This window comes from Mesorhizobium sp. J8, from assembly GCF_016591715.1.
Classification (GTDB): domain Bacteria; phylum Pseudomonadota; class Alphaproteobacteria; order Rhizobiales; family Rhizobiaceae; genus Mesorhizobium.
In genome coordinates this window covers 4388572-4619257 of record NZ_AP024109.1, presented here as the reverse complement: position 1 = coordinate 4619257, position 230686 = coordinate 4388572, and the positions used below count along the sequence as shown (strand labels likewise).

General features: G+C 64.4%; 202 protein-coding genes, 2 other RNA genes and 2 pseudogenes (2 of these 206 running past the window's edge). 134 read left to right on the top strand and 72 right to left on the bottom strand.

Annotated elements, in window-relative coordinates:
- Positions 1–569 carry the 3' portion of an ABC transporter ATP-binding protein gene (locus MJ8_RS22115; RefSeq protein ID WP_201410852.1) on the top strand. Its footprint begins 496 nt before the window's first position, so the window shows 569 of its 1065 coding nt (coding positions 497–1065); its start codon lies beyond the left edge, outside the window; the stop codon is at positions 567–569.
- Between the two features lie 33 nt (positions 570–602).
- Here the strand turns inward: MJ8_RS22115 and MJ8_RS22110 are convergent, their stop codons facing one another.
- Positions 603–1631, bottom strand: coding sequence for a LacI family DNA-binding transcriptional regulator (locus MJ8_RS22110; RefSeq protein WP_201410851.1), 1029 nt, complete (start codon positions 1629–1631; stop codon positions 603–605).
- A gap of 351 nt (positions 1632–1982) precedes the next feature.
- Here MJ8_RS22110 and MJ8_RS22105 point away from each other — a divergent pair, with 351 nt between their 5' ends.
- The 14 genes from MJ8_RS22105 (at position 1983) to MJ8_RS22040 (ending at position 16124) form a co-directional block, all read left to right on the top strand.
- The gene (locus MJ8_RS22105; protein ID WP_201410850.1) at positions 1983–3596 is read left to right on the top strand and encodes an extracellular solute-binding protein; all 1614 of its coding nucleotides are present in this window, start codon (positions 1983–1985) and stop codon (positions 3594–3596) included.
- Positions 3597–3676: 80 nt separating this feature from the next.
- The gene (locus MJ8_RS22100) at positions 3677–4537 is read left to right on the top strand and encodes a carbohydrate ABC transporter permease (protein WP_201410849.1); all 861 of its coding nucleotides are present in this window, start codon (positions 3677–3679) and stop codon (positions 4535–4537) included.
- Positions 4534–5490, top strand: a complete 957-nt coding sequence (locus tag MJ8_RS22095; protein ID WP_201410848.1) for a carbohydrate ABC transporter permease — start codon at positions 4534–4536, stop codon at positions 5488–5490. The genes MJ8_RS22100 and MJ8_RS22095 overlap by 4 nt, the downstream gene beginning before the upstream one ends.
- Positions 5487–6572: an ABC transporter ATP-binding protein gene (locus MJ8_RS22090; RefSeq protein ID WP_201410847.1), complete on the top strand. Its 1086-nt coding sequence runs from the start codon at positions 5487–5489 to the stop codon at positions 6570–6572. The genes MJ8_RS22095 and MJ8_RS22090 overlap by 4 nt, the downstream gene beginning before the upstream one ends.
- A 3-nt stretch (positions 6573–6575) precedes the next feature.
- Entirely contained in the window at positions 6576–7637 is a 1062-nt protein-coding gene (locus tag MJ8_RS22085; RefSeq protein ID WP_201410846.1) for an ABC transporter ATP-binding protein, read from the top strand.
- 35 nt (positions 7638–7672) lie between these two features.
- Positions 7673–8761 carry a Gfo/Idh/MocA family protein gene (locus MJ8_RS22080; RefSeq protein ID WP_201410845.1) on the top strand — a complete coding sequence of 363 codons (1089 nt, stop codon included), beginning with the start codon at positions 7673–7675 and terminating at the stop codon, positions 8759–8761.
- Positions 8762–8797: 36 nt separating this feature from the next.
- Positions 8798–9712 carry a sugar phosphate isomerase/epimerase family protein gene (locus MJ8_RS22075; RefSeq protein WP_201410844.1) on the top strand — a complete coding sequence of 305 codons (915 nt, stop codon included), beginning with the start codon at positions 8798–8800 and terminating at the stop codon, positions 9710–9712.
- 63 nt (positions 9713–9775) lie between these two features.
- Positions 9776–10720: a substrate-binding domain-containing protein gene (locus MJ8_RS22070; protein WP_201410843.1), complete on the top strand. Its 945-nt coding sequence runs from the start codon at positions 9776–9778 to the stop codon at positions 10718–10720.
- Between the two features lie 131 nt (positions 10721–10851).
- Positions 10852–11802, top strand: coding sequence for an ABC transporter permease (locus MJ8_RS22065; protein ID WP_201415528.1), 951 nt, complete (start codon positions 10852–10854; stop codon positions 11800–11802).
- 2 nt (positions 11803–11804) lie between these two features.
- Positions 11805–12581, top strand: a complete 777-nt coding sequence (locus tag MJ8_RS22060; RefSeq protein WP_140751471.1) for an ATP-binding cassette domain-containing protein — start codon at positions 11805–11807, stop codon at positions 12579–12581.
- A gap of 4 nt (positions 12582–12585) precedes the next feature.
- Positions 12586–13767 carry an aldose 1-epimerase family protein gene (locus MJ8_RS22055; protein ID WP_201410842.1) on the top strand — a complete coding sequence of 394 codons (1182 nt, stop codon included), beginning with the start codon at positions 12586–12588 and terminating at the stop codon, positions 13765–13767.
- An 82-nt stretch (positions 13768–13849) separates the two neighbouring features.
- Complete coding sequence (locus MJ8_RS22050; RefSeq protein WP_201415527.1) at positions 13850–14935, top strand: fatty acid desaturase family protein; 1086 nt, start codon at positions 13850–13852, stop codon at positions 14933–14935.
- A gap of 39 nt (positions 14936–14974) precedes the next feature.
- A complete protein-coding gene (locus MJ8_RS22045; protein WP_201410841.1) occupies positions 14975–15289 on the top strand; it encodes a MocE family 2Fe-2S type ferredoxin in 315 nt (104 codons plus the stop codon).
- 31 nt (positions 15290–15320) lie between these two features.
- Complete coding sequence (locus tag MJ8_RS22040; protein WP_201410840.1) at positions 15321–16124, top strand: 3-methyl-2-oxobutanoate hydroxymethyltransferase; 804 nt, start codon at positions 15321–15323, stop codon at positions 16122–16124.
- An 18-nt stretch (positions 16125–16142) separates the two neighbouring features.
- On the opposite strand, the gene MJ8_RS22035 is transcribed toward MJ8_RS22040, so the two are convergent.
- Both MJ8_RS22035 and MJ8_RS22030 read right to left on the bottom strand, forming a co-directional pair.
- Positions 16143–17639 (bottom strand): HAL/PAL/TAL family ammonia-lyase, encoded by a 1497-nt coding sequence (locus tag MJ8_RS22035; protein ID WP_201410839.1) that lies wholly within the window; start codon positions 17637–17639, stop codon positions 16143–16145.
- Entirely contained in the window at positions 17636–18637 is a 1002-nt protein-coding gene (locus MJ8_RS22030) for an ornithine cyclodeaminase family protein (RefSeq protein WP_201410838.1), read from the bottom strand. Before MJ8_RS22030 ends, MJ8_RS22035 begins: the two co-directional genes overlap by 4 nt.
- A 533-nt stretch (positions 18638–19170) precedes the next feature.
- On the opposite strand from MJ8_RS22030, the gene MJ8_RS22025 reads away from it, so the two are divergent.
- From MJ8_RS22025 to MJ8_RS21975, 11 genes are all read left to right on the top strand, one after another.
- Positions 19171–20157 carry an ABC transporter permease gene (locus tag MJ8_RS22025; RefSeq protein WP_201410837.1) on the top strand — a complete coding sequence of 329 codons (987 nt, stop codon included), beginning with the start codon at positions 19171–19173 and terminating at the stop codon, positions 20155–20157.
- 88 nt (positions 20158–20245) lie between these two features.
- A complete protein-coding gene (locus MJ8_RS22020; protein WP_201410836.1) occupies positions 20246–21271 on the top strand; it encodes a sugar ABC transporter substrate-binding protein in 1026 nt (341 codons plus the stop codon).
- 82 nt (positions 21272–21353) lie between these two features.
- Positions 21354–23477, top strand: a complete 2124-nt coding sequence (locus MJ8_RS22015; protein WP_201410835.1) for an ABC transporter permease — start codon at positions 21354–21356, stop codon at positions 23475–23477.
- Positions 23474–24529 (top strand): hypothetical protein, encoded by a 1056-nt coding sequence (locus tag MJ8_RS22010; protein ID WP_201410834.1) that lies wholly within the window; start codon positions 23474–23476, stop codon positions 24527–24529. Before MJ8_RS22015 ends, MJ8_RS22010 begins: the two co-directional genes overlap by 4 nt.
- Positions 24529–26025, top strand: coding sequence for a sugar ABC transporter ATP-binding protein (locus MJ8_RS22005; protein ID WP_201410833.1), 1497 nt, complete (start codon positions 24529–24531; stop codon positions 26023–26025). The genes MJ8_RS22010 and MJ8_RS22005 overlap by 1 nt, the downstream gene beginning before the upstream one ends.
- Positions 26026–26284: 259 nt before the next feature.
- Positions 26285–26692 (top strand): carboxymuconolactone decarboxylase family protein, encoded by a 408-nt coding sequence (locus tag MJ8_RS22000; protein ID WP_201410832.1) that lies wholly within the window; start codon positions 26285–26287, stop codon positions 26690–26692.
- Positions 26693–26898: 206 nt separating this feature from the next.
- Positions 26899–27732: a metallophosphoesterase family protein gene (locus MJ8_RS21995; protein ID WP_201410831.1), complete on the top strand. Its 834-nt coding sequence runs from the start codon at positions 26899–26901 to the stop codon at positions 27730–27732.
- Entirely contained in the window at positions 27732–28889 is a 1158-nt protein-coding gene (locus MJ8_RS21990; protein WP_201410830.1) for an ABC transporter ATP-binding protein, read from the top strand. Before MJ8_RS21995 ends, MJ8_RS21990 begins: the two co-directional genes overlap by 1 nt.
- Positions 28882–29802: a carbohydrate ABC transporter permease gene (locus tag MJ8_RS21985; RefSeq protein WP_201410829.1), complete on the top strand. Its 921-nt coding sequence runs from the start codon at positions 28882–28884 to the stop codon at positions 29800–29802. Before MJ8_RS21990 ends, MJ8_RS21985 begins: the two co-directional genes overlap by 8 nt.
- On the top strand, positions 29799–30629 hold the full coding sequence (locus tag MJ8_RS21980; protein ID WP_201410828.1) for a carbohydrate ABC transporter permease: 831 nt from the start codon (positions 29799–29801) through the stop codon (positions 30627–30629). Before MJ8_RS21985 ends, MJ8_RS21980 begins: the two co-directional genes overlap by 4 nt.
- A gap of 41 nt (positions 30630–30670) precedes the next feature.
- Positions 30671–31936 (top strand): ABC transporter substrate-binding protein, encoded by a 1266-nt coding sequence (locus MJ8_RS21975; RefSeq protein WP_201410827.1) that lies wholly within the window; start codon positions 30671–30673, stop codon positions 31934–31936.
- 52 nt (positions 31937–31988) lie between these two features.
- On the opposite strand, the gene MJ8_RS21970 is transcribed toward MJ8_RS21975, so the two are convergent.
- From MJ8_RS21970 to MJ8_RS21920, 11 genes are all read right to left on the bottom strand, one after another.
- The gene (locus MJ8_RS21970) at positions 31989–32876 is read right to left on the bottom strand and encodes an amidohydrolase family protein (protein WP_201415526.1); all 888 of its coding nucleotides are present in this window, start codon (positions 32874–32876) and stop codon (positions 31989–31991) included.
- Positions 32876–33994, bottom strand: coding sequence for a vWA domain-containing protein (locus tag MJ8_RS21965; RefSeq protein ID WP_225247987.1), 1119 nt, complete (start codon positions 33992–33994; stop codon positions 32876–32878). Before MJ8_RS21965 ends, MJ8_RS21970 begins: the two co-directional genes overlap by 1 nt.
- Positions 33995–34140: 146 nt before the next feature.
- Positions 34141–35022: an AAA family ATPase gene (locus MJ8_RS21960; protein WP_201410825.1), complete on the bottom strand. Its 882-nt coding sequence runs from the start codon at positions 35020–35022 to the stop codon at positions 34141–34143.
- Between the two features lie 7 nt (positions 35023–35029).
- Positions 35030–36034, bottom strand: coding sequence for a xanthine dehydrogenase family protein molybdopterin-binding subunit (locus MJ8_RS32575; RefSeq protein ID WP_201410824.1), 1005 nt, complete (start codon positions 36032–36034; stop codon positions 35030–35032).
- A gap of 1 nt (position 36035) precedes the next feature.
- Positions 36036–37403: a xanthine dehydrogenase family protein molybdopterin-binding subunit gene (locus MJ8_RS32570; RefSeq protein ID WP_201410823.1), complete on the bottom strand. Its 1368-nt coding sequence runs from the start codon at positions 37401–37403 to the stop codon at positions 36036–36038.
- 11 nt (positions 37404–37414) lie between these two features.
- Entirely contained in the window at positions 37415–37897 is a 483-nt protein-coding gene (locus tag MJ8_RS21945) for a (2Fe-2S)-binding protein (protein ID WP_201410822.1), read from the bottom strand.
- Between the two features lie 56 nt (positions 37898–37953).
- Entirely contained in the window at positions 37954–38748 is a 795-nt protein-coding gene (locus MJ8_RS21940) for an FAD binding domain-containing protein (protein ID WP_201410821.1), read from the bottom strand.
- 12 nt (positions 38749–38760) lie between these two features.
- On the bottom strand, positions 38761–39204 hold the full coding sequence (locus tag MJ8_RS21935; protein WP_040984106.1) for an SRPBCC family protein: 444 nt from the start codon (positions 39202–39204) through the stop codon (positions 38761–38763).
- A 191-nt stretch (positions 39205–39395) separates the two neighbouring features.
- Entirely contained in the window at positions 39396–40223 is an 828-nt protein-coding gene (locus tag MJ8_RS21930) for an AraC family transcriptional regulator (protein WP_201410820.1), read from the bottom strand.
- A gap of 145 nt (positions 40224–40368) precedes the next feature.
- Complete coding sequence (locus tag MJ8_RS21925; RefSeq protein ID WP_201410819.1) at positions 40369–41367, bottom strand: ABC transporter permease; 999 nt, start codon at positions 41365–41367, stop codon at positions 40369–40371.
- A gap of 65 nt (positions 41368–41432) precedes the next feature.
- Positions 41433–42176: an ATP-binding cassette domain-containing protein gene (locus MJ8_RS21920; RefSeq protein WP_201410818.1), complete on the bottom strand. Its 744-nt coding sequence runs from the start codon at positions 42174–42176 to the stop codon at positions 41433–41435.
- A gap of 451 nt (positions 42177–42627) precedes the next feature.
- Between MJ8_RS21920 and MJ8_RS21915 the strand changes: the two genes are divergently transcribed.
- A complete protein-coding gene (locus tag MJ8_RS21915; RefSeq protein WP_040984115.1) occupies positions 42628–43617 on the top strand; it encodes a sugar-binding protein in 990 nt (329 codons plus the stop codon).
- 77 nt (positions 43618–43694) lie between these two features.
- Here MJ8_RS21915 and MJ8_RS21910 read toward each other — a convergent pair whose 3' ends face one another.
- A complete protein-coding gene (locus MJ8_RS21910; RefSeq protein ID WP_201410817.1) occupies positions 43695–44633 on the bottom strand; it encodes an NAD(P)-dependent oxidoreductase in 939 nt (312 codons plus the stop codon).
- Between the two features lie 146 nt (positions 44634–44779).
- Between MJ8_RS21910 and MJ8_RS21905 the strand changes: the two genes are divergently transcribed.
- Together MJ8_RS21905 and MJ8_RS21900 are read left to right on the top strand one after the other, a co-directional pair.
- Positions 44780–45676, top strand: a complete 897-nt coding sequence (locus MJ8_RS21905) for an NAD-dependent epimerase/dehydratase family protein (protein WP_201410816.1) — start codon at positions 44780–44782, stop codon at positions 45674–45676.
- A 101-nt stretch (positions 45677–45777) separates the two neighbouring features.
- The gene (locus tag MJ8_RS21900) at positions 45778–46554 is read left to right on the top strand and encodes a FadR/GntR family transcriptional regulator (RefSeq protein ID WP_201410815.1); all 777 of its coding nucleotides are present in this window, start codon (positions 45778–45780) and stop codon (positions 46552–46554) included.
- Positions 46555–46576: 22 nt separating this feature from the next.
- On the opposite strand, the gene MJ8_RS21895 is transcribed toward MJ8_RS21900, so the two are convergent.
- Positions 46577–46870: a DUF3175 domain-containing protein gene (locus MJ8_RS21895; RefSeq protein ID WP_201410814.1), complete on the bottom strand. Its 294-nt coding sequence runs from the start codon at positions 46868–46870 to the stop codon at positions 46577–46579.
- 252 nt (positions 46871–47122) lie between these two features.
- Here MJ8_RS21895 and MJ8_RS21890 point away from each other — a divergent pair, with 252 nt between their 5' ends.
- From MJ8_RS21890 to MJ8_RS21860, 7 genes are all read left to right on the top strand, one after another.
- Positions 47123–48355, top strand: a complete 1233-nt coding sequence (locus MJ8_RS21890; RefSeq protein ID WP_201410813.1) for an MFS transporter — start codon at positions 47123–47125, stop codon at positions 48353–48355.
- Between the two features lie 151 nt (positions 48356–48506).
- The gene (locus tag MJ8_RS21885; protein WP_201410812.1) at positions 48507–49535 is read left to right on the top strand and encodes a LacI family DNA-binding transcriptional regulator; all 1029 of its coding nucleotides are present in this window, start codon (positions 48507–48509) and stop codon (positions 49533–49535) included.
- 347 nt (positions 49536–49882) lie between these two features.
- Positions 49883–51010, top strand: coding sequence for a sugar ABC transporter substrate-binding protein (locus MJ8_RS21880; RefSeq protein ID WP_201410811.1), 1128 nt, complete (start codon positions 49883–49885; stop codon positions 51008–51010).
- A gap of 68 nt (positions 51011–51078) precedes the next feature.
- Positions 51079–52623: a sugar ABC transporter ATP-binding protein gene (locus MJ8_RS21875; protein WP_201410810.1), complete on the top strand. Its 1545-nt coding sequence runs from the start codon at positions 51079–51081 to the stop codon at positions 52621–52623.
- On the top strand, positions 52620–53600 hold the full coding sequence (locus tag MJ8_RS21870) for an ABC transporter permease (protein ID WP_201410809.1): 981 nt from the start codon (positions 52620–52622) through the stop codon (positions 53598–53600). The genes MJ8_RS21875 and MJ8_RS21870 overlap by 4 nt, the downstream gene beginning before the upstream one ends.
- On the top strand, positions 53597–54583 hold the full coding sequence (locus MJ8_RS21865) for an ABC transporter permease (protein WP_201410808.1): 987 nt from the start codon (positions 53597–53599) through the stop codon (positions 54581–54583). The genes MJ8_RS21870 and MJ8_RS21865 overlap by 4 nt, the downstream gene beginning before the upstream one ends.
- A gap of 44 nt (positions 54584–54627) precedes the next feature.
- Positions 54628–55140, top strand: a complete 513-nt coding sequence (locus tag MJ8_RS21860) for a gluconokinase (RefSeq protein WP_225247985.1) — start codon at positions 54628–54630, stop codon at positions 55138–55140.
- Positions 55141–55167: 27 nt separating this feature from the next.
- Here the strand turns inward: MJ8_RS21860 and MJ8_RS21855 are convergent, their stop codons facing one another.
- The 10 genes from MJ8_RS21855 to MJ8_RS21810 form a co-directional block, all read right to left on the bottom strand.
- Positions 55168–56313: a hypothetical protein gene (locus tag MJ8_RS21855; RefSeq protein WP_201410807.1), complete on the bottom strand. Its 1146-nt coding sequence runs from the start codon at positions 56311–56313 to the stop codon at positions 55168–55170.
- A gap of 215 nt (positions 56314–56528) precedes the next feature.
- On the bottom strand, positions 56529–56978 hold the full coding sequence (locus MJ8_RS21850; protein WP_027167615.1) for an RrF2 family transcriptional regulator: 450 nt from the start codon (positions 56976–56978) through the stop codon (positions 56529–56531).
- Positions 56979–57228: 250 nt separating this feature from the next.
- On the bottom strand, positions 57229–58215 hold the full coding sequence (locus MJ8_RS21845) for a sulfate ABC transporter substrate-binding protein (protein WP_201410806.1): 987 nt from the start codon (positions 58213–58215) through the stop codon (positions 57229–57231).
- 196 nt (positions 58216–58411) lie between these two features.
- The gene (locus tag MJ8_RS21840) at positions 58412–59452 is read right to left on the bottom strand and encodes a sulfate/molybdate ABC transporter ATP-binding protein (protein ID WP_201410805.1); all 1041 of its coding nucleotides are present in this window, start codon (positions 59450–59452) and stop codon (positions 58412–58414) included.
- Positions 59453–59521: 69 nt separating this feature from the next.
- Positions 59522–60406: a sulfate ABC transporter permease subunit CysW gene (gene cysW, locus MJ8_RS21835; RefSeq protein WP_201410804.1), complete on the bottom strand. Its 885-nt coding sequence runs from the start codon at positions 60404–60406 to the stop codon at positions 59522–59524.
- Positions 60399–61250 (bottom strand): sulfate ABC transporter permease subunit CysT, encoded by an 852-nt coding sequence (gene cysT / locus MJ8_RS21830; RefSeq protein WP_201410803.1) that lies wholly within the window; start codon positions 61248–61250, stop codon positions 60399–60401. The genes cysW and cysT overlap by 8 nt, the downstream gene beginning before the upstream one ends.
- A 76-nt stretch (positions 61251–61326) precedes the next feature.
- On the bottom strand, positions 61327–62355 hold the full coding sequence (locus MJ8_RS21825) for a sulfate ABC transporter substrate-binding protein (RefSeq protein ID WP_140839575.1): 1029 nt from the start codon (positions 62353–62355) through the stop codon (positions 61327–61329).
- 202 nt (positions 62356–62557) lie between these two features.
- On the bottom strand, positions 62558–63244 hold the full coding sequence (locus MJ8_RS21820; RefSeq protein ID WP_225247984.1) for a M15 family metallopeptidase: 687 nt from the start codon (positions 63242–63244) through the stop codon (positions 62558–62560).
- A gap of 37 nt (positions 63245–63281) precedes the next feature.
- Positions 63282–65387, bottom strand: coding sequence for a penicillin-binding protein 1C (pbpC, locus tag MJ8_RS21815; protein ID WP_201410801.1), 2106 nt, complete (start codon positions 65385–65387; stop codon positions 63282–63284).
- 67 nt (positions 65388–65454) lie between these two features.
- Entirely contained in the window at positions 65455–70935 is a 5481-nt protein-coding gene (locus MJ8_RS21810) for an alpha-2-macroglobulin family protein (protein WP_201410800.1), read from the bottom strand.
- Positions 70936–71212: 277 nt separating this feature from the next.
- Here MJ8_RS21810 and MJ8_RS21805 point away from each other — a divergent pair, with 277 nt between their 5' ends.
- The 6 genes from MJ8_RS21805 (at position 71213) to MJ8_RS21780 (ending at position 85860) form a co-directional block, all read left to right on the top strand.
- The gene (locus MJ8_RS21805; RefSeq protein WP_201410799.1) at positions 71213–73141 is read left to right on the top strand and encodes an autotransporter assembly complex protein TamA; all 1929 of its coding nucleotides are present in this window, start codon (positions 71213–71215) and stop codon (positions 73139–73141) included.
- A 2-nt stretch (positions 73142–73143) separates the two neighbouring features.
- On the top strand, positions 73144–79197 hold the full coding sequence (locus MJ8_RS21800; protein ID WP_201410798.1) for a translocation/assembly module TamB domain-containing protein: 6054 nt from the start codon (positions 73144–73146) through the stop codon (positions 79195–79197).
- A gap of 276 nt (positions 79198–79473) precedes the next feature.
- Positions 79474–81132 (top strand): ABC transporter substrate-binding protein, encoded by a 1659-nt coding sequence (locus MJ8_RS21795; protein ID WP_201410797.1) that lies wholly within the window; start codon positions 79474–79476, stop codon positions 81130–81132.
- Between the two features lie 150 nt (positions 81133–81282).
- Entirely contained in the window at positions 81283–82317 is a 1035-nt protein-coding gene (locus tag MJ8_RS21790) for an ABC transporter permease (protein ID WP_040984157.1), read from the top strand.
- An 11-nt stretch (positions 82318–82328) separates the two neighbouring features.
- Entirely contained in the window at positions 82329–83486 is a 1158-nt protein-coding gene (locus MJ8_RS21785) for an ABC transporter permease (protein ID WP_201410796.1), read from the top strand.
- A 52-nt stretch (positions 83487–83538) separates the two neighbouring features.
- A complete protein-coding gene (locus MJ8_RS21780; protein WP_201410795.1) occupies positions 83539–85860 on the top strand; it encodes an ABC transporter ATP-binding protein in 2322 nt (773 codons plus the stop codon).
- A 13-nt stretch (positions 85861–85873) separates the two neighbouring features.
- On the opposite strand, the gene MJ8_RS21775 is transcribed toward MJ8_RS21780, so the two are convergent.
- Positions 85874–86464 (bottom strand): transglycosylase SLT domain-containing protein, encoded by a 591-nt coding sequence (locus MJ8_RS21775; protein ID WP_201410794.1) that lies wholly within the window; start codon positions 86462–86464, stop codon positions 85874–85876.
- A gap of 209 nt (positions 86465–86673) precedes the next feature.
- Here MJ8_RS21775 and MJ8_RS21770 point away from each other — a divergent pair, with 209 nt between their 5' ends.
- Positions 86674–88212 carry a trimethylamine methyltransferase family protein gene (locus MJ8_RS21770; protein ID WP_201410793.1) on the top strand — a complete coding sequence of 513 codons (1539 nt, stop codon included), beginning with the start codon at positions 86674–86676 and terminating at the stop codon, positions 88210–88212.
- Between the two features lie 65 nt (positions 88213–88277).
- The gene (locus MJ8_RS21765) at positions 88278–90704 is read left to right on the top strand and encodes a GcvT family protein (RefSeq protein WP_201410792.1); all 2427 of its coding nucleotides are present in this window, start codon (positions 88278–88280) and stop codon (positions 90702–90704) included.
- 85 nt (positions 90705–90789) lie between these two features.
- Here the strand turns inward: MJ8_RS21765 and MJ8_RS21760 are convergent, their stop codons facing one another.
- Positions 90790–91182: a DoxX family protein gene (locus tag MJ8_RS21760; protein ID WP_201410791.1), complete on the bottom strand. Its 393-nt coding sequence runs from the start codon at positions 91180–91182 to the stop codon at positions 90790–90792.
- 202 nt (positions 91183–91384) lie between these two features.
- Between MJ8_RS21760 and MJ8_RS21755 the strand changes: the two genes are divergently transcribed.
- Complete coding sequence (locus tag MJ8_RS21755; RefSeq protein WP_201410790.1) at positions 91385–91876, top strand: hypothetical protein; 492 nt, start codon at positions 91385–91387, stop codon at positions 91874–91876.
- Positions 91877–91905: 29 nt separating this feature from the next.
- On the opposite strand, the gene MJ8_RS21750 is transcribed toward MJ8_RS21755, so the two are convergent.
- Positions 91906–92682: a VOC family protein gene (locus MJ8_RS21750; protein WP_201410789.1), complete on the bottom strand. Its 777-nt coding sequence runs from the start codon at positions 92680–92682 to the stop codon at positions 91906–91908.
- 175 nt (positions 92683–92857) lie between these two features.
- Between MJ8_RS21750 and MJ8_RS21745 the strand changes: the two genes are divergently transcribed.
- From MJ8_RS21745 to MJ8_RS21725, 5 genes are all read left to right on the top strand, one after another.
- A complete protein-coding gene (locus tag MJ8_RS21745; RefSeq protein ID WP_201410788.1) occupies positions 92858–93592 on the top strand; it encodes a gamma-glutamylcyclotransferase in 735 nt (244 codons plus the stop codon).
- Positions 93593–93706: 114 nt separating this feature from the next.
- On the top strand, positions 93707–95071 hold the full coding sequence (locus MJ8_RS21740) for an NAD(P)-dependent oxidoreductase (RefSeq protein ID WP_201410787.1): 1365 nt from the start codon (positions 93707–93709) through the stop codon (positions 95069–95071).
- A gap of 2 nt (positions 95072–95073) precedes the next feature.
- Positions 95074–96387 carry an NAD-dependent dihydropyrimidine dehydrogenase subunit PreA gene (preA, locus tag MJ8_RS21735; RefSeq protein ID WP_201410786.1) on the top strand — a complete coding sequence of 438 codons (1314 nt, stop codon included), beginning with the start codon at positions 95074–95076 and terminating at the stop codon, positions 96385–96387.
- Positions 96388–96503: 116 nt separating this feature from the next.
- Entirely contained in the window at positions 96504–97022 is a 519-nt protein-coding gene (locus MJ8_RS21730; RefSeq protein ID WP_201410785.1) for an RrF2 family transcriptional regulator, read from the top strand.
- 36 nt (positions 97023–97058) lie between these two features.
- Positions 97059–97517, top strand: a complete 459-nt coding sequence (locus MJ8_RS21725) for a carboxymuconolactone decarboxylase family protein (RefSeq protein WP_201415524.1) — start codon at positions 97059–97061, stop codon at positions 97515–97517.
- A gap of 44 nt (positions 97518–97561) precedes the next feature.
- Here the strand turns inward: MJ8_RS21725 and MJ8_RS21720 are convergent, their stop codons facing one another.
- Together MJ8_RS21720 and MJ8_RS21715 are read right to left on the bottom strand one after the other, a co-directional pair.
- Positions 97562–98284 (bottom strand): SDR family oxidoreductase, encoded by a 723-nt coding sequence (locus MJ8_RS21720; protein WP_201410784.1) that lies wholly within the window; start codon positions 98282–98284, stop codon positions 97562–97564.
- Positions 98281–99126, bottom strand: a complete 846-nt coding sequence (locus MJ8_RS21715; protein WP_201410783.1) for an SDR family NAD(P)-dependent oxidoreductase — start codon at positions 99124–99126, stop codon at positions 98281–98283. Before MJ8_RS21715 ends, MJ8_RS21720 begins: the two co-directional genes overlap by 4 nt.
- Before the next feature lie 103 nt (positions 99127–99229).
- On the opposite strand from MJ8_RS21715, the gene MJ8_RS21710 reads away from it, so the two are divergent.
- Positions 99230–100102: a helix-turn-helix transcriptional regulator gene (locus MJ8_RS21710; protein ID WP_201410782.1), complete on the top strand. Its 873-nt coding sequence runs from the start codon at positions 99230–99232 to the stop codon at positions 100100–100102.
- 14 nt (positions 100103–100116) lie between these two features.
- Here the strand turns inward: MJ8_RS21710 and MJ8_RS21705 are convergent, their stop codons facing one another.
- The gene (locus MJ8_RS21705; protein WP_095769027.1) at positions 100117–100746 is read right to left on the bottom strand and encodes a TetR family transcriptional regulator C-terminal domain-containing protein; all 630 of its coding nucleotides are present in this window, start codon (positions 100744–100746) and stop codon (positions 100117–100119) included.
- A 238-nt stretch (positions 100747–100984) separates the two neighbouring features.
- Here MJ8_RS21705 and MJ8_RS21700 point away from each other — a divergent pair, with 238 nt between their 5' ends.
- A complete protein-coding gene (locus MJ8_RS21700) occupies positions 100985–102313 on the top strand; it encodes an aspartate aminotransferase family protein (protein ID WP_201410781.1) in 1329 nt (442 codons plus the stop codon).
- A gap of 96 nt (positions 102314–102409) precedes the next feature.
- Here MJ8_RS21700 and MJ8_RS21695 read toward each other — a convergent pair whose 3' ends face one another.
- Positions 102410–103048, bottom strand: coding sequence for a TetR/AcrR family transcriptional regulator (locus MJ8_RS21695; protein WP_040988054.1), 639 nt, complete (start codon positions 103046–103048; stop codon positions 102410–102412).
- A gap of 121 nt (positions 103049–103169) precedes the next feature.
- Here MJ8_RS21695 and MJ8_RS21690 point away from each other — a divergent pair, with 121 nt between their 5' ends.
- The 3 genes from MJ8_RS21690 (at position 103170) to MJ8_RS21680 (ending at position 106317) form a co-directional block, all read left to right on the top strand.
- A complete protein-coding gene (locus tag MJ8_RS21690) occupies positions 103170–104420 on the top strand; it encodes a Zn-dependent hydrolase (RefSeq protein WP_201410780.1) in 1251 nt (416 codons plus the stop codon).
- A 65-nt stretch (positions 104421–104485) separates the two neighbouring features.
- The gene (gene hydA / locus MJ8_RS21685; RefSeq protein ID WP_201410779.1) at positions 104486–105937 is read left to right on the top strand and encodes a dihydropyrimidinase; all 1452 of its coding nucleotides are present in this window, start codon (positions 104486–104488) and stop codon (positions 105935–105937) included.
- Between the two features lie 2 nt (positions 105938–105939).
- Entirely contained in the window at positions 105940–106317 is a 378-nt protein-coding gene (locus MJ8_RS21680) for a hypothetical protein (RefSeq protein WP_201410778.1), read from the top strand.
- Positions 106318–106334: 17 nt separating this feature from the next.
- On the opposite strand, the gene MJ8_RS21675 is transcribed toward MJ8_RS21680, so the two are convergent.
- Positions 106335–106739, bottom strand: a complete 405-nt coding sequence (locus MJ8_RS21675; protein WP_412177070.1) for a cupin domain-containing protein — start codon at positions 106737–106739, stop codon at positions 106335–106337.
- Between the two features lie 119 nt (positions 106740–106858).
- Between MJ8_RS21675 and MJ8_RS21670 the strand changes: the two genes are divergently transcribed.
- The 6 genes from MJ8_RS21670 (at position 106859) to MJ8_RS21645 (ending at position 111771) form a co-directional block, all read left to right on the top strand.
- Positions 106859–107650, top strand: a complete 792-nt coding sequence (locus tag MJ8_RS21670; protein WP_201410776.1) for an ABC transporter ATP-binding protein — start codon at positions 106859–106861, stop codon at positions 107648–107650.
- Positions 107640–108149, top strand: coding sequence for an endonuclease domain-containing protein (locus tag MJ8_RS21665; protein WP_225247983.1), 510 nt, complete (start codon positions 107640–107642; stop codon positions 108147–108149). Before MJ8_RS21670 ends, MJ8_RS21665 begins: the two co-directional genes overlap by 11 nt.
- Complete coding sequence (locus tag MJ8_RS21660; RefSeq protein ID WP_201410774.1) at positions 108150–109028, top strand: ABC transporter permease; 879 nt, start codon at positions 108150–108152, stop codon at positions 109026–109028. It abuts the gene before it with no gap.
- Positions 109025–110155 carry an ABC transporter permease gene (locus tag MJ8_RS21655; RefSeq protein ID WP_201410773.1) on the top strand — a complete coding sequence of 377 codons (1131 nt, stop codon included), beginning with the start codon at positions 109025–109027 and terminating at the stop codon, positions 110153–110155. Before MJ8_RS21660 ends, MJ8_RS21655 begins: the two co-directional genes overlap by 4 nt.
- A gap of 39 nt (positions 110156–110194) precedes the next feature.
- The gene (locus tag MJ8_RS21650; RefSeq protein WP_201410772.1) at positions 110195–111166 is read left to right on the top strand and encodes an ABC transporter substrate-binding protein; all 972 of its coding nucleotides are present in this window, start codon (positions 110195–110197) and stop codon (positions 111164–111166) included.
- A gap of 164 nt (positions 111167–111330) precedes the next feature.
- A complete protein-coding gene (locus MJ8_RS21645; RefSeq protein WP_201410771.1) occupies positions 111331–111771 on the top strand; it encodes a CHRD domain-containing protein in 441 nt (146 codons plus the stop codon).
- A gap of 62 nt (positions 111772–111833) precedes the next feature.
- Here MJ8_RS21645 and MJ8_RS21640 read toward each other — a convergent pair whose 3' ends face one another.
- From MJ8_RS21640 to MJ8_RS21630, 3 genes are all read right to left on the bottom strand, one after another.
- The gene (locus MJ8_RS21640; RefSeq protein ID WP_201410770.1) at positions 111834–113483 is read right to left on the bottom strand and encodes a thiamine pyrophosphate-binding protein; all 1650 of its coding nucleotides are present in this window, start codon (positions 113481–113483) and stop codon (positions 111834–111836) included.
- The gene (locus MJ8_RS21635; protein WP_201410769.1) at positions 113480–114652 is read right to left on the bottom strand and encodes a CaiB/BaiF CoA transferase family protein; all 1173 of its coding nucleotides are present in this window, start codon (positions 114650–114652) and stop codon (positions 113480–113482) included. Before MJ8_RS21635 ends, MJ8_RS21640 begins: the two co-directional genes overlap by 4 nt.
- An 80-nt stretch (positions 114653–114732) precedes the next feature.
- Positions 114733–115665 (bottom strand): alpha/beta fold hydrolase, encoded by a 933-nt coding sequence (locus MJ8_RS21630; RefSeq protein ID WP_201410768.1) that lies wholly within the window; start codon positions 115663–115665, stop codon positions 114733–114735.
- 305 nt (positions 115666–115970) lie between these two features.
- Here MJ8_RS21630 and MJ8_RS21625 point away from each other — a divergent pair, with 305 nt between their 5' ends.
- The 4 genes from MJ8_RS21625 (at position 115971) to MJ8_RS21610 (ending at position 120948) form a co-directional block, all read left to right on the top strand.
- Positions 115971–116972, top strand: coding sequence for a ribonuclease T2 family protein (locus MJ8_RS21625; RefSeq protein WP_201410767.1), 1002 nt, complete (start codon positions 115971–115973; stop codon positions 116970–116972).
- Positions 116973–117252: 280 nt separating this feature from the next.
- Positions 117253–118902 carry an energy-dependent translational throttle protein EttA gene (gene ettA / locus MJ8_RS21620; RefSeq protein WP_201410766.1) on the top strand — a complete coding sequence of 550 codons (1650 nt, stop codon included), beginning with the start codon at positions 117253–117255 and terminating at the stop codon, positions 118900–118902.
- Between the two features lie 39 nt (positions 118903–118941).
- Positions 118942–119709, top strand: coding sequence for a trans-aconitate 2-methyltransferase (gene tam / locus MJ8_RS21615; RefSeq protein WP_201410765.1), 768 nt, complete (start codon positions 118942–118944; stop codon positions 119707–119709).
- Between the two features lie 117 nt (positions 119710–119826).
- Positions 119827–120948 carry a beta-ketoacyl-ACP synthase III gene (locus MJ8_RS21610; protein ID WP_201410764.1) on the top strand — a complete coding sequence of 374 codons (1122 nt, stop codon included), beginning with the start codon at positions 119827–119829 and terminating at the stop codon, positions 120946–120948.
- A 10-nt stretch (positions 120949–120958) separates the two neighbouring features.
- On the opposite strand, the gene MJ8_RS21605 is transcribed toward MJ8_RS21610, so the two are convergent.
- Positions 120959–121525, bottom strand: coding sequence for a methyltransferase family protein (locus MJ8_RS21605; RefSeq protein ID WP_201410763.1), 567 nt, complete (start codon positions 121523–121525; stop codon positions 120959–120961).
- Between the two features lie 180 nt (positions 121526–121705).
- Here MJ8_RS21605 and MJ8_RS21600 point away from each other — a divergent pair.
- A pseudogene (locus MJ8_RS21600) lies at positions 121706–122336 on the top strand (MOSC domain-containing protein).
- A gap of 170 nt (positions 122337–122506) precedes the next feature.
- The gene (locus tag MJ8_RS21595) at positions 122507–123187 is read left to right on the top strand and encodes an outer membrane protein (RefSeq protein WP_201410762.1); all 681 of its coding nucleotides are present in this window, start codon (positions 122507–122509) and stop codon (positions 123185–123187) included.
- A 218-nt stretch (positions 123188–123405) separates the two neighbouring features.
- On the opposite strand, the gene MJ8_RS21590 is transcribed toward MJ8_RS21595, so the two are convergent.
- From MJ8_RS21590 to tsaA, 3 genes are all read right to left on the bottom strand, one after another.
- Positions 123406–124248 carry an SDR family oxidoreductase gene (locus MJ8_RS21590; protein ID WP_201410761.1) on the bottom strand — a complete coding sequence of 281 codons (843 nt, stop codon included), beginning with the start codon at positions 124246–124248 and terminating at the stop codon, positions 123406–123408.
- 146 nt (positions 124249–124394) lie between these two features.
- Complete coding sequence (locus MJ8_RS21585; RefSeq protein ID WP_201410760.1) at positions 124395–124709, bottom strand: DUF2293 domain-containing protein; 315 nt, start codon at positions 124707–124709, stop codon at positions 124395–124397.
- The gene (gene tsaA / locus MJ8_RS21580; RefSeq protein ID WP_201410759.1) at positions 124706–125212 is read right to left on the bottom strand and encodes a tRNA (N6-threonylcarbamoyladenosine(37)-N6)-methyltransferase TrmO; all 507 of its coding nucleotides are present in this window, start codon (positions 125210–125212) and stop codon (positions 124706–124708) included. Before tsaA ends, MJ8_RS21585 begins: the two co-directional genes overlap by 4 nt.
- Before the next feature lie 140 nt (positions 125213–125352).
- Here tsaA and MJ8_RS21575 point away from each other — a divergent pair, with 140 nt between their 5' ends.
- Positions 125353–126360 (top strand): ArsR/SmtB family transcription factor, encoded by a 1008-nt coding sequence (locus MJ8_RS21575; protein ID WP_201410758.1) that lies wholly within the window; start codon positions 125353–125355, stop codon positions 126358–126360.
- Entirely contained in the window at positions 126360–127277 is a 918-nt protein-coding gene (metF, locus tag MJ8_RS21570; protein ID WP_201410757.1) for a methylenetetrahydrofolate reductase [NAD(P)H], read from the top strand. Before MJ8_RS21575 ends, metF begins: the two co-directional genes overlap by 1 nt.
- Positions 127278–127662: 385 nt before the next feature.
- On the opposite strand, the gene MJ8_RS21565 is transcribed toward metF, so the two are convergent.
- Positions 127663–128583, bottom strand: coding sequence for a DMT family transporter (locus tag MJ8_RS21565; protein WP_201410756.1), 921 nt, complete (start codon positions 128581–128583; stop codon positions 127663–127665).
- 212 nt (positions 128584–128795) lie between these two features.
- Here MJ8_RS21565 and MJ8_RS21560 point away from each other — a divergent pair, with 212 nt between their 5' ends.
- On the top strand, positions 128796–130016 hold the full coding sequence (locus MJ8_RS21560; RefSeq protein WP_201410755.1) for an alanine racemase: 1221 nt from the start codon (positions 128796–128798) through the stop codon (positions 130014–130016).
- Between the two features lie 158 nt (positions 130017–130174).
- On the opposite strand, the gene MJ8_RS21555 is transcribed toward MJ8_RS21560, so the two are convergent.
- Both MJ8_RS21555 and MJ8_RS21550 read right to left on the bottom strand, forming a co-directional pair.
- Positions 130175–131353 carry a lytic murein transglycosylase gene (locus MJ8_RS21555; RefSeq protein WP_201410754.1) on the bottom strand — a complete coding sequence of 393 codons (1179 nt, stop codon included), beginning with the start codon at positions 131351–131353 and terminating at the stop codon, positions 130175–130177.
- A 184-nt stretch (positions 131354–131537) separates the two neighbouring features.
- On the bottom strand, positions 131538–132329 hold the full coding sequence (locus MJ8_RS21550) for a GH25 family lysozyme (RefSeq protein WP_201410753.1): 792 nt from the start codon (positions 132327–132329) through the stop codon (positions 131538–131540).
- 291 nt (positions 132330–132620) lie between these two features.
- Here MJ8_RS21550 and MJ8_RS21545 point away from each other — a divergent pair, with 291 nt between their 5' ends.
- Positions 132621–134006 (top strand): serine hydrolase domain-containing protein, encoded by a 1386-nt coding sequence (locus MJ8_RS21545; RefSeq protein ID WP_201410752.1) that lies wholly within the window; start codon positions 132621–132623, stop codon positions 134004–134006.
- A 6-nt stretch (positions 134007–134012) separates the two neighbouring features.
- Here the strand turns inward: MJ8_RS21545 and MJ8_RS21540 are convergent, their stop codons facing one another.
- Genes MJ8_RS21540 through MJ8_RS21530 form a run of 3 tightly spaced genes read right to left on the bottom strand, consistent with a single transcriptional unit; the run spans position 134013 to position 139650 of the window.
- Positions 134013–134678: a class I SAM-dependent methyltransferase gene (locus MJ8_RS21540; RefSeq protein WP_201410751.1), complete on the bottom strand. Its 666-nt coding sequence runs from the start codon at positions 134676–134678 to the stop codon at positions 134013–134015.
- Positions 134675–135973 carry a DUF3419 family protein gene (locus MJ8_RS21535; RefSeq protein ID WP_201410750.1) on the bottom strand — a complete coding sequence of 433 codons (1299 nt, stop codon included), beginning with the start codon at positions 135971–135973 and terminating at the stop codon, positions 134675–134677. Before MJ8_RS21535 ends, MJ8_RS21540 begins: the two co-directional genes overlap by 4 nt.
- Positions 135974–136017: 44 nt before the next feature.
- A complete protein-coding gene (locus MJ8_RS21530) occupies positions 136018–139650 on the bottom strand; it encodes a hydantoinase B/oxoprolinase family protein (RefSeq protein WP_201410749.1) in 3633 nt (1210 codons plus the stop codon).
- Positions 139651–139825: 175 nt separating this feature from the next.
- Here MJ8_RS21530 and MJ8_RS21525 point away from each other — a divergent pair, with 175 nt between their 5' ends.
- The 7 genes from MJ8_RS21525 to MJ8_RS21495 all read left to right on the top strand — a co-directional run bounded on the left by MJ8_RS21525 (position 139826) and on the right by MJ8_RS21495 (position 143790).
- Positions 139826–140032: a hypothetical protein gene (locus tag MJ8_RS21525; protein WP_201410748.1), complete on the top strand. Its 207-nt coding sequence runs from the start codon at positions 139826–139828 to the stop codon at positions 140030–140032.
- 128 nt (positions 140033–140160) lie between these two features.
- Positions 140161–140880, top strand: a complete 720-nt coding sequence (locus tag MJ8_RS21520; protein ID WP_201410747.1) for a J domain-containing protein — start codon at positions 140161–140163, stop codon at positions 140878–140880.
- Positions 140877–141653 carry an N-acetylmuramoyl-L-alanine amidase gene (locus MJ8_RS21515; protein ID WP_201410746.1) on the top strand — a complete coding sequence of 259 codons (777 nt, stop codon included), beginning with the start codon at positions 140877–140879 and terminating at the stop codon, positions 141651–141653. Before MJ8_RS21520 ends, MJ8_RS21515 begins: the two co-directional genes overlap by 4 nt.
- 176 nt (positions 141654–141829) lie before the next feature.
- Positions 141830–142537: a lytic transglycosylase domain-containing protein gene (locus tag MJ8_RS21510; RefSeq protein ID WP_201410745.1), complete on the top strand. Its 708-nt coding sequence runs from the start codon at positions 141830–141832 to the stop codon at positions 142535–142537.
- Positions 142538–142671: 134 nt separating this feature from the next.
- An RNA gene (gene rnpB / locus MJ8_RS21505) (RNase P RNA component class A) lies at positions 142672–143065 on the top strand.
- A 152-nt stretch (positions 143066–143217) separates the two neighbouring features.
- Positions 143218–143493: a type II toxin-antitoxin system ParD family antitoxin gene (locus MJ8_RS21500; protein WP_201410744.1), complete on the top strand. Its 276-nt coding sequence runs from the start codon at positions 143218–143220 to the stop codon at positions 143491–143493.
- Between the two features lie 3 nt (positions 143494–143496).
- A complete protein-coding gene (locus MJ8_RS21495) occupies positions 143497–143790 on the top strand; it encodes a type II toxin-antitoxin system RelE/ParE family toxin (protein ID WP_201410743.1) in 294 nt (97 codons plus the stop codon).
- 5 nt (positions 143791–143795) lie between these two features.
- On the opposite strand, the gene MJ8_RS21490 is transcribed toward MJ8_RS21495, so the two are convergent.
- Positions 143796–144911: a cystathionine gamma-lyase gene (locus MJ8_RS21490; protein ID WP_201410742.1), complete on the bottom strand. Its 1116-nt coding sequence runs from the start codon at positions 144909–144911 to the stop codon at positions 143796–143798.
- A gap of 393 nt (positions 144912–145304) precedes the next feature.
- Between MJ8_RS21490 and mraZ the strand changes: the two genes are divergently transcribed.
- The 21 genes from mraZ to MJ8_RS21385 all read left to right on the top strand — a co-directional run bounded on the left by mraZ (position 145305) and on the right by MJ8_RS21385 (position 171411).
- Positions 145305–145763, top strand: coding sequence for a division/cell wall cluster transcriptional repressor MraZ (gene mraZ, locus MJ8_RS21485; RefSeq protein ID WP_201410741.1), 459 nt, complete (start codon positions 145305–145307; stop codon positions 145761–145763).
- Positions 145760–146776, top strand: a complete 1017-nt coding sequence (rsmH, locus tag MJ8_RS21480) for a 16S rRNA (cytosine(1402)-N(4))-methyltransferase RsmH (RefSeq protein ID WP_201410740.1) — start codon at positions 145760–145762, stop codon at positions 146774–146776. The genes mraZ and rsmH overlap by 4 nt, the downstream gene beginning before the upstream one ends.
- A 4-nt stretch (positions 146777–146780) precedes the next feature.
- Positions 146781–147176, top strand: a complete 396-nt coding sequence (locus MJ8_RS21475; RefSeq protein WP_201410739.1) for a hypothetical protein — start codon at positions 146781–146783, stop codon at positions 147174–147176.
- Complete coding sequence (locus tag MJ8_RS21470) at positions 147173–148897, top strand: peptidoglycan D,D-transpeptidase FtsI family protein (protein WP_201410738.1); 1725 nt, start codon at positions 147173–147175, stop codon at positions 148895–148897. Before MJ8_RS21475 ends, MJ8_RS21470 begins: the two co-directional genes overlap by 4 nt.
- A gap of 54 nt (positions 148898–148951) precedes the next feature.
- Entirely contained in the window at positions 148952–150406 is a 1455-nt protein-coding gene (locus tag MJ8_RS21465; protein ID WP_201410737.1) for a UDP-N-acetylmuramoyl-L-alanyl-D-glutamate--2,6-diaminopimelate ligase, read from the top strand.
- Positions 150403–151836: a UDP-N-acetylmuramoylalanyl-D-glutamyl-2,6-diaminopimelate--D-alanyl-D-alanine ligase gene (locus tag MJ8_RS21460; RefSeq protein WP_201410736.1), complete on the top strand. Its 1434-nt coding sequence runs from the start codon at positions 150403–150405 to the stop codon at positions 151834–151836. The genes MJ8_RS21465 and MJ8_RS21460 overlap by 4 nt, the downstream gene beginning before the upstream one ends.
- Before the next feature lie 26 nt (positions 151837–151862).
- Positions 151863–152945, top strand: a complete 1083-nt coding sequence (mraY, locus tag MJ8_RS21455) for a phospho-N-acetylmuramoyl-pentapeptide-transferase (protein WP_140544456.1) — start codon at positions 151863–151865, stop codon at positions 152943–152945.
- Positions 152946–152954: 9 nt separating this feature from the next.
- Entirely contained in the window at positions 152955–154358 is a 1404-nt protein-coding gene (murD, locus tag MJ8_RS21450; protein WP_201410735.1) for a UDP-N-acetylmuramoyl-L-alanine--D-glutamate ligase, read from the top strand.
- Positions 154358–155509 (top strand): putative lipid II flippase FtsW, encoded by a 1152-nt coding sequence (ftsW, locus tag MJ8_RS21445; RefSeq protein WP_040982268.1) that lies wholly within the window; start codon positions 154358–154360, stop codon positions 155507–155509. Before murD ends, ftsW begins: the two co-directional genes overlap by 1 nt.
- A 6-nt stretch (positions 155510–155515) precedes the next feature.
- Positions 155516–156640, top strand: coding sequence for an undecaprenyldiphospho-muramoylpentapeptide beta-N-acetylglucosaminyltransferase (murG, locus tag MJ8_RS21440; RefSeq protein WP_201410734.1), 1125 nt, complete (start codon positions 155516–155518; stop codon positions 156638–156640).
- Positions 156637–158043 (top strand): UDP-N-acetylmuramate--L-alanine ligase, encoded by a 1407-nt coding sequence (gene murC / locus MJ8_RS21435; protein WP_201410733.1) that lies wholly within the window; start codon positions 156637–156639, stop codon positions 158041–158043. The genes murG and murC overlap by 4 nt, the downstream gene beginning before the upstream one ends.
- Positions 158040–159005, top strand: coding sequence for a UDP-N-acetylmuramate dehydrogenase (murB, locus tag MJ8_RS21430; protein ID WP_201410732.1), 966 nt, complete (start codon positions 158040–158042; stop codon positions 159003–159005). The genes murC and murB overlap by 4 nt, the downstream gene beginning before the upstream one ends.
- Before the next feature lie 315 nt (positions 159006–159320).
- Positions 159321–160247 carry a D-alanine--D-alanine ligase gene (locus tag MJ8_RS21425; RefSeq protein ID WP_201410731.1) on the top strand — a complete coding sequence of 309 codons (927 nt, stop codon included), beginning with the start codon at positions 159321–159323 and terminating at the stop codon, positions 160245–160247.
- Positions 160235–161179 (top strand): cell division protein FtsQ/DivIB, encoded by a 945-nt coding sequence (locus tag MJ8_RS21420; RefSeq protein ID WP_201410730.1) that lies wholly within the window; start codon positions 160235–160237, stop codon positions 161177–161179. Before MJ8_RS21425 ends, MJ8_RS21420 begins: the two co-directional genes overlap by 13 nt.
- Positions 161176–162483 (top strand): cell division protein FtsA, encoded by a 1308-nt coding sequence (gene ftsA / locus MJ8_RS21415; protein ID WP_201410729.1) that lies wholly within the window; start codon positions 161176–161178, stop codon positions 162481–162483. The genes MJ8_RS21420 and ftsA overlap by 4 nt, the downstream gene beginning before the upstream one ends.
- Before the next feature lie 67 nt (positions 162484–162550).
- Positions 162551–164218, top strand: a complete 1668-nt coding sequence (gene ftsZ / locus MJ8_RS21410; RefSeq protein WP_201410728.1) for a cell division protein FtsZ — start codon at positions 162551–162553, stop codon at positions 164216–164218.
- A gap of 379 nt (positions 164219–164597) precedes the next feature.
- Positions 164598–165545, top strand: a complete 948-nt coding sequence (gene lpxC, locus MJ8_RS21405) for a UDP-3-O-acyl-N-acetylglucosamine deacetylase (protein ID WP_201410727.1) — start codon at positions 164598–164600, stop codon at positions 165543–165545.
- A gap of 202 nt (positions 165546–165747) precedes the next feature.
- Positions 165748–166617 carry an outer membrane protein assembly factor BamD gene (locus MJ8_RS21400; protein ID WP_201410726.1) on the top strand — a complete coding sequence of 290 codons (870 nt, stop codon included), beginning with the start codon at positions 165748–165750 and terminating at the stop codon, positions 166615–166617.
- Between the two features lie 8 nt (positions 166618–166625).
- Positions 166626–168299 (top strand): DNA repair protein RecN, encoded by a 1674-nt coding sequence (gene recN, locus MJ8_RS21395; protein WP_201410725.1) that lies wholly within the window; start codon positions 166626–166628, stop codon positions 168297–168299.
- 212 nt (positions 168300–168511) lie between these two features.
- Positions 168512–170719 (top strand): NAD-dependent DNA ligase LigA, encoded by a 2208-nt coding sequence (ligA, locus tag MJ8_RS21390; RefSeq protein ID WP_201410724.1) that lies wholly within the window; start codon positions 168512–168514, stop codon positions 170717–170719.
- Positions 170719–171411: a DUF2461 domain-containing protein gene (locus MJ8_RS21385; protein WP_201410723.1), complete on the top strand. Its 693-nt coding sequence runs from the start codon at positions 170719–170721 to the stop codon at positions 171409–171411. Before ligA ends, MJ8_RS21385 begins: the two co-directional genes overlap by 1 nt.
- A 33-nt stretch (positions 171412–171444) precedes the next feature.
- Here the strand turns inward: MJ8_RS21385 and MJ8_RS21380 are convergent, their stop codons facing one another.
- Positions 171445–172203: an SDR family NAD(P)-dependent oxidoreductase gene (locus MJ8_RS21380; protein ID WP_201410722.1), complete on the bottom strand. Its 759-nt coding sequence runs from the start codon at positions 172201–172203 to the stop codon at positions 171445–171447.
- Between the two features lie 157 nt (positions 172204–172360).
- On the opposite strand from MJ8_RS21380, the gene MJ8_RS21375 reads away from it, so the two are divergent.
- The 11 genes and pseudogenes from MJ8_RS21375 to MJ8_RS21325 all read left to right on the top strand — a co-directional run bounded on the left by MJ8_RS21375 (position 172361) and on the right by MJ8_RS21325 (position 182718).
- On the top strand, positions 172361–173770 hold the full coding sequence (locus MJ8_RS21375) for an aldehyde dehydrogenase family protein (protein WP_201410721.1): 1410 nt from the start codon (positions 172361–172363) through the stop codon (positions 173768–173770).
- 19 nt (positions 173771–173789) lie between these two features.
- Positions 173790–174587: an N-formylglutamate amidohydrolase gene (locus MJ8_RS21370; RefSeq protein WP_201410720.1), complete on the top strand. Its 798-nt coding sequence runs from the start codon at positions 173790–173792 to the stop codon at positions 174585–174587.
- Positions 174588–174658: 71 nt separating this feature from the next.
- Positions 174659–175243 carry a helix-turn-helix domain-containing protein gene (locus MJ8_RS21365; protein WP_201410719.1) on the top strand — a complete coding sequence of 195 codons (585 nt, stop codon included), beginning with the start codon at positions 174659–174661 and terminating at the stop codon, positions 175241–175243.
- 199 nt (positions 175244–175442) lie between these two features.
- Positions 175443–176108 (top strand): annotated as a pseudogene (locus tag MJ8_RS21360) (ABC transporter ATP-binding protein); the annotation flags it as partial.
- Positions 176109–176150: 42 nt separating this feature from the next.
- Positions 176151–177305 carry an ABC transporter substrate-binding protein gene (locus tag MJ8_RS21355; protein ID WP_201410717.1) on the top strand — a complete coding sequence of 385 codons (1155 nt, stop codon included), beginning with the start codon at positions 176151–176153 and terminating at the stop codon, positions 177303–177305.
- Between the two features lie 16 nt (positions 177306–177321).
- Positions 177322–178026, top strand: a complete 705-nt coding sequence (locus tag MJ8_RS21350; RefSeq protein ID WP_127250304.1) for an ABC transporter ATP-binding protein — start codon at positions 177322–177324, stop codon at positions 178024–178026.
- A gap of 6 nt (positions 178027–178032) precedes the next feature.
- The gene (locus tag MJ8_RS21345; protein WP_201410716.1) at positions 178033–178932 is read left to right on the top strand and encodes a branched-chain amino acid ABC transporter permease; all 900 of its coding nucleotides are present in this window, start codon (positions 178033–178035) and stop codon (positions 178930–178932) included.
- Positions 178933–178948: 16 nt separating this feature from the next.
- On the top strand, positions 178949–180046 hold the full coding sequence (locus MJ8_RS21340) for a branched-chain amino acid ABC transporter permease (RefSeq protein WP_225247982.1): 1098 nt from the start codon (positions 178949–178951) through the stop codon (positions 180044–180046).
- Positions 180047–180075: 29 nt separating this feature from the next.
- The gene (locus MJ8_RS21335) at positions 180076–181470 is read left to right on the top strand and encodes a glutamine synthetase family protein (protein WP_201410715.1); all 1395 of its coding nucleotides are present in this window, start codon (positions 180076–180078) and stop codon (positions 181468–181470) included.
- A gap of 226 nt (positions 181471–181696) precedes the next feature.
- Entirely contained in the window at positions 181697–182425 is a 729-nt protein-coding gene (locus tag MJ8_RS21330) for an AzlC family ABC transporter permease (RefSeq protein WP_201410714.1), read from the top strand.
- Positions 182422–182718 carry an AzlD family protein gene (locus MJ8_RS21325; protein WP_140751223.1) on the top strand — a complete coding sequence of 99 codons (297 nt, stop codon included), beginning with the start codon at positions 182422–182424 and terminating at the stop codon, positions 182716–182718. The genes MJ8_RS21330 and MJ8_RS21325 overlap by 4 nt, the downstream gene beginning before the upstream one ends.
- Before the next feature lie 86 nt (positions 182719–182804).
- Here the strand turns inward: MJ8_RS21325 and MJ8_RS21320 are convergent, their stop codons facing one another.
- The 3 genes from MJ8_RS21320 to MJ8_RS21310 all read right to left on the bottom strand — a co-directional run bounded on the left by MJ8_RS21320 (position 182805) and on the right by MJ8_RS21310 (position 186306).
- Positions 182805–184649 carry an aminopeptidase P family protein gene (locus tag MJ8_RS21320; protein ID WP_201410713.1) on the bottom strand — a complete coding sequence of 615 codons (1845 nt, stop codon included), beginning with the start codon at positions 184647–184649 and terminating at the stop codon, positions 182805–182807.
- 200 nt (positions 184650–184849) lie between these two features.
- Positions 184850–185722 (bottom strand): 50S ribosomal protein L11 methyltransferase, encoded by an 873-nt coding sequence (locus MJ8_RS21315; RefSeq protein ID WP_201410712.1) that lies wholly within the window; start codon positions 185720–185722, stop codon positions 184850–184852.
- A complete protein-coding gene (locus MJ8_RS21310) occupies positions 185722–186306 on the bottom strand; it encodes an SCO family protein (protein WP_073985492.1) in 585 nt (194 codons plus the stop codon). Before MJ8_RS21310 ends, MJ8_RS21315 begins: the two co-directional genes overlap by 1 nt.
- 200 nt (positions 186307–186506) lie before the next feature.
- Here MJ8_RS21310 and MJ8_RS21305 point away from each other — a divergent pair, with 200 nt between their 5' ends.
- From MJ8_RS21305 to MJ8_RS21290, 4 genes are all read left to right on the top strand, one after another.
- Positions 186507–187010, top strand: a complete 504-nt coding sequence (locus tag MJ8_RS21305; RefSeq protein ID WP_201410711.1) for a cytochrome b — start codon at positions 186507–186509, stop codon at positions 187008–187010.
- Positions 187011–187152: 142 nt separating this feature from the next.
- Complete coding sequence (locus MJ8_RS21300) at positions 187153–187581, top strand: CreA family protein (RefSeq protein ID WP_201415521.1); 429 nt, start codon at positions 187153–187155, stop codon at positions 187579–187581.
- 66 nt (positions 187582–187647) lie between these two features.
- Complete coding sequence (locus tag MJ8_RS21295; protein WP_201410710.1) at positions 187648–188289, top strand: DapH/DapD/GlmU-related protein; 642 nt, start codon at positions 187648–187650, stop codon at positions 188287–188289.
- Between the two features lie 207 nt (positions 188290–188496).
- On the top strand, positions 188497–188778 hold the full coding sequence (locus MJ8_RS21290) for a hypothetical protein (RefSeq protein ID WP_201410709.1): 282 nt from the start codon (positions 188497–188499) through the stop codon (positions 188776–188778).
- Between the two features lie 206 nt (positions 188779–188984).
- Here the strand turns inward: MJ8_RS21290 and MJ8_RS21285 are convergent, their stop codons facing one another.
- Positions 188985–190193, bottom strand: a complete 1209-nt coding sequence (locus MJ8_RS21285; protein WP_201410708.1) for a hypothetical protein — start codon at positions 190191–190193, stop codon at positions 188985–188987.
- A gap of 279 nt (positions 190194–190472) precedes the next feature.
- Between MJ8_RS21285 and MJ8_RS21280 the strand changes: the two genes are divergently transcribed.
- Complete coding sequence (locus tag MJ8_RS21280; protein ID WP_201415520.1) at positions 190473–190967, top strand: low affinity iron permease family protein; 495 nt, start codon at positions 190473–190475, stop codon at positions 190965–190967.
- 68 nt (positions 190968–191035) lie between these two features.
- On the opposite strand, the gene MJ8_RS21275 is transcribed toward MJ8_RS21280, so the two are convergent.
- Complete coding sequence (locus MJ8_RS21275) at positions 191036–191902, bottom strand: SDR family NAD(P)-dependent oxidoreductase (RefSeq protein ID WP_201410707.1); 867 nt, start codon at positions 191900–191902, stop codon at positions 191036–191038.
- Positions 191903–192165: 263 nt separating this feature from the next.
- Between MJ8_RS21275 and MJ8_RS21270 the strand changes: the two genes are divergently transcribed.
- Positions 192166–192447, top strand: coding sequence for a hypothetical protein (locus MJ8_RS21270; protein WP_201410706.1), 282 nt, complete (start codon positions 192166–192168; stop codon positions 192445–192447).
- A gap of 3 nt (positions 192448–192450) precedes the next feature.
- Here MJ8_RS21270 and MJ8_RS21265 read toward each other — a convergent pair whose 3' ends face one another.
- A complete protein-coding gene (locus MJ8_RS21265) occupies positions 192451–193026 on the bottom strand; it encodes a TMEM175 family protein (protein ID WP_201410705.1) in 576 nt (191 codons plus the stop codon).
- Positions 193027–193136: 110 nt separating this feature from the next.
- Between MJ8_RS21265 and MJ8_RS21260 the strand changes: the two genes are divergently transcribed.
- Entirely contained in the window at positions 193137–194372 is a 1236-nt protein-coding gene (locus MJ8_RS21260; RefSeq protein ID WP_318528188.1) for an MFS transporter, read from the top strand.
- A gap of 1 nt (position 194373) precedes the next feature.
- Here the strand turns inward: MJ8_RS21260 and MJ8_RS21255 are convergent, their stop codons facing one another.
- The 3 genes from MJ8_RS21255 to MJ8_RS21245 all read right to left on the bottom strand — a co-directional run bounded on the left by MJ8_RS21255 (position 194374) and on the right by MJ8_RS21245 (position 200333).
- The gene (locus tag MJ8_RS21255; protein WP_201410704.1) at positions 194374–195840 is read right to left on the bottom strand and encodes an MATE family efflux transporter; all 1467 of its coding nucleotides are present in this window, start codon (positions 195838–195840) and stop codon (positions 194374–194376) included.
- A gap of 107 nt (positions 195841–195947) precedes the next feature.
- Positions 195948–197429 carry an esterase-like activity of phytase family protein gene (locus MJ8_RS21250; protein WP_201410703.1) on the bottom strand — a complete coding sequence of 494 codons (1482 nt, stop codon included), beginning with the start codon at positions 197427–197429 and terminating at the stop codon, positions 195948–195950.
- 261 nt (positions 197430–197690) lie between these two features.
- Positions 197691–200333 carry an ATP-dependent helicase gene (locus MJ8_RS21245; protein ID WP_201410702.1) on the bottom strand — a complete coding sequence of 881 codons (2643 nt, stop codon included), beginning with the start codon at positions 200331–200333 and terminating at the stop codon, positions 197691–197693.
- A 177-nt stretch (positions 200334–200510) separates the two neighbouring features.
- Here MJ8_RS21245 and MJ8_RS21240 point away from each other — a divergent pair, with 177 nt between their 5' ends.
- Positions 200511–202823, top strand: a complete 2313-nt coding sequence (locus MJ8_RS21240; protein WP_201410701.1) for a glucose/quinate/shikimate family membrane-bound PQQ-dependent dehydrogenase — start codon at positions 200511–200513, stop codon at positions 202821–202823.
- 19 nt (positions 202824–202842) lie between these two features.
- On the opposite strand, the gene MJ8_RS21235 is transcribed toward MJ8_RS21240, so the two are convergent.
- Positions 202843–203280, bottom strand: a complete 438-nt coding sequence (locus MJ8_RS21235; protein ID WP_201410700.1) for a hypothetical protein — start codon at positions 203278–203280, stop codon at positions 202843–202845.
- A 332-nt stretch (positions 203281–203612) separates the two neighbouring features.
- Here MJ8_RS21235 and MJ8_RS21230 point away from each other — a divergent pair, with 332 nt between their 5' ends.
- Positions 203613–204509, top strand: a complete 897-nt coding sequence (locus MJ8_RS21230) for a dienelactone hydrolase family protein (RefSeq protein ID WP_201410699.1) — start codon at positions 203613–203615, stop codon at positions 204507–204509.
- A 9-nt stretch (positions 204510–204518) separates the two neighbouring features.
- Here the strand turns inward: MJ8_RS21230 and MJ8_RS21225 are convergent, their stop codons facing one another.
- Positions 204519–205451 carry an EamA family transporter gene (locus MJ8_RS21225; protein WP_201410698.1) on the bottom strand — a complete coding sequence of 311 codons (933 nt, stop codon included), beginning with the start codon at positions 205449–205451 and terminating at the stop codon, positions 204519–204521.
- 88 nt (positions 205452–205539) lie between these two features.
- On the opposite strand from MJ8_RS21225, the gene MJ8_RS21220 reads away from it, so the two are divergent.
- Positions 205540–206016 carry an Lrp/AsnC family transcriptional regulator gene (locus tag MJ8_RS21220; RefSeq protein ID WP_201410697.1) on the top strand — a complete coding sequence of 159 codons (477 nt, stop codon included), beginning with the start codon at positions 205540–205542 and terminating at the stop codon, positions 206014–206016.
- Between the two features lie 108 nt (positions 206017–206124).
- Here the strand turns inward: MJ8_RS21220 and MJ8_RS21215 are convergent, their stop codons facing one another.
- Both MJ8_RS21215 and MJ8_RS21210 read right to left on the bottom strand, forming a co-directional pair.
- Complete coding sequence (locus MJ8_RS21215) at positions 206125–206322, bottom strand: hypothetical protein (protein WP_027168755.1); 198 nt, start codon at positions 206320–206322, stop codon at positions 206125–206127.
- A gap of 147 nt (positions 206323–206469) precedes the next feature.
- Positions 206470–206955, bottom strand: coding sequence for a thioesterase family protein (locus MJ8_RS21210; RefSeq protein ID WP_201410696.1), 486 nt, complete (start codon positions 206953–206955; stop codon positions 206470–206472).
- A 164-nt stretch (positions 206956–207119) separates the two neighbouring features.
- On the opposite strand from MJ8_RS21210, the gene MJ8_RS21205 reads away from it, so the two are divergent.
- Positions 207120–208535, top strand: a complete 1416-nt coding sequence (locus MJ8_RS21205; protein WP_201410695.1) for an FAD-binding oxidoreductase — start codon at positions 207120–207122, stop codon at positions 208533–208535.
- Between the two features lie 15 nt (positions 208536–208550).
- Here the strand turns inward: MJ8_RS21205 and MJ8_RS21200 are convergent, their stop codons facing one another.
- Positions 208551–209519 (bottom strand): Dyp-type peroxidase, encoded by a 969-nt coding sequence (locus tag MJ8_RS21200; RefSeq protein WP_201410694.1) that lies wholly within the window; start codon positions 209517–209519, stop codon positions 208551–208553.
- Between the two features lie 193 nt (positions 209520–209712).
- On the opposite strand from MJ8_RS21200, the gene MJ8_RS21195 reads away from it, so the two are divergent.
- A complete protein-coding gene (locus MJ8_RS21195) occupies positions 209713–213642 on the top strand; it encodes an AsmA family protein (protein WP_201410693.1) in 3930 nt (1309 codons plus the stop codon).
- 141 nt (positions 213643–213783) lie between these two features.
- On the opposite strand, the gene MJ8_RS21190 is transcribed toward MJ8_RS21195, so the two are convergent.
- A complete protein-coding gene (locus MJ8_RS21190; protein WP_201410692.1) occupies positions 213784–214212 on the bottom strand; it encodes a MarR family winged helix-turn-helix transcriptional regulator in 429 nt (142 codons plus the stop codon).
- Between the two features lie 170 nt (positions 214213–214382).
- On the opposite strand from MJ8_RS21190, the gene MJ8_RS21185 reads away from it, so the two are divergent.
- Together MJ8_RS21185 and MJ8_RS21180 are read left to right on the top strand one after the other, a co-directional pair.
- Complete coding sequence (locus tag MJ8_RS21185) at positions 214383–216179, top strand: chloride channel protein (RefSeq protein WP_201410691.1); 1797 nt, start codon at positions 214383–214385, stop codon at positions 216177–216179.
- Between the two features lie 147 nt (positions 216180–216326).
- Complete coding sequence (locus tag MJ8_RS21180) at positions 216327–218009, top strand: phospholipase D-like domain-containing protein (RefSeq protein WP_201410690.1); 1683 nt, start codon at positions 216327–216329, stop codon at positions 218007–218009.
- A 13-nt stretch (positions 218010–218022) separates the two neighbouring features.
- On the opposite strand, the gene MJ8_RS21175 is transcribed toward MJ8_RS21180, so the two are convergent.
- The 4 genes from MJ8_RS21175 to MJ8_RS21160 form a co-directional block, all read right to left on the bottom strand.
- Complete coding sequence (locus tag MJ8_RS21175) at positions 218023–218253, bottom strand: ribbon-helix-helix domain-containing protein (protein ID WP_201410689.1); 231 nt, start codon at positions 218251–218253, stop codon at positions 218023–218025.
- Between the two features lie 8 nt (positions 218254–218261).
- Entirely contained in the window at positions 218262–218459 is a 198-nt protein-coding gene (locus MJ8_RS21170; RefSeq protein ID WP_201410688.1) for a DUF4169 family protein, read from the bottom strand.
- A gap of 9 nt (positions 218460–218468) precedes the next feature.
- Positions 218469–218999, bottom strand: a complete 531-nt coding sequence (locus MJ8_RS21165) for an SspB family protein (protein ID WP_201410687.1) — start codon at positions 218997–218999, stop codon at positions 218469–218471.
- Between the two features lie 116 nt (positions 219000–219115).
- Complete coding sequence (locus tag MJ8_RS21160) at positions 219116–219799, bottom strand: TetR/AcrR family transcriptional regulator (protein ID WP_201410686.1); 684 nt, start codon at positions 219797–219799, stop codon at positions 219116–219118.
- Positions 219800–220008: 209 nt separating this feature from the next.
- Here MJ8_RS21160 and MJ8_RS21155 point away from each other — a divergent pair, with 209 nt between their 5' ends.
- Entirely contained in the window at positions 220009–221214 is a 1206-nt protein-coding gene (locus MJ8_RS21155; protein ID WP_201410685.1) for a multidrug effflux MFS transporter, read from the top strand.
- A 44-nt stretch (positions 221215–221258) separates the two neighbouring features.
- Here the strand turns inward: MJ8_RS21155 and MJ8_RS21150 are convergent, their stop codons facing one another.
- Together MJ8_RS21150 and ssrA are read right to left on the bottom strand one after the other, a co-directional pair.
- Positions 221259–221816 carry an AAA family ATPase gene (locus MJ8_RS21150; RefSeq protein WP_201410684.1) on the bottom strand — a complete coding sequence of 186 codons (558 nt, stop codon included), beginning with the start codon at positions 221814–221816 and terminating at the stop codon, positions 221259–221261.
- A 100-nt stretch (positions 221817–221916) separates the two neighbouring features.
- Positions 221917–222277: a transfer-messenger RNA gene (gene ssrA, locus MJ8_RS21145) on the bottom strand.
- 168 nt (positions 222278–222445) lie between these two features.
- On the opposite strand from ssrA, the gene MJ8_RS21140 reads away from it, so the two are divergent.
- Both MJ8_RS21140 and MJ8_RS21135 read left to right on the top strand, forming a co-directional pair.
- Positions 222446–222757 carry a DUF2853 family protein gene (locus tag MJ8_RS21140; RefSeq protein ID WP_201410683.1) on the top strand — a complete coding sequence of 104 codons (312 nt, stop codon included), beginning with the start codon at positions 222446–222448 and terminating at the stop codon, positions 222755–222757.
- A gap of 141 nt (positions 222758–222898) precedes the next feature.
- Positions 222899–223693 carry a thymidylate synthase gene (locus MJ8_RS21135; RefSeq protein ID WP_201410682.1) on the top strand — a complete coding sequence of 265 codons (795 nt, stop codon included), beginning with the start codon at positions 222899–222901 and terminating at the stop codon, positions 223691–223693.
- Between the two features lie 13 nt (positions 223694–223706).
- On the opposite strand, the gene MJ8_RS21130 is transcribed toward MJ8_RS21135, so the two are convergent.
- The gene (locus tag MJ8_RS21130) at positions 223707–223916 is read right to left on the bottom strand and encodes a TOBE domain-containing protein (RefSeq protein ID WP_201410681.1); all 210 of its coding nucleotides are present in this window, start codon (positions 223914–223916) and stop codon (positions 223707–223709) included.
- Positions 223917–224069: 153 nt separating this feature from the next.
- Here MJ8_RS21130 and modA point away from each other — a divergent pair, with 153 nt between their 5' ends.
- The 4 genes from modA to MJ8_RS21110 all read left to right on the top strand — a co-directional run bounded on the left by modA (position 224070) and on the right by MJ8_RS21110 (position 227120).
- The gene (gene modA, locus MJ8_RS21125) at positions 224070–224864 is read left to right on the top strand and encodes a molybdate ABC transporter substrate-binding protein (RefSeq protein WP_201410680.1); all 795 of its coding nucleotides are present in this window, start codon (positions 224070–224072) and stop codon (positions 224862–224864) included.
- Positions 224865–224886: 22 nt separating this feature from the next.
- Positions 224887–225591, top strand: a complete 705-nt coding sequence (gene modB, locus MJ8_RS21120; protein ID WP_201410679.1) for a molybdate ABC transporter permease subunit — start codon at positions 224887–224889, stop codon at positions 225589–225591.
- The gene (gene modC, locus MJ8_RS21115; RefSeq protein WP_201410678.1) at positions 225588–226700 is read left to right on the top strand and encodes a molybdenum ABC transporter ATP-binding protein; all 1113 of its coding nucleotides are present in this window, start codon (positions 225588–225590) and stop codon (positions 226698–226700) included. Before modB ends, modC begins: the two co-directional genes overlap by 4 nt.
- 78 nt (positions 226701–226778) lie before the next feature.
- Positions 226779–227120, top strand: a complete 342-nt coding sequence (locus MJ8_RS21110; protein WP_201410677.1) for a winged helix-turn-helix domain-containing protein — start codon at positions 226779–226781, stop codon at positions 227118–227120.
- A 156-nt stretch (positions 227121–227276) separates the two neighbouring features.
- On the opposite strand, the gene cobF is transcribed toward MJ8_RS21110, so the two are convergent.
- The gene (gene cobF / locus MJ8_RS21105) at positions 227277–228041 is read right to left on the bottom strand and encodes a precorrin-6A synthase (deacetylating) (protein ID WP_201410676.1); all 765 of its coding nucleotides are present in this window, start codon (positions 228039–228041) and stop codon (positions 227277–227279) included.
- A gap of 141 nt (positions 228042–228182) precedes the next feature.
- On the opposite strand from cobF, the gene MJ8_RS21100 reads away from it, so the two are divergent.
- The 3 genes from MJ8_RS21100 to hflK form a co-directional block, all read left to right on the top strand.
- Complete coding sequence (locus MJ8_RS21100) at positions 228183–229199, top strand: DUF4424 domain-containing protein (protein ID WP_201410675.1); 1017 nt, start codon at positions 228183–228185, stop codon at positions 229197–229199.
- Complete coding sequence (locus MJ8_RS21095) at positions 229199–229717, top strand: dihydrofolate reductase (protein ID WP_201410674.1); 519 nt, start codon at positions 229199–229201, stop codon at positions 229715–229717. Before MJ8_RS21100 ends, MJ8_RS21095 begins: the two co-directional genes overlap by 1 nt.
- A gap of 142 nt (positions 229718–229859) precedes the next feature.
- Positions 229860–230686, top strand: partial view of an FtsH protease activity modulator HflK gene (gene hflK, locus MJ8_RS21090; protein ID WP_201410673.1) — the 5' portion only. 283 nt of this gene lie beyond the right edge of the window; the window shows 827 of its 1110 coding nt (coding positions 1–827); it begins with the start codon at positions 229860–229862; its stop codon lies off the right edge, out of view.

Sequence of the window (230686 nt, the reverse complement as noted above, 5' to 3'; positions counted from 1 at the left end):
AGGCGCTGCGCGTCGACATGCAGATCGAGCTGAAGCGTATCCAGCGCGAGATCGGCATCACCACCATCTTCGTCACGCACGACCAGGAAGAGGCGCTGACGATGAGCGACCGCATCGGCATCCTGCGCGACGGCAGGCTGGTGCAAGAGGGGCCGCCGGAAGAGATCTATGACCGGCCGCAAAGCGAGTTCGCGGCGACCTTCCTCGGCGACGCCAACATCTTTCGCGGCGATGCGACCGGTTCTGGGATCAAGCTGCCGGACGGCACGACGATCGCGGCTTCGACAGGCGCATCGGTGCCGGCCGGCGCCAAGGCGAGCTGTGCCGTGCGGCCCGAGCGCATCCGGATCTCCACCGGCGCGGCAAAGCCCGATCCAGCCAATGCCAACACGCTCGAAGGCCGGGTCTCGAAGCGCATCTTCGCCGGCAACAACAGCACCTATTTCGTCGAGCGCGACGGCCAGACGCTGAAGGTGATCGTCCAGAACACCGGCGCCGAGAGGTTGGCGGAAGGTCAGCCTGTCGTGCTCACCTGGTCGCCGGACAGCACGGTGCTGATTGCGGCCTGAGGCTGTCGATCCTCGAAGCCAGGCCGAAACGGCTCAAATCTCCGGGATGCTCTCGCGGAAGATCACCTGCAGCCGCGGCTGGTGGAGCTCGTAGGGCAAGCCCTTGACGGAGTGCGACAGGATGTTGAGCGCCTCCCTCGCCTCGACGCGCGGGTTCTGGTCGATCACCGCGTCGAGCGTGCCGTCGAGCAAAAGCTCCTTGGTGCCGTCCGTCACTTCATGGCCGAGGAAGATGATCTCCTTCGCCCGTCCGCGCTCCTTCAACGCGCGGGCGATGCCGGTGTTGCCGGCGCCGACATTGTAGATCGCGGCGAGGTCGGGGTGGCGCTCGAGCAAAGCGGAGGCCTCGGAATAGGCCTTCTCGCGGTCGTCGAGCATTTCACGCATCTCGACGATCTCGAGGTTGGGAGATTCCTCGGCGACGATGTGGCGGAACCCCATCTCGCGCTCCTCGTGGCCGCGATAGGCGAGCGAGCCGGCGAACAGCGCGACCTTGCCTGGATGTCCGGCGCCCATGAAGCGGTTGAGCAGATAGCCGGCCAGCCGCCCGGCCGCGCGGTTGTCGATGCCGATATAGGCAACCCTCGGCACGTGCAGGATGTCGGAGGCGATGGTGACGACCTTGATGTCGCTCGCCGAGAGCGAGCGGATCGCCTCTCGCACCGTCGGATGGTCGAGCGCGATGACCCCGACGCCTTGCGTCTGGCCATGCAGGTCCTGCAGCAGGCGGGCGAGCCGGTCGGGGTTGAAGCCTTCGATGGTCGTCACGCGCACGTCGAGATCGGGCCGCGTCAATGCCTGCGCCTCGATGTGCCGGTGCAGGAGCTTTATGAAGGAGTTGGTGCCGGCCGGCAGCGCGAAATCGAGCCTGATCGTCTGTCCCGGCACCGCGCGCTGCGGCGTGCCGTTCGGCGTTTCGGCGATGTAGCCCAGGCGCTGCGCCATCTCGATGACGATCTCGCGTGTGCGGGCGCGCACGCCCGGCCGGTTGTTGAGCACGCGGTCGACCGTGGCCGGAGAAACGCCGGCTTCCCGGGCTATGTCTGTCAGGGTTGACCGCACGTCGAGCACCTCATCGCAAGCATCAAAATCACGCAGCGTCCACTCAGTTACGGAAAACGCCTCAGCGGCGACCGCGATTCTGATGTGAAATGATGTAACCGCCCTTGGCTTGCGCGCAAGCCGGCGCGGTACATAACGCGGCGAAGGTCCGGCCGAGCTGGCCAGGTCGCGGCAGGAATCCCTCAAATCCAAGCAAGGGGCGCGAGGTGACGGGTATGGTGGACTGCATTATCTCCCTCATTTGCGATCTTATGACGTGTTTTGAGTATTTATGATGTTGACAGGCTTCACGCACTGTCGTCAATATCCCTCACGTGGGCATGGAGGAACAGGCCCCGAGGGAGGAATTCGATGTCTCATTTGATCCGCATGTCGCGGCGCCGCCTGCTGGCGTCCGGAGGAAAGGCCGCGGTGTTCGTCGCCGCGACCGGTATTGCACCGCAGTTCATTCGTCCCGGCCGCGCCTTCGCGGCGGATGCGCTGGCACCCGGCATGATCGGCGGGCCGACCGGCTTCGACGGCGCGGAGCGCTATCAATACGGCGCCGACACGCCGGAAGGGCGCGCGGTCGAGGCTGCCAAGGCCCTGAAAGCCGCCGGCAAGGCGCCGGCGAAGATCGTGCTCGGCCTGTCCGACGGCTCGATCGGCCAGCTGACCAAGCCTTTCCCGGCCGGCGCGCCGTCGATCAAGGACCTGTGGGAAAAGGAAACCGGCATCCAGATCGAGATCGTCGGCCTGCCCAACGGCCAGGAATTCACCAAGACTATGCAGGACATCTCCACCAAGGGTGGAGCCTACGACATCTATTCGACCGAGTGGAACCGGCTCGGCGATCTCGCCGAGACCGGCGGCATCGCCAAGCTCGACGACTTCGCCGCCAAGCACAAGCCGGAATGGGACGACCCGAAGCAGGGTTACGTCAACGGCGCCAAGGGCGTGTCGCTGCTCAACCAGTATCGCGGCTCGACCTATGGCGTGTCGCTGGACGGCGACTTCCAGACCTGGGTCTATCGCACCGATCTGTTCAGCGATGCCGCCGAGCAGAAGGCGTTCAAGGACAAATACGGCTACGACCTCGCGCCGCCGAAGACGTGGAAGCAGCACAGCGACGTCGCGGCCTTCTTCCAGCGGCCGGACAAGGGCCTGTTCGGCTCGACCGACCTGCGCAACCAGGGCTGGGGCTACACCAACTGGTACCAGCGCTACGTCTCGATGGCCTCGCCCAACCAGTTCCTGTTCGGCGACGACGGCAAGCCGCTGATCAATTCCGAGCAGGGCATAGCCGCCACCAAGGAATATGTGGAGTCCCTGGCGCACCATTCGCCGGACGCGATCTCGTGGGGCTGGCCTGAGCAGTATGGCAATTTCGCCAAGGGGGGCGCCGCGATGACCTGCGCCTTCTCCAACCTCCCGAAATTCCTCGACAATGCCGGCAACAAGGATTCGGCCGTCACCGGCAAGATCGGCTCGATGCTGCCGCCGGGTCGCGAGATCGACGGCAAGCTGATCAGCCGCTCGGTGCTGTGGTTCTCGCTGACCGGCATGGTCTCGTCGCAGTCGAAGAATCCGGAGGCCGCCTACCTTCTGCTGCAGTGGCTGGGCTCTGCCCGCATCTATGCCTGGATGAGCGCCAATCCCGGCGGCTATCTCGATCCGTTCCGGCTCTCGGACTTCTCCGATCCGCTCGTACGCCAGACCTATCACGCCTACCACATGGACGTGGTGCGCGAGACGGTGGCGCGCACGGTGCCGACCATCAACTATCCCGGCGCCACGGCCTTCCACAACGCGCTCGACGAGAACCTCGTGGCCTCGCTGACCAAGGCCAAGACGCCGGAGCAGGCGATGGCCGACACCGAACGCGAATGGAAGAAGATCGCGCGGCGCATCGGCGAGGACAAGCTCCTCGAAGCCATCAAGACCAACAAGGAGGCCTGGCCCACGGTTCTCGATCCGATCAGCTGATCCGTCTCCTTGGATCAGAACCGGAGGGGAGGGGCGTCAGCTCTTCCCCTCCTTCCCAACGCCACCAGCAAAGCAGCCAGATGAAGCGTTCAATTCCCTTCGAGATATTCCGCTACGCCGCGATCCTCGCAGCGATGGCGGTGACGCTGGTGCCCATCCTGTGGATGGTGTCGATGGCCTTCAAGCCGATCGGCGAATGGTCGGCGACCGGCGCCGACTTGACCTGGTGGCCGAAGCAGCCGACGCTCGCCAATTTCCAGTTCGTGTTCGGCCACTCCACCAACGACCTGATCGTCGCGCTCGACCATACGGCGGTGAAGCCGATCCTGTCGTCGCTGCTTTCTGCGGTGTTCGGAACCCTGATCGCCATGTCTGCGGGCACCGCCGCGGCATACGGCCTGTCGCGCTTCGGCTCGGGCCAGAACCTGCCGCTGGCGCTGATCCAGCTCAGGCTGTTTCCACCGATGGCCGTCATGATCCCCGTGATGATCATGTGGGCCTTCCTCAATCTCAACGACACATGGTGGGGGCTGGCGCTGATCTACGGCATCGTCACGCTGCCCTTCGCCTTCTGGCTGATGAAGACCTTCTTCGACGATATGCCGCGCGAGATCGAGGAGGCAGCACTTGTCGAGGGGTGCTCGCGGCTGCGCGTCTTCACTCGTATCACGCTGCCGATGATGCGCGCGCCGCTGGCGAGCGCCGCGCTCTTCGTCTTCATCCTCAACTGGTCGGATTATCTGATCGCGCTGCTGCTGACGACGCGCGAATGGGTGACGATCCCTGTCTACATGGCGTCGCTGTCGTCCTCGATGACCGGGCAGCTCTACGGCGCCAAGGCCGCGCTTGGCCTGATCGCCGCGGTGCCGCCGGTGATCATGGGCATCGCCATCCAGCGCCATCTGGTGCGCGGGCTGACCTTCGGAGCGCTCAAGCAATGAGCGCGGTGACGGCGACGATTCCGGAGGACAAGATGGACGCGGGGACAAGGTCCGTCACGCCTGACGAAGGCGCGCGGCTGGGCTTCCGCCTGACCCTGCCGGCGCAAATCCTGGTGCTGTTCATCTCGGCCTTTCCGCTTCTGATGCAACTCTACATCAGCGTCACCGACTGGTCGCCGCTTTCGGGCATCGGTTGGTGGAACGCCTGGGAGATGTGGAACAGCTTCGCCAACTACACCGACCTCGCGGCCGACACACGCTTCTGGAGCGCGCTGCAGCGCACGGCAATCGTCATGCTGGTCTGCGTGCCGGCGGAGTTCCTGCTGGGCCTCGCGCTGGCAACGCTGTTCGCGGACGATTTTCCCGGCAAGCGCATCTTCTATTCGATCCTCTTGATGCCGATGATGGTCGTGCCCGCGGTTGCCGGCTACATGTTCTTCATGCTCTTCCAGTCGGGCGGTCCGGTGAACGACATCCTGTCGCGCATCGTCGGCGCGCCGGTGGCGATCGCCTGGCTATCGGATCCGAACCTGGCGCTGATCGCGGTCATGATCGCCGACATCTGGCAGTGGACGCCGCTGATGTTCTTGATCCTGCTTGCCGGCCTCGTCGGCGTGCCGGAGGACCAGATGAGGGCGGCGACGCTGCTTGGCGCCAATGCCTTGCAGCGCTTCACCACCATCGTGCTGCCGAAGATGAAGACGATCATCATCATCGCGCTGGCAATAAGGGTGATCGAGAATTTCAAGATCTTCGACACACTCTACATCATGACCGGCGGCGGCCCCGGCGTCGCCACCGAGACGATCTCCGTCTACATCTACAAGGTCACCACGCAGGACCTGATCTGGGGCTATGTGGCGGCCATCGCGCTCGCCATCCTGATCGTGCTCTCGATCGTCGCGGTCTACGCCATGAAGCGCATGGCGAAGAGCCGGGAGGTGCCGGCATGAGCGCCATCCATCTTCAGAATCTGGTCAAGAAATTCGGCGACTTCACCGCGCTGAAGACGATGGACCTCGAAATCGCCGATGGCGAGTTCATGGCGCTGCTTGGACCGTCCGGGTGCGGCAAGTCGACGACGATGAACATGATTGCCGGCATGGAGGAACCTAGCAGCGGCAGGATCCTGTTCGGCGAGCGCGACATGGCAGGCGTCCCGATGGGGCGGCGCGGCGTCGGCTTCGTGTTCCAGAACTACGCCATCTTCACCCATATGACGGTGCGCCAGAACCTGGCTTACGGCCCGAAGATGCGCGGCGCCGCCAAGGCCGAGATCGACCGCCGCGTCGGCGCCATCGCCGAGATGTTGCAGCTTTCGCCGCTGCTCGACCGCAAGGCCGACCGGCTCTCGGTCAACATCCTGCAGCGCGTGGCGATCGGCCGCTCGGCGATTATGGAGCCGGCGATCTTCCTGCTCGACGAGCCTTTGTCCAATGTTGACGCCGCCTTCCGCGCGGTGATGCGCACCGAGCTCAAGCAGTTGCAGCGCCAGTTCAGGCAGACGATGGTCTATGTCACCCACGACCAGCTCGAAGCGATGACCATGGCCGACCGCATCGCGGTGATGGATCACGGCGTGTTGCAGCAGGTCGGCACGCCGCTCGAGGTCTACAACAATCCGGCCAACGTCTTCGTCGCGCGCTTCATCGGCGCGCCGGGTATGAACCTGCTGAAGGGCAGGCCGGCTGAGAGCGATCGCGGGCTGGTGGTCGATCTCGGACCGCTCGGTGTCACACCGCCCTTGCCGGATGAACTGGCTTCGGTCGTGCGCGCGGTGCGTGGCGATGTGCTCTATGGCTTCCGGCCCGAGCAAGTGGCGCTTGCCGAGCGCGGGCTGTCGATGCCGGTGAGCTTCGTCGAGCGGATCGGCGCGCGCACCATCGTCCATCTCGGCGAAGGCGAGGGCGCGGTGAAGGCGGTGTTCGAGAACGATGTCGGGCTGTCGGTCGGGCAGACAGTGGTCGTCGCGCCGCCGGGCTCCTCGGTGCGCGTCTTCGATGCCGCCACCGGTCGCGCAGTGAAGGCGGGCTGAGCCATGGCCGATATCATCTTTCGCAATGTCACCAAACGCTACGGCAACACGCTTGCCGTGGACGATGCCTCTTTCACCGTCAATGACAACGAGTTCTTCTGCTTTTTCGGTCCGCCGCTGTCCGGCAAGTCGACGATCCTGCGTCTGGTGCTCGGCCTGGAAGTGCCGGACCAGGGCGAGATCCTGATCGGCGGCAGGCCGGTCAACAGCGTCTCGCCGGCGGAGCGCAACGTCGCCATGGTATTCCAGAACCTGGCCCTGTTCCCGCATATGAGCGCGCGTGACAATGTCCGCTTCCCACTGGTCGAGCGGAAAGTCGCGGAAGCCGAGATCGAGAAGCGGCTGGCCGACGTCGCGGCGAAGCTGCACATTGGCCACATTCTGCACAAGCCGCCGGCGCAGCTTTCGGGCGGTGAGCGGCAGCGCGTGGCAATCGCGCGCGCCTTGGTGCGCGATCCGGCGGCCTATCTGATGGACGATCCGATCTCGGCGCTCGATGCCAGGCTGCGCGAGGAGACGCGCGTCGAGCTGAAGCGCATCCAGCGCGAGCTCGGCAAGACGCTGATCTATGTCACGCACGACCAGGAGGAGGCGATGTCGGTCGCCGACCGCATGGCGATCCTGGAGCACGGCCGCATCCGGCAGATCGGCGCGCCGGCGGAAATCTACGACCGGCCGGCCAGCGCCTATGTGGCGCGCATGCTCGGTTCCCCGATGATGAACATCCTGCCCTCGGTGCGCGGCGCCGATGGCGTCGAGGCTGCGGAAGGGACAATCCGTATTGCCGATGCCGAGGCGCCGGCCGAGGCGATCGAGATCGGGCTGAGACCCGAAGACATCAAGGTCCGGCCCTGGGCAGACAGCGACACGAAGGACGGCCGCCCGGCACGGGTGTTCGAGGTCGAGCCGCTCGGCGGCTACACAGTGGTGACCATGGAAGCCGGGCAGGCGCGGCTCAGGGCACTGCTGCGCGGGCAGCCCGACATCAGGCCGGACGCGATGGTGGCGATATCCTGCGAGCCGGCCAAAGTGCATTATTTCGGCCAGGACGGAGGCGCGCTGTGACGGCGGCCCTAAGCACTGAATTTCGGGAGGAAGAGATGGCAGAAAAAGGCTTCGAGCCGGACGTCAAGGTTCGCACCAAGGAGTACAAGATCGGTTGCGTCGGCGCCGGCATGATCATGGCCGAGTGCCATCTGGCGGCCTACAAGGAAGCCGGTTTCCCGGTGGTGGCGATCGCCTCGCGCACCAAGGCGAATGCCCGGAAGGTTGCGACGCGCTGGGGCATTGCGACCGTCCACGACACGCCGGAACAGCTGATCGAGGATCCCAACGTCGAGATCATCGATCTCGCCTTTCCGCCGGACCAGCAGCCGGCGCTGATCCGCCATGCGCTGAAGCAGACGCACATCAAGGCGATCCTGGCACAGAAGCCGCTGGCGCTGTCGGTCGAGGAAGCCGTCAAGCTGCGCGACGAGGCGGCGAAGTCGGGCAAGATCCTCTCGGTCAACCAGAACATGCGCTATGACCAGTCGATGCGCGTGTTGAAGCAGATCATCGACAGCGGCGCGCTCGGCGACATCGTCTTCGCGCAGATCGACATGCACGCGATCCCGCACTGGCAGACCTTCCTCCAGGACTACGACCGTCTGACGCTTGCCAATATGAGCGTGCATCACCTCGACGTGCTGCGCTTCCTGTTCGGCGATCCGGACGAGATCACCACGCTGACGCGCAAGGACCCGCGCACGCAGTTCGACCATTCCGACGGAATCACCGTCTCGACGCTGCGCTTCCCGTCGGGCGTGCTTGCCGTCTCGCTCGAAGACGTTTGGTCCGGCCCGCGGCAAGAGGGCTACAAGGACGACCAGCACATCAACTGGCGCGTCGACGGCACCAAGGGAGTCGCCAAGGGCACGATCGGCTGGCCGACGGGCGCAGCCTCGACACTGACCTACGCGTCGGCCGAGACGACCGGCGGCGAATGGGTGAGCCCGAGTTGGGAGACGATGTGGTTTCCGCACGCCTTCATCGGCGTGATGGAACAGCTGCAGCATGCCGTGAAGACGGGCACGCCGCCGGCGCTCTCCGTCGCCGACAACGTCAAGACCATGGCGCTGGTCGAGGCGGGCTACCGCTCGATGGCGGCGGGCCGCACGGTCAAGCTCTCCGAAATCCCGACAAACTGAATCAACTGAATCGCTTACAAGGAGGAATTCAAGATCATGATGCAGGCAGGTATTTTCACGGGCTATTTCCCGTATGGCCTCGAAGAGACGGCGAAGAAGATCCGCGGGCTCGGTTTCAACACGGTGCAGCTCGACCTGCACTTCAAGGACATCGACCTCTCGGCCGGCCAGATCACCAAGGACAAGGCAAAGAAGGTGCGGGACACCTTCCGCGACCACAACCTGCCGATCTGCTGCGTGTCGGGCTACACGAACATCATCCATCCGGACAAGGCGGAGCGCGAGAAGCGCGTCGGCTATCTCAAGGAGATCATCCGCAACGCGCGCCATTTCGGCTCGCCTTACGTGATCTCGGAGACCGGCACCTACAACACCGAGTCCGACTGGGTGCATCACCCGAAGAACAAGACCGAGGAAGGTTTCGAGGAATGCCGCAAGGTGATCGCCGACCTTGCCCAGACGGCCTATGACCACGGCGCGGTCTTCCTGCTCGAGACCTATGTCAACAATGTCGTCGGCTCGGTCGAGGAGACGGTGAAGATGTTCGCGCAGGTCGACCATCCCGGCCTCGGCCTGCTGATGGATCCGACCAACTATTTCGAGACCCACAACATCGACCGGATGGACCAGATCCTGAATCAGGTCTTCGATACGCTGACCGACAAGATCAAGATCGCGCATGCCAAGGACGTGAAGCGCTCAGGCGACGACAAGTCGGAGAAGCATGCCGATATCGGCGACGCCGACGCGATGGAGAGCCACACCTTCCGCGGCGTCGGCGAGATTGAGCTGCCCGCGCCGGGACTCGGCTCGCTGAACTACGACCTCTACCTGAAGCGTCTGGCCGAGAAGCATCCCAATATCCCGGTGATCATCGAGCACCTGTCGGAAGACGACGTGCCGCGCGCCAAGAAGTTCCTCGACGGCAAGTTCCGCGAGAATGGCCTCTGAGATTGCGCAGGCGCCACCGGTCCGCGGCGGCGCCTGCCTGTACGTCAAAGTGGAGGAAACGAGATGTTGAAGTTTGGATTGAAGCTGGCGGCCGCGGCGACCGTGCTTGCCGGCATCGCATTCGGCTCGGCCGCGCAGGCGGCAGACGGCCAGAAGACGTTCTATCTGTTGTCGCATGGCGGCCCGTCGGATGCGTTCTGGATCGACTGGAACGCCGGCGCGACCAAGGCCTGCGATCAGCTCAAGGTGACCTGCAAGATTTCCTTCAGCGGCGGCGACATGGCGGCGCAGAAGGAGGCCTTCAACTCGGCGCTCGCCGCCAAGCCCGATGGCATCGCCACCACCTCGGCGCAGCCAGGGCTGTGGACGGAGGAAGTGAAGGCGGCGAAGGCGGCCGGCATTCCGATCGTGTTCTTCAACACCGACGATCCGGCGACCGGCCGCCAGGCCTATGTCGGCGCGGACCTCAGGGAAGCCGGCGCCATCTGGGCGAAGTATCTCGTCGACCACAAGATGGTGAAGCAGGGCGACAAGGTGTTCCTGCCGGTCGAGGTTCCCGGCGCCAGCTACCAGCAGCTCGAGACGGAAGGCATCGCCGGCGTCTTCGATCCGCTCGGCATCAAATATGACGTGGTCGATTGCGGCACCGATCCGGCCGGCATCATCGCCAAGATGACCGACTACATGGTCGCCAACAATCCGCCGGCGATCATCGCGCTCGGCGATTCCGTGGCGGCCAGCGTCAAGCGGGTGTTCGACGGCGCCGGCATCCCGGCGGGCAAGATCCCGGTCGTCGGCTGGGGAAATTCCAAGGAGACGGCCCAGGCGGTCAAGGACGGCTTCGTCAACGCCGCCGCCTGGCAGTATCCGTCGGCGCAGGGCTTCATGCCGGTCGCGCTGCTCGGTCTAGCGGCTTCGGGCGAGCCGATCGGCTACGACATCCACACATTCGGCCTCTACGACGCCTCGAGCGTCGAACCGATCCTGAAGCTCTACGACAAGAAGTAAGGAAATCGGCGCCCGCCGTTTCAGCGGCGGCCGCCGTGCCGAAAAGCATGGTTCAACAAGTCATGGTCCAGCAAGTCGGGGCAGTCACAGCGGAAGACGGCGCGGGGCGCGCGAAGGCCAAGTCGAGCCTGATGCGCTCGCCGCAATTCTCCTCCTTCGTCATCCTCGTCATCCTGCTTATGGTGTTTGCGGTCGCCGACGGCAATTTCCTGTCGCCGCTCAACATCTCCAACATGATGGCGTTCCTGCCGGAGCTCGGCATCATCGCACTCGGCATGACGCTGCTGCTGACCGCCGGCGAATTCGACCTGTCGGTCGGCGCGGTGTTCGCCCTGGCCCCAGTGGTGGTGATGCTTCTGGTGCAGAATGCCGGGGTCGATATCGGCGTGGCGCTGCTCGCCGGGCTGCTGCTGTGCATTGCGATCGGCGCCATCAACGGCGTGATCGTCACCAAGATCGGCATCTCGTCCTTCCTGGTGACATTGTCGATGCTGCTCATCGTGCGCGGCGCGGCGCTCTACATCACGCAAGGCTTTCCGCTGAAGTCCTGGGACCAGCCGGGCTTCTTCGTCACGCTGCTCGCCGGCAGCTTCAACATCGGCGCATTCCGCTTCTACACCTCGCTCTGGTGGTTCGTCGCGCTGTCGCTGCTCGCGGTCTATGTGCTGCGCTATGCCAAGCTCGGCAACTGGATCAGTGCCATCGGCTCCAACCGAAACGCGGCGGTGGCGCGCGGCGTGCCGGCCGACGCGGTCAAGATCTGGCTGTTCATCGCGACCTCCGTGCTCGCCGGGCTCGCCGGGATGATCAGCGCCTTTCGCATCTCGGCGGCATCGCCGGTGGCGGGAACCGGCTACGAGCTCGAGGTGATCGCCATGGTCGTGGTCGGCGGCACGGCGCTGACCGGCGGTCGAGGCACGATCCTCGGTACCATCGTCGGCGCGCTGATGCTGCGGGCGATCCGCAACGGCATCGTGCTCATCGGCGTGCCGGGCTTGGCTTATAATATCTTCGTCGGCGTCATCATCCTCGCCATGCTCATCCTGCACGCTTTGCTGCAGAAAAACGCCGCAAGGAGCTGACGATGATGCAGGAAGTGCTCCGGCTGCAGAACTTACAAAAATCCTTCGGCAGCGTGCGCGCGCTGAAGAACGCCTCGCTGACGCTCAAGGAAGGCGAGGTTGTGGCGCTGCTCGGCGACAACGGCGCCGGCAAGTCGACGCTGATCAAGGCGATCTCGGGCGTCTTCCCGATCGATCGCGGCGATATCTATGTGCGCGGCGAGAAGGTCTCGATCCGCTCGACGCGCGAGGCGATGGACCTCGGCATCGAGACCATCCATCAGGACACATCGCTTGCGCCCGACCTCAGCATCGCGCGCAACCTGTTCCTCGGCCGCGAGCCGGTCAATCTCAAATGGCTGGGCGTCTTCGCGCCGCTCGATCTTGCCAAGTTGCGCGATGCGGCCTCGGCGCTTCTCAAGCGCGTCGGTATCTCGAAGAAGCTCGACGCCGATGCGCTGGTCTCGACGCTGTCCGGCGGCGAGCGCCAGTCGATCGCGATCTCACGCGCGATGCAGTTCGCCGCCAAGGTGATCATCCTCGACGAACCGACCAACAATCTCGGCGTCGAGGAGACGCACGGCGTGCTACGCTTCGTCAAGGAAATGCGGGCAGCCGGGCATTCGGTGCTTCTGATCACCCACAACATCCACCATGTGTTCGAGGTCGCCGACCGCATCGTCGTCATGCGCCGCGGCGAGATCGTCGCCGAACAGACGGTCGCCGACACCGACCTGCTGACGGTGGAAAGCCTGATAACCGGCGCCGATTTGTCGGCCCTGATGAAAAGGGCGCAGTGACGGCATGGTGAAGCTCTACGGAGAGACGCTTTCGCGCCGGCAGGTCGCCGAACGCTCCGGCATGTTGTCGCAATTCGCCGGCGTGCGGCTGATGACGCTCGGCGACGGCGTCGAGCGCGGCATCCGCATGCTCGAATTCCGTACCGGCTCGGGGCTGCGCTTCACCGCGCTCGTCGACCGCGCGCTCGACATCGCCGATTGCGAGTACAAGGGCCAGGCGATCGGCTGGCATTCACCGAGCGGTTTCCGCAATCCGGGCCTGCATGATTATGAAGGCGAGGACGGCTTTGCCTGGGGCCGGTCCTTCTCCGGCCTGCTGGTCACCTGCGGCCTCGACCATATTCTCGGCCGCAACGAGGTGCCGGCCGAGAACTACAATTATCCCGGACGCAAGACGGTGACGCATTCGCTGCACGGGCGCGTCAGCACCATTCCGGCACGGCTCACCGGCTACGGCGAAAGCTGGGACGGCGACCGCTGCGTCTTGTGGGCGGAAGGCATCGTCCAGCAGGCGAGCGTGTTCGGCGAGGACCTGCACCTCATCCGCCGCATCGAGGCCGATGTCGGCGACAGCGAGATCCGCATATCGGACCGCGTCGTCAACCACGGCTTCCACCGCACGCCGCATATGTATTTCTACCACGTCAATGTCGGGCATCCGCTGCTCGACGAAGGCTCGCGCTATCTGGCGCCGATCCGCGACGTGGTCTGGGCCGCCCATGAAGGCGAGCGCTACGAAGCGCAGAAGGTCGGTTACCGCACGGTGCCGGCGCCGCAATTGGGCTTCAGCGAGCAGGTCTGGCAGCATGAGATGGGCGCCGACGCAGAAGGCGAGGTGCCGGTCGCCGTCGTCAACGACCGGCTTGGCCTCGGCTTCGAGGTCGTCACCCGCAAGGACCAGTTGCCCTGCTGCTATGAGTGGCAGAATTTCCAAGCCGGGCAATATGCGCTTGGCATCGAGCCCTCGACCCACCATGTGCTCGGCAATCTTGCCGCGCGCGAGCGCGGCGAGATGATCTGGCTGGAGCATGGCGACACCCGTGCCTATGACGCTCTGTTCCGCGTCCTCGACGGCAAGGATGCGATCGCCGATGCGGAACGCAGGATCGTGGCCATCGCCCGCCAGCCCGAGCAGGATTATCCTCACCCTTCCGGCAAGTTCCCAAGACTGGCGGGCAGGGCATGAGCGCGACATTTATCGATAGCAAGCCCTCCGGCCGGCGGACCGGATTGCCAGCGCTGTGTGAAGATTGGAGGCCGATGTGACGATGGCGAAAAAGCGCGACTACAGCCTTGTCGGCGAAAGCACGCGTCGGGCGATCGAGACCGGGCTTGCCTCGGCCGAGTGGTACCACACCGAAGTGCCGCGCAAGACGATGAAGGAATTGATGCAGCGCTCCGACGGGCCGGCGATCCGCGACACCATCATCTGGATCGTCGCGATCCTGGGCTCGGCGGCCGGTATCGTCTGGTTCTGGGGCACGTGGTGGGTCGTGCCGTTCCTGTTCGTCTACGGCGTGCTCTACGGCTCGTCGAGCGACTCGCGCTGGCACGAATGCGGCCACGGCACGGCGTTCCGCACGCGCTGGATGAACGACGCCGTCTACCACATCGCCTCCTTCATGCTGATGCGCAATCCGGTGCAATGGCGCTGGAGCCATGCGCGCCACCACACCGACACCATCATCGTCGGCCGCGACGCCGAGATCGCGGTGATGCGGCCGCCGGATTTGCTCAAGGCGGCACTGGCCTTCACCGGCATTCTCGACTTCCGCTATTCGCTGCCGACGCTGGTCCGCCAGGCCTTCGGAACATTGTCGGACGACGAGAAGAGCTACATCCCCGAGATGGAGCAGCATAAAGCGGTGATCGCGGCGCGCTGGCACATGGCGGTATACGTCGCGACGATCGCTGTCGCGATCGCGCTTCGGTCATGGATACCCCTGGTGCTGATCGGCCTGCCGCGCCTCTACGGCACCTGGCACATGGTGCTGACGGGGTTGTTGCAGCATATCGGGCTCGCCGACAACGTCACCGACCATCGGCTGAACACCCGCACCGTCTATATGAACCCGGTCAGCCGGTTCATCTACTGGAACATGAACTACCACGTGGAGCACCACATGTTCCCGATGGTGCCCTACCACGCGCTGCCGAAGCTGCATGAACTGATCAAGCACGACCTGCCGGCGGCGAACCCGTCGATGTGGCACGCCTATCGCGAGGTCTGGCCGGTGCTGCTCAGGCAGCTGAAATACGAGGACTACTATCTCAAGCGCGAATTGCCGCCGACGGCCAAGCCCTATCGCGGCGAGTTCCACGATGTCGACATAACGGCCGCGGCCGCCGAATAGAGGCGGCGCAGCAATCCAGAGAAAGGTTGGAGACAGACGATGGCGGAGTGGATCGAAGCATGCGCGGTGGACGACGTGGACGAAGAGGATGTGATCCGCTTCGACCATGGCGGCCGCACCTTTGCCATCTACCGTTCAGCGGACGACGACTTCTTCGGGACCGACGGGTACTGCACGCATGAAAAGGCCCATCTCGCGGACGGGCTGGTGATGGACGACATCATCGAATGCCCCAAGCACAACGGCCGTTTCAACTACAAGACCGGCGAGGCCAAGGGCGCGCCGGTCTGCGTGAACCTCAAGACCTACCCGGTCAAGGTCGAGGCCGGTAAGGTGATGATCGATATCGGCTGAGGCCGTGGACGAATTCAACAGGGACAGATCAATGAGCCGAAAGAGACCGACCGTTGCCGACCTGCGCGCCATGAAGGGCAAGCGGCAATTGACCATGCTGCGCGTGCTGACGCTGGAAGAGGCGGAGGCTGCCGAGCGGGCAGGGGTGGATATCGTCTCGGTGCCGCCGGAACTGGTGCTCAACCCGCAATATCGCGATGCCGCGCCCAGCCTCTTCACCATGCCCGGCGACAATTTCTATGAGATCGGCACGGCCGACGATTTCCTGCGCTGGTCGTTCCGGCTCTACAAGGCCGGCGCCGACGCCGTCTATTGCAGCGCCGGATACGCCACGATCAAGCGTATGGCCGACGATGCCATCCCCGTCATCGGCCATGTCGGCCTGATCCCGTCGCGCGCGACCTGGACCGGCGGTTTCAAGGCCGTCGGCAAGACCGCGGACACCGCCATGCAGGTGTTCGAGGCGGTCAAGCAGCTCGAGGCCGCCGGCGCGATCGGCGCCGAGATCGAGGTGGTGCCGGTGGAAGTGGCGAAGGCGATCTCCGAGCGCACTTCGCTGATCATGCTGTCGATGGGCGCGGGTACGGGCTGCGACGCGCAATATCTGTTCGCCGAGGATATTCTCGGCACCAATCGCGGTCACATGCCGCGCCACTCGAAAGTCTACCGCAACTTCGCCGCCGAATATGACCGGCTGCAGCAGGAGCGCATCGCGGCGTTTTCCGAATATGTCGCCGACGTCAACAGCGGCGCCTATCCGGAAGACCGGCACATCGTGCATATGGATCCCGACGAGCTCACCCTCTTCATGAAGAAGGTGGATGCAAAGCCCTGAACCGAGAGTCGAAAAGCGTCAGCCCGTTGCCGGAGGGCCTTGCCAGATTCCGCTGGCGAGGGCGGCATAAAGCGCTTCGGCGTCGATGCCGAGCGGCCTGTCTTCCTTGAGTGTCGCCACATGCGTACGCACGGCCGCGTGGATTGCGCCCGTGGCCGGCGCAAGCGTCGTGCCCTCGCGCAAATCGACGGCCTGCGCCGCAGCCATCAGTTCGAAGGCGATCAGCCGCCGCCACAGCGCGATCATCTCGGCGCATTTGGCGACGGCGAGCGGCGTCTGCGTGGCGTGATCCTCGACGCCCTCGGACACAGGCAGGAAATCGAGCATCACCGGATTGGCCTTGTGGCGGATCGCGGCCAGGATCGCCGTCACCGTCTTCTGCAGCGGCACGAAGCCGGCAGAAGCGCCGCCGACCGGTGAAAGATATTTCGGCAGGCCGTGACGCGTCGAGCCGGTGAGCTGGACGAAGCGGGCGGCGGATGCCGCCGCGCATTGAGCGGTCGCCAGGCCAAGCGTCTCGAAGGCGAGCGCCAGCGATGCGGTGTGGAAGTTGCCGGTCGACATGACCAGCTCATCCTCGGCCAGCACCAGCGGATTGTCGGCGGCGGCGTTGAGCTCGATCTCGACAGCAAGCCTGGCATGGTCGATCGCCTGGATCAGCGCGCCGTGGATCGAGGGCATGCAGCGGATCGACAGCGGATCCTGGATGGTGGTGGGCGCCGGCGCTTCATCGCGTGCCAAGAGATCGCGCAGCGCCTTTGCCGCAAGCTGCTGGCAGGCGCCCGGGCGTGCCTGATGCTGGCGCGGATCGAGGATGGTGCGGTTGGCGCCAATGCCTTCCATCGTCAGCGCGCCGGCCTGCTGCTGCTGTTCGAGCGCCGACAGCGCATCGGTCAGCGCCAGCGCTCCGGTCCCGGCCGAAACCGCCGAGGCGTTGATCAGGGAGAGGCCGTCCTTCGGCGAGAGAGAAACAGGTGCCAGCCGCGCCATCATCAGCGCCTTGGCGGCAGGCATGCGGCGGCCCTGGTATTCTGCTTCGCCGTCGCCGATCAGCACGCGGGCGATCGCCGTCATCAGCAGAAGGTCGCCGGCGCCGATCGAGCCCAGTGACGGCATCACGGGATGCACGCCGGCATTGAGTGCTTCGACCAGCGCCGTGAAGACGCGCGGCGACAGGCCCGAGCCGCCGGCGGCGAGCATCGCAAGGCGGGCGAACATCGCCGCCCGCACGGCCGGCACCGGCAGCGCCTCGCCGACCGCGGCGCTGCGGCCTTCGATCAACTGGCGCTGGAAGGCGCTCGCATCGCCTTCGACCGCGGTGACGAGGTTGGCGCCGAGGCCTCTGTTCAAGCCGTAGATCTGTTGGCCGCCGGCCGCGGCGGCATCGAGAACCTGGCGAGCCTTGTTGAGCTTTTCGAGGACGGAAGGTGTGACCTCGACCTTGCAGGCGTTGCGCGCGGCGGCAACCACATCCTCGATGCTGACGCCGGCGCCGGTGAGAACGAGCGGGCTCATGCGAAGCGCAGCCTCTGGCCGATACCTCTTTCCGCGGCCTTGGCGAGCATGGCCTTGCCGAGCGCGATGTCGGACAGCGAGAGGCCGCGATGCCAGAACAGGATCGTCTCGCCGTCGCTTTGCCGGCCTGCCTTGAGGCCGGCGGCGATCTGGCCGAGCTCGGCGTGCAGCGTCGCCTCGCTCAGCCGTCCCGTCTCGACATGGGCGCGGAGCGAGCCGAACTTGCCGCCCTTGCACTGGCCCCAATCGTCGACGACGATCTTCTGCATGATGTCGGTCAGCGACAGCTCGACCGCGCTCATCGTCCCATAGGGCACCACCAGCGCGCCGCGCTTGATCCATTCGGTCTTGAGCAGCGGCTGCGGTTCCGGCAGCCGCGAGGCTTCGACGACGATGTCCGCGCCTTCGACGCAGCTTTTCCAGTCGGCCACGGCCATGACCGGCTTGCCGAGGTCGGCCGCCAGCCTCGCGACAAAACTATCGCGGCTTTCCGGCCGGCGCGAATGGACGCGGATCTCGTCGAAGTCGAAGAGGTGGTCGAGCAGGCGCACGTTCCAGTAGGCGGTACCGCGCGCGCCGATATGGCCGAGCACTTTTGACGACTTCTTCGCCAGATGCTTGGCGCCGATGGCGGTGACGGCGCCGGTGCGCATGTCGGTGATGACGGTGGCGTCGAGGATGGCGCGCGGCGTGCCGGTGCGCGGGTCGAAAAGATTGAGGATGCCGAATTCCGACGGCAGGCCATGCAGGTAGTTATCGACATAGTCGCCGACAATCTTCACGCCAGCGGCGTCGAGCGGCGCCACATAGCCGCGCAGCACGTTGAAATGGCCGTGGAAGGACGGATCCGGTTCGAGATGGACGCGCGGCTCGATCACCGTCCGGCCGTTGCCCTGGGCGACGAGCCCGGCTTCGACGGCGCCGATGATCTCGGCATCGGTCATGGCAAGTGCGTCAATGTCGAGAGCGTTGAGGTAGTCGATATAGATGGGCTTCATGCATTTCCCTCGGCCGGCCCGCGCTCTTCCATAACAGGCGGCGAGGCGGCACGAAAGTTCGTTGGATAAGCTCTGGACTGGACCGGGCTTATCCTGTTCAACCAGTGCGTCATGACCAGCATTCCCGACAGCGCAGCCGTGTCCCGGCCCGCAAATTCCGCGCGGCAAGCACGGCGCGTAACCGCGATGGGCTTCCTGGTCCCGACGGCCAATGCCGGGGATGAGGTTCCGGATTGTTCCACGAACAATTGGTGTCGCGCCGGGTGGATTTTGCGAACTTAAATTGCGCCAGCCCCGCAACCTTCGAACAGGCTCTTCCGCCGACCGGGCGGCCGGGGCAACGGATTGTCAAAAAGCCCAAGAGTTTCCGACTATTGCGCCAGTTGCGGCAATCGATGCATCCACCCGGAAAATAGTCGGAGAGGCGCGGGTCTTGAACGCGGATTCATTTGACGAGCCGCTGTTGAGCCGATTAGCTTTCGTGGGGGATGGAGGCCGGCAGGGCCTTGCGATCGGGGCGAAAGACATAAGCGATGAATGCGATCGGCTGGCCGAACTGGAGGCGCCTCAATCAGGAAGGCATCGTCTTTGCCATCGCCATCCTTTTGTTCGCCGCCGCTGCGCTGGGCCTGCCCGGGTTCCTGACCGCCGACAATCTGGTGGCCATCGTCCGCTCGGTCTCGGTGCTCGGCATCCTGGCGCTCGGCATGGCGGTCGTCATCATCGGCCGCGGCATCGACCTGTCGGCGGTGGCGATCATGGCGATGTCGGTCGCCTGGTACCTGCAACTGCTCAACACCGGCACCTCGGACGGGCTAGCTTTCGTCTATGTGCTGGCGGGCGTTTTAGCCATCGGCCTGCTCAACGGCTTCCTGGTCGCCTATGCCGACGTGCCGGCGATCTTCGTCACACTGGCCACCGGCTCCTTCGTGTTCGGCTATGTGCGCTCGCAACTGATCACGCAGGACGCCGTGCCCGTGCCTGGAGGGCACTGGGTGGAGCTGCTCGGCGGGGTCCGCTTCCTCGATATTCCGGTCGAGGTGTTCGTCTTCGCCGGACTGGCCTTCCTGGTTTTCCTGTTCCTGCGCTACACCAAATGGGGCCGCTTCATCTATTTCGCCGGCGACAATCCGGTCGCCGCCCGCAACATCGGCGTTCCGGTGCGGCCGATGCTGGTGCTGCGCTACGTGCTCTCGGCTGTCGTGGCCCTGGTCGCCGGGCTTTTGACGGCGGCCAGCCTGCATTCGATCAATACCCGCATCGTCAACTCGACGCTGCTCTACGACATCGTCCTGGTGGCGGTGATCGGCGGCATCGGCCTTTCGGGCGGCAGGGGCGGGGTGCGCAACGTGCTGGTAGGGGCGGCGCTGATCGGCATCCTGCTCAACGCCATGACCATCATCGACATTCCGCTGCTCTACCAGAACCTGATCAAGGCCGCGATCCTGCTGGGCGCCATCATCGTCGACGGCATCCTCAATCCGCGCGACGAGCAGACCGCCCAACAGGGCGACATTTAGGGCAGATGGGCCAGCCCATCTTGCTCTGGGGTACCCCGGAGCGATCGCGACGATCGCCCGGCAACGAAAACCGAACCAGAGGTGTCAAATGAGACTGCTTAGAACATTGATGGCTGCCGCCACGGCGCTCGCCGTTACCGCCTTCGTGGCGCCGAGCCTTGCCGCCGACGATCCAGGCCCGGCCGCCTATGCCAAGGCGCTCAACGGCAAGCGCGTCATGCTCGTGCCGCTGGCGATGGGCTTCGACCTCGCGCAAGGCTGGGCGCACTACCTGAAGAAGGAAGTCGAGGCCTGGGGCGGCACGTTCGAGACCCGCGATCCGAACTGGGTTGTCGATGCCGGCGCGCAGGCGATCACCGACGCCATCGCTTCGGATACCAGGCCGGATGTTCTGATCATCCATGCGCCCGACCTCAACTCCTATTCGAAGCTGATGAAGAAGGCGCAGGCCGCCGGCACCTATGTGATGCTGGTCGACAACCCGGCGAATTTCCCGGCCGACGCCTTCGTCGGCAGCGACTGGGACAAGCTTGGCCAGCTCGAAGCCGAAGCGGCGATCAAGGGCTGCGGCGAGAATTCGTCCAAGAAGATCGGACTGGTGCAGGGCGACCAGGCGAACTCGTCGAGCCTCTATCAGTATGCCGGCATCATGAAGGTGCTGGAGAAGCATCCCGATTTCCAGGTCGTTGCAAAGCCCGACTCGAATTGGGACGCGACCACCTCGCGCAACGTGACGACGACGATGCTGCAGCAGCACCCGGACATCTGCTCGATCATCGATTTCTGGGACGGCGACGCCACCGGCGCCTCGGCCGCGATCCGCGACGCCAAGCTCGACGGCAAGGTGTTCCTGGTCACCACCGGCGGCGGCGAAAAGGCTGCCGATTGCGACAAGTTGGAAGACGGCACCTACGGCGCCGTGGTGATGACCGACCTTGCCCGCCAGTCGGGCGACATGAACGCCATCATCAAGTTCCTGCTGCAGAGCGGCCAGCCGGCCGGCACCTCGCACACCTACATCTACACGTTGGAGAAGGCGACGACCAAGGCCGACCTCAAGCCCGACAGCTGCTGGGACCTGAAGGCGCTGCAGGCCGAAGCGGCCGCGAAATAAGCCACGCAGCCGGAAAAGCATCCATGGGGTGGCCGGACCGTTCCGGCCACCTCTTTCCCGTTTTCAATGACAGCAGCAGCCGATGACCTTTCGTGAACGCCTCCAGGCCTGGCGCTACAATCTCGTGCCCGATCATCTGGTCGGCGAGATCCTGACCAAACGCTGGACCGACAACGCCATACCTTTCCTGGCGCTGGTGGCGACGCTCGGCGTGTTCGGCTCGATCATTCCGGGCTTCTTCAAGCTCACCTCGCTGCAGGAATCGACCCGCCAGCTCGGCGAGTTCTCGCTGGTGGTCATCGGCATGACGGTGGTGATGCTGGGCGGCGGCATCGATCTTTCGGTCGGCTCGATCTTCGCGCTGTCCTGCTTTTCGGCCGTCTACGTTTTCTTCATCCTCGAACAGTCGATCTGGCTGGCACTTGCCGCGGCCCTTTGCACGGGGCTCATCTTCGGTGCCATCAACGGTTACCTCGTCGGATATCTCAGGCTGCGCGCCTTCCTCACCACGCTGGTCACCTTCATCTTCGGGCGCGCGCTGTTCGACATCCTCGTCACCGCCTATGCGGCCGACGTACAGCTTTCCCAGGCGAGCTCCGATGTGCTCGACTTCATCGGCGACGGCACCTTCTGGGGCCTGTCGGTCTCGGTCTGGCTGGCCATTATCCTCGCCATCGTCACGCATATCGCGCTGACGCGCTCGCGGCCGGGCTGGCATGTGCTGGCGGTGGGCGGTTCCCGCCGCTCGGCGCACAATGCCGGCATCCGCGTGCGCCGCACCGTGTTCATGACCTATGTCTTTTCCGGCTTCTGCGCCTCGATCGGCGGTTTCCTCATCGCCTGCCGGTTGAGCGGAGCCGGGCCGGGCACCGGCCTCAATCTCGAGATCATGGCGCTGACCGCGGCCGTGGTCGGCGGCGTCAGCCTCGGCGGCGGGCGCGGCTCGGTGGTCAAGGGGCTGATGGGCGCCATCATCGTGCTCACCATGACCAACGGCCTGATCCGGCTTGGCTACGGCACAGGCACCAACCAGATGGTGCTCGGCATCCTCTTGGCGGTCGCCGTCACCATCGATATCCGCTGGCTGAAGAACCGCCACAAGGTGCTGAACGAGGTCTATGTCGCGCCGGTCTATCTCAAGATGGGCGAAACGCAATCGGCCGCACCCGGCTCCGGAACGTCCTACGAGCTCGACAACCGGCTGTCGGCCGCCGACCATATCGGGCTCGGCGAGCTGGAAGGACCGGAGGACGTCATCCTCGACCGCAACGACCATCTCTATTGCGGCACCCGCCACGGCGAGATCGTCCGCTTCTTTGCGCCCGACTACAAGCGCTCCGAGGTCTTTGCCCATATCGGCGGCTTTCCGCTGGGCCTGGCCTTCGACAAGCAAGGCAATCTGATCAGCTGCGTCGGCGCCATGGGGCTTTATTCGGTCTCACCGGAGCGCGAGGTGAAGCGCCTCTCGGCCGAGACGGCGCGCTCCTGGACCTCGATCGTCGACGACGCAAGGCTGCGCGACCCGAACGATTGCGACATCGCGCCGGACGGTCGCATCTACTTCACGGACTCGACGAAGCGCTACGATGCCCATGACTGGGCGCTGGATTCGATCGAGAACCGCGCCACGGGCCGTCTCTTGGTCTACGATCCGAAGGACGGTTCGACCAAGACGCTGCTCGACGGCTACCGCTACACCAACGGTGTGTGCATGGCGCATGACGGCAAGTCGCTGTTTTTCGCCGAAAGCTGGGCCTGCCGCGTGCACCGCTACTGGCTGGAAGGGCCGAAGGCCGGCACCGCCGAATGCGTCATCCGCGACATGCCGGGCTATCCCGACAACATCAACCGGGCGTCCGACGGCAATTACTGGATGGCGTGGCTCGGCATGCGCACGCCGAGCTTCGACCTCTCGCTGCGCCACCCTGACATGCGCAAGCGCATGACCCGGCGCCTGCCGCAGGACGAATGGCTGTTTCCCAACATCAACACCGGCGGCGTGGTGAAGTTCAACGATAAGGGCGGCATCGTCGAGACGCTCGGCGATCTTTCCGGCAACGCGCATCCGATGGTGACCTCGATGCGCGAGCATAAGGGCTATCTGTTCGTCGGCGGCATCCTCAACAACCGCATCGGGCGCTACAGGATCGAAGGCGCCGATCCGAACTGGACGAGCCCCGCTTCCTATTGGGGAGGCAAGCCATGATCTTCGATCCGATCCTGGATGTCTTTCGCGGCAAGGCGGTCACCATCCCGCCGCTCGACGGCGCCTTCCGTCCCAACACGCGCCTGGACGACGCGGCGGCCTTTGCCGAACTGACCGAACCGGACAATCTGCTGAACGTGGAGGGCCGGCTGCTTGTCTCCAGCGGCAATGCCGTTCTTGCGATCGCGGCCGGGTCCGAACCCGTTGTGGCGGAGACCTTTCAGTCCCCCATCACCGCGCTGGCAGTGTCGCCAGAGGGAGACCTGACCGTAGGATTGGAAAGCGGCAGGCTGCTCATCGCCGGCAAGGAGGTTTCGGTGCCGGCCGAATTAAGGTGCATCACCGCGCTTGCCTATGCCAGTGACGGCATGCTGTGGCTGGCCAATGGCTCGGCGCAGCATCCGCCCTCGCAATGGGCCGCCGACCTGATGAAAAAGGGCGCGTCCGGCTCGCTGTGGCGCTGCGGGCCAGGAGGCATCGGTTTTCAGAAGATCGCCGGCGACATCGCCTTTCCTTATGGGCTTCACCCGCTCGGCGGCGATGTGCTGGTGAGCGAAAGCTGGCGCCACCAGCTCGTGCGCTTCGACGGCTCGAACGGAAACCGCTCGACAGTGCTGACGCATCTGCCCGGCTATCCTTCGCGACTCTCGCCCGCCGGCGATGGCGGCGCCTGGCTGGCGCTGTTTGCGCCGCGCAACCGGCTGATCGAATTCGTGCTGCAGGAAACGCATTATCGCCAGGACATGATCGACCAGGTGCCGCCGGCCTACTGGATCGCGCCGGCGCTGGCCTCCAACCGCAGCTTCCTCGAGCCGCTGCAATGCGGCGGCATCCGCACGATGGGCATCCACAAGCCGTGGTCGCCCAGCCGCTCCTACGGGCTCGTAGTCAGGCTCGACCGGACCCTGCAGCCGCAGTTCAGCCTGCACAGCCGCGCCAACGGCACGCGCCATGGCATCTGCAGCGTGACCGAACGAGATGGCTGCCTGTTCGTCGCCGCGAAGGGCGGCGATTGCGTGCTGGCGCTCGACGCAATCACGGGAGGTTTCTGATGGAGCCGATCGTCCGTCTGGAAAACGTCACCAAGACCTATCGCGGCGTGCCTGCGGTGAAGAACGTCACGTTCGATCTGAGGAAGGGCGAGATCCATGCGCTGCTCGGCGAAAACGGCGCCGGCAAGTCGACGCTGACCAAGATCATCGCCGGCGTCGTCGACGCCACTTCGGGCAAGATGTTCCACAAGGGCGCCGAGACGGCTTACGCCTCGCCGCATGCCGCGCTGGAGGCCGGCATCGCCATGGTGTTCCAGGAGACCAGCCTGGTGCCGTCGATGACGGTGGCGCAGAACCTCTATCTCGGGACCGAGAAATTCCTCAACCGGCTGCGCGGCACCTATATCTCGGCGCAGCAATTCCTGCAGTCGCTGAATTTTCCGGTCGATCCGAACGCGATGGTGGCCACGCTCGGCGCCGCCAAGCGGCAGATGGTCGAGATCGCGCGCGCCGTCCACCACAATGCCGAGATCATCATCTTCGACGAGCCGACCGCGACGCTGACGCCGGAGGAGAAGCGGCACTTCTTCGCGCTCATCCGCCGGCTGAAGGCACGAGGCGTTTCGATCGTCTTCATCAGCCATGCGCTCGAGGAGGCGCTGATGATCGCCGACCGCATCACCATCCTGCGCGACGGGGAACTGGTGATCACCGACGAGACATCGGCCTTCGACCGCGACAGAATTGTCGCGGCCATGGTGGGTCGCTCGCTGTCGGGCGAGATCTATCGCCAGCGCGACGAGACGAAATTGCGCAAGGCGGGCAAGAAAGTGCTCTCGGTGCAGGACATCTCGATGAGCAACATCGTGCGCAACAATTCCTTCTCGATCTTCGAAGGCCAGATCACCGGCGTGTTCGGCCTGATCGGCTCGGGGCGCACCGAGACGTTCAAGATCGTGTCGGGCATCTACAAGCGCGACTTCCTGCGCGGCGGCGCGATCGAGCTGGATGACAGGCCGGTGCGCTATCTCGTGCCGGCGCAAGCGGTCGCCGACGGCATCGTCTATGTCACCGAGGACCGCAAGAGCGAAGGCATCTTCGAGACGATGGGTATCGCCGAGAACCTGTTTGGCGGGCTGCTCGCCGCGGGCCGCGAAAAGGCCTGGGTGATCAACCAGCAGGAGATGCGGCAGCTCTCGGCCGAATGGACGAAGACGCTCAATATCAAGGCGATCAACGATAACGCCCGCGTGGTCGAGCTTTCCGGCGGCAACCAGCAGAAGGTGGTGATCGGCAAGGGGCTGGTGCAGCAGCCTCGCATCGTCATATTCGACGAGCCGACGCGCGGCGTCGATGTCGGCGCGATCGCCGAGATCCACCAGATCATTAACCGGCTGGCCGACGAGGGCCTCGCCGTCGTCGTCATCTCGTCCTACCTGCCGGAGATCATGAACCTTTCCGATCGCATTCTGGTCTGCCGTCAGGGCCGCATCGTCGAGGAGTTCTCGCCCGCGGAGGCGACAGAGGAGAAGATCATGTATGCTGCGGTGCACTAGGGGTAGCGGCGGCGGATGATCGCGCGATTGGATCGAACACCCCTGGAGACTAGCCGAGGCGCTTGTCATGTCGTCATCCACGGGCGGAGCAAGGAGCGAAGCGCGCAGACCCTAGAATGACGAGGCTGAAGCGCTTCGCGCAACCTCGCTGCAATGTGCTGTTCCGAGCCAAGAAATCGAATCGGACAAACCGTTTAGCCGCCTATACGCAACACTTGATTCAACGGCGCTTCCATCAGTTCATTGAAAGGACCAAACCATGGCCACCACAAAACTCCTTACCGATGCCGAGGTCGAAAAGATCCCGGCGGTGAAGGCCGTGTTCGACGATATCCGCGCGACGCGGAAATCCGACTTCGTCAACAATTTCTGGCGAGGGCTGGCCAATGATCCGGCGGCTTTGAAGCGGGTGTGGGAGCAGTTGAAGGCAGTGATGGTCGCCGACAGCGCCATCGATCCGCTGACCAAGGAAATGATCTACATCGCGGTCTCGACCGCCAATGGCTGTTCCTACTGCATCCACTCGCATACGGCCGCCGCACGGGCCAAGGGCATGACCGACGCGCAGCATGGCGAGCTTGTGTCGATCATCGGGCTGGCGGGGCAGACCAATCACCTCGTCACGGCCATGCAGATCCCGCTCGATCCGCAGTTCGAGGTGAAGTGAGTCGGGTGCGCGGCGCGGCATTTTCCGTGTCGCCGCCAGCAAAAAAATATCGACCGGCGACGTTCATTTTCGCATTTCACAGGCTTGTGCCCGTGATCGAGAATTTTGCCCGCCGCTGTTAAGGAAGTGACATGTAACGGCACTAAGGAAGCCGCACGCGCAGCCGTTCGGCCTTCTTCCGGCACGGTTCCCGCGGCGGAGCCGTCATGAAGATCGTTCAGATCACCGATACCCATTTCAGCCCGACCAAGCCGCATTTCAACGGCAATTGGGAGCCCTTGGCCGCCTGGATCGAGCAGAGCGGCGCCGATCTCGTCATCCACACCGGCGATCTGACCGTCGACGGCGCCGACAAGGATGACGACATCACCTTCTGCATGGGGCTGATGCGGGAGATATCGAAACCCGTGCTTCTGGTGCCCGGCAATCACGATGTCGGCCATCTGCCGGGTTCCCTGCAGCCGGTCAATAGCGAGCGGCTCCAGCGCTGGCGCCGACTGGCCGGGCCTGACTATTGGTTCGAGGACGCGGGCAACTGGCGGCTTGTCGGCCTCGACAGCCAGTTGATGGGCTTCAACGACACGACCGAAGAAGCCCAGTTCGAATGGCTGCGGGAAACGCTGGAAAGCCGTGGCGGCCGCCGCGTCGCGATGTTTGCCCACAAGCCGCTCTTTGTCGACGATCCGGATGAAGGTGACACCGGCTATTGGAGCATCCGTCCAACGCAACGCCGGCGCCTTTACGATCTGATCGCCGCCCATGACGTGGCGCTGCATGCGAGCGGCCACCTGCACTGGGCTTGGAAGGGCGGATACGCCGACACCGCCCTGGTGTGGGGACCGTCCGCCGCCTTCATCGTCGACACCATGGAACGCAGGATGCCGGGCGAGCAACTGATCGGCGCTGTCATGCACGAGTTGGATGACACTGTCGTCAGCGAGATTGTCGCGATTCCCGGCATGGCGATCCACGTTCTCGACGACGTGGTCGAGGAGGTCTATCCGCACGAGGCCCACAAGGTCCGCAGGAAGGCCGGGTGATGGGCGCGCTGTCGCTTCGCGGCCTGAGCAAGGCCTTTGCCGGCAATGCCGTGCTGAACGGCATCAGCCTCGATGCCGAGCCCGGCGAGTTCATCGCCCTGGTCGGCCCTTCGGGCTGCGGCAAGAGCACCTTGCTGCGCATCCTTGCTGGGCTCGACCATGCCGATGCCGGCGAAATCCTGGTCGGCGGCAAGGACATGTCGAACGTCGCCGCTGCCGACCGCAACATCGCCATGGTGTTCCAATCCTACGCGCTCTATCCGCATCTGACGGCCAGCCAGAACATCGCCGTACCGCTCGCCATGAAGCGGCTGAGCCGCGCGCAGCGCCTGCCGCTGATCGGCGCTTGGCTACCGGGCCAGGGGGAGATACGCGCCGGCATCGCGCGCGATGTGCGCGAGATGGCTGCCTTGCTGAAGATCGACCATCTGCTCGATCGCAAGCCCGGACAGATGTCTGGCGGGCAGAGGCAGCGCGTGGCGCTGGCGCGGGCGATGGTGCGCCACCCCAGCATCTTCCTGATGGATGAGCCTCTCTCTAACCTGGACGCCAATTTGCGCGTCCATGCGCGCGGCGAAATCGTCGAGTTGCATAGGCGCGCAGGCGTGCCGACGCTCTATGTCACGCACGACCAGGCCGAAGCGCTTTCCATGGCCGACCGTGTGGCCGTCATGATCGGCGGCCATCTGCTTCAACTGGCCACACCAGAGGCAATCTACAATGATCCGGCACATATTGAAGTCGCGCGGTTCGTCGGCCAGCCAAGGATCAACATCATCCCGGCGCAGGCTGAAAACGGCCATGCCGGTTTCGAGGGCATCCGGCTTGCCTTGATGGAGAAAGTGGCGAACGGCCCGGTCAGCCTCGGCATCCGGCCCGAATTCGTGAAACTGGCGCCTGATGGGCGCAGCGGCCTTGCCGGGCGTATCGAGCGGCTCGAATTCCTCGGGTCGGAAGTCATCGCCCATTGCCGGCTTCAAGCAAGCGGCGACGCCATCGTCGCCAAGCTCGCGCCGCATGAGGCAAGGGACCTGATCGCCGGAATGCCAGTGGGCATCCTTCTGCCATCCGAACTGGCGATGGTGTTTGGGCCGGAAGGGCGACGGCTGCGTACGGCCGCTGCGGCAGGAGCGCGGCAGGAGCCAGCCTATGTCTAGCGTCACGATGGCGGGCAACATCCCGGCCGTGGCGCTTTATCGGCGCAGCGAGGACCGGACCGCCTGGCTGCTGGCGCTGCCGGCGATCGTGCTGCTCTTCCTGTTCGTGCTGTTGCCGGTGATTGCCGTCATCTTCCTTGGCTTTACCGATTTCGAGCTCGGCTACGGCAAATTCCGGATTGTCGGCTTCGAGAACTACGCGCATCTCATCACCGACCGCACCTTCCGCAAATCGCTGTGGAACACCACCCTCTACACGGCGATGGTCGCTCCGGTCTCGATCGCGCTCGGCTTGGGTATCGCGCTCTTGATCGAAAGCGAATTGCGCGCCCGGGCCTTCTTCCGCACCATATACTTCCTGCCGGTGGCCTCGCTGATCGTCGCCATGGCAACCGTCTGGCAGTACATCTTCCATCCGACCATCGGGCCGCTCAATGCGCTGCTTTCGTTTGCCGGCATTCCCGGCCCGAACTGGCTCGGCGCCTCGAACACCGTCCTCTATAGCCTGTCGATCATCGGCGTGTGGCAGTCGGTCGGCTTCAACATGGTGCTGTTCCTGGCCGGCCTGACCGCGATCCCGCGCGAGCTCTATGCGGCGGCTGAAGTCGACGGCGCGAAATCTGCGCTCGACCGGTTCTTCCTGGTCACCTGGCCGATGCTCGGCCCGACGACGCTGTTCGTCATAACGATCAGCATCACCAATGCGGTGAAGGTCTTCGAGACCGTGAAGATGCTGACCGACGGAGGCCCGAACAAGGCGTCGGAAGTGCTGCTCTTCACCATCTATCAGGAGGGATTCGTCTATATGCGCGTCGGCTATGCGTCGGCGATGACGGTGGTCTTCCTGGCGATCCTCGTCGTGCTGATGTTCCTGCAGTACCGCGTGCTCGACCGGCGGGTGCACTACACATGACAGGCATCCCGGTCGGCCGCATCGTCCGTTTCGCGCTGCTTTCGCTCGGCGCGCTGATGATCCTGGCGCCCTACATCTTCATGATCTCGACCGCCGGTAAGACGCAGAGCGACATCTTCACCGCGGCGCTTTCGCTCATCCCACAGCATGTCTACTTCGCCGAGAATTTCGCCAAGGCGCTGGAGAAAGTGCCGATGGCAACGCTGTTGTGGAACGGCGTCGTGGTGTGCGGGCTGATCTTCTTCTTCCAGGTCGCGGTGGCGATTCCGTGCGCCTACGCGATGGCCAAGCTGAAGTTCCGGGCGGCGCGCGCGATGATGGTCTTGGTCATGCTCGGCCTGCTGGTTCCCATCCATGCGACGGCGCTGCCGCTCTACGTCGCCTTCGACAAATTGTCGTTGCTCAACAGCTACACCGCGCTGGTCGCGCCGTTCACGATTTCGGTGTTCGCGATCTTCATGTTCCTGCAGTTCTTCCGCGGCATGCCCGACGATCTCATCCACGCGGCGCGGCTCGACGGAATGTCCGAGCTCGGCATCGTCGCGCGCGTCATCGTCCCCAACGCCTGGCCGGCCGTCACCGCCTTCGCGATCTTTTCGGTCGTCGCGCACTGGAACGATCTCTACTGGCCGCTGATCGTCATCAGCAAGCAGGCCTACGCAACGCCCCCGCTCGGCCTGATGTATTTCCGGGCGGCGGAGGCGGGCGACGATTATGGCGCGCTGATGGCCGCCACGCTGATCATCACCCTTCCACTCGTCGTCGCCTTCCTGCTCGCGCAGAAGCGCTTCGTCGAAGGCATCACCATGACCGGTCTCAAGGGCTGAACTGCCAACAACTGACCGGACTAAACAAGGAGCACGACGTAATGAAGCCTATCTCCAGGATCTTCGCCGCCGCGGCGGTCTCGCTGACCTTCGCTCTTCCGGCAAATGCCGAAACGACGCTGACGGTCCACTACCCGATGCCCGGCTTCTTCAAGAATGTGATGGACACGATCTCGAAGAAGTTCATGGAAGAAAACCCCGATATCAGGATCCAGTTCGCCAGCCCGTCCGCGACTTATGAGGAAGGCATCCAGACCATCCTTCGCCAGGCTGGCACCGACGAGATGCCCGACATCACCTTCATCGGCCTCAACCGCCTGCGCATGCTCAACGAGCGCGATGTCGCCGTCGATCTCGGGCCGCTCGTGAAGAAGGACGGCAACATGGCCGAGCAGGGCTTCTCCGACACGATCCTGAAGCTCGCGCAGGTGAACGGCAAGCAGATCGGCCTGGCCTTCGCCACCTCCAACCCGATCATGTACTACAATGCCGACCTGGTGAAGGCCGCAGGCGGCGATCCGGACAATCCGCCCAAGACCTGGGACGAGGTCATCGCGCTCGGCGGCAAGATCAAGGCGCTCGGCAACGGCGTCGACGGCATTGATTTCCGTTGGCAGGGCGACGACTGGATGTTCTCGGCGCTCTTGTTCGGCGCCGGCGGCAAGATGCTGAACGGCGATGAGAGCAAGGTTGCCTTCAACGGTCCGGAAGGCGAGAAGGCCGTAGAGCTCATCGAGCGGATGGTGAAGGAAGGCGGCATGCCGGTCTTCACCAAGCCGGCGGGCGAGCAGGCCTTCGCGGCCGGCAAGGTCGGCTTCGAATTCCAGACCACCGGCGCGCTGGTCAACACGATCAAGAATGTCGGCGACAAGTTCACGCTGCGCACGGCCAAGATCCCGCTGATCGATCCGGTCAACGGCCGTCTGCCGACCGGCGGCAATGCGGTCGTCATCCTGACCAAGGACGCGGCGAAACAGGAAGCCGCCTGGAAGTTCGCGAAGTTCGCCGCTGGCCCCTACGGCGCGTCGGTCGTGGTGCCCGGCACCGGCTATGTGCCCAACAACGAGCTCGCCGCGAAGTCTCCCGACTATCTCGGCGATTTCTACAAGAAGAACCCGCTGTTCCAGGCCGGCCTCAGCCAGATGCCGCTGATGGTTCCGTGGTATGCTTTCCCCGGCACCAACGGGGTCAAGGTGACGCAGACCATCGTGGACAATCTCTCGCGCATCGTCGACCAGTCGGCGACGCCGAAGGAAGCGCTTGCCGACGCCGCAAGCGACGTCGAAGGCATGTTGCCGACGCAGTAACTACTTGCCACCGAAGCCGTCGCGCCCGCCGGCGCGGCGGCTTTCGGAGCATTCACACCGGCCGGTAAACCTTCTGCGCCGTGTTCCAGAAGATGTCCGCCTCGGCCTTAGTGCCATGCTTCGCAACTGCACTGCGATGCGCCTTGATCAGCTCGGCATGGCTGGTCCAAAGTTTTTCGATCGGAAAGTTCGAGCCGAACATCAGCCGGTCGCTGCCAAGAATGCCGACCGCGTTGTCGACGATGTAGGCGATGAGCTCCGGGTCGTTGCGGTGGACGAACGTGCCGAGTCCCGACAGCTTGGCGTAGACATTGGGCGCCGCCGAAAGCGTGCGGAGACCCGCCTTCCACGCTTCGGTGGTTTCAGGCTCCATGCCGGTCAGCATGCCGGCATGGGTGAGGATGAAGTCGGTCTCAGGGTTTTCGCCGACGAGAGTCAGGCCGTCCTTCATCTGCGCCGGGAAAAGCTGCAGGTCGAAGGTGAGGCCGTAATCCTTAAGCCGCGCCACGTTCTTCCGCACTTTCGGATCGATCACCTGGTCGGCCGAGGCGGCGAAGCGAAAAGCGGGAGTCTCGTGCCAGTGGAGTTGCATGCGCACGCCGCGCAGTAAGGGATATTTCATCAGCCGGTCGATCTGCGGGCGGACGTCGTCGGCCGTCATGTCGGCATAGCCGACGATGGCATGCGGCCAGCCGGTCTCGTCGGCTGTCTTCTGCAGGAAGGCGACCTCCTTCTCGAAATCCTCCTTGGCCCAGTTGGTCTGGACATAGACGGCCTTCTCGACGCCCGAGCCTTGCTGGTCCTCGAGGAATTCCGCGATCGGATAATCGCGGCGGATCGGCTCGTAGGGGCCGAAGATGCGCGGCACCATCGGTCCGACCAGCCAGGGCTGATCCTTCTGGCGCCAGATGTGGAAATGCGCGTCGATGGCTTTCTGCATCACGATACCCTTTTCCAGATGGTCTCGGCCGCAGGGGCCGGGCTGGCGAGCGACAGGATGAAATCGGTGAGGCTTCCGATCGACGAGCCGTCGACCAGGTCGTCGAGCGCCGGCAGGATGGCGCGAAGCGCCGACGTTGCGGGCCGAAAGCGCGGATCGCCGGCGAGCGGGCTCGCCAGCGACAGCCGGAAGGTGCGGGCGCTGAAGCGGCGCATCGCGGTTTCAAGCTCGGTATGATCGCCGCGCTCCAGCGCGTCCGACAGGATGACGACGCAGGCGCCGCGCGCGAAGGCGGAAAAGCGCGGCACCGCAAGGAAAGCGAGCAAAGTCGGCCCCATTCGGGTGCCGCCGTCCCAATCGTCCACAAGCGCGGCGGCGCGGACGAGCGCATGCTCGCGGTCGCGGACGCGCAGCGCCGAGGTGATGCGGGTGAGGCGTGTGCCGAACGTGAAGACTTCGGCGCGATCGGCACCTTGCACCGCCGCATGCGCCAGCTTGAGATAGTCGGCGGTGTGCAGCTTCATCGAGCCGGAGACATCGATAAGCAGAAGCAGCTTTCGCGGCACTGGCTGCCGCCGGCGCAGCAGCGGCGAGGGGATGTCGCCGTCGGCGCTGACGATTTCGCTGAGTGAGCGGCGGAGGTCGAGGGTGCCGCGCGAGCGGGTGCGCGCAGTGCGGAAGGAACGACGGCCGGGCAGGGCGGTGGCGAGCTTGCGGCGGAACTGGCCGAGGCTATCGGCGTCGCGTTGGAAATCGCGGCTGCTCAACTGCTCGAGCGCCGAGGACAGCTCGCCGCCTTTCTCCCGGCGAGCGACCTGGTTCTCTTCCTCGCGCGTGCCGCGGTCGTCCTTGACGCGGGTTTCGTCGTCCTCTTCGCCTTTGATTGAGGGCTTGGCGTCGCCGTAGAAATAGGCGCGGAAATGCGCCTCGAATTCGCCGCGGCGATCGGGTGGGGGCGCGAGCGTCGCAAGGGCTGCCTCGCGGATGTCGTTCATCGAGCGCGGGCCGAGCAGGGTGACGGATTGCATGAAGCCGATCACCTGTTCCGGCGCGATGGCGAAGGCGTGGCGGCGCAGCAGGCGGGCGAAGCCGAGGAACGGCTGCGCGGAACGGGGCAAGCTCTCCTCTTCCCGTTTACGGGGAGAGGATGCCGGCAGGCAGGTGAGGGGCGGCGCCACCTGCCCAGTGTGGCGCTGCCCGTCATCCGCCCCTTCGGGGCACCTTCTCCCCGTAAACGGGGAGAAGGGACTGTTTGGGTCGCCCATCACCCCAGAGCCTCCTCGACAATCCTCCCCAGTTCCGGTGCGATCGCCGACAAATCCTCCTCATCCTTGATCAGCACGCCGATGGCGCGGCGGAAGGCCTCCGGCCATGGGCTGCCGCCTTTTTCGAGAATCGTCGCGGCATTCGCCCATTCGACCGCTTCGGCGATGCCCGGCGGCTTGGCGAGAGGCCGCGCGCGGATTTCCTGCACGGCGTTCGCCACCGCGCGCGCGGTCGCCTCGGCGACATCGCTGGCGCGCAGCGTGATGATCTCGGCCTCGCGCTCTGCATCGGGATAGCCGATCCAGTGGTAGACGCAGCGGCGGCGCAGCGCCTCGGCCAGCTCGCGCGTGCGGTTCGATGTCAGGATGACGATGGGCTGCGTGGCGGCGCGGATCGTGCCGCGTTCCGGGATGCTGATCTGGAAGTCGGAAAGAAATTCGAGCAGCAGCGCTTCGAACTCGTGGTCCGAGCGGTCGATCTCGTCGACCAGAAGCACGCGTTGCGCCGGCGCCCGCAGCACCTGCAGCAGCGGCCGCGCTATGAGAAAACGGTCGTCATAGATGTCGATCTCGTGCTCGCCGGCATGGCGGATGGCGAGCAACTGGCGCTGGTAGTTCCATTCGTAGAGCGCATGCCCGGCATCGATGCCTTCGTAGCATTGCAGGCGCACCAGCTCACGGCCGAGCAGTTCGGCGACCGCCTTGGCGGCCTCGGTCTTGCCGACGCCCGGCGCGCCTTCGAGCAGCAACGGCTTGCCGAGCCGAATCGCCAGGAAGATCGCGGTGGCAAGGCTGTCGTCAGCCAGATAGCGCGAGGCGGCAAGACGCGCGGCTATCGCCTCTGGCGAAGCAGTGACCGCAACGGCGTCGGCGTTTGCCATCTTCCCCTCAACCTGCGGCCTGCGCCTTCAGCGCGCGCAGGATGCGCTCGGGCGTGATCGGCAGCGTGTCGATACGCACGCCGACGGCGTCGAAGACGGCGTTGGCGATGGCGGGGATCTGTGGGTTGGCGCACATCTCGCCCGGACCCTTGGCGCCGAACGGTCCATCGGCGGAAGGACGTTCGAGCACGATGATCTCGGTCTCGGCGAGATCGCCTGGACCCGGCATCAGATACTGGTTGAAGTCGGTGCCGCCGTGGTCGCGGTTCGGGTAATAGGGCTCGGTCGTCTCGTAGAGCGCGTGGCTGATGCCCATCCAGGAGCCGCCGACCAGTTGCTGCTCGACCATCTTCGGGTTCAGCGCGCGGCCGATCTCGAAGACGTTCTTGACGGTAAGCACCGTCACTTCGCCGGTCTCGTCGTCGACCTCGACGTCGGCCACCGTACAGGCATGGGCATAGCAGGTGGAGGGCTTCATCGCGCCGGTCTCCTTCTCCGGATAGGAGCGCGGGATCAGAAACATGCCGCGGCCGGAGATCGAGCGGCCGCGCTTGAAATGCGCCGACAGCGCGACATCGAAGATCGAGATCGATTTCTGCGGCGCGCCCTTCACCTGGATGTTGCCCTGCCCGTCGGTCTCGAGATCGGAGGCGTTCACCTCCAGCTCTTCGGCCGCCACTTCCAGCATCACCTGACGGGCCTCCTTGGCCGCCTGGATGACGGCGTTGCCGGCGCGGTGCGTGCCGCGCGAGGCAAAGGTGCCCATGCAGTGCGGGCCGGTGTCGGTGTCGGCGGTGTCGATGACGACGCGGTCGGTCGGCACGCCGATCGTCTCGGCGCAGATCTGCGCCATGATCTGCTTCATGCCCTGGCCGAGGTCGACGCTGGAGAGCGTGACCATGAAATTGCCGGTCGGCGTCGAATGGACCAGCGCCTGGGTCGGGTCGCCGCCAAGGTTCATGCCGGTCGGATAGTTGATCGCGGCGACGCCGCGTCCACGCCGGATCGCCATGTCAGGCTCCCTTCTTGTAGGAGGACATAGCCATGTATTTCTCCGCCACCGGCCAGTTGGCGGCGCGCGAGGCTTCCTGCATGCATTCGATCAGCGCCGCACCCTCCGTCGGCTGGCGATGCGCCTTCATGTCGCCGTCACGGTAGGCGTTGATGAAGCGGAACTCGAGCGGGTCCATGCCGATCAGCCGCGCCAGCTTGTCCATCTGCACCTCGAGCGCGAAGTCGCCGATGGTGACGCCGAAGCCGCGCATGGCCGACGAAGGGGTGCGGTTGGTGTAGACGCAATAAGTGTCGATCCAGACATTCGGGATCGTGTAGGGGCCGGGATAGTGTGCCGCACCCTTCTGTGCGCCATAGGGCGAATGGCGCGAATAGGCGCCGGCATCGGTGTAGCCGGTCACCTTGCGTGCGACGATGCGGCCATCCTTCATGACGCCGTCCTTGATGACGACCTTCTCGGCCGCGCGCGGCGAGGAGATCTGCATCTCCTCCTCGCGGCTGTAGATAAAACAGACCGGGCGTCCGGTTAGCTTGGCTCCAAGAATAGCGATCGGCTCGACGATCACGTCGACCTTGCCGCCAAAACCGCCGCCGACCGTGCCGCCCACGAAATGCAGCTTAGAGCCCGGCATCTGTAGGATGATCGAGGTGTTGTCGAGCGTGAAGAACATCGCCTGCGTGTTGGTGTAGCAGGTGAAGCGATCATTGCCTTCGGGCGCCACCACGCAGCCCGTCGTCTCGGTCGGCGCGTGCTCGATCGGCGAGGACCGGTAGGACTGCTCGAGGATGTGGTCGGCTTGGGCAAAACCCGCTTCGACATCGCCGAAGCGCACCTTTCGGCATTCGCCGCTGTCGTAGAGATAATAATTCTGGCCGTGATATTCGTTGACCAAAGGTGCGCCGGGCTTCAGCGCCTCTTCCATGTCGAAGACCGCCGGCAGCACCTCGTAGTCGACCTTGACTTTGGCGGCGGCTTCTTGCGCCGCACGCTCGGTCTCGGCCAGCACCGCCACCACGGCCTCGCCCCTCCAGCGCACCTTGCCGTCCGCGAGCACGGTTTCGTCCTCGGGCCCGATCTGGATCAGGATCAGAATGGTGTAGACGTTGTGCGGCACGTCCTTGGCGGTCAGCACGCGCACGACGCCCGGATGTTTCTCCGCCTCGGACGTATCGATCGAGCGGATGCGGGCATGGTGGTGCGGGCTGCGCACCATCTTCAGATGCAGCATGCCCGGAAAATTGCGGTCGGCGAAATAAGCGGTCTTGCCGGTGACGTGTCCGGGCGAATCGAGCCGCGGCCGTGGCTGGCCGATCTCGTGCAGGCCGTCCTTGCGGACATCGGCGAAATAATCCTTGCGCAGTTCCATGGCTCGTCCCCTCAGGCGGCGTTCTGCGAGTTGGCGCGCGCGGCCGTCAGCACCGCCTGGATGATCGGCTCGTAGCCGGTGCAGCGGCAGATGTTGCCGGACAGCGCCTCGACCACGTCCTCGCGACTGGGGTTGGGCGTGCGGTCGAGCAGCACCTTCGCCGCCATGATCATGCCCGGCGTGCAGAAGCCGCATTGCGTGGCGAAAGCATCGAGGAAGGCGCGCTGCAGCGGATGCAGCACGCCACCTTCGGCGAGACCGGCGGTCGTCTTGATGTCGGCGCCGCTGCAGGTCTCGGCCAGCGTCAGGCAGGAGAGCCGCAATTCGCCGTCGATGATGACCGAGCAGGCGCCGCAGGTGCCCTGGTGGCAGCCGCCCTTGGGCGACGTGTCACCGATCTTGTCCCTGAGCGCGTGGAGCAGCGTCGTGCCGCTCTCGATGAACTCGGCCTTTTCGGAGCCGTTGAGCGTGAATTGAACCGGGACCTTCGCCATTCTTCCTCCTCGCGCACCCGCCCGGACCGGCCGGGCTGACGCGTCCCCAATGGATATCAATCGAGCAGCAGCCGGCCGAGATGGACCGGCAGGACCTCGGCGCGATACCAGGCGCTGGCGATCGGGTCGGTGATCGGCGCAATGCCTTGGCTCGCGGCGGCAAGCGCCGGCGCGATTTCCTGAGGCGTGAGCTTGCAGCCGAGCAGCGCCTTCTCCGCGCTCTTGGCGCGTATCGGCCGGTCGGCCATGCAGCCCAGCGCGATCCGCGCCGCAGTCACGGTGCCGTCCGCCGTGCGCTGCAGAAGTGCTGCGATGCTCAGCACCGACACCCCCTTCGGCTTGACACGCGACACTTTCAGAAAGCGGAAGCTCTCGGCCTTGGGCATTGAGAAGCCGGCAGCGGTGACGACGGCGCGGCTGGTGTCGCGGCCGGCCAGAAAAGTCTCGATCGGAATCTCGCCGTCTTCGGTGACGACGGTCGCATCCAGCGCCAGCAGGGCCACAGCGAAATCGCCGTAAGGGGTAGGGGCGAACAGATTGCCGCCGACGGTCGCCATGTTGCGGATCGCCGGCCCGCCGACGGCGCGCGCGGCCGGCGCCAGCGTGGCGAGTTCGGGATGGCGGGCGATCGCGGCCATCGTGACCGAAGCGCCGAGCCGGACCTTGCCACCGGAAACCGCGATCCGCGACAGGCCAGGATCGGTGACGCGGACAAGGCTGGAGACGGAAACGTCGCCTTCGTTGGCCGCGCGGACGACAAGCGTGCCGCCGCCAATGTAGCGTGCGCCCGCTGCCTGCAGGGCGGCGTTGGCGTCTTTCACGCTCGAAAAAGTCTGCAGCGCAAGCGACATGGCGCGCTCCCGTCAGCTCTGGCCGGCGAAATGGGCCTTCAGGGCGTTGAAGCCGCCCTGGAAGACGTTCGCGCCCATGCCCTCGGCCAGCTTGTCGGCTTCCTCGGGCGCGGCGTCGAAGCTCGCCGTCCATTCCGCATAGGTGCGGTTGCCGTCGGTGACGCGGCGCAATTGCAGCGTCGCCTTGTGATTGGTGAGCGGCTGCGGCGTCTCGAGGATCGAGTAGCTGACCAGGAAATTCTCGTCGGAGAAGTCGAGCAGTTTTTCACGCAGCGTCGCGCCGCTGACGAGTTTGAAATTGCGCACGCAGCCGATCGTGGTGGCGTCCTTGCCGTCTTCGATATGGCTTTCCACCATGCGCGGATGCCAACTGGGCAAGCCGTTGAAGTCGCGGATGCGCGCCCAGACCTGCTCGACCGGCGCGTCGATGACGCTGGAAATGGTGACTTTCGCCATGACTGGTTCCCTTGCAAAGATCGGGAACAGGCTAGGGCGGCCGACGGGGCGGCGCTTATCAATGCGTCTTGAGCGCATATCAACCAGTCGGAAAAACCGGCGCGTCGATATTGAGGTGATGCCGGCCTGCAAATGGCGGCTTCGCGCCCGTCTTCGACTCCGGCTCGGCCTGACCTCAATCTCAACGCGCCTTACGCTGTCGCACGAGCGGCTTCGCGGTAGAGCGTCGGCGGCACGCCGACATGGTCGCGGAAGAAGCGCGAGAAATTGCCCTGGGTGGTGAAGCCGAGATTGCAGGCGACCGAGATCAGCGGTTCCTGCGACCACTGCAGTTGCCGCACGGCTTCCTCCATGCGCAGCGTGTTCCAGTAGACGTTCGGCGTCAGGTTGGTCTGTTCCTTGAACAGTGCGAAGAAATGCGGTCGGGAGAGCCCGACCGAACGGGCCACGTCGTCGAAGGAGATGCGCTCGCAGACATTGGCCTTCATCAACTGGATCGCCTTGCGGACGCGGAAGTCGAGCATCGTGTTGATGCGGGCGCGGGCTGTCTGCGGCGCCGAAGCATCCGCCGCATCGAGCACTGAGTCGATGAAACGTTCGATCTCGTAATTGGCGACGTCGTCGATGCTCTCATTGTCGGTGAGGTGGTCGAGCAGGTTCGCCGCCGCCTGGTGCAGCCAGGGCTCCAATGTGATCGCGGCTTGCGTGAACAGCGGCGCCGACGAGGGGAGGTCGCGGCGCTGGCGCGCCCAATCCGGGTCGATGTAGAAGGCCAGGAAAAGGCCAGGCTTGCCGTCCCGGGAGAGCGCATGGCTGTGTGGCTGGAACGAATTGATGCCGGCCGCGGTGCCGGGCCCAAGCCGCACCGTTTCGCGGCCGATGGTCATTTCGCCTGCGGTGCCTTCCAGCCAGATGATGAGATGCGCCTCGCCATGGGCATGGGTGACGAAGTCGTTGGCGACATTCAGCACGGAAACATGCCCGAACCGGCCCCAATAGAGCCTGATCGCGTCCGTCATAGGTATCGTTCCTCCCGCAGGCGACTGGCCTCCCTTCGCCTGCGTTAGAATAGTGCGGCCGGGGTGCGGTCGCGTCAAGGCAGGCAGGAATGATGGCCGTCTCGCATCGCCCGTCCGGGCCGATTTTCAGACTGGGCGATAGGGGCTAGTCGCTGCGCCGGAAGTTGCGGATGCGGTCGAACAGCACCGCCAGAATGATCGCGCCGCCGATGAAGGTGCCTTGCCAGAAGGCGTTGATGCCAAGCAGGCCCAAGCTGTTGCGGATCACCTCGATGAGAGCGGCGCCGACGACGGCGCCGAGCGCGGTGCCGACGCCGCCGGCGAGATTGGCGCCGCCGATGACAGTGGCGGCGATGACCTGCAGTTCCATGCCGGTGCCGAGATTGGTGGTGACAGCACCAAGCCAGCCGGTCTGGATGATGCCGGCGAGCCCGGCCGATAGCGCGGAGATCATGTAGACTGCGACCTTGATCTGCTTGACGGGAACGCCTGTCAGCGTCGCAGCGTGCTCATTGCCGCCGATAGCGAAAATGTGCCGGCCGAACTTGGTCCAGCGCAGGATGAAGCCGGTGATCAGCGCCAGGATGATCATGTAGAGAACCGGATTGGCGATGCCGAAGACCCAGGCGCCGCCGCCCAGCGCCAGAAGCTTCTGGTGGTCCGGCCCGAATTGGAAGACCACGGTGTTGTTCGAAGCGACCATGGCAAGGCTGCGCGCCACCGAGAGCATGCCGAGCGTCACCACGAAGGGCGGGAAGCCGAGATAGGCGATGAGCACGCCGTTGAAGGCGCCGATGGCGAGGGCTGTGACGATCGTGGCCAGGATGCCGATCTCGATCGAATAGCCGGCATGCATGGTGACGGCGAGCACCATGGAGCACAGGCACAGCACGGAGCCGACCGACAGGTCGATACCGCCGGTGATGATGACGAAGGTCATGCCGAGCGCGACGATGGCGACGAAAGTGACGTTGCGCGTGATGTTGAAGAGATTCTTCGACGTCGCGAAGGAATCGGTGGCGACGGACAGGAACAGGCAGGCGAGAATGACTGCGATCACCACCCAGAAGGTCTGGTTGGAGAAGAGCCGCGACAGGAAGGTGTGCTGCTTCTGCGCGATCGTCTGGTCAAGGGTGACTGCCATTATCGACCTTTCCTGAGGTGGGACGCGGAACACCCTGCGTCACGCCACCCGTTCAAATCCGTGAGTCATGCCACCTGTTCGATGGCGCCGGTGATCAGCCCGGTGACTTCCTCGGGTGAGCTCGAAGCGATCTTCTTGTCGGCAACCTTGCGGCCGCGCCGCATGACGATGACGCGGTCGGCGACATCGAACACGTCGGGCATGCGGTGGCTGATCAGCACAACGGCGATGCCCTGGTCGCGCAGATGGCGGATGAGGTTGAGCACTTCGGCCACCTGCCTGACCGAGATCGCCGCCGTCGGCTCATCCATCAGGACGATCTTGGCCTGCGACAGCATGGTGCGGGCAATCGCCACCGCCTGACGCTGACCGCCCGACATCTGCTTGACCAGGTCGCGCGGCCGCGTCTCGGATTTCAGCTCGGCGAAGAGCTGGCCGGCGCGCTTGTACATCGCCGCATAGTCGAGGATGCGGAACGGGCCGATGCCGCGGCGCAACTCGCGGCCGAGATAGACGTTTGCCGCGGCCGTCAGATTGTTGCATAGCGCAAGGTCCTGGTGGACGATCTCGATGCCGTGCTGACGGGCGTCCGCGGGCTTGTGCATGACAAGCTCCTTGCCCTCCAGATGGATGGTGCCCTGGCTCGGCCGGAAATTGCCGGCAATCATCTTCACCAGCGTCGACTTGCCGGCGCCGTTGTCGCCCATCAGGCCGACGACCTCGCCGGCCTCCAGCGAGAACGAGACGTCGTTGACCGCCTGGATGGCGCCGAAATGCTTCGAGATGTTGGCGAGTTCGAGAACCGACACCAGCCTTAAGCCTCCCCGTTTGTTGACGCAGCCTTCCGCCGGACTCGCCGGCGCCACCTACGTTCCGCCCGTCCATCTCCTCACGAACGGCGCGGTAGATGCATTTAGGCAAAAGCCGGCAAAGCCGTCAATCAATTGTCTGACGATTAATTTCGAGACTCGACAAAAAATCTGTTTTGTAGGACAAATAGGAATTGACCGTTGGCGAAAGCCGATATTAGCTAGCGTCGGAGGAATAATTTGCCCATCGAGCGCGCATACGGCGGAACGGGGCAAATGGCTTGACGATCAAGGATTCGGGCGCGCCAGTATTGGGGCGAACGGATCGGCAAATGCTTATCAGCCCGGCCGGGACACGAGCATTGGGAAGATGCTCGCCATCGTTCCTGCGCATCCGGTCTGATCGGTGTGGCGGGCACGCGGTGTCCGTCTGTTTCAAGGGAGGACTGATATGAGGAAAACACTTTTGCTTGCCGCCGTCGCCGCCATGGCGTTGGGCGCCGGGCCGGCTTTGGCCAAGAAACAGCTCGTCATCGTCGTGAAAGGTCTCGACAATCCATTCTTCGAAGCCATCCATCAGGGCTGCGAGAAGTGGAACAAGGAGAACGCCAGCTCGGAATATGAATGCTTCTACACCGGCCCGGCATCGACCTCGGACGAAGCCGGTGAAGCGCAGATCGTGCAGGACATGCTGAGCAAGCCCGACACGGCGGCGATGGCGATCTCGCCGTCGAACGCGCCGCTGATCGCGCAGACGATCAAGAGCGCCAATCCGTCGATTCCGATCATGACGGTCGACGCCGACCTTGCCAAGGAAGACGCGGCGCTGCGCAAGACCTATCTCGGCACCGACAACTACCTCATGGGCAAGAAGATCGGCGAGTACATCAAGAAGGCCAAGCCGAATGGCGGCACGATCTGCACCATCGAAGGCAATCCGGCGGCCGACAACATCCTGCGCCGCGCGCAAGGCATGCGCGATGCGCTGTCGGGCAAGGAAGGCCTTGCCGCACTTGCCGGCGAAGGCGGCTGGACCGAAGCCCCTGGCTGCCCGGTGTTCACCAATGACGACGGTGCCAAGGGCGTGCAGGCGATGACCGACATCCTTGCCGCCAATCCGAAGCTCGACGCCTTCGGCATCATGGGCGGCTGGCCGCTGTTCGGCGCCCCGCAGCCCTATCGCGATTTGTTCAAGCCGATGGCCGACAAGATCGCCAAGAACGAGTTCGTCATCGGTGCCGCCGACACGATCGGCGACGAGGTGGCGATCGCCAAGGAAGGCCTGGTGACCGCGCTGGTCGGCCAGCGGCCGTTCGAAATGGGCTACAAGGCGCCGTCGGTGATGCTCGACCTCATCGGGGGCAAGAAGGTCGACGATCCGGTCTTCACCGGCCTCGACGAATGCACCAAGGAAACGGCCGACACCTGCATCCAGAAGTAGGCGCAGGCTGCATCCGAACCATCGAGAAATGAAGGGGGCGCCCAAAAGGCGCCCCCGCACTTTTCCTGGAATTGCTCTCAGATCTTCTGCTTGACGCCGTCCTTCGAAGGCATCAGGTCGACGCCGTTGAGCTTGCCGATATGGGTGGCGAGCATCGGCACATATTGCTCGGCGGGACCGGCGGCATGCGCCGTCGCGAACGAATTCTTGGTGGCGTTGCCGAGCGGATTGGCGATGCCGGCGGCGCCCGCCATCGATTCCAGATAGGTCAGATCCTTGAAGGCATTGGCGATGGTGAACTTGTGCGCGTCGCGGTCGCCCTCCAGGGTCCAGCGCATGAAGGTCTGGTAGAAGCCGCAATCCATGCGGCCGTTGCGGATAACGCTGTCGAAGCGCGCCGGCGAGATGCCGACCTTCTGCGCCAGCGCCAGAGCCTCGGAATAGATCGCAGCGTAGCCGAGCGAGACGAAGTTGTTGAGCAGCTTCATGCGATGGCCGTCGCCGGTGTCGCCGATATGGACGATGCGGCCGGCCCAGGTCTCGACCACCGGCTTCACCCTGGCGAATACCGCGTCCGGCGCGCCGACCATGGCATCGAGCGTGCCTTCCCAGGCCTCCTTCGGCGTGCGGCTGAGCGGGGCGTCGACATAGTCGACGCCGAGCGCCTTGAGTTCGGCGGCGAGCGCCACGGTCGAGACCGGATCGGAGGTCGAGCAGTCGACGACCACCGAGCCCCGCTTCAGGCCTTCCTTCAGGCCGCCGGGACCGCGGATGATCGCTTCCACCTCACGCGAGCCGGTGACGCAGATGAAGACGATATCGGATGCCGCCGCCACCTCCCTGGACGTGGCAACCTCCTTGGCGCCGCGGCCGGCCAGGTCTTCCGCGGGCTTGCGGTTCTTGCGGCCGAGGAAGGTGAGCGGATAGCCCTTGTCGACGACATTCTTGGCGATGCCGTGCCCCATAAGGCCTAGGCCGATGAAACCGATGTTCTCGCGGGCAGCGGTGGTGCTCATGTCGTCTCTTCCCTGTCTTTCATGATGATTGGTGCCCGGCGGCGGGCGATTGTCGAGAGGTTTCCGCGGATCGCGGTTGGCAAGCGATTGCGGAATACCATATTGTCTGACAATACACATAATTCCTGAGCCTTGTGGAGACTAAAATGACGAAGCGGATCATGTTCACCGGTGGCAGCGGCAAGGCAGGCCGGCACGTCGTTCAATATCTGGTCGAACATGGCTGCCAGGTGCTCAACATCGACACCAAGCCGCTCGACAATCCGAAGGTGCGCACCCTGATCACCGACATCACCGACAGCGGGCAGGTGTTCAACGCACTGTCGAGCTATATGGGCCTGCACGAGTTCGATCCGTCGCTGAGGGCTCAGCCGGTCGACGCCGTGGTGCATTTCGCGGCGATCCCGCGCATCATGATCACGCCGGACAACGAGGTGTTCCGCATCAACGCGATGGGCACCTACAATGTCATCGAAGCAGCCGTGAAGCTCGGAATACGCAAGGTGATCATCGCTTCCAGCGAGACGACCTACGGCCTGGTTTTCGCCAACGAGCCGCGCAATCCCACGCACTTCCCGCTCGACGAGGACTATGACGTCGACCCGATGGACTCCTACGCGCTGTCGAAGATCGTCAACGAGAAGACGGCGCGGGCCTTCGCGCTGCGCAGCGGCGCCGACATCTATGCGCTGCGCATCGGCAACGTCATCGAGCCGCACGAGTACTCACTGTTCCCGAAATGGTTCGCCGATCCGGGCTTCCGCAAGCGCATCGCCTGGAGCTACATCGATGCGCGCGATCTCGGCCAGATCACCTTGCGCGCCGTCGAGAAGGATGGCCTGGGCTACCAGGTCTTCAACGCGGCCAATGACGACACCTCGTCGGACCTGCCGACGGCGGAGCTGTTGAAGCGCTTCTATCCGGACGTGCCGGTCCAGGCCGAGCTCGGCGAATATGAGACGCTGCTTTCGAACCGCAAGGCGCGCGAGGTGCTCGGCTTCCGGCCCGAGCACAGCTGGCGCAAATACGTCAAAACGACCTGAGGCAGCGACAAATGCCCGTTGAGCTGTGCACATCTCGGCAGGTTTTGGCAAAGCGGGCTTGCCATGCTTGACAGCCCCTGAAAACGGGATTTTGTGGACCTATGCGGGACGCGAAGCCGAACAACGAAAAAAGGCCGATGAAGACGGCGGCTGCGGAGCGTACGGCCGGCGTTCGCCGGGCCGATGCGCCACGCATCCCCGGCGCCAGCGTCCATACCTCTCTGGCCAGCGAGATCGGGCTTCGGATCGTGCGCGGTGACTATCCACCGGGCACCATCCTGCCCAATGAGGCGAAATGGTCGGAGACCTTCGACGTCAGCCGCTCCGCGGTGCGCGAGGCGATCAAGATGCTGATGGCCAAGAGCCTTCTGGCGTCGCGGCCGAAGATCGGCAGTTGGGTCGAACCGAAGGAACGCTGGAACCTCCTCGACCGCGACGTGCTGTCCTGGTACGCGACGTCGCCGGACCGCGAGGTTTTCCTGAGGACCGTGCAGGAGTTCCGCCACATCATCGAGCCGGAAGCGACAGCCTTCGCGGCGATGCGGCGCACCGACGAGCAGATGGCCGAGATCAGCCAGGCCTGCCGCGAGATGGGCGAGGCCACCAACCTGCAGGAGCGAACCCGCGCCGACACGCGCTTCCATCTCGCCATCCTGAGAGCTTCCGGCAACGACCTCCTGGTGCCGCTAGGCGTGCTGATCGAATCCGCCTTCGACCATCTCTTCACCTACACGACGCGCGAGCTCGACGATCTGCAGCATGCCCAGAAGCTGCACGAGGCCATCGAGAGGAATATCCGCCTGAAAAGGCCGGATGCGGCGCGCAATGCGGTCCGCAAGCTGCTGGCCAATACCGACGAGGTCATTCAATCGCGTTAGGACCAGTCCGGGCGCAGGCAGATTAATGCTGATTCTGCTTTTCGCGGCCGAAGGCGACCCGCAGTTCGTCCTTCGCGTTTTCCAGCACTTTTCTGCGCTCCTCGGGCAGGTTCTTGCCGGCGCGGTTGATGTAGAAATTCAACATCGACATGGCGGATTGAAACGGCTCGGCCTTGCGGCGGTCGCTGTGCTCGGCTGAGCGCTTCAGCGAGGCGGCTATCTTCTTGGCGTCGTCGGATTCGAAGACGTGCTCCTCGAGATCGAGCGCGTCGCTGTGCTCGGTCACGTCGGCCGACCATTTCTTTTTGGCGGTCATGGCGAAACTCCTTCCTGGAGCGCTTCGGCGTTTCACGGAGAGGCCGAAGCGCTCGACCTCTTATTTTCACGCAATTGCGGACGGAAACCGTGGAGCGCTTCCCGGAATTGCTCTGAGGCAAACTCCGTGAGGGGAGGCGGGTTCCGGCTCTGGAGCCACGGATTTGCCCGTCGTGGCGCTGCTCGGCTTGGAAAATGGGCCGATAGTGCGCCCAAAGACGCGATCTCGAAGAAATCGCGGGCAGGAGACGCCGTGACGACACTTCCAGGAAACGCGGCGAAGAACGCCGGCATAGACAGCTTCTATGCATGGACGAGGCTCGGCATTTCCTTGCTGCTGGCGACGATCGGCGGCGTCGGCACCTGGGCGGTGGTCGTGGTCCTGCCCGCCGTGCAAGCCGAATTCGGCATCGATCGCGCCGCCGCCTCGATGCCGTACACGGCGACCATGGTGGGTTTTGCCGCGGGCAACGCGCTGATCGGGCGCGCCATCGATCGCTTTGGATACTGGATACCGGCTCTCGCCGCTTCGCTCGCGTTAGGCGCGGGGTTTCTGCTGGCATCGCTCGCCAATTCGATCCTGGGTGTCACGCTGGCTCAAGGCCTTCTGATCGGTGTCGGCTGTTCGGCGATCTTCGGGCCGCTGATCGCCGATGTCTCGCACTGGTTCGATCGCCGCCGTGGCGTCGCGGTGACGGTGGCGGCATCGGGCAATTACATTGCCGGGGCGATCTGGCCGACGATCATGCCTTATGCGATGCAAGGCCATGGCTGGCGTTTCACCTATGCGCTGATCGGGATCGTCTGTCTCGTCACCATGGTGCCGCTGGTCCTGTTGCTGCGGCGGCGCGCGCCCCATGAGGGAATTTCCGGCGCGCCTCGCGCGCGGCCGGTGCAGCCGATCTCGCTGTCACCCTCGCAATTGCAGGTCCTGCTGGTGATTGCCGGATTCGGCTGCTGCATGGCGATGTCGATGCCGCAGGTGCATATCGTCGCCTATTGCATGGATCTCGGCTACGGCGTCGCGCGCGGCGCCGACATGCTGTCGATCATGCTGGCGGCCGGGGTCGTCAGCCGGATCGGCTCCGGCTTCCTCGCCGACCGCATCGGCGCAGTGAAGACATTGCTGAGCGGCTCGGCGCTGCAGTGTCTGTCGCTGCTCTTCTACATCCCCTTCGACGGGCTTGCCTCGCTCTATGTCGTCTCGCTGGTCTTCGGCCTGTCGCAAGGCGGCATCGTGCCCTGCTACGCCATCATCGTGCGCGATTACATGCCGGCAAAGGAAGCCGGCCAGCGCGTCGGCATCGTCCTGATGGCGACGATCTTCGGCATGGCGGTGGGCGGCTGGATGTCGGGTTGGATCTACGACCTCACCGGCTCCTATGCGGCCGCCTTCCTGAACGGGATCGGCTGGAATCTCGTCAACCTCGCGGCCATCCTGCTTTTGATGTGGAAGGCCAACCGAAGCGCCGCGGCGATCGCCTGACGGGCCTCGGGCGCCGGCTTGCTTGACAACGATTGGCGCATGCGCGACGCCAATCGGCAATGCTGACTTGCCGGGCTGACTTGGTGGGCGCGATGACACGGATGCCGATCCCGAAATTGCCGCCGCGCGTGCGAGGGCGGGGAACAAGCCTTTGACCAGGCCGCGCTCCCGTCGCGGCGGCGGCCGTCCGACCATCGCCGATGTGGCACGCAAGGCCGGTGTCGGCGCGATCACCGTGTCGCGCGCGCTGCGTGAGCCGGGACGGGTGTCGGAGGACCTTCGCCGGCAGATCCAGGCCGCGGTCGACGAACTCGGCTACGTGCCCGACCCGAACGCCCGCGCGCTTGCCTCGGCGCGCGCCGAGGTGTTCGGCGTGCTGGTTCCATCGCTCACCAACAACGTCTTCGCCGAGGTGGTGCGCGGCATCTATGACAGCCTCTCGGACAGCCCGTTCCGCATCCAGATCGGCAACACGCATTATTCGGGGCTGGAAGAAGAGCGGCTGCTGCAGGTTTTCGGATCCCAGCGCCCGGCGGCGCTCATCGTGGCCGGCATCGACCAGACGCCGAGCGCTCGGCGGCTGCTGGAGAATGCCGGCTGCCCGGTGGTGCAGGTGATGGAGACCGGCCCGGACCCGGTCGACATGATGGTCGGCTTCTCGCATTTCGACGGCGGCAGGACGGCCGCCGAGCATCTCCTGCAGGTCGGATACCGCAAGATCGGATTCATCGGCGCGCGAATGGACCCGCGTTCGCAGCGCCGCCTCGCCGGCTACCGCGCCGCCATGGAGGCCGCCGGTCTGTTCGATCCGCGGCTCGTCACCACCACGCCGGTGCCGTCAAGCGTGACGCTCGGGCGCGAGCTGTTCCGCGACGCGCTGGCCAAGATGCCGACGCTCGACGGCGTGTTCTGCAACAACGACGATATCGCTCTCGGCGTCCTGTTCGAATGCCATCGCGCATCGATCGACGTGCCGAAGCAGATCGGCATTGCCGGCTTCAACGATCTCGACATGATGCAGGTGTCGTTTCCTTCGATCACCAGCGTGCGCACGCATCGCTATGAAATCGGGACGCGCGCGGTCGCCATGGCGCTGGCTGCGATCGCCGGAAACCGGCCCGAACAGCGGATCGTCGACCTCGGTTTCGAACTCATGCGACGCGAAAGCACCGCGCGCTAAGGCTACGGCGGAACGCCGAGCCAACCGTTGCGCCAGTTCCCTGGAACGCTCTGAGGACACGGAAAAATGACCAGGACGCCGCTTTACAGCCTTCTGTGGTAGCGCTACCATTTGTCTGTAAAATCAACATCCGGCATATTCAGGCGTCTGTTTATTATACATAAGCAACAGCTCATGCTTGTTTATTATGTATAATATGATAGTTTCTGAATGTCCTCGGGAGGCGAAGGAAGAGGGGAGGCGGGGCGATGCGCATCGCCCGGCAAGCATCTCGGTTCGGCAGGAGGGTGCCGCCGGGCGTGTGAGGATTTCATAGTTCCGCAGATCTGCAATTGGGAGGAATACCGATGATCAAGTCACTCGTTGGCGGCGTCGTTGCCGCAACTGCATTCGTCATGCTCCACTCGGCCGCCATGGCCGCCGGACCGGAAATCGTCTCCGGCCCCGCCGCGCAGCCGGACTGCTTCGCGCCATGGTCCGCGGACACCAAGTTCTTCAAGTACCCCAAGAAGGAAGGCCCATACCGCATCGCCTTCTCGAACGGCTATATCGCCAATACCTGGCGTATCCAGATGGTGCAGACGGCCAAGGCCTATGCGGCGCAGCCGGATGTGAAGGCCAAGATCAAGGAATTCAAGGTCGTCTCGACCGGCGAGGACGTGCCGGCGCAGATCTCGGCGATCAACAACTTCATCGATTCCGGCTATGACGCGATCGTCACCGACGCGCAAAATCCGACCGCCTTCGGCCCGGTCATCAAGCGCGCCAAGGAAGCCGGCATCGTGCTGGTCGCCTTCGACAACATCCTCGACACCAAGGACGCCATCAACGTCAATGTCGACCAGAAGGGTCTCGGCGAGTTGTGGGCCAAGTGGCTGGTCGAGAAAGTGCCGAACGGCGGCAAGATCCTCGAAGTGCGCGGCGTCGCCGGCACCTCGGTGGATACCGACCGACACAACGGTATCCATGAGGTGCTGGATGCTTCCGGCAAGAAGTGGGACGTCACCGAAGTCGCCGGCAAGTGGGATGATGGTGTGGCGCAAAAGGTGACGGCCGACGCGATTGCGACCAACGGCCCGTTCGACGGCATCACCGGCCAAGGCGGCGACACCGGCATCGTGCAGGCGATGATCGACGCCAAGCATCCCTTCGTCCCATTCGGCGGCGAGACCGAGAACGGCTTCCGCAAATTCTGCGCGGCGCATTCGGCCGATGGGCTGAAGTGCACTTCGGCCGGCTCCGGCCCGGCGCAGGTTGCGGTGGCCATCAAGACCGCGATCGCGGCGCTGGAAGGCGAGGTGGTGCCGCAAGAGGTGAAGCTGCCCTTGGCCGTCGCCTCGGATCCGAACATGAAGGAAGGGACGGATTACTTCCCGAAGGAGTCCGACAATTTCTTCGTCGGCAATTCCTTCCCGACCTGCGGCATCAATTTCAGCGCGCAGGAAATCATGGGTCAGACCAAGGAAAACCAGTAGTCTTTGGGTCGCTGGCCGGCGCCGCGGCTGAGCCGCGGCGCCGTTCCCATGAACATTTCGGAGGGCCGATGGACGGTGTGGTTCCGCTCTTCCGCATGGAAGGCATATCCAAGCGCTATGGCGGCGTCAGGGCCCTGGAAAAGGCCGACCTGACCGTCGCCGCCGGCAGCATCCACGCCATTCTCGGCGAAAACGGCGCCGGCAAGTCGACGCTGATCAAGATCATGGCAGGCGTCGTGGCGCCCGACGAAGGCCGCATGACGCTGGACGGGGGCGAGGTGAGCTTCGCTTCGCCGGCCGCGGCCAATCAGGCCGGCATCGTCTGCATCTTCCAGGAACTGTCGCTCATCCCGGAATTGAGCGTCGCCGACAACATCGTCATTTCCGATCCGCCGAAACGCTTCGGCATGATCGACCGCAAGGCGCAGCGGCGGATCGCCGAAGAAGCGCTGGCGCGCGCCGGCGCTTCCGACATCCATCCGCGCGCCCTGGTCAAGGATCTGCCGTTGTCGCGCCGGCAGATGGTGGAGATCGCCAAGGCGCTGGCCCGCAAGCCGCGCATCCTGATCCTCGACGAAGCCACCTCCGCGCTGACGGCAGCGGATGTCGCCAAGGTCTTCGAGGTGCTGAAGCGGCTGCGCTCGGAAGGATTGGCGCTGCTCTACATCTCGCACCGCATGAACGAGATCGCCGAGCTCGCCGACCATTGCACGGTGTTCCGCAACGGCCGCAATGTGGCCAGCTACCCGGCCGGCTCGAAGAGCGACAATGAGGTGGTCGAGCTGATGATCGGCCGCGAATACAGCCACATCTTCCCGCCGAAACCCGCTGGCGCTCAGGCCACCACGCCGGTGCTCGAAGCGCGCAATCTCTCCTGGGCCGACCGGCTGGACAATATCTCGCTGAGCGTCAGGGCAGGGGAGGTCGTCGGCCTGGGCGGTCTCGACGGGCAGGGTCAGCGCGAATTGCTGCTTGCCTTTTTCGGCGTGCTGCGCGGCCTGCGCGGCGAGGTGCTGATCGACGGCAAGCCAGTTTCCATCTCCAGCCCGCGCGCCGCCAGCGACGACGGCATCGGCATGGCGCTGATCCCCGAGGATCGCAAGACCGAGGGGCTGATGCTGCCGATGACGGTGCGCGAAAACCTCTCCTTCGCGGCCCTCGACCGGCTGGCCAAGGGCGGCATCATCGATCGCGCCGCCGAGCAGCGCCTGATCGACGACATGGTCGGGCTGCTGGCGATCAAGACGGCGGGGCTCGACATTCCCGTCGGCGCGCTCTCGGGCGGCAACCAGCAGAAGGTCGTCATCGCCAAATGGCTGATGCGGCAACCGCGCATCATCCTGCTCAACGATCCGACGCGCGGCATCGATGTCGGCACCAAGCAGGAGATTTACCAATTGATGCGCAAGCTGGCGGATGCCGGCGCCGCCATCCTGTTCTATTCGACCGACTATGACGAGTTGATCGGCTGCTGCGACCGCGTGCTCGTGCTCTATGACGGCAGCGTCAAGCGCGAGCTCGTCGGCGCCGAGATCACCGAGCACGCGCTGATCGCCAGCGCGCTCAACATCCATGGCGAAGGCGTCGACATGAAGCAGGGAGCGGGCGCGTGAAGGATTGGCGCTACTTACTGGCCGAGCAACGCGGAACACTGCTGGCGCTCGGCATCTTCATCGTCATGTTCATCATCTACACCACGAACCACCCCGCGGGATTCACCGCCAATGTCGTGCAGACGGCCGCCAACAAGGGTGTGCTTCTGGCCTTCGTCGCCATGGCGCAGACGCTGGTGGTGATCACCGCCGGCATCGACCTGTCGGTCGGCATGATCCTGCTTCTCACCAATTGCCTGGCGTCCTGGCTGGTGGTCGGTACGCCCCTCCAGACCACGCTCGGCGTGATCGCGGTCCTTGCGGCGGGGCTGGTCTGCGGGGCGATCAACGGCGCCATCGTCATCTATGGGCGCCTGCAGCCGATTGTCGCCACGATTGCAACGGGTGCCGTCTATTACGGCATCGGGCTCTTGCTGCGGCCGTTTCCGGGCGGATCGGTCAATGAGGACTTGGCCGATGCGCTGACGGGAAAGCTGTTCGACGTGATCCCGACCTCGCTGGTCGCGTTGCTCGTCGTCGTGCTGGTCGTCTGGGTGCCGTTCAGCCGCTCCGAGTTCGGCCGCGCGGCCTATGCCGCGGGCTCATCGGAAACAGCGGCCTATATGTCCGGCGTGCCGATCCGGCGCGGCAAGTTCCTCGCTTACGCGCTGGCCGGACTGCTGGCCTCGATCGGCGGCCTGTTCCTCACCTTCTTCACCTATACGGGCGAGGCGGCCTATGCGAGCGGCAATTCCTACACGCTGTTCTCGATCGCCGCGGTCGTGCTCGGCGGCGTCTCGCTGTTCGGTGGCAAGGGCAGTGCTATCGGCGCGATCTTCGGCGCGCTCGCCTTCCGCACCATCGGCGACCTGTTGTTCGTCTTCGACTTCGATCCGCTCTGGCAGCCGCTGTTCCAGGGCGTTATCCTGCTGATCGCGGTCAGCCTCGGCGCCTTCGCGCTGTTTCGGGTGCGCAACCGGTTGGAGTGGTTCCTGTGAGCGAAACGACCATCGGCGGCATCGCCGGCCGCATGCCCAAGTTTCTGCGGCGCGCCGACCCGGCTGTCGTCACCGCCTTTGCCTGCATCGTGCTGCTGCTTTTCCTCGGCAGCCTCTATTCGCGCAGCTTCCTGTCGCCGGAATATCTGCTGCAGCAGTTGAAGGTCGCGTCCTTTCTCGGAGTCATCGCCACCGGCATGATGCTGGTCATCCTGCTCGGCCAGATCGACCTTTCCGTGCCCTGGTCCGTCGCGGCAGGCGCCATGATGGCTTGCGCGGCGGCCGCCTACGGGCCGGCCGGCGTCGCTTTGGCCATCCCCTTCGGCGTCCTGTGCGGCGTGGCGATCGGCATCGTCAACGGCATCGGTGTGGCCTATCTGCGCATCCCCTCGATGATCATCACTTTGGCCACCAACGCGGTCGCGCAAGGGCTGATGGTGGTCTATACGGGCGGCTTCTCGCCACAGGATTCGGCAACGGCGGCGATGCGGTATCTGGCGACCGGCTTCACCATTCCCGGCGTTCCAAACGCCGTGATCATCTGGGCGCTGATCGGCGCCGCGATGGTCTTCGTTCTGACCCGCACCAGCTTCGGCCGCGCCGTCTACGGCATCGGGAACCGCGAGCGCGCCGCCTATCTCTCCGGTATCGACACGCGCCGCATCGTGATGATCGCCTTCGCCGTCTCTGGCGGGCTGTCGGCCTTTGGCGGCGTGCTTCTGGCGGGCTATGCGTCGAAGGCGGCGCAATCCATGGGTGATGCCTATCTGCTGCCGTCGATCGCTGCCGTCGTGCTCGGCGGCACGTCGATCCTCGGCGGACGCGGCTCCTATCTCGGCACGGTGGCCGGCGTGATCCTGATCACGCTCCTGCAGTCCATTCTCTCGGTCATGCAGATGCCGGAGGCGGGGCGGCAGATCATCTATGGCGTCGTCATCGTCGCCATGCTTCTGCTCTACGGGCGCGCGCCGGCAAGCCGCTGACCGTGGATGAGGCGAGCGCAAGACCGCAGATTCCGGAGCTCCGCATGAACGATCTTCGGACGGCGCCGGCCATCGTCGTGATGGGTGTCGCCGGTTGCGGCAAGACGGCCGTCGGCGAGGCGCTCGCCGAGGCGCTTGGCGCCGACTTCATCGAAGGAGACCGGCTGCATCCGCCGGAGAATGTGGCGCGGATGGCGCGCGGCGAGCCGCTGACGGACGCGCTGCGCGCGGGCTGGCTCGACGCCATAGGCGAGCGTATCGCGGCCACCGTCGCCGACGGGCGGAAAGCGGTGGCGGCGTGCTCGGCGCTCAAGCGCAGCTATCGCGAGCGGCTGAGCCGCTTCTGTCCCGACACGGTGTTTCTCTATCTGAAGATCGATCGCGAGACCGCCTGGCGGCGGGTCGCCAACCGCAAGGGCCATTTCATGCCCGCTAGCTTGGTCGACAGCCAGTTCGCCACGCTGGAAGAGCCCGCCGCGGACGAGCGGGCGGTGACGGTCGACGGAACCCGAAGCGTCGCCGGGATACTGAGAGAAGTCGTCGACCAGGATCAGTGATTTTCAGCATTGCACCTGACAGGGGCTTCAGGCGCCCTCTTTGCCGATCGCAGGTTCGGTTGGCCGCTCGGTCAGCCGCGTGGCGCTCGACCAGGCCAACATCTGCTCCGGGCAGAGCTTGAGCGTTTCCAGCATCTGGTCGCGCTTCGACAGGATGAATCCCGCCTGAACGACGAGGTTCTTGCCTGTCGCGTCCTTGGCGGGCGATACGGGCGCTTCCGGACTCGCGCTCAGCTCGCGGACGATCGCCCGGTACTGGCGAAAGGGGATCGTCTCGATCGTCGCCATATGAAACAGCGCCGCACCCGCGCGCGCGGCGAAGTTTGCCGGCGCCGAGGCGAGGTGAGTCCAGCCGCGCTCGCCCATGGCGGCCTCCGCAAAGGCGGAGCCGGCATAGATGGTGTTGGTCATCAGCACCACGCCGTTTGCCTTCAGCAACTTCTGCATACGCGTGGTGACCTGATAGGCGTCGGTGCGCTCGAAGACGATCCGGCTTTTCAGGAAACGGTTCTCGACCTTGATCAATGGCGGGTTGATGACGCGGAAACCGAATTGGCTCGGCGAGAAGCCATGATACTGCGCGCTCACCTGATGGGTGTCGACGCCGGCCTCATGCAGGGCGCGCTTGCCCATGATCGTCTGCGCCGTGAATTGGTCGCACCATATGATGGCGCCATGCCCGTTGCGCAGGGCTTGTTGCAGGGCCTCGAGGCCTTCGAGGCGGATCGCCGGCGACCAGCGCCAGCCGGCGACGAGATGCGCTGAAAGCGTCAGCCGCCGGCGGTGGATGGCGGCGAGTTGCGCCTCGAACATCGCTCGCGTGTCGACGGAATCGCCGAGCACGGCCCTCACCGCGGCATCGTAACGGGCGAACTCCTTGCGAAAGTGGCGCTTGCGCCTGAGCCTGGACGCCCAACCGCAGATGGGGCCCCAGGACGAGACCGGCAGCATTGCCGCGACGCCGAGATAGAAACAGGACAGCAGGCTTTCGCGCAGGTCCCGATTGGTGAAGCGGCGCAGCTTTCCGGGGCGGATGACCTTGCGGCTGAAGAAGCGGACGGACTCGTTGCGCTCCGGCACCGGCACGTCGGCGGTGATCTCGGTATGATAGATCTCGTTCGACGTCGGCTGCCGGCTGGCCCTGCGGGAATTGCCAGGCCAAGGCAGCCTCATGCGTCAGAGCCCCGTTTCACTCTTTCGATGCAGCATGATCCTGCCCGAAAACCGGTCCCACTTTTCGGCACCATGCTCTGCCGCTTTACTGCGTCCGCGGTAGACTGGCAACCGAGGGCGAAAAGTCAGGGTCGCGGCTTGTCTTTGGCGCCATTGCGGGCGCAAGGTTGCGGCGAGCGGTCAAGCCTGGCCGCTTTACCCTTCCTCGAATTGCCTCAAATCTGAGACGTGAGCTCCGCCGGGAAATCGTCGTTGTCGGCGTCGCGCATGGCGGCGAGGCTGCGGTTGTCCAGCACCTCGGCGATCGCCTGGCGCACTTCCAGCATCATGTGGCGGACCTGGCAGGTGGCCTCGTCACAATCCTCGCAACGCTGGTATTGCGTGCGGCTGGCGCAAGGGATCGGCGCCAGTGGCCCGTCGAGCACGCGCACGACATGGCCGATCTTGATCTCGGAAGCGGGCCGGGCGAGGCGGTAACCGCCTTCCTTGCCCTTGCGGCTCTGGACGAAGCCGGCATTGCGCAACTCGCCCAGGATCGCATCCAGGAATTTCTTCGGGATGTTGTTGGCGACGGCGATGTCGTTGACGAATGCAAGCTGGCCAGCCGGCAGGCTGGAAAGATGCACGAGGGCCTTGAGGCCGTATTTGCCTTTTTTGGTCAGCATGCCCGATTCAATTCATCAAACCCCAATCGCCCTGCATCTGGCGGTTGTTTGTGTGCAAATCATGACAGTTTGACCGTCGAACGCCCGCTGGCCCAACAATTTGCCGGTGCAGCTTAGGCACAAACGCGTTGATTCTTCGTAACGTTTTTCACGTTGGGCCAGGATTTCCCCTGCGAACTCATGCCGCCCGGCTTACAAGAAGAAAGCCGGCAAAGCCGGCCTCCTTGCGCTTCCTGATTGTGGAGCCCTTTCAGCGGCTGCCGTAGGCCTGATCGAGCAGTCCGCCGGCGGCGAAATGCTCTTTCTGCACCTTGTCCCAGCCACCGAAGACTTCCTCGACGGTCAGCAGCCGGACATCCGGGAAGTCGGCCCTGTGCTTGGCGGCCACCGCCGCGTCGCGAACACGCAAGCCGTTCTCGGCGGCGATCTCCTGGCCGTCCGGCGTGTAGAGGAAGTCGAGATAGGTCTTGGCGAGATCGCGGCTGCCGTGCTCGTCGGCAACCTTGTCGACGACCGCTACCGGAAACTCGGCCAGCAGGCTGACCGAAGGCGTGACCTGCTCGAATTTGTCATCGCCATATTCCTTGCGGATGCCACGTGTCTCCGACTCGAAGGTGATCAGCACGTCGCCGATCTCGCGCTGGACGAAGGTGGTGGTGGCGGCGCGGCCGCCGGTGTCGAAGATCGGCACGTTGTTGAAGAGCTTGGTGATGAATTCCTTCACCTTGGCGTCGTCGCCCTTGAAGGCTTCCTTGGCGTAGGCGGTGGCGGCAAGATAGGTGTAGCGCGCATTGCCGGACGTCTTCGGGTTCGGGAAGATCACCTGCACGTCGTCGCGCACCAGATCGTTCCAGTCCTTGATATGCTTGGGATTGCCCGCGCGGACAAGGAATGAAGGCAAGGAATAGAAGGGCGAGGCGTTGTCCGGAAAATCCTTCTGCCAGTCGGCTGAGACCAATCCCTTCTTGACCAGGAAGTCGACGTCGGTGACCTGGTTGAAGGTGACGACATCGGCGCCAAGACCTTCGGCGATCGCGCGCGCCTGCGCCGAGGTGCCGGCATGCGACTGATCGATCGTGACGCCGGGGTGCTTGGCGATGAAGGCTTTGTTGATGTCGACGAACAGCTCGCGGCCGACGTCGTAGGATGCGTTCAAAAGCTTGTCGGCCGACCAGGCTTGGGAGGACGCGAGGACGAGACCGGCAGCTGCCGCAATGCCGAGCAATAGACGCTTCATGAAAACAGGCTCCTTGGAAATGGATCGAAGCTATGGCGCGACCTTAGTCAGGAAAGATTGGCGCGACGAGGCACGCGCTCGGGGCGGCGACCCAGAGTTTGGAAAATATCTCGCCGAAACAGCCCTTTGCTAGGAATTTCTTCCAAGCAGATTCATGAGTGTCGCCAGGCTGGGGCGCCAGAGGCACGAAGGTAATTCAGGACTTAGGAAAAAGCTTCCAGCGCCGCGGCCTGAAGGCCACCCGGCTCTTCTGCGCGGCGGGATGGTCGACCGGCAGTTCGATCTCGATGCGCTGGCGTTCGCCGCCGACCTCGAGCTCGACGCGCCTGGTGCCGGCGACGCGGCGGCTGGCGGCAACCGTGCCGGCGATGCAGCCGCTGCAGCCGTCGAGCAGATCGACGTCATGCGGGCGGAAATAGAGGATCGCCTCACCGGAGGGCGCATGCGGCGCCGAGAGCCCGATCGGCCGGTCGGCGATCCAGACTTCGCCGTTCTCGACCTTGACCGGCAGCGAGCTGGATTCGCCAATGAAGGAGTAGACGAAGGGCGAGTTCGGCGTGTCGTAGATATCGTCGGCGGTGCCGACCTGCTCGATACGGCCCTGGCTCATGACGACGACGCGGTCGGCGAGCTCCAGCGCTTCCTCCTGGTCGTGTGTGACGAAGACGGTGGTGTGGCCGGTGCGGTCATGGATCTCGCGCAGCCAGCGGCGCAGCTCACGGCGTACCTGTGCGTCGAGCGCGCCGAAGGGTTCGTCGAGCAGAAGCACCTTGGGCTCGATCGCCATGGCGCGGGCCAAAGCGACGCGCTGGCGCTGGCCGCCGGAAAGCTGCGCCGGGTAGCGCTTTTCCAGACCCGACAGTTGCACGAGGTCGAGCAGTTCGAGCGCCCGGCGGCGGATTTCCTGCGCGGGCGGTCTCGCGGCGCCGTGCCGGACCTTCAGGCCGAAGCCGATATTGTCGGCAACCGTCATGTGGCGGAACAGCGCGTAGTGCTGGAAGACGAAACCGACATTGCGCTCCTGGATCGACTTCTGCGAGGCGTCCTCGTCGCCGAAGAAGATCGCGCCCTTGGTCGGCCGCTCGAGCCCGGCGATCAGGCGAAGCAGCGTCGTCTTGCCGGAGCCCGACGGTCCGAGCAGCGCGATCAGCTCGCCGGACCTGATGTCGAGCGACACGTCGTGGAGCGCCGGAAACCGCTCGAACTCCTTGCGCACATTGACGACGCGAACTTCCATAGAATGACCTCTGTTAGTTGATGCATGTCATTGTCCCAAAACCGCTACACACTTTTGGGTGACATGCATCTAGTGCCCGCGTGTCGCGGCGATCTCGGCGCCGTAGCGCATCTCGAGAAGCGTTTTCAAGACCAGCGTCACCAGCGCCAGGCCGGCGAGCAGCGAAGCGACGGCAAAGGCGCCGACGGCGTTGTATTCGTTGTAGAGGATTTCGACATGCAGCGGCATGGTGTTGGTGAGGCCGCGTATGTGGCCCGACACCACCGAGACCGCGCCGAATTCGCCCATGGCGCGCGCATTGCATAGAAGCACGCCGTAGAGCAGCCCCCATTTGACGTTGGGCAGCGTCACATACCAGAAGGCTTGCCAACCGCTGGCGCCCAGCGAAAGCGCCGCCTCCTCGTCGCCATTGCCTTGTTCCTGCATCAGCGGGATGAGCTCGCGCGCGACGAAGGGGAAGGTGACGAAGATCGTAGCCAGCACGATGCCGGGAACGGCGAAGAGGATGACGATGCCATGCGCTTTCAGCCAGGCGCCGAGCAGTCCCTGCGCCCCGAAGAGCAGCACATAGACCAGGCCGGAAATGACCGGCGAGACCGAGAAGGGCAGGTCGATGAGCGTCGTCAGGAACGCCTTGCCCTTGAACTCGAACTTGGCGATCGCCCAGGCGGCCGAGATGCCGAAGATGACGTTGAGCGGCACCGAGATCGCCGCCACCAGCAAGGTCAGGCGGATGGCGGAGCGCGTGTCGGGGCTGGAAAGGGCTTCCGTGTAGGCGCCGATGCCCTTGGCAAGCGCCTCATGGAAGACGACGATCAGCGGCAAAAGCAGGAAGACGGCGAGGAAGGCAAGGGCGATCGCCATCAGCACGGCCTTGACCGGCCGGCTTTCGGTCACGGCGGGCGACTGGCTCTCGTGATGCGGCTCGTAGGATTTGATCTCGGGATCAGCCATAGCGCTTGCGGCTCCATGTCTGAACGAGATTGACGACCAGAAGCATCAGGAAGGACAGCGCCAGCATGATCGCGGCGATCGCGGTCGCCGCCTCGTAATTGTATTCCTCGAGCCGGATCACGATCAGAAGCGGCGCGATCTCCGACTTGAAGGGCAGGTTGCCGGCGATGAAGATGACCGAGCCGTATTCGCCGACGCCGCGCGCAAAGGCGAGCGAGAAGCCGGTGATGATCGCCGGCGCCAGGCCCGGGAAAAGCACGCGTGTGATGATCTGGAAACGGCTGGCGCCGAGCGTGGCGGCTGCTTCCTCGACCTCCTTGTCGAGCTCTTCCATGATCGGCTGGACGGTGCGCACGACGAAGGGCAGACCGATGAACACCAGCGCGATGACGATGCCGAGCGGCGTATAGGCGACCTTGATGCCGAGCGGCATCAGGAGATGGCCGATCCAGCCATTCGGCGCATAGAGTGTGGTGAGCGCGATGCCGGCCACGGCCGTCGGCAGGGCGAAAGGCAGGTCGACCATGGCGTCGGCGATGCGCCGCCCCGGGAAACGGTAGCGGACCAGCACCCAGGCGACGACGGTGCCGAACACGACGTTGACGGTAGCCGCCAGGAAGGCGGTGCCGAAGCTTATCTTGAGCGCGTTGAGGGTGCGCCGGTCGACGACAATCGCCCAGAAATCGGCCCAGCCGAGCGCTGCCGAGCGCCAGACCAGCCCGGAAAGCGGGATGAGGATGATGAGCGTGAGGTAGGCAAGCGAGAAGCCGAGCGTCAATCCGAAACCCGGAATGACACTCGGCTGCCTGAATCGCCACCCCGCCTTGGCGGGTGCTGTGGTCATGCTGTTCTGGATCGTCCCTTCTTACTCAACCAGATGGCATCGGGCATTGCAGTCGGCGGCTTTGAAGGCACGCCCTTCACTGGGCCGGCTTGTAGATCTGGTCGAATATACCACCGTCGCCGAAATGATAAGGCTGCGCCTTCTTCCAGCCGCCGAATTGCGGGTCGTCGATGGTGACCAGCTTGATTGCCGGGAGCTTTGCAAGGTCCTCGGCCGGCACAAGGTCAGGCTTGGCCGGGCGATAATGGTTCTTGGCGATGATGGTCTGGGCTTCCTTGGAGTAGAGCCAGCCCAGATAGGCTTCCGCGACCTTGCGCGTACCCTTGGCATCGACATTGGCGTCCACGACCGCGACCGGCGGCTCCGCCAGGATCGAGGTCGGCGGGTAGACGATGTCGAAATTGTCGGCGCCGAATTCGTCGAGCGCGAGATAGGCTTCATTCTCCCAGGCGATCAGCACGTCGCCCAGGCCCTTCTGCGCGAAGGTCACCGTCGAGCCACGCGCGCCGGTATCGAGGACGGGAACGTTCGCATAGAGCTTGCCGACGAACTCCTTCGTCTTGGCTTCGTCGTTGCCGTCATTGGCGTTCGCATAGGCCCAGGCGGCAAGATAGTTCCAGCGCGCGCCGCCGGAGGTCTTCGGGTTCGGCGTGATGACCTGGACGCCGTCCTTCACCAGATCGCTCCAGTCATGGATGCCTTTGGGATTGCCCTTGCGCACCAGGAAGATGATGGTCGAGGTGTAAGGCGCCGAGTTGTTCTCGAACTTCGTGCGCCAGTCCGGGTTGATCTTCTTCGTCTTCGAGACGATGGCATTGATGTCGCCTTCGAGCGCCAGCGTCACGACATCGGCGTCGAGGCCGTCGATCACCGCCCGGGCTTGGGCGCCGGATCCGCCATGCGACTGCTGGATGGTCACGGTTTCGCCGGTCTCCGCCTTCCAATGCGCGGCAAAGGCCTCGTCATAGGCTTTATAGAGTTCACGTGTCGGGTCGTAGGACACATTCAGAATGGTCGTGTCGGCAAACGCGAAACCGAGCGTGCCGAACTGGACAGATGTGGCGACCAGCGCGCCGAGCAGTTTCCTGAAATGAGGTTTGGTCATTCCCGCCTCCGTTGAACTGCACGAACTCTACCGAGTTTATAGAATTTAGATGCATTGAATGTTGCCTTTTTCACCTCCCCGAAGCAATTTTTCGCCGTCATTGGGCCAGTCGAGGAAATGATTTCCTCAACGCTGACCGCACGGCTCCTCGTCAGCCGAGCTAATTAGAGATGGTCGAGTTTAGGGCAAGCCTCGCCGCGCCTTAATTGGCGGTCACCGGAAAATCGAAGCGCTGTCTTGAAAAAGGTTCTTCGGCGAGGGTGAAGTGCCACCATTCGTGCGCATAGTTGCGGAAGCCGGCGGCACGCATGGAAGCGAGCAGCATCTTGCGGTTCGCCGCCGCGTCGGCGCCGAGAGGGCGGTGCGCCGTCTCGCTCGCCGGATCGAAGCAGTCGAAACCGGTGCCGAAGTCGAGCGTGCCGCCGTCGGGCGCGCCGCAGGCCGGTTGGACGGTACTTTTCCCGGCGGCATCGGCGATGGCGAGGTCGACCGTCGAGCCGCGCGAATGGCTGGACAGCTCACCGACATAGCCCTTGGCGATGAGGTTGCCGCGTTCGACCGTCGGATACCATTGCGGGTCCGGCGGGCCGCCCTCTCTCGTCCATTGGACCATGTCTGCGACGGCGCGTGCCGGACGGTAGCAGTCGAAGACCACCAGTGTCAGGCCTTTGGCGACCATCGTTTTCTGGACGCCGGACAGCGCCTTCGCCGCCTGCGCGGTCAGGATGCAGACCGGCGTGTCATAGCCGTCGACCTTGCGATGCAGGAAGTTTTCGCGGCCGGCGTAGCGGATATCCTGGCGGATGGACGGATCGATATCGGCCAGCCTGACGAAGCCGGTGGGGAGGGGGTCGGTGTGAGCTGCGAGGGTACCGGCAGTCGAAAGCAATGCGCAAAACGCAACCTTCTGAATCGCTTGCCGCACTCTATTCAACGAAAACCTTCACGCTGGCCGCGCGGCCGGCCGCGTCGATCACGGTCAGCGTCGAGTAGCCGGTGCCGTCGGGTTGCCACGTCGCCGTGCGGCGGCGGTCAATGCCGGCAAGCGGCTTGCCGTTGGCGAGCCAGCGGAACGGTGCGCGGCCGCCCTGGAGCTTCAGAACCAGCGGCGTGGCCTCGGCGGAGTTGGTGCCGAGATCGACGCGGGCGCCATTGGGCGGGAAGATGATGGCCGGTGCCGGCTCGGTGGCGGTCGCCTGCACCAGACCGTCGGCGCCGGCGCCGAAGCGGGCGAGCGTCACGGGCAATTCGTCGCGCCTGAGGTTGAAGACGCCCGGCGGCCGGCCGGGCAGCGGCACGCTGGCAAGCCCGGAACGGACGAAGCCTTCGAACAGGATGGGTGCGGCCGAGACATAGCCCGACAGGCCGGGGACAGGGCTCGCATCGGCGCGGCCGACCCATACGCCCAGCACGTAGCGGCCGTCGAAGCCGACGGACCACGCATCGCGATAGCCGTAGGAAGTGCCCGTCTTGTAAGCAATGCCGCGCTGCATGGCGCCTTCCGGCGGCTTCACGCCGGACAGGATGTCGTTGATCTGCCAGGCCGCCTGGTCGTCGAGGATGGTGGCGGTGGTGCGCTGGGCATTGGCCGGCTCGGTGCCGTCATGCAGCGTGTGCATCTTCCCGCCATTGGCGAGGCCCGTATAGAGCTGCACCAGGTCGCGCAAGGTCACGCCGACGCCGCCAAGCCCGATCGCCAGGCCGGGCGCTTCGTTGGGCGGCAGGATCGGGTTGACGCCGGCCTGGCGGAAGCGTGCCGTCAGCCGCGCCGGACCGACCGCGTCGAGCACGCGGATCGCGGGCACGTTGAGCGATAATTGCAGCGCCTGGCGGATCGAGACATCGCCCTGGTAGCCCATGTCGAAATTCTTCGGGCGGTAGCCGCCGAAATCGGCCGGGCTGTCTTCGATGATCATCTCCTGCGCCACCAGCCCCTGCTCGAAGGCGAGCCCGTAGATGAAGGGCTTGAGCGTCGAACCTGGGGAGCGCACCACCCTCGTCATGTCGATCCAGCCGGAGCGGCTGGCGTCGAAGAAATCGGCCGAGCCGACTTCGCCGAGAATGTCGCCGGTGCGGGCGTCAGCCATCACCATGGCGACGGAAAGTTTCGGGCCGAGCTTCCTGGCGGCATCCCTTGCGACCTGTTCCAGCCCCTGCTGCACACTCCGGCGGATGGTGAGCTGCAGCGGCTTTCCGGGCACGGCCTTGGGCAGCATGGCATAGGATGCATGCGCGGCCAGCGCCGGCAGTTTTCTGCGCAGGCCCGAGACGTCGTCCAGCGCGGCGCGCTGCGCTTCGTGTTCGCCGAGCAGGCCGGCCGAGACCATGCGGGTCAGTACCCTGTCGCGCGCGGCGTGGGCGATGCCGAGGTTGCGGTCGGGCCGGCGCCTTTCCGGCAGTTGCGGCAGTGCCACGAGGAGGGCGGCTTCCGAGACGGTCAGCCGCTTCGGCTCCTTGCCGAAATAGGCAAGCGAGGCGGCACGCACGCCTTCGAGGTTGCCGCCATAGGGCGCCAACGTCAGATAGCGTTCGAGGATTTCCTGCTTGGAGAGCCGCCGCTCGATCTGGATGGCGCGCAAGATCTGCTTGAGCTTGGAGCCGAGGCTGCGGCTGTCGCGCGGCTCGATCAGCCGGGCAAGCTGCATCGACAAGGTCGAGCCGCCCGACACGATATGACCGCTGGTGACGAGCTGGCCGGCGGCGCGGCAAAGCGCCAAAACGTCGACGCCGCGGTGATCCCAGAAGCGCTTGTCTTCATAGGTGACCAGCATGTCGACGAATTGCTTGTCGATCTGGTCGAGGCGGGTTTCGAGCCGCCAGTAGCCGTCGGGCGTGGCGAAGGCGCGCAGCAGCTGGCCGTCGCGATCCTGCACCTCGGTGGAGACGGTCAGCCTTGCCGGCAGTGGCGGCGGGAAGGCCCGGTCGAGTTCCCAGAGCGCGGCGACCGAAAGTGCCGCCAAGCCGGTGAGCGAAATCCCGGCCATGGCTGTTCGACGCACAAACTTCTTGGAGAGCATGGCGCTGCCCCTCATCCGCCTGTCGGCACCTTCTCCCCGTATAGGGACGGGGAGAAGGGAGATACCGGCGACCTTTTCATCGCTACTCGCCCTTCACCTCCATGACGCCGGTGGCGGTGCGGGCCGAATATTGCGGCCGGTACATGTCCTCCACCGTCGCCGCCGGATGTGCGTAGGTGCCCGGCGTCACGGCGCGCACGACATAGGCCAGCGTGATGTTGCGGTCGCCATCGCCTTCGTTGGGGTTGAAGGCGGCGACGAAGCGGTCGTCGCGGAACTCCAGATGCGCGGCGTCGGTCTGCGCCAGCCAGGAGAAGTTCGACAGTTGCGCGCTGGAAACCAGGCTCGGATTGTCGATCTCGAAGCCGGCCGGCAGCAGGTCGGTGATCAGGAGCCGCGACGGCCATTTGTTCTGCTCGTAGATCTTGAGCACGACCACATAGCGCTCGTTCTGCTTGGCTTCGGTGACGTTAGCCTCGGTACCGTCGAGTTTGTAGTAGGTGCGATCGATGGTGAAGCCGTCGCCGCCGGCAGGCAGCGGGTCGACCGGCGCGGCCACTGCCGTGACCACCGCTTGCAGCGGCGTCGCGCCGGTGTTGGCGATGGTGAGCGGGCTGTCGACAAGATTGCTGCCGGCGACCTGGTCGGAATAGCCGCCCGAATGCGGCGCGCCGTTGACGGAGAGCGTGATGGAATCATTGCCTTCCTTCAGCGCCCGCGCGGCAAGCAGCATCCAGGATTCATCCTGCGTGCTCGTCCAGCGGGCATCGGCGCGCGCCACGCCCACCAGCTTTATCAGCTGCGGCATGATGCTGGGCACTGGCTTCGATTCCGCTGCCAGCGCCAGCATCGCCGCGCCGTCACGCAGCCGCGAACCATAGTCCGAGCGGTACCAGTCGTAGTCGGTTTCCGACTGCGCCAGCCTCAGCGCCGTCTGGAAGGTCGATTCTGAACGCTGCGTGTCGCCATAGAGCGCCAGGCTCGCCGCCAACTGGGCGACCGCCATCGGGCTGGAGAAGGCTTCGAGTTGGGTGTCCGCGTAGTAGCGCAGGTCGCCGATCGAGGCCTTCTTGTTGCGGGCAAGCACATAGAGCGCATAGGCGATCTCGCTGCCGCGATCCTGGACGCTCTGGTCGTAGCCCAGCGAGTTCTGCAGGTTGTTCAGCGCCTGGTTCATGGCAAGCGCCGGCACATCATACTTCTCCTCGCGCGCCCGGGTCAGGAACTCGGTGACATAGGCATCGAGCCACAGATCGCCGGAGCCCGGTCCCCAGAGGCCGAAGCTACCGCTTGCGGCCTGGTAGGACAGCACTTTGTAGATAGCGTCCTGGATGCGTTGATGCAGGTCCGGGTCGCTCTCCATGCCGATGCTCTTGGCCATGTCGTTGACATAGAGCAGCGGCATGGCGCGGCTGGTGGTCTGCTCGGCGCAGCCATAGGGGTAGCGGTCGAGCGACATCAAAAGCGATGGCACGTCGAGCGCGGAGGACTGCGAAACGCCGACGCTGACCGAAGCACCGTCGAGCACGCTTGCCGCCAGCAGTTCCTTGTCGACCCGCAACGAGCCGCCATTGGGCTTCAGGTCGACAACCATGCGGTTGGTGACCGGAAGCTGCGCAGGGCGCACCGGCAGATAGAGCGTCTGCTCGACCTGGGTGCCGTCGGCATGCGCGAGCTTGACGGTGACGGAAGCATCGCCCGCGGTCTTGGCGACCAGCGGGAAGGTGAGCGACTGGCGCTTGCCCTGGGCGAGCGTCAGCTTCTCGGGCAGGGGCTTGTCGCCGGTCGAAAGATCGCCGGTCGTGGTGACCGAGAGCGCGTAGTCGCCGGCCGGGCCATCGGTGTCGGCGATGTCGAGGCGCATGGTCGCGGCGTCTCCCGGCGCCAGGAAGCGCGGCAGGCCGGCAGTGATCACCACCGGATCGCGCACGATGACGTCGGTTTGGGCATGGCCGACCGCATCCTTGGTCCAGGCGACCGCCATCACGCGCACGGTGCCGTTGAACTGCGGGATGTCGAAATCGATCCGCGCCTTGCCGTTGGAGTCGAGCTCGACCGGGCCGGAGAAGAAGGCGACCAGCTTTTCGGTCGGCGGGCTGCCTTGCGCCTGCATGTTCGCCCCGTCACCGCCGGTGCGTATCTTGCCCATGGTGCCGAGCGAGCCGTCGATCAGGCGTCCGTAGAGGTCGCGGATCTCGAGCCCCAGCATGCGCTGGCCGAATAACCAGTCCTCGGGATCGGGCGCCTTGTAGTTGGTGAGGTTGAGAATGCCGACATCGACGGCAGCCACCATCACATAGGCGTTGGTGCCGGCCTGAGCGCCGTTGACCGCGACGGGGATCGACAACTGCTGGCGCGGCACGGTCTTTTCGGGCGGGGTGAGCGCGACCGCCAGCTTCTTCGAGCCCGGATCGACCGCCAGCCATTTGACGCCGATGGCGCGGGCCGGCATGCGCGATTCCTGCGCGTCGCCGGGCCGGAACAGGGTTGCCGTGACATAGGCGCCGGCGCCCCAGTCGTCCCCGATGGGGATGTCGACGGTGCTGCCGCCGGCCGGCACCGAAGCGGTGACTGTCTTCAACAGCTTTTCGGCGCCGATGGTCACAAGCAGTTCGCCGGCAAAATGCGGCGACACCTTCAGCTTGGCGACTTCGCCTGCGGCGTAGCTGTCCTTATCCAGCGCGATCTCCAGACCGTCGGGCGTTTCGGTGGTGGTGGACGCGACATACCAGCCGGCATCGAACTCATAGCTGGTCGCCGGACCGTCGGGATCGGCGGTCTCGACCTCGAGCCGGTAGCGGCCCCAGTCGACGGGCAGCGACACGGTCGCCTCACCATCGGCCTTCAGGTCGACCGCGCCATTGGCGACGGCCTTGGTGAGGTTCACCGCCTCGTAGTTCCAGGAATTGTTGGAACGATACCATTGATAATTGCGCTCGACCTTGACGAGCGACCATTGGGCGCCCTTCAGGTCCTCGCGCTTGCCGTTCGGGTCGACGGCGATGATGCTGAACTTGGCGGTGCCGCCTTGCGGCACCTCATCGCCCTCGAAATCCGGCCGGATGCCGATGACGTCGCGCTGCGGGCGAACGCCGATGTCGAGCGAGCGCTCGACGGCGCGGCCGCCGGCTTCGCGCATGCGCACCGTGACCTTGGCGTTGACCAGCTTGGTGGTCGACGGCAACTGGTCGATGGTGATCGGGAAGATCGCTTTGCCGTCGTCGCCGACGACGGGAAGGTTGGCGAGGGGCGTCACGGTCGGCTCGCTAGACTGCTCGTCGGCAAGGCCGAAGGTGAAATCCTTGAAGCTGTCCCAGCTGCTCGTGGTCGATAGCGTCATCTCGCCTTCGAGCGCCAGGCCCGCGGCCGGCGCGCCATAGAGGAAGCGGCCGTCCACCGTGGCGTTGGCCGTCTCACCCTGCGCGATCTCCTTCTTGTCGGCGGTGAGATCGAATTCGATGCGATCCGGCACGAAGTCCTCGACCAGGAACATCTGGCTGGCGACCGGCGACTGCTTGGGATCGGTGTAGATCGACACGGTCCAGGTGCCGCGCATGGCGTTGGCCTCGAGCGGGAGATCGACGGCATGGCCGCCGGCGGACTCGCCATTGCTGACGATCCGGCGGTTCTCGACGCCGTCGGGACGGGTGAAGATGAAGGTCAGCGGCAGGTTCTCGACCGCTTTTGCCGCGCCGTCACGGGCCAGGGCGGCGACATGCACGTCCTCGCCGGCGCGGTAGATGCCGCGCTCCGTCCATGCATAGACGTCGAGCGCGCCCGGCGAGGCGCGTCCCGCGACGCCGCGATCCGACAGGTCGAAGCCGGCCTTGCCCATGTCGAGGAAGACGAAGTCGTTGTCGCCTTGCTTCGCCATCAGCACGGCCGGCACCATGCCGTTTTCGCCGCGGGTGAGGCCCGGATTGAAGACGGCGTGGCCCTCGGCATCGGTCGTCGCGGTGCCGAGGATCTCGTTGTTCTTGGCAAGCAGCGTCAGTTCGGCGCCGGAAATCGGCTTGGCCGAGCCCAGCGAACGGGCAAAGACGTTGAGGCCGTCCTGGCCGGTATAGGTGGAAAGGCCGATGTCGGAGACCACGAACCACTGCGTGGCGCGTGAACCATAGTCGTCGCTCTTGTCGTCGACAGGTTGCGCGGTCAGCACATAGACGCCTGGCTTGCGCTGCGGGACCGCCTCATCCACCGGGAACGAAGTGGTAACCTCCTTATTGAGATCATTGGCGATGTCGAGTGTGCCCGACCAGACGGGGGCGCCCATCTGGTCGGAAATCGTGGAGATGTCATAGCCATCGAGCTGATGCAGGAACTGATAGCCGGACAGAAGCTGCGCCAGCGAACGGTCGCCGATGCGGTAGAGCGTCATCTTGGCGGCATTCATGTTGACGGTGATGACCGGAATGCCGCGGCGGGCGCCGGCCGGCAGCACGAAGCTGTCGCCGGTGAAGCGGGCGGACGGGGCACGGTCCTGGACATAGATCGACAGCACGACAGGCGCGGCGATCGTTTCGCCGATCGCCGCCGGCAGGCCGGCGCGGAAGGTCACGTCATAATGCTGGCCGTGCTCCAGGCCCTCGACGCAGATCTGCTTGTCCTTGGCCTCGACGGCCTTGGGCGCGGCGTTGTCGACGGTCACGAACTGCGAATAGTCGACTCCGGTCTTGACCAGGTCCTCGGAGAACTGGGCGCAGATGCGCGGCGAGGAGGAATCGGCATCGACGGTGTGCTCGACGACGCGGAAACCCTTGCGCGCCTTGAGGTCGGCATAGTCGGCCTGGACGGCCGGCGAGTTCACCAGCGCAAGGCTCGCCTCATAGGCCTGCAGCGACGGCCGGTAGAGATCGCGCTTGTCGAGGCCGGCGGCAAGCAGCGCCAGCGCCTCGGCGCGGGTCTTTGTCGTGCGCACCAGCTTGTAGGCGTTGAAGGCCGCCGAGGTGGCGTTCATCGGGAACGTCGCGGGTTCGGTGGTGTTCGACGCCGGCTCCACGGCGAGTATCTCGCGCGCCAGCGCCAGCCACAGCGCGCCGTCGTCGGGCAGGACCGAGACAGCGGCCTGGTATTTCTGCATGGCAAGGCGATGGTCGCCGGTAAGCGAGGCCTGCTCGGCCGCGGCCTGCAGCGCGGCAAGCCCCTCGGTCGGCTTGTCATAGGCCGGATCGGTCAGCTTGTTGCGGAACTGCTGGGCCTGGTCGGCCATCCAGTTCGGGAAAAAGGCCAGTGCCGGCGGGGCGCCGATATCAGGGTCGCCGTCGACATTCGCGACCTTGCCGGCGACGGCGCCGGTGAAGGATTTCAACTGGTTATAGTCGGATTTGAGAAAACACCATTTGGCCTTGGTGTTATAGGTGAAGGCGCGGCAGGCCGGGTCGCCGAGGCAGGTGGTCTTGCATTGGTCGAGGCTGACATTCTGCTCCGACCGGAGGTCGAAACCGAAATAGTCGGAATTGTCGGTCGTCACGATTCGCCGGGCTTCGGCCGCAAGCGCCGCCCCGCCCAGGGCGAAAAAGATGAGAAGAAGGAAAGAGAGACCACGAGCCGCGCGCATTGCCATACCACCCTCCAGACATCGCCAGCGTCCGGGCATGATCAAGCTTCGTGCAGGCTTGTCAACGCCGGAGCGCCGCAGGTTTATCACCCGCGAACGGTTTCCATGCCGGCCAAAGGCCGGTATTTCGACAGAACCTCTGTGAGACGGATCACACTTTCTTGCGGAATCGCAAAAGGTGTGAATTCCAAGCCCGGTCTATTTCAGACAATTGGATTGTGGCCCCTTTACGAACGTTGCGGAACTTCATTCCAATTTTAGTTTTGTCGACTAGGTTGTCTTAATGCCGGCGCTTGAAACGCAGATGTCAGGAGGGTTCGCGCCAGGGCGCGGGCTTCCGCGCGCCCTGCTTTTCGCGCTCGTCTGCGCGACCGCACTGGCCGGAGAGGTGAGGCAGGCGGCGGCTTTCGAGATCTTCGGCATCAAGCTTTGGGGCTCGTCCAAGGACGAGGATGCCGACGTCGTCGATCCGCTGCGCTATTCGGTGACGATCAATGCGCCTGACGCCGACAAGGATCTGGTCAAGAGGCTCGAAAATGCCTCGGCGCTGAAGAATGACGAGGACCATCCGGTGTCGGGATCGCTCGGCCTGATGGCCAAGGCGCGTGGCGACCGCGAACAACTGGTCGCCGCCCTCTACGCCGATGCCCGCTACGAGGGCGTGGTCAGCATCACGATCGAGGGAAAGTCGATCGACGAATTGCCGCCGGATGCCGAATTCAAGGGGCCGCAGCCCGTTCCGGTGGTCATTACGGTTGCTCCCGGGGCGAAGTTCACGCTTGGCAACATCCGGCTGAAGGGCGATGCGGCGGGATTGGCGGCGGCCGATTTCGGCCTGATCGCCGGCGGCGATGCCGGCTCCGGCGCGGTGCTCAAGGCCGAAGCGCTGATCGTGCGGGCGCTGAAGGAAGAGGGCAGGCCGCTCGCCAAGGTGACGGATCGCGAGATCGTCGCCGAGCATGCCAGCTCGACGCTGGACGTGACGCTGACGGTGGCCGCCGGCCCGGTCGCCGGTTATGGCGACACGACGGTCGAGGGCACGGAAAAGGTCGATCGCGACTTCACCGAATATATGACCGGGCTGAAGCGGGGCCAGCAATATTCGCCGCAGGAAATCGACGACGCCCGCGACCGGCTGCTCGGCCTCGAGGTCTTCAACAGCGTGACCATCAAGGAAGCCGACAGCCTCGACGCCAACGGCAACATCCCGATCGGGGTCCAGGTCAGCGAGCGCAAGCCGCGCTTCTTTGGCGTCGGCGGCACCTTCTCGAACACGGAGGGCCTGGGGCTGGAAGGTTATTGGGGACACCGCAACCTGTTCGGCCAGGCCGAGAAGCTGCGCATCGACGGATCCATCAGCGGCATCGGCAGCAACAGCCTTTCCGCCCTCAACTACAATGCCGGCGTCATGTTCGAGAAGCCGGGCGTGCTCGGGCCGACATCGAAATTCTTCACCGGCGTAAAGACGGTGTTCGAACACCCCGACGCCTACGACCATTTCTCGGTCAAGGGCGACGTGGGCGTTTCCTACGACCTCGACAAGCAGCAGCGGGTGTCGGCCGAATTCGACCTCGATTATTCGCGGATCACCGACGCTTTCGGCAAGCACACCTACCTGATCGCCAGCGTGCCGCTGCAATATGTCTATGACAGCCGCGACAACAAGCTGAACCCGACCAGGGGGCTCCGCTTCCTCGCCTATGCCGAGCCGAGCTACGACATATTGAACGGCGCGACCTTCCTGAAGCTGAAGGGCGAGGGCTACACCTATCAGTCGCTCGACACGGCAAGCCGGTTCGTGCTCGCCGAACGCGCGACGCTGGGCTCGATCGTCGGCACCGGCCTGCAGAACGTGCCGGCCGACCGGCGCTTCTATTCCGGCGGCGGCGGCTCGGTGCGCGGCTATTCCTACCAGGGCATCGGCCCCAAGGATATTGACGGCCAGCCGATCGGCGGCCTCTCCTTCTTCGAAACCTCCGTCGAGATGCGCATCGGCGTCACCGACACGATCGGCATCGTGCCGTTCGTCGACGCCGGCACGGTCTCGACCAAATCCTTCCCCGATTTCTCGGATGTGAAGGCCGGCGCCGGCGTCGGCCTGCGCTACATCACGCCGTTCGGTCCGCTGCGCATTGACGCGGCCGTGCCGCTCAACCGCGATCCGGGCGATCCGCATTTCGGCATCTATGCCGGCATCGGCCAGGCGTTCTGACGATGAAGATTTTCTGGCGCATCCTCCGCATTTGCCTCTACGCGCTGCTTATCCTGCTGGTGGTGGCGGTCGGCGCGGTTGTCGTCTTGACCGGCACCGAAGGTGGCCGCCAGAACCTCGCCAGCCTGATTTCGAAGATGGCTTCGAACGAGGATCGCAAGATCACGGTCGCCGGCATCGAAGGCATCTGGTCGGGCGCGCTCAGGGTAGACCACATCGTGCTGGAAGACCGCGCCGGCCCCTGGATGGTGGCGCGCAAGGTGGCGCTCGACTGGTCGCCGACGGCTCTGCTCTCCCGGAATTTCAATGCCGACCGCTTCGCCGCCGAGCGCATCGAACTGGCGCGGCTGCCCCAGCCGAGCCAGCAGCCGTCGCAGGGCGGCTCTTCCAGCCTGCCGGTATCGATCGACCTGAAGCAGATCGACCTGCCGGAGATCGCGCTGGGACAGGAGCTTGCCGGCAGCGGCATTGCCGAGCTGGCCGCCAAGGGCTCGCTCAGGGCCGATCCGTCACCGCTGGCGATCCAAAGCGTGCTCAACGTCAGCCGCCATGACGGCAAGCAAGGCAATGTCGACGCCAAGATCCACTTTGCGCCAGCCGACAACAGGCTCGACCTCGATCTCAAGGCGTCGGAGCCGGCCGGCGGCATCATCGCCAATTTGCTCAAGCTGCCGGATGCGCCGCCCGTCAACATCGTCGTTTCCGGCGGCGGACCTTTGGCCAACTGGAGCGGCGTCGGCACCTTCATGGTAGACGGCCGGATCGTCAGCCAGCTGACCGGCCGGCACCAGCTCACCGATAGGGGCCACCGTATCGAGGCCAAGGGCGACGGCGAGTTCGAGAGCTTCCTGCCGGAGAAGATAAAGGCGCTGTTTGCCGGCAAGACGAGCTTCGACCTCGCTGGAACCGCGACCGCATCTGGCGGGGTCGAGATCGAGCAGGCCAGCATAGAGAGCGACTCCGTGCACGGCGCAGCGACCGGCAATGTCGATCCGAAGGGCGCCAGCGACCTGGTGGTGGAGCTCTCCGCCAAGGACAAGCCGGTAACCGTCGATGTCGGCAACAGCGCGGTTCCGATCCTGGTCGCGGTCGAAAAGGCCACCGTGCGCGCTTTCGGCGACGGCAAGGCGCCGATGGTCGATATCGGCACGTCCCTTACCTCGATCGCCGTCGGCGGCACGCAGCTCAACAACATTACGGGCGAGGTCCATTCCGATGGCTTCGACGTCGAGACCCTCAGTGGCCCGGTCGCCATCAAGCTCGCGGCCGCCGGTCTTAAGACCGATGTGGCGACGTTGGCCCCGCTTGTGACCGGCAAGCTCGCGGCGGATCTTTCCGGCACTATCAGCCGCCAAAACGTCACTATCGACAAGGGCACCTTGCGCAGCGATGCGCTCAATGGCGGGCTGACGGCAAATGTGGCGCTGGCCGACCTGTCGATGACGCTCAAGATGAATGCCGACGCAATCTCAAAGGCATTGCCGCCGCAGATCAGCTCGCTGCTTGGCGAGCGGGTGAAATTCTCGGCCACCGCCACGCGCGATCCGCAAGGCGCGTTCGCCGCCAACTCGCTGGAGATCAGCTCCGGCACGCTCAGCGCCAGCGGCACCGGCAGCATGCAAGGAACGGACATCCAGGCCAGCGTCAAGGGCACCTTGGGCGACGTCTCGCCGCTGTCGCCGCTCGCCGGAACGCCGCTCGCGGGTGGGGTCAATTTCGCGCTGACGACTACCGGTCCGCGCTGGGCGCCAGATTTCTCCGTTTCAGCCGACAGCCCCAGCCTGACGGCGGCCGGTCGCACGGTGAAGGACGTCAAGCTCTCAGCCAAGGGTAAGGCCGATGTCGCCAATCCGACGGCAGACATCTCGCTGACCGGCAATGCCGAGGGGCAGGCGCTCGACATCGCAGCTTCGCTGGTGACCGCCGACGGCAAGCGCTCGATCAGGGGGCTCAGCCTGGCGCTCGGCGACAACAAGGTGTCGGGCGATCTCGTGCTCGATGACAAGTTCCTGCCGCTCGGCACGCTGACGCTTGCCGTGCCCGACATCGGACCGCTTGCAGCGCTCGGCAACCAGAGCGCCACCGGCGACATCAACGGCACGATCGCCTTTGCCAAGGAGGGCGAGGCGCCGACCGTCACCATCAACGCGGCCAGCACGTCGATCGCGCGCGGCGATCTGGCGGCGAAAGCCATCACCATCAACGCGCTGATCGCCAACTACCTGAAAGGGCCGGCGATCTCGGGCACGATCAAGGCCGACAGTGTCACCTCCGGCAGCACGGTCATCAGCGGCATCGGCATCGATTTGAAACGCGACGGCGACTGGACGAATTTTGCCGGCGGCGCCACGGCGTCCGGCATTCCGGCCACCGCGACCGGCCGCGTGAAGATCGCCGGCGGCACGACAAGCGTGGAGATCACGTCCGGCGAGGCGACTGTGCGCGGCATCAAGGCGGCCATCGCCGAGCCCTCCAGCCTGTCCATCGCCAACGGCGTGGCCGCAATCGAGAAGCTTGCGCTCAATCTCGGCGGCGGCTCGGCAACCGTTTCCGGCAGTGCCGGCCAGACCCTGGACCTCACGGCAAACCTGGCCAACCTCCCGGTGGCGCTCGCCAACGATTTCGTGCCCGGCCTCGACGGGGCGGGAACGGTGGAAGGCACGGCACATGTCACGGGTCCGTCGTCCAACCCCGACGTGCAGTTCAATGCCAAGGTGGCGAGAGCCCAGACCAGCCAGACCCGGCAGGCGGGTCTCGGGCCGCTGGATCTGGATGCTGCCGGCAGCTACACGCTGGCGGGCGGCGTCGCCCTGGACCATGCCACGCTGTCGGGCGATGGGATTTCCGGCAAGGCCGCCGGCACCCTCAATCCCAATGGCGCCAGCGACTTCTCCCTCGACCTCACATCATCGGGGGCCAGCCTGCCGTTGACGATCGGCAGCCCCGAAAGCCCGGTCAAGATCGCGGTCCAGTCCCTGTCGGCGAAGATGGCGGGCGAGAGCACGCAAGCGCGGCTCGACGTGTCCGCAATCCTGCCTTCCATTGCCGCCAGCCAGGCGAAGGTGGACGGTCTCACCCTGGTGCTGCATTCGGATGCCTTCGACATTGAGGGGCGGTCTGGTCAGGTTTCCGGCACGGTGTCGGTGGACAGGATCGGTCTCGACAACCCGATGCTGGCGCCGCTGATCGCCGGCAAGGTCACGGCGAAGGTCAACGGCCGCCTCGCAGCCGATGCTGTCGCCGTCAACAGCGGCTCCTTGACGAGCGATGCTCTCAACAGCCAGGTCGCCGGCCGGATATCGCTGGGCGACGGCGCCGTCGACCTCAATATGAAGGCCGATGTCGCTTCGCCCGCCTTGCCGGCAGCGGTGCGCGGCATGCTTGGCGAGCGCGCCGAGTTGAGCGCCGCGCTGAAGCGCGATGCCAAGGGCGATATCACTATCGACGGCCTGAGGCTGAATTCGGGAGCGCTTAGCGCCGACGGGCAGGCGAGCCTTGCCGACAGCAAGCTGGCCGCCGACATCAGGGGGGCACTGAGCGACGTTTCAGGGCTCTCGAAGGACGCCAAGGGCGCCGTCGCCTTTGCGCTCAACGCACAGGGCCCGGTCACCGCGCCCGACCTGTCGATGACGGTGGAGAGCGACCGGCTTTCGGTGGCAGCACGCGAGATCACCGGGCTGAAGCTCACGGCCAGCGGCAAGGCCGATGCCGCCAATCCGGCGGCCAATGTGCAGCTCACCGGCAACGTCGCCGGGCAGAATTTGCAGGGCAGCGCGGTGCTCGCCACGACCAATGGCAGCCGCGCGATCAACGGGCTTCTGCTGTCGCTCGGCCCGAACAAGATTTCCGGCGATCTCGCGCTCGACGACGCCTTCGTGCCGGCCGGCACGATTTCGCTCGACCTCCCCGATATCGGGCCGCTGGCTGCGCTGGCCCTAGAAAAGGCCGAGGGCAATGTGCGCGGCACCATCGCCTTCACCAAGGCGGCCAACGGGCCGAATGTCACGATCAAGGCGAACACCTCGCAGATCAAGCGCGGCGATCTTTCCGCCAGGAATGTCGCCATCGACGCGCAGATCGCGAACTATATGGCAGCGCCGGTCATCGCCGGCACGGTGCGCGCCGAGAGCGTGACGTCCGGCGGCACCGCCATCACGGGCATCGATGTCGATCTCAAGCGCGACGGCGACTGGACCGGTTTTTCGGGCGGGGCAACCGTCAAGAACGTCCCGGCAAAAGCCGCCGGCCGGGTGAAGGTCGCCAACGGCACGACGACCGTCGAGCTCGCGTCCGGCCAGGCGACCGTGCAGGGCATCAAGGCCGCGATCGCGCAGGCCTCGACGATCACTATCGCCAACGGTGTGACGACGCTCGACCGGCTGGTGCTCAATCTCGGCGGCGGCACGGCGACGGTGACGGGCAAGGCCTCGCAGGCGCTCGACATCAACGCCAATCTGGCCAGGGTGCCGATCTCGCTCGCCAACAGCTTCTCGCCGGGTCTCGACGCGGCCGGTTCGATCTCGGGCACGGTCAAGGTCACCGGCCAGCCTTCGATCCCCTCGGTCGCATTCAACATCGACGCTTCAGGCGTGCAGACCTCGCAGACGCGCGGCGCCGGTCTCGGCGGCATGAACGTGTCGTCCTCCGGTACTTTTGCCGGCAACAAGCTCGCCTTCGACGCCAACATCAGCGACGGCGCCGGCCTCGGCCTCAAGGGCGGCGGCACGGTTGCGACAGCAGGCACGCCAACCTTGGCGCTCGACTTCAACGGCAAGGTGCCGTTTGCCTTCCTTGCCGCCAAGCTCGCGGCGCAAGGTCTGGCGCTCAACGGCACCGCCAATGTCGATGTGCAGGTGCGTGGTCCTGCATCCGCGCCAGTGATCAGCGGCAAAGTCACGACATCCGGCTCGCGCCTTATCGATGCCCGCTCCGGCCTCGCGGTCAACGATGTCGCCGCCGACGTCTCGATCGGGAATGGCGTCGCCAGGATCAACCGGCTCACCGGCACGCTTTCGACAAAAGGCAATCTTTCGGCCAGCGGCACGGTTGGCATCACGCCGGCGCAAGGCTTCCCGGCCGACCTGTCGATCAAGCTCACCGATGGCCGCTACACCGACGGCCGGGTGGTGACCGCCAATCTCGGTGGCGACCTGACGATCAAGGGGCCGCTCGTCTCGGCGCCGGTGATCGCCGGCACGGTCAACCTGGCGAGGACGGTCATCACCGTCCCGGAAAAGCTGCCGGGGTCGCTTTCGGCGCTGGACGTGAAACACAAGAACGCGCCTGCGTCCGTGCGGGCGCAGGACAAGGCGCTGCGTCCGGCGACTTCCAGCAGCAGCAGCAAGAGCGGCAGCGGCCTGACGCTCGACGTGACGGTGAACGCGCCGAACCAGATCTTCATACAGGGCAGAGGTGTCGACGCCGAGCTCGGCGGATCGCTGAAGCTGACGGGCCCGGCCTCGTCGCCGCAGGCGGTCGGCACCTTCACCTTGCAGCGCGGACGGCTGATCATCCTTTCCAAACGGCTGACCTTCACCGAGGGCACGATCGGGTTCCAGGGCTCGCTGGTTCCCTATCTCAACATGACGGCGACCACGACGACGAGCAGCGCCACGGTCACGATCGTCGTGTCGGGCGAGGCGACCGATCCGAAGTTCACCTTCTCCTCCGTGCCGGCGCTGCCCCAGGACGAGGTGCTGGCGCAGCTCATCTTCGGTCAATCCATGTCGAAACTGTCGCCGCTGCAGATCGCGCAGCTTGCAAGCGCCGCCGCGCAACTGGCCGGCGTCGGCGGTTCGACCTCGCTGCTTGAGAACCTGCAAAGCGCCATCGGCGTGGACGATCTCGACGTGACGACGGACGAGAAGGGCGGCACCGCGGTTTCGGCCGGCAAGTATCTCAACGACCGCACCTATGTGACCATACAGAAGGGCGACAAGCCGGGTTCCGGCAAAGCCACGATCGACCTTAATGTCGGCCGTGGCGTCAAGCTGCGCGGCGAGGCCAACGATGCCGGCGAAGCCAAAGGCGGCGTCTTTTACGAACGCGAATACTGAGGTCGCGCGGGCGTTTCTCCGCTTGCCCAACAGGCTGTCGGGCGCGGGCGCGGGGGCCTTATCCGCATAAAATGTACTGATTTAATCGTCCGCGACGATTTTTTGGGAAATCCGCGCCGCGATAACAAATTTGCGTCAAGACTGTCGCTATCGCGCGAACCGGGTTGCAACCAAAGATGCACATTCCTTGGCCTGTTCCTACTCCACACCGTCTTTTGACAACGCGGTCTGGATGCGGAATGTTAAAAGGCGGAAAGCCAACAATGGGAGTAAGTCATGGCAATCTATAAAAGCAATGGTGATCGCGTTCCGGATCACATCCTGAAAATGGCCGAAGACGCCAAGTCGGGCAATGTGGACCGTCGCGAATTCCTGGCCTTGGCCAGTGTCTTCGGCGCATCGACGGCGATGGCCTATGGCATGCTCGGCCTTGCCGCGCCGACCCCGGCCCGGGCCGAGGACGTGCAGGGCAAGAAGGGCGGGGTGATCAAGGTCGCTATGTCGGTCAAGGATCCGAAGGATCCGCGCACCGCCGACTGGTCGGAAATCTCCAACGCGGAGCGCCAGGCGCTCGAGCCGCTGGTGAAGTACACGAAGGAGTACACCTTCGCGCCCTACCTGCTGGAAAGCTGGGACATCAATGACGACGCCACCGAATACACGCTGCATGTGCGGCCGGGCGTCGAATGGAACAATGGCGACAAGTTCACCGCCGACGACGTGATCTACAACTTCACCCGCTGGGCGGACAAGGGCGCGGAAGGCAACTCGATGCCTGGCCGCCTCGGCAGCCTGGTCGACGAGAAGACCAAGAAGCTGCGCGAAGGGTCCGTCGTCAAGGTCGACGACATGACCGTCAAGCTCAAGCTGACCAAGCCCGACATCGCCATCATTCCGAACCTGACCGACTATCCGGCGCTGGTCGTGCACAAGACCTTTGACGAGAAGGGCGCCAACTTCAAGAACTGCCCGATCGGCACCGGTCCGTTCGAGCTGGTCTCCTACGACGTCGGCCAGAAGGTGGTCTACAAGCGCCGCACGACCGGCAAGTGGTGGCAGGGCGAGGCCTTCCTCGACGGCGTCGAGTTCATCGACTACGGCACCGATCCGGCCGCGACCGTCTCGGCTTTCGAATCGGGCGAAGTCCACACCAACCACGAAACAACGGCCGACTACATCAAGATCATCGCCGATGTCGGCGCTCCGGTATCGGAAGTCGTGACGGCCGCCACCGTGGTGTCGCGCTTCAACGTCACCCACAAGCCTTATGACGACCAGAAGGTTCGTCAGGCGATGCTGCTTGCGGTCGACAACGCAACCGTCCTGCAGCTCGGCTACGGCAATGCCGGCACGCCGGCCGAAAACCACCATGTCGCGCCGATCCATCCGGAATATGTCAAGCTGCCGGAGGTCAAGCGCGACATCGCCAAGGCCAAGCAGATGCTGACGGAAGCCGGCGCGATCGATTTCGAGCACGAGCTTATCAGCAACGACGAGGACTATCACAAGAACACCACGGACGCGATCGCGGCGCAGCTGCGCGAGGCCGGCATCAAGGTGAAGCGCACCGTGCTGCCGAGCTCGACCTTCTGGAACGACTGGACGAAGTACCCGTTCTCCGAGACCAACTGGAACATGCGCCCGCTGGGCATCCAGGTGATCGCCATCGCCTACCGCACCGGCGAAGCGTGGAACGAGACGGCCTACACCAATCCGGACTTCGACAAGAAGGTGAACGAGGCGCTCGGCATCGCCGATGCGGAGAAGCGCAAGGTTGTGATGAAGGATATCGAGCAGATCCTGCAGGATTCCGGCATCATCATCCAGCCTTACTGGCGCAAGCTCTACATCAACATCAAGCCCGAGGTGAAGAACCACTCGATGCACCCCACCTACGAGCACGACTTCGGCAAGGTCTGGCTCGACCAGGCGTGATCCATGGCGCGATGAATACGAGGGGCAGCCGCCCCTCGTATTTGCAGCTTCGTTGCCGTTGCATAACCTGCAGCGGCGGCGGGGCGCCATCCGCATTACGAAACAGGGTTGAACGTATCTGACCCCAACCCGGCCGGCAGGGGGGCACACATGTTCTCATTCATCGCCAGACGCATCGGCACGATACTGCTCACGATGCTGTGCCTGACGCTGGTCGTCTTCTTCCTCGTCAATCTCGAGCCCAATCTGAAGAAGCTGGCGATCAGCCAGACCGAGATGCACACGCCCGCCGACCAGCTCGAAAGCTGGCTGGTCAATCACGGATACCGGCAGAACTTCTTCCTGCGTTACGGCCAGTGGCTTGGCGTCCTGCCGAAGCATCCGATCACCGACCCGGCGACCGGCAAGACCACGCAGCGCTTCTCCTTCTGCAACGACCCGACCGAGCCGCAGTTCTCAGGCGTGCTGCAAGGCGATTTCGGCTGCTCGACCAAGTTCAAGACGACCGTCGCGGCGAAGCTCTTCCCGGCGCTCGGCGCCACGGGCTTGCTGATGTTCTGGGTGCTGGCGGTGATGGTGCCGATCTCGCTGCTGATCGGCATCCTGGCCGGCATGCGCGAAGGCTCGCGCACCGACCGCGTGCTGTCGGTCGCCTCGATCGCCTCGACGGCGACGCCCGAATATGTGTCGGGCGTCATCTTCACCGTCATCTTCGCTTCCTGGCTCGGCTGGCTGAACGGCTCGGCGGCGTCAGCCAGCCAAGGCATCACCTTCTACAATTTCACCCTGCCGGTGATCACGCTGGCGATCTACGGCATCGGCTATATCGCGCGCATGACACGCGCCTCGATGGTCGAGGTGATGACGCAGCAATATATCCGCACAGCCCGGCTGAAGGGCCTGTCCTTCAGCAGCGTGGTCATCAAGCACGCATTGCGCAACGCGCTGATCGCGCCCTTCACCGTCATCATGCTGCAGTTCCCGTGGCTGCTCACCGGTGTCGTCATCGTCGAGGTGATGTTCCGCTACCAGGGTTTTGGCTACACCCTGGTCGAAGCCGCCGGCAACAACGACATCGATCTCTTGCTCGGCTGCTCGCTGGTCTCGGTGTTCATCGTGCTGATCACGCAGCTCATTTCCGATGTCGGCTACGCGTTTCTCAATCCGCGTATCAGGGTTCAGTAGGGGCAGGGCCGATGCAAACGGAATATATCAGCGCCTTCGATGTCGTTCTCGGCGTGCTCTGGCGGTTCTGGCCGGTCTGGGTCGCGCTTATCCTGGTGATGGGCGCGAGCTTTGCCTATCGGCGCAAGCTCGGGCTCTACGGCCAGCTCTTCGACAGCGGCGTCGGCATCGCCGGCGTCTTCATCTGCCTGTTCTGGCTGTTCACGGCGATCTTCGCCTCAACCATCTCGCCCTTCGATCCGCTGGCCCAGGTCTCGGTGATGAAGGACACGCTGCCCGGCGCGATCGAGCCGGCGTCGAAGCTCGTCTATTATTTCGGCGGCGACAAGCTTGCGCGCGACGTGTTCTCGCGCATGGTCTATGGCAGCCAGATCGTTTTGATCATCGCGCCGGCCGCCACCGGCTTCGCGCTGATGGTGGGCATCACGCTCGGCCTGCCTGCCGGTTACTATGGCGGCAAGATCGACACCCTCTTGTCCTTCCTCGCCAACCTGGTGCTGGCCTTCCCGGTGATCCTGTTGTTCTATCTCCTGGTGACGCCGGGCATCATGGACACGCCGATCCCCTATGCGATGGCGGGACTGTTCTTCCTGTTCCCGATCATCTTCTTCTGCGTCCTGTTCTGGACCCGCTACAAGAACCGGCCGGACCGGCTCTATATCCTGCTCGGCATCACGCTGGTGGTCGGCGGCTGGATCTATGCGGGCCTGGTCTTCGACAAGGATCCGCTCAAGCTCGTCCACATCGATCCCAACCAGCTCAACATCTTCGTGGCGGTGGTGTTCGCCTCCAGCCCCGGCGTGTTCCGCATCGTGCGCGGGCTGACCATGGACATCAAGACGCGCGACTATGTGGCGGCGGCGCAGACGCGCGGTGAATCGCCCTGGTACATCATGCTGTGGGAGATCCTGCCCAATGCGCGCGGCCCGCTGATCGTCGATGCCTGCCTGCGCATCGGCTACACGACGATCCTGCTCGGAACGCTCGGCTATTTCGGCCTGGGCCTGGCGCCGGAGAGCCCCGACTGGGGCACCGCGATCAAGGACGCCAGCCGGCTGCTGCGTTCCTTCATCCACCCGGCGCTGCCGCCGACGATCGCCCTGATGTCGTTCGTGCTGGGGCTGAACCTCTTGGCGGACTCGCTGCGCGAACAGTCGATGAAGGATTGATAGCGGGGGTTCAGGCCCTAGCTGCTGGAACAATTTAGGATTGGAGCGACCCATGAACGAGGCAGTTCGAAATCCGGCTCAACCCATCATCGAGATCGAGAACCTCTCGATCTCCTTCTTCACCCGCAAGGGCGAGATTCCGGCCGTGATGGATTTTTCCTGCACGGTCATGCCCGGCGAGGCGATGGGCATCGTCGGCGAATCCGGCTGCGGCAAGTCGACCGTGTCGCTCGGCATCATGCGCGACCTCTCCAACATCGGGAAGATCGTCGGCGGCCGGATCAAGTTCCAGGGCAGGGACATGGGCGAGATGTCCGAGGAAGAGCTGCGCGCCATCCGCGGCAACAAGATCGCCATGATCTACCAGGAGCCGATGGCGAGCCTCAATCCGGCGATGAAGATCGGCCAGCAACTGATGGAAGTGCCGCTGATCCACGACAAGGTCTCGAAGGAAGAGGCCTACAACCGGGCCCTGGAGATGGTGCGCGCGGTGAAGTTGCCCGATCCGGAGCGCATGATGCGCTCCTATCCGCACCAGCTTTCCGGCGGCCAGCAGCAGCGCATCGTCATCGCCATGGCGCTGCTGTCCAAGCCGGCGCTGCTTCTGCTCGACGAGCCGACCACCGCGCTCGACGTCACGGTCGAGGCCGGCATCGTCGAGCTGGTCAAGGGGCTCGGCGAGAAGTTCGGCACCTCGATGATCTTCGTGTCGCACAATCTCGGCCTCATCCTGGAGACCTGCGACAAGATCACGGTGATGTATTCCGGCGAGGCGGTCGAGACCGGCAAGATCGAGGACGTGTTCGACCGGATGCGCCATCCCTACACGCAAGGGCTGTTCCGCTCGATCCCGCTGCCCGGCGCCGACAAGAATTCGCGGCCGCTGATCTCCATTCCCGGGCAGTTGCCGCTGCCGCATGAGCGGCCGAAGGGCTGCAATTTCGGGCCGCGCTGCCACCATTTCGTCGAGGGCGTCTGCAACGCGGCGGAAATCCCGATGATCCCGGTCGAGGGCCATGAGGGGCATTTCTCGCGCTGCGTGCGCTTCAACGAGATCGACTGGGAGGCGCTGCCGCCCGGCGCCAAGAAGGTCAACGAAAAGGTCGAGCCCGGCGCGCCGGTGCTGAAGATCCAGGACCTCAAGAAATACTACAAGGTCGGCGGCAGCGAGGTGTTCGGCTCCAGCGAAGGCCGCGTCGTCAAGGCCAACGAGACGATCTCGTTCACCGCGCGTGAATCCGAGACGGTGGCGATCGTCGGCGAGTCCGGCTGCGGAAAGTCGACGCTGGCCAAGGTGCTTCTGGGTCTCGAGACCGCCAGTTCCGGCACGGTGACTTTGGCAAACAAGGAAATCCAGTCGACGGGCATCGAGAACCGCGGCGTCGACACCGTGTCGTCGATCCAGATGGTGTTCCAGAATCCGTTCGACACGCTGAACCCCAGCCACAGCGTCGGCTCGCAGATCATCCGCACGCTGGAGAAGTTCAATGTCGGCAAGACGGTCGCCGAGCGGCGCCAGCGCATGCTGGAGCTGCTCGACCTGGTGAAGCTGCCCAGGGCTTTCGAGACCCGCAAGCCGCGCCAGCTTTCGGGCGGACAGAAGCAGCGCATCGGCGTTGCGCGCGCCTTTGCCGGCGACGCCAAGGTGGTGGTGGCCGACGAGCCGGTCTCGGCGCTCGACGTCTCGGTGCAGGCGGCGGTCACCGAGCTCTTGATGGACATCCAGCGCAAGAACAAGACGACGATGCTGTTCATCAGCCACGATCTGTCGGTGGTGCGCTACATCGCCGACCGCGTCGTCGTCATGTATCTCGGCTATATCGTCGAGCAGGGCACGACCGACCAGATCTTCTCGCCGCCCTACCATCCCTATACCGAGGCGCTGCTCTCCGCGATCCCGATCGCCGACACCAGCGTGGTCAAGAAGCATATCGTGCTGGAAGGCGACATCCCGTCGGCGATGAACCCGCCGACCGGCTGCCCGTTCCAGACGCGATGCGGCTACAAGAAGCTGGTCCCGGACAATCTGTGCGAGACGAAGGTGCCGCCCGTGAAGAATCTCGGCGGCGGCCATACGAGCCTGTGCTGGCTTTCGGACGACGTGCTCGCCAAGATGGAACCGGTCATCAAGTTCGACAAGGAGCACGCGGCACATGAAGGCGTGCCGGATGATGCGCCGCACGGGGAGGGCCCGGGCTTTGCCGGCACGCCGCCGCAGCGTCCCGATGGCAAAAACGCCAGCGCGGAAGCCGATGCGATCGGAGAGGGCGTCGAGGAGAACGACGCGGTGCTCAAAGCCCGTCGCCACGAAGTGCGCGACGAGGATTCGGAAACCGGTGTTCCAAGGCCGAAGGACACGACGAGGCGGCACTAACCCTGGAAGGGCGTTAGTTTCCGCATTGCCGTAGCTGCGCCGCGTAGTCGCGAGCCATCTGGTCGGTGGCGCGCGCGTAGCTTTGCACGCCGGCGTCGCCGCGATTGCCGCGGCCATAGGCTGTCCAGCCGAGATAATAGGCCAGATAGAGATTGTAGGTGTCGTTCCGGGCGACGCCGAAAGTGTCGGCGGTCTTGGAGTGGTACCAGCCGACGAAATCGATGGCGTCGGCAAAGCGTGTCCGGCGTGCCGCCCAGTTGCCGGTCTCGCTTTGATATTGCGACCAGGTGCCGTCGAGCGCCTGCGAGTAGCCGGTAGCGCTCGAGACATGCTTCCACGGGATGAAGCCGAGCAGCTTGGTGCGCGGCGGGCGGGCATTGCTCTTGAAGCCGGATTCCTTGCGCACCGTCGCCATCAGCACGGGAACGGGAATGCCGTATTTCTGCTCGGTCCGCTCGGCGGCGGACTGCCAATTGTCGAACCAGCCGTCATTCTGGTCGAAGACGGCGCAGACATTGTTGATGTGGCTGGGCGCCGTCGCGCAGGCCGAAAGCGCCAGCAGCACGGAGACAGCGACAATTTTACTAAAACTCGACCTACGCATTGGGAGACGAATAGGCCGAAATCATAAAAGGAGTCTTGCTCGCTTCCTTAACGCGGATGTGGCGGCCTGAAAATCGAATATCGATATTACGACCATCTGTGTCGGAATTCTATTCCTTGATTTTGAAAAATGCCGCCTTGGCTAAAATCACGCCGGCAAATGGCGAATTCCTGACAGCTCGCCTGCGATGCCGGCGCTCTGATGCGCGCATGAGCGAACCAAGACGCAAGCGCGGCGCCGAGCGCACCAGCAATCGGGGACCGGCCGCCATCCCGCAACTTCCGCGGCGGCGGGTGGAGAATCCGTATCCGCCGATGGCTCTGCTGTCGGCCGACCAGATCGAGGCCATCCACCAGGCATCGATGCACATATTGGAGAATTTCGGCATCGAGGTGATGAGCGCACGCGCGCTGTCGCTGTTCGAGCGTGCCGGCGCCAAGGTGGACCGGGGCTCGATGAATGTGCGCGTCGATCGCGGCATGGTCGAGGAGGCGCTGAAGTCGACACGCCCGGCCTATACGCTGACGCCCCGAAATCCTGACAACGCCGTCCATCTCGGCGGCGGCACCATCAATTTCACGCTCGTTGCCGGCCCGCCCAATGTGCATGACATGGAGCGCGGCCGCCGCGCCGGCAACCTCGCCGACTATTCGGACCTCGTCCGGCTGGCGCAGCATTTCAACTGCATCCACATGCTCGGCAACCAGGTCTGCGCGCCGATCGAGCTGCCGGCGAACACAAGGCATATGGACACTTATTTCGCCAATCTGACGCTGACCGACAAATGTTTCCACGTCTCGGCGATCGGCCGGGGAAGGGCGCTGGACGGCATCGAGATGATGGCGATCGCGCGCGGTCTGACGCTGGATGAGATGGCGCAGGACCCGGGCATCACCACCATCATTTCGGTCAACTCGCCGCGCCGCTTCGATGAGATGATGGCGGAAGGGCTGATGACCATGGCCGAATACGGCCAGTCGGTGGCGGTGACGCCGTTCACGCTGATGGGCGCGATGAGCCCGGTGACGCTTGCCGGCGCGCTGGCGCAGCAGAATGCCGAAGCGCTGTTCGGCATCGTGCTGACGCAGTTGGTGCGTCCCGGCGCGCCGGTGATGTATGGCGCCTTTACCTCGAATGTCGACATGAAGTCGGGCGCGCCGGCCTTCGGCACGCCGGAGAACACCAAGGCCAACATCGCTTCCGGGCAATTGGCGCGACGTTACAATTTGCCTTACCGCACGACGCCGGGCTCGGCCTCCAATGCCGCCGACGCGCAAGGCGCCTATGAGACGATGATGGCGCTGTGGGGCGCGGTGCTCGGCCACGGCAACCTCGTCTATCATGCCGCCGGCTGGCAGGAAGGCGGGCTGACGGCCTCGTTCGAGAAGCTCGTCATCGATGTCGAGATGATCCAGCACATGATGGAATTCCTGCGGCCGATCGTGGTCGACGAGCCGGAGCTTGCAGTGGAGGCGCTGGGCGCGGTGCCGACCGGCGGCCACTTCTTCGGCGAGCCGCACACGCTGCAGCGCTACGCCACCGCCTTCTACCAGCCGATGCTCTCCAACTGGCAGAATTACGAAGCCTGGCAGGAGGCGGGCGCGCTCGACACGACGGCGCGCGCGACCAGGCTTTGGAAGAAGGCGTTGGAGGAATATGTCGAACCGGCCATGGATCCTGCCATACGCGAGGCGCTCGAAGCCTATATGGCGCGGCGCAAGGAAGCGATCGGGCAAGGCGAGCCGTGAGGGAACAGCTTCCCATCCTGATTCATTTCGATCTCTCAACTCTCTGAACCAACGAGAAAAAATCCATGAAGTCGCATGCAAAGGTCGTGGTCATCGGCGGCGGTGTCGTCGGATGCTCGGTGCTGTTCCATCTTGCACGCCATGGATGGACCGACGTCGTGCTTCTAGAGCGCGATGAACTGACGTCCGGTTCGACCTGGCACGCGGCCGGGGGCATGCACACCATCAATGGCGATCCCAACGTCGCAAAGCTGCAGAAATACACGATCTCGCTCTACAAGGAGATCGAGGAGCTTTCCGGGCAAGCGACCGGCGTGCACCTGACGGGCGGCGTGCTGCTGGCCGCGACCGAGGCACGAATGGACTGGCTGCGCGGCGTGGTGTCCAAGGGCCGCTATCTCGGCATCGATCTCGAGGTGATCTCGGCCAAGGAAGCGGCGGAGTTGATGCCGCTCATCGACCCCAGCCAGTTCGTCGGCGCCGTACGCAACAAGGAGGACGGCCATCTCGACCCGTCGGGCGTGACGCACGCCTATGCCAAGGCCGCGCGGAAACTTGGGGCGGAGGTCGAGCGCTTCACCAAGGTCGAGGACATCGTGCGCCGTCCGGACGGGTTATGGCGCGTCATCACCAACAAGGGCGATATCATCGCCGAGCATGTCGTCAATGCCGGCGGGCTGTGGGCGCGCGAGGTCGGCCGCATGGTTGGGCTGGAGCTGCCGGTGCTCGCCATGGAGCACATGTACTTGATCACCGAGGACATGCCGGAAGTCGCCGACTGGAACAAGAAGACCGGCACCGAGATCATCCACGCGGTCGACTTCGACGGCGAGCTCTATCTGCGCCAGGAACGCGGCGGCATGCTGATGGGTACCTATGAGAAGGCCAACAAGGTGTGGTCGGAGTTCACCACACCTTGGAATTTCGGCCATGAGCTGCTGGAACCGGACATCGATCGAATCGCGCCGTCGCTGGAAGTCGGCTTCCGCCATTTCCCCGCCTTCCAGAAGACCGGGATCAAGCAGATCATCAACGGCCCCTTCACCTTCGCGCCCGATGGCAATCCGCTGGTCGGTCCGGTGCGCGGTCTGCCCGGCTTCTGGGTCGCCTGCGGCGTCATGGCCGGCTTCAGCCAGGGCGGCGGCGTCGGGCTCGCGCTCTCCAACTGGATGATCGAGGGCGATCCGGGCGCCGACATCTGGGCTATGGACGTGGCGCGCTACGGCGACTGGGCGACGATGGCCTACACCAACGCCAAGGTGCGCGAGAATTATTCCCGGCGCTTCTCGATCCGCTTCCCCAATGAGGAACTGCCGGCCGGGCGTCCACTGAAGACAACGCCTCTCTACGACACGCTTGCCGCCAAAGGCGCGCAATGGGGCGTGTCTTATGGGCTCGAAGTACCGCTCTGGTATGCGCCGGAAGGCGTCGCCGACGAGTTCTCCTGGCGGCGGTCCACCGACTTCGACCATGTCGCCAGGGAAGTCGCGGCGGTGCGCAACGGCGTCGGCCTATCGGAGATCTCGAACTTCGCCAAATACAAGGTGACGGGCGACGGCGCTTCCGCCTGGCTCGACCGGATCTTCGCCTGCAAGCTGCCCAGGCGCGGCCGCATGACGCTTGCGCCCATGCTGAAGGACGACGGCAAGCTGATCGGCGATTTCACTTTGGCCAACATCGACGACGCAGAGTGGTTCATCGCCGGATCCGGCATCGCCGAGCAGTACCATATGCGCTGGTTCGAGGCGCATCTGCTCGAGGATGGCTCGGTGCGGATCGAGGCGCTGGGGCAAAAGCTCACCGGCCTTGCGATTGCCGGGCCGAAGGCGAGGGAGGTGCTCGCCAAGGTCACCCGCGTCGACGTTTCGGACGCGGCGTTCCCCTTCATGGCGGTTGCACGAATGGATATCGGCATGGCGCCATGCCTCGTCGGACGCGTCAGCTACACCGGCGACCTCGGCTACGAGATCTGGGTGGCGCCGGAATATCAGCGCGCCGCATATCAGGCGCTGATCACGGCGGGCGAGGAATTCGGCATCGGCCTGTTCGGCTCGCGCGCGCTCAACGCGCTGAGGCTGGAAAAGAATTACGGCTCGTGGGCGCGCGAGTACCGGCCGATCTATGGTCCGGTCGAGGCCGGGCTCGACCGCTTCGTTGCCTATGGCAAGGACGCCGATTTCATCGGCAAGCAGGCAGCGCTGGCCGAACGCAAGCAAGGCGGCAGGCTCAGGCTGCGCGCCTTCATCGTCGACGCTGTCGATGCCGATGTCATCGGCGACGAGGCGATCTGGCATGACGGCGTCGTGCGCGGCTGGGTCACGTCGGGCGGCTACGCGCACAATTCCAAGACGTCGCTCGCCATGGGCTATGTGCCGAAGGAGATCGCCGACAGGCATGACGGTTTCGAGATCGAGATCCTCGGCAAGCGCCATGAGGCGCGCATCCAGGCGGCGCCGTTGTTCGATGCCAATTTCGAGCGGATGCGCGGCTAGGGCAAAAGCCAGGAAAGCGGGAAGCGGTTTCCGCGCGAAATTGCGTCGAAACAAAAAGTCCCCAGGCGCGCACCCTTTGGACGCTTCAGGCGCTGCGGCGGTTGTCCAACGCGAAGGCGCCCGACCCGGCGAAGATCAGATAGAGGAAGATGAAGCAGAAGGAGATCGCCAAGTCGCCGCCGTTGTTGACGGGGAAGAAGCCGCGCGGGAAGTGCGCCATGAAATAGGCGATGGCCATTTCGCCGGCCAGAAGGAACGCTACGGGGCGGGTAAAGAGGCCGAGCGCCAACAGGATGCCGCCGGCGAATTCGAGGATGCCGGCAACCGTCGTCAGCCCGGTGAGGGCGTGCGGCTCAGCGCTGGCCGGGAAGTTGAACAGCTTCTGAGAGCCATGTTCGATGAACTGCAAGGCGGTCATGATGCGCAACACGCCAAGCGCTTGCGGACGGTACTGGGTGAGGCCTTCGAAAAGCTTCATCTAGAACTCCATTTTACCCTCCCGCCCGGCCATAATTTATCGCCCAGCAATGAACCACTCACTTCCCATGGCTCACCATCAACAATCGGTGAGTGGAAATGGTTTCATTCTCCCGGATTTTTTATTCTCTCTATGGTTGCATATATATCCTTAAAGTTGTACTGGAGGATGGAGGATATCAAACCGTACGGATCGCTTTGCCATGAAAAAAGTCATCGTCATCAGCCTGTTCGCAATCCTCACTGGCACCGGCTTCGCCGCAGCCGCAGACGCGGGTTGCGATGCCTTCAAATGGCCGATCGCGCGCGAGCAAGCCCTGTTCTCGACAGCGCCTGCGGCTCAGTCCGGCGCCACCCTCACGGTCGGGCAAGCGGTGGATTTCTCGCTTGAGGCCGTCGACACGGTCAGCTTTGAAGTGCCGCCGGACCGCGCGCCGAAAGCCGGCACTTTCGGCGCGACGGCAAATGTGACCGTGCCGCCTGGGGGCGAGCTGCAGTTCAGCCTGTCCGATGAGGCCTGGATCGACGTCGTGCAGGACGGGAAGACCGTGAAATCGGCGGCTTTCAGCGGCGTCAAGAACTGCCCGGGCATCCGCAAGAGCGTGCGCTTCAGGCTCCAGGGCGGAGCGGCCATCGTCCAGCTCAGCGGTGCGAAAAAAGCCGATCTGAAGCTTGCGGTGCTGACGCCGGAGTGATCCGGCGCCAATATGTCAGGTGGGCGCTGCTACCGCACCGGCGCCAGCAATGCGAAATGCGCGCCTTGCGGGTCCTGGCACTGGATGATCCACTGGCCGCTCGGCACCTCCATCGGACCCATGATGACCTTGCCGCCATTGTCGGTGACGCGCTTGGCGGCGGCATCGATGGCGTCGACGTTGAAATAGAACTGCCAGACGGGAACCGGGATCTGCGGCGGCTTGTTCATGATGCCGCCACCGGATTCGGGGCCGGCGCCGAAGGTCTTGTAGATACCCATCTCGCCCATGTCGAACTCGCCGGCGCTCTCCCAGCCGAACTGACTGGAATAGAAATCGAAGGCCGCCTTCCAGTCGGTCGTGTAGAGCTCATGCCAGCCGACATGGCCAAGCGTGGTCGCCGGCACCGGCGGCTGTTCCGGCTGATTGGGCTGCAAGAACATGAAGGCGGCTCCTTGCGGGTCGGCGACGACGGCGAAGCGGCCGACGCCCGGAATATCGTCGGGCGCCCGATGCACCGCACCACCGGCGTCCTTGAGCGCTTGCGTGGAGGCGTCGACGTTCTTGGTATAGATATAGCCGATCCATGCGGGCGGCATGCCCATCTTGGCGGGCTCTTCCGGCATGGTCATCAATCCGCCGACGCCGCGCACGGCGGAATTCACGACAATGTAGCGGGGCATGCCGGGCGCCTTGTCGAAAGGCTCGGCTTTCCAGCCGACAACGGCGGTGTAGAAGGCCTCGGCGGCGTCGAGGTCGGTGGTCATCAACTCGTACCAGAAGAAAGGTTGCGGGGATTTCGGCATGGTCGGTCTCCTCACCGGTTCAGGCAGCGATCGTTGTTCGATCCATCCTAGGACGATCCTGGCGACAGAATTCCGACATGGGCCGAAAATATCGGCCGGCAAGGCGCTCCGCCCCGATCTTGCATGGCCCGGGCTTTTCGACTTTGCTGCCGTCAAAGAGGGGTTCGCGTTTTCCATGCGCCAGATGTCGCTCACGCCCGAGCTTGTCGCTCTTTGCCATCGCGACGAGATCGATCCCGGTCCGAGCGGGGAGTGGACGCAACTCAGCGACGACGATTTCAGCGCACTCGCCACGCGTCTCGCCGGCGAAGCCGACGCAGGACCGCTTTGGGTGTTCGCCTATGGCTCGCTGATCTGGAAACCGGCCTTCGAGTCGGTAGAGCAGCAGCGTGCCTCGGCGCATGGCTGGCATCGCTCCTTCTGCCTGGATCTCGTGCGCTGGAGAGGCAGCGCCGCGCAGCCCGGACTGATGATGGCGCTCGAACGCGGCGGACGCTGCGACGGTGTCATCTATCGCCTGCCGGACGGCGACAAGCCCGCCCAGATCGAAAGGCTGTTGCGACGCGAGATCGACGACCACGAAGCCGTTGCGTCCGTCAGGTGGGTTCCGGTGCGCACGGCGCAAGGCCGGCTGCGGGCGCTGGGCTTCTGGGTTGGCGTGACCGGCAGGGGGACGTCGCTCAGGCAGCCGCTGGAGAAGGTGGCTTGGGTGCTGGCGCGCGCGTGCGGCCATGTCGGCTCCGGCGCCGAATATCTCTACAACACCGTCAGCCATCTCGAGACCTTCGGCATCCATGACCGCAATCTGTGGCGGCTGCAGGAACTTGTGGCGGCCGAGATCCGGTCGATCCACAGCCGCAGGGTCACAAGCCACGACACCGCGGAGGTGACCGAGGCGGCTATAACATGACTTCATTTGTCATATTTTTACTCAACCATTTCAGCGGCTTGGCCGAAAATTGACCAATTGATAAAAAAATAAAACGTGCTAGCCTTCCCCAAAACGACAACAAGGGGAACTGGAATGGCGACTGGTCATTTCATCGAGGGCATTGCCGGCGGCCGGCTGTCTTCCGAGCAATATGCCGACAATTTTTCCGACCTGCATCCGCCGCTCGATCACCACGAGGCGCTGGTCGAATCCGATCGCTGCTACTTCTGCTACGACGCGCCGTGCATGAACGCGTGCCCGACCTCGATCGACATCCCGTTGTTCATCCGGCAGATCGCCACCGGCAATCCGCTGGGCTCGGCCAAGACGATCTTCGACCAGAACATCCTTGGCGGCATGTGCGCCCGCGTCTGCCCGACCGAGACGCTGTGCGAAGAGGTCTGCGTGCGCGAGGTGGCCGAAGGCAAGCCGGTGCAGATCGGCCGGCTGCAGCGCTACGCCACCGATGTGGCGATGGCGGAGGGCAAGCAGTTCTACAAGCGCGCCGAGCCGACCGGGAAAAGCATCGCCGTGGTCGGCGCTGGGCCGGCTGGGCTGGCGGCGGCGCATCGCCTTGCCCGCCACGGCCATGACGTGACCATCCTCGAGGCGCGGCCGAAGGCCGGCGGCCTCAATGAATATGGCATCGCCGCCTATAAGAGCGTCGACGATTTCGCGCAGGCCGAGGTCGACTATGTCACCGCAATCGGCGGCATCGACATCCAGAACGGCAAGGCGCTCGGCCGCGATTTCCAGCTGGCCGACCTGGTGCGGAATTACGATGCGGTGTTCCTCGGGCTCGGGCTGGGCGGCGTCAATGCGCTGCGCGCCGAGGGCGAGGACGCCGACGGCGTTAGCAATGCCGTCGAATTCATCTCGGAACTGCGCCAGGCAAGCGATCTCTCCAGCCTGCCGGTCGGCCGGCGCGTCGTCGTCATCGGCGGCGGCATGACGGCGATCGATGCCGCGGTGCAGTCGAAATTGCTCGGCGCCGAGGAGGTGACGATCTGCTACCGGCGCGGCCAGGAGCACATGAACGCTTCCGGCTTCGAGCAGGATCTGGCCGCCGCCAATGGCGTCACCATCCGCCACTGGCTGCAGCCGAAGCGCGTCATTGACGAGAACGGCAAGGTCTCGGCCATCGAGCTCGAATACACCGCGATGAGCGGTGACAAGCTTGTCGGCACCGGGGAAACGCTGCGGCTCAACGCCGACCAGGTGTTCAAGGCCATCGGCCAGAGCTTCGTGCCTGCTCACCTCAACGGCAGCAGCGAAGCGATCGAGCTCGAAGGGGGCCGCATCAAGGTCGATGCGGAAGGGCGCACCTCACTGGCGAAAGTCTGGGCAGGCGGCGATTGCATCTTCGGCGGCGACGATTTGACTGTCTCGGCGGTAGCGCAAGGGCGCGATGCAGCCGAGAGCATCCACCGGGCGCTGACCTCTAACGGGAGGGCATGAGCATGGCAGACATCCGCAATACCTTCATCGGCATCAAGTCGCCCAATCCGTTCTGGCTGGCCTCGGCGCCGCCGACCGACAAGGCCTATAATGTCGAACGCGCTTTTAAGGCGGGCTGGGGCGGCGTGGTGTGGAAGACGCTCGGCGAAGAGGGGCCGCCGGTCGTCAATGTCAACGGTCCGCGCTACGGTGCGATCTGGGGCGCCGACCGCCGGCTGCTGGGCTTGAACAACATCGAGCTGATCACCGACCGCGACCTGCAGACCAACCTGCGCGAGATGAAGCAGGTCAAGATGAACTGGCCGGACCGGGCGCTGATCGCCTCGATCATGGTGCCTTGCGTGGAGGAAAGCTGGAAGGCGATCCTGCCGCTGGTCGAGGAAACCGGCGCCGACGGCATCGAGCTCAATTTCGGCTGCCCGCACGGCATGAGTGAGCGCGGCATGGGCTCGGCTGTCGGCCAGGTGCCGGAATATATCGAAATGGTGGTGCGCTGGTGCAAGCAGTACACGCGCATGCCCGTCATCACCAAGCTTACGCCCAACATCACCGACATCCGCAAGCCGGCCCGGGCTGCCAAGGCCGGGGGCACCGACGCGGTGTCGCTGATCAACACGATCAACTCGATCACCGGCGTCGATCTCGACAATTTCGCGCCGATGCCGACCATCGACGGCAAGGGCTCGCATGGCGGCTATTGCGGCCCGGCGGTGAAGCCGATCGCCATGAACATGGTGGCCGAGATCGCGCGCGATCCGGAAACGCATGGCCTGCCGATCTCCGGCATCGGCGGCATCACCACCTGGCGTGACGCTGCCGAATTCATGGCGCTAGGCGCCGGCAACGTGCAGGTCTGCACGGCGGCGATGACCTACGGCTTCAAGATCGTGCAGGAGATGATCGCGGGGCTGGAGAATTGGATGGACGAGAAGGGCCATGCCTCGCTGTCCGACATCATCGGCCGCGCCACGCCCAACGTCACCGACTGGCAGTATCTCAACCTTAACTATGTCGCCAAGGCGCATATCGACCAGGACGCCTGCATCAAATGCGGCCGCTGCCACATCGCCTGCGAGGACACCTCGCATCAGGCGATCACCAGCATGGTCAATGGGGTCAGGCATTTCGAGGTGATCGAGGCCGAATGCGTCGGCTGCAATCTCTGCGTCAATGTCTGCCCGGTCGAAGGCTGCATCACCATGGAGCCGCTGGCGGCCGGCGTGCTCGACCAGCGCACCGGCAAGCCGGTGTCGCCGATCTACGCCAACTGGACGACGCATCCCAACAATCCGATGGCCAAGGTGGCGGCGGAATAAGGACCGTTCAATTCGAGCGCGCGAAAAACGGCGCCTTCGGGCGCCGCTTTTCATTTCGCCTATTGCGGATAGAAATTATCCACGATAAAAGATATCCAAGAATAGGAGTCGGCACGATGAAACTGGGTGATGGCGTCGAGGCGGCCATTCACTGCACAGCCACGCTGGCCAGCGTGGACGGCAACAGCACGATGCCGGGCGCGGCGCTGGCGGAATGTTTTGGGCTTTCGCCGAGCTATCTGCTCAAGCATCTCAACATGCTCACGGCGGCGCGAATTCTTGAATCGGTGCCGGGGCCGGCGGGAGGCTACCGGCTTGCGCGGCCGGCCGAGCGCATCACGCTGCTCGACATCGTGCTCGCCGTCGAGGGCAGAGAGCCGGCATTTCGTTGCGGCGAAATCCGCCAGCGTGGCCCGGTCAAGATCGACGCGTCGGCCTATGTGAAGCCCTGCGGCATCAATGTCGCGATGCTCAAGGCCGAGCGCGCCTATCGGGCCGCGCTCGCCGAAGTGAAGATTTCCGACATCGTGGCCGAATACGCCGCCGAAGGCGATCCGCGATCCTACGCCGCGAGCTGTTCTTTCGTCGAGCGCCACCAGCGGCCGCAGAAATCCGCTTCATCCAAGCAGACCTAGATCCCTAACCCACCCAAAAACCTGGAAGGAAAGATGATGAAACAGAGATTGCAGTTCTTTGCCAAGGCGCCCGAGATCATGAAGGCGGTGTCGGCGCTCAACAAGGCCGTGGACGAGTGCGGGCTGGAAGTGAGCCTGCTGCATCTGATCAAGCTCAGGGCCTCCCAGATCAACGGCTGCTCATATTGCGTCGAAATGCACAGCCGTGAGGCAAGACGCGACGGCGAGACCGAAACGCGGCTCTACCTAGTCGCCGCCTGGAAGGAATCGCCGCTCTTTTCCGAGCGCGAGCGCGCCGCCCTCGCATGGACCGAGGCCGTGACGCTGATCGCCGACGACGGCGTGTCGGACGAACTCTACGCGCGCACGCTCGAGCATTTCTCCGAAGAGGAACTGGTCAAGCTCTCCGTCGCGCTCGGCATGATCAACACCTGGAACAGGCTCTGCATTCCCTTCCACGCCATCCATCCGATGCCGGCCGCCAAGGCCGCCTGATCGGACGGCCGGCGCGCGGATGAGAAATCCGCGCGCCTCGGTGTTCACGCGGCAAAGCGCAGGCCGCCGTCGCAGGTCAGCACCTGACCGGTCATGAAGCCGTTGGAAACCAGGAACGCGATCGCTTCGGCGACATCCTCGGCGCGGCCGATGCGGCCGACCGGGGTCTTGCCGGCATATTCGGCAAACACCGCTCGCCGTTGATCGTCCGGCAAAAAGTCCCACCAGGGCGTGTCGATGACGCCGGGGGCAACGACGTTGACGCGCAAGGGCTTCAGCTCAACGGCGAGGATCGGCGCGACGGTCAGGAGCATGCCGTTGATGGCTCCGATGCCGGCGACGCCGGGCGCTGCAATCTGCGCCGAGACGGCCGAGATGAAGGTGGCCGACCCGGCCTTGTTCAAGGTCGGCAGGGCCGCTTGCAGACAGGAGAGCTGCGGCCGGATTTTTTCGTCGACGCCGCTGCCGATGTCGGCGAGGTCGAGAGTCGCGAACGGCCCCAAGCCTTTGCCGCCGCTCGCCGCGAGAACCAAGTGGTCGAACGGCCCGAGCTCGGCAAAAAACTGCCGCACCTCGTCCGGCTTGGCGGCGTCGAAGGCGGCTTTGCCGACGGTGCCGTCGAGGCTCTTCCAGGCGCTTTTCAGCTTCTCCTCGTTGCGGCCGGTGATGGTGACTTTCATGCCGGGGCCGACCAGCCGTCTGGCCGTGGCAAGGCCGATACCGGACGAGCCGCCGATGATGACGCAGTGTTCGATGGTCTCGCTCATGAGTGCTGTTCCTTGGATTTTGAAGATCGGTGTCCGGTCAGTTCGAGGCTGAGCGCGCGCAACTGGGCGCGGGCCTTTCCGTCATAAGCCTGGGCATCGGCGCGCGATTCCCTCTGGCCGTCGAAATAGCGGCCGCTGCGCCCTTCGAGCGCCGGCGATGTCGCCAGGTTGAGGATGGCGTCGGCGCCGGTTTCGACCGAGCTCCACGGCGTGACGCCGGCCTGTCTGACCATGGTCGTGTCCATGTAGCTTGCCGGATGAAGCGCGTTGACGGTGACGCCGGTGCCGCCGAGCTGCTCCGCCAGATCGACGGTGAACAGGATCTGCGCCAACTTGCTCTGGCAGTAGGCGCGCACGCCGCTATAGCCGTGCGTCAGCATGACGTCGTCGAAGTCGATCGCCTGCTGGCCGGCCGAGGCGACGTTGACGATGCGCGCCGGCGCGCTTGCCTTGAGCAAAGGTAAAAGCTCCGACGTCAGCAGAAAGCCGGCGAGATAGTTGACGGCGAAGCGCAGCTCGTAGCCATCGGCACTGACCTGCCGTTTGGCGCCCTGGCCACCGGTGCCGACGCCGGCATTGTTGATCAGGATGTCGAGTCGGTCGGTCCTTATGCGCACGGCTTCGGCGAGGCGGCGCACTTCGGCAAGCGAAGCGAGATCGGCGGCGAGAAATTCCGCGTTGCCGCCCTTGGCCTCGATCGCGGCGACTGTCGCTTTGCCGCGGCCCACGTCACGGCCATGCACCAGCACGCGGGCGCCGGCGGCGCCGAGCCTTTCGGCGACCACGCGACCGACACCGTCGGTCGAGCCGGTGACGAGAATTGTCTTGTCCTTGAGTTCCATGTCCAGAGCCTCCTTGCGCTGCTCTGCACGGAAAGATGGGACACGGCGTGTGTCTCAAACAGTTCAAACTTTATCCTGGTATCGGTACTGCTATAATAAGCGCATGGATGCCGTCGCTCATTCCCCCGAAGATCATCGCCGGCGCGAGCTTGGCGCCTTCCTGCGTTCCCGCCGCGAGCGGCTTTCGCCTGATGCCGCCGGCATCGCTTGCGGCGCGCGGCGACGCACGCCTGGGCTGCGGCGCGAGGAAGTGGCGATGATCGCCGGCGTCGGCACGACCTGGTACACCTGGCTGGAGCAGGGCAGGGATGTGCGGCCTTCGGTCGAGGTGCTGTCGGCGCTCTGCCAGGCGCTGCGGCTCGACGCCGCCGAGCAGCGGCATCTGTTCACGCTCGCCGGCCGCCAGCAGCCGGAGCGGCGGCGCATCGTTGCGGGAAAGGTCGAGGGGCCCTTGCTGCACATGCTGCAGAGCCTGGTGTTGCAGCCCGCCTATGTTGTCGGCCCGCGCTGGGACGTGCTGGCCTGGAACGAGGCGGCGGTCGCCATTTTCGGCGACTACGGCCTGTTGGAGGGCGATGCCCGCAACATCATCCATGGTGTCTTCACCGATCCGCACCGGCGGCACCTGCTGGTGGATTGGGAGCAGTTGGCGCGCGCGACCCTCGCCGCGTTCCGCGCCGAGAGCGCGAAATACGTCGGCGATCCTGATTTCGAGCGGCTGATCGCGCTGATGATGCGCTCCAGCCCTGAATTCCGCGAATGGTGGCCGCAGCGCGATGTCGTGCACCGGCTCTCCGGCCTCAAGCACCTGCGGCATCCGATCGCCGGCGCGATGACGTTCGAGCATATGAGCCTGTCGATCGACGACGGCTCGGACATGCGATTGATCGTCTACACGCCGCTCGCCGAGCAGAACTCGGTTGCGAAGCTCAAGAAGCTGCTCGAGGGGCTTCCGACCGAGCGGCGCAGCGCGTAGGCGACGAGGGCAGGTCAGCCCTTCGGCTTCAGCCCATCCAGGAACAGCTGCTCCAGGAAGCGCGCCGCGTCCTCGAAGCGGCCGTCGCCGCCGCGGTCGGCGCCGAGCACGGCGCGCACCTGGACATCGAAATCGGCATAGTGCTGCGTCGTCGCCCAGATCGAGAAGATCAGGTGCCAGGGATCGGTGCGGGCGATCTTGCCGGCGCGCATCCAGCCCTTGATGACCGCGGCCTTCTCGTCGACCAGCGTCTTCAATTCACCCTCCAGCATCGGCTTGATGCGCGGCGCACCTTGCAAGATCTCGTTGGCGAACAGCCGGCTTTCGCGCGGGAAGTCGCGCGCCATTTCGAGCTTCCTGCGGATATAGCTTCTGAGCTCCGTCAGCGGGTCGCCGATGTCGTCCAGCTCGCGCAGCGGCGCCAGCCAGGTGTCGAGCAGGCGCTGCATCAACGTCTCGTGAATGTCTTCCTTGCGGCGGAAGTAATAGAGAAGGTTGGGCTTCGACATGCCGGCGGCTTCGGCGATCTGGTCGATGGTCGAGCCGCGAAACCCGTTGGCGGAGAAGACTTCGAGCGCGGCTTCCAGGATCAGCTCGCGCTTTTCCTGCTGGATGCGGGTGCGGCGGGGAGCGGAGCCTTCCATCGTGTCCGTCATCCTTGCCGGCCGTCTTTGCACGGGCTCTCTGGACCAATTGTCTGGACCAGTTTTTCCTTGGGCTGTGGAGCGCGCTTTTTATGCCGCATTTCCGCTAGTAATCCCCTGACCGCCGACTGGCGGCGCTAACGTTTGTCCAACCGGTCAAAATTTTGCGTAGCACGAAAGCGCAGCAAAGACCAAGCGTTGGCCGCACCGAAACAGGTTACAAGGGGAAGTCCTGGTCATGTCCAACCGGCTGAAAGTCACGCCGAACGATCTCAGCGCATTCTGGATGCCGTTCACGGCAAACCGTCAGTTCAAGCAGGCGCCGCGCATGTTCGTGTCCGCCAAGGACATGCACTACACCACCAGCGACGGCCGCAAGGTGCTCGACGGCACTGCGGGCCTGTGGTGCGTGAACGCCGGCCATTGCCGGCCGAAGATCACCGAGGCTATCCAGAGCCAGGCCGCCGAGCTCGACTATGCGCCGGCCTTCCAGATGGGCCATCCCATTGTCTTCGAGCTGGCGAACCGGCTCGTCGACATCGCGCCGAAGGGCATGGACCATGTCTTCTTCACCAATTCCGGTTCGGAATCGGTCGAGACCGCGCTCAAGATGGCGATCGCCTATCACCGCGTTCGCGGCGAGGGCTCGCGCACCCGGCTGATCGGCCGCGAGCGCGGCTATCACGGCGTCAATTTCGGCGGCATCTCGGTCGGCGGCATCGTCTCCAACCGCAAGATGTTCGGCACGCTGCTCGGCGGCGTCGACCATCTGCCGCACACGCATCTGCCGGAAAAGAACGCCTTTTCGAAGGGCGTGCCGGAGCATGGCGCGGAATTGGCGAACGACCTCGAGCGGCTCATCGCGCTGCATGACGCCTCGACCATCGCGGCCGTCATCGTCGAGCCGGTCGCCGGCTCCACCGGCGTCATCCTGCCGCCGAAGGGCTATCTGCAGAAGCTTCGGGAAATTTGCACGAAGCACGGCATATTGTTGATTTTCGATGAAGTGATCACCGGCTTCGGCCGCCTCGGCACGCCGTTCGCGGCGGATTATTTCGGCGTCACGCCGGATATCATGACCACCGCCAAGGGCGTCTCCAACGGCGTCATTCCGATGGGCGCGGTGTTCGTCAAGAAGGAGATCCACGACGCCTTCATGACCGGCCCGGAGCACATGATCGAGTTCTTCCATGGCTATACCTATTCGGGCAATCCGATCGCCTGCGCCGCGGCGCTCGGCACGCTGGACACCTACAAGGAAGAGGGTCTTTTGACGCGCGGCGAGGAGCTGGCGCCGTATTGGGAAGACGCGCTGCATTCGCTGAAGGGCGAGCCGCATGTCATCGACATCCGCAACATCGGCCTGATCGGCGCGATCGAGCTGGCGCCGATCGCCGGCAGCCCGACCAAGCGGGCGTTCTCGGCTTTCGTCAAGGCGTTCGAGCGCGGCGCGCTGATCCGCACCACTGGCGACATCATCGCGCTGTCGCCGCCGCTGATCATCACCAAGGGCCAGATCAACGAGCTGATCGACCACGTTCGCGATGTTCTGAGATCGATCGACTGACAAGCCGGGGCGGACATCCTTCCTATCGAGGGAGGATGTCCGTGAAGCGGCTGGGCGAGGTCGGCTGAGAAGCGCCGACCTCGATAGTCATGCCATTCAGGCCGGTTGGGCGCCGATGCCGGTCAGGATCACTCGCTTGATGTTTTCCTTGGCTTCCCGCCATTGCCGGTCGGAGAGCGACTTGCCACCGTTAAGGGTCTCGATCTGGTGGCCGAAATCGGCGTAATGCTGGGTCGTGGCCCAGAGCATGTAGAGCAGATGACGCGGGTCCACCGGGTCCATCTTGCCTTCCTCGATCCAGCGCCTGATGATCTCGACGCGGCCGTCGGTCCATTCGCGCAGAGTCGATTCCATATAGTCCTGAAGCACCGGCGCGCCGTGCATTACTTCCGATGCCCAGACCTTCGAGCCGTCCGGGTGGCGGCGCGATATCTCCATCTTGGCGTCGATATACGCGCTGATGCCGTCCACCGGGCCGCGCGCCGCGTCAAAGCAATTGGCCGCCTGCAGCCAGATCTCGAAGATGTTCTGGACGACGGACCGGTAGAGCTCCTCCTTGGTGGCGAAATAATAGTGGAGATTAGCCTTTGGCAGTCCCGCCAAATCGGCGATCAGCTGCATCGTGGCGCCGCCGAACCCGGCTTCCGCGAACACCTTTTCGGCGGCAAGCAGGATGGCTTTTTCATTCTCCCGCCTTATGTCCTGTCGCCGCATGGGACGGGTGGATTCGGTCATGCCTCCCCCAAGATTCTCGTTGACCGCTTGGTCAGCTTGTGTAGTCTGAAAGCTGACCATACGGTCAGGATGCAAACCACTCAAGGGGCGACAAGACCCCTGGTGAAAATGGGAACCGCAAATGGCCGCACCCGGCGAAAATCTGCGAATCAATTCAGACCGTTTGTGGGATTCCATCATGGAGATGGCGAAGATCGGCCCCGGCATCGCCGGCGGCAACAATCGCCAGACGCTCACCGATTCCGACAAAGAGGGCCGCGCGCTTTTCAAGTCCTGGTGCGATGCGGCCGGGCTCTCGATGGGTGTCGACCAAATGGGCACCATGTTCATGACGCGCGCCGGCACCGATCCGGACGCGCTGCCGGTCTATGTCGGCTCCCACCTCGACACCCAGCCGACCGGCGGCAAGTATGACGGTGTGCTCGGCGTGCTCTCGGGGCTCGAGGTCGTGCGTTCGCTCAACGATCTCGGCATCAAGACGAAGCACCCGATCGTCGTCACCAACTGGACGAATGAAGAGGGCGCGCGTTTCGCCCCGGCCATGCTTGCCTCCGGCGTGTTCGCCGGGGTGCATACGCAGGACTACGCCTATGCCCGCAAGGATCTGGACGGCCTGACCTTCGGCGACGAGCTGAAACGGATCGGCTGGGTCGGCGACGAGAAGGTCGGCGCGCGCAAGATGCACGCCTATTTCGAGTACCACATCGAGCAGGGACCGATCCTCGAAGCCGAGAACAAGCAGATCGGCGTGGTAACGCACTGCCAGGGCCTGTGGTGGCTGGAATTCACGCTGACCGGCAGGGAAGCGCATACCGGCTCGACGCCGATGAATATGCGCGTCAACGCCGGCCTTGCCATGGCCCGCATCCTGGAGATGGTGCAGACGGTCGCCATTGAGAACCAGCCGGGCGCCGTCGGCGGCGTCGGCCAGATGAAGTTCTCGCCCAATTCCCGCAACGTGCTGCCGGGCACGGTGGTCTTCACCGTCGACATCCGCTCGCCGGACCAGGCGAAGCTCGACGGCATGCGCGCCCGCATCGAAAAGGAAGCGCCGAAGATCTGCGAAGCGCTCGGCGTCAAATGTTCGGTCGAGGCGGTCGGCCATTTCGATCCGGTAACCTTCGACCCGACGCTGGTCGGCCGCGTGCGCACCGCCGCCGAAAAGCTGGGCTACAGCCACATGAACATCATCTCCGGCGCCGGCCATGACGCCTGCTGGGCGGCCAAGGTCGCGCCGGCGACCATGGTCATGTGCCCCTGCGTGGGCGGTCTCAGCCACAACGAGGCCGAGGAAATCTCCAAGGAATGGGCCGCGGCTGGCGCCGACGTGCTGTTCCACGCGGTGGTCGAGACGGCGGGAATCGTCGAGTGACCGATTAGACCAAATCACCTCGCAACGCCGCTCGCAAAGAAGCGCGAAAGAACAGGGGAACAGAAATGACCAAAGTCATCCGCAACGGCACCGTCGTCACCGCCGACCGCACCTGGAAGGCCGACGTGCTGATGCAGCACGGCAAGATCGTCGCCATCGGCTCCAACCTGCATGGGGACCACGAGTTCGACGCCACCGGCTGCTACGTCATGCCGGGCGGCATCGATCCGCACACCCATCTCGAAATGCCGTTCATGGGCACCTATTCGGCCGACGATTTCGAATCCGGCACGCGCGCCGCCCTTTCCGGCGGCACCACCATGGTGGTCGATTTCTGCCTGCCGGCGCCGCAGCAGTCGCTCTTGGAAGCGCTGCAGATGTGGGACAACAAGACCTCGAAAGCGTCCTGCGATTATTCCTTTCACATGGCGATCACCTGGTGGGGCAAGCAGGTGTTCGACGAGATGGCTCAGGTCGTCGACAGGGGCATCACTTCGTTCAAGCATTTCATGGCCTATAAGGGCGCGCTGATGGTCGACGACGACGAGATGTATTCGTCGTTCCAACGCTGCGCCGATCTCGGCGCGCTGCCGCTCGTCCACGCCGAGAACGGCGACGTGGTTGCCGCGCTCTCGCAAAAGCTTCTGGCCGCCGGCAACAACGGCCCGGAAGGCCACGCCTATTCGCGCCCGCCGGAAGTGGAGGGCGAGGCCACAAACCGCGCCATCATGATCGCCGACATGGCCGGCGTGCCGCTCTATGTCGTGCATGTCTCCTGCGAGCAGAGCCACGAGGCGATCCGTCGCGCTCGCCAGAAAGGTATGCGCGTCTATGGCGAGCCGCTGATCCAGCACCTGACGCTCGACGAGACCGAATATTTCAACAAGGACTGGGACCATGCGGCGCGGCGCGTGATGAGCCCGCCCTTCCGCAACAAGCTGCACCAGGATTCACTGTGGGCCGGCCTGCAAGCGGGCTCGCTGCAGGTGGTGGCGACCGACCACTGCTCCTTCACTACCAAGCAGAAGCGCAATGGCATCGGCGATTTCACCAAGATCCCGAACGGCACAGGCGGGCTCGAGGACCGCTTGCCGGTGCTGTGGACGACCGGCGTCAACACCGGGCGGCTGACGATGAACGAGTTCGTCGCGGTGACCTCGACCAACATCGCCAAGATCCTCAACATGTATCCGAAGAAGGGCGCGATCGTCGAAGGCGCCGACGCCGACATCGTCGTATGGGATCCGAAGCGCAAGAAGACGATCTCGGCCAAGAACCAGCAGTCGGTGATCGACTACAATGTCTTCGAAGGCGTCGAGGTCACCGGCCTGCCGCGCTTCGTCTTCTCGCGCGGTGAATTGTCGATCGAGGAGGCGGACGTCAAGGCAAAGGCGGGCCATGGCGAGTTCGTCGCGCGCGAGCCAAACGGCGCGGTCAACCGCGCGCTGTCGACCTGGAAGGAGATTTCCGCTCCGCGCAAGGTGGAGCGTACCGGCATCCCGGCCACCGGGGTCTGACCATGCGGGCCCTTCATCTGGCGATCGCGGCGACTGCTGTGCTGGCCGCCGGCCAGGCTCTTGCCGTGGGCATCGACCTCAGCAAGCCCTATGGCGACAAATATGGCTGCATAAACCGGAACGGCCAGCAGGTCGCCGCCGACAAGATGCTGCTTTTGACCGACAAGGAACTGATCACGGCCGCCAGCGCCTGCACCTTCAGCGACAAGCAGCCCCAGGCCGATGGCTCGCTGGTGGTGACGGCGAAATGCGAGGCGGAGGGCGAAGAGGGACAGGCGCCGGCCAAGTTCACCATCAAGCGCAGCGCGAAGAACGCGAAGAAGCTGGTGGTGGCCGACGAGGACGGAAATGTGATGGGCGAAGTCGCGCGATGCAAATGACGGCGATCCCGTCAGGGTCAGGCGACGAGCTCATCCAACTCCGGCAGCAGGACGACGCTTTCCTGCTCGTTGGGGTCGGTGCGGGCGATGACGGCGGAAGACGGGGCGCCACTCAGATTGGCCGGCAGATGCGGCACTCCGGCCGGGATGTAGAACAGATCGCCGGCCTTGACGGTGATGTGGTGCTCGAGCCGGTCGCCGTACCAGGTGTGGACTTCGCCGGAAAGCACGTAGATGGCCGTCTCGTGGCTTTCGTGCATATGCGCCTTGGCGCGGGCGCCGGGCGGCATGGTGAGAAGATGCATGCAGATGCCGGAGGAGCCGACGGTCTCGGCGGCGATGCCGGCGAAATAGCTCAGCCCCTGCTTGCCTTCATAAGTGCTTTCGGGGCGAACGAGATGACAGGTGGGTTTAGGCGACATCGGCAAGGCTCCGGGCGGCGTCGATCGGGTGGGACAGGACGAGTGGAAAGCAACGCTATCATAAAATCAACCGGATTGCGGACACCGCGGCAGCGGCTGCGAACGGCAGGCTGCAGCCAATGACCGAACAGCAGCCAGCCGTCGTTTCGGCAAGCAAGCTCGGCCTCACCTTCCAGACCAATGACGGTCCGGTGCAGGCGCTTTCCAATGTCGATCTGACCATCGGCAAGGGCGAGTTCGTTTCCTTCATAGGCCCGTCCGGCTGCGGCAAGACGACCTTGCTGCGCGTCATCGCGGACCTGGAGAAGGCGACATCCGGGACCATCGCGGTCAACGGGATGACGCCGGAGCAGGCGCGCGAGAAACGCGCCTATGGCTATGTCTTCCAGGCGGCGGCCTTGTTCCCGTGGCGCACCATCGAGCGCAACGTGGCGCTGCCGCTGGAGGTCATTGGCTTGAGCCAGGCCGAGCAGGCGGAGCGCATCAAGCGCACGCTGGCGCTGGTCAACCTCTCGGGCTTCGAGAAGAAATATCCCTGGCAGCTTTCCGGCGGCATGCAGCAGCGCGCCTCGATCGCGCGCGCTCTCGCCTTCGATGCGGACCTGCTTTTGATGGACGAACCGTTCGGCGCGCTGGACGAGATTGTCCGCGACCATCTGAACGAGCAGCTCCTCGACCTCTGGGCGCGGACCAACAAGACGATCTGCTTTGTTACCCACTCGATCCCGGAGGCGGTCTACTTGTCGACGCGCATCGTGGTGATGTCGCCGCGGCCGGGCCGCGTCACCGACATCATCGAATCGACGCTGCCGAAGGAGCGGCCGCTCGACATCCGCGAGACGCCGGAATTCCTGGCGATCGCCGCGCGCGTGCGCGATGGTCTCAGGGCTGGGCACAGCTATGATGATTGAGGCGGACGAGTTTCCTCCTCTCCCCCACGGGGAGAGGGTGGCCGCGGAGCGGCCGGGTGAGGGGACGTCGACGGATTCGACCAAAAGAAAGGTCGGCGCAACGGCCCGAGCCCGGGAGCTTCGGATCGACGAGACCGAAGCGGAATACAGGCTTTGGGGCGAATTGAGAGGACGGCACCTCAATGGCTATAAGTTCGTGAGGCAAGTGCCGCTGGGCCCTTTCTTCGCAGCCTTTGTCTGTCGTGAAAAAGCGTTGATCGTCGAAATAGACGGCAGCCAGCACGCCGATTCTCCAACCGATGCGGCGAGAACCGCTTGGCTGAACCGCCACGGTTATTCTGTTCTTCGCTTCTGGAACCATGAGGTTCTGGCGGAGCGTCGGGCGGTGCTGGATACGATCCTGGCGGTGCTTGATGGGCGGATACACTCACCCTCACCCGGCCTTCGCTTCGCTCCGGCCACCCTCTCCCCGGCGGGGAGAGGGGAAAGGCGGCGCTAGATGGACTCCTTCCGCTCCAAGATCATCCCCGTCACCACCATCCTCGCCGGCGTGGTGGTGCTTTGGTACATCTTTGCCGTCATCCTCAACGCGCCGTTCCAGCGCGATCTCGATGCCAGGGGCAACGAGACCCCCGGCGCGGTCGAGTTCATCGGCAAGACGCTGTCGCAGCCGAAGCCGACGCTGCCGGCGCCGCACCAGGTGGCGGTGAATTTCTTCGAAAACACTTTCCTGCGGTCCGTCACGTCGAGCCGCAGCCTTGTCTACAACACCTGGGTGACATTGTCCTCGACGCTGCTGGGTTTCGCCTTCGGCACGGCGCTCGGCATCGTCATCGCGGTGGGCATCGTGCATGTGGCGACGCTCGACCGCAGCCTGATGCCTTGGATCATCGCCTCGCAGACGATTCCCATCCTGGCGGTGGCGCCGATGATCATCGTGGTGCTGGCGGCGGTGGGCATCACCGGCCTGATCCCCAAGGCGCTGATCTCGACCTACCTGTCGTTCTTCCCCGTCGCCGTCGGCATGGTGAAGGGCCTGCGCTCGCCCGAGCTCATGCATCTCGATTTGATGCATACCTACAATGCCAGCGCTTCGCAGACCTTCTGGAAGCTGCGCGTGCCGGCCTCGGTGCCGTTCCTGTTCACCTCGATGAAGGTGGCGGTGGCGGCGAGCCTTGTCGGTGCCATCGTCGGCGAATTGCCGACGGGGGCCGTCGCCGGCATCGGCGCGAAGCTGCTCGCGGGCGCCTATTACAGCCAGACCATCGATATCTGGTCGGCGCTGGTCGCGGGTTCCGTCGTCGCCGCGCTGCTGGTGATGGTGGTCGGCATCGCCGGACGCCTGGTCGACCGCGCCATGGGCGGGAGGCCGGCATGAGCGCCGTCAAGTACAGTTGGCAGGCAAACCTGGCCTTCGTACTGGTTTTCTATCCGATTGTGATTTTCGTTTTCAACATAGGCGTACCGGGCCTCGCCTGGCCTTATGGCAGCTCTTCAGGAGGACTTGCGATCGCATTGGTTGCCCTTCCGGTTTGGATCGCAGGTCGCCTCCCTAAGCTGTGGGAGGCAGCGCTTCTTTTTATCTGCGCCCACGGCGCTGCGTTTCTGCTGCTGGGCAGCATTCGCGGTCACGAAGGTACGGCGGGGCCTGCTTACTACCTTGTGCTCGCTGGGGCATGGTTGCTCGCTTGGCGCTGTGTCGCGATTTTGTCGGAGCTGCGCCCAAATTCACGCCTGATGTCGACCGCCTTGCGCCTGATCATCCCGGCGATCTTCGGCGCCTGGATCCTCATCCTCTGGGAAGCGGTGACGCGCGGCGCGGGCATCCCCTTCATCCTTTTGCCGCCGCCAAGCGCCATCGGCGCGCGCATCGCCAATTCGCTGCCGATCCTGGGCTCGGATGTGCGGCAGACGATCCTCAAGGCGGTGCTCGTCGGCTATGTCGTCGGCAATCTCGCCGGTTTCGTCGTCGCCATCCTCGCCGACCGCGTGCCGTTCCTGCGGCGCGGCCTGCTGCCGATCGGCAACATGGTCTCGGCGCTGCCGATCATCGGCGTGGCGCCCATCATGGTCATGTGGTTCGGCTTCGACTGGCCGTCCAAGGCCGCGGTGGTCATCATCATGACCTTCTTCCCGATGCTGGTGAACACGGTCGCTGGGCTGGCCGCATCCGGCCATATGGAGCGCGACCTGATGCGCACCTATGCATCGGGCTATTGGCCGACGCTGCTCAAGCTCAGGCTGCCGGCGGCGATGCCGTTCATCTTCAACGCGCTGAAGATCAATTCGACGCTGGCGCTGATCGGCGCCATCGTCGCGGAGTTCTTCGGGACGCCTGTGGTCGGCATGGGATTCCGCATCTCGACGGAAGTCGGGCGGATGAACATCGACATGGTGTGGGCCGAAATCGCAGTTGCAGCACTTGCGGGTTCGGTCTTTTATGGCGTGGTCGCTCTCATCGAGAGAGCCGTCACGTTTTGGCATCCCTCTGTCCGAGGTGGATAGGGGCGGTGGGTTTGGGTGCTAACTTCAGAGGGTAACAACATGAAAAGACTGCTGATTTCTGCTTTGGCCGGCGCCATGTCGCTGGCCGCCTTCCAGGCCATAGCCGCCGACAAGGTGACATTGCAGCTGAAATGGGTCACGCAGGCCCAGTTCGCCGGCTACTATGTCGCCAAAGCCAAGGGCTTCTATGACGCCGAAGGCCTCGACGTCGACATCAAGCCGGGCGGCCCGGATATCGCGCCCGAGCAGGTGATCGCCGGCGGCGGCGCCGATGTCATCGTCGACTGGATGGGCGGCGCGCTCGCCGCACGCGACAAGGGCGTCATGCTCGTCAACATTGCCCAGCCGTTCAAGAAGGCCGGCATGGAACTGGTCTGCCCCAAGAACGGACCGATCAAGACCGAAGCCGACTTCAAAGGCCACACGCTCGGCGTCTGGTTCTTCGGCAACGAATATCCGTTCTACGCCTGGATGAACAAGATCGGCCTCAAGACCGATGGCGGCCCGGACGGCGTGACGGTGCTCAAGCAGAGCTTCGACGTGCAGCCGTTGATCCAGAAGCAGGCCGACTGCATCTCGGTGATGACTTATAACGAATACGGTCAGGTGCTGGACGCCGGCTATAAGCCGGAAGATTTGGTCGTGTTCAACTACTCGGCCATGGGCAACGACCTGTTGGAGGACGGGCTCTACACGCTCGAGGACAAGCTCAAGGATCCGGCCTTCGAGGACAAGATGGTGCGCTTCGTGCGCGCCTCGATGAAGGGCTGGAAATACGCAACCGAGAACACCGACGAGGCGGCAGAGATCGTCGTCGACGCCGGCGGCCAGGATGAGAACCACCAGAAGTTCATGATGAAGGAAGTGGCCAAGCTGATCGACAATGCCGACGGCAAGCTGATCCCGGCCGCCTATGAGCGCACCGCCAAGGCGCTGCTCGACCAGAAGATCATCAGCAAGGAGGCGAGCGGCGCCTACACGACCGCGATCACCGACAAGGCGATCAAGTAAGCTCCGCTCTCAACGCGGACGTGCAAAGGGGCGGGCGACCGCCCCTTTTTTCCGGCTGGGGTAAAATAATTGTGCGCACAGGGATACATCCGGCCGCCCGGCCGTTGAAGGGGCGCATCCGCGCGCCGGGGCCGCGAAGGGTGCTGCAATCAACGGAGGTCTTCATGCGCATCCTATCCACGCCGATGCTTTCGGCCTTGGCCGTTTCGACCGCCTTCCTTCTCGCATCGCCGGCCATGGCCGAGACGATGAAGTTCAAGGCGACGCTCGACGGCAGCCAGCAGAGTCCGCCCGTCACCACCAAGGGCAAGGGAACCGCCACATTCACCTTCGACACCACCAGCAAGAAGCTCAGCTGGAACGTCAAATATTCCGGCCTCAGCGGGCCGGCGGTGGCCGCTCACATCCACGGTCCGGCGGATATGGGGGCGAATGCCGATCCGGTCATCCCGTTCAAAGGCAAGCTCAAGAGTCCCATCAAGGGCTCCGCGACGCTCACCGACGCGCAGGCGGCCGATCTGGAAGCCGGCAAATACTATGTCAACGTCCACACGGCCAAGAACAAGGACGGCGAGATCCGCGGCCAGATCGAAAAGGCGATGTAGGCTGAAGCGCGGCGAACTTTGAAGGCTGGCGCGAGGAACTCAGCTTAAACTCTTGTCGGCGCTCAGCTCTTGTTGCGGATCTGCGTCAGCGTGCGGGTCGGCGTGATCGCTTCGGGATCGAGCTTGATCTCCATGATCGCCGGCTTGCCGCTGGCCAGCGCGCGTTCGAAGGCCGGCGCGAAGTCGGCGGTTTTTTCCACCGTCTCGCCATGGCCGCCATAGGCGCGGGCAAGTGCTGCAAAGTCAGGGTTCTTGAGCTCGGTGGCGACGACGCGGCTCGGATATTCCCGCTCCTGATGCATGCGGATCGTGCCGTAAATGCCGTTGTTGACGACGATCACGACGATCGGCAGGTCATACTGGACGGCCGTCGCGAACTCTTGGCCGTTCATCAGGAAGCAGCCGTCGCCGGCAAAGGCAATCACGGTGCGGTCCGGGAACAATGATTTGGCGGCGACCGCGGCCGGCGTGCCGTAGCCCATCGAGCCGGAGGTGGGCGCCGCCTGCGTGCCGAAGCGGCGGTTGCGATAGAAGCGATGCACCCAGGTGGCATAGTTGCCGGCGCCGTTGGTAAGGATGGCGTCCTCCGGCAGGACCTTTCCCAGATGTTCGATGATCGGGCCCATCTGGACGGCGCCCGGGCCGGTCTGGGGCGGGGTCGACCATTCGAGATAGGCGGCATGCGCCTTTTCGATCTCGGCAGCCCAGACAGGCTTGGCGGCGGGCTTGCGCCTTGCGAAGGCCTCGACGAAAGCGGCGGGCGAGGCATTTATGGCTATGGTCGGCCGGTAGACGCGGCCGAGCTCGCCGGCATCGGCGTGGACATGCACCAGCGCCTGGTCGGGGTAGGGGCTCTTCAGCAGCGTGTAGTCGGAAGACGGCATCTCGCCCAGGCGGCCGCCGATCAAAAGCACCACGTCGGCCTGCTTGATCCGCTCCGCCAGCTTCGGATTGATCCCGATGCCGACATCGCCGGCGTAGTTCGGGTGGAGATGGTCGAACAGCATCTGGCGGCGGAAGGAACAGCCGACCGGCAGCGACCAGCTCTCGGCGATCGCGCGCATATGCGCCACCGCTTCCTCGTTCCAGCGCGTGCCGCCGAGGATGACGAAAGGACGCTTGGCGTTGGTGAGAAGCATCTGCAGCGCGTCGAGCTCGGCTTCGCCCGGGCGCGTCTCGACCGGCGTGTGCGGCAGCGCTGCCGGCGCTTCGACCTCGCTGGTCAGCATGTCCTCCGGCAGCGAGATGACGACGGGGCCGGGACGTCCCGATGTTGCGACGGCGAAGGCGCGGGTGACGAATTCCGGGATGCGCGCGGCGTCGTCGATCTCGACCACCCATTTGGCGATGTCGCCGAAGAAGCGCTTGTAGTCGACCTCCTGAAAGGCCTCGCGTTCCTTGGCGTGGCTCGCGACCTGGCCGATGAAGAGGATCATCGGCACCGAATCCTGCATGGCGATATGGACCCCGGCCGAGGCGTTGGTGGCGCCGGGGCCGCGGGTGACGAAGCAGATACCGGGCTTGCCGGTCAGCCGCCCCTGGCAGTCGGCCATCATTGCGGCGCCGCCTTCCTGGCGGCAGACGATGGTCCGGATCGAAGAGTCATGCAGCGCGTCGAGCACCGCGAGATAGGATTCACCCGGAACGCAGAAGATGCGGTCGGTGCCGTTTGCCTCGAGCGCCTCGACGATCAGCTGTCCGCCGGTCTTCATTTTGATCTCTCCAGTTCGGCAAGGATTTCCTGCGTGTGCTCGCCAAGACGCGGCGAGGGACGCTCATAGACGAGCGGCGTGCCCGACATCACCATCGGCGCGCGCACCGAGGGCAGGCGGTTGCCATGGCCGTCGTCGAGGTCGAGCCGCATGCCGCGCGCGATGGTCTGGGGGTCGGCGAACATCTGGCCGATCGTGTTGATCGGGCTCGCCGGCACGCCCGCTGCCTCTAGCTTCGTCAGCAACGGATCGCGATCCCAGGCGGCGAGGGTTTCGACGATACGTTCGCGCAGCTTCACACGGTTGGCGACGCGGGCCGGGTTGGTGGCGAAATCCGGATTGGCGGCCAGATCGGTGAGGCCGACCACCGCGCAGAACTTGCCGAACTGTCCGTCATTGCCGACTGCCAGGATGATATGGCCGTCGCGCACCGGCAGGACCTCGTAAGGGGCGATGTTCATATGCGCATTACCCACCTGCACCGGCGACTTGCCGGAAACCAGATAGTTGAGGTTCTGGTTGGCGAGCGCCGCGATCTGGCTGTCGAACAGCGCCATGTCGATGTGCTGGCCCTCGCCGGTCCTTTCGGCATGGCGAAGCGCTGCCTGGATGGCGACTACCGAATAGAGGCCGGTGAAGAGATCGGAGATGGCGACGCCTGCCTTCTGCGGCTCGCCCCCGGGCTCGCCGGTGATCGACATCATACCGGCCATGGCCTGGATGATGAAATCGTAGCCTGCGCGCGGCGCGTAAGGACCGTCCTGCCCGAAGCCGGTGATCGAGCAATAGACGAGGCGGGGATTGAGCGCCTTGAGGCTTTCGTAGTCGAGGCCGTATTTCTTCAGTCCGCCGAGCTTGAAGTTCTCGATCAGCACGTCGGCGGTGGCGACCAGCTTGCGCAGCGTCTCGGCGCCCTCGGGCTTGGAGAAATCGATGGCGATGGAGCGCTTGCCGCGATTGCAGGAATGATAATAGGCGGCCGAAAGGTTCTCGCCGTCCTGGCTCATGACGAAGGGCGGACCCCATTTGCGGGTGTCGTCGCCGCCGTCCGGGCTCTCGACCTTGATGACATCGGCCCCGAGATCGGCGAGCAACTGCCCGGCCCAGGGACCGGCCAGGATGCGGGCGAGTTCGATAACGCGGATGCCTTTCAGCGGAGGTTCGGCCATGGATCACCGTGGTTAGACAAAGCGCAGCCTCTAGCAATCGGGGCCGGCCGTGTCACGACCCATGCAGTAGGCCACGCCGCTCAGGACTTCAGCACGCTGTCGACCCAGGCGGCAAAATCGTTCATGACGGTATCGCGGTTGATCTCGTTCAGGCTTTCGTGGCGGGTTTCCGGGTAAACCCTTGAAACCAGATTCGAAAAGCCCATTGCCCCCATGCGCCTTGCCAGGTGATGGACCGCCTTGCCGTAGTCGGATGCGGGATCCTTCTCGCCACCGATGAGGTTGACTGGCAGGTCGCGGCGCACGGCTGCGAAACTCGAATCCTTGCCGGCGTAAAGCGCCATGTTGACCACATCGCGCCACATCGAGATGGAGGCATCCCAGCCGCAGAGCGGATCGGCGACATATTTGTCGACCTCGGCGGGATCGCGCGACAGCCAATCGAACAGGGTCCGGTGGTTGGGCACCGCCTTGCCGCAGGCCTGGAAAGTGAGCTTGGGCAGAAGCCGCGACGGCACGTCGGAGCCCAGCCGCATGCGTTCCCAACCGAGGATGAGCAGCGCCAGCTGGCCGAGCAGGCCAGCTGAGAAATTGCCGTTCCAGATCGCGGCAGCATGGATACGTTGCGAGTGGCGCAGGACAAAGTTCAGCGCTACCGAGGCGCCGAGCGAATGTCCAAAAGCGATCACCGGCAAGCCCGGGTGCTTCCTTGCGATCAGATCGTGCACGGCGTCGACATCCGCGATCACCTTGGCGATGCCGTCCACGTCCGCGAACTTGCCGAGCGGCGCGTCGGGCGCTTTCGTCCCGCCATGGCCACGATGGTCATGGGCATAGACGTGGAAACCTCTTTGGCTGAGGAAGTCGGCAAAGCGGGCATAGCGCGCCGCGTGCTCGGCCAAGCCGTGATTGATCTGGACCGCCGCGCGCGGACGTTCCGCGGCTTCTTTCACATAAAGGTTTAGCTCGGCCCCGGTCGGTGAGGCCACGCTGTCTTGCTTGTCGAATGGCATGTCGCGCTCCCCAGAGTCGGATGATTTCAGGTCGATTCGACCTGAAATCATCCGACTCCAAACCCCTAGAGAAGAGCATGATGGCGTCCGAAAACCGCTTCACACTTTTCGGCATCATGCTCTGGTCGACTGTTGGGCGAGGGCTTTGCCGGCGTCAAGTGGACAAGCGCGCTTGCGGACACGCCGATGAAGGCGCTCGGCTGGGGATTGTTTTTTTCGCGCGACGAAAAAGATCGCAATTCTGACACGTCGGCTGTTCTAGTGTGACGAATCCAATACGGTTCAATGATCGCCGGGAGAGCGGGATGCGGGTTTGGGCATTGTGGGGTTCGATGGTGCTGGTCGGTGCCTGGGTCGGCGCGGCGCATGCCGACGTCAAGATGAGCGGGACCTTCGTGGCCGACAGCGCCTGCCCGGCGACGCAGGCCATCAAGAGCGGCAAGAACCCAGGCAATATCTCGACGCAGGCCGGGCAGAGCTACGATCTCCTTGCCGGCAACAAGGACGAGCCCACCCACTACCTTATCCAGGTGCCCGGAGCCGATCCGGAGCGGCGCTGGGTGAAGATCAGCTGCGGTCATTTGAGCGGCGGCAGCGCGGCTACCGCGCCTTCCGGTCAGACCAAGCCGTCGTCGGCCTCCGGAAAACCCGAATATGTCTTTGCCTTGAGCTGGCAACCGGCTTTCTGTGAGACCAAGGCGAGCAAGCCCGAATGCAAAGCGCAGAACCCCGGCGAGTTCGACGCTTCCCACTTTACGCTGCATGGGTTGTGGCCGCAGCCGAACGGCAATTTCTATTGCCAGGTGTCGGCGAGCGACAAGGCCAATGACAATCCCTCGCATTGGGGTGACCTGCCGCCGGTCGATCTCGACGCAAACACGCGCGCCGAGCTCGACCAGGTGATGCCGGGCACGGCGTCCAAGCTCGAGCGCCACGAATGGATCAAGCACGGCACCTGCTACGGCAAGAGCCAGCAGGAGTATTTCTCGGACGCGCTCAACCTGATGCGGGCGGTGAACGGCTCGGCGGTGCGTGATCTCTTCAACAAGAACATCGGCAAGCAATTGACCTCGGACCAGATCCGCGGCGCCTTCAACGAAGCCTTCGGGGCCGGCGCTGGCGATCGCGTGCGCGTGTCCTGCCTGGTCGATCCGTCGAGCGGTCGGCGCATGATCGGCGAGATCACGCTCGGCCTGTCCGGCCCGATCGGCCCGGACAGCAAGCTTGCCGATCTCCTGATGGCATCCGCCCCGACGGCCAAGGCCGGTTGCCCCAAGGGCACGGTCGACGCGATCGGCTTCCAATAGGCGGAAGTTACTTGGCCAGGTCTTTTCCGGTCAGGCTGATCCTTTTCAGGCTGATCGGGGCACCGCCTGTAGGATCATCGCCTCGCTGCCCGGCTCGCCCACCGCGCGGTCGCGGCCGCTGAGCTTGGCCTTGTAGAGACGCTGGTCTGGTTGCGCAGGCCAGCGAATGGGCGCGGATTGGCCTCTGCGCGCCGAAAGCGATTGCCGTTCGGCCCTTCATCGCCTACATAGCGCCCAACCCCCATCCACCTTGACACTTCAGTTTCCAGGGAAAGCGCGCGTGGCTCGCCAGTTCATCTACCACATGTCAGGCCTGTCGAAGGCCTACGGCACCAAGAAGGTGCTCGATAACATCCACCTGTCCTTCTATCCGGACGCCAAGATCGGCATCCTCGGACCCAACGGCTCGGGCAAGTCGACGATCCTGCGCATCATGGCCGGGCTCGACAAGGAGTTCCAGGGCGAGGCCTGGCTGGCCGAGGGCGCGACCGTCGGCTACCTGGCGCAGGAGCCGCAGCTCGACGCGAGCAAGACCGTGCGCGAGAACGTCATGGACGGCGTCGCCAGGAAGACGGCCATCATCGAACGCTACAATGAACTGATGATGAACTATTCCGACGAGACGGCCGACGAGTCGGCCAAGCTCCAGGACGAGATGGACCGCCTCAATCTTTGGGACCTCGAACAGCAGGTCGAGATGGCGATGGATGCGCTGCAGTGCCCGCCGCCGGACTCCGAAGTGACCAACCTGTCGGGCGGCGAGCGCCGCCGCGTGGCGCTGTGCCGGCTGCTGCTCGAGCAGCCCGACCTGCTGCTGCTCGACGAACCGACCAACCATCTCGACGCCGAAACCACGCAATGGCTGGAAAAGCACCTGCGCGACTATCCGGGCTCGGTGCTGATCATCACCCACGACCGCTACTTCCTCGACAACGTCACCGGCTGGATCTTGGAACTCGATCGCGGCCGCGGCATCCCCTACGAGGGCAATTACACCAAATATCTCGACGCCAAGGCCAAGCGCCTGATCCAGGAGGGGCGCGAGGACGACGCCCGCCAGAAGGCGATCTGGCGCGAGCGCGAATGGATTCAGTCCTCGCCCAAGGCGCGCCAGACCAAGTCCAAGGCGCGTATCAAGGCCTATGAAGAGCTGGTCGAGCAGTCGCAAAGCCGCAAGCCGACCGACACGCAGATCGTCATCCCGTCGAGCGAGCGCCTCGGCAATGTCGTCATCGAGGTCGAAGGCCTCAACAAGGGCTTTGGCGACGAGCTCTTGATCGAGAACCTGTCGTTCAAGCTGCCGCCGGGCGGCATCGTCGGCGTCATCGGCCCGAACGGCGCCGGCAAGACGACGCTGTTCAAGATGATCACTGGCCAGGAGACGCCGGATGCCGGCACGATCCGCAAGGGCGAGACGGTGCGGCTCGGCTATGTCGACCAGAGCCGCGACGCGCTGGATCCGAACAAGACGGTGTGGGAAGAGATCTCCGGCGGCGCCGAGGTCATCAAGCTCGGCAAGCACGAGGTCAACAGCCGTGCCTACTGCTCCTCTTTCAACTTCCGCGGCGGCGACCAGCAGCAGAAGGTCGGCAACCTGTCGGGCGGCCAGCGCAACCGCGTCCACCTGGCCAAGATGCTGAAGGGCGGCGGCAACGTGCTTTTGCTCGACGAACCGACCAACGACCTCGACACCGAAACGCTGGGCGCGCTGGAAGACGCGCTCGAAGCCTATGCCGGCTGCGCGGTCATCATCAGCCACGACCGCATGTTCCTCGACCGCATGGCCACTCACATGCTCGCCTTCGAGGGCGACGCGCATGTCGAATGGTTCGAGGGCAATTTCGAGGAATATGAGAAGGACAAGCTGCGCCGCCTGGGCGCCGAAGCGGCGACCCCGCACCGCATGACGCACAAGCGGCTGACGCGGTAGCATCGGTTGGGGGGGCGGCGAACAGAGCGAGGTTCTCACATGGCTGACTGGTCCGCCGCCCAATATCTGAAGTTCGAGGATGAGCGCACGCGGCCCGCGCGGGATCTCGTCGCGCAGGTGCCGGTCGATTTTCCACGCCGCGTCGTCGATATCGGCTGCGGTCCGGGCAACTCGACCGAGCTTCTGGTCGAGCGCTGGCCGGATGCAAAGGTGAGCGGCTTCGACACCTCGCCCGACATGATCGAGAAGGCGCGGGCGCGGCTGCCCAACGTCAATTTCGAGCTGGCGGACGCCGCCGGATGGCAGCCCGAGCATCCCGTCGACGTCATCTTCGCCAACGCCGTCTTCCAATGGCTGCCGGAGCATCCGGCCGTGTTCCAGCGGCTGATGGGGCTTTTGGCGCCGGGTGGCGCCCTGGCCGTGCAGATGCCGGACAATCTCGGCGAAGCCTCGCACCAGCTGATGCGCGAAACCGCGGCGGAAGTGCCGTTCGCGGCCAAGCTCAAGGGCGCCGCGCGCGGGCCGCTGCCGCCGGTGTCGTTCTACTACGATCTTTTGTCGCCGCTCGCCGACCGGCTCGACATCTGGCACACGATCTACAACCACCCGCTTGCCGACGCCGAGGCGATCGTCGAATGGGTCAAGGCGACCGGGTTGAAGCCCTTCCTCGATCCGCTCGACGCGGATGAGAAGAAGGTGTTCCTCGACAGCTACACCGCCAAGATCGCCAAGGCCTACCCGAAGACGGCGAACGGCAAGGTGCTGCTGTGCTTTCCGCGGATATTCATCGTCGCTAAGCGTGCTTGAGCATCACCACCTGAATGCCAGCGGCGGTTGTCGAATTAAGCTGGAATAAACCGGGCAAATGCGACAAGTGTAGCCTCTCGCCTCGGCACACCTTGCCGCCCCTCGGACGGATTGGACATGCATCGCGTCATCATCAGCGGCATCGGCGCCGAAATCCCCGAACCCGTCATCACCAATGAAGAGCTGGTTGCAAGCTTCAACAGCTGGGTCGACACCGAGAATGCGCGCCGCGCCGACACCGGCGAGCCCCTCTTGCAGAAGTCGGACAGCGACTTCATCGTGCATGCCTCGGGCGTCAAGAGCCGCCATGTCATCGAGCGCGAGGGCATCCTCGATCCGACCCGCATGGCGCCGCGCATTCCGGCGCGGCCGGACGACGCGCTGTCGCTGGAGGCGGAGTTCGGCATCGCATCGGCCAGGAAGGCCCTTGCCCATGCAGGCGTCGAGGGGTCGGACATCGATCTGGTGATCTGCTCGGCCTCGCATCATCAGCGGCCCTATCCGGCCATCGCCATCGAGATGCAGGAGGCCTTGGGCACCAAGGGCGCCGGCTTCGACATGGGGCTGGGCTGCTCCTCCGCGGCGGCGGCGCTGCATGTCGCGGTCAACCTGGTGAGGGCAGGGGCGCACAAGCGCATCCTGGTGTCGACGCCGGAGATCATCACCGGACACCTCAACTTCCGCGACCGGCAGACGCATTTCATCTTCGGCGACGCCTCGGTCGCCATGGTCGTCGAGGGGCTGGCGCAAGGCGAAAAGCGGCCGGGGCGCTTCGAGGTGCTCGACACGCGCACCTGGACGCAGATGTCGAACAACATCCGCACCAATCTCGGCTACCACACGCGCACGTCCCAGGACGATCCCTATATGATCAACCTGGAAGGCAATCTCATCAAGCAGGTCGGCAACAAGGTGTTCAAGGAAGTCACCGTCGCCGGTCAAAAATTCATCGTCGAGTTCCTGGCCGAGCACGGGCTGACGCCGGAAGGCATCCGCCGCTTCTGGCTGCACCAGGCCAATGCGCGCATGAACGCGATGATCCTGAAACTGTCCTTCGGCCACGATGTCGATCACGACCGCGCGCCCATGGTGCTGGAGCGGCTCGGCAACACCGCCGGCGCCGGCGCGATCGTGGCGCTGTCGGAGAACCATGCCGACATGAAGGCCGGCGATTTCGGCCTGATCTGCGCCTTCGGCGCCGGTTATTCGATCGGCGGTGCGCTGCTCAGGATGCTTTGAGGACGCGGCTTCACGCCGGCGCGAAGGGCACCAGCATCGGCACGCGCCTGGCGTAATCGTCGTAGGCCGGGCCGAGCTCACCGCGCAGGAACCTCTCTTCCAGTCTCGCCTTGACGACGACGCCGACGAGCAGCAGGGCGGCGCCTGCTACGCCCCAAACCGTGCCTTTGACCGCCATGGTCGCGAGGACGGACAGCATCAGCCCGGTGTAGATCGGGTGGCGTACCAGGCCATAGGGGCCGGTATCGATCACGCGATGATCGGCCTTGGCGGTGACATTGGCCGACCATAGCCGACCGAGATGCAGGCGCGCCCACCAGGCGAAGGCGATGCCGATGGCGATAAGCGCAATGCAGATCCAGGCCTCGGTGAGCGTCGGCGTCCAGAGCCTGAGCCGGCCGACATAGCCGTGTGCCGGCACGAACATCAGCGCGGTGCCGGCCAGCCAAAGGACGCGATAGCGCGCCTCCGACTTGAGATCGGCGCGCTTTTGCGCCGGATCGGCCCAAGCAGCCGCAAGCACCCAGGATACCACCCAGAACAGCCAAAGCGCCGCGACGGCGTGTCCAACCTGCATGATCGAACCTCCTCCCGATTGCGCGCGATCGTCTATGCCGCAGGCACGGCAGCATTGCGGCTCGCGTCGACCGGCGAAAGGGATTGGCGGTAAGAAGATCGTGATCGCCATCAAGCGGCGTGATCGGATCATCAGCGCTTTCGACTGGACCGCCTTCTTCGGCACCTTTAGACCAGCGGCATGCAGGAAACGAACCTTGAGCTTTTTCCCGCGGCGGAACCGGTGGTCGACATCGTGCCCAGCCGCAAGCTGCCGGCGAAGGCAGCGGCGCTCTATGCCGCCCCGCACGATCATTTCGAGACGCGGGCGGTCGAGGAACTGCTGCTCGGCTTCGACGGTATCGCCGGCGACTTCCATGGCGGAACGACGCGGCGCTCGGGCGGGCGCGAGCCCTGGTATCCGCGCGGCACCGAAATGCGCAATGAGCGGCAATTGTCGCTGGTCGCGGCGGACGAGCTTGCGATCGTCGCCCAACGCATGGGGCTCAAGGAGATCAAGCCGGAATGGATCGGCGCCAATCTTGTGATCGAAGGCGTGCCGCATCTGTCGATGCTGCCGGCCGGCTCGCTGATGTTCTTCAAGGGTGGCGTGACGCTCAAGGTCGACGGCCAGAACAAGCCGTGCCGCGTTGCCGGGCAATCAATCGCCGAGCATGTCGGCGCCCCGGATATCAACGCCGCCGCGCTGCTCTTTCCCAAGGAGGCGAAACGGCTGCGCGGCCTTGTCGCCTGGGTCGAAAAGCCGGGCCGTGTCATGATTTGGTGAAGAGATATCGGTTCGCGTGCCCGAGCAGTGGATATATCGAGCATAGACTTAGTTTGAGCGATGCTAATTTAGTTAATCCGCAACTTCCCTTATACGACCGGGAGTTGGTGTTACAATTGTACAACACGCTCGTCATTTTCGGATTGGACCATTCGACGGCGTTTTTACGCTTTGCGACTTCTGGTAGAAGCGCGTGTAAATGAGGGGTTGGGTGCAATGAAATTTCTGCTAGCTACCGCTTTCGTCCTTGGCCTTGTCAGCGCGGCATCGGCGGCCGACGTTGTGGTCGAACCGGGCGCTTCCGCGTACAATTGGTCGGGTGTTTACGTCGGTGGAAACATCGGCTGGTCGCGGTTGAAGAGTGACTGGCACGACATTGATGATGATTGGACCGGCGGTTCATTCGATGCCGGTTCTGACGGCGTCTTGTTGGGCGGTGTGATCGGCTACAACCATGAGTTCGCCAACAATGTCGTCATCGGCATCGAAGCCGACCTGGCCTACACATCCAACAGCCGGAGCTTTGATGCACCAGATTCCGGACGCGTCGATCTTACCAACAAGATGAATCTTTTCGGCACCGTGCGCGGGCGCCTGGGCTATGCGTACGACCGTTTCCTGCCTTATGTCACGGGCGGACTTGCCGTTGCCAATTTCAAGCATCAATGGACCGAGACTGGCGACGCGCCCGATAGCTGGCCAGATTTCGGCGGTACCGACGCGGGTTGGACGGCAGGTGCCGGCATTGAGTACGCCCTTACCGATCACTGGACCGCCAAAGCGGAATATCTTTACGCCGATTTCGGCGACGTGACCTCGCGGAACCAGGAGGGTTTTCGCATGCGGGTCGATCGCTCCGTGAATACGGTTCGGTTCGGGGTGAACTACAAGTTCTAAGTGTCGACGCAAAGAACTCGTGGTTCCGAAAGGGAGCAGCGGGCTCTTAGAGCAATTCCAGGAAAAGTTTGAGCGGTTTTCCACCCGGAATTGCGTGAAAACAGGAGATAGAGCATTTCACCGTTCCGTGAAACGGTGAAATGCTCTGGTCAGCCGAATGTAACGGATGCAGCCAAGCAATCCGGCTGCGCTGCTTTGCGGCGTCGCCGGATCGTAGCTCAGGCAGCTTTCCGGTTCTTGTTGGCGCCCTGCGCCATCACCGAGACATGGTCCCATTTTTCCCAGGTGGCGATGCGGTTGGCATATTCCTGCCGGATCATCGGCAGGCCGCCGTCGCCGAAGAAGACCCTGAGTGGCGGCTCCGCGGCATCGACGATGGCGAGCATCGCCGGACCGGTCGCTTGCGGATCGCCGGCAACCGAGCGGCTGCGGCGCTCGGCCATCGCCGCGCGGACCGGTTCGTAGACGTCCATCGGCTTGGAGACCTTGGCCGACGGGCCGGCCCAGTCCGTCGAGAAACCGCCCGGCTCGACCAGGGTCACGTGAATACCGAACTGCGCGACTTCCAGGCTGAGCGACTGGCTGAAGGCTTCCAGCGCCCATTTCGAGGCATGGTAAAGGCCGATCGAGGCAAAGGCGTTGACGCCGCCGATCGACGAGATCTGGATGATATGGCCGGATCGTTGGGCCCGCATGATGGGCAGTGCCGCCTGGGTGACCCAGAGCGCACCGAAGACGTTGGTTTCGATCTGGTCGCGCGCCTCCTGCTCGGTGACTTCCTCGATGGCGCCGAAATGGCCGTAGCCGGCATTGTTGATGACGACGTCGAGGCGGCCGAAGCGCTTGTGTGCCTCTGCGATTGCGGCGTCGACCGCCTGTTTGTCGGTGACGTCGAGTTTTATGGCAGCGACCTTGTCGCCGTATTTCTCGACGAGATCGGCGAGCGTGGCGGCATCGCGGGCAGTGGCGGCGACACGATCGCCGCGGGCGAGCGCTGCCTCGGCCCAGACGCGGCCAAAGCCCTTCGACGATCCGGTGATGAACCAAACCTTATCAGTCATGATCTTTGATCCTTGCCCAGAGGGCGATGAATTCGGAGGGGCAAACGGAGGAATCTCCGCTTATTCCATCTACGGCGCCGCCGCCGTTTTTCCAGAGGCGGCACCCGAATTAATTGGCGGAATGCGCCGTAGGGGAGCGCAGACGCCTATTCGTCCTCGTCGTCTTCCTCGAGCAGCCTCGTCGCGCGCCAGCGGGTGAGCACCGCATTGGTCTGCTCGATGACGAAGAAGCGCGCCGAATCCCGGTCATAGCCTTCGGCGAGGAGCTTTTCGTAATCGGTGTGGGCGTGGCGGACATGGGCGATGGTCGCCAGCCACACCGCGATCGTCGGCGGCAGGGTCTTCATGTGCACGGAACCGGCGTCGGCGCGGATCTTCTCCATGTCGGCATAGGGGGCGAGGGGAAGAAGCGCGGTCAGCGCCTTGGCGATGGCGCGGCGGCGGCCAGTGGGGGCCCTCATTTGTCGTCGCGCCCGGCAATGGTCGCTTCGGGGAAGGCGTCGGTGGACGCGTAGTAGGGCTTGATGTCGACGACCGGCGTGCCGTCGAGCACATCGATGGCGTCGATCCCGATCCGCCCGGCCTCGATATCGAGGGCGACGAGCTTCGCCACATGCAGGCCGACAGGGTTCGGACGGGCAGGAGAGCGCAGCGAGAAAACGCCTTTCGGTTCAGCCGCATGGCGGGGTTTCTGCACGATCAGATTCCGCGGCGCGTGATGGAGCCAGGACAGGACGACGATGTGGCTGGCGCGTTCCAGGTTCTGCAGCCCCGGTCGATAAGGCTCGTCGATCAGGACTGTTGCGGCTCGCCCGGATTCGCGGGCGGCGCGCATGTTCTTGGGGCAATCCTCGCGGCTGGTCCAGGGCGAGACGATGCGGCCGATGAAGACGATATGCCCGTCCGGCCGTTGTTGCGCCGGATCGGCCGCAAGAAGCGTTTCACCTTCGCGGGTCTGGAACATCCTCTTCACTCCGCTCAAGAACCGTCCGCGCGGCGCGGATCACGGCTGCGCCATTTTCTTGTCCGGAAGCGACATAGCGCTTGCCAGGGTTCTAAAATCGACATAAACATATCTTTATATCTTTCAACGAGAGCCCGCTCATGCATGTCTCGCTCGACACAATGGTAGATACATTGAAGGCGGCGGCCGAATCCAGCCGGCTGCGCATCCTGGTGCTGCTTTCGCGGGGCGATCTCACCGTCTCCGACCTCACCGAGATTCTTGGACAGTCGCAGCCGCGCGTCTCGCGCCATCTGAAGCTTTTGCTCGATGCCGGGCTGATCGGCCGCTATCAGGAAGGGTCCTGGGCCTTCTTCAGGCTGACCGATACGGACAATTCGCGCGATTTCGTGCAGCGCCTCGTCTCCGGCATCAGTGAGGCCGATGCGCAGGTGGTGCGCGATCTCGAGCGGCTGGCGGCGGTGAAGCGCAAGCGGCAGGACCGGGCCGCCGAATATTTCTCCGAGAACGCCGCGAGCTGGGATCATATCCGCTCGCTGCATGTGCCGGACCGCGCGGTGGAAGCGGCGCTCATCAAGCTCGTCGGCAAACGGCCGTTCCAATCGATGCTCGACCTCGGCACCGGCACGGGCAGGCTGCTCGAAATCTTCGCGCCGCTCTACCGGCGCGGCGTCGGCATCGACATGTCGCGCGAGATGCTGACGGTCGCGCGCGCCAATCTCGACAAGGCCGGCATCGCCAATGCGCAGGTTCGCCAGGGCGATATTTTCTCGCCGCCGGTCGAGCGCAACGCCTTCGATCTCGTCACCATCCACCAGGTGCTGCACTATCTCGACGATCCCGCCCGCGCCATCGCCGAAGCGGCAAGGCTGCTTAGGCCGTCCGGCAGGCTGATCGTCGTCGACTTCGCGCCGCATAATCTCGAATTCCTGCGCGACCAGCACGCGCATATGCGGCTGGGCTTCTCCGATCGGCAGATATCCGACTGGTTCGCGGAGGCCGGTCTCGACCTCGAGGATAGCCAGGAGTTCGAGCCGCGCGGCGGCAACGAGGCAAGGCTGACCGTCAAGCTCTGGCTCGGCCGCGATCGCCGCCTGCTGATCGCCGATCCGTCCAACGACGCACTTCCAGCAAGGGAAACAGCCTGATGAACCAGTTCCGCTTTTCCCGCCGTCCCGACATCGGCGACAAGGTCAGGGTTTCGTTCGAGTTCTTCCCGCCGAAAACGGATGAGATGGAGGCAAAGCTCTGGGACACCGTCACAAGGCTCGAGCCGCTCAAGCCGAGATTCGTGTCGGTGACCTATGGCGCCGGCGGTTCGACCCGCGAGCGCACTGCGCGCACCGTCAAGCGCATCCTCAACGAGACGTCGCTGACGCCGGCGGCGCACATGACCTGCGTCGACGCCGCGCGCGATCAGGTCGACACAGTCATCCGCGAGTTCGCCGACATGGGCGTCAAACGCTTCGTGGCGTTGCGCGGCGATCCGGCGGCCGGTGTCGGCACAAGCTATCGTCCGCATCCCGACGGCTACGCCAACGGCGCCGAACTGGTCGGCGCGCTGAAGAGCGTCGGCGATTTCGACATTTCGGTCTCGGCCTATCCGGAAAAGCATCCGGAAAGCCCGGATTTCGCCACCGACATCGACATGCTGAAGCGCAAGGTCGACAATGGCGCGACGCGGGCGATCACCCAGTTCTTCTTCGACAACGATCTCTACGAGCGCTATGTCGAGCGGGCGCGGCGCGCCGGCATCTATATCCCGATCGTGCCGGGCATCCTGCCGGTGCATAATTTCACGCAGGTCGCCAATTTCTCGTCGCGCTGCGGCGCGCTGGTGCCGGCATGGCTCGCCGAGCGTTTCGAAGGGCTGGAGAACGACCCGCAGACGCACGCGCTGGTGGCCTCGGCCGTGGCGGCCGAGCAGGTGCTCGACCTCGTTGAGCGCGGCGTCGGCGACTTTCATTTCTACACGATGAACCGTGCCGATCTCGTCTTTGCCGTCTGCCACATGATCGGCATCCGCTCGCATGAGGCGGAGGCGACCGGATCGGCCGCGGCTTGAGCCAAGCTGTAGGTCAGGATTTGCAATGGAAAAGGCCGGGTGGAAACCCGGCCTTTTCGAACTGTTGGACTATTCTCGGTGCTTAGTCTTCCCGGCTTTGGCGGGTCAGGGAAGCACACCTATGATAAGGGCACCGATGAATGCGAATGCGGCACAAATCATCAAAGCGTTGATCGGCCTCGTCAGTCCCATGTCATAGCCTCCTCTTCAGAGCTATGGCAGGAGTCTAGGGTCATTTGGGCCACAGGCAAGCGGAAAACGTGCTGCAATGCGACATGATTGTGAAATCCGCGACCTGGAATTGGTCGTTAGCCGTTGAAACTCTTCGGCAAAAGCCGGCTTCGCCGTTGTGAATAAATTGTGGCGGCGGTGTGGCATGACACCGCTACCATCTGCCGAACAGCCGCCCGTCGATGGTGATCAGACCTAAACCGATCAGCGTCATGCCGCCGATCTCGAACAGCGCCAGCCGCTCGCCAAGGAAGAGGAAGCCGAGCAGCACCGCGCTGACCGGCACGATCAACGTGACCAGCGAGGCATTAGTGGCGCCGGCCGAGGCGACGAGGTTGAAATAGAGGATATAGGCAAAGGCGGTGGAGAGCAGCGCCAGCCCCAGCACCGCGGCCCAGACCGGTGGCGAGGCCGAGAACAAGCCCGTCGGCCCATAGGCAATGAGCACGATGGGGATCATGATGATGGTCGAGGCGGTCAACTGCCCGGTGGCGATGACCGGCGAGGGCACACCCTTGAAACGGCGCGCGATCATCAAGGCGATCGCATAGGACACCGAGGCGCCGATCAGCGCGAATTTGGCCCAGACCGGTCCGCCGAGACCGGCAACAAGCCCCGGGCCGATCATTACGGCTGTTCCCGCAACACCGAGCGCGATGCCGGCCAGCTTGTTCCAGGAGAGCTTCTCGTCGGTCGTGAGCGCATTGGCCAGGATCAACGTCCAGAACGGCGTCGTCGCATTGAGCACCGAGGCGACGCCGGCGCCGAGCTGCGTCTGGCCGGCGAAGATCAGCGAGAAGGGCACGACATTGTTGGTGAGCGCCAGCAGGAAGAACAGGCCGGCATGCGGGAAGGCGAGCCGGAACGACGGGCCGCGCACCGCCAGATAGAGCTGGAGCGCGATCGCGGCGATGGCGACGCGAAACAGCACCAGCGCCAGCGGATGGATCTCGGACACGGCAATGCGGGCAAAGAAGAACGAGCCGCCCCAGATCGCGCCGAGCAAGAGAAGCTGCGCCCAATCCTTGAGCGTCATCGGTCCGCGCGTCGGCGCGGCACCGGCTATAGTGGACATGTCCTGTTCCTCCCCGGGCCGATCGCAATCCCGGCCGTCACACCTCACCAACCGATATCGGATTCGCGGGCAAGGGCCACCCGAAACGTGACTGGTGGTCTAGGGTCGAAAAAATGTGCAACCGGCCGCTCCGGGCCGCCAGACACAGAAGTGTTTTCTTTGGCGGCTAGCTGGGATTAATTGTGCGCGCTCCAGACCCCGAGGATTCGTCCATGCAGCGATTCGAAAATGCCCGCGATGCGGCACTGGCGCTTCGTCCCGACGATCCGGTCTATTGTTTCCGCCCGCAGGTGCTGAAGGCGGACGCGTTGCAGTTCATGGGCATGTTTCCCGGCAAGACCGCCTACGCTGTGAAGACCAATGGCGAGCAGATCGTGCTGAAGACGCTGGTGGAAGCCGGCGTCAGCACCTTCGACGTCGCTTCGCCCGGCGAATTCGCCGCCGTGCGGGCAGTCTCGACGGATGCCGAGATGCTCTACATGCACCCGGTCAAGGCGCAGTCGGACATCAAGCTGGCGCTGGAGAAATACGGCATCCGGGTAATCTCGCTCGACCATGAGGACGAGATCACCAAGCTGACGCGTGTGGTGCGGGCGCTCGACATCGACCCCGGCGCCATCACCGTCTTCGTGCGCATCCAGACCAAGGGTCACGCGGCTTACGAATTGTCGAAGAAGTTCGGCGCCGGGCCAGCCAATGCCGTCGAACTTGCCGAGCGGCTGAACCGCACCGGCTACAAGGTCGGGCTCTGCTTCCACGTAGGCAGCCAGATCGAGGATCCCGATACTTATGAGAGGGCATTGGCTTCGGCCGATTGGGTGCGCAATCGCCTGACCTTCGACATTGCCGGGCTGGATGTCGGCGGCGGCTTCCCCGCCGAATACGGCCACGATCCCAACCGCAAGCAGGTCGAGATGCCTTCGCTCGGCCAGTTGATGTCGCGGCTCGCCGGCGACCTGAAGGAGTATCAGTTCGACCAGATGCCGCTGGTGGCCGAGCCCGGGCGCGTGATCGTTGCGCGCTGCCTGTCCTTGATCGTTCGCGTGCTGCTGCGCAAAGGCAAGCGGCTCTACATCAATGACGGCATCTGGGCGTCGCTGTCGGATTCATGGACGGGCAAGATCACGCTGCCGGCGCGCTTCATCCCGGATCCCGCGATCCGCACGCGCAATGGCGACGAGAAGACCGTCGTGCCGTTCAAGGTCTGCGGCGCGACCTGCGATTCCGTCGACATCCTGTCCAGGCCGTTCTGGCTGCCGGAAACGGTCGACACCGGCGACTGGATCGAGATCGGCCATATCGGCGCCTACTCGCTGTCGCTGAGAACCCGCTTCAACGGCTTCTTCCCCGACACCTTCGTCGAGGTGACGACGCCGTTCGACGAAGGCGACGCGCCGGAGGGATTTGCGAGTCTGGAGACGATGGCGGATTGAGCTCCCCCTTCTCCCCTTGTGGGAGAAGGTGTCGCCGAAGGCGACGGATGAGGGGTGTTCCAGGGAAAGCCGACGTTTCACTCCGCTGGAACACCCCTCATCCGTCTCGGCGCTGCGCGCCGATCCACCTTCTCCCACAAGGGGAGAAGGAGAGGGTGCTACAATTTCGCCAACAACTCCGGCGTCGGCCAGCCATCGACCGGCAACCCAAGCCGCGTCTGCTCCTTGCGGACCGCTTCGCGCGTGTTGGTGCCGAGGATGCCGTCGACAGTGCCGACATCATAGCCCCTGGCCTCGAGCTTGGTCTGCAGTGCTTTCATCTGTTCGCCGTTGAGGCCGGGCTCAGGCGTGCGCGGATCGAATTGCGGCGCGCCGGCAAGGCGCGTGGCAAGCACGGCAGCCGTCAGCGCGTAGGTGAAGGACTGGTTCCATTCCAGATAGACGTCGAAATTGTCGTAGGTCAGGAAGGCCGGACCCTTGCGGCCCATAGGCAGCGCCAGGCCGGCCTTGAGCCCATTGTCGACGAGCGGCGTGCCGTCCGGGTTGGTCACGCCCCACTGAGCCCATTGCGACAGAGGCAGCTTGTTGGTGCGTCCGGTTTGGTCCCACGGCATCTCGTTGGGGACGCGCACTTCCTGGACCCAAGGCTGGTCGCGCTTCCAGCCGCGCGACATGATCTTGTTGGCGGTCGTCATGATGACATCCGGCACGCTGTTCCTGAGGTCCACCTTGCCGTCGCCGTCGCCATCGACGCCCTTGGCAAGATAGTCGGTCGGCAGGATCTGCGTCTGGCCGATCTCGCCGGCCCAGGCGCCCTTGACGTCGGCCGGCAGCACACCGCGGTCGATCAAGGTGAGCAGCGGCACCAATTGCTGCCGGAAGAGTTGAGGGCGGCGGCAGTCATGCGAGAGTGTCACCAGCGCATTCAGCGTGTGGAAATCGCCCTGCACGGCGCCGAAATCGGTCTCCAGGGCCCAGAAGGCGGCGATGATGGCCGGCTGGACGCCGAACTCATTGTCGGCGCGGGTAAAGACGTCGGCGTACTTCTTCAGATTGGCCGCGCCCTGCTTCAGGCGGTAGGCCGAGATCATGCGGTTGGCGAATTCGGTGAAGGTCTGAGTGAAGACGCCCTGGGCGCGGTCGCGCGCCAACGCGCGCCCATCGATGGTGGCGTCCTCCAGCGCGTCGAGGCCGACGGCGCCGACGCCGGCCGCCTTGGCTTCGGCCGCGACGCCCTGCTTCCAGGCCTCGAAATCGCCGCCGCATTCCTGTGCCGCGACGGGCAGCGCCGACGCGCCGACGAAGAGCGCCGCCAGGATTTCAACGCGCAATCGCATCGCTTTCCTTTCGAGACCGGCGCATGACCCCATCGTGATCCCGGATCGGGACCGGACAGGCGCATGCGAGGATTTCAAAGTTCGGGAGCCGCGCCATGCACTCGCGCGAAAGCGCCGCTCCGGATTACCAGCGGTTGCATATTTCGCCGCCCGCCGTGTCGAAAAGCAGGCGAGGGATCGGTTGTCAACGGGTGTTCTGCCGCAGCCACTTCTTCCAGGCGGCTTCCGAGCCGTTGAAAACGTTGATGTCCGACTTGCCGGTCATGCCGGGCACGATGCCGGTTCCGGTATACTGCCAGAAGGTGAAAGGGTGGCTGCCGTATTTCTCTCGCGGGTGGCCGGCGACCGAGCGCAGCCAGTATGGATAGCCGCGGAAACTCGCCAGTTGGTTGTCGTCGAAGAAGTCCAGCGAGGTGTAGATGATCGGCTTCTTGCCGTAATGGCGCTCGACCATTTGCAGGAAGATGCTCATTTCACTGCGCACCGTGGCCGGATCGGGGCGCAGCCGGCAGGTCGGCGATTTCGGGTTCCATTCCATGTCGAGCACCGGCGGCATCGCCGAGGGGTCGTTGGGGACGTTGGCGATGAACCAGCGCGCCTGGGCTTCCGCCGGCGTGCAGAAATAGAAGAAATGATAGGCCGCGCGCGGAATTCCGGCTGCCTTCGTGCGCGACCAGTGCTCGTTGAAATAGTCGTCGAAGCGGTCGCCGCCTTCCGTCGCCTTGATGAAGGCGAAGGAGATACCGCTGGCTCTCGCTGTCGGCCAGTCGACCGAGGTCTGGTATTTGGAAACATCCGTGCCGTGTATGGCGTAGGTCCATGGCGCGCCGCTGTCCCATTCATGCGGCTTGGAGTCCTCGAATTTGGGCGCGCGCACGGCAACCGTCTGCGAGGACGGCGACAGCGGAGAGAGATCGTCGACGGTCGAGCAGGCGCAAAGCAGCGTCAGCATCAGAATGGCCGCGAGACGGCGCATGGCGTTCCCCAGGCCGGGTTCAGCCGGCCGCTGATGGGTCCTTCACTGATGGCGGTCGCTTGCGCGGTCCCCCTCCGGACGATCGCCCCACAGGATCGCCCAGTTCTCATTTGTCTGTCCGTGTCATTGTCCCAAAACCGCTGCGCAGTTTTGGGCGACATGGAGCAGTTGATCGCCGAACATGGTTGATAATCCATTGACGGCGTTCGACGACGCCAATGATTTTGCGGAAGCAATGGCGGCAAATCGATGACATAAATCGAGCCGGCGAATCCAGAAGGCGGGGGAAACATGCGGGCTGTCGTGAAGTTCATCAAGTGGCTGCTTGGCCTTGTGATCCTGGCGGTGGCGGCGCTCTTCGCCTGGCTCTATCTCGCCCCGCCGGAACTGATCCGCGTCGGCTCCGGCTATTCGGCCAAGATCGTCTGCTCGAATGTCTTCATTGCCGGCCGCGACCCGAACCAGGTGCTGGCGGTCGACGTGCAGGCGCCCGGTCATCCGCTGCTCAGGCTGATGAAAGTGTCGGTCGACAGGGAAAGGAGGATGGTTTCGGCAGGCCTGCTCTGGGTGCTGGGCAAGAGCGTTGCCGTGGAGCGCTTCGGGGTCGGCTGCGCATCGGTTCCCGACGGCGATACCGGCAAAGCGAGGCAGACCTCGCTGCGCGCGGTGCCGCCTGCCGCAGCGCAACCCGATACGCTGTGGCCCGATGGCGAGCGGGTGGATGCCTCGCAGAACCCGGAAGTCGCCAAGATCGTCGACGATGCCGCCATGGCCGGCATCGGCATGCGCGCCATCGTGGTGGTGAAGAACGGCCGCATTGTCGCGGAGCGCTACGGCGACGGTTTTTCGGCCAAGACGCCGCTGCTCGGCTGGTCGATGACCAAGACGGTGAATGCGGCGATCGTCGGCACCTTGGTCAAGGACGGCAAGCTCGCGCTCGACAACAAGGGCCTTTTCGCGCCGTGGAAGGCCGACGGCCGCGCCGCCATCAGCCTTGCCGACATGATGGCGATGTCGAGCGGGCTGGCGTTCAACGAGGATTATGGCGACGTCGCCGACGTGACGCGCATGCTCTATCTCGAGCCGGACATGGCCCGTTTCGCTGAGGCCCAACCGCTGACCGGCGAGGTCGGAAAGGTGTTTTCCTATTCGAGCGGCACGGCGGTGATGCTGTCGCGGCTGTGGCAGGACGCGATCGGCGACAAGGCGAAGGCGCTGGCCTGGCCGCGCACGGCGCTGTTCGAGCCGCTCGGCATGCATAGCGCAGTGCTCGAAACCGACGAGCAGGGCACCTTTGTCGGCTCGTCCTATCTCTATGCCACGGCGCATGATTGGGCGCGCTTCGGCCAGTTCCTGCTGCAGGGCGGCGTCTGGAACGGCAACCAGATCCTGCCAGCCGGTTTCGTCGACTGGATGCGCGAACCGGCGCCGACTTCAAAAGTCTATGGCAAGGGCCAGGTCTGGATCGAAGGTCCGGGCGATGAGGAAAAACCCGGCGCGGGTGCTGCCGCCGGCTTGCCGAAGGACACCTATTGGATGGAAGGCCATGACGGCCAGACGGTGGCGATCGTCCCCTCGGAGCAGTTGGTGGTGGTGCGGCTTGGGCTGACGCCTGCCAAGCTCGGCTATCGTCCACAGGCGATGGTAGGGGCGCTGGTGAAGGCGCTGCACCAATAGCGTTTGCTATTTGGAAGATCCGATCACCGCCAGCCAGGCATAGCCGCGATAAAGCGTTCTGAAACGGAAGGTTGCGCCGGTGCGTTGCGATTCCGATTCAAGCACGTCGCGCAGCGACGCTCGCGGCGTGACGTGGAATTTCCGCAGCCAGCCGCGCAAGAGCGCGCGGAACCAGTTTGGCAAGCCTTCCTGCTGGCCGAAATCGACGACATGCAGCGAGCCGCCGGGGGCGAGCGCGGCAAGGGCGGCAGATACGGTCTTTTCCCACCCCGGTATCATCGACAGCGAATAGGAGACGAAGACGCGGTCGAAGCGTTCGATGCCGAAGAGAGCCTTGGCGTCGAAATCGGTGGCGTCGCCACGCGCCAGGCTGACTTTGCTGGACAGACCCTCGCGGGCGATGGTCGCGCTCGCCGTCTCCAGCATCTCGGAAGAGATGTCCAAACCGAAGAAGCGGGCGTCGGGATAGCGGCGGGCGGCAAGCGCGATGTTGCGGCCGGTGCCGCAGCCGAGCTCCAGAACGGTGCCGCCTGGCGGCACGTCCAGCCCTTCGATCAGCCGGTCGCGGCCGAGCAGGTAGTATTTGCGGGTCAGGTCATAGACATGGCGCTGCCAGCGGTAGACGCCGTCCATCAGCTCGGCATGGCTGGCCGGCAGATCCGTGGCGCTCATGCGGCGCGCTTCACATAGAGGTGGAAGCCGCCATAGATCGCCGAGCGGTCCTTTGCCGAGAATTCGCGCGAGGCGTCGGCCTCGTAGCTCCACTGGTCGAGCAGGGAACTGGAGACGCGGCCGGGCAGCAGGCTGGGCTCCGCCGCTGTGCGGAAGATGACGCGGGCGCCCGCCGAAGCGGTGCGGGTGATCTCGGTCCACAGCGCGTTGAGCAGGTCGTCGGTCATCCAGTCCTGTGCATCGAGCAGGACGAAACGGTCAACGCTGCCCGCCTCCTTGGCGGCCAGGAACTTGATCAGGTTGGCGTGATGGATGGCAACGCGATCGATGTTGTCGCGGATCGTCTTGTAATTGCGCTGTTCCAGATAGGCGGGCAGCGCCGCCTCGCCGGGCTGCGGATAGCGGCGGGCAAAGGCCTGCCAGGCAAAATAGTTGTTCTTCAACGGGAAATCGCAGGCGAGCTTTTCCAGCCGTGCCTTCAAGACGCTCGCCATGGAGCCGTCGCCGGAGGTGATCAGCGAATCGTACTGCGCCGGGGGGATGCCGAGGCCGAACAGCGAAGCCTTGCGCGAGGTTGCCCAGCGCAGCAGCTTCTTGTCGAAGATGGGCGCCAGTTCCTCGTTGAAGAAGCGGCGCTGCTCGCCGATGTTCTCAGCCTCCATGATGCCGGCCGGATCGACCCCGAACAGTTTTGCGACCCGATGGCCCATGGCGATGAAGAGGCCGAGCAGGCCGGTCTGGTAGAAGTTGCGGTCGAACACCGAGATGCGTCGGCGGCCGCGCCAGTTGCGGCGCTCCCAGTAATGACGGCTCACCGGATCGAGATGCGGCGCGATGAAGCGGTCATAGGCATCGGAATTGTGGCTGGTGCCGGCGGCGCCGAAGAAGCGGAACAGGTCGCCCTGCGAAGGCAGGTGCCGCACCGCTTCCAGCTTCATGCGGTTCAGTGCGATATGGGCGGCGTTGAGATCGACGGCATCGATCCGGGCCGGCGAGCGGGTCAGGTAAGCCAGAATGTTGCAGCCGCCCGAAGCGATCGTGACGACCCGGTGACCGGCGCCGAGCTGCATGGCCTCCATGTCGACATCGGGGTCTTCCCAGATCTGCGGATAGACCAGACCGGAGAACAGGAAGGCAAAGAGCCGCTCGGAAATGCCGTCCTTCGATAGTGCGCGGTTCTGGTAGACGGCCTTTCCGACTTCCTTGCCGCGACGATAAACGAGTTCTCCGGATACGTCCGACATGGAAAGGTGATTCCCCGTTTGCGTTGGCGCAAGCGGGTAGCGCAGCGTCATGACAGGCAGGTGACAGCCTGTTGACGGCAGGTTGTCACGAATTCTTACGGTTTTCCGAATGCTCCGGGTGTCGGCGTGGTGACGATGACGGCCTCGCCGGCCTCGAGCGTGGTCTGGTCGCAGGCCTTCAACACGTCGACCGTGCCGTCATTACGTCTGACCTTGGTCGAGCCGGCCTCGCCGTCGCCGCCGCCCTCGAGGCCTTGAGGCGGCCGGTTACGGTGCGAGGACAGGATCGCGCATTCCATCTGTTCGAGGAAGCGGATAGTGCGCCTTGTGCCGTCGCCAGCGTTCCATTTGCCCTTGCCGCCAGAGCCTTCGCGGATGTGGAAGTCTTCCAGCACGACGGGGAAACGCAGTTCCAGCACCTCCGGATCGGTGAGGCGCGAGTTGGTCATATGGGTGTGCACGCCGGATGTGCCGGCGAAGCCGCGGCCTGAATTCATCCGGCCGGCCGGCGAGCCGGAGCAGATCGTTTCGTAATACTGGTATTTCCTGTTGCCGAAGGTGAGATTGTTCATCGTGCCTTGCGCGTTGGCGATCGCGCCCATCGCGCCGAACAGGGCGTTGGTGACGTGCTGCGAGGTCTCGACATTGCCGGCGACGACGGCGGCGGGGTAGGCGGGCTTCAGCATCGAGCCGTCGGGGATGACGATGTTGATCGGCCTGAGGCACCCTGCGTTCATCGGGATCATGTCCTCGACCATGACGCGGAAGGCATAGAGCACCGCGGCGCGGGCCACCGGTTCCGGCGCGTTGAAATTGTTCTTCATGACAGGCGAGGTGCCGGTGAAATCGACGGTCGCCTCGCGCTTTTGCCGGTCGACGGTGATCTTCACCTTGATCACCTGGCCGGTGTCGGTCGGGTATTCATATGCTGCGCTGTCGGGAAGCCGTTCTATCACGCGGCGCACGCTCTCGGCGGCATTGTCCTGCACATGGCCCATATAGGCTTCGACGACGTCGAGGCCGAAATGCGCGACCATCTTGCGCAGCTCCGCCACGCCTTTTTCGTTGGCGGCGATCTGCGCCTTCAGGTCGGCGATGTTCTGGACGGGATTGCGCGCTGGGTAGGGATGGTCGGTCAGCAGCGTCTCCAGTTCCTTCTCGCGGAAGCGGCCGCGATCGACGATGCGGAAATTGTCGAACAGCACACCTTCCTCATCTACCGTCGTGGCCAAAGGTGTCATCGAGCCGGGCGCGGTGCCGCCGACATCGGCGTGGTGGCCGCGCGAGGCCGCCCAGAACAGGATTTCCTTGCGCGCATCGTCGAAGACGGGCGTCACCACGGTGATGTCGGGCAGATGCGTGCCGCCATTATAGGGCGCATTGAGCGCGAACACGTCGCCCGGATGGATGTCGCCGGAATTCAGGCGGATGATGGTTTCGACGGAACGGTCCATCGAGCCCAGATGCACCGGCATGTGCGGCGCGTTGGCGACCAATGCGCCATGGCGGTCGAACACGGCGCAGGAGAAGTCGAGCCGTTCCTTGATGTTGACCGAATAGGCAGTGTTCTGCAGCGTCACGCCCATCTGTTCGGCTATGGACATGAAGAGATTGTTGAAGACCTCCAGCATCACCGGATCGGCTTCGGTGCCGAGTGCCGCGGCACGCGCTTTCCGTTCCGTGCGGCGGATCACGACGTGGTCGAGACTGGTGATTTCTGCGCGCCAGCCAGGCTCGACGACGATGGTCTGGTTCGGCTCGATGATCAGCGCGGGTCCGGCGACCGTGTCGGAGGGCCGCAAGTTCTCGCGGCGGTAGACGCCGGCCTCGTGCCAGCGGCCCTCGGTATAAATCTGCCGGCTTTCCGAAGGCTTTGGCTCGGCTCCTGCCAGTGCGGCAGGGGCGGCGATTTCAGCCTTGTCCTGTCGCGCGGCTTCCATGCCTTCGACGGCAACGGTCTCGACGACGATCGGCTTGTCGTCATAAATGAATCCGAACTGCGCCTTGTGCGCGGCCTCGAAGTCGCTCCTGGCGCGGAAGATCGAGCCATGCTCGAAATTCACCGGCAACGCCGTGTCGGTGCCGTCGTAGCGGATGTGGAGCACGGGCCTCGTCGAAACCGCGTCCTCGGCAATGCCTTGCTCGCCGAGCTCGGCGATGACGTCCGTGCGCAAGGCCGCGATGAGAGTCTCGATCGCCGCTCTGGCTTCCTCGGCGAGCGGCTGCAGCAGACCCTGTTGGCGCGAGGCGAAGACCGACGAGAGGCCGATGCCATAAGCCGAAAGCAGCCCTGAGAAAGGATGGATGAGCACGGCCTCCATGCCGAGCGCATCGGCGACCAGGCAGGCGTGCTGACCGCCGGCGCCACCAAAGCAATTGAGGAGATATTCGGTGACATCGTAGCCGCGCTGCACCGAGATCTTCTTGATGGCGTTGGCCATGTTCTCGACGGCGATGGTGACAAAGCCTTCGGCTACCGCCTCGGGCGTCCGGCCATCGCCGATTTCGGCGGCAAGTGCGGCGAATTTTTCGCGGACCGTGCCAATGTCGAGCGGCTGGTCCTGGCTCGCGCCGAAAATCGCCGGGAAGAAATCGGGCTGCAATTTGCCCAGCATGACATTGGCGTCGGTGACGGCGAGCGGGCCGCCACGCCTGTACGCCGCCGGGCCGGGATTGGCGCCGGCGGAATCCGGTCCGACGCGGAAGCGGCCCGCCTCGTAATGCAGGATCGAGCCTCCGCCGGCGGCGACCGTGTGGATGCGCATCATCGGCGCGCGGATGCGCACGCCGGCGACCTCGGTGTCGAAGGCGCGCTCATATTCGCCGTCATAATGGGCGACGTCGGTCGAGGTGCCGCCCATATCGAAGCCGATGACCTTGTCGAAGCCGGCGAGCTTCGCCGTTTCGACCATGCCGACGACGCCGCCCGCCGGTCCCGAAAGCAGCGCGTCTTTGCCCTGGAACATGTCGGCGGCGGTAAGGCCGCCCGACGACATCATGAACATCAGACGCGGGCCGGCGCCCAGTTCGCCGGCCACACGCTGCACATAACGCGACAGGATCGGCGACAGATAAGCGTCCACCACGGTGGTGTCGCCGCGGCCGACCAGCTTGATCAGCGGCGAGACCTCGTGGGAGACCGAGATCTGGCTGAAGCCGATCTTGCGGCAGACTTTTGCCACGGCTCTTTCGTGGTCCGGGTATTTCCAGGCATGCATGAAGACGATGGCGACCGCGTCGATGCCGTCGGCCCTGGCCTTTTCGATCGCCGGGCGGCAGGCCGCGATGTCGAGCAGGCGCTCGACGCAGCCGTCGGCACGTACGCGCTCGTCGATCTCGATGACGCGCTCGTAGAGCTGTTCCGGCAGGATGATCTCCTTGGCGAAGATGTCCGGCCTTGCCTGATAGGCGATGCGCAATGCGTCGCGAAAACCTTTGGTGATCAGCAGCAGCACACGGTCGCCCTTGCGCTCGAGCAACGCATTGGTGGCAACTGTCGTGCCCATTTTGACTTCGCCGATCGCGTCGGCGGAAATGGCAGCGCCTGCTTTCAGGCCCAACAGGTCGCGAATGCCCTGGATGGCGGCGTCCGCATAAGCCTCGGGATTTTCCGACAGGAGTTTTCGAGGGTACAGGCGGCCCTGCGGATCACGGCCGATGATGTCGGTGAACGTGCCGCCGCGGTCGATCCAGAAGTCCCATTTCTTGGTCCCTGCGGCTGCCGGCATTCTGCTTACTCACCATCTCGAAAGCTTATGTTCTGTTAGTTCGGGTTTTGGGCGCCAGCAATCGCAAGTTGATGTTACACATGGAAATGCATCGTTACGAAACCGGCGAGCCGCTAAATGCATTTTCCCTGCGACCGCTCACCGAAATGTGAGCGTCTGCTGAAGGAGAGATACCATGAAGAAGCTCATTCTGGCGTCGGTTTCGGCGCTCGCCCTGCTGGGGGTCGCGGCTTGCAGCGATAATGGTACCGACAAGACCACAACCCAGAGCACCAATCCGCCGGCCAACGAGCAGCCGATGAAGCCGGCTTCGCCCGACGCTTCGAAGCCCGCTACACCGGCTCCGGCAACAAATCCGGCTCCTGCCGCGCCTGCGCAGTAAGGGGTCGACCGACAATCTCGAAGAAGGCCGGCATTGCCGGCCTTCTTGCGTTATTCCCATGTGATGCCGGCTCCCTGCGGCATTGTCCCGGCTTGATAGAACCGCCCGGTTCGCTCTATGAAGCCGGCATGTCGATTTGGGACCGCCTTGGCGACTTCATCGCTCGTGTTTCGTCGTCGGCGTCCTCGGGTGTCGCGGATGTCGTCGAGGCCGTGCGCACCGTGTTTTCCGGCGATCCGGACCTGCGCCGGCGCGTTGCCTTCTCGGTGGCGATGATCGCGCTTTCGGCCAAGATGGCCAAGGCCGACGGCATCGTCACGCAGGACGAGGTGCGCGCCTTCCAGGAAATCTTCGAGGTGCCGCCGAGCGAGACGCGCAATGTGGCGCGGCTTTACGATATCGCCAAGCAGGACGTTGCCGGCTTCGAGACCTATGCCCAGCGCATGGCGCAGCTCTGCGGGTCCGGCCATGCCAATTGCATGATGCTGGAAGACATACTCGACGGCCTGTTTCACATCGCCAAGGCGGACGGACTCATCCATGAGCGGGAAGGGCAGTTCCTGCACCGGATCGCCGAGATCTTTCGGATCGACGAAGTGCATTACGAGGCGATCCTGTCCAGGCACGTCAATCTCGGCGCCGCCGACCCTTACGTCGTTCTGGGCATCGAGCGCGGCAAGCCGTTCGAGGAAATCAGGAAACGCTATCGCAAGCTGATCTCCGACAATCACCCGGACAGGTTGATCGCGCGCGGACTGCCGCAGGAATTCATCAAGATCGCCACCACCAGGGTCGCGGCGATCAATGCCGCCTATGAGATGATCGAGCGGGGCCTCAGGCACGTATGAGCGGCTTTTTGCCCGACCAGCCAGGCGCCGAGGTCCGGGTCTCGCCGAATTTCGGTCCGCGCCGAGAGACGCATCGGCCCGATATGATCGTGCTGCATTATACCGGAATGGCAAGCGGCGCCGGCGCCGAGGCGTGGCTGTGCGATCCAGCGAGCGAAGTCTCCTCGCACTATCTTGTCCACGAGGATGGCCGCATCGTGCAGATGGTGCGCGAGAGCGACCGCGCCTGGCACGCCGGCAAGAGCTCCTGGCTCGGCCGCACCGACATCAACTCCTGTTCGGTTGGCATCGAGATCGTCAATCCCGGGCATTCGCTGGGCTACAAGGCTTTTCGGAGGCGGCAGATCGATGCCGTGATCGGCTTGTGCGCAGGTATCGTGGGCCGTTACTCGATCCCCGCGGCTAGGGTGCTCGCGCATTCGGACGTGGCCCCGGGTCGCAAGATCGATCCTGGCGAGAAATTTCCCTGGAAGGCCCTGTTCGCGGCCGGTATCGGCCATCTCGTGCCGGCGGCGCCGATAAGGCCCGGCGCCGCGCTGAAGGCCGGCGACACCGGCGCCGACGTCGAGGCGCTGCAGTCTATGCTGGCGCTCTATGGCTATGGCGTCGAGATATCGGGTGTCTACGACCGACAGACGGAGATCGTGGTGGCGGCGTTCCAGCGGCATTTCAGGCGGCGGCTGGTGGATGGCGTGGCGGACAAATCGACGATCCGCACACTTGAAAGGCTCGTGGCTTCCGTAGAGGCAGCTTCAGCCAAACAGTCGCGATAAGTTCCTTAAATTACAATCTGTCATTTAAAGTGAATTGCGCCGCCTTCATTGCCGCCAATTCCGCCTCCAAATGCCTCTCCCGCAAGTTGTCGGGCGTCTATCCCCCAAGATGCCCCGGCGTTGAATTGACCTAACTGCGCGAAGTTCTTCGCGCGGCCCTAACAGAACAGGACTACATGCAAAGATTGACCGTTGTAGCGGCAGCCGTTGCTGCCGGAGTGATGACTCTTGCCTTCAATCCAGCGAACAGTGCCCCTCTGAGCTTGCGGGCTGACAATGGCTTCGCCGCCGCGCCCGCGGCACCGAAGGCAAGCCCGGCAGCCGAGGGTTCCACGATCAAGGGAACCGCTCCGACCAAGGTGGAGAAGGTTGCCGCAGCCAAGGCGGCGAAAAGAACGGCAAGGCGCAATACGAAGCACAACAGGCAGACTATCGACCTGACCGCGACAGCCTCCATCCGCCCTGAGAAGCCGGCGTTGTCGTCGCCAGCGACGGGGGACGGCCAGTATTCGACGATCATTGCCCGCTATGCCGCGAGCTATGGCGTGCCGGTGTCGCTGGCCAGGGCCGTCATCAAGATCGAAAGCAACTACAGGCCGAACATGGTCGGCAACGCCGGCGAGATCGGCCTGATGCAGATCAAGCCGGCCACGGCGCGCATGATGGGCTACACCGGTTCGGCCAAGGGGTTGTTCGATCCCGACACCAACATCAAATACGGCATGAAGTATCTCGCCATGGCGCAAGGTCTCGGCGGCGGCACCACCTGCGGCACGATCCTCAAGTACAATGCGGGTCATGGCGCGACGCGGATGAATCCGGTTTCGGCCGCCTATTGCAGCAAGGTCAAGGTGCAGATGGCGGCGCTCGGTTCGCCGGCCTGAGCCCGTCCGTGGAATGGATTTGGGCAACGAGTGTCTGTCTGATGCATGTCGTTGTCCCAAATCCATTGCGCTTCGGGCACTCACCCGGCTTTTTCGTTTGCGTTTTCAAGCGGGAATCCCTTTATACGCCCTTGCCAGCTGGCCGGGCGGCCGCGCCCGCGAGAGCCGAAAGGTTGCGGGTGAGGAAAGTCCGGGCTCCATGGAGACACGGTGCCGGCTAACGGCCGGCGGGGGCGACCCCAGGGAAAGTGCCACAGAAAGCAAACCGCCCGGCATTGCCGGGCAAGGGTGAAAGGGTGGGGTAAGAGCCCACCGCGCGACTGGCAACAGGAGCGGCACGGCAAACCCCACCGGGAGCAAAACCGAATAGGGGCGGTGCGAAGGGAAACCTTCGAGGGCTGTTTCCGGCCCACCGTCCGGGTAGGTTGCGTGAGGCGCATGGCGACATGCGCCCAAGATGAATGGCCGCCACGTTCTCGTCGCAAGGCGAGGGCCATACAGAACCCGGCTTACAGGCCAGCTGGCAATTTTGTCCTAGCGATAGCTGAACGGGATCAGCAGGGTTACGCCGACGGGTGGAATCTCTGATTCAAGCATTGCCGTGAGGCGGCCTCCCCGACGTGGTCAGTCTTGAAGCTGGTGCGATTAAATCGTACCTTCTAGCGAAATAGGAGCACGTCATGGGCCAGGTCGACAAACGCAGCATCACGCTTTCGCCGGAACTGGCGCAGGCCGTCGACGATGTCGTAGCCGCCGGAGAGTATGCTTCCGCGAGCGAAGTGATCCGCGATGCGCTCAGGCAATGGAAGGAGCGCCGCGACCTGCTCGGTTACACCGTGGAGGAGTTGCGCAAGCTCGTTCAGGAGGGGATCGACAGCGGGCCGGGACGGTTTGTATCGATGGACGAAATCAAGGCTGAAGCGCGCCGGCGCTTTCGGTCCGGCGGAGCGGTATGACGCTTGCGGGCTATCGTTCGAACCTCGCATGCCGAAGAGGATTTGATCGCGATCTGGCAATATGTTGCGCGTGATAGCGAAGCTGCAGCGGACCGGCTGCTCGATCGCATCGAAAACCGGTGGCAGCAACTCGCCATTTACCCTGCATCTGGTCCTTTGCGAGATGATATCGCTCCGGGCATCCGCCATCTCGTCGTTGGCGAATATCTCACCTTTTACCGCGTCGGCGAAGATGCGGTCGAAATCCTCCGCGTGCTGCATGGCCGGCGCAACATCGAGGCTGACGATCTGGTATAGCGGGACTAGGCGCCAATCTTGTCCAGCGACGCCTCGATCGCCCGCCAGAGCTCCTCGACTGGCTCGCAGCCGATCGCCAGGCGAACAAAGCCAGGCGGCACGGCGTCGCCGCGTTTCGAGCGCCGCTCAGCCGATGTATGAACACCGCCGAATGAGGTTGCCGATTCAATCAGCGCGCAATTGTCGATGAACGCCTCGGCCTTCTGTTCCGAGGCCAGCTCGAACGAGATCAAAAAACCGAAGCGCTCCATCTGGGCACGCGCCAGATTGTGCGAGGCGTCGCCCTCGAGCCCGGGAAAGCGCAAGCCGCTGACGGCGCGATGGTCCTTCAGGCGCCGCGCGATGGTTTCGGCCGACGAGCACATGCGGTCGAAGCGTACTTCGAGCGTCTCGAGGCCGCGATGCACGAGCCATGCCTCGAACGGGCCGGGGATACCGCCGGCCGTCTCGCGCCAATCCTTCACCCTGGCGACAATGTCGGGATCGCGGCTGGCGACATGGCCAAAGAGCACGTCCGAATGGCCGTTGATCGCCTTGGTGTCGGCCGAGACCACGACGTCGGCACCGAGATCCAGCGGGCGCTGGCCGAAGGGTGTCATCGTCGTGTTGTCGACGATCAGGAGCCCTCCTTGCGCATGGACGGCCTTGGCGACGGCGGTGATGTCGCAGATGTCGAGCCGCGGGTTCGACGGACTTTCGACGAACACCGCCCGGTAGCCGGCGAAGCCGCCATCGAGCATGCTTGCCGTCGGCCTCACCTGATAGGCGACGCCGAGCGGTTTCAGGAAACGCTCGGCCAGAGCCCGCGTCGTGTGATAGCCGTCCGACGGCAAAAGGATGCGGTCGCCCGATTTGGCGAGCGCGAAGAAAGCGGCGGAAATCGCCGCCATTCCCGATGGGAAGGCAACGCACTGCGCATCTTCCAGATGGCCAAGCGCATGCTCGACGGCATGCCAGGTCGGGTTGCTGAAACGGCCATATTGATCGAAGCCGGTCGCGTCGCCCGGCGCGTGGAAGATCGAGGCCATGGTCAGCGGCAAGGGGATGGGATCGCCCTTGGCGAAACCGGCGCTGCGCAAATGGGTAAGCGTCGCGGCGCGGGACTTCGCGGTGTCGGACATCAATTCGATCCTCGATCAGGCAGAACTTCACTCGACGCTATGCGCGCCGGCCGTCCACAGCAAGCCGCGTCTTTTTGGGCCAGAGGGCTCTAAACGCTTCGTTAGGCTTAATAGACGATAAAGACGAGACGCGCCTTCGGCCTGCGCTTTCTGGTTGTGGCGTGCATGTTTGTGATGTCTGTTCCCGTTGACGCCCATAATACCCCATGATATCCCATTCAGATCAAGCTTTCGTTCCGCGTCAGGGTGAAGCGTACGCCAATCGGGCAGCCGCGGCGGCTGCGCGTTTGCCGGTTTTCGCCCCGGTGAATGAAGCGATCTGCCGCAAGCGAGGCGGGGGCGCGGAGAACAACATGGGAAGGGGTACGGCGGCGGAAGCGGCTGTAGCGTTCATTGGACCGATTTCTGTCAAACGCGGTGAACAGGATCGATGCGAAGGGGCGGGTGTCCGTTCCGGCGCATTTCCGCGCCGTGGTGCAGAAGCGCGGCTATTCGGAACTCTACGCGCTGCGCTGCCTGGACCTGCCGGCCATGGATGTGGGTGGCCTCGATCTGCTCGACCGCTACGAGCAGCGGATAGCGCTGGAAGACCCGTTCCTGCAGACGGCGGACGACATGTCGTTCTTCTGCCACGGCGATGGCACATTCCTGAAATTGGACCAGGACGGCCGCATCACCATGACCGATTTCATCCGCGAGCATACGGGCATCTCGAACGAGGTGGCCTTTGTCGGCCGCGGCAATTTCTTTCAAATCTGGGAGCCGGGACGGCTTGCCGCCTATGGGGCGCAGGCGCGGGCCAGGCTTTTGCAGCTTCGGCAGGGGACGAAGCCCGGGGAGCGATCGGAATGATGGCTGGCCACGGCGATGACGCTCACGCCGTTGGCGGACTGGCCCGTCACATTCCGGTCCTCCTTGCCGAGGTGCTCGATGCGCTCGCGCCGAAAGCGGGCGATACCATCATCGACGGGACGTTCGGCGCCGGCGGCTACACCAGCGCTATCCTCGATCGCGGCGCTTCAGTCGTCGCCATCGACCGCGATCCGGACGCAATCGCGGCGGGCAGGGCGCTCGAAGAGCAGGCCGGCGGCCGGCTGAGGCTGGTCCAGGCGCCGTTCTCGACGCTGGACGAGCATGTCGAAAGCGCCGAGGGCGTCGTGCTCGACATCGGCGTCTCGTCCATGCAGCTCGACCAGGCCGAACGCGGTTTTTCGTTTCGCGCCGACGGGCCGCTCGACATGCGCATGGCGCAGGCAGGTCTCTCCGCGGCCGACGTCGTCAACACCTTCAAGGCGGGCGACCTTGCCCGCATCTTCGGCTTTCTCGGCGAGGAGCGTCACGCCGGGCGCATCGCGCGCATGATCGAGAGCCGGCGCGAGAAGAAGCCTTTCGAGCGCACGCTCGATCTCGCCGACGCCATCCAAACGCATATCGGACGGGCGCCGAAGGACAAGATCCACCCCGCCACGCGCGTCTTCCAGGCGCTGCGCATCTTCGTCAATGACGAGCTTGGCGAACTGGCAAGGGCGCTGCTAGCCGCCGAGCGTGTGCTGAAGCCCGGCGGACGGCTCGCGGTGGTGACGTTCCATTCCCTGGAGGACCGCATCGTCAAGCGCTTCATCGCCGATCGTTCCGAAGCCGCCGGCGGCTCGCGCCACATGCCCGATGCGCCGCAGCGCGTCGCGACTTTCCGTAAAGCTGGCGGCGGCGTGACGCCGGGAGAAGCCGAGCTGGACGCCAATCCGCGCGCGCGCTCGGCCAGGCTGCGCGCCGCGATCCGCACCGACGCTCCGGCACGCGCCGGCGATTTTTCGATTTTCGGCCTTCCAAAGCTTCCCGCCGTCGAGCGGCCGGGGGAGAGGTGAGCACGTGTTTCGTACCAGCGACATAGTCCTGATTGCCGTCATGGTCTCGGCCGCGGCCCTGACCTACAAGACGAAGCGGGAAGCCGAGGAGCAACTGGCGGCGGTGCAGAAGATCCAGGCGCAAATCCACTACGAGGAGGAAACGATCGATCTCCTCAAGGCGGACTGGAGCCTGCTCACGCAGCCGTCGCGGCTGCAGAAGCTTGCCGACGTCTATAAGAGCCAGCTCGGACTCGAGCCGGTGAACGCGCACCAGATCGGCAGCCTCGACGATATTCCCGTGAAACCCGTGACCATCGAGGATCTCTCCTCGCAGCGCCTTGGCGGCATGGCCGACAATTCGGGCAAGGAGCCTTCGGACGGCAAGGATCCAGTGGTCACCGGGAGCACCGTTCAATGATCAGCAGGCTTCCAAGGATCGGTGACCTGCTGAAGCGCCGGAAGAAGCAGGCCGAGGACGGCTCGATCGTCGTCGATGCCGCCCGCAAGGCGACGGGCGGCAAGGCAAGGACGCGCATCGTCATGACCATGGCGGTGTTCTTCACCATCTATTCGACCATTGCCGGCCGGCTCGTCTATCTCGGCATGCAGAACCCGGATCTTTCGGGCGGCCCGGAGAGCCGGGTCACGGCATCGCGTCCGGATATCGTCGACCGCAACGGCGAGGTGCTGGCGACCGACATCAAGACGGCGTCGCTGTTTGCGGAGCCGCGCCGCATCGTCGACGCCGACGAAGCGATCGAGAAATTGTCGACCGTGCTGCCGGAGATCGACTACGAGCAGACCTACCGCAAGCTCAAGAGCGGCGCCGGCTTCGTCTGGCTGCAGCGCCAGCTGACGCCGAAGCAGCAGGCCGACATCCTGGCGTTGGGCATACCCGGGCTCGGCTTCCGCACCGAAAAGCGGCGCTTCTATCCGAGCGGCGAGACCTCGTCCTATATCGTCGGCCTGACCAACATCGATAACCAGGGCATCTCCGGCATGGAGAAGTATATCGACGAGCAGGGGTTGAGCGACCTGCAGGCGTCGGGTCTGGCCGTGGCCAAGGATCTCAAGCCGGTCAGGCTTTCGATCGATCTGCGCGTCCAGCATGTGGTGCGCGACGAGATCGCCGCCGGCCTGGAGCGCTATCGCGCATTGGGCGCCGGCGCCGTCGTGCTGAACATCAAGACGGGCGAAGTGATGGCGATGGCCTCGGTGCCGGACTTCGATCCGAACAATCCTTACAATGCGCAGGAAAAGGACCGGCTGAACCGCATGTCGGCGGGTCTCTACGAGATGGGCTCGACCTTCAAGAGCTTCACCTCGGCCATGGCGCTCGATTCCGGCAAGGCGACGATGAACAGCCGCTTCGATGCCTCGCATCCGATCCGGGTCGGCCACCAGGCCATCCACGATTTCCATGGCAAGAACCGCGTCCTGTCCTTGCCGGAAGTGTTCCTCTATTCGTCCAACATCGGGTCGGCCAGGGAGGCCGAGCTGGTCGGCATCGAAGGGCACCGCGAATTCCTGCATCGCCTCGGCATTCTGGACAGGATGCAGACCGAGCTGCCCGAGGTCGCGCGTCCGACCGAGCCCAAGGTCTGGAAACAGGTCAACTCTTTCACCATCGCCTTCGGCCACGGCGTGTCGACGACGCCTCTGCAGGCCGCCGTGGGCTGCGCGGCGCTGATGCAGGGCTATCTGATCGAGCCGACATTCCTGGTCCGCAGCGAGGAGGAGGCCATGGCGGTGGCCAAGAGAGTGGTCAGTGACAAGACGGTCGAAGGCATGCGCTACCTCTACACGCTCAACGCCGAGAAGGGCTCGGCCAGAAACGCCAGGGCCCCCGGCTACCGGGTCGGCGGAAAGACCGGAACGGCCGAGAAGGTCATCAACGGCCGTTACTCCAAGGAGTTGAATTTCAACACCTTCGTCGCCGCCTTCCCGATGGACGATCCGCAATTCCTGGTGTTCACGATCGCCGACGCTCCGCATCCGGAAAAGCCCGGGATGACGGACGTCGCCGCCAACAATGCGGGGGTTATGGCCGGCAATATCATCAGGCGCTCAGCGGCCATGCTTGGCGTGAAGCCAGATTTCAGCCATGAAAATGGTGCAACGCTGGTTTCCTATCAGTGATTCTTGGGGCGCGCCGGCAACTGCGCGCTATTTTGTTGCGGTGAACGGGACTCAATGCATCTAAAAGATCTAGCCGGTATCCTGCCTGTCGAGGGAACAGCTTTCCCCGATCTGGAGGTGACCGGACTTTCCTCCGATTCCCGCGCCGTCAAGTCCGGCGCCGTCTTCTTCGCGCTTGCCGGCAGCAAGGCCGACGGCTCGGCCTATGCGGCCGACGCAGCAAGCCGTGGCGCCGCGGCGATCGTCACCGGCAGGGGCGCGGCCGTCCCAAGCCTGTCGATCCCGGTTCTCGCCGTCGATGATCCGCGCCTGGCGCTGGCGCTCAGCGCGGCGCGCTTCTTCGGCCGCCAGCCGGAGACCATGGTCGCCGTCACCGGCACCGCCGGCAAGACATCCGTCGCCGCCTTCACCCGCCAGATCTGGGAGCAGGCGGGTTTTGCCGCCGCCTCGATCGGCACAACCGGTGTCGTGGCGCCCGGCCGCAACGAATATGGCTCGCTGACGACGCCCGATCCGGTGGCGCTGCACCGGTTGCTCAAGGAACTGGCGGATGCCGGCGTCACCCACGCCTCGATGGAAGCCTCGAGCCACGGCCTCGACCAGCGCCGCCTCGACGGCGTGAAGCTCGCGGCCGGCGCCTTCACCAATCTCGGACGCGACCACATGGATTATCATCCGACGGTCGAGGATTATCACCGCGCCAAGCTGCGTCTGTTCGACACGCTGCTGCCGAAGGGCGCGCCCGCGATCGTCTTTGCCGACGACCCGTGGTCGGAGCCGACCATCAAGGCCGCGAAGGCGGCGGGGCTGAAAGTGTTGACCGTCGGGCGCCATGGCGATTTCCTGACGCTCAAGCGGGTCGAGCATGAGCGCCATCGCCAGCGCGCCGAAATCGTGGCGGACGGCGTGCTGCACGAGGTCGACCTGCCTTTGGCCGGCGATTTCCAGATCGCCAACGCGCTGGTCTCGGCAGGCCTTGCCATCGCGACTGGAACGTCCGTGGCCAAAGCCTTGGCGGCATTGGAGAAATTGAAGGGCGCGCCGGGCCGGCTCGACCTCGTCGGCACCACCGCCGCCGGCGCTCCCGTTTATGTCGACTACGCCCACAAGCCCGATGCGCTGGAAAACGTGCTGACCTCGGTCCGGCCTTTCACCACGGGCCGCGTCGTCGTGGTGTTCGGCTGCGGCGGCGACCGCGATCGGGGAAAAAGGCCGATCATGGGCGAGATCGCGACCCGGCTCGCCGACATCGTCATCGTCACCGACGACAATCCGCGCAGCGAGGTGCCCGAAACGATCCGGGCGGCGATCCTTGCCGCCGCGCCCGGCGCCATTGAGATCGGCGACCGCCGCAAGGCGATCCACGAGGCGGTGGCGATGCTGCGCGCCGGCGACACGCTGATCGTCGCCGGCAAGGGGCATGAGGAAGGCCAGACCATCGGCAGCGAAACCTTCCATTTCTCCGACCATGAGGAAGTGCGCGATGCGCTGAAGGAGCGCGCCGCATGAACCTGCTGTGGACGTCGGAAGCGCTGGTCGAGGCGATGGGCGGCAGGCCGATCGGCTCGCTGCCGGAGGGCATCACCGGCATTTCGATCGACAGCCGCAGCCTGGAGCCTGGAGACGCCTTCTTCGCCATCAAGGGCGAGGCGATGGATGGCCATGATTTCGCGACGGCGGCGGTCAAGGCCGGAGCGGCCGTGCTGGTCGTCGCCGAAGCCAAGCTGCCCTCGCTCGGACGGCTGACGGCGCCGATGATCGTCGTGCAGGATGTGCTTGCGGCGCTGGAGAAGCTCGGCGTCGCGGCCCGCGCCCGCTCGAAGGCCAGAATCATCGCGGTCACCGGTTCGGCCGGCAAGACGACCACCAAGGAAGCGCTGCGCCATGTGCTGTCGGCGGTCGGCAGGGTGCATGCCTCGGCGCAGTCGTTCAACAACCATTGGGGCGTGCCGCTGACGCTGGCGCGCATGCCGCAGGACTGCGACTACGCGGTCTTCGAGATCGGCATGAACCATCCGGGCGAGATCAGGCCGCTGGTCAAGATGGTCAGGCCGCATGTCGCCATCGTCACGATCATTGCCGCCGCCCATCTCGGCTTCTTCAAGAATCTCGACGAGATCGCCATGGCAAAGGCCGAGATTTTCGAGGGGATCGAGCCCGGCGGCGCCGCGCTGCTCAACCGCGACGATCCACGCTGGAAGCTGCTCGGGAAAATGGCGAAAGACGCAGGCGTCGAGCATGTCTTCGGGTTCGGCGAAAATGTCCGCTCGGCCTTCCGCCTGGTCGGCTGCGAACTCCATGCCGACCATTCCGACATCGTCGTCAAGATCGGCAAGAGGGATCTGACCGCCCGTGTCGGGGCGCCCGGCCGTCATATCGTGCAGAATGTCCTGGCCGTGCTTGGCGCCGCGCAACTGGTCGGTGCGGACGTCGACAAGGTCGCGGCCGCGCTTGCGGATCTTTCGGCCGAGCGCGGGCGGGGCCGGCGCCATGTCCTGCATCATCCCGACGGGCCGATCACACTGATCGACGAGAGCTACAACGCCAATCCGGCGTCGATGGCGGCGGCCATGGCGCTGCTCAACGCCACGCCGGTCTCGGGCGAGGGCAGGCGCATCGCCGTGCTCGGCGACATGCTGGAGCTCGGCAGCCATTCGGCGAAACTCCATGCAGCGCTTGCCGAGCTGATCGTCGGGACGGGCACGCGCAACGTCTTTCTCGGCGGTCCGGAAATGCGGGCGCTGGCCGACGTCCTGCCGTCGGACATCGCGACCGAGTATCGCTCGGGAGCGGAAGATTTGAAGCCACTCGTGATCTCCGCGCTCAGGCCCGGCGACGTGGTGATGGTCAAATCGTCTAAAGGCATCGGGTTTTCAAAGCTGGTCGAGGCATTGCTCGGCAAATTTCCGGCGGAAGCCACAAACATTAAGCCGGCCTAGGTCGGGTTCCGGGGGACGGAAGGACCATGTTCACACTGCTCGTCGATTTCGCGGACAAGATCTCGTTCTTCAACGTCTTCCGCTACATCACTTTCCGCACCGGCGGCGCGCTGATCACCTCGGCGCTGATCGTCTTCATCTTCGGGCCGACGATCATCAATTCGCTGCGCCTGCGGCAAGGCAAGGGCCAGCCGATCCGCGCCGACGGCCCGCAGACGCATTTCAAGAAAGCGGGAACGCCGACCATGGGCGGGCTGATGATCCTGTCCGGCATCATCGGTTCGTCGCTTCTATGGGCGAACCTTTCCTCGATCTATGTCTGGGTGGTGCTTCTGGTCACCGTCGGCTTCGGCTCGATCGGCTTCTACGACGACTATCTCAAGGTCACCAAGCAGTCGCATCTGGGCTTCTCAGGCAAGGCGCGGCTGGCGATCGAGTTCATCATCGCGGCGATCGCCGCCTGGGTGATCATGCACAATGGCCAGGCGCCGTTCTCGTCGTCGCTGACCTTCCCCTTCGCCAAGGAATTCCTCATCAACCTCGGCTGGTTCTTCGTGCCGTTTTCCTGCTTCGTCATCGTCGGCGCGGGCAATGCGGTGAACCTGACCGACGGCCTGGACGGGCTGGCGATCGTGCCCATCATGATCGCGGCGGCGTCCTTCGGCGTCATCGCCTATCTCTCGGGCAACGCGGTCTTCGCCGAATATCTGCAGATCCATTTCGTGCCCGGCACCGGTGAACTCGCCGTCGTGCTCGGCGCGGTGATCGGCGCGGGCCTCGGCTTCCTCTGGTTCAACGCGCCGCCGGCCGCAATCTTCATGGGCGACACCGGCTCGCTGGCGATGGGCGGGCTGATCGGCACCATCGCGGTCGCCACAAAGCACGAGATCGTTCTGGTCATCGTCGGCGGCCTGTTCGTGGTCGAGATCCTGTCGGTCATCATCCAGGTCGGCTATTTCAAGATGACCGGCAAACGCGTCTTCCTGATGGCGCCGATCCATCACCATTTCGAAAAGCTCGGCTGGACCGAAAGCCAGGTGGTGATCCGCTTCTGGATCATCGCCGTCATCCTGGCACTGGTCGGCCTCTCCACCCTCAAGCTTAGATAGGGCGCCTGCTTGATCCCAGCCGCTTCCTTTTCCGGCAAACGCGTTTCGCTCTTCGGGCTTGGCGGCTCGGGGATCGCCACCGCGCATGCGCTGATCGCGGGGGGCGCCGAGGTGCTGGCCTGGGACGACAATCCGGACAGCGTCGCGAAGGCGGCCGCCGCGGGCATTGCAACCGGCGATCTGCGCGGAGCCGACTGGCCGCGTTTCGCGGCCTTCGTGCTGTCGCCAGGCGTGCCGCTGACGCATCCGAAGCCACATTGGACCGTGGAGCTGGCGCGCGGCGCCGGCGTCGAGGTGATCGGCGATATCGAGCTGTTCTGCCGCGAGCGCATCAGCCGCGCCCCGGCGGCCCCCTTCATCGCGATCACCGGGACCAACGGCAAGTCGACGACCACGGCGCTGACGGCGCATATCCTGAAATCCGCGGGGCGCGACACGCAGATGGGCGGCAATATCGGCCGCGCCATCATGACGCTCGATCCGCCAGAGCCGCAGCGCCACTATGTGGTCGAGTGCTCGTCCTATCAGATCGACCTTGCGCCCTCGATCGACCCGACGGCCGGCATCCTGCTCAATCTCACGCGCGACCATCTCGACCGGCACGGCACGATGGCGCATTACGCCTCGATCAAGGAGCGGCTGGTCGCCGGCTCAGACACCGCGATCGTCGGCGTCGACGATTCCTGGTGCGCCCAGATCGCCGACCGGCTGGAACGCGCCGGCCGACCCGTCGTTCGCATTTCCAAGCGCCTGCCTTTGACCGATGGCTATTTCGCCGACGGCACCAATCTGATGGAAGCGGTGCATGGCCGCTACAGCCGCGTCGCCTTCCTCGAAGGCATCGGCTCCCTGCGCGGCCAGCACAATGCGCAGAATGCGCTGGCCGCCGTCGTCGCGTGCCTGAAAGTCGGGCTCGATCTCGGCGAGATCCAGGCCGGGCTGGAAAGCTTCCCCGGTCTGGCGCACCGCATGGAGCAGGTCGGCCGCAAGGATCATGTGCTGTTCGTCAATGATTCCAAGGCCACCAATGCCGACGCGGCCGCACCCGCGCTGTCGAGCTTCGCCAACCGTATCTACTGGATCGCCGGCGGCCTGCCCAAGGAAGGCGGCATCGAGCCGTTGCGCGGTTTCTTCCCGCGCATCGCCAAGGCCTATCTCATCGGCGAGGCGGCGCCCGCCTTTGCCGCGACGCTCGGCGAGGGGGTGCCCTACGAAATATCGGGAACGCTGGCGGCCGCTGTCGAGCACGCCGCCCATGACGCGGCAAACGACGCCGGCGGAGAGGCGGTGGTGTTGCTGTCGCCGGCCTGCGCCAGTTTCGACCAGTTCAAGAATTTCGAAGTTCGCGGCGAAGCCTTCAGGCAAGCTGCGACTGCTATTGATGGTGTGAAACCCATCGGAGGGCCACGTTGATGCAAAGCCGTCTCGACAAAAGTCCTGTCGCAACCTGGTGGTGGACGATCGACCGCTGGTTCCTGGCCGCGTTCCTGTCGCTGATGGGGTTGGGCATCATTTTATCCTTCGCGGCCAGCCCCGCGGTGGCCGAGCGTATCGGCCTCGACAGCTTTCACTTCGCCACCAGGCAGGTCATCTTCACCATCCCGGCGCTCCTCGTCATGCTTGCGGTCTCTTTTCTGGAGGCGCGACAGATAAGGCGCATGTCGCTGGTGATGCTCTGCATCATGCTGGTGCTGATGGTGGCGGTGCTCTACATCGGCGTCGAGGTGAAGGGCGCGCGGCGCTGGGTATCGCTCGCCGGCCTTTCCATCCAGCCGTCCGAATTCCTGAAACCCGCCTTCGTCATCATCTGCGCGTGGCTGTTTGCCGAGCATAAGCGCCAGCCCGACATTCCCGGCAATCTGTTCGCCATGCTTTTGCTTGCGCTGGTCATCTCGCTTCTGGTGGCGCAGCCCGACCTCGGCCAGACCATGCTGGTGACGGGCACGTGGGGCGTGATGTTCTTCATGGCCGGCCTGCCGTGGCTGTGGATCGTGGCTCTCGGCATCGTCGGGGCGAGCGGGCTGTTCGCTGCCTATTCGGTGTTCCCGCACGTTGCCTTGCGCATCGACAAGTTTCTGACCGGCGAAGGCGACACGTTCCAGGTCGATATGGGCCGCGAGGCATTGATCAACGGCAGTTGGTTCGGTGTCGGGCCGGGCGAGGGAACCGTCAAGCGCATTGTTCCGGATGCTCATACCGACTTCGTATTCTCCGTCGCCGGCGAGGAGTTCGGGTTGATCATGTGCTTCTTCATCATGTCGATCTTCGCCTTCATCGTGCTGCGCGGCTTGAGCATCGCGCTCAAGGAACACGACGATTTCACCCGCTACGCGGTCGGCGGCCTCGTCACCGTCTTCGGCCTGCAATCGGCCATCAATATGTGTGTGAACCTACAGCTGATGCCGGCCAAGGGCATGACGCTGCCTTTCATCTCCTATGGCGGCTCCTCGCAGATCGCCATCGCCGTCTCGATGGGCATGGTGCTCGCATTGACGCGCAAGCGGCCGGAAAAGCGCAAGCAGATGGGCTTCGTCCTCGCGCAGCGCGCAATGCCGGCGGAATGAGGCGGGATGTCAAAGGGTGTCATCCTGCTTGCAGCCGGCGGAACGGGCGGACATCTGTTTCCGGCCGAGGCGCTCGCGCATGAATTGATCGACCGCGGCTGGAAGGTGCATCTCGCCACCGACCATCGCGCCGAGCGTTATTCCCGCCATTTCCCGGCAGCCGACACGCACACGATCGCCTCGGCCACGCTGGGTTCCAAGAACCCGGTCGCGATGCTCTCGGCCTTCTGGAAAATCTGGCAGGGCGTGCGGGAAGCCAGCCGGGTGATCGCCAGGATCAAGCCGGAAGCGGTCGTCGGTTTCGGCGGCTATCCGACGCTGCCGCCGCTCTATGCTGCGACAAGGCGAAGAGTGCCGACGCTGATCCATGAGCAGAACGCCGTCATGGGCCGCGCCAACAAGGCGCTCGCCGGCCGAGTCGACGCGATTGCCGGCGGCTTCCTGCCGGAAGGGGCGAGCGCCGCCGGCGCAAAGACCGTGACCACCGGCAATCCGGTCCGGCCGCAGGTCCTCGAAGCTGCGAAGACGCCGTATGTCGTCTCGAGCGAGGGCGAACCGTTCCGCTTGCTCGTGTTCGGCGGCAGCCAAGGCGCCCAGTTCTTTTCCGATGCCGTGCCCGCGGCGATCGCGCTTTTGCCGGAAGACCTGCGCAAGCGGCTGGCGATCACCCAGCAGGCGCGCGCCGAGGATGTGGCGCGGGTGAAGGCCGCCTATGTCGATCTCGGGGTCGACGCCCAGGTTTCTCCCTTCTTCACCGACATGGCGGCGCGCATGGGGGCGGCGCACCTGGTGATGTCGCGCTCCGGCGCCTCGACGGTTTCGGAAATCGCCGTCATCGGCCGGCCGGCGCTGCTGGTGCCTTACCCGCACGCGCTCGATCATGACCAGGCGGCGAATGCCGCCGCACTTGCCGCCGCCGGCGGCGCCGAGCTCCATCCGCAGTCGACGCTGTCGGCGGAGCGGATCGCCGAACTGGTCGGAGGGCTGATCAGGGATCCGAACCGGCTGGCGACCATGGCCGCCGCCGCCCGCTCGTCCGGGAAACCGAATGCGGCGCGATTGCTCGCCGATCTGACAGAGGCTATTGCGTCCGGCAAAACGGTTTCGGACTACAGGAGGACGCGCCCATGAAGATGCCGCAGACGATTGGCCTTGTGCATTTCATCGGCATCGGCGGCATCGGCATGAGCGGCATCGCCGAGGTGCTGCACAATCTCGGCTATAAGGTGCAGGGGTCCGATCAGGCCGACGGCGCCAATGTGCAGCGGCTGCGCGACAAGGGCATCGAATGTTTCGTCGGCCACAAGGCCGAGAATCTCGGCGACGCCGAAGTGGTGGTCGTTTCGACCGCGATCAAGAAATCCAACCCGGAACTGAAAGCCGCGCGCGAGAGGCTTTTGCCGATCGTGCGCCGGGCCGAGATGCTGGCCGAGCTGATGCGTTTCCGACAGGCCATCGCCATCGGCGGCACGCATGGCAAGACGACGACCACGTCCATGGTGGCGACGCTGCTCGAGGCCGGCGGGCTCGACCCGACCGTCATCAATGGCGGCATCATCAACGCCTACGGCACCAATGCGCGCATGGGCGACGGCGAGTGGATGGTGGTCGAAGCCGACGAGAGCGACGGCACGTTCCTGAAACTGCCGGCCGACATCGCCGTCGTCACCAACATCGATCCCGAGCATCTGGACCACTATGGCAGCTTCGACAAGGTGCGCGAGGCCTTCCGCCAGTTCGTCGAGAACGTGCCGTTCTACGGCTTCGGCGTGATGTGCACCGACCATCCGGAAGTGCAGGCGCTGGTCGGCCGTATCGAGGACCGGCGCGTCATCACCTATGGCGAGAACGCGCAGGCCGATGTCCGCTTCATCAACCACCGCATGCAGGGCGCGACCTCGGAGTTCGACGTGGTCATCCGCGACCGCAAGGGGCGCGGCACCTCGACGATCCAGGATCTGCGCCTGCCGATGCCCGGCAGGCACAACGTCTCCAACGCGACGGCGGCGATCGCGGTCGCGCATGAGCTTGGCCTCTCGGCCGAGGCGATCAAGAAGGGCCTGTCGTCCTTCGCCGGCGTCAAGCGGCGCTTCACCCATACCGGCTCGTGGAACGGCGTCGAGGTGTTCGACGACTACGGCCATCATCCGGTCGAGATCGCGGCGGTGCTGAAGGCCGCGCGCAGCGCAACCAAGGGGCGTGTCATCGCCATCGCGCAGCCGCATCGCTTCACCCGGCTGCATGATCTGTTCAACGAGTTCTCCGTCTGCTTCAACGACGCCGACACGGTCATGGTCGCGCCGGTCTATGCGGCCGGAGAGGAGCCCATCGAAGGCGCGACTTCCGACGCGCTGGTGTCGCGCATCCGCTCTGGCGGCCACCGCGACGCACGCTATATCGATGGCCAGGCGGCGATCGCGCCCGCCATTCGCGAGCTTGCCAAGCCCGGCGATTTCGTAGTCTTCCTCGGCGCCGGCAACATCACGCAATGGGCCTATGCGCTGCCCAGGGAACTTGGGGGGACGCCCTCATGATGCGCGGCCAGGACCTGATCGACAAGCTCGGCGACAAGCTTTCCGGCCTGCGCGGCCGCATCACGCCGAACGCCGAGATGGACAAGATCACCTGGTTCCGGGCCGGCGGCCTGGCGGAGGCACTGTTCCAGCCGGCCGACGAGGAAGACCTTGCCGCCTTCCTGCGCGCCGTGCCGGAGGAAATACCGGTCATGGTGGTCGGCGTCGGATCGAATCTGCTGGTGCGCGACGGCGGCGTTCCCGGTTTCGTCGTCAGGCTCTCGGCCAAGGGTTTTGGCGAGGCCGAGGCCACCGGGCCGACCACGATCAAGGCGGGAGCGGCAACGCCGGACAAACGCGTCGCCGCGGTGGCTTACGAAGCCGGCATAGGCGGCTTCCATTTCTACCACGGCATCCCCGGCGCCGTCGGCGGCGCGCTCAGGATGAATGCCGGCGCCAACGGCGTCGAGACCCGCGAGCGGGTCGTCGAGGTTAGGGCGCTGGACCGCAAGGGCAACCTCCACACGCTCAGCAATGCCGATATGGGCTATGCCTATCGTCACGCATCCGCGCCTTCCGGACTGATCTTCACCTCGGCCGTTTTCGAAGGCTTTGCCGAAGACAAGGCGGCGATCAAGGTTGCGATGGATGCGGTGCAGAACCATCGCGAGACGGTGCAGCCGATCAGGGAGAAGACCGGCGGCTCGACCTTCAAGAATCCGGAAGGCACCTCGGCCTGGAAGGAGATCGACAAGGCGGGCTGCCGCGGGCTGATGATCGGGGGCGCGCAGATGTCGCCGATGCATTGCAACTTCATGATCAACACCGGCACGGCCACCGGCTACGACCTCGAATATCTCGGCGAAACGGTGCGAGCGCGGGTGCTTGAGAATTCGGGCATCCGGCTGCACTGGGAGATCAAGCGCCTCGGCAATTTCCGCCCCGGTCATGCGGTGCAGGAGTTTCTTGGCCAGCTTCTTTGAGCGCAGGCTCAAGTTCATGTGATGCTTGAACTTGCAGCGGTGTGAAACGGCCGCGAAACCGTTGCCTTAAAGACTCACAATTCACTTTTTGCTGCCGTTTTCGCGGAAAGTGAATCTCTCGGAATCATAGGCACTTGCCAGCGAATCAACTCTCTGATTCTCTGCCCTGAAGCGTTTTCTGATTTGAGTCGTTCGACGCGTTCAGTCGCGTTTTCCGTCTGGGGGGGCAACCTGCCGGAAGACTCGGACTCAATGCTTGGAAATGCGGTACGGGAATATCGGTTGCAGGCCCGGCGTGAGAGGGGAATGACGGGAATGAAGAAGAAGCATGTGGCTGTCCTCCTGGGTGGATTCTCCTCGGAGCGGCCCGTGTCTCTGTCCTCGGGGAAGGCGTGTGCGGATGCGCTCGAGAGTGAAGGCTATCAGGTCACCCGTGTCGATGTTTCGCGCGACGTCGGAGCCGTGCTTGCCGAGCTCAAGCCCGACGTCGCCTTCAATGCGCTGCACGGTCCGTTCGGCGAGGACGGCACCATCCAGGGAATTCTCGAATATCTCGCAATTCCCTACACCCATTCGGGTGTGCTCGCTTCGGCGCTCGCCATGAACAAGGAGCAGGCCAAGAAGATCGCCAAGGCTGCCGGCATTCCGGTTGCGGAATCCAAGGTGGTCAACCGCTTCGCCGTCCAGAACAAGCATCCGATGAAGCCGCCTTATGTGGTCAAGCCTGTCAATGAGGGGTCGAGCTTCGGCGTGGTCATCGTGCATGAGGGGCAGTCGCATCCGCCCCAGGTGATCGGCTCGAGCGAATGGCAATATGGCGAGATCGTCATGGTCGAGCGCTACATCCATGGGCGCGAATTGACCTGCGCGGTGATGGGCGATGTGGCGCTTGGCGTCTGCGAGATCATCCCGACCGGGCATTCCTTCTACGATTACGATTCAAAATACGTTCCCGGCGGATCAAAACACGAAATCCCTGCTAAAATTTCACCGAATATTTACCAAAAAATACAGACACTGGCCCTCAAGGCTCATCTTGCCATTGGTTGCCGGGGCGTTTCCCGGTCGGACTTCCGTTACGACGACCGTCACTCCGAAAACGGCGAGGTTGTCTGGCTCGAGGTCAACACTCAGCCGGGCATGACGCCGACGTCTCTGGTGCCTGAAATCGCCGCGCAAGCGGGACACTCGTTCGGCGATTTGTTGAGTTGGATGGTGGAGGACGCTTCGTGTCTGCGTTGAGGTGGGGACAGGGTAGTGGCGGCGGTGCGGCTCGGTCCGTGCTGCTTGGCATGTCGCTGTCATTCGACCGTTTCGTGTTGCCGCGTCAGTTCCGCCGGCCGATGCGCGTGCTGGCGCGCCTGTGCGACGGCGAGTACGAAGCGCCGCGCTTCTCTGCGGCGATCCTTTCCGCCGCGCTGATCGCATCGAGCAGCGCCTATGGCGCCTTTCTCGGCGGTTACACTGACAGCATCGTTCAGGGCATTACGGCCCGCACCGGCTTTGCCGTCGACCAGATCAAGGTGGTCGGCAATCGCCAGACCTCCGAGATCGACGTGCTGGACCGGCTCGGCCTCGATGGCTGGACCTCGCTGATCGGCTTCGATGCCGAGGCTGCGCGCGAGCGTATCGCGACGCTGCCCTGGGTCGAGGGCGCGGCGGTGCGCAAGATCTATCCGCATACTCTGGAAGTGCGCGTCGAGGAGCGCGAGCCCTTCGCGCTCTGGCAGCAGGGCACTTCGGTTTCGGTCATCGAGCGGTCGGGCGAGGTGATCGCGCCGTTCTCGGGCGGCAAGCAGGCGCTGCTGCCGCTGATCATTGGCGCCGGCGCGCCGGCGATGGCGCCGGCCTTTCTCGATAAGATCAAGCACTATCCCGAGCTCGCGGCGCGGGTCAAAGGCTACATTCGGGTCGGCGAGCGGCGTTGGGATCTGAGGCTGGAGAACGGCATCACGGTCAAGCTGCCGGAAGACAACGAGGACCAGGCGATCGCCGAGCTCGTCAAGATCGACCATGACAACGGGCTTTTGACGCGCGACATCGCCGCCGTCGACATGCGGCTCTCCGACCGGCTGGTGGTGGAGCTCTCGCCCGAGGCGGCGACGCAGCGCGAAGCCGCGCTCAGCGACAAGCCGAAGAACCTGGCCAAGCGCAAGGCGGAGACGAAGATATGAGCTGGCTTGGCGGCAGCGGTGATCAATCTTCGCGCCGGTCGGGCACGCTCACCGTGCTCGATGTCGGGTCCAGCAAGGTTTGCTGCATTGTGGCGAAGCTCAAGCCGAACGAGGACGGCAAGCTCCTGCGCGGGCGGTCGCACCGCATCCAGGTGATCGGCATCGGCCACCAGAAGTCGCAAGGCGTGAAGTCGGGCGTAGTGGTCGACCTCGATCGTGCCGAGCATGCCGTCCGGCTTGCCGTCGATGCGGCTGAGCGCATGGCCGGGCTCACCGTCGATTCCCTCATCGTCAACATGACGGCTGGCCGGCTGAAGAGCGAAGCCTTCTCGGCGACGATCAATCTCGGCGGTCATCAGGTCGAGGAAGTCGACATCAAGCGGGTGCTCGCTGCCGGCGCCAAGCAGGCGCTCCGGGCCGAGCGCGAGGTGATCCATTCGCTGCCCGTGGGCTTCTCGCTCGATGGCGAGCGCGGCATGCGGGACCCGCGCGGCATGGTCGGCGATGCGCTTGGCGTCGACATGCATGTGCTGACCGGCGATGCCGCGCCGATGCGCAACCTCGAACTCTGTATCAACCGCTCGCATCTGTCGGTCGAGCGCATGGTGGCGACGCCCTATGCCAGCGGACTTGCCTCGCTGGTCGACGACGAGCTCGAAATGGGCGCCGCCTGCATCGACATGGGCGGCGGCACGACGACGATCTCGGTCTTCTCGGAAGGCAAGTTCGTGCACGGCGACGCCATCGCCATCGGCGGCAACCATGTGACGCTCGACATGGCCAAGGGGCTGTCGACCTCGCTCGATGCCGCGGAGCGGCTGAAGGTGATGCATGGCTCGGCACTGCCGGGTAGCGCCGACGACCGCGACCTCGTCTCGATCCAGCCGATCGGCGAAGAGGGCGATGTGCCGCTGCAGATCCCGCGCTCGGTGATGACGCGCATCATCCGCGCCCGCATCGACGAGACGCTGGAGCTTCTGCGCGACCGGCTGAACAAGTCCGGCTACGGCAATGCCGTCGGCAAGCGCGTCGTGCTCACAGGCGGCGCCAGCCAGCTCGCCGGCCTGCCGGAAGCGGCGCGACGCATTCTCGGGCGCAATGTGCGCATCGGTCGTCCACTGGGCGTCGCGGGCCTGCCTGAGGCGGCCAAGGGGCCGGCGTTCTCGACCCCGGTCGGACTGATGATCTATCCGCAGATGGCGAGTTTCGAGAGCCATTCGGCGAAAGGACTTTCCGGTTTCAGGATGACCGGAACAGGCGGAAAACTGCATCGCATGAGTCAGTGGTTGAGAGACAGTTTTTAATTTGACGGGGACAGCCCCATAGGCGGCCGCAGCGGCGAGGCGGCGGGAAAGGCAAAGGACGGAGACAATGACCATCAATCTGCAGAAGCCGGACATCACCGAGCTCAAGCCACGCATCACCGTGTTCGGTGTCGGCGGCGGCGGCGGCAATGCCGTGAACAACATGATCACAGCCGGCCTGCGCGGCGTCGAGTTCGTGGTGGCCAACACCGACGCGCAGGCGCTGACCATGTCGAAGGCCGAGCGGCTGATCCAGCTCGGCGCGCATGTCACCGAAGGCCTCGGCGCCGGCTCGCAGCCGGAAGTCGGCCGCGCGGCGGCGGAAGAGTGCATCGACGAGATCATCGATCACCTCTCCAACACCCATATGTGCTTCGTCACCGCCGGCATGGGCGGCGGCACCGGCACGGGTGCGGCTCCGGTCGTTGCCCGCGCCGCGCGCGAGAAGGGCATCCTCACGGTCGGCGTCGTCACCAAGCCGTTCCATTTCGAAGGCCAGCGCCGCATGAAGACGGCCGATATGGGCATCGAGGAACTGCAGAAGTGCGTCGACACCCTCATCGTCATTCCGAACCAGAACCTGTTCCGGCTGGCCAATGACAAGACCACCTTCGCCGATGCCTTCGCCATGGCCGACCAGGTGCTCTACTCGGGCGTTGCCTGTATCACCGACCTGATGGTCAAGGAAGGCCTGATCAATCTCGACTTCGCCGACGTCCGCTCGGTGATGCGCGAGATGGGCAAGGCGATGATGGGCACGGGCGAGGCATCGGGCGAAGGCCGCGCGATGGCCGCCGCGGAAGCCGCGATCGCCAACCCGCTGCTCGACGAGACCTCGATGAAGGGCGCCAAGGGCCTGCTGATCTCGATCACCGGCGGCCGCGACCTTACCCTGTTCGAAGTCGACGAGGCAGCCACCCGCATCCGCGAGGAGGTCGACCAGGACGCCAACATCATCCTGGGCGCCACCTTCGACGAGGAGCTGGAAGGCGTGATCCGCGTGTCGGTCGTCGCCACCGGCATCGACAAGTCGGCGGCCGAGATCGCGGCTGCGCCGATCTCGATCCGCGCGCCGCAGAAGCCGGCCGCCCGTCCGGCGGCGGCTCCGGCCGCCGAAATCCGTCCCGCTCCGGTTCAGCCGCAGACCTACGAGCCGCGCGCGGTCGATCCGGTCGCCGAGGCTATCCAGCTTGCCGAGGCGAATGCCGCCGCCATGGCGCAGCCGCGCCCCGCGCCGGCCGACGACTTCCGGCCGCAGAGCAAGATCTTCCAGGCTCCGCCGGCCCAGCCGCAGCCGCAACCGCAGCCGGTGATGCAGCCGCAGGTCATGCAGCAGCCCGCGCCGCAGCGCGAGATGCCGCAGCCGGTCGCCGCGGCGCCGCAACGCATGCCGCGCGTGGAAGACTTTCCGCCGGTGGTGAGGGCTGAGGTTGAAGCCAAGACCCGGCCGGCGGACCATGAGAACAGCGGTCCGATGGGGCTGATCAAGCGCCTGACCAACGGCCTTACCCGCCGCGAGGAAGAACCGGCCCGTCTCCAGCCGGCACAGCCGCGCGAACCGAAGCTGCGCCAGGCCGCGCCCGAGATGCGCCGTCTCGCCAGCCAGGATCCGCAGCTCTACGCGCCGCGCCGCGGGCAGCTCGACGATCAGGGCCGGCTGACGCCGCAGGCCCGCACGGTCCAGGAGGACGACCAGCTGGAAATCCCGGCCTTCCTGCGCCGCCAGGCCAACTGATCGATACGCCGGATCGACTATCGTCGATACGGCAGACCGTCCAATCGTTAACGATATGTAACGGTTGTTAACAGGCAGACGAGAAATCGTCTGCCTGTTGCTTTTGTGAAATCTATGAAAAACAATAGCTTATTGGCTGCTTTTGACAGAATCCCGCAGTTACACGGGGTAAGAAACCGTGATTTGGAGTCTCCCGGACGGGCCATTATCTTCGCCACGGACTAAAGTCGGTTAGCCGGGATTCGGGGAGTAGCCCTGCCTGCCGACCACACAGAGCCGCATGCTCTTGCTTATTTTGCCGCATCCTATGCGAAAGCCAGGCCATCACCTGGCTGCAAGATACCCAAGGCCGATAGAGCGGACGCAGGCATTTGGGGCTATGGGGTTACTCTTGCACGACTATCAGACCACAGTGAAATCGCGCGCGACGCTGACTGGCATCGGCGTCCATAGCGGCAAATCCGTCACCGTTCATTTCCTCCCTGCTGATGCCGACACCGGCATCGTCTTCCATCTTTCGAATGGCGGCCAGACCCGCGAGCTCCGCGCCCTGGTCGCCGAAGTCGGCGCAACCGATCTTTGCACCATGCTCGGCGATCCGGCGGGCGAGCATATCGGCACAGTCGAGCATCTGATGGCCACGGTGTTCGGCCTCGGCATCGACAATCTCATCATCGAGATCGACGGTTCGGAAGTCCCGATACTCGACGGCAGCGCCATGGCTTTCGTCGAAGCCTTCGACCAGGCCGGTATCGAGACGCTGGCGGTCAAGCGCCGCTATATCCGCGTCGTCAAGCCGGTGCGTGTGGAAGCCGGGGCGTCCTGGGCGGAGTTCCGCCCTTATGACGGCACGCGATTCGAGGTCGAGATCGATTTCGAAAGCCCGGCGATCGGCCGCCAGCAATTCGCCTCCGACATCAATCCCGATATCTTCCGCCGCGACATCGCGCGGGCACGGACCTTCGGCTTCATGAAGGACGTCGAGAGGCTTTGGGCCGCCGGCTACGCGCTCGGCTCGTCGCTGGAGAACTCGCTGGTCATCGGCGACGACAACCGCGTCATCAATGTCGGCGGGCTGCGCTATCCCAATGAATTCGCCCGCCACAAGACGCTGGATGCGATGGGCGACCTGGCGTTGGCCGGCGCGCGCTTCATCGGCTGCTTCCGCTCCTATCGCGGCGGCCACCGGATGAACGCGTCCGCGTTGCGCCGGCTGCTTTCCGACCACACGGCCTTCGAGATCGTCGAGACCCGGCGCCGCGAGCGCGGCCGAGTCGCCGAGATGATCGCCGTCAGCCGGCCGGTCTATGCACCCTGGGTGATCTGATTTTTAACCGTTTTCTGGCTTTGTAGGGCGGACTTGTGTTGCAGGATTGCATCACGAATCGCTGAAATTGCACAAGCTTGGGCGTAGGGCGGGCCCGCCACAAAAATGTGCGATTGGCCGGACATAGCGTTGCCGGGCAAGGGGATAATGGTTTAAGGGTTCGGCCCGGACCGAAACGACGCCGAAGGGGCGGAATCCAAACATGTTTTTTTCGCGAGTTGGTCAATCGGTAGCGCCGCGTCGTGGTGTTTTGCTGGCGCTGTCGGTGGTTGCTCCCGCGCTCGTGCTGTCGGCCTGCATGTCCTCCGAGAAGGATGTCAACCTGGCGACCTATGTCGACCAGACCGAACCGGCCGACGTTCTCTACAACCAGGGCCTGGCCAACATGAATGCCGGCCGCCTCGACGAGGCGAGCAAGAAGTTCGACGCCGTCGATCGCCAGCATCCCTATTCGGAATTCGCGCGCAAATCGATGGTGATGGGCGCTTTCGCCGACTACCGCGCCGGCAATTACGACGAGGCGATCGGAACCGCGAAACGCTACCTGACGCTCTATCCGTCGACCGACGACGCGGCTTACGCGCAATACATCATCGGCCTCAGCTACTACCGGCAGATCAAGGACGTCACCCAGGACCAGAAGGAAGCGCGCCAGACCATCCAGACCATGCAGGATCTGGTGACGCGCTGGCCGAACTCCGAATATGTGGCCGACGCCAAGGACAAGATCCGCTTCGCCAACGACCAGCTCGCCGGCAAGGAAATGCAGATCGGCCGCTATTATCTCGAGCGCCGCGAATACATCGCCGCCGTCAAGCGCTTCCGCACCGTGGTCGAAACCTATTCCAACACCCGCCATGTCGAGGAGGCGCTCGCGCGCCTGACCGAGTCCTATTATGCGATGGGCCTGACCTCGGAAGCGCAGACGGCCGCGGCGGTGCTTGGTCACAATTATCCGGACAGTCCGTGGTACAAGGATTCCTACAAGCTCCTGCAGAGCAACGGGCTTGAGCCGCGCGAAAATGCCGGTTCGTGGATCTCCAAGGCCGGGAAGATGATCACCGGCGCCTGAAGCTTGCGATGCTGTCCAGACTGTCGATCCGCGATATCGTCCTGATCGAGAAGCTGGACATCGACTTCCTGCCTGGGCTTTCGGTGCTGACCGGCGAAACCGGCGCCGGCAAATCCATCCTGCTCGATGCGTTATCGCTGGCGCTCGGCGCACGCGGCGATGCTTCGCTCGTCCGCCATGGCGCCACGCAGGGCCAGGTCATTGCCGTGTTCGACGTGCCGCGCAACCATCCGGCGCGCGCGCTGCTCGCCGAAAACGACATCGCGGACGATGGCGACATCATTCTGCGCCGCGTGCAGACGGCCGACGGCCGCACCCGCGTCTTCGTCAACGACCAGCCTTCCAGCGTCACGCTGATGCGCGATGTTGGCCGCGCGCTGGTCGAGATCCATGGCCAGCATGACGAGCGCGCGCTCGTCGATCCCGGCGCGCATCGCGAGTTGCTGGACAGTTTCGGCGGCCATCTGGGCGCCGTGCGCGGCACGGGCGAAGCCTGGCGCTATTGGCGGAATTGCGAGCAGGAGCTTTCCCGCCACCGCGCCAAGGTCGAGGCGGCGGCGCGCGAGGCCGATTACCTGCGTGCTTCCGTGGCCGAGCTCGCGAAACTCGATCCGCAGCCTGGGGAAGAGACCGACCTGGCCGAGTTGCGCGCGACGATGATGCGCGCGGAAAAGATCGCCGCCGAGATCCATGATGCGCAGGATGTGCTGTCGGGGCCGTCCTCGCCCTTGCCGCAGCTTGCCAGCCTGTTGCGCCGGCTGCAGCGCAAGTCGGGCGAAGCGCCGGGCCTGCTCGACGACGTGGTGAAGTCGCTGGACGAGGCGATGATCTCGCTCGATGCCGCGCAGTCCGGCGTGGAAGCCGCGCTTCGGGCGACCGAATATGATCCGCAGCGCCTGGAGAAGGCGGAGGAGCGGCTTTTCGCGCTGCGCGCCGCCTCGCGCAAACACAATGTCGCGGTCGACGAGCTGGCGCAGTTGCGCGACACGATGGTGGCCGATCTCGCCGACCTCGATGCCGGCGAGGAGCGGCTGCATGCGCTGGAGAAGCAGGCCGCCGCGGCGCGCGAGGCCTACGATATCTCCGCCGCGCAGCTCTCGTCGCTGCGCCACGCGGCGGCTGCGGGCCTGACCAAGGCTGTCATGGCGGAATTGCCGGCGCTGAAGCTCGAACGGGCCGAATTCATCGTCGAGATGGGAAGCGATGCCGAAAGCCGCATGGAAGAGGGCATCGACCAGGTCGAATTCTGGGTGCGGACCAATCCGGGCACCAGGCCGGGGCCGATGATGAAGGTCGCCTCGGGCGGCGAGCTGTCGCGCTTCCTGCTGGCGCTCAAAGTGGCGCTCGCTGATCGCGGCTCGGCGCCGACGCTCGTATTCGACGAGATCGACACCGGCGTCGGCGGGGCGGTGGCAGACGCCATCGGTCAGCGGCTGGCTCGGCTCTCGAAGCGTGTGCAGGTGCTTTCGGTCACGCATGCGCCGCAGGTGGCGGCACGCGCCGCGACGCATTTCCTGATCTCGAAATCCGGCGGCAAGGACCGTGTCGCCACCGGCATCGCCGAAATGGACCGCGCCGCGCGCCAGGAAGAGATCGCGCGCATGTTGGCCGGCGCTGTCATCACCGACGAGGCGCGCGCCGCGGCGGAAAGGTTGCTGCGCGAGAACACAGCCGCGGCCTGAGATTTCTGGGCGCTGGCAGGTTGAGTCAGCAGATGGCTGCATCTTGCTGTTCGGGAATGATTTTTGCGCAAGCCGACTTCATGCCGGCGAATCCTGATTTATAGTGGCCCGCCGCCAAGCGCGCTGCGCTTGGGTTGTTGTTTTATGCATGTCGTTATCCCAAAACCGCACGACACTTTTGGGCGACATGCATTGATCGAGGACCGCGTTCCATGTCGGAAAAACCAGTCGAATCGCTGAGCGAAAGCGAGGCCGCGGAGGAGCTGAAGCGGCTCGCGACGGAGATCGCCGAGCACGACCGGCGTTATCACACCGAGGACGCGCCGACGATCTCCGACGCCGAGTATGACGCGCTGGCGCGGCGCAATCTCGCGATCGAGGCGCGCTTCCCCGATCTCGTGCGCGAGGATTCGCCGTCGCGCCGGGTCGGCGCGCCGCCGGCGGAAGGCTTTGCCAAGGTCCGCCACGCGGTGCCGATGCTCAGCCTCGCCAAGGCCTACACGGACCAGGACGTCGCCGATTTCATCGAGCGCGGAAGACGCTTCTTCGACCGCGACAAGGACCTCGACATCGCCTTCACCGCCGAGCCGAAGATCGACGGTTTGTCGGCCTCGCTGCGCTATGAGAACGGCGTGTTCGTGCAGGGCGCGACGCGCGGCGACGGCACGGTCGGCGAGGACATCACCGCCAATCTCAAGACCATTGCGGACATCCCGAAGAAGCTGCAGGGCTCGGGCTGGCCGGAGGTCATCGAGATCCGCGGCGAGGTCTACATGACCTATGCCGAATTCGAGGCGCTGAAGCAGCGCTCGGCGGCTATAGGCGGCCAGGATTACGTCAATCCGCGCAACACGGCGGCCGGATCGCTGCGCCAGAAGGACCCGTCGGTCACCGCAAGCCGCAATCTCAAATTCTTCGCCTATGCCTGGGGCTATACGACAGCGGATCCGGCTCCGACCCAGTACGATTCCGTGCAGAAGTTCAAGGAATGGGGATTCAAGGTCAGCCCGCTGATGGTGCGGGCGAAATCGATCGACGAACTTATCGCGCACTACCACCGGATCGAGGAGCAGCGTTCCTCGCTGGGCTACGACATAGACGGCGTCGTCTACAAGGTCGACCAGCTCGAGTTGCAGCGCCGCTGGGGCTTCGTCACCGGCGAGCCGCGCTGGGCCGTCGCGCATAAGTTTCCGGCCGAGCAGGCGATGACGACGGTCGAGAAGATCGACATCCAGGTCGGACGCACCGGCACGCTGGCGCCGGTGGCGCGCCTGGCGCCGGTGACCGTCGGCGGCGTGGTGGTCGAGAATGTCACGCTGCACAATGAAGACTACATCAAAGGCTTCGACAGCAACGGCCAGCCAATCCGCGACGGCATCGACGTGCGCATCGGCGACACGGTGGTGATCCAGCGGGCAGGGGATGTCATCCCGCAGATCGTCAGCGTCGTCATCGACAAGCGGCCGGCCAATGCCGTGCCTTACGAATTCCCGCATACCTGCCCGGTCTGTGGCTCGCCGGCGACGCGCGAGATCAACGAGAAGACGGGCAAGGAGGATTCGCGCCGCCGCTGCACAGGCGAGCTGATCTGCGCCGCGCAGGCCGTGGAAAGGCTGCGCCATTTCGTGTCGCGCGGCGCGCTCGACATCGAGGGCCTCGGCGCGGAGAACATCGACCTGTTCTTCAATGCGGGGCTGGTGAAGACCGCCGCCGACATCTTCACGCTGAAGGATCGCCGTCCGGCGGTCACCAGGGCGTTGGCCGAGCGGCGGGAAGAGCAGGCGCGGCTGCGCGAGGAAGCTTCAGGCAAGACGCGCAAGAATGTGCGCAGCGTCGAGGAGCGCAACTATGAAGGCCTCGACAAACTCTTCGCCGCCATCGACGCGCGGCGCGAGCCGGAGCTCGACCGTTTCATCTTCGCGCTCGGCATCCGCCATATCGGCGAGACGACGGCGGCCGTCCTTGCCCGCCAGTTCTCGACCATCGAGGAGCTCATCCGGATCGGCAAGGAGACGGCAAAGGCGGAGGATCCGCATACCGTCTTCCCATCGATCAACGGCATCGGCGACACGGTGATCAACGCGCTGCGCGATTTCTTCGGCAATGAGCGCAATGACGACGTGCTGGATGCGTTGCTCGCCCAGGTCCACCCGAAACCCTATGTCGTGGAAATCTCGGCCGGCAGCGAGGTCTCAGGCAAGACGGTGGTGTTCACCGGCTCGCTGGAAAAGATGACGCGTTCGGAAGCCAAGGCGATGGCGGAGCGGCTCGGCGCCAAGGTGGCGGGCTCGGTCTCGGCCAAGACCGACCTGGTGGTGGCAGGTCCCGGCGCCGGTTCGAAGCTCAAAGTTGCGAGCGATCTCGGCATCGAGGTCATCGACGAGGACACTTGGCTGCGGCGCATCGGCAGGGGCGGCTGATGACGGGCGCGTTCAAAGGGTTTGGGCAAAAGGCCATCCCGTTCCTGAAGGCGCTCGATTTCCACCAGAGCCGGGAATGGTTCCAGGAGAACCGCGACCTCTTCGACAGCGAGTTGCATGGGCCGTTCTGCGATCTGGTCGAGACGCTCAGCGAACGCTTCGAGGCGGCCAAGCTTGGCTTGCGCGGCGACCGCAAGAGGTCTCTGTTCCGCATCAATCGCGACGTGCGCTTCTCCAAGGACAAGCGGCCCTACAACCGGCACCTCTCGGCGATTCTCTCGCCCGACGGCACCAAGATGGAGCAGGGCGTCTTCTATGTGCATATCGGGCTCGAGCGCTGCTTCGCCGGCGTTGCCTGGTGGCAGCCGGCGCCCGAACTGCTGCAGGCGATGCGCAAGGCGATCGTGACCAAACCGGCTGCGTTCCGGGCCATGGTCTCATCGCTCAAGAAGGCCGGCCTGGAGCTCGATGCGGAGGATCGCCTGAAGCGGGCACCGCGCGGTTTCGAGGATGTCGGCGACGAGGATCTCGCCCAAGCGGTGCGCAACCGGCATTTCGTGGTCAGGCACGACATCGATCCGGCGACGATTCATTCGCCGGCGCTGGTCGACGATCTCGTCGGCTTCACGCTTCGCGCCAAGCCGCTGCTTGACTGGGGCAGGGCGATCCAGGGGACAACCGCGGCGGCCTGACCTATTTGGTCTCAGCCGTCCGAGGCCCGAGTCCTACATCCGCATCAGCAGGCCGCCATCGACGGGGAGCTCGATGCCGGTGATATAGCTCGCGGCGTCGGAGAGCAGGAAGAGGGCGGCATTGGCCATGTCCTGCGGCGTGCCAATGCGGCCGAGCGGCGCATAGCTCGCAACGGCGGCGCGCTTCTCCTCAGTGTCCCAGCGCGCCTGCAGCGGCGTCAGCGCCATGCCGGGACAGATCGCGTTCGAGCGTATGCGCTCGGCGGCAAGCTGCATGGCGAGCGACTTGGACAGCGCACACACTCCGGCCTTCGAGGCCTGATAGGCGTCCTGCGGGTTCGGATCGCCGCGATACCACTGGATGGTCGAGAAATGCACCATGGCGCCGCCACGCCCGCCGGCGCGCATATGCGGAACCACCGCGCGCGCCGTGTGCACAAAGGATTTCAGGTTGATGTTGAAGACGTCGTCCCAGACCCCGAGATCCATGTCGAGCGCCGACTTGTCGCGGCCGAACCACAGCACGCCGGCGACATTGGCGAGATAATCGATGCCGCCGCGCTCGCGGCCGGCGGAGCCGATGACCTCTTCGACGAAGACGGCGTCGGTCAAATCGCCCTGGGCGAAGGTCAGCCGATCGTCATATCTGGCAAGCGAGGCCGGACGCGTCTTGACGTCGATGGCGGTGACGGAAGCGCCGGCATCGAGCAGGGCAAGCGCGATCGCTTCACCCATGCCGCCGCCGGCACCGGCCACCACCGCGTGCCTGCCGGTGAAATCAAAGACGATCATCCGTCACCCCTCCTGATGTTGGCGCCATGGCGCGATGGCGGGACAATAGGGGCCGATAAAAAATCCATCAAGCCGTATTCGAAAAAATTTGCCAAAATGGAAAATCGCGATATCGTGCCGCGATCGACAGCTTCCTTTTCGGGTGGATTCCAAAACCATGAACCTGCATTCCGGCGCGCGGACCTTTTCGGTGACCTCTCCTGTCGACGGCTCGATCTATGCCACCCGCGCCTATGCCGATGGGGCCGCGATCGAGGCTGCGGTCGCTCGCGCCCGCGCGGCGCTGCCGGGCTGGCGGCGCGCGCCGCTGGCCGAGCGTCTGGCGATCCTTCTGCGCTTCGGCGAGGAAATGAAAGCGCGCTCGACGCCCCTCGCCGAGGCGGTGGCATGGCAAATCGGCAGGCCGTTGTGGCAAGCCGACGAGACGCCGCGCCTGGCACTGATCGGCGAGCTGCTTGCGTGCGCCGCGCCGGAGACGCTGGCCGACATGCCCTATCCGTCGGACGAGAACATCCGCCGCTACGCCAAGCCAATGGCCGGCGGCCTGCATCTGTCGATCTGCGCCTGGAACTACCCGACCGCCATGCTCGGCTATCTGGTCACGTCGCCGCTTGCGGCGGGCAATGTGGTGATCTTCAAGCACTCGCCGCAGACGCCGCTGGTCGCGGAGCTTGCCGAGGAGGCCTTCCGTGCGGCCGGCGGACCGGAAGGGGTGTTCCAGAGCCTGCACCTCGATCATCCGGACGCCGAACGGCTGATCGCATCCGGCGTCTTCAACGCCGTCAATTTCATCGGCTCGGTCAACGGCGGCCGGCGCGTGCATGCGGCAGCGGCCGGCACCTTCACCCAGGTGCATCTCGAGCTCGGCGGCAAGGATCCGACCTATGTGCGCTCCGACGCCGACCTCGATGCGGCGGTTCCGCTGATCGCCGAGGGCACCTATTCCAACGCCGGCCAGTCCTGCTGCTCGGTGGAGCGCATCTATGTCGATCGCCTGATTCACGACCGCTTCGTCGAGGCGCTGGTCGCCGAGACGGCGAAATGGGGGATCGGCCATCCGATCGCCGAAAAGCCGATGGTCGGCCCGGTGGTGCGCGCGGTCGCGGCCGACACCATCCGCGGCCTCACCGAAAGCGCGGTGTGGGCAGGGGCGAAGCGCCTGATGCCGCAGGATGGCGCGCTCAAGGCGGCAAGCCTCGGGACCGCCTACGTCGCGCCGGAGGTGCTGACCGGCGTAGACCATACGATGCAGATCATGCGCGACGAACTGTTCGGGCCGGTGGCCTGCGTCCAGGCGGTCGGCGGCGACGACGAGGCGATCCGGCTGATGAACGACAGCGACTACGGCTTGAGCGCCTCGATCTGGACGCGCGATGTCGAGCGCGGCGTGGCCTTGCTCGACGAGGTCGAAGCCGGCACGGTCTATCTCAACCGCTGCGATCATGCCGACCTATATCTGCCCTGGGGCGGCATCAAGAATTCCGGCCTCGGCCGCACCAACGGACGCGCCGGCCTGATCGAAGCAACGGCGGCGAAGGCTTACCATGTCCGCTCCGTCATCGCCTGACCGCCGGGGGCGTCCGGCCGTGCGTGGCCTTGAAGAGCTTGGCGACGCGGCCGTCGCGGCGCTTGCGGCGGCCGGCGTGGAGCGGTTGCTGCCGGATTCGGCCAACCCCTATCTCCTGATCGCCGAACATGCCGGCAACGTCGTGCCGGCGCCGTGGCGCGACCTTGGCCTGGCGGAGCCCTATCTCGGCACGCATTTCGCGGTCGACATCGGTGTCGATGCGCTGACGCGGCGGCTCTCGCGAACGCTGCGGGCGCCGGCCGTGATCGCGCGCTATTCGCGGCTGTTCCTCGACTACAACCGCCCCGCCGAGGAATGGGACTTCATGCGGCCGGATCTCGGCGGCATCCCGGTGCCGGGCAATCTGGCGGTGGATGCGGCGGATGCGAGGCTGCGCAAGCTCGTCGCCTGGGCGCCGGTCGAACGGGCGATCATCGAAACCGCCGCCGGCAGGCGCGCGCTGATCTCGGTGCATTCCTTCACGCCGGTGATGGGCGGGGTGAAACGCAATGTCGACATCGGCGTGCTGTGGCGGGAACAGTCACCCTTCGTCAACTCGGCGCTGAAAACGCTCCGGGCCCAGGGCACGGAGGCTGGCTTCAGGATCGGCGACAACGAACCTTACGACTGGCGCCAGGCCGTCGGCTACACGCTGAAACGGCACGGGCTGCAGCAGGGCCGGCCCTGCCTCTATCTCGAGGTGCGCAACGACCTGCTTACCGATCCGGAAACATTGGAACGCATCAGCCGCGTCCTCGAGGCTGCCTTTACTACCGTCGCGATATCCCTATGGCCGCAATCAACCGTAGCCGTCTGAAGACTGGACGCTCGAAGGGCGCGCCGTTAGAGCTTGTCGAATTGGAAACACGACAGCCAAGGGCGTGGACGATGCAAGGCAATGTGGGCAGCAAGATCCGCGATGCGCGCAAGCAGCAGAACATCACCTTGCGCGATCTCAGCGAGCGCTCAGGCCTTTCCGTTTCGCAGCTCTCGAAGCTGGAGAACGGCAAGGCAAGGCTGACCGTCGATATCGCCCTGATGATCGCCGGCGTGCTGCACGTGCCGGTGGCCTCCTTCCTGTTCAGCCCGAAGCCCGGGCCGCAGGCGCGCCGCTCGATCACGCGCGCCGGCAGCGGCATCCTGCATGAAGGCAACGCCATGGAATTCGAGGTCTTGTGCAGCGATTTCCGCGACAAGACCAATATTTTCTGGCGCGTCACGCTGTGCGCCAGAACCTTCGAGGAAAACGGCGGGTGGCGCAGCCATTCGGGTGAGGAGTTCATTCATGTGCTGAGCGGCAGCCTGCAACTGCACACGCTCCACTACGACCCGACCGTGCTGCAGCCCGGCGACAGCATCCTGTTCGACGGCGAGATGCAGCACGCCTATGTGGCGCTCGGCGACGAGCCCGTCATCATGCTGATGTCGAACACGGTGCCGCGCGACGGGCTGCCGCCACGAGCAGGCGTCTGACCGACGAGCCCCAGCTTTTCCGTTCAAGAATTTTTCTAAAATGGAAAAAAATACTTGTTATGGAAAAGTCGGGAGACTAGCATCCATTTGACCGACCGACAGGAGAACAGCCAGCGGCCGGGAATGGGAGAGATGACCGATGCTGTCGGTTGAGGCAGTCAGCAAGACATTCGGCGGCGTGCAGGCCTTGCGCAGCGCCTCGCTGACTTGTGAGGCGGGCGAGATCCTCGGTCTCATCGGTCCGAACGGCGCCGGCAAATCCACCCTCGTCAACGCCATTTCGGGCGTGCTCAAGCCGGACAGCGGCAGCGTTCGCCTGGCGGGCGACGAGATCACCGGCCGCGGCCCGGAGCATTGCGCGCGGGCAGGGGTCGGCCGCACCTTCCAGACCATCAGGCTGTTCAAGGATTTGACCGTCCGCCAGAACGTCGAGGTGGCGCATATCACCTGCCGCGCCGTGCGCCCCGATGCCGCCAGGCGCATCGGCGTCGATCAGCTGCTGCAGCAATATGAGCTCGCAGGCTTCGCCGACAGCCCGGCCGGAACGCTGCCCTATGGCAGCCAGCGCCGGCTCGAGATCGCCCGCGCGCTGGCGTTGGGACCGTCCCTGTTGTTGCTCGACGAGCCGGCGGCCGGTCTGAACGAGGCCGAGTCGGAGACCCTGGCGATGGCGATCGAAGGCATCCGTCGCGACGTCGGCTGCGCGACCATCGTCATCGATCACGACCTGCGCTTCATCAACCGGCTCTGCGACCGGCTTTGCGTGATGGACCAGGGCCAGGTGATCGCTTCGGGCGAGACGGAAGACGTGTGGCGCGATCCGCGCGTCGTCGAGGTCTATGTCGGGCAGTCGGAGACGGCCTGAAGGCCCGGAAGAACAACCGCAATGAGAGGAAGGAGGGGTAGAATGGAAAAGATTTTGCTGGGAGCCGCGGTGCTGACCGCGGGGCTGCTGCAGGCCGGGCATGCGGGCGCGGCCGATCTGAAGATCGGGCTTGCGGTCGCCATGACCGGGGCCTACGCGCCCTATAGCGAGGCCGAGGGCGCGCGCTGCATGGCTGACAAGCTCAACAAGGCCTCAAGCGCGAACGATCCCAAAGTCGAGCTGATGATCGAGGACAACCGCTCCGATCCGCAGCTTTCGGTCTCGCTCGGCCAGAAATTCCTCGACGCCGGCGCGCAGATCATCACCGGCGTGCCGTTCCCGGACGCGCTGATCCCGATGGCGCAGACCGCGCAGCCTTATGGCGCCACGGTGTTCTCGGCACCGAACACGCAGCTCGAGATGCAGCAGGCCGGGCTCGACAACTTCATTGCCGGCGCCGTGCCGGATCCGATCAATGCCTCGGCCACCGCCAACGCGCTTTACGGCAAGGGCGCGCGGACCGTCGCGCTGATGGTGTCGCCCGATGCCGGTTCCTACTCGGAGAAGCTGCCGGAGTGGTTCGGCGAGGTGTTCGAGCATCTCGGCGGCAAGGTGGTCGGCAAATTCAACTATTCCTACGGCACCACCGACTGGTCGCCGCAGATCGCCTCGATCAAGGCATTGCCGCAGAAGCCGGACGCGATCCATATCTGCGCCGTGCTGCCAGATGTCGGCATCCTGATCCGGCAATTGCGCGCCAACGGCTATGAAGGCTGGGTGACCGGCTGCGACGCCTTCGACGACAAATCGCTGGAAGGCACGGTCGGCGATCCGAAATCGCTGGAAAAGGTGATGTTCGCGACCCATGGCGCGACCGGCGTCGATGGCCCGATCGACAAGTTCCTCGCCCAGTGCAAGGCCGACGGCTACAAGATCAACGGCATCTTCGACGCGCTCGGCGCCGACATGGTGCAGATCAGCTACGAAGCGGCGAAAAAGGCCGGCACCGTCGACCCCGCCGCCTTACGCGAGGCGATCCGCGCGCCTGGCGGATATCCGGGCACGACGGCGCCGACGATTTCCTTCGCCGAGAAGAAGGGCTATCCGGTCAAGGCCGTGCCGGTGATGGGCTTTGCCGACGGCAAGCGGGTGCTGATCACCGACACGCCGCCGACCTTCGTTCCGGCGCTGAACTAAAGCGAGGCAGGGACACGTGCTGAAGGTCGAGAAGCTTGTCGTGCGCTATGGCGCCGTCATGGCGGTGCGTGAATTGTCGCTCGAGGTCGGACAGGGCGAGCTTGTCGCCCTGCTCGGGCCCAACGGCGCCGGCAAGAGCTCGACCATCAACGCGCTGACCGGGCTGGTCACGCCAGCCTCGGGGCGTATCGTGCTCGACGGCAAGGACATCTCGCATGTCCGCACCGAGGACCGCATTCGCGCCGGGCTGACCTCGACGCCAGAAGGCCGGCACATCTTCGCCAACCTGAGTGTCGGCGAGAACCTGCGGCTGGGGGCGGCGACAAGGCGCGACCCCGCCGGTGTGCGCCAGGACATCGAGCGGTTCCTGTCCCTGTTCCCGGTGCTGTCCGAGCGCTACGGCCAGGCGGCAGGCACGCTTTCGGGCGGCGAGCAGCAGATGCTGGCGATCGCCCGTTCGCTGATGTCGCGGCCGAAGCTGTTGCTGCTCGACGAGCCGTCGCTCGGGCTCGCGCCCAAGATCGTGGCGCGCATCTTCGACTTCATCGGCGAGCTCAAGGCGCAAGGGCTGACGCTGCTGGTGGTCGAGCAGAACGCGAAGCAGGCGCTGCGCTTCGCCGACCGCGTCTATGTCGTGAGCTCGGGCACGCTGCGCTATGACGGACCGCCGGCCAGGCTCGCCGACGAGCACGGCCTGTTCAACCTCTATATCGGCGGGTAGGCGGCGATGGATTACGCCTTGCAGCAACTCCTCAACGCGCTCGCCTTCGGCGCGGAATATTCGCTGGTGGCGCTCGGGCTAGCCGTCGTCTTCTCGATCATGGGCTTGGTCAATTTCGCCCATGGCGAGATCATCGGCGTCTCCGCCTACAGCGTGTTCCTGGCTGCCGCGCTCGGGCTGACCTCGCCCTTCGTCGCGGTACTGCTTGCCGTCGGCATGGCGGCGCTCGCGGCGGTCGTGTTCGAGCGTGTCGCCTTCCGGCCGGTGCGCTACGCGCCGACCACGACCGGATTGCTCACCGCCTTCGGCGTGTCGATCGTGGTGCAGAACCTTTTCATGCTTCTGATCTCGCCCAAGCCGCAGTCGGTCTCGGTCCTCAACGGCCTCAACCAGATGTGGTTTGTCGGTCCCTTCGCCGTATCGTCATTGCAGGTGATGGAGCTTATCGTCTCGGGCCTGACCATCCTTGCGCTCGTGCTCTTCCTTAACCGCTCGACTCTCGGGCTCGCCATCCGCGCCGCCTCGCGCGACTTCGCCACCGTGCGGCTGATGGGGATCAAGGCAAACCGGGTGATTGCCACGGCGTTTGCGATTTCGGGCGCGCTGGCGGGCATCGCCGCCGTCTTCATCCTGGCACGGCGCGGCAGCGTCTCACCCGATCTCGGCTTCGGCCTGGTGCTGAAGGCCTTCGTCGCCTGCGTCATCGGCGGCTTCGGTTCGCTGCCGGGTGCCGCTGTCGGCGGCATGTTGCTCGGCTTCATCGAAGTCGGCCTGCTCGTCGCGCTGCCGCAGGAATATGCGGGCTTCCGGGACGCGCTCACCTACGCGATCATCGTCGCGCTGCTCGTCTACCGGCCGGAAGGCCTGCTCGGCCAGCGCATCGAACTCGGCGACAAAGAGATTTAGAGCGGGGAGATCTGACGTGGCAGGCTCCGAACTCTCGCAAGCGGTCGACCAGATGGCGGCTCCGACCGGCGCGGCGCGATCCAACAATGCGCTGGTCCGCTCGCTGATCGGCGGGCTGGTGACGGCGCTGCCGGTGCTGGCGATCGGGCTCCTGGTGCTGAACTTCGCGCCGACCTATTACACCTTCCTGGCGCTCGGCGCCTTCGTGAACCTGATTGTCGTGGTCGGCCTGCAGGTGTTCATGGGCAATTCCAACATCGCCAATCTCGGCCACAGCGCCTTCGTCGGCCTCGGCGCCTATGGCGTCGCCATTCTGTCGACGCCTCTTGCCATGAAGAAGCTGTCGATCCCCAACGCCCCGTTCGGCTTTGCGACGCTTGAATTCGATCCGGTTTCGTCGGCGCTTGTCGCGCTCGTCGTCGTCGGCATCGTGGCGCTGGTCAGCGGCAAGGTGATCAGCCGGCTGTCTGGGGTCGCGGCGACCATCGTCAGCCTGGCGCTGCTCATCATTGTCCATTCGGTGTTCCTCAACTGGACCGATCTGTTCAAGGGCAACCAGGCTTTCTTCGGCATCCCGAAAGTGGTCGGCCTGCCGTGGATGCTGGTGTTCGCGGTGCTGGCGATCGTGGCGGCGCGGCTGTTCAAGGACAGCCGCTGGGGCCTGCAGTTGCGCGCCAGCGCGCAGAGCCCGCAGGCTGCGGCGGCGCTCGGCATCGATGCGAAGAAACTGCGGCTCATGTCATGGGTGCTGTCGGCGCTGATCTGCGGCCTTGCCGGCGTGCTCTACGCCTATTTCGCCGGCACGATCAGTCCGAAACTTTTCTACTTCCAGATGATCTTCAACACGCTGGCGATGCTGATCCTCGGTGGCATGGCGACGGTGACGGGGGCGGTCACCGGCGTCATCGTGCTTTCGATCGGGCTGGAATTCATCCGCAGCATCGAGTCCGGCGTGACCGTCGCGGGTATCCAGATGCCGCAGCTGCTTGGACTGTCGGGCGTGGCGCTCGGCGTGGTCATCGTGTTTTGCATGGCATTCCGGCCGAGCGGCATCAGCGGCCGGCATGAGCTCGACGAGCTTGTGTCGCTCCTGTTGCGGCGCAACGCCAAATAGCTCAGTCATTTCCTGGTGGAGGGTTGAACGTGGAATTCGAGGACAGGGTGGCGGCGTATGCGCCGAAGCTCGAGGCGCTGCAGGCAGAGCTTGCGTCGCGCGGCGTCGAGTTCGTCGAGGTGCATACGGTCGACACGTCGGGCGTTGTACGCTCCAAGATCGCGCCGCTGAAGCTTTCCACAGCCGGCGAGTCGATCAATGCCATCCTCTATTGCGTCACGCATGGCGACGGCCAGCCGACGGGCGATGTCGCCTTCGCCTCGCCGAGCGCCAATGAGGAGAACGGCTTTCCCAACATCAAGGGCATCATCGACCCCGATACGGTGGTGCAGCATGGCTGGAAGCCGAAATTCGCGTCCGCCATCACGCGCTCCTTCATGCTGGACGGCGCCGTCTGTCCGTATGACCCGCGCGGCGTGCTGGCGCGCGTCGAGGAGCGTGCCAGGGCGCTTGGCTACGAGCCGAAATTCGCCCTCGAATACGAGTTCGGCATTTTCCACGCCGACCATGATCTGATGCGCGCCGGCCGCTATCGCGAGTTGAAGCCCTGGGGCCATTCGCTGATCAACTACGACCTCGTGCGCAGCGGCGAATACCAGGATTTCGCCGCCGAGTTCATCACCCGCATGAAGAGCATCGACATCGGCGTCGCCTCGCTGGTCACCGAATATGGCTATGGCATGTATGAATACGCGCTGACGCCGAAGAGCGCTCTCGCGGCGGCGGATGCCGCGATGCGCGCCAAGCTGCATCTGCGCGAGCTGTGCGCCGAGCGTGGCTTGGTGGCGACCTTCATGACGCGCTTCCAGCCGCCGGGCAAGGAAAGCGCCTGCGGCGCGCACCATCATGTCAGCCTGTGGCGGGACGGCAAGCCGGCCTTCGCGGCCGGACCGAACCGGCTGACGCCGGTCGCCGAGAAATTCCTCGCCGGCGTCCTCAACCGCATGCAGGAGACGCATATCTTCTTCCGGCCGACGGTCAACTCCTACCGCCGCTTCGATCGCGGCGCGTGGTCGCCGGAAGACGTCGCCTGGGGCTTCGAGAACCGCACCGCGCCGATCCGCGCCATCACCACGCCGAACGATGCCGCCTGCCGGTTCGAGCACCGGGCGCCCGGTGCCGACGTCAATCCTTATCTCTCGATCGCCGCGATCCTGGCGGCCGGCTGCGAAGGCATCGAGAAGAACCTGCCGCTCGAGGCGCCGGTGACGAGCAACCTCGCCAACCTCGACAAGCCGAAGCTGCCACGTACGCTGGATGCTTCCATTGAAGCCTTCGCCGCATCCGATTTCTGCGCCGAGGCGTTCGGCGAAGCGTTCCGCGACAACTACGCCGAAAGCCGCCGCGCCGAGCAGGCGGCCTTCGATGCCTGGCAGGCCTCGCATATCACCGACTTCGAGTGGCAGCGCTACTTCGTCAGCTGAGGCGGGTGGAAATTTCCGCCGCTTCGCAACTCGGCGATCAGTTCCGCTGATCGCTGGGTCAAGCGAATTGGTGTGACATTGAGGGCGACGCTCCCTAAATCAGACCGCACTTGAAGCGCGTCGCGCTGAACGGATTCAGGCGACGCGTCTCAAGTCTTTTTGTTGATGCATGTCGTTGTCCCAGAACCGCTGCGCACTTCTGGGGGGCATGCATTGGGAGCGGCTGATGGCGGCGGAAGCAATTTCTGAGGGCAGGACCGGCGGGGATTTCTGGGACGGCGTGCGATTGTCGATGCCGGTGGTCGTCGCCTCGGCGCCGTTCGCGATCCTGTTCGGCGCGATCGCCGTCGACAATGGTTTCTCGGTGCTCGAGGCATTCCTGATGAGCGCCATGATCTATGGCGGCGCGAGCCAAATGGTCGGCATCGAGCTGTTCGGCCAGCATGTCGCGCCGTGGCTGATCGTGCTGTCGATCTTCGCCGTGAATTTCCGCCATGTGCTCTATTCGGCCGGGATCGGCCGGCGCATCGCGCATTGGCCGCTGCTGCAGCAGGCCGCCGGCTATTTCATCCTGACCGACCCGCAATTCGCCGTGGCCGAGGCGAGGGCCGTGTCGGGCAAACCGGTCGGGTTTGTCTGGTATCTTGGGCTTGGCCTGCCGGTTTACGTGTTCTGGGTGATCGAAAGCGGGTTGGGCGCGGTGTTCGGCAAGATGATCCCGGATACGCATGCGCTGGGCATCGATTTCCTGTTGCCGATCTATTTCCTCGGCCTCGTCCTCGGTTTCCGCAAGCGGCCGCTGTGGCTGCCAGTCGTCGCCGCAAGCGCGGCCGCATCGATCATCGCCTACAGAACCGTCGGCTCTCCCTGGCATGTCTCGATCGGCGCCATCGCCGGCGTGCTGCTGGCGGTGATCCTGCCGCCGCATCACAGCGGAATAGGGGAGCGGCCGTGAGCACGACCTTCTGGATCATCCTCGCCGGCGCGATCGCCACCTATCTGACCCGCATCGGCGGGCATCTGGTCATCTCGCGCTTCGAGAATATCCATCCGCGCGTCGAAGCCGGGCTCAACGCCGTGCCGGCCGCGGTGCTGACCACGCTGGTCGCGCCGGCAGTGCTTGGCGCCGGGCCCGCCGAATGGGCGGCACTGATCGTCACTGCTTTGGTCTCGCTGCGCGGCGGGTTGATGGCGATGTTCTTGGCCGGCGCGGCGGTGCTGATCATTGCACGGCAGTTTGTGGGGTAGGAATTCCGGCAATCATTGGGAATGCCGGCGCCCCTCATTGCCCTGCCGGGCGTTTCTCCCCGTTCACGGGGAGAAAGAAGCTCATCTCAGATCTTGGCGTCGTGCGGCAGCGGTGCGGTCGCCTTCTCCAGCCAGGCCAGCGTTTCGCCGTCCACCATCGGGCCGATCTCGGCAAGCACCCATGCATGATACTGGTCGAGCCAGTGCAACTCATCGCGCGTCAGAAGATCGGTGCGGATGAGCCGCTTGTCGATCGGCGCCAGCGTCAGGGTCTCGAAGGCGTGCATGGCGATGTCGCCGCCCTCGACCGGCTCCGCCGGCGTCACCAGGATCAGGTTCTCGATGCGGATGCCGTAGGCACCTTCCTTGTAGTAGCCGGGCTCGTTGGACAGCATCATGCCGGCCAGTAGTTTTTCGGTACCGGTGCGGGCGATGCGCTGCGGCCCCTCATGCACGGCGAGATAGGAGCCGACGCCGTGGCCGGTGCCATGGGCGAAGTCGCAGCCATGCTTCCACAGCGCCATGCGGGCAACGGCGTCGATTTCCGAGCCGCGCGTACCGGCGGGGAAGCGCAGCGTCGAGATGCCGATCATGCCCTTCAGCACGAGCGTGAAGCGCTCGCGCATCTCCTCGGTCGGCTGGCCGATCGGCACGGTGCGGGTGATGTCGGTGGTGCCGTCCTGATATTGGCCGCCCGAATCGAGCAGGAACAGCTCGCCGCTCTCAAGCTTGCGGCTGGTGGCGCGCGAGACGCGGTAATGCATGATGGCGCCGTTCGGGCCGGCGCCGGAAATCGTGTCGAAGGAGACGTCGCGCAGCGGCATCTGCGTTTCCTCGCCGGTCTGGCGGCGCACTTCCTCAAGCTTAGTGACGACGGCGATCTCGTCGAGTGAGCCAGGCGGTTGGCGGTCGAGCCAGCACAGCAGCTTGGCGACAGCCGCGCCGTCGCGGCGATGCGCGGCGCGGCTGCCGGCGATCTCGGCCTGGTTCTTGGTGGCGCGGGGAATGCGCGCCGGGTCGGCGGCCAGCACGACCTTGCCGCCATTGTCCTCGACCAGCATGCGGAGCTTCTCCGCCGCCAGCACGGGATCGAGCGCGATCTTGGCGCCCCCCTTGGCGAGCTCGATGATCGCGGCTTCAAACTCGCCTGGATCGTGCGGATCGGCAAGCTGGGTGAGATAGGCCGCGACTTGCCGCGAGAATTTGCGCTGGTCCATGAACAGCTGATGCTTGCCGTCGGCGGCGAGGATGGCAAAGCCGAGCGCCAGCGGCGTATGCGGCACGTCGCCGCCACGGATGTTGAAGGCCCAGGCGATCGACGAGGGATCGGTCAGCACCGCATGGGTCGCGCCATCCTTCTCGATCGCCCTCGCCAGCCGCGCCAGCTTATCCTTGGCGAGTTCGCCGGCAAGGTTCTGCGGGTGGATCTCGACCGGCGCGCGCGGCGGTTCCGGCTGGTCCTTCCAGATGATGTCGATGGGGTTCCTGTCGAGCGGCACCAATGTCGCGCCGGACTGCTCGGCCGACGCCTTCAGCGCCTTGATCTCGCCGATCGTGTGCAGCCACGGGTCGAAGCCGATCCTTGCGCCCTTGCCGAGATTGTCCTTGATCCAGGAGGCCGGCGGATTGTCGATGAGGCTTTCGACGGTGAAGATCGAGAGATCAACCTCATTTCGCACCTGCAGCGTGTAACGGCCGTCGACGAAGATGAAGGCGCGGTCGCGCAGCACGATCGCGACGCCCGCAGAACCGGAAAAGCCGGTCAGCCATTTCAGCCGCGCTGAGCGATCGGCGACATATTCGCCCTGGTGCTCGTCCGCGCGCGGCACAAGGAAGCCATCCAGGCCGTTCTCGGCCAGCCATTGCCGCAGCAACGCCACACGCGGCTTGCCGACGGCCGGATCACCAGCGGAATCAAAGGTCTGGAACATTTTTGGCTCCCTCGAGTGGATAGATCGCGATGGCGTTTCGTTGAATAGCCCTCACGATCTAACTCTTTGTTGGAGCATGATCTTTCTCCGAAAACCGGTTCCCACTTTTCGGGATCATGCTCTTGCGGCGACCGTAGCGCATGATCTTGAAAACCGGAATCGATTTCGGCAGGGCCAGATCGGCTGGATGCAACCCGGCCTCAGCGCTTGAGGTGGATGGTCACCCAGCCCTCGCGGTGGAGCGTGCGGACGTGGCGGAAGCTCTGCCCGACATAGGCCGAGATCACCGCGTCGCGCTGCCGGTCGAGGATGCCGGAGAGCACCAGCGAGCCGCCGAGCCTGACGTGCCTGGCCATTTCCGGCGCCAGCCGCATCAGCGGCCGGGCCAGGATGTTGGCGACGATGAGGTCGAAAGGCGCGCGCCTGGCGAAGATCGGGTTGTGGAAGCCCGGCGCCGTCACCGTCTCGACCAGCGCCTTGACATGGTTGAGGCGGGCATTGGCCGCGGCGACGCGGACGGCGACCGGATCGATGTCGGTCGCGAGCACCGGGATATGTGCGAGCTTGGCCAGCGCGATGGCGAGCACCGCGCTGCCGGTGCCGAGGTCGAGCGCGTTGCGCGGCCGCTCGCGCAGCACAACCTGCTTCAGCATTTCGAGGCATCCGGCCGTGGTGCCGTGATGGCCGGTGCCAAAGGCAAGGCCTGCCTCGATCTCGATGGCGAGGTCGCCGGCGTGGCGCTTGGCGCGGTCATGCGAACCATGGACGAGGAAGCGGCCGGCGCGCACCGGCTTCAGCCCTTCCAGCGAGCGCGACACCCAGTCCACATCGGGAAGGACCTCGCGCTCGACGGCCTTCGGCAGGCCGAGACCGGCGAGGATATCCGTGACCTGCGCCTCGACGGAATCGACGTCGCCATCGGCATAGAGCGACACTTCGTGGATGTCTTTTTCCTCATCGAGCTCCAGCACGGCGAGCGGCAGGCCGTCCTCCTCGAAGGCGGCGTCAAGCGCCGCGAAGATGCGGTCGGCCTCGACCTTGTTGGCGATGAGGTGGAGCCTGGTCTGCGCCATCAGGTTTGGCCACCGGCTGCCAGCCGCTTCAGCTTGGCGATGGCGGTGTCGGCGCTCTCGCCATAGGCGATGGTTCCTGCGAAATCGCCCTTGGCGTTGAGCAGCAGCACCGAGGCCGTGTGGTCCATCGTGTAGTCGCCGTCGCCGGTGTCGACCTTCTTCCAGTAGATGCCGAAGGCCTTGGCCATGGCATGCACCTTGTCCGGATCGCCGGTGATGCCGGTGATGCGGTCGGAGAAGTTGCTGACATAGGTGTTCATCGTCTCCGGCGTGTCACGCTCCGGATCGACGGTGACGAAATAGGCGTTGAGGTTCTTGCCGCTGTCGCCCATCGTCTTCAGCCAGCCGGCGAGCTCGAACAGGGTCGTCGGGCAGACTTCGGGGCAATGGGTGAAGCCGAAGAACACCACGCTCGGGTGGCCCCTGAAGGCGGCCTCGGTGATCGGCGCGCCTTTCTGGTCGACCAGGGTGAAGGGCGCGCCGAAGGGCTCGCCGCCGTAATGGCCCCGGTACCAGTCGAATGTCAGCCAGCCGATTCCCGCCGCCATGAGGACGAGAATGCCGATCAGGATTGAACGCATCATCAGTGAATGTCCGTCGCCATTGCTCAGGCTGAAAGCCAGTTTGGCGACAGTCTTAACGGGTCGGCGCCGTGGGCGCAAAGATGTCGCGTTGCCGCAAGCGGCCGGGCAGGCGGATCGCGGCGCGGAGCCTTACCGATCCTTAATTTGAACGGTTTGGCTTCACAACTATGTTCCGTAGACTTTGGTGATGGAGTAACCCGATGGCCGGCGCGCCGACATCTTATTCGAAGACCCAGATATGGCTGCATTGGAGCATCGCGGCGCTCATCCTGGTCCAGTTCGTTGCCCATGACGGCATGGAGCATGTGTGGCGCGCGCTGCGGCGTGGGCAGGAAGCCGCCGCCGGCGATTGGCCGCTCGCCTATATGCATGTCGTGCTCGGCCTTGCGGTGCTGGTGCTCGCCGCCTGGCGGCTGTGGCTGCGGGCAATGCGCGGCGTCCCGCCGGTGTCGGGGATGGAGCATCCGGCGCTGCGGCTGCTCGCCAGGGCAACGCATCTGGTGATCTACGCGCTTATCTTCATCGTGCCGCTTTCCGGCGCCGCGGCGTGGTTCCTGCAGGTGCCTGGCGCGGGTTTCGTGCATGTCGTCGGCAAGAATGTGCTGCTCTATCTTGTGCTGCTCCATGTGGCCGGCGCGCTCGTCCAGCACTTCGTGCTGAAGTCAAACGTGCTGCGGCAGATGCTGGCCTTCCGACAGGTATAGGCTCGTTGTAAGTCATCGGCGGCTTGCAAACGCCACGATCCTGTCCCACCTGACATCGGCAAAACGCCAACCGAGGAGGCAACCTTTGCGAAAACTGATCGGCTTGTTCGCCGCATGTCTTGTCCTCAGCGCCGGCGCGGCCATGGCTGACGAGGTGGGTAAAGTGGGTGTCGACTGGGTCGGCAACGACATCATGATCGACGCCATCAAGGACCCGAAGGTTGACGGCGTCACCTGCCACGTCGCCTATTTCGACCGCAGCATCATCGACCGGCTGCACAAGGGCAACTGGTTCGAGGATCCTTCCGATTCCTCGATCTCCTGCCGCCAGACCGGGCCAATCACCGTCGGCGACATCGACATGAGCGAGGGCGGCGAAGAGGTGTTCAAGCAGGGCCTCAGCCTGATCTGGAAGAAGCAGGTGGTGAACCGCATCTACGACAAGAAGAACGAGACGCTGATCTATCTGTCGCATTCGCGCCAGGTGCAGAACGGCTCGGCGAAGATGTCGGTCACGACGGTGCCGCTTTACGGCCAGAACGTGGTGTGGACCAAGGGTAAGCCGCAATAGCCCGATAAGGCTTGCCGAGGGCAGGTCACGCTTGCGGGGCCGTCCCTGCCGGCGTAAAGCCCCCTTATGGACCGTCCTGAAAACCTCGTCCTCAAGGACCCCGAGCCGCGCATCCATCCGACCGCGGAGCTGAAGGGATGCAAGCTCGGCCGCTATGCCTCGATCGGCGAGCGGGTGATCCTGCGCGAGGTGAGCGTCGGCGACTTTTCTTATTTCGAACGCCATTGCGAGGCGATCTACACGACGGTCGGCAAGTTCTGCTCGATTGCCGCGAATAGCCGCATCAACGCGCTCGAGCACCCGATCGAGCGGCTGACGCAGCACAAGGTCAGCTACCGGCCGAACGAGTATTTCCGCTGGCTCGGCGTCGATACCGAATTCCGTGCGCGCCGACAGGCAAAATCGGTCAGTGTCGGCCACGATGTCTGGATCGGTCATGGCGCGGTCATCATGCCGGGCATCGCGATCGGCAATGGCGCCGTCATTGGCGCCAATGCCGTGGTGACGCATGACGTCGCGGCCTACACGATCGTCGCCGGCGTTCCGGCAAAGCCGCTGCGCCGGCGTTTCTCCGCCGCGGTCGCGACACGCATCGAGGCGCTTGCCTGGTGGGACTGGGCGCCCGAGAGACTGGCCCGCGCAATCCCCGACATGCAGGCTATGCCGATCGAAGCATTTCTCGATCGCTGGGAAGACAATACCCCCTGAATCGACCTGCTCCCCGATCTATTTACCATTGCCCGTAACCAAGGTTTTTAACGTAAAAGATTAGCGTTAAAAATTGGAAAACGACGTGTATAGATCGAATTCACCACTCTGCGGTTGCAAGCATTTCCGCAAAATGTACAAATCAAATCGGAGGTAATATCGGGGTGAAGTTGAAGGAAACACCGCAAGCAACAAAGGAGAGTAGTCATGAAGAAGTTCGTATTTGCACTCACTGCAGCTGTTGTTGTTTCCTTCTCGTCCGCCGGCGCCTATGCCGGTGGCTGGGGTGGTAGCTCGGGCAGCCTCATCAACGTGTCGCCGAACGTCAATCTCGGCGCGTTGAATGGCGCGCTCAACGGCAACAACATCCTCAACGGTAACGTCATCTCGGGCATCCTGAACGGCAACAAGACCAATGTCGTTTCCGGTATCCTCAGCGGGATCGGCGTCAACGTCGGCAGCAACAACTACTCGCTGAAGAAGCACTGAGCAGAAGCGCGGACAGCTAGCATCCGCAAAACGCGGGCAGGAGGGTCTCGCACACCCTCCTGTCTGTCGTGTCTGATCGCTGACTGGCGGCCCTGGCCGCCAACGTTAGATCGTGATGGCGTTTCGTTGAATCGCCTTCACGATCTAACTCTTTGTTGGAGCATGATCTTTCTCCAAAAACCGGTCCGACTTTTCGGGATCATGCTCTAGATATTCGTGCGCACGCCGACGAAGGCGTCGACCGTGTTTTCATGCTCGTCGAGAATGGTCTTTACTTTCTGGGAGTAATCGACACGGAAAACGATGTTGAGCGTCTTGGTGGCGCCCCAGGTCGCCTCGGCATAGACGCCTTTGCTGCGCTCGACATTCTCAAGCAGCAGATTGTCCTTGAGCTGGGCAAAAATCCCGGTGCCGACGGCAACATTCTCGCGCAGCTTCAAGCCGAGCTCGAGCTCCGCGCGGCGCAGCCACGAGGCGAGCGGATCGTCCGTGTCGGATGTTTCGTAGCGGCCGAAGCAGGTGCCGCGCAGCTCGAATCCCTTCGGCAGCGGTTGGACGAAATTTGCCTGCCAGGCCGGCAAGACGCGCTCATAGATGCCGTCCGCGCCGCGCAGATACTGCGCGCCGAGCGCCAGGCCGAAACTCGAGCCGTCAATGCCCTTGAAGGCCGCTTCGGCCTGCGCCGTGTACTGGAAGAAGGAAAGCTGGAGCGGCGGGAAGCCGACGCGTTCGACCGAAGCCAGCAACGCCGATGTCGAGCCGCCGAAGGCGTATTCGCCGACGGTCCGCGTGAGTCTCGCCGCCACCTGGGAAAGGATGCGGTCGGCGTGCAGCTTAGTCGGCGAAATGAGATCGTCCTGGAAATGGGTATCGCCGACCTTCTCGATGCTTTCCGTCGCTTCGATGGTGAGCGAAGTCGCGTTGCCGAGATCGATGCCGAGCTGACCTTGTGCGCTGAGGATCTGCTTCAGCTCGCGCGTGCCGATGATGAGTGGCCCGATCTCGAGATCGTCGCCGGTGCTCAGCACGCGATAGCCGAGCGTTCCGCGCAGCTCGAGCCCTGTCTCCAGGCGGCGGAAAGCTTGTGCCGATAGCGCCAGCGAGCGGTCGTCCTCGATCGAGGCCCTGTTGTAGCGCGATGCCTCGAAATCGGCATGGACACTGGCATTGGCGTCGGCATCGCCCCATTGCTGGTCGATCGAGCCGCGCAGCAGCGTGTACCAGTCGGTGACGGCGCGATCGCTGTCCAGCGCGTTGGTGGTCCAGTGCTGTTCTATGCTGCCGGTGATCTTCGGATCCGTTCCGGGATCGGCCTTTGCCTCAGCGCCGGCCAGCAGAAGGCCGAGACACGCAGCACCGCCAACCAACCGGGAGGAAAGGTAGCGCGTGACAGGACGGGGCGTTTCGATGGTCATGCTCCGCGCTCTGATCATGAGTGCCCCTTCCGCCATGCGGGGGTGGCGCAGCGGAAGGGGCTGGAGGTAAACCGCCGTGAAGCGGAAGGAACAGGCTTTCTGGCCTGCACCGGCACTATTGCAAACAAACGGATAAGGTGTTTTTTCACGCGCCTACGCTTTCTGAGTGTAGTCGGTTGCAGCCGCGTGCGGGCACGAAAATTCGACCCGGCGGAACCGGAGCGGGCGGCAGCTTGTTTCTTGGCAAATGCCTGCGCATCCACGGTTCGAGGGAGTTGCATGATCGAGAAAGTTTTTACGCGGATAGCCAACCAGGTGGCCCATCTGGCGGGCCTACCGGCGACCTTCGCCATCTGCGTGCTGATCGTGGTCGCATGGGCGCTGAGCGGGCCGTTCTTCGGCTTCTCGGACACCTGGCAACTGGTCATCAACACCGGCACCACCATCATAACCTTCCTGATGGTGTTCCTGATCCAGAACACGCAAAATCGCGACGGCGCGGCCATCCAGGCCAAGCTGGACGAATTGATCAGGGTCGGCCGCGCCCACAATCACTTCATCGGGATCGAACACCTGACGGAATCCGAGGTCGAGGAGATCCGCTCGAAATGTGAGGCGGCGGCAAAACGCCATGATCGGGAGATTGCCGAAAAGGCGGCCGACAAGGCTGTGGCCGGGAAGAACGGCTCCAAGCATCAGCCCAAGACCGCCGGCGCGGGCACGAGGAAGACCGCGGCCGGGAAGAACGCCTCCAAGAAGAAAGCGGCGGCTTGAGGCGGCCGTCGGTATTTGCTTTACGCAATTCCGGACGGAAAACCGCTATGCACTTTTCCTGGAATTGCTTAGCGATTCATGAAGGCCGCGAATGCGTCCTTGTGATCGGGATGCCAGCGCGACAGGGCAGGGCGGTTCTCGATGATGTCGCCTATCGCCCAGGCCATGCGCTTTTCATCCGTCGGCCGCGCGACTTCGTTGTCGGGGCACAGGATGTAGAAATCGTCGTCGATCAGCGATGCCAGCATGAAGTCGATTACCTGTTCGCCAGTCCAGGCGCCGGCGGGCTTTTCCGTCGCGCCCTCGGTAAGGCCGGTATAGGTGAAACCGGGGATCAGCAGATGCGCCGACACTTTCGCGCCGGGCTCGTTGCGCAGCGCATGTGCCAGCCCTTCGGTAAACGTCTTCACGCCGGCCTTGGAGACGTTGTAGGCGAGATTGCCGGGCGGGGTGGTGATGCCCTGCTTGGAGCCGGTGTTGATGATGAGACCCGGCCTCCCGGCGGCGAGCATGCGCGGCGCGAAGGCCTCGACGCCATGCACGACGCCCCAGAAGTTGATGTCCAGCAGTCGCTTCCAGGCGTCGCGGTTCTCCCAGGGCTTGCCTGGATTGTTGCCGACCCCGGCATTGTTCATCAGCACCGACACCGCGCCAAAGGCCCCGTAAGCCAGTTCCGCCAGCCGGTCTACCTCTTCCGCCCTGGAGACGTCGGTGGGAATGGGAAGCACGGCATCGTCGCCGGCGATTGCGGCGACGGCTTCCTTCGCCTGATCGAGGCGCACGCCGCCGATGTCGGCAAGCACCACTTTCATGCCCATCGCCGCGTACCGTTTCGCGGCGGCAAGGCCGATGCCGCTGGCACCGCCGGTGATGACGGCGACGTTGCCGGAGGCGAAGGCAGGCAGGGCGGTCTGGATTTCGGCGTCGCTGGTCATGATTTCCATCCTCGTTCGGGTCGGGCCGAACTTAGCGCCGGCCGCCAACGAGGCAAGTCTGGCGTCAGCGACGGCAATTGTCGCGACGGGTTGACGACTTGCAGTCGCAACGGGTTGACGACTTACAGTCGCAACAGGTTGACGACTTACAGTCGCAACAGGTTGACGACTTACAGTCGCAACAGGTTGACGACTTACAGTCGCAACGGGTTGACCATCGCCGCCCCTGCCGCGCATGCTGTCCGGAAAAAGGAGCTCGGCATTTGACCGATTGGATCGGAATCCTGAAAGAGCAGACCGCCAATGGCGACGAGATGGGCCGCGAGGTGCCAAGGATGCTCGCCAATCCCGATATCAGCGAGGCGCAGGTGAAGAAGCTGTTCGCGGCGCTGGAAAAGCAGGCGGATTTCGCCGAGAAGCTGCGGCTGGCGCTGGAGAAGTTCGGCCATGACTTTTCGATCATCAAGGCGGCCGAGCGGCTGGAGGAACGCTATGCCGACCTTGCCGCCACGACCGCCGAAAAGCTCAAGGCGATGCGCAAGTAAGCTCTATTTTTCGATCAATCTCTCGAAGCGCTTGTCTGGTGCGAACCAGATGGCCGCTACAAGCACGTAGATCGCCACGCTGATCCACTGGTTGAGGAAGCTGAGCAACACGGCGACGATATAGAGCGCCAGCGAGATCTTGCCCTTGTTGTCGTGGCCAACCGCCTTGGCAAAGGTCGTGTCGGCGCCGTGCAGATGGCGCAGCTTGATGACCAGGATGGTATAGGCGACGGCGCAAAGCGCGAGATCGATGCCGTAAACCGCCACGGGCGCCGGCGCGAATTCATTTTCGCCCATGAAGGCGGTGGTCACCGGCATCAGCGACAGCCAGAACAGAAGGTTGAGATTAGCCCAGAGCACGCGTCCGTCGACGCGCTGTACGGTGTGGAACATGTTGTGCAGGTTGTTCCAGTAGATGCCGACATTGATGAAGGAGAGCACATAGCAGAAGAAGATCGGCCACTGCGGCAAAAGAGCGGAAAAGTCCTCGCCATGCGGCACCTTCAGCTCCAGCACCATGATGGTGATGATGATGGCGACGACGCCATCGGTGAATGCCTCGACCCGTCCTTTGCCCATGATTCCTCCCTCGCTGTGCGTAGACGTTACGAGAGGATGCCGCGCCTGACCATCCTGCCAGAATTGTCAGGAGGGCGTTCGCCGGGTGGAACGGCGCCATTATATCGGCGTTGGGCTTGCAACCCTCGGAGTTCGCCATGACCAGCTACGCTCAAACCCTGACGCGTGACAATGAACTTGGCGGGCGCGCCGCGATGACCGCCGTCGCCGCCATGATCGCCGCGCTGTTCGCCGGCAGCACCGCGCTGACCCCGCTCTACGTGATCTACAAGCAGGTCTTCGGCTTCTCGCAGATCACGCTGACGCTGGTCTATGCCGTCTATGTCGTCGGCAACCTGGCGGCGCTGCTGTTTTTCGGCCGGGTATCGGATGTCGTCGGCCGCCGTCCCGCCGCGCTCGCCGCGATGGGCGTTGCCGTGGTCAGCGCTCTGTTCTTCCTCTTCGCTGAAAACCTCGCCTGGCTCGATATCGCCCGCATCCTCAGCGGGCTTGGCATCGGTGTCGGCGCGGGTGCGGGGACCGCCTGGCTTGCCGAGCTGATCGAAGGCAAGGACAAGTCGCGCGCCGCCGTCATAGCCACCAGCACCAACTTCATCGGGCTTGGGGTCGGCGCGCTCGTGGCGGGGCTGCTCGCCCAATACGCGCCCTGGCCACTGAGGCTGACATTTGCCGTCTATCTCGTCCTGCTTGCGCTGGTCACCGTTCTGATCTGGCGCACGCAGGAAACGGTCTCCAATCCCGGGCGGCTCTCGGACGTCTCGCTGCGGCCACGGCTTTCGGTGCCCGACGATATCCGAGCGCAATTCGTGGCGCCGGCGGTGACCGGTTTCGGCGCCATGGCGCTGGTCGGTTTCTACGCGGCGCTGGCGCCGAGCATCCTGGCGCAGCAGCTCCATGCGACCAATCACGCAGAGGCCGGTGGCCTGTTCTTCGAACTGTCGATCGTGGCGGCGGCGATGATTGTCGGCACCGCGCGGTTGTCCGCCCGCTCCACCATGCTCGCCGCGCTGGCGCTGATGATCCCGGCCGTGGCGCTGGTCGTGGCGGCACAGGTCTATGCCTCGATGGCCGTGATGGTCGCGGCGACGGCGGTGTGCGGCGTGGCGGCGGCGCTCGGTTACCGCGGCGGCCTGCAGGTGGTGAACCAGATCGCGCCGGCCGACCGCCGCGCCGAGGTGGTCTCGGTCTTCTTCATCTGCTGTTTCTGCGGCAACGCGCTGCCGGTGATCGGCATCGGCGTCCTGTCGAGCCTTGCGAACGCCACCGTGGCAAGCATGGCCTTTGCCGGCATGATCATCGTCTTCTCGCTGGTGGCGCTTGGCTTCGGCGTCAGATACGCCCGGTAGGCTATTCGGTCTCCGGCAGGAGTTGCGCGCGCTGGCGCGGCACCCCGAGGCCGGTGTCGGGCGGCTCGCCGGCTGCTGGCCGGTCCTCGATCATATGCATCGTGCGCCAGCGGCCGAAGCGGTAATAGGCCGCGGCGAGCACGAGCGAGGCGATCGAGCCGGCCGGAAAGCTCCACCACAGCGCCTCCTGGCCGATGATGCTGCGCATCGAATAGGCAAAGCCGGTGCGGATGATCAACACCGAGATGATCAGGATGATCAGCGGCGGCATGACGGCGCCGGTGGCGCGCACCGTGGCGAACAGCACGATCGTGACGCCGAACAGGATGAACGACCAGGACGCCACCTTGTTGATGTGGGCGGCGATGTCGATCGCCGCGCTGTCGTTGCTGAGGAAAAGGCTGAGCACCGGGCGGTCGAAGGCGAAAAGCAGCGCCACCAGCGCGCCGGTCAGCACCAGGTTGAAGCCGACGCCCGAGGCCGCGACCTTGCCGATGCGGTCCCAGCGGCCGGCGCCAACATTCTGCGCCGCCATAGAGGAAACGGCGGCGCCGATCGCCAGGGCCGGCATCTGGATATAGGTCCAGAGCTGGGCTGCGATGCCGTAAGCGGCGGCGACCTGCGAGCCATAGGAGTTGACGATGCCCATCACCGTCAGCGCCGCGGCCGAGATGACGATCATCTGCAGGCCCATCGGAACGCCCTTGAAGACGACGATGCGCAGCAAGGCCGGATCGGGCCTGAGCAGCGCGAGGTCGGCGCTCGCCAGCCGCAGTGGATGCTTGCGCGCATAAAGCACGATCAGGATGGCGATCACGCTGACCGTCTGGCCTACAAGCGTCGAGGTCGCCGAGCCGGCGATGCCGAGCTCGGGGAAGGGACCGATGCCGCGGATCAGCAGCGGATTGAGCACGACGTCGAGCACGACCGCCAGCGCCATGAAGACGAACGGCGTTCGGGAGTCGCCGGCGCCCCGCAACACGGTCATCACGAAGGACAACAGGTTCATCATCGGCACGGCGACGAAGATGATGCGCAAATAGGCGCGCGCCAGCGGCAATGCGTCGGCCGGCGTGCCGAGCCCGGTGAGGATGGCGTCGACCCAGATCCAGCCGCAGACGGCGAACACGACCGAGACGAGGAAGAAGAAGGTGGCGCTGGTGCCGACGATGCGCTTCGCCTCGGGCAGGTCGCGGGCGCCGACCGATTGCGCCACCAGGATGGTCGCCGCCATGCCGATGCCGAACACCGTGCCGAGGATAAGGAACAGCACCAGATTGGCGTTGGAGGTCGCCGTCAGCGCCGCCTCGCCGAGGAAGCGGCCGACCCAGACCGCGTTGATCGAGCCGTTGAGCGACTGCAGCACGTTGGAGCCCAGCACCGGCAGCGCGAACAACAGCAGCGTGCGCGGGATAGGGCCGCTGGTCAGGTCGTGGGTCCGCCGGCGAGCGGGCTTTTTGTCATCCATGGCAGCACCGAAAATGAATCAGGCCTGCGATGCTATCGCAGGCCTGATGCTCATGCACCTCTTCCGCGCTCGGGCGCATGCCGCTCGGCATGCGACCGAAGCAGAAACTAGTTAGCAGCGAGGCTGTTCCCGGAAAGTCCAGGCAGGGTGACCTGATAGACCAGGAAAGTGGTGTCGACATCGGCGCCGTCCTCGGCTTTGTAGGGCGCGCCGACCTGGAAGCCGTCCTGGGTGAGGAAGTCGTTGTCGTTGGCGACGAACAGGAAATAGTCGTCGGGGAGCTTCGGATCGAGCACGCTGACCAGCGACATGGCCTCCCACTTCTCGGACAGGTTGTTCCTGTCGTTCGGCGCGCCGTTGTGCAGGCCGAAGCGGCCGAGCTCGCCCTTGTCGTTGATGTCGATGAAGGAGGTCAGCTTGGCAGGCGTCACCGACGGGTCGAGCACCCCCTTCGGCGCGACCGGCTTGTCCGCGGCGTCGAACGGTCCGTTGGCGATGTCGGTCGCGGCGGAAAGGTCGACGATCTCGATCTTGCGGTAGAGCGACTCGTCGCCCTTCAGGCCCTGGCCGTTGCCGGAGTCGCGCGCCAGCATCAAGAAGCTCTTGTCGGAGAGCGCGACGATCTCGCTCTGGGCGGCCACCTTGGTCTTGCCGTTGGCGTCTTTGAACACCGGCAACGGCACGACATATTCATGCGCCAGCTTGAGATGGGCGGGATCGGAGGCATCATAGACCAGCGCGCGGGTGTTCTGGCGCGTCGAGCCGGAATCGCCGCCGTCCTGGCGGGTTGCCGACTGCAGCACGGCGATCAGGAACTTGCCGTCCGGCGTCATCGACATGCCTTCGAGGCCCTGGTTGTTCTGGCGGCCGGTCTCGGGATCCTTCGGATCGGGTTCGGCGGCGCCCGGGCCAGGATTGTCGGAAGCGAAGTTGGGTTTGCCGTGGCGCATGGGCACCAGCGCCGCGGGCGGCTGCGTCGCCGACATCAGGCGGCCTTCGGCCGATAACCGGTAGATGTTGGGGCCGTATTCGTCGGAGATGAACATCGTGCCGTCGGGCAGGCGCACGATCGCCTCGTCGTCCAGCGCCAACTTGCCGTTGTCGGCCTGCGGCAGGATCGGCATCTCGCCGGCTGCTTCGCGCACGCCGTTCAGCGGATCGAGGCCGGTGGCGTCGGCGCCCTTGTCGTCGGTCAGGAGCATGGTGTCGGCGAGCGTCGCCTTGACGCCGGTCTGTTCCTGCCCGGCGGCCGGCGCCGCGCCCGGGGCGGTCGGGGTCAGCTCGATCGAGATGGTGTTGAGGCGCGGGCGATAATCGGTGGTGCCGACGACATTGTAGCCGCGATCCGGCAGCAGCCAGAGCGAACCCTTGTAGCCCGCGCCGTCGCGTGCCCAGGACTTGGTGTCTATCGCCATGCCGGAGCCCGAACCGAACGTCTCACCGAACTTGTCCTTCTGGCTGGCCGGAATGCGGCCGACGCCGACCAGCCCCTTGTTGACATAGGCAACGCCATCGGCGAGCGCCGGCGTCATGGCGGTGAACAGGGCGAGTGCCGCCCCAAGCGCGGCGGTTCGGGTGAGATGTTTCATGGATGTCCCCTTCGTGACGAGCAGAGCGGCCAATGGCTCAAAAGGGCGCGGCACCGGCGATGCGGGCAGCCCCTGCCGTCGAGCGGTCTAGGACGTGAACGTGATGGTTGCGTGACAGGCTGGGATTCTCCTTCCCCCTTGTGGGGAAGGTGGCCGCGAAGCGGCCGGCGGCTTCTACGTGCAGTTCTTCAACGGGCTGATCATCATCCTGTCGCTGCTCGGGCACAAATGGAACCAGGCACGGTACAGGTGAGGAGCCGGTCACACCGGTGCGACGAACCCGTCCAGCACGCGTTTCTGCCCCGCCTTGTCGAAGTCGATGGTGAGCTTGTTGCCGTCGATGGCGGCGATGTTGCCGTTGCCGAATTTCTGGTGGAAGACGCGGTCGCCGACATTGAAGGCCGACGGCGTGTCGGCGACGGATTTCGCGACCAGCTCGCCCTCGATGGTGCGGCCCTTCACCGAGGTGCGGCCGGCGCCGTAGCCGCTGTCGGTCTCGCCATAGCCGATGCGCTCGACCTGGTGGCCGGAGCGGGTGCCCCAGTTGCGGTCGGTCGCTTCGGTGCGGTTGGCCTGCGCGCGCTGCCAGCCGGGCGTCGCATAGGTGTTGGAAAAGCTGCCCTGGTCCTTGGCGCCAATATTGTCGAAGCGCGAGGCGCCGTAGGGGTTCTGCCGGCCGCCGCCACGCCCTGAGGCGAAAGCGCCGCCGCCATAGGGGTTGCCATAGCCGCCGTAGGAATTGCCGCCGTCGGCGACATCGACATGGCTCTCCGGCAGTTCGTCGAGGAAGCGCGACGGGATCGTCGATTGCCACAGGCCGTGGATCAGGCGGTTGGAGACGAACCAGATATGCAGGTTCTTCTTCGCCCGCGTCAGGCCAACATAGGCAAGCCGGCGTTCCTCCTCCAGGCCCGATCGGCCGCCTTCGTCCAGCGCGCGTTGGTGCGGAAACAGGCCTTCCTCCCAGCCGGGGAGGAACACGGTCTCGAATTCGAGGCCCTTGGCCGAATGCAGCGTCATGATCGAGACCGCGTCGAGCGACTCGCCTTGCTCGGCCTCCATCACCAGCGCGACGTGCTCGAGGAAGGCACGCAACGATTCGTACTCCTCCATGGAGCGGATCAGTTCCTTGAGGTTCTCCAGCCGCCCGGGCGCCTCCGCCGAACGGTCGTTCTTCCACATATCCGTGTAGCCGCTCTCCTCCAGGATGGTCTCGGCGAGCTCGGTATGCGGCGTGGTCTCCAGCGCCTTCTGCCAGCGTTCGAAATTGGCTGCGACCTCGCGCAGTGCCGCGCGCGGCTTCGGCTTCAGCTCGTCGCTTTCGGCGAGTGTCGCCGCCGCTTCCAGCATCGGCACGCGCATGGCGCGCGCGGTGTCGTGGATCTGGCGGATGGTGGCTTCGCCGAGCCCGCGCTTCGGCACGTTGACGATGCGCTCGAAGGCGAGGTCGTCGCCGCCGTTGGCGACGACGCGGAAGAAGGCAAGCGCGTCGCGGATCTCTAGGCGCTCGTAGAAGCGCGGACCGCCGATGACGCGGTAGTTCAAGCCCAGCGTGATGAAGCGGTCTTCGAAGGCGCGCATCTGGAAGGACGCGCGGACGAGAATCGCCATGTCATTCAGATTGTGCTTCTGGCGCTGATAGACCTCGATGGCGTCGCCGATGGCGCGCGCTTCTTCCTCCGAGTCCCAGGCGGCGTGGACATGAACCTTGTCGTCCTCGGGGTCGTCGCGGTCGGTGAACAGCGTCTTGCCGAAACGGCCCTCATTGTGGGCGATGAGGTGGGAAGCGGCGCCAAGGATATGCGCCGTGGAGCGGTAGTTGCGCTCCAGACGGATGATGGTGGCGCCCGGGAAGTCCTTGTCGAAGCGCAGGATGTTATCGACCTCGGCGCCGCGCCAGCCATAGATCGACTGGTCGTCGTCACCGACGCAGCAAATATTCACGCTCACGGGCTGTTCCGCGCCTGCCGGCGCGGGCCCTCCGCGCGGGCCTCGCAACCGCTCGGAGGCACGGTCGGGCTTGCGGCCTTCGGCCGAGTCGGAACTTGCAGAGCGCCCTGCATGGGGCCGCTGCGCCAAAAGGCGCAGCCACATATACTGCGCGGTGTTGGTGTCCTGGTACTCGTCGACCAGGATGTATTTGAACTTGCGGTGATATTCCTTCAGCACGTCCGGATAGGCGCGGAAGATGCGGATCGGATGATAGAGCAAGTCGCCGAAGTCGCAGGAATTCAGCGTCTGCAGCCGTTCCTGATAGGCCTTGTAGAGCTGACGGCCCTTGCCGTTGCCGAAGCTGCGCGCATCGCCTTCCGGAATCTCGTCGGGGCCGAGGCCCTTGTTCTTCCAGTTGTCGAGCATCTGGGCGAAGGTCTTGGCCGGCCAGCGCTTGTCGTCCAGCCCTTCGGCCTGGATCAACTGCTTGATCAGCCGTACCACGTCATCGGTGTCGAGGATGGTGAAATCCGATTTCAGCCCGGCAAGCTCGGCGTGGCGGCGAAGCAGCTTGACGCCGATCGAATGGAAGGTGCCGAGCCAGGGCATGCCCTCGACATTGCCTTCACCGATCAGGAAGCCGATGCGCTGCTTCATCTCGCGCGCGGCCTTGTTGGTGAAGGTGACGGCCAGGATCTGCGAGGGGAAGGCCCTGCCGGTGGCGAGGATGTGGGCGATGCGCGTGGTGAGCACCCGCGTCTTGCCGGTGCCGGCGCCGGCCAGCACCAGGACCGGCCCTTCGGTCGTCTCGACGGCGAGCCGCTGCTCCGGGTTCAAGCCCTTCAGGTAATCGGGCGCGCTGTTCTGGCCGCTGCGCGCCGCCATGGCGCGCGCGGCTATGCCGGATGGGGCCGCCGCCGGCCGCGCATTCGGTTCATCGAAAAAAGGCATGTCCTCGGAAAAGCCCGACATCGCCCCCGAATGTAGTGATTCGGGAGCGAAAGACCAGAACTGTCTACGTTTTGTTCTAGTTTCGCGTGTCTGGCTCCAACTTGACAGCCGGAGCGGGTGAGGGGAAAGCTGGCGGCAGGGCAGGGATTGCCGTCCCGGAAGACGCCGTAAGCGCGCAACAGTCGAAGGAGCACCGTCTTGGCTGTCACCATCACCTCCCTCGTCCTCTTCCTCATCGGTCTCATTCTCGGCGGCGGCGGCATCTGGCTCGTCGCGCTGGGCGGCAGTTGGTATTACCTGGTCGCCGGCCTGGTCTTCCTGATCACCGCATGGCTGCTTTTCAGGCGCCGGTCGACCTCGCTTTGGCTCTACGCGCTGTTCGTGCTCGCCACTTTATGCTGGGCGGTCTGGGAAATCGGCTTCGACTGGTGGCAGCTCGGTCCGCGCGGCGGCGTCATCGTGCTCATCGCGCTATGGCTACTGACGCCATGGGCAAGGCGAGGCCTGCGGGGGCCGGACGGACGCGCGCCGCTGATCCTGGCGGTGCTCGCCTCGCTTGCGGTCGCCGGTTATTCGATGACCGCCGATCCGCACGACATCGGCGGCACGCTCGGCACCGAAAAGGTGGCGGCGGCCGCCAATCTCGGCGGCGACATGCCGGCAGGCGAGTGGCACTTCTATGGCCGCACGCCTTTCGGCCAGCGCTATTCGCCGCTCGACCAGATCACGCCCGACAATGTCGCCAAGCTGCAGCCGGCCTGGACCTATCGCACCGGCGACGTGAAGGGCCCCGACGATATCGGCGAGACGACCTATCAGGTGACGCCCCTGAAAGTGGGCGACACGCTGTTCATCTGCACGCCGCATAATTTCGCCATCGCCATCGATGCGGCGAGCGGCAAGGAAAAGTGGCGCTACGATCCCAAGATCAAGCTGGACAACAACCGCCAGCACCAGACCTGCCGCGGCGTGTCCTATTACGCCGATGCCAAGATCGCCGCCGGCCAGCCCTGCGCGCAGCGCGTCTACCTGCCGACGTCGGACGCTCGGCTGATCGCGCTCGACGCCGCGAATGGGCAGGTATGTCCGTCCTTCGCCGAGGGCGGCACGCTGAACCTGATGGCCAACATGCCCTATCCGAAGTCGGGCTATTATTATTCGACCTCGGCGCCGCTTATCGTCGCCGGCAAGATCATCGTCGGCGGCGCGGTCAACGACAATTACTCGACCGAGGAGCCGTCCGGCGTCATCCGCGCCTTCGATGTCGACACCGGCGCCCTGTTGTGGAACTGGGATTCCGGCAATCCGGATGTGACGACGCCGCTGCCCGCCGGGCAGACCTACACCCACAACTCGCCCAACATGTGGTCGACGGCGAGCGCCGACGAGAAGCTCGGACTGCTTTACGTGCCGCTCGGCAACCAGACACCGGACCAGCTCGGCATGGGTCGCAGCGCCAATGTCGAGAAGTTCTCGTCATCGATCACCGCGCTCGACCTCAACACCGGGCAATTGCGCTGGGTGCGGCAGACCGTGCATCACGACCTGTGGGACATGGACGTGCCGGCGCAGCCGTCGCTGGTCGACATCACGACGGCTAACGGCGTCGTGCCGGCGCTGGTCGGGCCGACCAAGCAGGGCGATCTCTACGTGCTCGACCGGCGTACCGGCGAGCCGATCATTCCGGTGAAGGAAGTGCCGGCGCCCGGCGGCGCGATCGAGGGCGACCAGGCCTCGGCGACGCAACCGGCCTCCGATCTTTCGTTCAATCCGAAACCGCTGACCGGCGCCGACATGTGGGGTATCACCATGTTCGACCAGCTGGCCTGCCGGATCGAATTGAAGAAGCTGCGCTATGAGGGCCGCTACACGCCGCCCTCGCTGCAGGGGTCGCTGGTCTATCCCGGCAATTTCGGCGTCTTCAACTGGGGCGGCGTCGCGGTCGATCCGGTGCGGCAGGTGATGTTCGGCATGCCGACCTACCTGGCTTTCACGTCCAAGCTGATCCCGCGCGCGGACGTGCCGCCGCCGGGCGACACCAAGGGCAGCGAGCAGGGACTGAACCGCAATGAAGGCGCGCCTTACGCGGTGGTGATGGGGCCGTTCCTGTCGCCGCTCGGCATTCCCTGCCAGGCGCCGCCTTGGGGCTATGTCGCCGGCGTCGACCTCAAGACCGGAAACATCGCCTACAAGCACCGCAACGGTACTGTCTACGACATGACGCCGCTGCCGCTGCCGTTCAAGGTCGGCGTTCCCGGCATCGGCGGGCCGATGATCACGGCGGGCGGCGTCGCTTTCCTGGGCGCGGCGGTCGACGACTATCTGCGCGCCTACGACCTCACCACCGGCAGGCAGCTCTGGCAGGCCAGGCTGCCGGCGGGCGGGCAGGCGACACCGATGACCTATACGGTCGCCGACGGCCGCCAGTTCGTCGTCATCGTCGCCGGCGGGCACGGCTCGGTCGGCACCAAGCCGGGTGACTATGTGATGGCTTACGCGCTGCCCAAATAATGTAGGACGGCGCCAGGCTTCAAAGTCCGAGATGGCCCCGCAGGCTGGGCACCTGCTCCAGCACCTGATTGGTCAGGTCGGGCCCGGCGGCGGCCTCGGCCTGTTTGATCAAGGTCTCGCCGGCCTGACGGATTTGGGCCATGTCGAGGCCGGAGGCTTTAAGGGCGGCGACGCCGTTGATCAGGGCGCCGGCCTTTTCGCCGAGCACGCCGCCAAGCGCCCCTTGCAGCGACGACAAAAGGCCGCCGCCCGAATTGGCTGTCGCACCGGCGGCCATCACGTCATATTTCTGGGCCAGCGCGTCGGCGCCGGGGATCTGGGCGAAGAAAGACGAAACGGTGGTGCCTTCGGCTTCGTGCTCCAGAACGGAAAAGATGGTGCCGACAACCTTTTCGGTGGTGGGCTCGTCGAGGCCGGCTGTCGAGGAAACGGTGTTGATGATGTCCTGGACGTTCATGGCATTCCCCTTTCGTCATTCGCATCGCTAGAGCGTTTCACCGTTTCACGGAAACGGCGAACCGCTCTATCTCTTTATTTTACGCAATTCCGGACGGAAAACCGCTCACACTTTTCCTGGAATTGCTCTAGGGCGGCGCCGCGCAACTTCGCGTCCTAGTGTGACAGCATCGTCAAGCCTTTTTGAAATAACCAAAATGTGATGAATCAAGCCGGCTTGTCGGCGCGCGGCGGGCTGTCTCCATCTCCCCGGCGATCGTCATCCGGGACGTGGACTGGACCGTGCAATTCTCGACCCTATCTTGCGGATCACCGCCATCCTCGAGGACAGCCATGACCGAGCCCGCCGCCAAGCCCACGCAGCTCATCATCACGCAGGCGATGATCGATGCGTATGACGAGTACACGCATCTGACGCTCGACCGCCGCCGCTTCATGGAGCAGTTGACGAAGCTGGCGGGCTCGGGCGCCGCGGCGGCCGCGATCGCGCCGATGCTGGCGGCCAATTCCGCAAAAGCGGCGATCGTCGCTGAGGACGACAGCCGCGTTAAGGGCGAGGACATCACCTATCCCGGCTCGAGCGGCGAGATGAAAGCCTATCTGGTCAAGCCGGCCGATCAGCAGGGAAAGCTCGGCACCGTCATCGTCATCCACGAGAACAGGGGGCTCAACCCGCATATCCGCGATGTCGCCCGGCGCGTGGCGCTGGAGGGATTCATCGCGCTGGCGCCGGACTTCCTGTCGCCGCTTGGCGGCACGCCGTCCGACGAGGACAAGGCGCGCGATATGTTCAGCAAGCTCGATGCCGCTCAGGTCGCGGCCGACGGCGTGGCGACGGTCGCCTACCTCAGGAGCCTCAAGGACGGCAACGGCAAGGTCGGGGCGGTCGGGTTCTGCTGGGGCGGCGGCGCGGTCAACCAGCTCGCAGTCCGTGCGCCCGACCTCAACGCAGGCGTCGCCTATTACGGCATGCAGCCCAAGGCCGAGGACGCCGCGAAGATCAAGGCGCCGCTGCTGCTCCACTATGCCGGGCTCGACAGCAGGACCAATGCCGGCATCGATGCCTACAAGAAGGCGCTCGATGCCGCCCATGTCGAATACAAGGTCTATGTCTATGAAGGCGCCAATCATGCCTTCAACAACGACACCTCGGCCGCGCGCTATGACAAGAAGGCCGCCGATCTCGCCTGGGGCCGGACGGTGGCGTTTCTCAAAGAGAAGCTCGCCTAGCCGAACAATTCATGTATTTGCCGCCGGCTTGTGCATGGCAACGCCGGCTATCACCAGAGTGACGCCGAGGCAATCAGTGACGCTCGGCACCTGGCGCAGCACGATGACGCCGATCAGCGTCGCCGTGAGCGGCAGGAGCGACAGCATCAGCGCGAAGCTCGCGCGCGGCAGCCTAGCCATGGCGAGCTGGTCGCAGATGTAGGGGATGACCGAGGAGCAGACGCCGACGCCGATCGCCGCAGCAAGCAGTTGCGGCGACGAGAAAGCGGGCAGCGCCTCGCGAAAGCCGATCGGCAAGACGATGAGGAATGCGACCGCCATGGCGGCGCCGAGGCCGGCGATGCCGAAGCCTGCCTGCGCGACACGGTGACCGATCACGATGTAGCCAACGAAGAGGGCGCCATTCAAAAACGCCCAGAACAGGCCGATCGGATCGCTCGACCATTTCACGTCGATGAGCAGCAAGGTGCCGACCACGGCAACGGCCAGCGCGGCGAAGTTGCGCCGGCTGCGCAGGCCGACCAGCGCCACGGCGATCGTGCCGACGAATTCGATCGCCGCCACCAGCGAGATCGGCAGGCGGTCGAGCGCCAGATAGAACGAGCAGTTCATCACCGCCAGACAGGCGCCGAAGGCCAGCAGCAACCGTCGCCGGCCGCGATCGGCGTGCGCGAAAACGCGCCAGGGCATGGTCAAAGGGGCGAAGATGAGGGCGGCGGTGGCGATGCGCAGCCAAGCCATGCCGAGCACGCCGACCTGAGCGAAAAGCAGCACGGCGAAGGCCGGCCCGAGATAATGGAACACGGCGCTGACGCAGAACCAGACATGCGGCGGCAACGCGTCGGCCGTCCTGGCAAGTGTGGTAGGGCCGGCGAGGGTGGAGCCCGCTTCGGTATCACCGCTGGCCCGGTTTGCAGTTGGAATTTGCGTTTGCGTCTTCATGCGCGCATTATCGCAGGCGAAATTCGTCAGCTATATATGCAATAAATGGCGAGAGGGCGATTTTTCTTTGTGATGGAAGAGGATCGGCTTGAAAAACCTTCGAAGTGAAAATGCCGATCTGGACGCGATCGATCTGAAGCTCCTGCGGCTCCTGGAAAAGGACGCGCGCATCAGCACGGCGGAGCTGGCGCGCGCCGTCGGGCTGTCGGCGCCGAGCGTGGCGGAGCGCATCCGCAAGCTGCAGGAAAACGGCGTGATCGAGGCCTATACGGTCAGGATCAATCCGGCCGCTCTCGGAATGAAGCTGTCGGCATGGCTTAGAATCAGGCCGGTGCCGGGGCAGCTTTCCGTAGTGGCGGACATCATTCGCGAGCTACCGGAAATCGCGCAATGCGACCGGGTGACCGGCGAGGATTGCTTCATCGCGCTCGCCCATGTCAGCTCGGTGAGCGAGCTCGAGCGCGTGATCGACCGGATCATTCCCTATGCGATGACCAACACCGCCATCATCCAGTCGTCACCGGTCGCGCCGCGCTCGCCGCTTGGCGGATTCAGGCATAAGTGACCGGCTAAAGCGCGTCGCGATCTTTCAGATTCGCTCCATGCGCTTTAGGTTTTTGATTTTACGCATGTCTTCATCCCGAAACCGGTTCCCACTTTCGGGAGACATACTTTAGGCGTGGCCACGCTTCATGCGCGCCTGCTTCAGAATCGCGCGCCAGCGGATCATGTCGAATGGGATAGGTTCGTTGTTGTTGGCGATGTGGAAGATTTCGTTGTTGACGTTCTTCAGCGATCGCCAGAAATCATAGTCGGTGATGCGTGGATCGGCCGCCAAGCGCTCCACCTCGACCTTGATGTCGGTTTTCATGCACTGTCCTCGCACCGCATTCCGCCAGCCGCCCCGTGCGCAAACCCGGTAGGGGCGGTTTTCGAACGCGCCGGTGAGTCGTTCAACGGACTCAACCGACTTGTTCACGTTAAAACCTTGGTAAGGTTAACGCGGGCGCGCGGGTTTTCAAGCGCTCTTGCGCTTGATGGCGATCGAGCGGCCGGCGCGCTCGGGCATCGGCAGCGCCGCATGGGCGGCGCGCATCGCCTCCACCCTGGCGAGCACGTCGGGCGGGAAGGGGGCGACCCGCGGCCCGGCCATGTCGACATGCAGTGCGAGCTGCTCGGAGGTGGCGGCCAGCCAACCATCGACGTGGCGGATCTCCTGATAGGCCCTTAGCCGCTTTTCGTCATGGTCGATGAGCTGGAACGAGACCTTCACCTTGTGGTCGAGATGCAACTCCTGCACGTAGCAGACATGGACTTCCGCCGTGTAGATGGTGAGGCGCCGCTCCTTGGCGTAACCAGGTCCCATGCCCATCATTTCGAAAGCCTCGTCCGAGCCGCGGTCGAACAGCACGTTGTAGTAGGCCATGTTGAGGTGACCGTTGTAGTCGATCCAGTCCTTCTCGATCGCCATCGGGCTGGTAATGATCGGCGCAGGCATCGTCATCTGGTTTTCCTTGATCGTGGCTGGACAGCGCGTGGCTGGTGAGGTCTCTTTGTTCTGGCGCAATTCCGGCTGGAAAACCGCTTCACACTTTTCCTCGGATTGCTTTAGGCATCATCCATAGCTGCATGACAAGAGTGGCCGCTGGTCCATTCGCGGAGGAATTCATGGCTTTGAGCGACCTCAACCCCGTCGAACGCAACGAGGAAGGCATTGCCGCGGTGCTCGGCATCCTCAAGCAGCGCTTCGGCGAGCGCTTCCAGACCGGCGAGGCGATCCGCGGCCAGCACGCGCACACCACCACCTATATCCCGACCCAGGCGCCGGACGGCGTCGCTTTCGCCGAGACGGCAGGGGACGTGCAGGAGATCGTGCGCGCCTGCGCCGCGCACCGCGTGCCGGTGATCGCCTTCGGCGTCGGCTCCTCGCTGGAGGGCCACACCAATGCGCCAGGCGGCGGCATTTCCATCGATACGTCGCGCATGAACCGGATTCTTGCCGTCAACCCGCAGGACCTCGACTGCACCGTCGAGCCCGGCGTGACGCGCGAGGACCTCAACCGGCACCTGCGCGACACCGGCCTGTTCTTTCCGATGGATCCGGGCGCCAATGCCTCGCTCGGCGGCATGGCGGCGACCAGGGCTTCCGGCACCAACGCGGTGCGCTATGGCACCATGCGCGAGAACGTGCTGTCGCTGACCGCCGTCATGGCAGACGGCGAGACGGTGACGACCGGCAAGCGGGCGAAGAAAAGCTCGGCCGGCTACGACCTGACGCGGCTTCTGGTCGGTTCCGAAGGTACTCTCGGCGTCATCACGTCGCTGACGCTGAGGCTGCAGGGCATTCCGCAAGCGATCTCGGGCGGCGTCTGCCCGTTCCCGAGCCTCGAAGCGGCCTGCAACACGGTGATCGCGACGATCCAGATGGGCATCCCGGTGGCGCGCATCGAGCTGGTCAACGCGCTGCAGATGCGGGCGATGAAGAACTATTCCAAGCTCGATTATCCGGAGAGCCCGTGTCTGTTCGTCGAATTCCACGGCAGCGACGCGGGCGTGGCCGAACAGGCCGAGACGTTCGGCATGATCGCCGAGGAGAATGGCGGCGGGCCGTTCCTGTGGACCAGCGTCGCGGAAGAGCGGACGAAGCTCTGGAAAGCCAGGCACGACGCCTATTGGTCGTCGCTGACGCTGCGTCCCGGTGCCAAAGGGCTGTCGACCGATGTCTGCGTGCCGATCTCCAGGCTGGCCGAATGCGTCACCGAAACCGAGGCCGACATCGCCGAGATGGGACTGATCGCGCCGATCGTCGGCCATGCGGGCGACGGCAATTTCCATGTGCTGGTGCTGATGGATGTCGATAACCCGGCCGAGATCGCGCTTGCGGAAAAATTCGTCGCCAGGCTCAACATGCGCGCCATCGCCATGGAAGGCACCTGCACCGGCGAGCACGGCATCGGCCAGGGCAAGGTCGGCTTCCTGCGCCATGAGCTCGGCCATGGCGTCGATGTCATGCGCACGATCAAGCAGGCGCTCGATCCGCTGAACATCATGAATCCGGGCAAGATCTTGCCGGCGGCGGGCTGATTCGCCGGCCGGCGGCTATTCTCCCACGCCTTCGACCAGCTTCTGCAGCATGGGCCGAGTCGGCGCGAAGAAGGTGGTGCCGGTATGCGGGGTAGAGAAGTCGAGGAGCCGGTCATAGGCGCCGGGCGGCTCGCCGACATACATGCGCTGAAGCATTTTCTCGATCACCCACAGATAGCGCGTGTAACCGATGAAATAGGTGCCGAACTCGTTCTGCCCGGGACGGCCGAACGGCATATTGTCGCGTAAAATGTCGTACTCGTTGCCGGCGTCGTCCTCGATGGTGGCCAGCGACTTGTGCGACTTGCGCGGCTTGTCGTCGTCATCGATCTCGATGTTGTCGATCTTGGTGCGGCCGATGATCTCTTCCTGGACATGGGTCGGCGTCTCTTTCCAGGCGGCCATGTCGTGCAGGTATTTCTGCACCACGACATAGCTGCCGCCGGCGAACTCGCCGTCCTCGTCGCCGATCAAAGCGGAGGCGGGCAGGTCGAGGCCGGTCGGATTGGCGGTGCCGTCGACAAAGCCGAGCAGGTCGCGCGCGTCGAAATAGCGAAAGCCGGACACCTCGTCGACGACGCTCACGCTGCCGCCAAGGGCGTCCAGCAGGATGCGCTCGAGCTCGAAGCACATGTCGGGTCGCTCGGCGCGGATGTGGAACAAGAGATCGCCTGGCGTCGAGGGGGCCGAATGTGCCGTTCCCTCGATTGGCGCGAAGGATTTCAGCTCGCGCGGACGCCGGCCGGGCGACAGGCGGTTCCAGAGCCCGGCGCCGATGCCGGCGATGCAGGACAGCCGGCCCGACAGGTCGCGGAAGCCGACATTCTTGACGAGATCGTCGAGTTCGCCCAGCACCGAGGCAGCGGTCGAAAGCGCGGCCTGGTCGCTGCCCACCGTGACGACGAGGAAAATGGCGGCCGTCGACAGCGGAGCGTCGACGCTCTGCGCGTCGATCGGCACTCTGTCCCAGTTCTTGCCTGACATCGGGAACGCTCCGTTGGGTTCAGATCTGTGGCGGCCAAGGGTGCGGCCGGAAGGGCAGGGATCGGGAAGAGAGATATCGCGACAGCGAGCGGTCACGCAACTGGAGAGGTTGGCGGCTGCCGCATGCTCAATTGCCTCTTTATCGACACGCGGATGCGGGTAGAGTGCGGCTGACTTTCAACCCGGGAAACAGATGCTCGCCCGCCTGTTCGTGATCTTCGGTGGCCTGTTCGTGCTGGTGCTGTGCGCGGCGCTGGTGGTGCCGTATTTCATCGACTGGACGGGCTACCGTAGCGATTTCGAGCGTGAGGCGAGCGCCATCCTCGGACGCAAGGTGACGGTGAAGGGCGATGCCACCGCGCGACTGTTGCCGTTTCCGTCGGTGACCTTCTCCAATGTCGAGGTCGCGGGCGGGCCGGAAGGTAAGCCGGCGATGACGGTCGAGACCTTTTCCATGGATGCCGAGCTCGCGCCGTTCCTGCGCGGCGAAGTGCTGATCTTCGACATGCGGCTGGTGCATCCCAAGGCCATCATCGATGTCGCCGGGAACGGCACCGTGGACTGGGCGATCCGGCCGTCGACGCCCTTCAACCCCGGCCAGATCGCCATCGAGAAGCTCTCGGTAACCGAGGGTCAGATCGAGCTTCGCCACGCCGCCGGCGGACGCAGCCACCTGATCTCGGAGATCAACTCGACCATTTCGGCCAAGGCGCTCACCGGTCCATGGCGCATGGACGGAACGCTGCGCTTCGACGGCCTGCGCACCGACGTTTCGGCCTCGACCGGCAAGGTGGAACCGGACGGCCAGATGCGGCTCAGGCTAAAAGCGGATCCGGATGCCTATCCGCTGATCATCGAAGCCGACGGCAACGCCGGCATCGTCAAGGGCGCCGCGGTCTATTCCGGCCAGTTCAAGATCTCGGGTGCGGACAAGAACTCGGCCGAGCTGCGCGGCAATGACGGCGAGCCGGTCAAGATCAGCACCGGCAAGCCGGATCCGGGCTTCCGGCTGAACGGCAAGTTCGCGCTCGACCACCAGAAGCTTAATGTCGACGAGTTCCGCTTCGAGACCGGGCCGCTCGACAATCCCTACACCGCCGACGGCAAGGCCTCGGTCGATCTCGGCCTGAAGCCGCATTTCGCGGTCGAGGCCAGCGGCGCGCAGGTGCAGTTCGACGAGGCGGTCGGCGGAGCCGCCGGCTCAGGCTTCACGCTCGACCAGCGCATCGCGGCCTTCGAGCAGGCGCTGCAGCATATGCCGAAGCCGACGATACCGGGCACGCTCGAGGTCAGGCTGCCGGCGGTGGTGGCGGGGGACACGACGGTGCGCGACGTGCGGCTGTCGGCCGAGCCGGTCGAAGGAGGCTGGTCGGTCAAGTCGCTTGCCGCGACGCTGCCTGGCCGCACGACGCTCGAAGCCGACGGCATGTTGAGCGTCGAGGACCATTTCGGCTTCACCGGCTCGCTGCTGCTCGCCGTCGGACAGCCTTCCGGCTTTGCCGCCTGGCTGTCGAAGGATGTCGACGAGGCCATCCGCAGGCTGCCCGCCGCGGGCTTCAAGGCCAAGGTCGATCTCAGCGAGAACCGGCAGTCCTTCAGCGATCTCGAACTGATCCTCGGCAAAGCGAAATTTTCCGGCAGCATCGATTCCAGCCAGCCAGACGGCGCCAGGCCTTCCGTGCTGCTGCGGCTCAGGGGCGGCGAAATGGATGTCGACGGGCTCGCCGCCTTCGCCTCGATCTTCATCAGCGACAAGGGCGCCAACCGCTTTTCGGACCGCGATCTCGATTTCCAGATCAAGGCGGGTCCCGTCAGCGCCGGCGGCTTGAGCGCCGACACCGTCGACACGGCGTTGCGGCTGCGCGAAGGCCTGCTCGAGATAGACCGTCTTTCGATCGGCGGCCTGGCCGGTGCCTCGATCAGCGCCACGGGCCGAATCAAGGATTTTCCGCAAAGCCCGACCGGCAAGCTCAACGCTTCCGTGGTGGCGGTGGATCTGAAGCCGCTGATCGATGTCGCGGCTCAGCATTATCCCGACAACGGCGTGCTCAAAGGCCTGGCCAGCCGCGCGGCGGCCTATCCCGAACTGTTCCAGGACGCGCGCATCGATCTCTTGACCAGCGCCGCCGACAATGGCGACGGCACGACGGGGCTGGCGCTCTCAGCCCAGGGCAAGGCGGGCGGCTCGGCCTTCTCGGCCTCGCTCTCCGGCAAGGGGACCGCGGACAAGCTTTCCGAGGCGCCGGTATCGATTACCTTCAACGCCCGCAACGACAACGCCACCACGCTGCTGGCGCTTTACGGCCTGCCGGCGCTGCCGCTCGGCATGCTCGGCCACGCCAACACCGATGTCTCGGCGAAAGGTACGGTCGCCGGCGGCCTCGCGACCAGCTTCAACCTGACGGCCGACGATTTCAGGGCAAGCTTCGACGGTACTGTCGCCGAGACGGCGCAAGGCGCCACCGCCAAGGGCAAGGTCAATCTCGACGCCGCCGATATCGAGCCGTGGCTGATGACGACGGGGGTGGGCCTGCCCGGCATGGGAACCGGCATGTCGACTTCGCTGGCGGCCGATGCCGATTTCGGCAACGGGCTTCTGGTGCTGAGCGGCCTCACCGGCTCGATCAACAAGGCGGCGGTGTCCGGCGACATCAACATCGACGCCAAGGATGGGTTGCCGCATCTTGCCGGGGCGCTGGCGCTCGACGAGTTCGACCTCGATCCGTTGGCGGTCTCGCTGTTCGGCGACCAGTCCTTCGCTCCCGCCAAGGGCGGATGGCCGACGACGCCGTTCAGCCAGAAGTCGACCCTGCCTTTCAACGCCGACCTCGATCTCAACACCTCGGCCCTCGCCGTCGGGCCATTCGCGACGGCGCATGACGCTTCATTCTCGCTGAAGCTCGATCGCGAAGGCATCCATGTCTCCGACCTCAAGGCGAAGCTCTATGGCGGCGATCTGACCGGCCTGTTCGACCTGAAGAACACGGAGGGTACCGGGCTGTTCTCCGGCCAAATGAGGCTGGCCGGCGGCGATCTTTCCTCGGTCCTGCCCGGCGCCGGCATTGGCGGCCGCGGCGATCTTTCGGCAGCGCTGTCGACCAGCGGCAAATCGGTCGACGCCATGATTGCGGCCCTGTCGGGATCCGGCACGGCGGCGCTGAAGGGGTTGCATGTGGACGGCATCAATCCGGACGGCCTTGCCGCCATCATCGCCAAGGCCGATGCGATCGGACGCGATATCGACGCGGCCAAAACGGCGGAGTTCGCACCGCAGATCGCCGGGGAGGGCAGCTTCGCCGCCGGTGACGCCGATGTCGCCTTCACCGTCGCCAACGGCACGCTGCGGGCGCCCCCGATCAGTCTCGACAATCCCGGCGCGACCTTGTCCGCCGACGTGACCGCCGATCTAAACACGAGCACGGTCACCGCAAAGGGAACCCTGACCTACCGTCCCGGCGACGAAGCTCTGGTCGGCTCGGAGCCTGCGGTGAATTTCAGCCTGGCCGGCCCGCTCGGGCCGACCGCGCCCCAATTCGACAGCGGTCCGCTGGCGCAGTTCCTGACGCAGCGTGCCCTGGAGAAGGAGCAGCAGCGGGTCGAGGCGATGCAGGCGGCGCTGCTCGAAAAGCAGCGGCTGCGGCGCGAGGTGCGCTATTACGCGGCGCTGCAGACGGAGCGCGACAAGGCGGCCGAGGAGTTGCGTCGGCAAGAGGAAGAGGCACGGCAGAAGGCCGAGGCGGAAGCCAGAGCCAAGGCCGAAGCGGAAGCGCAGGCACAGGCGGAAGCCGAGGCGAAGGCCAAGGCCGAGGAAGAGGCGAGGGCAAAGGCGGAAGCCGACGCCAGGGCGCAGGCCGAAGTGGACGCCAAGGCGAAGGCCGATGCACAGGCGAAGGCGGAGGCCGAGCAGCGGGCCGCGGACGAGGCGGCCAAAACGCAGGCCGAGGCCGATCGCAAGAAGGCGGAGCAGGCGAAGCTGGAAGCAGCGCGCAAGGCGGCCGAGCAAGCGCGGAAGGTCGACAGGTCGCTGCCCGGCGTCAACGACGGTTCGACCCCGGCGCCGGCGAAGCCGAAGGCCAACCCGTTCACGATCGACAATCTGTTGAAGTCGCTCGACGGCGGTTGAGCTTTTCGCAGCGCGCGGAGCGGAACCGGTCCGAATGTCCCGCGCGCCTTTCACGGTTTCACGGAAACGGTGAAATGCTCCATCTCCTTGTTTTTACGCAATTCCGGGCGGAAATCCGCTCACACTTTTCCTGGAATAGCTCTATGATTCTTCCTGGCGCGAAAGCAGACGCCGCAGCATCGGCTCGATGCGCGACAGCTCGTCGAGGTGTGCGGCCGACAGTTCGGCCAGGCGATCGTCGGCCAAAGGGGTGAGCTGCAGCAGCACACGCCGGTTGTCCGCCTTGTCCTGGCTCCTGACGACCAGTCCTGCCTCGGCAAGGCGGTTCACCAGTTCCACCGCGCTGTGGTGGCGGACGCGCAAACGCTCGGCGAGATCGCCCACCGCCACCGGTCCGCCGCCTGGAAATCCCTTGATCGCCAGCAGCGCCTGGTGCTGGCGCGGCGTCAGGCCCGCCTCGTTGGCCTGGACCTGGCTGAATTCGAGAAAGCGACGGATCAGGTAACGGAACTGCGACAGCCGCTGGTAGTCGGCCTGACTGATGGCGGGGCGTGGTTTCTGCGGCGTCATTCCCCGACTTATGGTCCTTTCCCGCAAAAGCTCAACAGCCTGTCGCGATCCCTGTCCAAAATGACGCGGCGCGGGAAGCGAAAACGGCTTGAAGATTTATATCGTATTACGATATGAGGCCTCCTGAAACCGGATGGCCTTTGCGCCGCCAGAAAGTTCAGGCTCCCAAAATGAAATCCACTCACGCCGGCAACGGCCATCTTCGCGACTTCACGACCGATCCGCGCGTGCTCATCATCGCGGCCATCGCCGTGGTGGTGGCGACCGCCGGGCTCCTTGCCGGCATCGTGCTTCTGCAGCTCATCCGTCTGGCCACCAACATCGCCTATTTCGGCCAGTTCTCGCTGGCCGACCTCAAGCTCGAGGATACGCCGCTTGGGCTTGCCGCCGTGCTCGTGCCGGTGGTCGGCGCGCTGATCATCGGCCTGATGGCGCGCTTCGGCAGCGAGAAGATCCGTGGCCACGGCATTCCCGAGGCCATCGAGGCGATCCTGCTCGGGCGCTCGCGGCTCGACGCCAAGGTCGCGGTGCTGAAGCCGCTGTCGTCGGCGATCTCGATCGGCTCGGGCGGGCCGTTTGGCGCCGAAGGCCCGATCATCATGACCGGCGGCGCCATCGGCTCGCTGATCGCGCAGATGCTGCCGGTCAGCGACAATGAGCGCAAGACGCTGCTGGTGGCGGGCGCCGCAGCCGGAATGACGACGGTGTTCGGCACGCCGATCGCCGCCATCATGCTCGCCGTCGAGCTGCTTTTGTTCGAATGGACGCCGCGCAGCTTCATCCCGGTCGCCGTCGCCGCAATCGTCGCGGAAGTCGAGCGCACCCTGCTGCACCTGCCGGGCCCGATTTTCCCGTTCTCCGGAACCATGGAAGCATCGATCGCGGGGCTCGGCGGTTGGGTGCTGGTCGGCATCGCCGCCGGGCTGCTTTCGGGACTGCTGACGCAACTGGTCTATCGGTGCGAAGATGCCTTCCAGAAACTGCCCATACACTGGATGTGGTGGCCGATGATCGGCGGCCTGGTGGTCGGCATCGGCGGGCTGATCGAGCCGCACGCGCTCGGTGTCGGCTACGACAACATCGCCAACATGCTCGACGGCCGCACGGTCGCCACAGCGGCGCTGCTGCTCCTTGTGGTGAAGGCCGTCATCTGGGCGGTGGCGCTGGGATCCGGAACTTCGGGCGGCGTTCTGGCGCCGCTGCTCATCATGGGCGGCGCGATGGGCGCGGTGCTTTCGGGCATCCTGCCCGAGGCGACCCCCGGCTTCTGGCCGCTGCTGGCGATGGCGGCGACCATGGGCGGCACCATGCGCGCGCCGCTGACGGCGACCTTCTTCGCCACCGAGCTCACCGGCAACACGCATGTGCTGGTGCCGCTGATCGCGGCCTGCGCGACCGCGCACGCGGTCACCGTGCTGTTGATGAAGCGCTCGATCCTGACCGAGAAGGTGGCGCGGCGCGGGCACCATCTCGTGCGCGAATACCGCGTCGATCCGTTCGCCCTGACCAGGGTCAAGGAAGTGATGACAACCGAGGTCGAGAGCGTGCCGGCGACGATGACGCTGCATGGCGCGGCGTCCTTCCTGACCGCGCCGGACACGCGGCATCCGAGCTTCCCGGTGATCGACGAGGCGGGCCGTGTGCTCGGCGTGATCGATCCGCCGGCGATCCTGCGCTGGCGGCGCTCGGGGATGCACCGCAAGGCGACGCTTGGCGAGTTGCTCGCCGGCAGCAAGATCACCCTCGCTTATCCGGACGAATATCTGGAGGCGCTTTCCGACAAGCTGCTGACGGCCAATATCTCGCATCTGCCGGTTGTCTCACGCGAGGATGAACGGCTCATCGGCTATATCGGCTGGAAAGACATGATGCGGGTAAGGTCGAAAAAGCAGGCGGAGGAGCGCGACCGTTCGGCACTGCTCAGTTTCGGCGCAAGGCGCAAGACGCGCCAGGGTATAGCCAGCTAAGTAATTGGCAGAAATATCCAAGAAACGGTTCAGTTCTTGGAGTGCCGAATTGTGCGTCTACTTAACGTTTTAGCAAACCCTGTTACATTGATGCGCCTCGCGAATACCGCAATCCGCGGATATCGCTACTATGTTTCGGGGGAAGCAATGAGAAATCGACAGCAAAATGGCGGGCTCTCGGTCAATGCAGTAGCTGGATCGCATGTCGTCATGCTCGGAATAAACATTACTGAACCAATGCGCGATGGACTACGCGGCTTCGGTATCAGGCGCACCGACCCCAACGAGGGTGAAATCTATTGGATGTCCGGAACCAAGGTTTTCGAGAGTATCGAGCCTCATCCGGCGCCGGGCAGACAATATTCTAGTTTGCATCATCCGTTCCAGAGCTTTCAGTGGGCCGACTACAGTGCGAAGCCCAACTACAAATATACCTACACCATAGTTGCGATGTATGGTGCTCCCTCCGCTCTCGAACAGCGCGTTTCGGTGGACGTCGAGGTCACGACCGAGCCGACGGAAGGGGCGAAACACACCGTCAATTTCAATCGCGGTTCACCGGCTACCCAGGAGTATGCCCGGCGCTTTCAAAACAGGATGCCCGCTGAGATCGGGCAAGCGGCCTATGACTGGCTTTCGCGTGGTCTCGTCGAGAGCATCGTTACCTTCATACGACGCGCGGTGGATGACAGCTTCAGCTTGAAAGGAGCCTTCTACGAGTTCCAATGGCCAAGCGTGCTCAATGAATTGCGAGCAGCCAAGGGGCGCGGCGTCGATGTCTCGGTGGTCTTCGACGACATCGACAACGCCACCGGACCGCACGGCAAGAACGAGGCAGCGATTGCCGGCACAAAGATCAAGTCGATCACCACGCCTCGCACCAGAGGCACATTGATGCATAACAAGTTCCTGGTTCTGAGCCGCAACGGCGCGCCTCAGGCCGTGCTGTTCGGATCGACCAATCTCACCGAGAACGGCCTTTTCGGGCATGCAAATTGCACGCATATCACCGAGGACAAAGATATCGCGACCAAGTATCTCGCCTTTAACGACAAGCTCAAAACGGACCCGGACACTTCAAGAGGCAGTACGTACAAGACCTGGACGATCGAGCAAACGCCTGCACCCGCCACGGATTTCGTCGATGGAATGGCGCCGGTCTTTTCTCCGCGCGCCAATATCGACGCGCTGGATTGGTACGGGCAACTGGCCGGCGGCGCCAAAGACGCACTCTTCATGACATTTGCGTTCGGCATGAACGAGACGTTCCGCGATGTTTACGGGAAGGACGATCGCGTTCTGCGTTTCGGCTTGATGGAGAAGGAGTGGAACGGGAAAAACAAGGATGCCCAGGTGGCCGCGATACGCAAGCTTCAGGCGCGCCCCAACGTTGTCATAGCCATCGGCAATCGCATTGGCCTGAACAATTTTGATCAATGGCTGAAGGAGCTCGATCGAATAACCTCGCCGGTCAACGTGCACTGGGTGCATCTCAAATTTATGCTTGTCGATCCGTTGTCGGACCAGCCGATGGTCGTGACGGGGTCGGCGAATTTCAGCGAAGCGAGCACAAAAACCAACGATGAGAACATGCTCGTCATCGAGCGGGATACGCGCGTGGCCGACATATATCTGGGCGAATATATGCGGCTCTATTCACACTACGCTTTCCGCGAGGCGGTCCGGATATTCCTTGAGAAGAATCCGAATGCGAAGCCGGAAAATATGAAGCAGGGTTTCCTGATCGAAAAAGAGGACTGGACGGCGTCCTATTTCGACCCCGAGGACAAGAGCGCGCGAATGGCTCGCCGCTTGTATTTCGCGGGCTGAGCGGCGGCGACGATCAAGGCGCGCTGCCCGCGCTGCGTTTCGCCCAGGCGAGCACATAGAGCCTCAGCGCCGACGACAGGTTGGCGTCGCGGGTGCGCGTCTCGTCGATCTCGGCGACCAACGCCGCGAGCGACAGCGAACGCTGCGCGGCGATGGCGATGAGATCGTCATAGAAGGGCTGTTCGAGCGAAAAGCTTGTGCGGTGACCGCGGATCGTAACCGAACGTTTTTCGACCGCGGCCATTGCAGGACTCAGCGCTTGCCGGGGTCGTCGGGCTTTTCCCGGCGATGGCCGGCCACGAATTTCTCGGCCTTCTCCGACGTCAGCCGATCACGCTCGCGCTCCGTCTTCGAGCGGCCGTGCAGTGCCCGGTTCTCGCTCGCCTGGCGTTCCTTCTCGGTGCGCGCTTTCTGCTTGCGGGCCTGGCGGAGATTGACGACCTCGCCCATGGCGCCGCGCTACTTCTTGCGGAAGGCGTCGAGCGAGACGACGTCGGCGCCCTTGCCGCCGGTCTCGGCGACCGCCGGCTTCTTTTCGGTCTCGGCGGCTTTCTTCTTCGTTTCCGCCTTCTTCTCCGGCACGACGGCAACCGGTTCGGGCGCCGGAGCGGCGGCCTCGTCCTCGGCGCCCTCCGTCTTGACGTCGAACTCGAGCTCGAAATTGACCGACGGATCGTAGAAGCCGCGCACGGCGGAGAAGGGGATTTCGAGCTTTTCGGGAACGTCGGAGAAGGAAAGCCCGACCTCGAAGCCGGCATCCGTCACCTTGAGGTCCCAATACTGGAACTGGATGACGATCGTCATCTGCTCCGGATAGCGTTCGCGCAGCCTTGAGGAGATGCGCACGCCGGGCGCGCCGGTCAGGAAGGTGATGAAGAAATGATGATTGCCCGGAAGGCCAGTGCGCGCGACCTCGGCCAGGACCTTGCGCATGACGCCGCGCAGAGCCTCCTGGGCCAGAATGTCGTAGCGGATATGGTCGTCGGCCATGTGATGGTCGGGTTCCGTTGAATCGTCCGCATAGCTGTAATCAAGCTTGAGCGCGGCGTAAACCGCATATAGGCGCAAAGGCGTGAGGCCAAGAGGGGTGTCGGCGATTTGATCGCTCAGGCGTGAACGAGCGCCGCCTGTTTGCCGGCTGGCGACTTCTTCCTGGCAAAGGCGCTGAGGAAGGTCCGCACGCCATTGGTAGCGGAGCGCAACACCTCTTCCTCGGTCGGCGTGCCGCCGAGCATGAAAGTGATCTGAAGCTCGGCGTTGACGAGGGCGAGGAACTGACGCGCCGCGACATCGGGATCGCCGATCGCGAGATGCCCGGCGAAGGCAAGCCGGGCGAAGCGCGCGGCAAGCGCCGACCAGGTGGGGCCAGGCCCCTGTTCGCGCCATTCGGCAAACAGTTCCGGGTAACGCTCGCCTTCCGCCTGGATCAGCTTGCGCAGGAAACGGCCGTCGCGGTTGCAGATGCAGTTGCGGTTCATGCGCACCGCGAACGCGATCAGGTCGGCTTCCAGGTCCGTAGGCTGGTCGGGAAAGCTGGCGATGGTGGCGAAGATGCCGGCATTGCAGCGCTCCGTCAGGTCGCGCACGACGGCGACGAAGAGCTTTTCCTTGTCGCCGTGATGGTTGTAGACGGTCTGGCGCGAGACGCCGGCCTCGGCCGCGATCAGGTCGATATTGGCGCCGGCATAGCCTTCGCGGCAGAAGACGGACGCGGCCGCATCCACCACCGACACGCGCTTGGCCTCGTGGCTGCGTGGCGGGAAAGTGTCAGGAGAAACGCCGTGCTTCATGAAAATCTATATAGCGGTGATTGACGAATTGGACAAGCCTGTCTAAATTTGTGGACACAAACAAAGGGGAATCCCGCTGAAGAGATGAATATGTTCGCCTGAAGGGCGAATGAATTCACTCTGAAATGTAGGATTTCCCGCGGGATGGAACGTCCTGGGTTCAGACGCCGGTATTCGCGGCGGCAACCAGATCCGAAAAAGAGCTTATCATGAGTCCCAAATTCCTCCGCATCGCGGTCGTGCTCGGCTTGTTGTCTGCGATCGGCCCGTTCGCGATCGATATGTATCTCCCCGCGCTGCCTTCGATCGGCCAGGACCTGCATGCCGGCACCGCCGCCGTGCAGATGAGCCTTTTGATCTTCTTCCTGTCGATGGGTTTCGGGCAGATCGTCGTCGGGCCGATCTCCGACATGGTCGGCCGCAAGGCGCCGCTTTATGCCGGCCTTGCGCTGTTCATGATCGGCGGCGTCGGCTCGGCGATGGCACCCAACATCGAATGGCTGATCGCCTTCCGCTTCCTGCAGGGCCTCGGCGCCAGCGCCGGCATGGCGGTGCCGCGCGCCATCGTGCGCGACCTGCATACCGGCAACGAGGCCGCCAAGCTGATGTCGCTTCTGATGCTGGTGTTCTCGGTGTCGCCGATCCTGGCGCCGCTGACCGGCAGCCAGATCATCGAAAGCTTCGGCTGGCGCGCTGTGTTCTGGACCGTGACGGGCGCCGCGGCGCTCGCAACGATCCTGCTTGCCACCTCGCTCAAGGAGACGCGGCCGGTCGAAGAGCGCGCCGGCTCGTCCTTCGGCACGGCGCTTGCCGGCTACCGCTACCTGATGGGAGACCGCAATTTCCTGGGCCTTGTGGCGATCGCCGGCTTCGGCATCGCGAGCTTCTTCGTCTATCTGTCGAGTTCGTCCTTCATCCTGATCGACCATTACGGCCTGTCGCCGTCGGTCTACAGCGTGTTCTTCTCGATCAACGCGGTCGCCTTCATCGGCATGTCGCAGCTGACTGGGCTCTTGGCCGATCGCTTCGGGTTGAAGCGCGTGGTGTGGGTGGCGGTCACCGGCTATGCCACGGTGATGGTGGCGCTGTTCGCGATCATGGCCTCCGGCGTCGACCGGCTCGACGTGATGGCGGCGCTGCTCTTCGTGGGCTACGGCTTCCTTGGCCTGGTCATCCCGACCACCTCGGTGCTGGCGATGGAAGAGCATGGCGAGATCGCCGGCACGGCGTCGGCGCTGATGGGCACGCTGCATTTTGCCATCGGCGCGCTGGCCATGGGCATCGCCGGCATCTTCTTCGACGGCACGCCGCTGCCGATGGTGGCGGGCATCACGCTCTGCGCCGTGATCTCGTTCACGCTGGCCAAGCTGACGCTCGGCCGCGCGCGCGAAGCGGTCGAGGCCCCGGCGGAGTAGGGCGCCTCGAAACAACATGAAAAAGGCCGGCCTGCCCGGCCTTTTTATGTCTGTCGCAACGCCGCCTGATCAATGACGAAGCGCATCCGCTCCTCGATCGGAGCGAGGGGCAACGACACCAGCTCGTAGCCGAGCTCCGCATAGACGCCGGTCACGAAACGGAATGTGCGCTCGGCCTCGTCGAGCGTCTGCTTGCGCTCCTCATCCTGGGTGAAGATCTCCGGCCAGGGCGGTGCGACGAAGACGCGGCGCGCGTAGCGGAATTTTCGCGCCGCGCTTGCGACGTGGTCCGGCACGGGCAGGCCGCAGAGCCTGAGATAGCCGATCGTATCTGGCGCGCCGCGGTCGAAGAAGACCGGACCGGGCTCGGCATGCGCGGCTTGCCAGGAGCGCAGCTCCCACGACAGCATCAGCTCGGCGAAGAGCGCGCGGTCCTGCCAGGGAAGGGCAGGGCCGCCGATGGCCATCTGGTCGCGGATGATGCCGCGGCCGGCCTCGGGGGCCGTCGCGAGGCCCTGGGCCTGCAGCGCCTCGATCAGCGTGGTCTTGCCGGAGCCGGGGCCTCCGGTCAGCACGAAGAATCGGTCGGAATCGTTTTGCATCGTTTGTCCATGGAGGATGAGCGGCAAGGCTGCGCGCCGCGCATCGAGCGCCGGACGAGCCTCGGCCGTCAGTTGTTTGGGGAGAAGCAAAAAGGGGGAAGGTGGAGGTTTCTGTTGCCAGGTACCTCCGAACCCCGCCTAGAAGTGCGAACCGCTAGGACTTGATTTGAAGCGTTCGCGCCGCATTAAGCAGCGAGACGAGCTTCCGCATAGTTGTCGTTGGCAACTATAAGTTTAGCCCGATGACGGTGGTACAATGCCGGGCGAAAGTACGATCTTTACACCTTCGTCGATCCTATTTCGCCCCCAGCAAAAGCCGCTCCATCAGCCAGAGCGGTTTTTGGTGGAGGCGCCGGGTACCGCCCCCGGGTCCGAACGGCTTATTTCATCGCCTGTTTATCGCCATAGTCGGTCAAGCCGACGAAGCGAATATAGGGAGCGGTGAGGGAAAAATAAAGGCCAAACCGGCGCTTATCCGGTTATGCCAAACTGTGCAGCCAAGGGTTGACTTGCGCGCCTACTCAATCAAATCTCGCTCCCGGTGAGGAGTCTCTGACCTAGCGCACAGGTTGCGCGGCGCGCCACAACCCTCATCGACCGGATCCGTGGCGCCGACGAGGGGAAGTTCGATGGCCGACTATCTTGCGGATGTGAAGAAATACGATGCCGGCGCCAGCGCCGACGCGGTCGATAAGATCGTCAAACATTTGGGCATTGCGCTCAGGAACCGCGATTCCTCGCTGGTCTCCTGCACCGACCCGAAGGAACTCGACCGCGTGCGGGAGAACTGGATCGGCAAGAAGCTCGGCGTTGCCGATGCCGCAAAAGCCAACGCGGCGATCGAGAAGACCTGCAAGGCGATGCATGCCGACAACACCAAGAGCCGCGTGACCTTCTATTATCTGGTCGCCAAGGATCTCGGCAAACTCGGCTCCCTCTGAGGCCGTACGTTCCGCAGCCGGCACGCAACCGTGCCGGCACCGTGGACTTTTGGCGCGATCCACATCCGCGGCCTGCTTTGCGGTGTTCGACGGGCTGTCGGTCGGGTATGATTGGCTGTCACCCGAATCGAGGCGAAACCGATGCGCCAATATCTCGACCTGTTGAAGCATGTGCTGGAGAACGGCGTCGACCGCGGCGACCGCACCGGCACCGGCACGCGCTCGGTGTTCGGCTACCAGATGCGCTTCGACCTTTCGCGCGGCTTTCCGGTCACAACCACCAAGAAGCTGCATCTGAAGTCGATCATCCACGAGCTTCTGTGGTTCCTGGCCGGCGACACCAACATCAAATATCTCAACGACAACGGCGTCACCATCTGGGACGAATGGGCCGACGAGAACGGCGATCTCGGCCCGGTCTATGGCAAGCAGTGGCGCTCCTGGCCGGACGGGCATGGTGGCGAGATCGACCAGATCGCGGGCCTTTTGAAGGAGATACGGCGGAATCCCAACTCGCGCCGGCTGATCGTCTCGGCCTGGAATCCGGCCGAGGTCGAGGCGATGGCGCTGCCGCCCTGCCACTGCCTGTTCCAGTTCTATGTTTCGGAAGGCCGGCTCTCCTGCCAGCTTTACCAGCGCTCTGGCGACATCTTCCTCGGCGTCCCGTTCAACATAGCTTCCTATGCCCTGCTCACCATGATGGTGGCGCAGGTGACCGGGCTGAAGCCCGGCGACTTCGTGCACACGCTCGGCGACGCGCATCTTTATTCGAACCATTTCGAGCAGGCGCGCGAGCAGATGCGGCGCACGCCCAAGGCTCTGCCGACGATGTGGATCAATCCGGAGGTGAAGGACCTCTTCGCTTTCCGCTTCGAGGATTTCCGCCTCGAAAATTATTTCGCGGATGCCAACATCAAGGCGCCAATCGCGGTATGAGCCAGCCTTCGGCTCAGTCGGTGCCGACCATGACGTCCGAGGCCTTGATCACCGCATAGGCCTGCTTGCCTTTTTCGAGCGCAAGATCGGCGACCGCCTCGTTGGTGATCGAGGAGGTGACGATGACGCCGCCTCCGATGTCGATCCTGACATGCGAGGTGGTCGCTCCCTTGACGATCTCGGTCACCTTACCCTTCAGGATATTGCGGGCGCTGATCTTCATCCGTCTCTCCTTTGCGCTTCGCATCCATCGTAGGCCGAGACAACGCCGGCGCACAATGCCGCGACAGGCAAAAGGCCTTTCCTTGTTATGTTCATCCGGATATATCGGTCTGAGGCCTTGAGCCGAACGGATTTGAAACCAGGGAGAGACTTCATGACGGGCAAGGGTTTCGGGTTGAAGGCGATCGCTCTTGGAGGTTTCACGGCAATGCTGATGGCTGCGGTGCCGGCGGCCCATGCCGACGGCAAGGTCGTCGTGTTCGCCGCGGCGAGCCTCAAGGATGCGCTCGACGCTGTCAACAAAGCCTGCGAGCCGGAAGTCGGCGAAGCCGCCACCATTTCCTACGCGGCAAGCTCGGCTCTGGCCAAGCAGATCGAAGGCGGCGCGCCGGCCGACGTCTTCGTATCGGCCGACCTCGACTGGATGAAATATCTCTCCGACAAGAAGCTGACCAAGCCGGACACCGAAGTGAAGCTGCTCGGTAACCAGATCGTGCTCGTGGCCCCGAAGGACTCCAAAGTCGAGACCAAAGTCGAGAAAAGCTTCGACCTTGCCAAACTGATCGGCGACGGCAAGCTTGCCATGGGCGATTTCAAGGCCGTACCCGCCGGCAAATACGGCAAGGCGGCGCTGGAATCGTTGGGCGTCTGGCCGTCGGTCGAGGGCAAGGTCGCGCAGGCCGAGAATGTGCGTGCAGCGTTGAAGCTGGTGTCGACGGGCGAGGCGGCGCTGGGCATCGTCTACGCCACCGACGCGCATGCCGAGAAAGGCGTCAAGGTGGTCGGCACCTTCCCGGAAGATTCGCACCCGCCAATCATCTACCCGATTGCCCAGACCGCCGATTCGAAGGACAAGGATACGGCTGCCTTCCTGAAATGCGTCGAGTCGGCCAAGGCCGCCGAGCTCTTCAAGGAGCAGGGTTTTACGGTGCTCGCGCCGAGCAACTGAGAAAGACCGCGCAAACACTGACATGAACTGGCTGCTGGACCTCACTCCCGACGAATGGAATGCGGTCCGGCTGTCGATCAAGGTGGCGATGGTGGCGATGATTGCCAGCCTGCCGCCCGGCATCTTGCTTGCGCTTCTGCTCGCGCGTGGGCGCTTCTGGGGCAAGACGCTGCTCAACGGGCTGGTGCACCTGCCGTTGATCCTGCCGCCGGTGGTGACCGGCTACCTGCTCCTACTCACCTTTGGCCGGCGCGGCCCGGCCGGCGCCTTCCTGGCCGAGCATTTCGGCATCGTCTTCTCGTTCCGCTGGACGGGCGCGGCATTGGCCTGCGGGGTCATGGGCTTTCCGCTGATGGTGCGGGCGATCCGGCTGTCGATCGAGGCGGTCGACCGCAGAATGGAAGCCGCCGCCGGCACGCTCGGCGCCAACCCGCTCTGGGTGTTCGCCACCATCACGCTGCCGCTGATCCTGCCGGGCCTGATCGCCGGGGCGATCCTTTCCTTCGCCAAGGCGATGGGCGAGTTCGGCGCCACCATCACCTTCGTCTCCAACATCCCCAATGAAACGCAGACGCTGCCTTCGGCCATCTACACTTTCACGCAGGTGCCCGGCGGCGACGAAGGCGCGCTCAGGCTGACGCTGATCTCGATCGCCATCTCGATGGTCGCGCTTATCGCCTCGGAAGTGCTGGCGCGGCGCGTCGGCCGGCGGATGGACATCGAATGACGCTCTCGGTCGATATCCACCATCGGCTCGGCGACTTCGCCTTGGAAGCGCGTTTCGAGAGCACGGGCCGGCTGACGGCGCTGTTCGGGCCTTCGGGCTCTGGCAAGTCGACCCTGATCAACCTGATTGCCGGCCTGGTCCGCCCGGATAAGGGCCGCATTGCCGTCGACGGGCGGGTGCTGGCCGACACCGAAGCGCGCATCTTCGTGCCGATGCACAAGCGGCGGATCGGCATGGTGTTCCAGGATGCGCGGCTGTTCCCGCATATGAGCGTCGCCGGCAATCTGCGCTACGGCCGCTGGTTCACGCCGTCTTCCGAGCGCTACGCCAGGATGGATGCGGTGGTCGAGCTGCTCGGCATCGGCCATCTGCTCGACCGGCGGCCGGCGAAACTGTCGGGCGGGGAAAGGCAGCGCGTCGCCATCGGCCGCGCGCTGCTTGCCAGCCCGAAACTGCTTCTGATGGACGAGCCGCTCGCCTCGCTCGACGAGGGGCGCAAGGCCGAGATCCTGCCCTATATCGAACGGCTGCGCGACGAGACGAAGCTCCCGGTCGTCTATGTAAGCCATTCCGTCGCCGAGGTGGCGCGGCTGGCCAGCGACGTCGTGGTGCTTTCGCAAGGCAAGGTCGTGGCTTCAGGCCCGACCGAGGCCATCATGCAGCGGCTGGATCTGCTGCCGGCGGAGGAGCGCGGCGAGGGCGGGGCGGTGCTCGACACCAAGGTCCTGCGCCATGACGAGGCTTTCGGCATGACGGTGCTCGGCTCGCAGGCCGGCGAGATACGCGTGCCCCGACTGGCGCGGCCGGCCGGAGCCATGGTGCGGCTGCGCATCCGCGCCCGCGACGTCATGATCGCTACGGACAAGCCGACCGGCCTCAGCGCGCTCAACATCCTGGCGGGGATGATCACGGCCGTCAGGCCTGGCATCGGGCCGACGGTGGAAATCGCCATCGACTGCAATGGCGCGGTCGTGCTGGCGCGTATCACCGAACAGTCCAAACACACCCTTCGTCTGGCGCTCGGCCGCCAGGTGTTCGCGGTGATCAAGACGGTGAGCTTGGACAGCGCGACGACCGGGGCAGGGCTGCCGGTTGAGGCGGACGGTTGATGAATACCGCTATGTTGATTTGGAATAGCGCTATGATGGCAGAGAAGGTAATCTCGGCATGATCGCGGAGGACAAGACATGCCATCGCTGAGCTTGCGGATAAATCTCGACCCCGACGGCCGGATCGGCCCGGGCAAGATCGAGCTTCTCGAGCAGATCGCCGCCTTCGGCTCGATCTCGGCCGCGGCGCGCGGCATGGAGATGTCCTACAAGCATGCCTGGGACCTGGTCGAGGACATGAACCGCGTCTTCGGCAAGCCTCTGATCGCCGCGCAGACCGGCGGCAAGAAGGGCGGCGGCGCGCAACTGACATCGGTGGGTTTGGCGGTCGTCAGCCGGTTTCGCGCCATCGAGCGGGCCGCTTCATCCGCCGCCGCCGTGCATATGCAGGCCTTGCAGGCGGAGATCGATGCGGGATGAGGCAGGAGGGCAGTAGGGCAGGAGGGCAGTAGGGCAGTAGGGCAGTAGGGCAGTAGGGCAGTAGGGCAGTAGGGCAGTAGGGCAGTAGGATGTGACGTCCTGGAATTCTCTCGCACGCGATGTGCGCGGTCCCTATTGCCTTACTGCCCTACTCCCTTACTCCCCTAATTTCCTCAGCAGATAGGTATCCATGATCCAGCCCTTCCTGCGCCGGGCTTCCTCGCGGACTTTCTCGATCTCGGCGCCGACATCGCCCAAGCGGCCGGAGATGACGATTTCGTCCGGCGTGCCGAGATAAGCGCCCCATTGGATGAGGACATCCTTGTCGGCCAGCGTGTTGAAGGCGCATTTGCCGTCGAGCATGACGACCGTGGAACCTGCATTGGCGGGCAGTCCTTCCTCCGTCAGTCGACGACCGGTCGTCACGAGGATCGAATCGCCGATCCGGTTGAGCGCGGTCGCGTGGGCGGCGGCCAGCGCCTGGATCGCGGTGATGCCGGGGATGACTTCGAGCTCGAAACCGACATTGCCCCTCAGGCGGACGCGTTCGAGGATACGCAGCGCGCTGTCATAGAGCGACGGGTCGCCCCAGATCAGGAAGGCGCCGCAGCCGTCTTCGGCAAGCTCGTCGCGGATCAAGGTCTCGTAGATCTCCGCGATCGCCTCGTGCCAGTCGTCGACGGTCGTCCGGTAAGACGATGTCGGCTCGGCCCGAACCGGCACGTCGAACTCGACCCGGCGCGACTTCGGATTGGTGACGAAGCGGTCGCAGATCTGCCGGCGCAAATCGGCAAGATCGTTCTTCTTCGTTCCCTTGTCGGGAATGAACAGCACGTCGGCGCGGTTCAGGCCGCCGATGGCCTGTACCGTCATGTGGTCGGGATTGCCGGCGCCGATGCCGATGACGAGGAGCTTGCGCATGGCGATCTCCTGCCCGATCGGCGGCGCGGTGTCCAGAAGTACCCGCAGCCGGCGACGAAGGGCTTTGAAACGCTACCTTGAAACGGTAGATGGAAGAGAGCATCCGGCTGATCCCGGTATCGCGGCACAGAGGAGGGGTCCATGTTACGCACCGTACTGACCGCAGCACTGGCAATAACAGCCGCTCCGGCCTTCGCCAATGATTCCGTCGCCGAACTCGGCACAGGCGGGCTGATCCTGTCGCGCAGCGACGCCGTCGCCATGCAGAGCGAAGATCTTTTCATCTCGCCGGAGAAGGTGACCGTCGACTATGTCTTCCGCAACAACACCGACAAGGATGTCAGCTCCATCGTCGCATTCCCGATGCCCGACATCGAAGGCGATCCCAACGAGATGCCGGCGATCCCGGAAGCTCAGAGCGATAATTTCCTCGGCTTCGAGGTGACGATCGACGGCGTCGATGCCAAGCCGCAGCTCGAGCAGAGGGCGTTTGCGCTGGGTATCGACATCACCGCCGACCTCAAGGCCCAGAACGTGCCGCTCTATCCGTTCGGCGATGCCGCCAAGGCGGCGCTGGCGAAACTGCCCAAGGATGTCACCAAGGACTGGGAAGACCGCGGCATCATCATCGAGGATACCGCCGATGACGGCTCGGGCATGCAGACCGCCTATGTGCCCTTCTGGCAATTGCGCTCGACCTACTGGTGGCGCTCGACCTTTCCGGCCAACAAGGAGGTCCATGTCTCGCACCGCTACAAGCCAAGCGTCGGCGGCACTTCCTCGGTCAGCTTTTTTTCCGAGGGCCAGTTCCAGGACCCGCAATACAGTGCCTACAAGACCCGCTACTGCATGGACGGCGCGTTCGAGAACGCGGTGCGCAAGGCCGCGAAGGAAAATCCCGACGGCTACCCGAAATATTACGAGAGCCGGATCGCCTACATCCTCACGACGGGAGGCAACTGGGCATCCGGCACCATCGGCAACTTCAAGCTGACCATCGACAAAGGCAGTCCCAAGAACCTCGTCTCCTTCTGCGGCGACAATGTCAAAAAGGTCGGGCCGACGACGTTCGAGATCACCGCGAAGGATTTTTATCCCGAGCGCGACATCGACGTCCTGCTGCTGGAGCCGTCGGACAATGGCGGGGATGGCGGCTGATGGACATCGCTATCTATGTCGCCATCGCCGAAAACGGCGTGATCGGGCGCGAGGGCGGCCTGCCGTGGCGGCTTTCCGCCGATCTCAAGCGCTTCAAGGCCGATACGATGGGCAAGCCGATCATCATGGGCCGCAAGACCTATGAAGGCATCGGCCGGCCGCTGCCCGGCCGGCTCAACATCGTGGTGACGCGCGACAAAGCCTGGCGCGCCGAAGGCATCGAGGTGGCCCATTCGCTGGATGACGCAATCGCATTGGCCAAGGTGCGCGGCCGCTGCATGGCCGGGGCGGAGGAAATCTGCGTGGTCGGCGGCGGCGAGATCTATGCTCAGGCCCTGCCGCTGGCCGACCGGCTGCATGTGACCCATGTGCTGGCCAGCGTCGATGGCGATGCGCATTTCCCGCCGATCGATCCAAAGGTCTGGCAAGTGGTCAGCGCCGAAGACTTTCCCGCCGGCGAGAAGGACAGCCACGCGACGCGTTATACGGTTTACCAGCGCCGACGCGACGTTCGTTGACGACGACAAAGGGTCGCTACCGATCCAAATCGGACGGTAGCGATGGCACATCGCGTTGAAAGCGTGCCAAGGCGTCCCTATAGAAGGACGACGTTACGATTGCGCCGCAAGGCCTTGAGGGAACCGAAGCGAAAGGACATTCATGCCCTGGAACGACAAGAGCGGTGGCGGCGGCCCATGGGGCGGCGGCGGCAATCAGGGGCCCTGGGGGCAGGGACCGAAAGGGCCGAGCGGCCCGCAGGGCTCGCCTCCCGATCTCGAGGATATCATCCGGCGCGGCCAGGACAGGCTGCGGCGCGCGCTTCCGGGCGGCGGCGGCGCCAGCCCGGCGGTGCTCGGGCTGATCGCGCTGGCCCTCATCGTGCTATGGGCCTTCAAGGCGATCTATACCGTGCAGCCCGACGAGGTTGCCGTTGAGCTCCGCTTCGGCCAGCCGAAGACCGAACTTTCGCAGCCTGGCCTGCATTTCCATTGGTGGCCGATCGAAACGGTCGAGACCGCCAAGATCTCCGAACAGCTCGTCAGCATCGGCGGCGGCGCGACCAGCGGCTCCGGGCTGATGTTGTCCGGCGATCAGAACATCGTCAACGTGCAGTTCTCGGTCGCCTACCAGGTCTCGGATCCCAAGGCCTATCTGTTCGACGTCTCAGACCCAGACGGCATGCTGACCCAGGTGGCCGAGAGCGCCATGCGCGAAGTCGTCGGCCGACGTCCGGCGCAGGACATCTTCCGCGACGATCGCCAGGGCATCGCAACGGCGGTGCGCGAGATCATCCAGGGCACGCTCGACGGCTACAAGACCGGCCTCCAGGTCAACGCGGTCTCGATCGAGGACGCGGCACCCCCGCGTGAGGTGGCCGATGCGTTCGACGAGGTGCAGCGCGCCGAGCAGGACGAGGACAAGTTCGTCGAGCAGGCCAACCAGTATTCCAACCAGAAGCTCGGGCAGGCGCGCGGCGAGGCGGCCCA

Bases quoted from the DNA above. Each gene is read 5' to 3' on its own strand.
- MJ8_RS21675 (WP_412177070.1), bottom strand. From the start codon at position 106,739: ATGTCGCCTAAACCCACCTGTCATCTCGTTCGCCCCGAAAGCACTTAT.
- MJ8_RS21795 (WP_201410797.1), top strand. From the start codon at position 79,474: ATGGCAATCTATAAAAGCAATGGTGATCGCGTTCCGGATCACATCCTG.
- MJ8_RS21875 (WP_201410810.1), top strand. From the start codon at position 51,079: ATGGACGGTGTGGTTCCGCTCTTCCGCATGGAAGGCATATCCAAGCGC.
- MJ8_RS21845 (WP_201410806.1), bottom strand. From the start codon at position 58,215: ATGAAGCGTCTATTGCTCGGCATTGCGGCAGCTGCCGGTCTCGTCCTC.
- MJ8_RS21905 (WP_201410816.1), top strand. From the start codon at position 44,780: ATGACGAAGCGGATCATGTTCACCGGTGGCAGCGGCAAGGCAGGCCGG.
- modB (WP_201410679.1), top strand. From the start codon at position 224,887: ATGAACTGGCTGCTGGACCTCACTCCCGACGAATGGAATGCGGTCCGG.
- MJ8_RS21670 (WP_201410776.1), top strand. From the start codon at position 106,859: ATGACCGAACAGCAGCCAGCCGTCGTTTCGGCAAGCAAGCTCGGCCTC.
- MJ8_RS22015 (WP_201410835.1), top strand. From the start codon at position 21,354: ATGACCTTTCGTGAACGCCTCCAGGCCTGGCGCTACAATCTCGTGCCC.
- MJ8_RS21135 (WP_201410682.1), top strand. From the start codon at position 222,899: ATGCGCCAATATCTCGACCTGTTGAAGCATGTGCTGGAGAACGGCGTC.
- cysT (WP_201410803.1), bottom strand. From the start codon at position 61,250: ATGACCACAGCACCCGCCAAGGCGGGGTGGCGATTCAGGCAGCCGAGT.
- MJ8_RS21625 (WP_201410767.1), top strand. From the start codon at position 115,971: ATGCGGGTTTGGGCATTGTGGGGTTCGATGGTGCTGGTCGGTGCCTGG.
- MJ8_RS21730 (WP_201410785.1), top strand. From the start codon at position 96,504: ATGAAACTGGGTGATGGCGTCGAGGCGGCCATTCACTGCACAGCCACG.
- MJ8_RS21690 (WP_201410780.1), top strand. From the start codon at position 103,170: ATGGCCGCACCCGGCGAAAATCTGCGAATCAATTCAGACCGTTTGTGG.
- MJ8_RS21535 (WP_201410750.1), bottom strand. From the start codon at position 135,973: ATGACGCTGCGCTACCCGCTTGCGCCAACGCAAACGGGGAATCACCTT.
- MJ8_RS21320 (WP_201410713.1), bottom strand. From the start codon at position 184,649: ATGTTCCAGACCTTTGATTCCGCTGGTGATCCGGCCGTCGGCAAGCCG.
- MJ8_RS21550 (WP_201410753.1), bottom strand. From the start codon at position 132,329: ATGCGCCGTCTCGCGGCCATTCTGATGCTGACGCTGCTTTGCGCCTGC.
- ftsW (WP_040982268.1), top strand. From the start codon at position 154,358: ATGCAAAGCCGTCTCGACAAAAGTCCTGTCGCAACCTGGTGGTGGACG.
- ftsZ (WP_201410728.1), top strand. From the start codon at position 162,551: ATGACCATCAATCTGCAGAAGCCGGACATCACCGAGCTCAAGCCACGC.
- MJ8_RS21665 (WP_225247983.1), top strand. From the start codon at position 107,640: ATGATGATTGAGGCGGACGAGTTTCCTCCTCTCCCCCACGGGGAGAGG.
- MJ8_RS21300 (WP_201415521.1), top strand. From the start codon at position 187,153: ATGGCTGACGAGGTGGGTAAAGTGGGTGTCGACTGGGTCGGCAACGAC.
- MJ8_RS21775 (WP_201410794.1), bottom strand. From the start codon at position 86,464: ATGCGTAGGTCGAGTTTTAGTAAAATTGTCGCTGTCTCCGTGCTGCTG.
- MJ8_RS21760 (WP_201410791.1), bottom strand. From the start codon at position 91,182: ATGAAGCTTTTCGAAGGCCTCACCCAGTACCGTCCGCAAGCGCTTGGC.
- MJ8_RS21635 (WP_201410769.1), bottom strand. From the start codon at position 114,652: ATGGCCGAACCTCCGCTGAAAGGCATCCGCGTTATCGAACTCGCCCGC.
- MJ8_RS21110 (WP_201410677.1), top strand. From the start codon at position 226,779: ATGCCATCGCTGAGCTTGCGGATAAATCTCGACCCCGACGGCCGGATC.
- MJ8_RS21500 (WP_201410744.1), top strand. From the start codon at position 143,218: ATGGGCCAGGTCGACAAACGCAGCATCACGCTTTCGCCGGAACTGGCG.
- MJ8_RS21985 (WP_201410829.1), top strand. From the start codon at position 28,882: ATGTCTAGCGTCACGATGGCGGGCAACATCCCGGCCGTGGCGCTTTAT.
- MJ8_RS21380 (WP_201410722.1), bottom strand. From the start codon at position 172,203: ATGATCGTCTTTGATTTCACCGGCAGGCACGCGGTGGTGGCCGGTGCC.
- MJ8_RS21800 (WP_201410798.1), top strand. From the start codon at position 73,144: ATGAAGATTTTCTGGCGCATCCTCCGCATTTGCCTCTACGCGCTGCTT.
- MJ8_RS21175 (WP_201410689.1), bottom strand. From the start codon at position 218,253: ATGGCCGCGGTCGAAAAACGTTCGGTTACGATCCGCGGTCACCGCACA.
- MJ8_RS21280 (WP_201415520.1), top strand. From the start codon at position 190,473: ATGATCGAGAAAGTTTTTACGCGGATAGCCAACCAGGTGGCCCATCTG.
- MJ8_RS22040 (WP_201410840.1), top strand. From the start codon at position 15,321: ATGAGCCGAAAGAGACCGACCGTTGCCGACCTGCGCGCCATGAAGGGC.
- MJ8_RS21425 (WP_201410731.1), top strand. From the start codon at position 159,321: ATGAAGAAGAAGCATGTGGCTGTCCTCCTGGGTGGATTCTCCTCGGAG.
- MJ8_RS21565 (WP_201410756.1), bottom strand. From the start codon at position 128,583: ATGTCCACTATAGCCGGTGCCGCGCCGACGCGCGGACCGATGACGCTC.
- pbpC (WP_201410801.1), bottom strand. From the start codon at position 65,387: ATGAGGGGCAGCGCCATGCTCTCCAAGAAGTTTGTGCGTCGAACAGCC.
- MJ8_RS21855 (WP_201410807.1), bottom strand. From the start codon at position 56,313: ATGAGGCTGCCTTGGCCTGGCAATTCCCGCAGGGCCAGCCGGCAGCCG.
- MJ8_RS21365 (WP_201410719.1), top strand. From the start codon at position 174,659: ATGCAAGGCAATGTGGGCAGCAAGATCCGCGATGCGCGCAAGCAGCAG.
- MJ8_RS21520 (WP_201410747.1), top strand. From the start codon at position 140,161: ATGTCGATTTGGGACCGCCTTGGCGACTTCATCGCTCGTGTTTCGTCG.
- MJ8_RS21825 (WP_140839575.1), bottom strand. From the start codon at position 62,355: ATGACCAAACCTCATTTCAGGAAACTGCTCGGCGCGCTGGTCGCCACA.
- MJ8_RS21720 (WP_201410784.1), bottom strand. From the start codon at position 98,284: ATGAGCGAGACCATCGAACACTGCGTCATCATCGGCGGCTCGTCCGGT.
- MJ8_RS21515 (WP_201410746.1), top strand. From the start codon at position 140,877: ATGAGCGGCTTTTTGCCCGACCAGCCAGGCGCCGAGGTCCGGGTCTCG.
- MJ8_RS21200 (WP_201410694.1), bottom strand. From the start codon at position 209,519: ATGTCAGGCAAGAACTGGGACAGAGTGCCGATCGACGCGCAGAGCGTC.
- MJ8_RS21185 (WP_201410691.1), top strand. From the start codon at position 214,383: ATGAAATCCACTCACGCCGGCAACGGCCATCTTCGCGACTTCACGACC.
- MJ8_RS21250 (WP_201410703.1), bottom strand. From the start codon at position 197,429: ATGAAACATCTCACCCGAACCGCCGCGCTTGGGGCGGCACTCGCCCTG.
- MJ8_RS21940 (WP_201410821.1), bottom strand. From the start codon at position 38,748: ATGTCGCTTGCGCTGCAGACTTTTTCGAGCGTGAAAGACGCCAACGCC.
- MJ8_RS21595 (WP_201410762.1), top strand. From the start codon at position 122,507: ATGAAATTTCTGCTAGCTACCGCTTTCGTCCTTGGCCTTGTCAGCGCG.
- recN (WP_201410725.1), top strand. From the start codon at position 166,626: ATGCTGTCCAGACTGTCGATCCGCGATATCGTCCTGATCGAGAAGCTG.
- MJ8_RS22025 (WP_201410837.1), top strand. From the start codon at position 19,171: ATGAATGCGATCGGCTGGCCGAACTGGAGGCGCCTCAATCAGGAAGGC.
- MJ8_RS22100 (WP_201410849.1), top strand. From the start codon at position 3,677: ATGAAGCGTTCAATTCCCTTCGAGATATTCCGCTACGCCGCGATCCTC.
- MJ8_RS22070 (WP_201410843.1), top strand. From the start codon at position 9,776: ATGTTGAAGTTTGGATTGAAGCTGGCGGCCGCGGCGACCGTGCTTGCC.
- MJ8_RS21990 (WP_201410830.1), top strand. From the start codon at position 27,732: ATGGGCGCGCTGTCGCTTCGCGGCCTGAGCAAGGCCTTTGCCGGCAAT.
- MJ8_RS21355 (WP_201410717.1), top strand. From the start codon at position 176,151: ATGGAAAAGATTTTGCTGGGAGCCGCGGTGCTGACCGCGGGGCTGCTG.
- MJ8_RS32570 (WP_201410823.1), bottom strand. From the start codon at position 37,403: ATGGAACTGCGCAAGGATTATTTCGCCGATGTCCGCAAGGACGGCCTG.
- MJ8_RS21310 (WP_073985492.1), bottom strand. From the start codon at position 186,306: ATGATGCGTTCAATCCTGATCGGCATTCTCGTCCTCATGGCGGCGGGA.
- cobF (WP_201410676.1), bottom strand. From the start codon at position 228,041: ATGCGCAAGCTCCTCGTCATCGGCATCGGCGCCGGCAATCCCGACCAC.
- MJ8_RS21640 (WP_201410770.1), bottom strand. From the start codon at position 113,483: ATGAAGACCGGCGGACAGCTGATCGTCGAGGCGCTCGAGGCAAACGGC.
- MJ8_RS21700 (WP_201410781.1), top strand. From the start codon at position 100,985: ATGTCCAACCGGCTGAAAGTCACGCCGAACGATCTCAGCGCATTCTGG.
- MJ8_RS21165 (WP_201410687.1), bottom strand. From the start codon at position 218,999: ATGGCCGACGACCATATCCGCTACGACATTCTGGCCCAGGAGGCTCTG.
- MJ8_RS21810 (WP_201410800.1), bottom strand. From the start codon at position 70,935: ATGGCAATGCGCGCGGCTCGTGGTCTCTCTTTCCTTCTTCTCATCTTT.
- MJ8_RS21205 (WP_201410695.1), top strand. From the start codon at position 207,120: ATGGCTTTGAGCGACCTCAACCCCGTCGAACGCAACGAGGAAGGCATT.
- MJ8_RS21765 (WP_201410792.1), top strand. From the start codon at position 88,278: ATGAAGTCGCATGCAAAGGTCGTGGTCATCGGCGGCGGTGTCGTCGGA.
- MJ8_RS21345 (WP_201410716.1), top strand. From the start codon at position 178,033: ATGGATTACGCCTTGCAGCAACTCCTCAACGCGCTCGCCTTCGGCGCG.
- MJ8_RS21285 (WP_201410708.1), bottom strand. From the start codon at position 190,193: ATGACCATCGAAACGCCCCGTCCTGTCACGCGCTACCTTTCCTCCCGG.
- MJ8_RS21245 (WP_201410702.1), bottom strand. From the start codon at position 200,333: ATGTCGGGCTTTTCCGAGGACATGCCTTTTTTCGATGAACCGAATGCG.
- MJ8_RS21265 (WP_201410705.1), bottom strand. From the start codon at position 193,026: ATGGGCAAAGGACGGGTCGAGGCATTCACCGATGGCGTCGTCGCCATC.
- metF (WP_201410757.1), top strand. From the start codon at position 126,360: ATGAACCAGTTCCGCTTTTCCCGCCGTCCCGACATCGGCGACAAGGTC.
- MJ8_RS21525 (WP_201410748.1), top strand. From the start codon at position 139,826: ATGAAGAAGCTCATTCTGGCGTCGGTTTCGGCGCTCGCCCTGCTGGGG.
- mraY (WP_140544456.1), top strand. From the start codon at position 151,863: ATGTTCACACTGCTCGTCGATTTCGCGGACAAGATCTCGTTCTTCAAC.
- MJ8_RS21275 (WP_201410707.1), bottom strand. From the start codon at position 191,902: ATGACCAGCGACGCCGAAATCCAGACCGCCCTGCCTGCCTTCGCCTCC.
- MJ8_RS21545 (WP_201410752.1), top strand. From the start codon at position 132,621: ATGCGGGCTGTCGTGAAGTTCATCAAGTGGCTGCTTGGCCTTGTGATC.
- modA (WP_201410680.1), top strand. From the start codon at position 224,070: ATGACGGGCAAGGGTTTCGGGTTGAAGGCGATCGCTCTTGGAGGTTTC.
- MJ8_RS21555 (WP_201410754.1), bottom strand. From the start codon at position 131,353: ATGCGATTGCGCGTTGAAATCCTGGCGGCGCTCTTCGTCGGCGCGTCG.
- MJ8_RS21895 (WP_201410814.1), bottom strand. From the start codon at position 46,870: ATGACCGCCAAAAAGAAATGGTCGGCCGACGTGACCGAGCACAGCGAC.
- MJ8_RS21295 (WP_201410710.1), top strand. From the start codon at position 187,648: ATGGACCGTCCTGAAAACCTCGTCCTCAAGGACCCCGAGCCGCGCATC.
- MJ8_RS21655 (WP_201410773.1), top strand. From the start codon at position 109,025: ATGAGCGCCGTCAAGTACAGTTGGCAGGCAAACCTGGCCTTCGTACTG.
- MJ8_RS22075 (WP_201410844.1), top strand. From the start codon at position 8,798: ATGATGCAGGCAGGTATTTTCACGGGCTATTTCCCGTATGGCCTCGAA.
- MJ8_RS21225 (WP_201410698.1), bottom strand. From the start codon at position 205,451: ATGAAGACGCAAACGCAAATTCCAACTGCAAACCGGGCCAGCGGTGAT.
- MJ8_RS21750 (WP_201410789.1), bottom strand. From the start codon at position 92,682: ATGCCGAAATCCCCGCAACCTTTCTTCTGGTACGAGTTGATGACCACC.
- MJ8_RS21840 (WP_201410805.1), bottom strand. From the start codon at position 59,452: ATGGAAGTTCGCGTCGTCAATGTGCGCAAGGAGTTCGAGCGGTTTCCG.
- MJ8_RS21790 (WP_040984157.1), top strand. From the start codon at position 81,283: ATGTTCTCATTCATCGCCAGACGCATCGGCACGATACTGCTCACGATG.
- MJ8_RS21590 (WP_201410761.1), bottom strand. From the start codon at position 124,248: ATGACTGATAAGGTTTGGTTCATCACCGGATCGTCGAAGGGCTTTGGC.
- MJ8_RS21645 (WP_201410771.1), top strand. From the start codon at position 111,331: ATGCGCATCCTATCCACGCCGATGCTTTCGGCCTTGGCCGTTTCGACC.
- MJ8_RS21860 (WP_225247985.1), top strand. From the start codon at position 54,628: ATGAACGATCTTCGGACGGCGCCGGCCATCGTCGTGATGGGTGTCGCC.
- MJ8_RS21490 (WP_201410742.1), bottom strand. From the start codon at position 144,911: ATGTCCGACACCGCGAAGTCCCGCGCCGCGACGCTTACCCATTTGCGC.
- MJ8_RS22050 (WP_201415527.1), top strand. From the start codon at position 13,850: ATGGCGAAAAAGCGCGACTACAGCCTTGTCGGCGAAAGCACGCGTCGG.
- MJ8_RS21695 (WP_040988054.1), bottom strand. From the start codon at position 103,048: ATGACCGAATCCACCCGTCCCATGCGGCGACAGGACATAAGGCGGGAG.
- MJ8_RS21610 (WP_201410764.1), top strand. From the start codon at position 119,827: ATGCATCGCGTCATCATCAGCGGCATCGGCGCCGAAATCCCCGAACCC.
- MJ8_RS21400 (WP_201410726.1), top strand. From the start codon at position 165,748: ATGTTTTTTTCGCGAGTTGGTCAATCGGTAGCGCCGCGTCGTGGTGTT.
- modC (WP_201410678.1), top strand. From the start codon at position 225,588: ATGACGCTCTCGGTCGATATCCACCATCGGCTCGGCGACTTCGCCTTG.
- MJ8_RS21935 (WP_040984106.1), bottom strand. From the start codon at position 39,204: ATGGCGAAAGTCACCATTTCCAGCGTCATCGACGCGCCGGTCGAGCAG.
- MJ8_RS22080 (WP_201410845.1), top strand. From the start codon at position 7,673: ATGGCAGAAAAAGGCTTCGAGCCGGACGTCAAGGTTCGCACCAAGGAG.
- MJ8_RS22030 (WP_201410838.1), bottom strand. From the start codon at position 18,637: ATGAAGCCCATCTATATCGACTACCTCAACGCTCTCGACATTGACGCA.
- MJ8_RS22105 (WP_201410850.1), top strand. From the start codon at position 1,983: ATGTCTCATTTGATCCGCATGTCGCGGCGCCGCCTGCTGGCGTCCGGA.
- MJ8_RS21925 (WP_201410819.1), bottom strand. From the start codon at position 41,367: ATGGCAGTCACCCTTGACCAGACGATCGCGCAGAAGCAGCACACCTTC.
- MJ8_RS21930 (WP_201410820.1), bottom strand. From the start codon at position 40,223: ATGACGGACGCGATCAGGCTCTATTGGGGCCGGTTCGGGCATGTTTCC.
- MJ8_RS21290 (WP_201410709.1), top strand. From the start codon at position 188,497: ATGAAGAAGTTCGTATTTGCACTCACTGCAGCTGTTGTTGTTTCCTTC.
- MJ8_RS21150 (WP_201410684.1), bottom strand. From the start codon at position 221,816: ATGCAAAACGATTCCGACCGATTCTTCGTGCTGACCGGAGGCCCCGGC.
- MJ8_RS22010 (WP_201410834.1), top strand. From the start codon at position 23,474: ATGATCTTCGATCCGATCCTGGATGTCTTTCGCGGCAAGGCGGTCACC.
- MJ8_RS22035 (WP_201410839.1), bottom strand. From the start codon at position 17,639: ATGAGCCCGCTCGTTCTCACCGGCGCCGGCGTCAGCATCGAGGATGTG.
- MJ8_RS21705 (WP_095769027.1), bottom strand. From the start codon at position 100,746: ATGGAAGGCTCCGCTCCCCGCCGCACCCGCATCCAGCAGGAAAAGCGC.
- murB (WP_201410732.1), top strand. From the start codon at position 158,040: ATGATGCGCGGCCAGGACCTGATCGACAAGCTCGGCGACAAGCTTTCC.
- MJ8_RS21605 (WP_201410763.1), bottom strand. From the start codon at position 121,525: ATGCAGGTTGGACACGCCGTCGCGGCGCTTTGGCTGTTCTGGGTGGTA.
- preA (WP_201410786.1), top strand. From the start codon at position 95,074: ATGGCAGACATCCGCAATACCTTCATCGGCATCAAGTCGCCCAATCCG.
- MJ8_RS21465 (WP_201410737.1), top strand. From the start codon at position 148,952: ATGCATCTAAAAGATCTAGCCGGTATCCTGCCTGTCGAGGGAACAGCT.
- MJ8_RS21725 (WP_201415524.1), top strand. From the start codon at position 97,059: ATGAAACAGAGATTGCAGTTCTTTGCCAAGGCGCCCGAGATCATGAAG.
- MJ8_RS21195 (WP_201410693.1), top strand. From the start codon at position 209,713: ATGCTCGCCCGCCTGTTCGTGATCTTCGGTGGCCTGTTCGTGCTGGTG.
- MJ8_RS21970 (WP_201415526.1), bottom strand. From the start codon at position 32,876: ATGCAGAAAGCCATCGACGCGCATTTCCACATCTGGCGCCAGAAGGAT.
- MJ8_RS21160 (WP_201410686.1), bottom strand. From the start codon at position 219,799: ATGAAGCACGGCGTTTCTCCTGACACTTTCCCGCCACGCAGCCACGAG.
- MJ8_RS21540 (WP_201410751.1), bottom strand. From the start codon at position 134,678: ATGAGCGCCACGGATCTGCCGGCCAGCCATGCCGAGCTGATGGACGGC.
- MJ8_RS22085 (WP_201410846.1), top strand. From the start codon at position 6,576: ATGGCCGATATCATCTTTCGCAATGTCACCAAACGCTACGGCAACACG.
- MJ8_RS22045 (WP_201410841.1), top strand. From the start codon at position 14,975: ATGGCGGAGTGGATCGAAGCATGCGCGGTGGACGACGTGGACGAAGAG.
- MJ8_RS21255 (WP_201410704.1), bottom strand. From the start codon at position 195,840: ATGGATGACAAAAAGCCCGCTCGCCGGCGGACCCACGACCTGACCAGC.
- MJ8_RS21235 (WP_201410700.1), bottom strand. From the start codon at position 203,280: ATGAACGTCCAGGACATCATCAACACCGTTTCCTCGACAGCCGGCCTC.
- ftsA (WP_201410729.1), top strand. From the start codon at position 161,176: ATGAGCTGGCTTGGCGGCAGCGGTGATCAATCTTCGCGCCGGTCGGGC.
- MJ8_RS21460 (WP_201410736.1), top strand. From the start codon at position 150,403: ATGAACCTGCTGTGGACGTCGGAAGCGCTGGTCGAGGCGATGGGCGGC.
- MJ8_RS21330 (WP_201410714.1), top strand. From the start codon at position 181,697: ATGGCGGCGGAAGCAATTTCTGAGGGCAGGACCGGCGGGGATTTCTGG.
- MJ8_RS22020 (WP_201410836.1), top strand. From the start codon at position 20,246: ATGAGACTGCTTAGAACATTGATGGCTGCCGCCACGGCGCTCGCCGTT.
- MJ8_RS21095 (WP_201410674.1), top strand. From the start codon at position 229,199: ATGGACATCGCTATCTATGTCGCCATCGCCGAAAACGGCGTGATCGGG.
- MJ8_RS21780 (WP_201410795.1), top strand. From the start codon at position 83,539: ATGAACGAGGCAGTTCGAAATCCGGCTCAACCCATCATCGAGATCGAG.
- MJ8_RS21910 (WP_201410817.1), bottom strand. From the start codon at position 44,633: ATGAGCACCACCGCTGCCCGCGAGAACATCGGTTTCATCGGCCTAGGC.
- MJ8_RS21630 (WP_201410768.1), bottom strand. From the start codon at position 115,665: ATGCCATTCGACAAGCAAGACAGCGTGGCCTCACCGACCGGGGCCGAG.
- MJ8_RS21880 (WP_201410811.1), top strand. From the start codon at position 49,883: ATGATCAAGTCACTCGTTGGCGGCGTCGTTGCCGCAACTGCATTCGTC.
- MJ8_RS21130 (WP_201410681.1), bottom strand. From the start codon at position 223,916: ATGAAGATCAGCGCCCGCAATATCCTGAAGGGTAAGGTGACCGAGATC.
- MJ8_RS21980 (WP_201410828.1), top strand. From the start codon at position 29,799: ATGACAGGCATCCCGGTCGGCCGCATCGTCCGTTTCGCGCTGCTTTCG.
- MJ8_RS21995 (WP_201410831.1), top strand. From the start codon at position 26,899: ATGAAGATCGTTCAGATCACCGATACCCATTTCAGCCCGACCAAGCCG.
- MJ8_RS21715 (WP_201410783.1), bottom strand. From the start codon at position 99,126: ATGGAACTCAAGGACAAGACAATTCTCGTCACCGGCTCGACCGACGGT.
- tsaA (WP_201410759.1), bottom strand. From the start codon at position 125,212: ATGTTCCAGACCCGCGAAGGTGAAACGCTTCTTGCGGCCGATCCGGCG.
- MJ8_RS21530 (WP_201410749.1), bottom strand. From the start codon at position 139,650: ATGCCGGCAGCCGCAGGGACCAAGAAATGGGACTTCTGGATCGACCGC.
- MJ8_RS21960 (WP_201410825.1), bottom strand. From the start codon at position 35,022: ATGGCAAACGCCGACGCCGTTGCGGTCACTGCTTCGCCAGAGGCGATA.
- lpxC (WP_201410727.1), top strand. From the start codon at position 164,598: ATGGGGTTACTCTTGCACGACTATCAGACCACAGTGAAATCGCGCGCG.
- MJ8_RS21230 (WP_201410699.1), top strand. From the start codon at position 203,613: ATGACCGAGCCCGCCGCCAAGCCCACGCAGCTCATCATCACGCAGGCG.
- tam (WP_201410765.1), top strand. From the start codon at position 118,942: ATGGCTGACTGGTCCGCCGCCCAATATCTGAAGTTCGAGGATGAGCGC.
- MJ8_RS21680 (WP_201410778.1), top strand. From the start codon at position 105,940: ATGCGGGCCCTTCATCTGGCGATCGCGGCGACTGCTGTGCTGGCCGCC.
- MJ8_RS21315 (WP_201410712.1), bottom strand. From the start codon at position 185,722: ATGGCGCAGACCAGGCTCCACCTCATCGCCAACAAGGTCGAGGCCGAC.
- MJ8_RS22065 (WP_201415528.1), top strand. From the start codon at position 10,852: ATGCGCTCGCCGCAATTCTCCTCCTTCGTCATCCTCGTCATCCTGCTT.
- MJ8_RS21785 (WP_201410796.1), top strand. From the start codon at position 82,329: ATGCAAACGGAATATATCAGCGCCTTCGATGTCGTTCTCGGCGTGCTC.
- MJ8_RS21510 (WP_201410745.1), top strand. From the start codon at position 141,830: ATGCAAAGATTGACCGTTGTAGCGGCAGCCGTTGCTGCCGGAGTGATG.
- MJ8_RS22005 (WP_201410833.1), top strand. From the start codon at position 24,529: ATGGAGCCGATCGTCCGTCTGGAAAACGTCACCAAGACCTATCGCGGC.
- MJ8_RS21190 (WP_201410692.1), bottom strand. From the start codon at position 214,212: ATGACGCCGCAGAAACCACGCCCCGCCATCAGTCAGGCCGACTACCAG.
- MJ8_RS21100 (WP_201410675.1), top strand. From the start codon at position 228,183: ATGTTACGCACCGTACTGACCGCAGCACTGGCAATAACAGCCGCTCCG.
- MJ8_RS21140 (WP_201410683.1), top strand. From the start codon at position 222,446: ATGGCCGACTATCTTGCGGATGTGAAGAAATACGATGCCGGCGCCAGC.
- MJ8_RS21170 (WP_201410688.1), bottom strand. From the start codon at position 218,459: ATGGGCGAGGTCGTCAATCTCCGCCAGGCCCGCAAGCAGAAAGCGCGC.
- MJ8_RS22090 (WP_201410847.1), top strand. From the start codon at position 5,487: ATGAGCGCCATCCATCTTCAGAATCTGGTCAAGAAATTCGGCGACTTC.
- MJ8_RS22095 (WP_201410848.1), top strand. From the start codon at position 4,534: ATGAGCGCGGTGACGGCGACGATTCCGGAGGACAAGATGGACGCGGGG.
- MJ8_RS21560 (WP_201410755.1), top strand. From the start codon at position 128,796: ATGCAGCGATTCGAAAATGCCCGCGATGCGGCACTGGCGCTTCGTCCC.
- MJ8_RS21740 (WP_201410787.1), top strand. From the start codon at position 93,707: ATGGCGACTGGTCATTTCATCGAGGGCATTGCCGGCGGCCGGCTGTCT.
- MJ8_RS21585 (WP_201410760.1), bottom strand. From the start codon at position 124,709: ATGAGGGCCCCCACTGGCCGCCGCCGCGCCATCGCCAAGGCGCTGACC.
- MJ8_RS21915 (WP_040984115.1), top strand. From the start codon at position 42,628: ATGAGGAAAACACTTTTGCTTGCCGCCGTCGCCGCCATGGCGTTGGGC.
- murG (WP_201410734.1), top strand. From the start codon at position 155,516: ATGTCAAAGGGTGTCATCCTGCTTGCAGCCGGCGGAACGGGCGGACAT.
- MJ8_RS21375 (WP_201410721.1), top strand. From the start codon at position 172,361: ATGAACCTGCATTCCGGCGCGCGGACCTTTTCGGTGACCTCTCCTGTC.
- MJ8_RS22055 (WP_201410842.1), top strand. From the start codon at position 12,586: ATGGTGAAGCTCTACGGAGAGACGCTTTCGCGCCGGCAGGTCGCCGAA.
- MJ8_RS21470 (WP_201410738.1), top strand. From the start codon at position 147,173: ATGATCAGCAGGCTTCCAAGGATCGGTGACCTGCTGAAGCGCCGGAAG.
- MJ8_RS21745 (WP_201410788.1), top strand. From the start codon at position 92,858: ATGCGCCAGATGTCGCTCACGCCCGAGCTTGTCGCTCTTTGCCATCGC.
- rsmH (WP_201410740.1), top strand. From the start codon at position 145,760: ATGATGGCTGGCCACGGCGATGACGCTCACGCCGTTGGCGGACTGGCC.
- MJ8_RS32575 (WP_201410824.1), bottom strand. From the start codon at position 36,034: ATGGCGATCCGGCGTGGACGCGGCGTCGCCGCGATCAACTATCCGACC.
- MJ8_RS21660 (WP_201410774.1), top strand. From the start codon at position 108,150: ATGGACTCCTTCCGCTCCAAGATCATCCCCGTCACCACCATCCTCGCC.
- ligA (WP_201410724.1), top strand. From the start codon at position 168,512: ATGTCGGAAAAACCAGTCGAATCGCTGAGCGAAAGCGAGGCCGCGGAG.
- MJ8_RS21215 (WP_027168755.1), bottom strand. From the start codon at position 206,322: ATGAAAACCGACATCAAGGTCGAGGTGGAGCGCTTGGCGGCCGATCCA.
- MJ8_RS21385 (WP_201410723.1), top strand. From the start codon at position 170,719: ATGACGGGCGCGTTCAAAGGGTTTGGGCAAAAGGCCATCCCGTTCCTG.
- MJ8_RS22000 (WP_201410832.1), top strand. From the start codon at position 26,285: ATGGCCACCACAAAACTCCTTACCGATGCCGAGGTCGAAAAGATCCCG.
- MJ8_RS21650 (WP_201410772.1), top strand. From the start codon at position 110,195: ATGAAAAGACTGCTGATTTCTGCTTTGGCCGGCGCCATGTCGCTGGCC.
- MJ8_RS21180 (WP_201410690.1), top strand. From the start codon at position 216,327: ATGAGAAATCGACAGCAAAATGGCGGGCTCTCGGTCAATGCAGTAGCT.
- MJ8_RS21210 (WP_201410696.1), bottom strand. From the start codon at position 206,955: ATGACGATGCCTGCGCCGATCATTACCAGCCCGATGGCGATCGAGAAG.
- MJ8_RS21975 (WP_201410827.1), top strand. From the start codon at position 30,671: ATGAAGCCTATCTCCAGGATCTTCGCCGCCGCGGCGGTCTCGCTGACC.
- MJ8_RS21850 (WP_027167615.1), bottom strand. From the start codon at position 56,978: ATGCTGACCAAAAAAGGCAAATACGGCCTCAAGGCCCTCGTGCATCTT.
- MJ8_RS22060 (WP_140751471.1), top strand. From the start codon at position 11,805: ATGATGCAGGAAGTGCTCCGGCTGCAGAACTTACAAAAATCCTTCGGC.
- MJ8_RS21710 (WP_201410782.1), top strand. From the start codon at position 99,230: ATGGATGCCGTCGCTCATTCCCCCGAAGATCATCGCCGGCGCGAGCTT.
- MJ8_RS21805 (WP_201410799.1), top strand. From the start codon at position 71,213: ATGCCGGCGCTTGAAACGCAGATGTCAGGAGGGTTCGCGCCAGGGCGC.
- MJ8_RS21900 (WP_201410815.1), top strand. From the start codon at position 45,778: ATGCGGGACGCGAAGCCGAACAACGAAAAAAGGCCGATGAAGACGGCG.
- MJ8_RS21770 (WP_201410793.1), top strand. From the start codon at position 86,674: ATGAGCGAACCAAGACGCAAGCGCGGCGCCGAGCGCACCAGCAATCGG.
- MJ8_RS21945 (WP_201410822.1), bottom strand. From the start codon at position 37,897: ATGGCGAAGGTCCCGGTTCAATTCACGCTCAACGGCTCCGAAAAGGCC.
- MJ8_RS21155 (WP_201410685.1), top strand. From the start codon at position 220,009: ATGAGTCCCAAATTCCTCCGCATCGCGGTCGTGCTCGGCTTGTTGTCT.
- MJ8_RS21305 (WP_201410711.1), top strand. From the start codon at position 186,507: ATGGCCGGCGCGCCGACATCTTATTCGAAGACCCAGATATGGCTGCAT.
- MJ8_RS21755 (WP_201410790.1), top strand. From the start codon at position 91,385: ATGAAAAAAGTCATCGTCATCAGCCTGTTCGCAATCCTCACTGGCACC.
- murC (WP_201410733.1), top strand. From the start codon at position 156,637: ATGAAGATGCCGCAGACGATTGGCCTTGTGCATTTCATCGGCATCGGC.
- cysW (WP_201410804.1), bottom strand. From the start codon at position 60,406: ATGGCTGATCCCGAGATCAAATCCTACGAGCCGCATCACGAGAGCCAG.
- MJ8_RS21575 (WP_201410758.1), top strand. From the start codon at position 125,353: ATGCATGTCTCGCTCGACACAATGGTAGATACATTGAAGGCGGCGGCC.
- hydA (WP_201410779.1), top strand. From the start codon at position 104,486: ATGACCAAAGTCATCCGCAACGGCACCGTCGTCACCGCCGACCGCACC.